Below are 230686 nucleotides of genomic sequence, written 5' to 3'. Positions count from 1 at the left end.
CAGCTTGTCCGCGGTGTGCGTCACGCACTTCTGCGGCCGCGGCAGGTCGCGCTCGACGGCCAAGCGGTCGAGCTCCAGGAAGATGTCGTCGAGCGTCAGGAGCCCGCCGGCCGCCGCGCTGCCGTGCTCGAACACGTCGAGGAGCGCCTGCGTGAACGCGGTATGGGTCTCGTCCTCGAACGCGTAGGAGACCGAGTTCGCGGGCGAGGACGTCAGCGTCACGTGCCCGGAGACGCGGATCTGGCCCAGGATCAGCGACTCCCGGTCCGCGAGCACCTGCGTCGCGATCCCCGAGAAGCAGCTGTCGAGGATGATGACCTTCGCCTCGGCTCGCGAGGTCTGGACCGCCTTGTGCAGCAGCGCGAACGGGATGCCGCTCCACGGCAGCAGCTCGCGGGAGGTCTGCGGCAGCGCCAGGTGCAGCATCCCGGCGTCGTCGACCAGGCCGTGGCCGCTGAAATACACCAGCAGCAGGTCCTCCGCCTCCGCCGCGGCCCGCTCCACCGCGGCGCCGACCACGCTCAGATCCTCAGGGTCCGTGAGCGTCTCGCACCCGTCGAGCCCGGCGTGCAGCGCGAGCGCGCGCCGCAGGCTCGCCACGTTGTTCCCCGCCGCGGGCACCGGGTCCAGGTGCCGGTTCGCGGCGGTGCCGATGAGCAGGGCGCGGGACCTCGCGCCGTCGGGCAGCCGCACCGCTACCGCCCGCCCTTCACGCGAACACCCACCGGCGCATCCCCGGCGTGCACAGCGCGGCAAGCAGGACCGCGTACAGGACCGTCCACACCAGACCGGTCGTGAGCACGACCGCGTTGGACTCCATCCACCGCAGGCCGGTCGAGATCACCGGGATGCCGCTCACCAGGCCCAGCAGGCTCGACCCCACCGCCCACGCCCACCCCGCGCGCGAACCGCGCTCCAGCGGCACCGGCGCGGCCATGCTCTGGGCCGCGAAGTACGTCGTCGCCACCGCCGCGATCACGCCCGTGGTCGTCACCTCGAACGCCAGCGAGTAGATCGAACCGGCGGCCCCGAGCAGGCACAGCGTCATCGCGCACCACAGCAGGCTGCGCACGAGCGACAGCTCGCGCGGGCGCCGCCGGTCGGGGAGCGCCGGTGCGGACCCGGGTCCGCCTGGGGAGCGGTTCGCCATCGCGGGACTCCGTTCGAGAGGGGGCCTCCATACTGGCAAACCGCCGCAACGGACGCGAACGGACACCGCCGCGCGCCCAAACCGGGAAGAATCTTCGGCGGACGCGATGAATCGGCGCCGCCCGACGCGTCTACACCGACATAAGCAGCACGCATCGAGCACAGGAGCAACGACATGACCGCCAACGAGAACGGCTTCGGTTACACCCTCACCTCCGAGGTCGACGTCCCCGTCGCCACCGTCTGGACCGCGTGGACCGAGAACCCGCACTACGAGGCGTGGAGCTACTCCAAGCCCGGCTCCGTCGAACTCGACGTGACGCCCGGCGGCCGCTACACCGCGACCGTGGTGACCCCCGACGGCCAGGAGTTCCCGATCACCGGCCGGTACATCGAGGTCGTGGAGAACGAGCTGCTCGTCATGGGCATGGACACCCCCGGCGGCGGCGAGGAGGTCATGCGCCTCGACCTCACCGACCTCGGCGGCGACCGCACCCGCCTGGTGCTCTCGCAGACCCTCGCCACCCAGGAGGAGCACGACATGGCCAAGCAGGGCAGCGAGATGCTCCTCGCCTCCCACGCCGAGTACGTCGTGAAGATCTGACCCCCCGCGGAGGTACCGGGGCCGGACCGGCGAGGTCCGGCCCCGGTTCCGTGGAGCTATCGTTGCCACCGAATGGAACCGAGGAGGCGGCGATGATCGGCATCACCGGAGCGACCGGCGGCGTGGGCTCGGGGACCGTGCGGCGCCTCCTGGAGGCCGGCCGCGGCGACGTCGTCGCGCTGGCCCGCCGTCCCGAGGCGGTCCCGCCCGCGCCGGGCCTGGAGGCCCGCCGCGCCGACTACGACGACCCCGCCTCCCTCGAAGCCGCGATGCGCGGCCTCGACACCCTCGTCATGGTCTCCAGCGACGGCCTCGCCGAGACCATGGAACGCCACCACCGCAACGTGATCGCCGCCGCAGACGCGGCCGGCGTCAAGCGCGTCGTCTACACCGGCATCATCGACGCGGACCCCGCCACGCGCTTCTACTACGCGCCCGGCCACCGCGCGACCGAGGCGCTCCTCGCCGACCGCCCCCACTGCGTCGCCCGCACCTCCGTCTTCGCCGACTTCTTCGCGGACGTCTGGCTCGGCGACGCCCTCCGCACCGGCGAGCTCGCGCTGCCGCTCGGCGACGCCGGCATGTCCCTCATCGCCCGCGCCGACGTCTCCCGGGCCCTCGCCGCCGCCGCGCTCGCCGGGACCGAGGGCGTGGTCGAGCTGACCGGCCCCGAGGACGCCACCGGCGCCGCCATCGCCGCCGCGATCACCGCGACCGCGGGCGTCCCGGTCCGCTACACCCCGGTCGACGACGCCGACTACCGCGCCCGCCTGCAGGCGGACGGCGAGCCCGACTGGCTCATCGAGGCCTACGCGAGCATGTTCACCGCCGTCCGCGAAGGCCGCTTCGCCTCCGCCCCCGGCGAGGTCGAGCGCCTGACCGGCACGCCCCCGATGACCTTCGGCGAGTACCTCGCGACGCGCTGACGCCGGGCCGACCGCCCGACGGCCGTCCCACCGCGGCCGCGTGCCCGCGCGGCGGCCGAACCGGCCGCCTCGAACCAACTCAGAACGGGCGTTGAGCGCCGCACCCGTCCCGTGCGGGCCCGCCCCGCCTAATGAGCACCGCGCCGCAGGCCGTACCGGCCGCCGCGCGCCCGCTCCGCGAACGTCCGCGCCGGCCACCGCCCCGCTCCTCCGGCCGCCGACGGATGTCGGCCGCGCCGGATAGCCTCTGACCCATGCAGCTCACGACGAGGCGGCTGAACCGCGCCACCCTCGACCGCCAGTCCCTCCTGCGCCGCGCCGACACCGACGCGGTCACCGCCGTGCGCGGCGCGGTCGCCGTCCAGGCCCAGACGCCCGTCTCGCCGTACATCGGCCTGTGGAACCGCGTCGCCGGGTTCGACCCCGCCGACCTCGACGCCGCGTACGCCGACGGCCGGGTCCTGCGCGGCAACCCCGTGCGCATGACCCTCCACACCGTGGCCGCCGACGAGTACCGGCCGTTCCGCGAGGCCACCGAGCCGTCCCTGTACGCCGCCAAGCTCGGCGGCCGCATCGCCAAGTCCGGCATCACCGGCCCCGAGGCGTACGACCTCGCCGAAGCACTCTTCGACGCCCTCTTCGCCCACGGCGAGGTCCGCACCGCCCGCGAATGCGAGGACTGGCTCGCCGAGCGCCTCGACCCCGCCACCGCGAAGGCCGTCTGGCCCGGCCTCCGCCAGTACGCGCCCGTCCTGCGCGCCCCCAACGGCGGCCCCTGGGGCTTCGCCGACACCGTCGCCTACGCCGCCCTCCCCGACCGGCCGACCCTCCGCGACCGGGACGCCGCCGACGCCGCGCTCGCCACCCTGATCCGCCGCCACATCGAGGGCTTCGGCCCCGTCAGCGTCGCCGACGTCGCCCAGTTCGCGATGGTCCAGCGCGCCCGCGTCAAGCAGGCGATCACCACCCTCGACCTCGAGCTCTACCAGGGCCCGAACGGCGAGGTCCTCCACGACCTCCCCGGCGCGACCCTCCCCGACGAGGACGTCCCGGCCCCTCCGCGCCTGATGGCCATGTGGGACAACGTGTTCCTCGCCTTCCACGACCGCAGCCGCACCGTGCCGCCCGAGTACCGCACCACACTCATCCGCAACAACGGCGACGTCCTCCCCATGCTCCTGGTCGACGGCCTCGCCGCCGGCGTCTGGCGCACCGTCGACGGCGGCGTCGAGGCCACCGCGTTCCATCCCCTCCCCGACGACGTCTGGGACGCCCTCGCCGCCGAGGCCAAGGGCCTCACCGCGCTCCTCGCCGACCGCGAACCCGACGTCTACCGCCGCCACCGCCACTGGTGGGACAAGCTCCCCGACCACGAGACCGTCCTCCTGCCCGGCGCCTGAACCGGCCCGCGGGCCGCGTCCCCGGCTACGATTCCCGGACACGACCAGGAAGGAGCCGCGCATGACCGGCCGCGAGCACCACTACGAAGTCACCGTCACCTGGACCGGCAACACCGGCATGGGCACCGCCTCCTACCTCGGATACGGCCGCGACCACGACATCGCCGCCCCCGGCAAGCCGCTCATCCAGGGCAGCGCCGACCCCGCGTTCCGCGGCCAGAAGGACCGCTGGAACCCCGAGGAGCTCCTCCTCGCCTCGCTCTCGCAGTGCCACATGCTCACCTTCATGTCGCTGTGCGCGCGCGAGAAGATCGTCGTCACCGCCTACGAGGACGCCGCCACCGGCACCATGACCGAGGAGGGCGGCTACAGCGGCCGCTTCACCGAGGTCGTCCTCGCCCCGGTCGTCACCATCGCCGACCCCGCGCACGCCGAGCGCGCCGCCGAGCTCCACCACGACGCCAACAAGACCTGCTTCATCGCGAACTCGGTGAACTTCCCCGTCCGCCACGAGCCCACGACCCGCGTCGCCGCCTGAGCCCTACGCCTCAGGCGTGCACGGGACGGTCGCCGGGAGCGTCCACTCGCCCTCGACGTCGGCCTGGAAGCTCGGGCCGACGCTTGAACCGGGGTCGATCCCCGCGTTGAACATGATGTCGCCGTAGCGGTCCCCGTCCACGTGGTCGAGCCCCCACAGCGCCGTCACGTCCAGGCCCGCGAGGTCGAGCACGACCTCCCAGCCGTCGATCCGCTCGGTCCCGGTGTTCGCGACCTCCACGGACACCGAGATCGAGCTCGACCACTCGTCGGCCAGCGTCAGCGAGGCCGTGCACACCGGCCCGGCCACCGCGGCCTCGGTCGCCTCCGAGGTCGCGGCCTCGGCGGTTGTGGTCGGCTCGGCGCTCGCGGGCTCGGCCGACGGGTCGGGGACCGCCGACGACGGCGCCGATGAGCTCGGGGCCGCGCTCTCGGCCTCGGCGGTGAACCGCGGGGCCTCGGTCAGCTCGGCGTCGGCCACGTCGGGGTCGTGATCGTCGCGCAGCGACCCGAACTGCCAGACCGCGGCGGCCGAGACGAGCGCCGCGACGGCGATGAGCACCAGGAGCGAGCGTCCGTGGATGCGCCCGCGGAGCACGCGGTCCCTCCAAGCACGCATGGGGGCCTCCTCCGGAGGGGTCGGGTCAAGGGCGGACGCGTTCGCGCGCAAGGCCGGCGGAGAGGGGGTGCCGTGTCCACGATGAAGCGTACAAGGCCCTTGTGCGCTGGCGAAACGCCCCGATTGGTACGTGTCGATCCCGTTGGGGCGAAAGCGTTCCGTGCGCTCCGCATTCGATCCGCCGCATCGGGGTACGCCTCGGTGTAGATTCAGGCCGGGCGCAGCCGGGCGCCCGCCGGGCGAGAACCAGGGGGACCCCCGAGATGCGCGCTGTCGTCGTCACCGACTTCCACACCCAGCCGAGCCTCACCGAGATGCCGGTGCCCGAGCCGGGGCCGGGGGAGGTCCTGGTCAAGATCGCGGCCGCGGGGGTGAACCCGTTCGACTGGAAGGTGATCGAGGGCGCCATGCGCGACTCGGTCCACCACGCGTTCCCGCTCGTCCTCGGCTCCGACGGCGCCGGCACCGTGGTGAGCGCCGGGGAACCGGGCCTGACCGACACCCGCTTCGAGACCGGCGAGCGCGTCTTCGGCCAGTTCATGGACGTCCAGCTCGGCCGCGGCTCCTACGCGGATTACGCGATCACCAAGGCCGCCAAGCTCGCCCGCCTCCCGGCGGCGCTCGACTTCGACACCGCCGCGGCCCTGCCGACGGCCGGGGCGGCTGCCCACGACTTCGTCGAGGGCACCGGCGCCGGCCCCGGCCAGTGCCTCCTCGTCAACGGCGCCTCCGGCGGCGTCGGCCAGGCCGCCGTGCAGCTCGCGGCGGCCCAGGGCATCCGCGTCATCGCCACGACCGACCCCGCCACGGCCGCGCTGCTACGCGAGCTCGGGGCGGCCGAGACCGTCGACTTCACGGCCGGGCCCACCGCCGACCAGGTCCGCGAGGCCCACCCCGACGGCATCGACGCCGTCGTCGACCTCGTCTCGACGCCCGACCAGATCGAGGCGATCGCCGCGCTGCTCAAACCGAACGGCGCGATCGTCTCCGCCAACGGCGCGATCGACCGCGACCTGTTCGAGGCCCGCGGCCTGCGCGGCTCGAACCTCTACGCGAACGCCCGGCCCGCGACGCTCGCGTCCCTCGCCGACGCCGTCCAGAGAGGACAGCTGCGGCTCCGCATCGACCACGAGGCCCCGCTTGAGGACGCCGCCGCCGCGCTCGACCGCCTCAAGGCCGGGCGGTCGCGCGGCAAGACCGTGCTCACGGTCGAGGGCTGACCCGGTCCGGTTCGAGCGGGCACCCGGTCCCCGCCCGCTCGGCGAGTTCCGCGCGCAGCGCCGCGAGCTCGCCCATCTTCGCGTCCACCGCCGCGATCCGCTCGGCGAACAGCGCCGACAGGGCCGCCGCCTGGTCGGGGACCAGGCGCAGCTCCTCGCCGTGCCGCGCGATCTCCGCGAGCGAGAACCCGAGGCGCTGGGCCGTGCGCACGTAGTCGAGCCACGGCAGCACCTGCTCGCCGAAGTCCCGGTACCCGTTGGGGGACCGGTGCGACTCGACCAGCCCGATCCGCTCGTAGAACCGGAGCGCGTCCCGGCTCAGGCCCGACCGCTCCGACAGCTCCCCGATCCGCACGGGCCGCTCCTTCCGACTTGACACTGGAGTGCACTCCACCGTTTACGGTAGCGCGACCGAACGAACGGAGACACCATGTCGATCCTCACTGAAGCCGCTGCGCCGCAACGACTCTCATACCTCACCGTAGTCCGCGCCAGCGCCGCCTACGACCTCGTCGTGACAGCGGGCTTCGCCACGCCCTGGACCTTCGCACTCGTCCACGCCGGCCTGAACGCCCTCAGCGGCGCACTCGGGCTCGACGCGTTCCCCGGCCTCGACCCCATGCAGATCCTCTACGCCAACCTCATGGGCTCGGTGGTCGTGGTGTGGTCGCTGCTCCGCCTCGCGCGCCCCCAGCGCCTCCACGGCCTCCTCGACGCCGCCGCCCGCGTCCTCTTCTCCCTGTGGATGGCGTACGCCCTCGCGAGCGGCGGTCCGGACCTCCTGTGGCCTTTCCTCATCGTGGAGGTCTCCTGGGGTGCGATCCAGCTGGCGCCGTGGCTCTCGGCCCGGTCACGTCCGCGCGCCTGACGCCATGGGGAGGCCGCCTTCGGCGCGGGCGGGCGTGCCGTCGGTGAGCCGGTGGCGGGGGCGACGACCGGAAGCGTGCCGACCGTCTTCGCAGGTGCCTGTCACGGCCGCCAGATGTAGATCCCCACGTCGCGGAAGCGCTCGGCGAAGCGCCCGTCGGGCGACGTGCCGCGCAGGAGCTCGCGCAGCTCGGCCTCGAACGGTGCGAGCCGGTCGCCGAAGAGGTGCGGGGCGGAGCTCGAGAGGGAGAACACCGAGGAGACGATCTCGTCCTCGGTCCGCTCCTCGACGCGCCCTTCGCCGACGCTGATGACCTCGGGCCCGGCGTACCCGGCGCGGCGCATGACCTCGTCCTCGCCGTACGCGGTGCCGTGGGGGAGGAGCCCCTGGCCGGCGCGGCGGACGGGGCCGAGGTGGCGGGCGACGAGGTCGTCGACGCCGTCCCACGGCGGGGCCGGGTGCGCCAGCGGCTCACCGGTGTCCATGCCGCGGTGCGTGGTCGCGCCGATGTGGACCCAGGCACCCTCGGGGCAGAGCATCCCGCGGACGCGCTCGGCGACGAGGTCGCGGTCCATCCAGTGGAAGGACTGCGCGAACGAGACGACCCGGAACGTGCCGAGCCCGGCGGGGAGCTGCTCGGCCCGCATCCGCTCCCAGCGGATGCCCGGCGCCTTGAGGCGGGCCTCGGCGATCATGTCCGGGTCGGCGTCGACGCCGACGGCCTCGGCGAACAGCGGCGCGAGGAGGACGGTCAGGGGGCCGGGCCCGCAGCCGACGTCGAGGAGCCGTCCCGTGCCGTCGAGGCCGAGCGCGTCGCGCACCGCGTCGGCGAGCGCAGCGGGGTACGGAATCCGGCCGGTGCCGTAGTGGGCGGCGGCGCCGGCGTACAGCGTCTCGTCCCATTCCCAGGAGGTCATCCGCAGGAGCCTACCGGTGCGGCGCCGTTCGGCAGGGCACGATTCGGCGGCGTTTCCCCAAGCGCCGCAATCGACCGTGCGGCAGAAGGCGGCATTGACCACAACCGCGCCGCACCAAGAGGCGCGATCCCTACTGCGGCACGCGACCGGTGAACGCGGTCTCGAAGCTCGCATGGCCTGCCATGTGCGCCAGGTACTTCGGGTCGGTGACCTCGATGGAGAACTCGGCGTGCTCGCCGTCGCCCTCGGGGTCCATGCGGAACGCGGCGATGATCGCCTCGGTGCGCTTGAGGAACTCCTCGCCGCGCGGCTTGGTCGTCAGGATCGTGTACCGGCCCCACGCGCCCGCGCTGCCGTCGAGCTGGCCCTCGTACGCCTTGTACGCGTTGACCTTCGGTTCGAGCGGCTGCTTGGAGTGCTCGTCGAGGACGAAGCCCTTCGCGTCGATCCACACCCGCTTGCCGAGGAACAGCTCGAAGCACTCCTCGAACTCCTTGGCGGTGGCCGCGTCGATGTCGACGGCGCCGAAGCCCTGGAACCACGCGTCCATGAGCAGCTGGAGCCCGAACTCCGGGCCCCGGTAGAACCTCGCGTCCCTGCCGATGAGGCTCGTCAGACGCCCGTCGAGCGTGTTCCCGTCGCGGCCCCAGGTGGTCACATCGAAGAGGTACGTCATGGGCGTGAATCATAGCCAGTACGGGCAATTCCGGCAGAGTTAGTGATTGATCACACTCACGCGCCCGCAATGGTCCCGAAGGGCCGCACACTGCTTGCGGTCCTGTCGACCCCCGTCGACTCCCGGCGACCGGGCCGGCTCTAGCCGCCGCCGTCCGTCCAGCGGTCGCGGTGGCTCGTCCGCAGCGCCCCGGAGACGGGGGCCGCGAGCAGGCTCCGGCTGAGCTCCTCCAGTGTCGTCTCCAGGAGGCGGGAGAATGGCACCGGAGAAGCCTCAGCCTTCGGCGGGCGGTCCAGAGGGTCGGGTGGGAACTCCCGGCCCCCTTCCCGGCTCGCCTCGATGCGGGCTTCGGTGGTGCCCAGGCGTTCGGCGATGTCGGCCGTGGTGACCGGCCGGTCCAGGTCCTGGGCCAGGGCGGCGTCGGCGTGCGCGATCGCCGCGCGCAGCTCCGCGAGGTGGTGCGGGACGTCCTGCGGCCAGGTCGTCCTGCGGCAGCGCCGGCGCACCGCATCCATCATGGAGGGGATCGCGAAGGTGAGGAAGTCGCCCCAGGCCGGGTTGAACCGGTCGATGGCGTCGATGAGTTCGGCCGAGGCCGCTTCGAGCAGCTCCTCCTCGGAGAGGCCCTTGCCGGAGTAGCACTTCGCGATGTGCGCCGCCAGCGGCAGGTGGCCGGCGACGAGCCGGTCGCGGAACGCCAGGCGCTCCGGGTCGCCCTCGGGGAGCGCCGCGATCCGGGCGAACAGCGCCTTCCGGGTCCGGTCGCCGCCGCGGCCGAGCATGTACTGGTCTTCGGAATGTCGTGAGTTCATGGTGGAGCACCGCCTTTGAGCGGTCGATTCGGTTCCCGGCGCGCGGCCGGGTCTTCGTCGAGCGGGCCGCGCGCGGCCCGGCGGACACCGGTGAGCTGCGGGCGGCCCGCTGCGGAGGGGCCCATTCCCGAGGCGGGCACGGGGCCCGCCACCGATCGGAGTCCGCTGGAGCGCTCAGACGACCGTTCCCCGCACCTGGCCGGCATCGCAAGCACTGGCCCGCGCGGGTACCCGAAACTCTCCACTGTGACCTCCACCGTAACCCCGGGCGGCGGCGTTGTCACGGGGGCGTAGACCCCCCGGGTGTGCCACATCGTCCCGCCGTGGACCGCCGCTTAGACTGATTCTGAAGGCTCCACCTCGCTCCGATTCCCGACGCCGGAGCAGATCCCCGTCAGCATCCTTGCGATCGAAGGAGATCCGAGTTGACCGCCGCTGCCGGTCCCGCGACCGGCGATCCCTTCAGGCACACCGCACTCCAGTACTCGGGCGACGACGAATACCTCACCGGGACCATGGCGTTCATCGAGCAGGCGCTCGTCCTCGACGCCCCGGTCGCGATAGCGGTCCCCGTCGAGCGCTTCGACCTGATGCGCAAGGCCCTCGGCGGCGACGTAGACCGGGTCAGGCTGCTGAACATGTCGGAGGTCGGCGCGAACCCCGGCCGCATCATCCCCGGCGTGCTGCGCGCGTTCACCGACGCATACGCCGGCCGGCGGGCCTGGGTGGTGGGCGAGTCGACCTGGCCGGGCCGCACCGACGACGAGTACCCCGCGTGCGCTCAGCACGAGGCGCTCATCAACTACGCGTTCGCCGGCCGCGACGTCGCCATGCTCTGCCCCCACGACGTCGCCGGCCTCGGCACGCGAGCGCTGGCCGACCTCCGCGCCACCCATCCGCACCTCACCGACCGGGCCGGCGACCGCGCGAGCGACGAGTTCGACCCCGGCCGCATCGTCAGCGAGTGCAACGCCCCGCTCGAACCGCCGCCGAAGCGCGCGATCGCGAGAGAGGTCGACGCCGCCACGATCGACAACGCCCGCTGGTTCGCCGTCGCCTTCGGACGCCGCGCCGGCCTCTCCGGCATACAGCTCATCGACCTCGAGATCGCCGTCACCGAGCTGCTCATCAACAGCGTCCTCCACGGCGGCGGCACCGCCGCGATGCGGATCTGGACCGACGACCGCGACCTCGTCTGCGCCGTCACCGACGCCGGCCACATCACCGACCCCCTCGCCGGGCGCCGCCCGGTCGACGCCGCGCAGCCCTTCGGGCGCGGGCTGCTGCTCGTCAACTCCGTGGTCGACCTCCTGCGCACCCACACCAGCGCACTCGGCACGGAGACGCGCCTGCACCTCTCGCTGCTCGACCTCTGACGCGGCGATTCGCCGGACAGGTCACTCGCACGGCCGTCTGGATTCCGGCGCGCCGTGCCCAGGGTGTATGAAAGAATCGCTTCGGAAATCGGCCCGGTCCCGCCGGGCCGCGGCGGCGCGCGACCGCGCGCCCCGGGAATCGACCACGGAGGTCACGCATGGCCACGCTCGGCAGGACCGGCATCGAGATCTACCCGCTCGTCCTCGGCACCAACACCTTCGGCTGGACCACCGGCGAGGCCGAGGTCCACCGGATCCTCGACGCGTTCGCCGACGCCGGCGGCACCCTCGTCGACACCGCCGACTCCTACTCGGCCTGGGCGCCCGGCAACGCCGGCGGCGAGTCCGAGACCGTCATCGGCACCTGGCTCGCCAAGCATCGCGACCGGCTCCTCATCGCCACCAAGGTCTCGCAGCACCCCGAGTACAAGGGCCTCTGCGCCGCCAACGTCAAGGCCGCCGCCGAAGCCTCGCTCCGGCGCCTCGGCACCGACGCCATCGACGTCTACTACGCCCACTTCGACGACGCCGACACCCCGCTGGAGGAGACCGTCGCCGCCTTCGACGCCCTGGTCACCGACGGCAAGGTCAAGCATGTCGCCGTCTCCAACTACAGCCCCGAGCGCCTGCGCGAGTGGCTCGACATCGCCGAACGCATCGGCGCGGCCCGCCCGGTCGCCCTGCAGCCCAAGTACAGCCTCGTCAGCCGCGCCACCTTCGAGCCCGGCCTGCGCGACATCGCCGTCGCCGAGGACCTCAGCGTCTTCCCGTACCACGCGCTCGCCAGCGGCTTCCTCACCGGCAAGTACCGCACCGAGGCCGACCTGGAGCAGTCGGTGCGCGGCGGCTCCGCGGGCAAGCACCTGAACGCCGCCGGCCTGGCGATCATCGAGCGCCTCGACGAGATCGCGAAGGACCGCGGCGTCGCCATCGCCTCGGTCGCCCTCGCGTGGGCGCGCACCCGCCCAGGCATCGCGGCCCCGATCGCGGGCGCCCGCGAACTCGACCAGCTCGCCCCGCTCCTGGCCTCGGTCGAACTGGATCTCACCGCGGACGAGGCCGACGGCCTGACCGCCCTCTCGGACGCCTTCGGCGCTTAGGGTCTGCGCGTGGGCGAGGCCGGTCGTCATCCGGCCCGTTCGCCCTTCCGTCTGCACTCCGAACAGTGCGCCGATGTTCGGAATGCAGACGGTCCGACAGCACGGCGAGCGCACGGTCTCGGATGCGGACTTGCCGGCGACCGGCCCGCTCGGTAGGTCGGTGGGTCGTGCATCAACTCGCTCGGCCGTTCACCGGCCCGCACGGGCGGACAGGCCGGCAGGGTGGATCATGGTCCCCGTGACCCAGACCCCGCGCACCTACAGCGACACCCGCACCGCGAGCGGGCCGCTGCTCTTCATCTCCGGACAGATCCCGCTCCGCGAGGACGGCACCGTGCCCGAGGACGTCACCGAGCAGACCGGCCTTGTGCTCGCCAAGATCGCGGCGCATCTTGACACGCACGGCCTCGACTGGGCCGCCGTGGTCAAGGTGACCTACTTCCTGCGCGACATCGGCGACCTCCGGCCGTTCCGCGAGGCGGTACTCGCCGCCGTCCCTGAACCGCGCCCCGCCGCGAGCCTCGTCGAGGTCAGCAACCTCGTGGACGCGCGCTTCCGCATCGAGATCGAGGCGATCGCAGACCTCGGCGCACTCGCGTAGAACCTCTCCGCAACCGACACCTTGCCGACCGCCGGTTTTGGCGCACCCGTGTACGCCTACCCCGCGATCGATGCTCGCCGACTGCCGGACTGCCGACCGTGGCTCGTCTGCTCAGGCCGCCTTCGCGATCGGCGTCCTGCCGAGCCCGTGCCGGCGACGCTGCCGCGCGGCGCTGGCGCTTGCTCGGGGGAGGATATCTGCGACCTCCGCTACCGGGACCCCGGGCACCCGCCGTGACCACGGGCGCCCTCCGCGGCCCGCGGTCACTTCGCCTCGTCGAACCGCAGCTCGTTCCCGAACGGGTCGGTCACCGTCATCGTCTTCGACCCCCAAGGGGCGTCCTCGATCCCGGGACGCAGGTGGGCGTACTCCTTGGCGGCCAGTTCCGCGTGGAACGCCTCCAAGCCGCGCATCGGCACGAAGCAAGCCGTGCCGGGCGTGCCGTCGCCGTGGTGCTCGCTCAAGTGCAGCACCGCCGCACCACGCTCGACCTGCATGTACAGCGGCAGGTTCGGCTCGAAGCGGTGCTCCCATGCCACCTCGAAACCCAGGTAGTCCACGTAGAACTCGCGCGCCTTCTCCACCGAGAAGATCCGCAGGATCGGCACCGGCGGCGAGATCGAGATCGGGTCATCTGACATGGCGTCCCCTTCCGACCGCCCCAGCGTAGATCCGAGGACCGACAACCGGCCCCGGAAATCCGGCCTCGTACTACCGCGCCCTCCGCACTCGCCCGGCCGGCGTGGACACGACCCGAACACCTCCGCCCGCACCCCGACTGAGACGGACACGGCCGGGCCCCTGCCCGCACCACCCCGGCGTGAACACGGACGGGGCCCGCACCGCCGACCGCGGTGCGGGCCCCGACCCGCCTTGCCTCCGTCGCCTAAGCGGCCGGAGCCTTCGCGTAGACCTCGATCTCGCTCAGGATGATCCACCCTGCGGTTCCGCCGGAACCGGCGGTCATGACCAACCGCACGGCGGACGTCTTCGCGTTCACCTCCACGTCGATCACCGGCGCGTCACCGGTCGGCACGTCCACGAACCCCGCGTCGACCCAGTTCCCCGCCGCGTCGCGGTACTGCACGGTCAGCGTGTCCGCATAGGACGGACGGCCGCCGTCGCTCCAGAAGTACGAGACCACCCGGGTCACGTCACGCGCCTCCGGCAGCTCCACCGTGATCGACTCCTCGGTGTTGAACGGCCCGGACTTCCAGTTCGACCACGCCTTGTCCGTCAGGACCCCGTTGCGCAGCCCCGACACCGAGTACCCCGGCTCGGTGTACGTCGCCGAGACCGCGACCCCGTCGCCGAGCGCCACGTTCGCCTCGACCGGGTCGGTGACCTCGACGTTCACCACCGCGGGCAGCTCGGTCCCGTCCACGAGGACCGCGGTGCCCGCGATCGCGACGGTCCCGTACTCGTCGAAGGCGCCCTCGGCGGGCTCCTCCCATGTCACCGGCACCGCGGCCTCGGTCCCGTGGTCGCCCAGGGCCGTCACGGTCGCCGGCAGCGGCGGCGTGAACCCCGGGTACGTCACCGCGGTGGCGGGTTCGGTCGCGGAGAACGTGTCCACCCCGACCTTCGCTTTGGCGCGGAACGTGTTCCCGAGCGCGTCGGTCGCCTCGCCCCACACCGTCACCGTCTTGACCCGGTTCCATGTGGACTCGCGCGGCATGTCCCACTCCACCGGCAGTGCGAGCACGCCGTCGCGGTACACGCCCGGCACCGTCGCCGGCAGCTCCGGCACGTGCCCGGGCACCGTGTACGCGCTCACCTGCTGCGCCCGCAGCACTGTCTCGTCGGTCACCGTCCAGCGCTGGTTCGCCGCCGACGTCGGTGTGTACGTCTGCACCGGCGACCCGTCCGCGGTCGCCTCTCCCCACACGTCGAGGACCAGGCCCGTGCCCACGTTCACCGGTACGAACGTGCCGTCGCCGGTGGTCGACAGGTACCACCTCGCCGCGTCGGTCGGATCGCCCTCGCCGGGCTCGAGCACCGCCAGGCCGTCGCCGATCGCCAGCCGGGCCCCCGTGGCCGCGTTGACGATCGCGTACTGCTCTTCATTGGTGTAGCCGTCGGTGAGCTTCTCGACCGCCCACAGCTGCGCGCCGTCGTACTCGTCGCCGGTCTCGATGACGATCCCGGTGCCGTCCGCGTTCGGCGCGATGGACTTGCCGCTCTGCACGCCGTCGAAGCGGTACACGTGGCCGTCCTGGAACAGTGCCATGTCACATGCCACACCGGACACGCCTTCGATGACGAACGTGGTCACCGACTTCGCCGGGACCGTCAGGGTCGCCTCGTCCCCGCGCACCCGCACCGCGGCGCCCTCGACGAGCGCGCCGTCCGCGCTGGTGACCACGGGCGTCACGGACGCGCCGCGCGAGATCCGCTCGAATCCCGACAGGTCGAGCGTGACCTCCACGGCCGCGTCGGTGCTGTTGGTGTACACCACGTCCGCGCCCTTGCCGTCGCCCTCGATCGCAGCCGTCGCGGCCGCGTTGTCGGTGGCGATCACGTGGTCGCCCGGCTCGATGTAGTGCGTGAAGTTCTGGATCGTGTAGTACTTCGTGTTGACCTTGATCGGGCACGTCTCCAGCGTGTCCTCGGCGGTGCAGTCGAACGGCAGCTGGATCGAGCCCCAGCTGTGCCCGCCGGCCACGTCCTCGACCGGCTGCCACAGCACCCACGCCGTCGGCTCCAGCTCCCGCAGGTCGTCGGTGATCCGCGAGGCGATGCCGATGCCGTTCTCCATGGACTCGTAGTCCTGGCCCGAGGTCCACGACCCCTCGACCTCGCTCATCCACAAGGGAAGATCCGCGGCCTTCGCGAGGTCGCGGGCGCTGGTGCGCTGGCCGGTGCCGTACGTGTGGACGTTCAACTGGTCCACATTGTCCCTGGACTCCTCGGTGTACGCGTTCCAGTTGCGCACGAACGTGCCCGGATTCGTCTCGTCCATCGCCGAGACGACCGCGTCGAGCTCCGACTCCGAGAGTCGCTGCGCGAGGGCGTTGATGACGAGCTGCTGGAGCTCGGGTCCGGCGTGCGCGCCCTCCTGGCGGCCGCCCGTGGGCTGCACGCCGTCCGGGCCGAGCTGGGTGCCCCAGTAGTTCGTGTTCGGCTCGTTGAGCGGGTCGACGGTGTCGAACTCGATGCCGTGCTCGGCCTCGACGCGCTCCATGACCTCGGTGAGGTACACGGCGAACTCGTCGACCGAGTCGGTCCGGATCTGGTCCTGGTTCGCGTCGAAGCCGCCGGAGACGTAGCCGGAGACGGTCTGGAAGTACGGCGGCGAGTTGGAGAACGCCTCCCAGTGGGTGACGTCGTCTTTGACCTGGTCGATCCACCACCGCTGCGCGGCGTCGGCGTCCCAGTCCCAGTGCTCGGGGTTCTCGGGGTCCCACCAGTCCTTGTCCGCCTGGGTGGTGCCCTCGGGGGCGGCCCACCAGCCGGGGACGGCCGCGGCGCCGCCGCGCAGGTACTCGTCGTCGATGTTCGGGGCGTTGCCGCCGCCGATGTTGTACCGCGCGATGTTCAGGTTCAGGCCGTCGTCGCCGAAGACCATGTCCACGAGCTCCTCGCGGATCTCGTCGGGGTAGCCGCCGGTGGCGTTCGCGAACCACACCAGGCTGGTGCCCCAGCCCTCGAACTCGGCCTGCTGATACGACGGGTCGAGGACGACGGTGACGCCGTCGGCGGCGGTCTCCTCGGCGCTGGCGGGGCCGCCGGTCAGGGCCGGCAGGGCCGACGCGGCGACGGCGGCGGCGAGCCCGGCCTCGGCCGCCGCGGCCGGGCCGCGTCTGGAGCCGTTGCGGCGCAAGGGCAGCGCACGCAGGGGGCGGGGGGATGACATCGTCGTCTCCTTCGGGGGTGCCAATCGAATCATTTGGATATTCACACAGAAACGAACGCTTGTAAACACCCTTCGTCTAACGGATTGAAAAACTAGTCCGCGGGATCGCTCCCGAGCACCCTGGTCACCGCCAGGATCGAGACGTCGTCGTCCATCCGCGCCGCGAACCGCGAGGCGTCCTCCCACACGAACTCGACCAGCCGCCGCGGCGAGGGCGGCACCAGCCCGTCGAGGTGGTCCACCAGCGGGTAGTAACGGCCTTCCGCGTCGCGGGCCTCGACCACGCCGTCCGAGAACGCCAGCAGCGTGTCGCCGATCCCGAACCGCAGGCTCGTCGCCGGGCCCGCCCGCTGCGGCTCGTTCAGGCGCAGCCCCAGCACCGGCGCGGGCTTCAGGTCGACCTCCTCGACCGAGCCCTCCCGCAGCACCAGCGGCGACGGGTGGCCGCACGAGAGCAGCCGCACCTCGTCGCAGTCCTCGGAGAACTCCGCGAGCAGCACCGAGGCGAACAGCTCCGGGATGTGGCCCTCGTCGGAGTCCTGGAGGATGCGCCGCTCGAGCCGCCACGCGACCCCGCTCAGCTCCGCCTCGTCGAGGATCGCCTCGTGGAACACCGACAGGAGCATCGAGGCCGCGCCGACGACGTCGAGCCCGTGCCCCTCGACGTCGCCGAGGATGAGCCGGGTCCCGAACGGGCTGCGCCGCACGTCGAACAGGTCGCCGCCGATGCTCGCGCCCTGCTGCGCCGAGCGGTAGAACCCGGCGCACGCGAGGCCGCCGACGCGCTCGGGCAGCTCGGGCAGGATCGCGCGCTGCGCGGCCTCGGACACGCTGAGCATGGTGACCAGGCCGGCCTCGAAGCGCTGGCGGAACCAGGAGATGCCGATGGCCGTGGCGAAGACGATCGCGACGACCACGATGTCGTCGCCGTCGAACCGTCGCGAGACCGGAATGGGGGCGGCGACGACGGCGAGCCCGAAGGCGGCGATCCCGGCGGTCCAGCCGGGGCCGAGCACGAACGCCGCGAGGATGGGCACGACCGCCATCGCGATGCCGGCGTGCAGCGGGTCGGGCCGGAAGAGCTGGAGGAAGGAGGCGCCGAACAGGGCGACTAGGGGCAGCAGCCGGACCCACAGCGGGATCGCCGTGGCCGGCCGCAGCCCTCCGAAGAACGAGGCCCGCGACGCCATGGCCCGAGTTTAGGCGCACGCGCGGCCGCCACCTGCGGTTTCGGGCAGTTCGCCCCAACGGCGGGGCGCCGTGGGACCATCGCGCGCGGTCCGCGCGGGACTGGCCCTAGGGCGCCGCCGGGTGCGCGGCGTCGTACCCGGCCTGGGCTTCGAGGACGACGGGCATCTGCTCGTAGAGGTAGGTGACCATCTCGCGCAGCCGCGCCTCCATGCCGGCGCCGACCTCCGTGAGCGCGTACTCGACGCGGGAGGGGAACCCGTCGGAGGCGTGGCGCGAGACCAGGCCGTCGCGCTCGAGGTGGCGCAGGCACTGGGACAGGGCCTTGTCGTTGATGCCCCCGACCGCGCGGCGGATCTCGCTGAACCGCTTCGGGTCGTCGTGGAGCGACAGCACAATGAGCGTGCCCCAGCGCCCGGTCACGTGGTCGAGGACCGGGCGTGACGGGCAGCCGTCGGCGAGGACCTGGAACTCGCTGAGGACGTGCGGAACGGGACGGGAGGTCATGACGCCATGTTACCTCCGCGATAGTGCTTTCATTTAGAAAGTGAAATGATCGTCGCGTCGCACACCGAACGACACCGACCGACTTTGAAGGAGCAGCGAATGATCGTCGTCACCGGAGCAACCGGAAAGCTCGGCACCCTCGTGGTGGAAGGCCTGGTCAACCAGGTCCCCGTGGAGGAGATCGCCGTCGTCGTGCGCGACGCCGCGAAGGCCCGCCGCTTCGGCGAGCTGGGCGTGGAGGTCCGCCAGGCCGACTACAGCGACCCGGCGTCGCTGACCGACGCCTTCCGCGAGGGCGAGAAGGTCCTCCTCATCTCCGGCAGCGAGGTGGGGCAGCGCGTGCCGCAGCACAAGGCCGTGATCGACGCCGCCAAGAACGCGGGCGTCGCGCTCCTCGCCTACACGAGCATCCTCGGCGGCCCGGCCGCCGACTTCGAGCTCGCCCGAGAGCACCAGATCACCGAGCGGTACCTCATCGACTCCGGCCTCCCGTACGTGCTCCTGCGCAACGGCTGGTACCACGAGAACTACACCGAGGCCCTCGGCCAATCGCTCGCCTCGGGCGGCTTCCTCACCAGCACCACCGAGGGCGCCGAGATCGCCACCGCCTCCCGCGCCGACTTCGCGGCGGCCGCGGTCGCCGTGCTCACCGGCGAGGGCCACGTGAACGCCGAGTACGAACTCAGCGGCGACGAGGCGTGGACGTATGAGCAGTTCACCGCGGAGGCCTCGCGCCGACTCGGCAAGGAGCTCCCGCTCAACCGGGTCACCCCCGAGGTCCACCGCGGCATCCTCGAAGGCGCCGGCCTGCCCGGCGTGCTCGTGCCGATCCTCGTCGGCGTCGACGACGCCATCTCGCGCGGCCTCCTCGCGACCCGCACCGGCGACCTGTCGCGGCTCATCGGCCGCCCGACGACCCCGGTGTCCGAGGCGATCGCCCAGGGCGCCAAGGGCGTCTGACCCGACCGCTCAGGCCGCGCGAGGCGCGGCCGACTTCCGGCAAACGGGGGAAAGCGGCCCGCAGGGGTGTCTGCGGGCCGCTTCGCCGTCCCGGCCAGGGAGTGCCGTCCTGGCCGGGACCCTTCAGCGGAAAGCCTCCGCGTGCTCCTGGGCCCATTCGGCGAAGGTCCTCGCCGGGCGGCCCGTCACGCGTTCGACGGTGTCGGAGGGGCGCGTCGTCCACGCGGGCGGGTTCTCGCGCCAGCCCAGCACGTAGTCGATGGTCGCCTCCTCGTACCCCAGCGCCTGCATGCGCAGCCGGCCCTCGTCCTCGTTCAGGGCCTCGAACCGCACGTCGCGCCCGATGGCGTCGTTGATCGCGCCGATCTGGTCGGGCACGTTGAGCGTCTGCGGCCCGGTGAGCGGAAGCCGCTGCCCCGCGACGTCGTCGGTCGTGAGCGCCACGGCCGCGACCGCCGCGATGTCGCCCTCGTGGACCGGCGCGTGCCCGATGTGGCCGAACGCCTCGCGCACCACGCCCTCGGCCCGGATCTCCTCGGCCCAGGTGAGCGCGTTCGACATGAACTCGCCCGGATGCAGCTCGACCGCGTTGAGCGCGGCGAACGACTCCTCGACCGGCCCCCGGTACCCGTTCCACAGCAGCGTCACCCGCTTCACCCCGGCCGCCAGCGCGGCCGAGGCGAGCTGCGCACTGTGCGGCACGGTCACATTCTTCGGCCCGAAGGTCGTCATGAGGTGCAGCCCGGTGACCCCCTCCAGCGCCCGCTCCAGGCTCGCGAGGTCGGCGAAGTCGCCCGCCACCGCCTCGACCCCCTCGGGGAGCCGCGCCTTCGCGGGGTCGCGGGTGAGCGCCCGGACCGGGCGCCCCTCCGCGGCGAGCTGCTCGACCAGGTGGCGGCCGACGTTGCCCGTAGCACCGGTGACCAGGATGGTCATGTTCTCCTCCTCGGGTTCCCCGGACCGGGTGCGGTCCGCGGAAGTCCAAGGCTAGGAACGCGAACGCCGCCCGCCATCGGTCGCGAGCCCCCCTTCGGCCTCCTCCGGAGGTCCTAAGACCGGGCGCAAGGGAGTTCGCGGGCGGTGCTTTTGTCGCTCGTTCGACGGGTCCGGTCGGTCTCCGGCCGCAGAGGAGCGGCGGCCGGAGACCGAGCAGGCGGGCTGCTCGATGTGGTGGTCGGCCGGGGAGTGGGGCCGGGGACCGGGAGCGGACTGCTTGGTGTGGCGACCGGCCCGTCGCCGCCGCTACTCGGCCTGGTACCAGACCTCGAACGCGTCGTACACGTGCTTCCCGGGCGCGCCGCCGATCTCGCGCACCGCCGTCTGCAACTCGCGCAGCTGCGCCACCGTGAGCGGCAGCGGCGCCTCGTCGGGCTGGTAGGTCCATCCGCGCGGGTATGAGACGCCCGGCAGGACCGACATCTCGATGTGGCAGCCGACCACGTGCGACACCGGGTTCGCCTCGCACCACGCCACCAGACGGTCCACAGTGGCTTCGAAGGCGGCCCAGTCGTCCACGTACAGCCGACCCGGGTAGAACGTGTCGCCGGTCAGCAGCAGCCGCGTCCACCGGTCGTAAAACACCGTCGCCGCCGGGTGGTGGCCCGGCCCGGGGATCACGTCGACCACGCGACCGCCCAGATCGACCTCGCGCGGCGTCGCCGGCCAGTCGTCGAACCCGTAGTGCGCCACGACCTCCTCCAGGCCCGGCCCCACCACGGTCGTGCGCCGCCGGTCGGCGAACTGTGCGTCGGCGGCCTTGTGGTCGCCGTGCCCGTGCGTGTGCGCCACGATCAGCTCGTACCTGCGGCGCGGGTGCCGCGCGAGCCAGTCCGAGACATGCTCGTCCACGGTGCGCCGCAGCGGGAAGTACTCCGGCTCGGGGGTGGCCCCGGTGTCGATCAGCAGCGCCCGCTCGTTCCCGAACAGCAGGAACATGAACGGCGCCTCGTAGTTCACCGACTTGTTCTGCCGCATCACGACCGTGTGCTCATCGGCGAAGTGCGACTGGATCTCCGGCTCGGGGTCGTGCTTCGAGGACGGCCAGCCGGCGTGCCAGTCCACGTCGAGGTCCGGTTCGCACCCCTCGGTGCCGAACGCGACCTGGCGAGACGGCTCGGCGGCCGCCGCGTCGAAAGTTGCAGCGCTGATGGTGATCCCTCCCAGAGTTCCGGCAATGAGCGTACGACGACGGGTGTTGGTCACGGGGGTTCCCTTCTCAAGGCGGCCGCAGTCGCGCCCGGTCGGGCGAGGCGGCCGCCGACCGCTCCAGCCTCGCCGCCCGTCACGGCCGCCGCCTCGCCCGCCAGGATGACTTGCGCGCCAGCGCCTCCCGACGAAAGCCGCACCGCGATTCCGACCAAGGTCGTAGGTGGCGACCGGGCCGGGCGTCGAGGCAGGAACCTTCCGCCGCATCTGCGCTCGCTCCCAGTCGTGCGGCGCCCTGCCGACCGCCGAGGTGCGAAGCGCGCTGCCGGCTCCGCGCGCAGATTCTGAAACGGCCGTACGGAATCACTGGGCCGATCTCAGGGGCCGGGGAATACTTGGCGGCGGGTTCCGGGGGCACACTCGTCTCGCCCGGACCCCGACAGGACACCGACCCCGCCGCCCCACCCGTGCCCCGGCCCCTGACCCGCCCAACCGGCCCCGACCCGACCGCACGCCGAGAGGACCCCCGTGTCGACCACCACCGCCCCCGACCGCGCGCCCGCCGCCACCAAGCGCCGCCGCAGCCTCGCCATCGGCGCACTCGCGCTCGGGGCCTTCGGGATCGGGCTCACCGAGTTCGTCGTGGTCGGGCTCCTCGGCCCGCTCGGCGAGGACCTCCACGTCTCCATCTCCACCGCGGGCCTCCTCGTCACCGGCTACGCCGCCTCGGTCGCCATCGGCGCGCCGATCATGACCGCGATCGGTGTGAACCTCCCGCGCAAGACCATGCTCGCGGTCCTCATAGCGCTCTTCATCGCCGGCAGCGTGCTCTCCGCGATGGCCGAGACCTACGCCGTGCTCATGGTCGGCCGCGTCGTATCGGCCCTCTGCCATGGCGCCTACATGGGCATCGGCCCGGTCATGGCCGCGAGCCTCGTCGCACCTGAGAAGCGCTCGCGCGCCATCGCGCTCATGATGACCGGTCTTACCCTCGCCAACGTCATCGGCGTGCCCTTCGGCACCGCCCTCGGCCAGCAGCTCGGCTGGCGCGCCGCGTTCTGGGCGATCGCGGTGATCGGCGCCGCCGCGCTGGCCGCGATCCTGCTCTTCGTGCCCGCGCGACCCAACGACACCGCCGCGGGCCTGCGCGGCGAGGTCGCCGTCTTCCGGCGCCCGCAGGTGTGGCTGGTCCTGACGATCACCATGCTCGGCTGGGGCGCCGCCTACGCCGCCATCACCTTCCTGGAGCCCATCCTCACGCAGGTAGCGGGCTTCGAGAAGTCCACTGTCCCTTGGCTCATGCTCCTCTTCGGCGTGGGCCTCACCGCCGGGAACCTCCTCGGCGGCCGCCTCGCCGACCGTGCCGTGATGCCCGCCCTCTTCGGCACCATCACCGCCGCCACCGCCGCGCTGGTCGTCTTCGCCTTCGCCGCGCACTCGCCGATCCCGGCCGCGGTCATGGTCTTCGTCATCGGCGCCGCGGGCTTCGCCATGGTGCCGGTACTCCAGACCCGGGTCCTCGACGCCGCCGAAGGCGCCCCCTCCCTCGCCTCCTCGGTGAACGCCGCCGCCTTCAACGTGGGCATCGCCCTCTCCGCCTGGTTCGGCGGCCTCGCCATCAGCGCCGACTGGGGCCTCACCGCCCCCATCTGGATCGGCGTCGCCATGGGCCTCGCCGCCCTCGCCACCGCCGCTCTAGCGGCGAGCGCCGAACGCCGGAAGTCCCTGACCGCGAGATGAATCGAGGCCGGTGGCCGGCCCGGCCCGATACCTGGTGGCCGGCAGCCGGTGGCCGATCGTAGTCGAGTCGTTCGCCGACCGCGCCGACCGCGCCGACCGCGCCGACCGCGCCGACCGCGCGGTTCTCGGGAACCGAATCGGCGGAGGGCCGATGGCCCTCCGCCGTACTCAGGCGGTGGTCCCGGGGAGGTTGACACCGCAGTTCTCTTCGATGAACTCGCCGACGAGGCGCACTTGGTCCTGGTCGATCATGCTGCGGTCATCGTGTTCGTTGGCGTGCAGGATGTCCTCGAACTCGTCGGCGAGCTCGTCGGGCGCGGTCTCGGCGAGGGTGGCGAGCGCTTCGGCCTTCGCGCCCGGTTCTTCCATGCCGATCACGCCGACCTCCATGGCGGCCGCCTGCTCGCAGAACGCCTCGCGTTCGGGCCAGTCGTCCGGTGGCCGGTTCGCGACCACGAGGCCGAACGCCACGGCCGCGCCGGCCACCGCAGCGGCCGCCGCCGCCAGCCCGACCCTCGCTCTAGAAGAGCGCATTGATCGCGTCGATGTCATGCGAGTCGAATCGCGGCCGGCTCGCGAGGACCGTGCTTCTCATGCAGGAGTTGTTGTCCGTGTCGTTGGCCGCGCTCCGGTGGGCGAGCCCGGTGGTGTGGCCGAGCTCGTGGCACCCGAGGCTCTGCCATCGCGCCCAGCTGTAGGACGCCGCGTACGAGAGGTTGTAGCGCACTCGGTAGACGTTGCAGTCGCCGTCCCACCACCACTCGTCCTCCTGGCAGTTGGCGTATCCCGCCATGCCGGCCCAGGAGCCGGACCTGCCGTAGTAGGCGTCGTGCACGTGGACGTCGATCTCGGGGCCGTCGGCGTAGGTCGCGTTCATCACGGACCGGTCGATCTGGACGATCCCGTGCGTCGTCGCCTGGCTGGCATACCCGGTGAGGTTGATGTTCTCGACGTAGTGCGTGGCGTTGTCGGGCGGCCCGCCGGCGAAGTCGCCGCTGTGTGAGGCCTGCGCCGGAGCGGCGGAGGCGGCCAGCAGGGCGAACACCGCGGCGACCACGGTCATCAGGACGCGGATCGAATGGGATCGCAAGGGCGGCTTCACCTTCGAGGTATCGGTCATGGTCGTCACTCCTCCCAGCACAGCGGTGCCGAGTTCTCGTCGGCGGGATCAGTCGGCACGCACACCGAGATGAGTTCCGGAATCGCCTCGCCGGACTCCGCGGCCTCGGCGGCGGACTGGATCGCGGTCGTGAAGGAGGTCGAGGCGCCGTCGGCGAGATCGGCGGTCGCCCAAGGCCCCTCCTCCTGCCAGTGGCCGGGGATGGAGACCTCAAGGCTCGTGCCGATCAGCACCCGCCCGGTCTCGTGAACGTAGGTGTACAGCTCGTCCTCGCGCAGCGCCGGAGGCGGTCCGGCGAGGTAGAAGTAGCCGCTCTGGCCCACCTCGGTCCACGGCATGCCCTCAAGGGTGTAGCCGATCCCGTTCTCCCAGAACCCTTCCGCGACGACCACGGTCTCCGGCGCCTCGATCCCGAACCGGTCGAAGACGACCTGGTCGACCTCGACGACCACCTCGCGACCGGTCACCGACGCCTCGGAGCCGTCGTCGAGCACCACCGTCTCCCCGGGCCGGGCCTCGACGGCGGTCCCGTGGACCACGAGCGCGGAGCTGGCGGTCATGGTGCCGAGATTGTCGAAGGTCCGCACCTCGGCGGCGTGGTAGACCGATTCGGGCTGATCGGGGAAGGGATCGGGGTCCGACTCGGGCTGCGGCCACAGCGCCCAGGCGGTGGCTCCTGCGACGACGAGTGCGGCGGCCCCTCCCGCGATGAAGGAGAGCAGACGGGGGCGTTTGGGTTGGGGCCGTTGCATACTGGTTGGTTTCTCGCCCGCAGGGGGGTCGTTGTCCGACATTGGACCAGGCCTTCCGATTGTCGTGCCGAGGGGGTCGCCCGGCACTCGGAGACGCGGGCGCGCTCCGGTTCGGCGGCAGCGCGGCCGGTCTCCCTCATGGCAGGCGATGTACGGAACGAGTCCGATAAGGATCAGTCAAGCAGTTCTCGGGCCCGGACACGAGGCGGTGATCAGGCGGGACAGCGGCAGGATCCTCGGTCTTCCGGGTGAATTCAGCTCAGGCCGACGATGTTGAAGCTCGGAGCTCCGCCGCTGGATTCCAGGTGCGGGACTCCGAGCTCCAACTCGGGTCGCCGGTCTTCGAACTCTCTGCCGAAGACTTCAACGGCCTGCTTCAGGGCGTTGTCATTCCCCCGAAGGTGCGTTGATCACGACGCCCGTAGGCAGCGGCGTCCCGAAGTTCGGGGTGCCGTTGGCGTTCCAGGTGATCGGCTGCACCCGGGTCTCGCGAGTCGATCCGCAACCCTGCGCGGAGGTGGTGTTGGCGTGGTAGACCAGCCATTCCTCGGTCCCGTCAGGCGAGGTGAAGAAGCCGTTGTGGCCCGGTCCGAACGCGCCGCCGCCCTGCTGGAGCACCGGCGTCGAGGTCTTGGTCCACGAAGACGCTGAAAGCGGGTTGGACCCGGTCAGCTCCAGCAGCCCCAGCTTGTAGTCCGGGGTGTTGCAGGAGGAGGCCGAGAAGGTCACGAAGGTCCGGCCGTTGCGCTGGAGTACTGCCGGCGCCTCGTTGGTCCTGCCGCCCTGGATCTCCCAACTGAGGGTGGGGCGAGAGATGGTCACGTGCGAGCCGGTGACGGTCCAGGGATTGGACATCGCCGCGATGCGGATTGACTGGTCGGCGCCGACCCACTCCGACCACATCAGGTACAGGTTGCCGTTGACCTGGAGGTACGAGCCGTCGATGTTCCACTGGTTGGGGAGCGGGGTCGCCATGAACTCGTACGGCCCCATCGGTGTGGACGAGGTCGAGCGCAGGACGTGGAGTTTCTGGCCGTCGAAGTTCGTCTGCGAGTTGCCCGAGGTGTACATCAGATACCAGGTGCCGTTGATGCGGTGGAACTCCGGCGCCCAGTGGGAGCAGCAGCGGCTGGCGTTCCCCGCGTCGTTCCAGACCACGGTGTCCGAGGCCGTCTTGAGGCCGTTGAGGGTGGTGGCCCGGCGCATGATGACCGTGGAGTCCCAGGTGGTCGTGGACATGTAGTAGTAGCCGTTCCAGTACTCGATCCACGGGTCGGCGCCGTTGGTGCGCAAGGAGTTCGAGACGGTGGGCTCGCCGCTGGCGGGGACCGCGTCGAGGCGCCACTTCTGGGCGTTCAGGCCGTTGTAGGTGTACTGGGAGACGCGGCCGCCGTTGCTGGTCGACCACTGCCACAGGTCCAGGGCTTTGCCCGAGAACCGGTTGATGAAGCTGAAGGTGCCGTCGGCGTGCTCGGTGACCGACCACTGCTGGTTGGTGCCGCCGAGGTCGGTCCACTGGGCGATGGTGGCGCCGTCCGCGGCGTTCCACTCGTACACCTCCAGGACCTGGTTCGAGTGGCGGACCTGGATCTTGTAGTAGCCGCTGCCGACCGACACGAACTGGAACTGCTGGCAGGTGCACTGGTTCGGCGCGTACTGGTTGAGGATCGCGCCGGCGGTGGTCGAGGCGTTCAGGATGTCGAGGGCCTTGCCGGAGTGGGCGCTCGTGATGGTGAACCAGGTGCCGGTCGTGATCGCGGCCTTGGCGGGCTTCGCGGTCGCGATCGACAGGCCGAACGCCGCCAGCGCGGCTATGAGGGCGAACACGACCAGTGCGCGTGCTCGGGTGAGGGTGTGGGACATGTTGCGCTCCAAGCGGAGTGATTGCAGGTGTGAGGGAGGGGCGCACCGGTGGAGGGTGCGCCCCGGGAGCAGCCGATCTGGTCAGCTGCCGTTCAAGACGGGCCAGCCCGCCGAATTCCATTCGATCCGCTCGATGTCGAGCGTGAAGCCGCCGTTCGATCCGTAGGCGTGGTACGAGATCAGCCCTCGGTGCAGGGACTGCCCGCCCGCGGCCACGTTGTTGCCGTAGCCGCCGAGGACCACCGTGCCGCCGCCGTTGCGCATGTCGACCCCGGAGGCGTCGACGAACGGGCCGGTGGGGGAGGTGGAGCGGCCGACCGTGATCTTGTAGGTCGAGTTCGCCCCGGCGCAGCAGGTGCCGATCGAGGTGAACAGGTAGTAGTAGTCGCCGCGCTTCATCATCGCGGGGCCCTCGATGCCGCCGCTCTTGGTGGCGAGGCGGATCGGGGTGGCGCCCGCGGCCGGTTTGCCGGAGGGCCAGTCGAGCTGGAGGATGTGGATGCCCTGCCACCAGGAGCCGAAGACCATCCAGTGGGTGCCGTTGTCGTCGACGATGATGTTCGGGTCGATCGCGTTGTAGGCGTTGCCCGCGTACGACTGGAAGACCGCGCCGCGGTCGGTCCAGCCGTATCCGGCCGCGTTCGGGTCGAGGGTCGGGCTGGTGGCGAGGCCGATCGCCGAGCGCTGCGAACCGAAGGTCGAGGCCGAGTAGTAGAGGTAGTAGAGGCCCTGCGCGGCGTCGTAGTGGATGTCGGGCGCCCACAGGTTCGAGACGCCGGAGATCTGCTGCGTGATCCACGAGGGCTTGGCGTTCCAGATGGTGCCGATGCTCTGCCAGGTCTGGCCTCCGTTGGTGGAGCGGCGGATCGGGATGGTGCCGCCGCCCTGGTTGGCGTCGCCGGTGGCGAACACGTACCAAGGCTCGCCGGTGCAGCCGGCCCACAGAGCCGGGTCGTGGGCCGCGAGACTGCCTCCGATCGAGCCCGGTTGCGAAGGCGGCGTCGCGCACTCGCCCTGCGAGGGGTTGCCGGAGGTCGGCGGGTCGGTCGGGGTCGAGCCGGCCGGGGTGAGGAGCCACTGCTGGTTGGCCGCGCCCGTGGGGTCGTACTGGGAGATGCGGGCGCCGGGGGAGGTGGAGTGCTCCCAGAGGTCGAGGTTCTTGGCGGAGAAGCGGTTCGTGAAGGTGTAGTAGTCGCCGGTCGCGGTCGCCTGCCACTGCTGGTTGGTGCCGCCCAGGTCGGTCCACTGCGCGATCGTGGCGCCGTTGGCGGCGTTCCACTCGTAGACGTCGAGCACGAGGTTGGAGTGGCGGGCCTGGATGCGGTAGTAGCCGCCACCCGCGTCGATGAAGCGGAACTGCTGGCTCGTCGCGCCCGTGGCGGTCTGCTGCACGAGCTGTGCGCCCGTGGCGGAGGAGCCGCCCTCGATCCCGAGCGCGAGCCCGGAGAGGCGGGAGGTGACGGTGTACCAGGTCCCGGTGGTGATGGCTGCCTGGGCATTCGCGGTGACGAGCATGAAGGTCGCCGCGGTCGTCAGGGCCGCCACGAGCACCGCGAGCGCGGTGGTGAGTCGTCTGCGGGTGCGGCGGCCGGTCGCGGGTGAGGGCGGTCGGCCGGTGGTCTCGATGGTCGTGTCGGTCATCGGTGCGGACTCCTTCTGCCCCTCCTCGATGAGGGGCGGTCGGGACGGGGAGCCGGGGGCGTTGCCGGGAGGCCCTCGGCCGGTCGCGGGCGTGAAGCCCGAAAAAGATGGTATTGAGGCATACATGGATATCGATGGGTAAGGGCAGCCTAGCCGAGTTTTACCGTTAACACAAGACGGATCTACAACGTTGCAGGATTGTGTTCGCGTTGCGCGAGTGCCGCCGGGGGCGGCGGGGGAAGCACCGGAGTTCCCGCTCGTGTTCGAGCGCGGGTGCGGGCGGTGGTGGCTGGGGTGACCGCCAGCGGTCCCCGCTCGTGGGTGCGGTCGGAGGCGGCGGGAGGCATCCGGCCGTCCCCGTCCAGGCACGAGCACTCATCGGCGTCGATCCCTCGGAGTCACAGCGCAATGCCTGCACTCCTCCCTGCGGAGGAGCTCGGTCGCTCGTCATCCTCCTTGCGGCCCAAGGATTTATCCGGCGCCGGGGGGTTCTCACGGGGCAGTTGGTCCCCTAGGGTCAGGTGATGCGAACACACCTACCTATCGCGGCGTTCGCCGCACTCGCGCTCATCGCGGCACCCGCGGGCGCCGCGAGCGCGGCGTGCCCCGACCCCGCACTCGACCCCGACCTGCTCGAAGCGAAACTCGAAGCCTTCGCGGCGGTGGGCGACTACTCGGTCGTCGCGTCAGTGGCCGACGGCGACGAGACCTGGACGGAGGCCGCCGGCCCCCGCACCGTGGACGGCGCCGAAGACGCCGAAGCCGACGACCAGGTGCGGATCGCGAGCCTCACCAAGTCGATGGTCGCGGTGGTCCTCTTCCAGCTGGAGGCCGAAGGCGAACTCGACCTCGACGACCCCGTCGAGGACTACCTGCCAGGCCTGCTGCCGTACACCGAGACCATCACCGTCCGCCAGCTCATGGGCCACACCGCCGGGCTGGGCGACCACTTCATCAAGCTCTTCCCCTCCCTCGCGCAGGGGTCGATCGCCGACCTCCGGACCGACATGGGCGTGCACCACACCCCCGAGGAGCTCGTGGCGCTCGGCACCGAGGCCCCGCTGCTGTTCGAGCCCGGCGAGGGCTGGATGTACTCCAACACCGGGTACGTGGTCCTCGGCCTGCTCATCGAGGAGATCACCGGCCACCAGCTCCGGCACGAACTCGACGACCGCGTGTTCGACCCGGTCGGCATGGACGACACCTACCTGCCGCGCACGAACTCGGCGGGCTTCCGCGGCGACCACACCACGCCGTACATCACCACCGGCGACGACGCCGACCCCTACCTGGACACGACCGGGCTCTCCCACTCCGTGTTCTGGGCCGCGGGCGGCGTGGTCTCCGATGTGGACGACGTGAACGCGTTCTACCGGGCCACCGCAGACGGCACGCTCCTGACGGCCGACCAGTTCGCGCAGGCCACCGACTTCCGCACCACCGGCTGGGGCTTCGACTACGGCCTCGGGTTCGCGGGCGTGAAGCCCGGCTGCCCCGACGACCCGGACGCGGTGTACATGGGGCACAACGGGGGCGGGGTCGGGCACATGACCTACTCGTTCCACTCCCTCGACGGCGAGCGCCAGGCCACCTTCACCTGGAACCTCGACAACTCCCACGGCTACGTCGACTGGGAGGAGCTCCAGCGCACCCAGGACGAGTTCATCGCCGCGGCCCTGTGCGGCATCGACGCCGCCGATGCCGAGGTCGAGATCCAGCCCGAGACGGCCTCGTCCGTCGAGGAGCTGTTCGCGCTCGACTAGAACGACGCACTGCGAGCACGGCCGCGGCCCGGCCCCGTCAGGGGTCGGGCCGCGGCTTCGTCTCATGCTCGCTGGACCGCGCACCGCCCGGCCGCCGTAAGCCTCGCTCTACCGGAAGGCGGCCGCGTTGCGCTCGGCCCAAGCGGCGAACGTGGTCGCGGGGCGGCCGAGGAGGCGTTCCACCTCCGGGCTGATGCGCTGCTCGGCGGCGCTCGGGCTGCCCATGACCTCCAGGGAGCCCTCCACGACCTCGGCGGGCCAGAAGGCGAGGAACTGCTCGTACGCCTCCTCCCGCGTCTGCTCGGTGAAGGCCACCGGCTCGCCGATGGCCGCGCCGATCGCCGCGGCCTGGCCGCGCGGGGACATGAGCTCGGGGCCGCTGAGCATGTAGATCCGGCAGTCGTGGCCCTCCTCGGTGAGCACGGCCGCGGCGACCTCGGCGATGTCGCGCGGGTCGATGAGCGGCAGGCCCACGTCGCCGAATGGCGCGGTCATGCTGCGCTCCTTCCGGATCGAGTCCGACCACAGGAGCGCGTTGGAGGCGAAGCCGCCCGGCCGCAGAATCGTCCACTCCAGATCGGAGGCGGTGAGGGCGTTGTCGTATACCTGGACCTCGGGGCTCGGTCTGGTGGCCGCGCGCTCGGAGGAGAGGAGCACGACCCGGCCGATCCCGGCCTCCTCGGCGGCTGCGAGCACGGGCGCGATGTCGATCTCGTGGTCGCGGGTGAGCAGGAACAGCTTGTCCGCGCCGGCGAAGGCGGCGGCGAGGGTCTCGGGCTCGCCGAGGTCGGCGGTGCGGTGGGCGACGCCGGGCGGGAACTCGGCCTCGCCGCGCGACACGGCCGTGACCTCCTGGCCCTTGGCGAGGAGCGCTTCGACGAGCGGGCGGCCGACGTTGCCAGTGGCTCCGGTGACGACGATCATCTGGATTCCTTCCGTTGCAGGTGCAGCACCCAAGGTAGGAGCGAAACTTACTTTCAGGAAGGGCGTACCTCGAGGTAAGCTCATGACATGCCGGGAGGAAAACAGGCCGTGGCGGCCAGGCCGCCGGACGGCAGTGAGGTCTTTCACTCCAACTGCCCCGCAAGGCAGGTGCTCGACCACATCACGAGCCGCTGGGGCATCTGGGTGCTGCTCGCCCTTCGCGAGCGCGACCTTCGCTTCTTCGAGCTGCGCGAGCGCATCGAGGGCATCAGCGAGAAGATGCTCTCCCAGACCCTGCGCACCCTCGTGCGCGACGGCCTCGTCTGGCGCGAGGTCGAGCCGTCCACGCCGCCGAAGGTCACCTACGGCCTCAACGAGGTCGGCCGCGGCACCAGCGACCGCCTCGTGGGCATGTTCGACTGGATCAAGGACAACGCGGAGGACATCTGCGCCAACCGGTCGGACTTCGACGGCGTGATAGAAGAGCGCCGCGGGTGACCGACCCGGGCGCATGGCGGCCCGGTCCGGTCGCAGTCCGCCGCGGCGACACCGCGGCCCTCACCCGGGAGGCCGTGTGCTGCTCGCCCAACTGCTCTTCGTCATCCCCGTGCTGCCTCTGGCCGCCGTCGTCGTCCTGATCGCGATCCTGGTCGGCCTCAGGCGCGGAGCGGTGACCGCGCCGGTCGCCTGGCGGTCGGCCGGCACGGCCGTCCTCTGCGCGCTGGTCCTGGTCTGCTGGTTCGGGATCGGGCAGACCGCCGTCATCCCCTTCGACACCGACGACGCCTGTGTGCTCAACGGCCTCGACGGCGACTTCCTCCGGTCGGAGGAGTCGCTGATCCCGCTGCGCAGCGACCTCGTATGCGGCGGCGTGCGGTACGAGATGGTCCCGGGCTGGGTCAATCCGACCATGGCGGTGCTGCTCGTCGCGGCGGCCGTGTGCTTCGCGGCCGCACTCCGGCGGAGAGCGCGAAGCACGCCCGCTACTGGAGTGTGAAGCGCTGCTCCGAGTTCCCCGAGTCGCACGAGTCGGTGGCGGTCGGCTCGCCCGCGTTCGCGGAGCGGCTGTCGAGGATGCCCATGCACAGGCCCGAAGCGCTGGTCTTGATGAGGTACTCGCCGCCGCCGAGCGGGTCGAGCTCCCAGAACTGGGTCTCGGTGAACTCGCACGAGTAGGCGGCCATGAGCAGGCCCTCCTGGTCGCCGGAGTAGTCCGCGCCCATGCAGGCGCTCCAGTCCGAGAAGTGCATGTTGAACACGTACACGCCCTCGTCCCAGGCCACGACCTGGAGCGTCGACGGGTTCGTGGAGCCGCACGAGGCCAGCACGACCACCGTCCGGCTCTCGTTGTTCGGCTCGGGCCCGGTGCTCAGGCACAGGCCGCTGGCCTCCTGCTTGATCTGGTACCAGCCGTCGGAGGGGTACTCCGGTTCCGGTTCGGGCGCTTCGGACTCGGGCTCCTCGGCCGTGTCGGCCGGGGCGTCGGGCTCCTCCTCGGCCGATGGCGACTCGGACGGCGAGGGGGAGGGGCTGGGGGAGATCGAGGGCGAGAGCGCGGCGGACGGGGTCGAGGCGGCGCTGCTCTCGGCGGTGTCGTTCGCGGCGGCCTCGGGCTCGTCGCCGCCGGTGGCGGCCATGACGGCCCAGACGACCGCGACGGTGAGCACGAGCGCCACGACGGCGGCGCCGCCGGCCATGGTCCGGTTGGTGCCCAGGCGCGTCCGCGCCTTCTCGAGCGTCTGTCGGATGCGGGCCGGCAGGTCGTTCGGCGTGTGCTGCCGGTGCCGTGGTCCGCGCGGGGCGGGAGGCGGCCAGGGTTCCAAGGGAGGGGTCCTTAGTGGAGTGGGTTCAGGGGACCAGCAGCGCGAACCGCTGGGTGGGGTCGTCGGGGTCGCAGGCGGCGGTCGCGAGTGCCGCGCCCGCCTCGGCGGCGGCGCCCTCCAGGAGCCCCAGGCACAGGCCCGAGGCGAGGACGGCGACGGTATAGGCGGTGTCTCCGGCTCCGGCGAGCTGGAACCGCTGGTGGTCGGAGTCGGCGCACTCGTACCCGGCGCTCAGGTAGCCGGGCTGGTCGGAGGGTTCGTCGACGCCCCAGCACGCCTGCCAGTCGTCCGCGGCGAAGTCGAGGCCGACCGTGTACACGCCCGAGCTCGCGGCGGTGAACGCGAAGGCCGCCGGGTACGTCGCGGCGCAGTCGCCCAGGACCATCACGGTCCGCTCCTCGTTGCCCGGCTCGGGCCCGGCCGTCACGCACAGGCCGCTGGCCTCCTGGCGCACCAGGTACGCGCCGTCGGCGGGCAGCGTCGGCGCCGGGCTGCGCTCCTGATCCGGTGCGGCCGTGGTGGTCGCGGCGCCGGGATCGGCCTGCTCCTCGTCCCCGCCGCTCGCGGCGACCACGGCGGCGACCACCGCGACCAGGAGCACCACCGCGACGACGGCCGCGGTGGCCGCGACGGCGCGGTTGGCGCCGATGCGGTCGCGCAGGCCCGCGAGGGACGACTGGATCCTGTCGGGCAGGTCGCGCTGCGACGGGCGCGGGTCGGTCTGGGTCACAGTGGAGGATTTCCGTTTCGGGGGAGGGGCGGGCGCCCCTCCCGGATCACTGGTCCTTGCGCTGGGCGTCGAAGGTCTTCAGGTACTCGTTGAGCTTGTCGCTCAGCTTGTCGCCGAAGAGGCGGTGCAGCTCCTCGGTGGCGAGGCGGTGGTCGAGGTTCTTGTTCACGCTGCCGTTGACGGGCGCCTCGTTGGCGCCCAGCAGCTCGTCGGCCGGGCGAAGCCGGCCGTTCTCGACCAGGCGCGGGTCGGCCCGCTCGATGTCGGCGATCGTGATCCCCGAGTCGGGGTCCTTGAGGGCCTGCTGCGCCACGGCGTGGTTGACGGCGAAGTCCCACTCCTCCTTGCTGCGGTCCCAGGTCTGCTGGAAGTCCGCGGGGTCGGGCGTGAGGCCCTTCTCCCAGATGAAGTTGTGCGACTGGGCCACGCCCGGCGTCCACTTGAAGAGCTCGGTGAGCTGCCTGACGCCCTGCTGCGCGAGCCGGCCGAGCGAGCGCGTGCCGGGCAGTTCGAGGATGAGCTCCTTCGCGGCGGCCGCCCCGGCGCGCGTCCAGTTCGAGTGCTGCGTGGCGAGCGCGGTGGCGCGGTCGGCGTCGGTCTGGGCCTCGGTGAACACCTTGTTGAAGCCGTTGTCGAGCAGGCCCATGAGCATGCCCGACTCGTTGGCCTGCGTGCGGGCCTCCTCCGGGTCCTGCCAGGCGTCGGCGTAGGCCGCCTCGGCGAGCGTGTGCGCGTAGGCGGCCTCGCCGAACTTCTGGCCCGCGGCGGGGCTGCCCATGATCATCTCGACGAAGTTCTGGCGGGTGTCCAGCGACAGGTACATCTGCGAGGCGGGGTTGCCCAGGCTGAGCGCGTCGTCCCCGCTGTTGTCGGCGGCGCTGAAGTAGTCGAGGTACCCGGCGGCGGTCTTGCCCATGGCGAAGGCGATCTCGGGGTTGGCCGCGCCGATCGGGGCGTCCTGGAAGCTGCCGATCTCGCCGTAGGAGTCGGTGAAGAAGTCGTACGCCGACTGGTCCCAGTGGCTGCCGGGCGTCTCGTTCGTCATGGTCGTGAACAGGGCGTACGCCGACTGGGCGGCGCGGTCGGCGACGGCGGGGTCCTTCGAGGAGGCGTCGTCGCCGATCCAGTCGATGAGGCCCGCGGCGGCCTTGCCGTCGTCCTTCCACTGGGGACCGAAGAGGCCGCGGAGGACGTGCTCGGGCGTCTCCTTGCCGTAGTCGGGGTGCTGGAGGCCGCCGGTGAGCAGGGCCGCGTTGGCGTCGCGGTTGCGCGTCGACACCTCCAGGACGCTGATGAGCTCGTCCTCGGAGCCGAGGCGGTACGAGGAGTCGGCGTCCGCGATCGCGAGCGTCAGGGCCGCCGAGTACTCCTTGCCGCCTTCGAGGTCGTCGAGCCCGCCCTGGTCCCGCATGGCGCCGAAGAACTTGCCGAGGGCGCGCAGCTCGGCGCCGGTCTCGCGCGAGTACGGCGGCTTGTCGCCGGTGCCGAAGAAGTGGTCCACAAGGGTCTTCATGGAGCCGGGCATGCGGGCCCCGCCGCCGCCGATGCGCGGGTCGGACAGCGCGAGGAGGCCGCCGCCCATGGCCGCCATGATGAGCGCCTGGTCGGCGGCGGGGGTGTCGGAGCCCTTGAGGATGTCGGGGATCAGGTACAGGACGCCGGTCTGGATCGGGTTGTGCTCGGTCCAGGGCTGCTCCATGCCCTTGAAGAACTGCTCCAGGAAGTCGAGCTGCCCGGTGGTGAGCGTGCCGCCGTTCTGCTGCTTGTCCCTCGCCTCGGCGGCGAGCGCGAGGATCGCCTCCAGCATCTTGCGCTTGTCGGCCGGGAGGGCCTCGTCCTCGTTGATGAACTCGCGCAGCCACTCCGCGAACTCCTTGCCCTCCTGGCCGGTGAGCGGGGGGACGCCGGCGGCCGCGCCGAAGAGGTTGAACATCGCCCAGGAGGCGCCGCCCCCGGCCGCGAGGGACTTGAGGTTCGCGGGGGTCGGGCCGCCCTTGAGGTGGGACCCGGCGGTCTTGGCGTCCAGCTTGTACTGCTCGTACGCGGCGTTGATGACGCCCTGGAACGTCGCGAGCGAGCCCGCGCCGGCCTCGGCGACGGCGTTGTCCATGACCTTGGCCTGCACGTCGGAGGGCATCCCCCCGGTGATCCCGGCCGACGCGGGGGTGACCCCGAAGTCGCTCGCGACCTGCTCGGCCCACAGGCCCTGGTACCGCTCGGCGAGCTTCTGGTACGTCTCGGCGTCGTCGGCCCACTGGCCGGTGACGGTGCTGCCCCAGACCGAGCCCTGCATGGCCTTGCGGGCGGCCTCGATCGATTCGGCGCCCTGCCGCCGGAGCGGCTCGGAGACGAGTTCGGAGAACTCGACGGCGGTGGAGTTCATCTGCTCCATGACGTCGGAGCCGCGGCCGATGATGCTGCCGGACTTGGCGTCCAGCTCGGTCGCGAGGTCGCGGAGGGTTTCGACGACGGCGGTGGAGACGGGGATGTGCAGGCTGCCCACGGTGGGGATGCTCGGCATGGGGTCCTCCTTCGAGCGGGGTCAGACCGGTCTGATCGAGGGGGCGCTGGGCGCGGGCGCGTCGACGCTCTGGAGCCCGGCGTTGTCGGTGTCGGTGCCGACGCCGTCGCCCACGGTGGCGTGGGTGGTGCCGCCGACGCTGACGCCGTGGTCGGCGGTCTTGCCGAGGTCGGTCGACCAGGTGGCGCCGAACTCGTCGTAGCCCTCGACGACCTCGGGTTCGCCCGCGGCGGCGACGCACTGGTTGACGATGCCGAGGAGCTCGCCCTTGAGAGTGCCGAACTGCTCGGCGCTGTCGATCGTCAGACCGCCTTTGGTGCTGGCCTGATCGGGGTTCATGCCGACAAAGTCCATCGGACCTCCAGGGGGTGTGCAGGCGCGGATCGACGTCAGCGTATCGGGAATCGGTGATGATCGGAAGAACATCATGTGAACTGTCTTGCTTGCGCCCCACCGGAAGTGAAGAATGATGCAGGAGTCGCGCAATCGGCTCCCGAGTGTCCGGAGTGGTTGCGGGCGCTCTTTACTTCTGCTTCACGGGCGTGTCAACATGAACCGATACGCTCCCCAGCACGGGCCATTCGCATCCTGCTCAAAGGAGGAACCCCCATGGCCGGAAACGAATTCGGTCTCACAGAGGCCAATGCGCTCAACGTCAGCGCCAACGACCACTCCCTCTCCGTCGAAGAGCTCTTCGGTCAGCTCCAGGCGCTCATCCAGGAGATGGAGAATGACGTCAACGCCCAGGGCGGCAACGCGCTCGCCGCCTTCCGGACCGCCAAGGCCGAGTTCGTCACCGCCTACAACGCACTCGCCGACAAGTACGGCGTCAGCGCCATGACCCAGGGCTCCACCAGTACCGAGGGCTTCACCACCGACGACGCCAACGAGGCCGGCTTCGCCGCCGTCCCCGGCGCGATGCCCGCGATCAAGCCGATCAACATCGGCGTGGCCTAGAAAGGACGCTCCACAATGCCTGGACAAGGTTTCGAACTGTACGGCAACGTCGGCGAGCTCCAGAACCTCGCGGGCGTCCAGCACACCTACCGCGGCCGCTTCGAGGGCATCCTCGGCCAGATCCAGACCGCGGTCGGCACCGTCTCCCCCAAGTGGACCGGCGCCGGTCTCGAGGGCTTCACCACCTTCAACAAGACCAGCGAGACCGAGTTCACCGACGTGCAGGCCGCGTTCAACAAGCTCGCGACCGCCACCGAGGACGCCGGCACCAACTGGAACGGCTCCATCACCCGCATCAACGGCATGTGGGGCTCTTGACCGACCCGCAGCCGGCGCAGCCGAGACCGGCCGAGGCCGGGACCGAGCTCGCCCCCATGGTCATGCGGCGCACCGGCCAGAGCGAGCGCTACGTGCTCCAGGCCGCCGCGCTGCGCCGCCGCCAGCTCCGCGCCGCCGTCCTCTACGGCTCCGCGCGGAGCTGGCGGCAGCGCCAGCCCCTCTGGCCCGCCGCCCTCATCGGCGCCGTGGCGGTGGCCCTCATCGTCGCCGGGATCGCCGTCGCCGGCGCCTTCGAGAAGCAGCGGCAGCGCGAGGCCGAGGAAGCGGCCGAGCGCGACGCGACCGTATCCGCCCCGTACTCCTTCAGCCCGGACTGAGAAGGCCCACCTTGCCCGGTCGATACAGCACCGTCACCGTCGTCGGCCCCCGCGCCACCCGCGACCTCGCCCTCCCCGACGACCTGCCCGTCGCCGAACTCCTCCCGCAGCTGCTGCGCCACACCGGGCCCGACGAGCCCGAGGCCGACGGCACCGGCTGGGCTTTGTCCACGATGGACGGCATCACGTTCGCGCCGTCCGGGACGCTCGCCGAGGCCGGCGTCCCCGACGGCGGCGTGCTCCTCCTCCACGACGCCACCGCCGCGGCCCTCCCCGACACCGTCGAGGACGTGCGCGACGCCGTCGAGGACGCGATCGACGCCGGCGGCGCCCGCTGGGAGTCCGGCACCGGCCGCCTCCTCGCCGTCGCCACCGCCGGCATTCTCGTCGCCGCCGCCGCGTTCAGCCCCGGCGCCGACCCCGCGATCCTCCTGACCGGCGGCCTCGTCTGCCTCCTCGCCGTCCTCATGTCCTGGTGGTCCGCCCGCCAGCACGACCTCATGACCCACCTCGCCCTCACCGGCGGGGCCCTGTGGGCCGGGCGCGTCGGCCACACCGCCGTCGACGTCCTCGCCGCCGACGGCGGCGCCCACCAGTCCACCCGCCTGATCGGCGCCGGCCTCGCCGCCCTCGCGTTCGTCGTCGCCGCCCGCGCCGGGGCCCGCCTCGCCACCGCCTACGCCGTCGGCCTCGCGACCGCGCTCGCCCTCGGCGCCCTCGCCTGGGCCCTCTGGGCCCGCATGGGACTCGCCGCCGTCAGCGCCGAGACCCTCGTCCTCCTCATCGCGCTCTTCGCGATCGCGCTCGTACCCCGCCTCGCCATGTCCACCGCAGGCCTGTTCGCCCTCGACCGCGAGGTGCGCGCGGGCGAGCCGACCAGCGACGAGCACCTGGCCCGTCGCCTCCAGGCCACCGACGCCCGCCTCACCGGCGCCGTCTGCGGCCTCGCCGCCTCCGCCGCCGCGGCCTCGGCCCTCCTTGCGGCCCAGATCGACCCGTGGGCCTCGCTCATGGGCGCGGGCGGCGCGCTCGCGCTGCTGACCCGCTCGCGGATCTTCGAGCTGGTGCGCCACGTCGCGCCCCTGCGCCTCACCGGCATGGCCGCCGCCGCATGGTCGGCGTGGCTGTGGATCGGCCACTCCGACCCCCTGCTCTCGTGGCTGCCCGCGCTCGCGGTCCTGGCCGGACTCGCCTACGTCTCGGTCGCCTCGGTCTCGCGCTCGGCCGTCTCGGCCGCGTGGTGGCGGCGCGTGGTCGCCGTCGCCGAGACGCTCCTGGTTGCCGGCATGATCGCCCTCGCCGGGCACCTCTCGGGCCTGTACGCGATGATCGGCGGGATCTGACATGGGCACCGAGGTCGTCCGCCGCCCGGCGCGCCGCCCCGCCCCCGAGGTCTCGGCCGAGCCGATCACGCTCGCCTCCCCTCCGGCCCTCGGCGATCCGCCGTCGGCGGTGATGGGCGCGCCGATGCTCATGATGCCGCTCATGTCCGGCTCGGGCGCGATGATCATGGTCCTGTCGAACCTCGGCCGCCCCCTGTACGCCACGGCCGGGCTGCTCATGCTCGTCGCGAGCGTCGCGATGGGCGTGGTCCTGTTCGTGGCCATGCGGTCCGGGCCCCGCCGCAAGCTCCGGCAGGAGCGCGAGCGGTACCTCGACTACCTCGAGGACGCCCGGCACACCATCCGCGAGGCCGTCAAGGCGCAGCGCGACCACGCCGCCCGCCGCCACCCGCACCCCGGCCTGCTCCTGGGCCTCGCGTGCGACCCCGGGCGGCGCTGGGAGCGGCGCGGCTCGGACCCCGACCTGCTGCACGTCAGATGCGGCCTCGCCTCGGTCCCGTTGAGCCGCAAGCTGACGCTGAAGATCGACGAGCAGAGCCCGCTCGTCGTCTACGACCCCGTGTGCCACTCGGGCGCGGAGGAGCTCGTCGACCAGTACGCGAACCTCGCCGACCAGCCGCTCACCCTCCCGGTGGGGGACATCGGGGAGGCCTCGATCGTCGGCGAGTTCCCGCGCACCCGCGCCGCCGCCCAGGCGATGCTCGCCCAGCTCGCGGTCCTCGTCGCGCCCGAGGACCTGCGGATCGCGATCGTCGCCCACCCCAGCGTCGCTCCCGAGTGGACGAAGCTGGCATGGCTCCCGCACCTCCTCGCCGACCCCACCGCCGCCGAGGCCCCCGTCCCGCTCATCGCCCCGACCACCGCCGAACTCGCCGAGCTCCTCGCCGACGACCTGGCCCTGCGCGCCGCCGAGCTGCGCCGCCGCCGGGGCGGCCCGCCCGGGCCCGGCACGCGCCGGCTCCTCGTCGTCGTCGACGGCGAGCACCAGGTGTCCCTGCCCGGCGTCCTCCCCGACGCCGGCGCGAACGAGCTGCTCGGACTCCACGTCTGGACCCTCGTCGCCGAGCAGCGGCAGGAACCGGAGCACACCGCCGCCCGGATCAGGGTGGACGCCGACCGGATCTCGGTGACCCGCATCGAACGCGGCGACGGCGCCGTCGCCGAGACCACCAGCGACGGCCGCCCCGACCGGCTCGCCCCCGCCGACCTCGCCGCGATCGCCCGCGCCGTCAGCCCCTGGCGCCTCGACCTGGACGACGTCTCGCACGCGCTCTCCGGCGTCCACGGCCTCGCCGACATCCTCGGCGTCGCCGATCCGGCCGAAGTGGACTGGCGCCGCACGTGGGCACCGCGCGAGGAGTCCTCCCTGCTGCGCGTCCCGTTCGCCGTGGACGCCGACGGCCGCGTCGTCGAGCTCGACCTCAAGGAGTCCGCGCTCGGCGGCATGGGCCCGCACGGACTCATCGTGGGCGCCACCGGCTCCGGCAAGTCCGAGGCCCTGCGCACCCTCGTCGCGGCGCTCGCGGTGCGCCACCCGCCGGACCGGCTCGCGCTCCTCACCGTCGACTTCAAGGGCGGTGCGACGTTCGCCGACTGCGACGACCTGCCGCACAGCGCCGGCGCGATCACCAACCTCGCCGACGACCTCGGCCTCGTCGACCGCTTCGCCGAGGCCCTGTACGGCGAGATGGCCCGCCGCCAGCAGATCCTCAAGGACGCCGGGAACCTCCCCAACGTCCACGCCTACGCCCGCCTGCGCGAGGCGAACCCGCAGATGGAGGCCCTGCCGCACCTCCTCGTCATCATCGACGAGTTCTCCGAGCTGCTCACCGCCAAGCCCGACTTCTCGGACCTGTTCGTCGCCGTCGGGCGCATCGGCCGGTCCATCGGCGTGCACCTGCTCCTGGCCACGCAGCGCCTCGAGTCGGCGCACCTGCGCGGCCTCGAATCGCACCTGTCCTACCGGATCGGCCTGCGCACGTTCTCCGAAGGCGAGAGCCGCGAGGCCATCGGCGTGCCCGACGCCTACCGGCTCCCGCCCGAACCCGGCTCCGGATACCTCAAAGTGGACACCACGATCTTCACGAGGTTCAAGGCCGCCATGGTCTCCGGCAAGTACACCCCGCCGCGCGAGGTCGAGCAGCGAAGCCTCCCGGTGCTGCCGTGGCCGGTGCCGCCCGTCGTCAACGTCCTCGACGCCCTCGTCAACTCCGCGGCCCTGCGCCCCGGCGGCGAGCAGCCCGACCCCGAGCACTCGGTGCTCCGCGTCCTCGTCGCCTCCCTCGGCCTCGCGGCCCGCATGAACGGCATCGCGTCGGTCCGCCCGGTGTGGCTCCCGCCGCTGCCCGAGGCCCTGTCGCTCTCGGCGCTCGACACCGGGCCCGCCGAGCCCGGCGCGGGACTCCGCGCCGTCCTCGGCCTCGCCGACCACCCGCGCGAGCAGCGCCAGGACGCCCTCGAATGGGACCTCACCGGGGCCGACGCCAACCTGGCCGTCCTCGGCGCGCCGACCTCCGGGAAGTCCACGCTCCTGCGCACGCTCGTCTCCGGCCTCGCCCTCCGCTACCCGCCGACCGCGTTCGCCGCCTACGTCGTCGACTACGGCGGCGGGTCCCTCGGGTCCCTGGGCCGCCTCCCGCACGTCGCCGTCGCCGCCGGGCGCGCCGAGCCCGAACTCGTCGCCCGCACCCTCGCCGAGGTCCGCAACCTCCTCGACCTCCGCGAGAACCTCATGCGCGCCAATGGAATCGACTCCGCCGCGGGACTCAGGCGGGCCGCCGCCGAAGGCCGCGTCGACGTCCCCGGGGACGTGCTCCTCGCCGTCGACGGCTGGGGCGGCCTCACCGAGGCCAAAGAGGACGCCAACGACCTCGTCATGGAGATCGCCTCCCGCGGCCCCGCGCTCGGCGTCCACACCCTGCTCACGGCCGTGAACTCCACCCAGATCCGCGCCCGCCTCGCCGCCGCCGTCTCCGGCCGCATCGAACTGCGCCTCGCCGACGCCTTCGACTCCGGCATCGACCGCAAGCTCATCGAAGAGCTCCCCAAGGAAGTCCCAGGGCGGGTCCTCAACGCCGACAAGCGGTTCGGACACATCGCCCTGCCGCGCATCGACGGCGTCGACACCACCGCGGACCTCGCGGAGGGCTTCGCCGACCTCGCCGAGGCCGTGCGCCGCCGCTGGCCCGGACCCGGCGTCGCCGCCGTCAAGGCCCTCCCCGTCGACGTCGCGCTGCACGAACTCGTGCCGCCCGCGCGCACCCCGGCCCCCGGCGACCCGCACGCCCTCGCGCCGGTCCTCGGCGTCGCCGAGAGCGACCTGCGGCCCGCCGCCCTCGACTTCCGGACCGACCCGCACCTGGTCGTCTTCGGCGACACCCAGACCGGCAAGAGCACCCTCCTGCGCACCGTCATGCGCCAGATCGTGCGCCGCCCCAGCGACGAGGCCGGGATCTTCCTCGTCGACTACCGCCGCTCCCACCTCGAAGAGGTCCCCGAGGACCACCTCATCACCTACTGCAACACCGGCGCGCACGCCGCGCAGAACGCCTTCGAGCTCGCCGAGGCCCTCAAGAAGCGCCTCCCCGGGCCCGACGTCACCCCGCAGCAGCTGCGCGACCGCGACTGGTGGACCGGGCCGGAGATCTTCGTCGTGGTCGACGACTACGACCTCGTGCCCACCTCCGCCGGAAACCCCCTCGCGCCCCTCACCGAACTCGCCGCCCACGGCGCCGACCTCGGCCTTCACCTCATCCTGGCCCGCCGCACCGGCGGCGCGAGCCGCGCCGTCTACGAACCGCTGCTGCGCCAGCTCTGCGACATGTCCAGCCCCGGCCTCCTCTTCTCCGGCGACCGCCTCGAAGGCCGCCTCGTCAACGGCACCGCCAGCCGCCAGCTCCCGCCCGGCCGCGCCCTCCTCACCAGGCGGGGGGAGAACCCGGACCTCGTCCAGATCGCCAGGGTCTGAGCGAACGCGAGCGGCGACGGGCGTCGCCGCCCCGCCGACTTCGGTATCGGCCGATCGATACTCCTGCCACCCGTCCCGGTACCGCAGGACGATGCGCCGCACCGGGTCCGGCCCCTACCGTCGAGGCATGGACCCGATCGACTCCCCGCGCCCCTCCCGCCGGCGCGATCCGCTCGCCCGCCGCCTCGCCCCCGCGATCGGCCTCGCCCTCCTCTCGCCGGTCTGCGCCGAGATGCTCTCCGGGTACGACGTCACCACCGGCGACCCGGCCGCCCTCCTCGTCACCGTCCTCTTCGGAGCGGCGCTGTACGGCGCTCCCGCACTCCTCATCCGCGAGACCGCCCGCCGCGCCGGACTCGGCTGGCCCGGCGTCCTGCTCCTCGCCGCCGCGGCCGGCATCGTGCAGGCCGGCATCGTCGACCAGTCCCTGTTCTCCTCCAACTACCGCGGCATCGACTACTGGGACGAGCTGACCGGCCCCACCTGGATCGACCCGCTCGGCCTCAGCGCCGCCGCCGCGACGACCTTCATCGGCGGCCACGTCATCTGGAGCTTCACCGCCCCCATCGCGATCGTCGAGGCGATCGACGCGCGCGACCACCAGCGGCCCTGGCTCCGCGCCCCCGGCCTCGCCGTCACCGCGATCCTCTACCTCGCCGCCGCGTACTTCGTGCTCCAAGACCACCTCGCGACCGAGACCGACCACGCCTCCGCCGCCCAGATCACCGGCGCCGCGACCGCCGCCGCGGTCGGCATCGCCCTCGCACTCCTCCTGGGCCGCAGCCGGGACCACACGCACCAACGGCGCGTGCCGCCGCCCGCGGTCCTCATCCCCGCCGCGGTCGTCCTGATCACCGCCGCGAGCTGGTCCCACTCCTGGACCGGCGCGGCCGTCGGCGCGGCGCTCATCGCCGCGGGCGCCGCCGCGATCGTCCACTGGTCCCGCTCCGCGACCTGGCAGCGCCGCCACACCACCGCGCTCGCGGCGGGCGCGCTGTTCGCCGTCGTCCTCCCCAGCTTCCTCACCGACCCGATCGGCGAGACCGACCCGGTCGCGAAGTACGTCAACAACGCCGCCATGACGCTCCTCGTCATCGCCCTCACCTGGTGGTCGATGCGCCGCGCCGCCCGGACGGCCGCGCCGCGCTAGGGCCTGTCCCGTGCGTCCCGGCGGGGCCGGATACCGCCCGTCCGGATGCACGGGACAGGCCCTAGAGTCGTGCCCGGATCCGCACACGACCGAAGGAGCACCGCATGGCACGCACCGCAGTCGTCAGCGGCGGCGGCACCGGCATCGGACTCGCCGTGGCCGAACGCCTTGCCGCCCAAGGCGACGACGTCATCCTCACCGGACGCCGGGACGACGTCCTCGCCGCGGCCGCGAAGCGCATCGGCGAGCGCGCCTCGCACGTGGCCGCCGACCTCGAGACCCCCGAAGGCGCCGTCGCCGTCCTCCAGCACGCCTCCGAACGCGCCGGTCGCATCGACGTCATCGCCGCCGTCGCGGGCGGCAACGCCGCCGCCAAGCCCCCGGAGGACCTCCCCAAGGGCTTCGAGCGCGCCTCCTGGGCGTGGACCGCGAACCTGCGCCTCAACGTGATGACCGCCGTCCACCTCGTCGAGGTCCTCAAGCCGATCCTCAACGACGACGGCCGCATCCTCCTCTACAGCTCCATCGCCGCCTACCGCGGCTCCGGCTCCGGCAGCTACGCCGGGTCCAAGGCCGCCCTGCACCCGTACGCGATCGACCTCTCCGCCGAACTCGGCGCGCGCGGCATCACCGCGAACGTCATCGCCCCCGGGTACATCGAGGACACCGAGTTCTTCGGCACCGCCATGACCGAGGAGCGCCGCACCATGCTCGTCGGCCAGACCCACAACGGCCGCCCCGGCGCGCCCGCCGACGTCGCCGCGCTCACCGCCTGGCTCGCCTCGCCCGAGGCCGGCCACGTGACCGCCCAGATCATCCAGTCCAACGGCGGCGCGCTGGCCGGCCGCTGACATGGCCCTCGCCTGGTTCGTCGTCCGGCTCCTCGCCGTCACGATCGGCTTCGCCGCCCTGCACGGGTACGCGTGGCTGCGCCTCTGCCGCGACACGACCCGGCCCGGCTCGAAGTGGCGGCCGATCGGCGCGGTCCTCCTCGGCCTGCTGGCCGCGTTCGGCCTCCTCGCCCGCTTCTTCGCGCCCTCCGGCGCGCCGATGGGCTTCCAGCAGTTCGTCGGCTGGCCGGGCTGGATCTGGTTCGGCGTGTTCATGTACCTGTTCGGCCTGCTCGTCGTCACCGAGCCGCTCCGGTGGCTCCTGCTGCGCCGCAGGAAGACCGGTGAAGCCGCTGATAGCGGGGCCGCGACCGGGGGCGCCTCGCAGGACGGTCCGGTGCGGGCCGTTGAGCCGGAAGAGCCGCGACGGACTCCCGCCGCAGAGCAAGCACCCGCGAAAGGCCCGCTCGCCCTCGCCCGCCGTGCGGTCGCCGAACCCGAGGGCACCCCCGGAGGCCTGTCCCGCCGCCGCGTCGTCTCCCGCGCGATCGGGCTGGGGGCGAGCGCGATCGCGGTCGGCACGGTCGGGCACGGCCTCTACGAGGCCTACCGCACGCCGCCGCTGAAGCCGCTCACCGTGGCCCTCCCGAAGCTCGACCGGCGCTACGACGGCTACCGGATCGCGATCGTCGGCGACACGCACTTCTCCATGCTCCGGGGCCGCGGCTACTGCGAGCGCGTCGTCGACCGGATCAACAGCGCCGACGCCGACCTGATCGCGTTCGTGGGGGACCTGGCGAGCAACGAGGCGGACCAGATCCGCCGCGAGACCGAGCCACTCGCGGACCTCGCGGCCCGCGACGGCGCGTACTTCGTGGCCGGGAACGCCGAGCACTACGTGGGCGCCGACGCCTGGTACGACCGCGTCGCCGAGCTCGGCATGACCGGCCTCCCGAACACGCGGGTCGAGCTGCCCGCCTTCGACCTCGCCGGCGTCAACGACCTCATCGTCGAGCAGCGCGGCCTCGACACCGAGACCGGCCCCGACTTCGAAGCGGCCCTAGGCGACCGCGACCCCGCCCGCCCGGTCGTCCTCCTCGCCCACCAGCCCTCCGCCGTCGACCGCCTCGCCGGGTACGGCGTCGACCTCCAGCTCTCCGGCCACACCCACGGCGGCCAGATGTGGCCCGTCCACTACCTCTCCCGCCTCCGCAGCGGCCAGCTCACCGGCCTCGAGACCCACCACGGCACCCAGGTGTACGTCACCAACGGCGCCGGCACCAACGGCCCCCCGATCCGCGTGGGCGCCGACGCCGACATCACCGTGATGACCCTCCGCTCGGCGTAGTCCAGGGCGGCTCGGGCTCCTCGGGACGAGCCCGGCCGGTTCGAGCGGCCCGGGTCGGCCCCGGCCGGCGGTCGCCGCTGACGAGGCTCGGCGAGGACCGGCGAAGGCGGGCGGGATGTCGGTGGGCGCCGCTAGGGTCGGGGCCATGGACATCATTCTGATTCCCGGGTTCTGGCTCGACGCGTCCTCCTGGGACGAGATCACCCCCGCGCTGGAGAAGGCCGGGCACCGGACCCATGCGCTGACGCTGCCGGGCATGGAGTCCCGCGACGCCGACCGCTCCGGCATCGGCCTGCGCGACCACGTCGACCACGTCGTCGCGAAGGTCGACGAGCTCGACGGCCCCGTGGTCCTCGTGGGCCACTCGGGCGGCGGCGCGGTCGCGCACGCGGTGGCCGACGCCCGGCCCGACCGGATCGCGCGGGTCGTCTACGTGGACTCGGCGCCGCTCGGCCCCGGCGGCGTCATCAACGACGAGCTGCCGGTGGTCGACGGCGAGATCCCGCTGCCGGACTGGAACGTCTTCGAGGACGAGGACCTCGTGGACCTCACCCCCGAACTGCGCGAGGCCTTCCGGGCCCGCGCCATCCCCACCCCCAAGGGCGTCGCCTACGACCAGCAGGTCCTCTCCGACGAGCGCCGCTTCGACGTGCCGGCCACGATCATCTGCTGCGAGTTCAGCAGCGCCATGATCCTCGCCTGGATCGAGCAGGGCGTCCCGTTCGTCAAGGAGCCCGCCGCGGTCAAGGACGTCACCTACATCGACCTGCCGACGGGCCACTGGCCCCAGTTCACCAAGCCCGCCGAACTGGCCGACGCGCTCGTCTCGGCGGTCGGCAAGGCCTGACGGCTCAGCGCCGCGGTCACGCGGGCGGTCTGCCGAGGTGCTCGGCGACCGCCCGCTCGAACTCGTCGACGCCCTCGACGTCGAGGCCCGGGCAGGCGGTGAGGACCGCGAGGTCCCGCAGGAACTCGAACGAGGCGAAGGGCGGCGGCGCCGCCGCGAGCACCTCGCGGAGATGCTCCCGTGCGGCCTCGATCCGCCCTGCCAGCAGCAGGTAGAGCACCGCGTTGAACCGGTGGGGCCACGCGTCGGGCTCCGCGGCCGCCTCCGCCCGCACCAGGTCGACGGCCGCGAGGAACTCCGCCGCGGCCTCCTCGTCGCTCCCGGTGGACTTGAGGATCAACCCCTGCGAGTACCGCCACCAGCTGCTCGAAGGGTCGGTCGTCCGCGCCGCGGCCAGATCCGCCGTCGCCGCGTCCGGGTCGCCGCGCAACAGGTGCACCAGGCTGCGCTCCGCCGGGTTCCAGGTGTCGTCCGGTGCGAGCGCGACAGCCCGGTCGAAGTCGGCGAGCGCCGCGTCGAGATCGCCGAGCAGGCGGTGCATCTCCCCGCGCTGGGCGATCGCCTCCTCGTACTCCGGGACGAGCGCGGCCGCCCGGTCGAAGTCGTCGCGGGCCTGCTCGTACCGCCCGAGCGACCGGTGGGCCCGGGCCCGCTGGACATAGGCGCTGCCGTACCCGGGGTCGAGTGCGATCGCCCGGTCCAAGTCGGCGAACGACTCGCCGAACCGGCCCGCCTCGACGTACGTCCGGCCGCGCTGCGTGAGCACCCAGGGGTCGTCGGGGCGGAGCGCGACCGCGCGGTCCAGGTCGGCCAGCGCCTCGCGGTAGCGCTCCACGGCGCGGAGGGTCTGCGCCCGGTGGACGAGGCTCCAGTCGCTTCGCGGATCGATCGCGATCGCCCGGTCCAGGTCGGCCAGGGCCAGGTCCTGACGCCCCTGGTCGGCGTGCAGCACACCGCGTTGCACATACGCCTGGTAGTCCGCGGCGTCGAGCTCGATCGCCCGGTCGAGGTCGGCGAGGGCCTCCTGGTGACGTCCCAGCGTGCGGTACAGCCCCCCGCGCCGGGTGAAGGGCATGCCCAGGTCGGGGTCGAGCTCGACGGCGCGGTCGAAGTCGGCGAGCGCCTCCGCCTCCCGGTCCTGCGACGCGTGGACGATGCCGCGGAGGCCGTACGTCCAGCTCGCGTCCGGGTTGAGCTCCAGCGCGCGGTTCAGGTCGCGCAGCGCCTCCTCGTGCCGATCGAGCAGATGGTAGGTGTACCCGCGCTGGGCGAGGTTGTCGTCGTCGTCGGGGTCGATCGCGAGCGCGGCGCCGAAGTCGGCGAGCGCCTCCTCGAACCGCTCGGTCAACTGGTAGGTGATCCCGCGGTCTTCGAGGCGCCGCACGCTGCCGGGGGCGATGGCGATCGAGCGGTCGAAGTCGGCGAGCGCCTCGTCGTATCTTCTGGCGAGCCGGAACTCGACGCCGCGCTGCGCGTAGTAGACGCTGCTCCCGGGCCGGAGTTCGAGGGCGCGCGTGAAGTCGGCGACGGCGTCGTCGCTCCGGTTCAGGAACCGGTGGGTGAGGCCGCGCCAGTAGTAGAAGTGCGCCTGGTCGGATCGCAGGCCCACCGCCCGGTCGAGGTCGGCGAGCGCCTGCCCGTACCGGTGCTGGTTGCGATGCGAGCACCCGCGGCCCGCGAGCGCGTTCGCGAGCGCGTCGTGGTCCAGCTCGCCGCTGTCGATGAGCGCCGTCAGGAACGCGGTGTCGTCGTCCCGGTCCTTCAGCAGGCCGGTCAGGCGCGTGCCCCAGGAGCGCAGGCGCTCCGACCCGGCGTCGCCGCCGGCCGCGGTGAGCATCGCCGTCCACCGGCGCGCCGGCGAGATCCCCTCGTCGGAGGCGTCCACGGCCGCGGCGAACGCCGCCCGCAGCGCGTGCCGCGGTGCGGCGCAGAGGCGGTGGTAGTGCTCCTCCATCGCCAGGCTCTGCCAGACCGGGTCGGGCCAGCGGTCGTCGCCGGTGAGGCCGGTGGCCTCCTGCTCGGCCGCGAAGTGGTCGGCGAGGGCCCGGTGCTGGTCGCGCCACTGCTGCGGGGAGGTGATGCGGGCGAGGCGGAGCATCGGGTCGCGGACGGCGTCGTGGTAGCGCCAGTGGTCGCCGGTGCGGGAGACGAAGGGCAGCTGGAGGAGCCAGCCGAACAGGTCGTCGGCGCCGTCCGCGCCGGGGATCGCGCGGAGGACGTCGTGGTTGAAGCGGCGGGGGAGGGCGGCGGCCTTGGCGAGCTTGCGCCGCTGGTCGTCCGGTTCCCACTTGAGGAACCGCTTGACGGCGTCGTCGCTGGGGTCGAGGACGTCGCCCGGGTCCTCGGGGACGTGCTCGGCGAGGGTCGCCAGCCACATGGGAATCCGGCCGGACAGCGGGAGGATCACCTCGACCACGGCCTCGTCGGCGACGCCTTCGCGGTGGAGGAAGTCGCGGGCCTCCGCTTCGGTGAACGGTTCGAGCGGGTGGGCCGCGATGAGGCTGCGCAGCGGCGACCAGCGGTTGTCTGACAGGGGGAGCTGCCCCGCGATCACCGTGACCGCGTTCGCCGAGAGGCCGCCGAACCTGCCGGTGAAGAGGTCGAGGACCCAGCTCTCCAGGTAGGGCGCGGTGCGCTCGAACGTGTCGAACATGAGCAGGGCGGGGCGGGTCGCGGCGACCTCGTTGACGGCGGCGACGAAGGCCCGCGTGAGGACGTCGATCGGGCTGAGCAGCAGGTCGATGTCGGCCTTCTTGCCGAAGCGCCGCACGAGGTAGGCGCGGAAGCGGTTGGCCTGCAGGGCGACCGCGTCGGCGTCGACGAACTCGGCGACGGCGCCGGCCATCGGCACGGTCCTCGCGAGGGCGAGGCCCGTGCGGACGGTGGTCGTGGTGACGAGGTCGCCCAGGGGCGCGTTGGGGTCGCTCTCGAGTTCGCTGCGGCGCTGGCGGTAGGTGGCGAGGCCGGCCTCGAAGCCGGTGAGTCGGGCGCCGCGGGCGGCGAAGTCGGCGGCGAGGGCCGCCATGGTGTCGACGATGTCGAAGTAGTCCTCGTTCACCAGGGCGGAGGCCGCGCCCTCGGCGTCGGCGATGCGGCGGAACTGCTGGAGGAGGAAGGACTTGCCGACGCCGGCGATGCCGTGGACGTTCACGATGTACCGGCGCCGGGGGTCGGCGGGCGGGAGGCCGAGGTTGGTCCTGAACTCGGCGATGCGGGAGTCGCGGCCCACGAAGGTGTCCTGCTGGCGCAGCCGGAGGAGGTCCGGGAGGGTCGGCGCGGCGTCGTCCAAGTGGCTCACTCCCGTGGGCGAGAAGGGGGCTGGCGGATCGCCTTCAAGGGTAGGGCAGGAGCGCCCGCGGGGCGGTCGTTCGAACACCCGCAGAAGTACTGAGATTCTCTCGCTGAACTGGGGGAATTCATGCCGCTCGGGGTGCCGAAAATGTCATACCCCGAACGTATGATCGAAGGTAGGACGGTCCTTGGAAGCCGCTGAGGACGCCCTCCCGAGAGGAGCCGAACATGCTCGAATCCGCCCCCGTTCAGCAGCACCCCGCCGACGCGCGGGACGCCATGCCGCACCTCGGATACCGCGCCTGGCAGCGCTACCAGGACGCCGCGCAGACGGCCGTCGTCCTCCGCGGGATCGCCGCCGACGTCGACGTCGCGACGACCCCCGTGGAGCCCGAGGACCTCGACGAGATCGAGGTCGCACGACGGTACCTGGCCGCGCTGGAAGCCAAGCGGCGCTTGCAGATCAAGCTCGCCGACCTCGCGCCCGCGGCCGCCTCGTGGGAGGTCCTCGCCTCCGGGCGGGGCGACTTCTCCGTGGGCGACGCGGCGAAGATCCTCTCCCGGGACCCGTCCATCGAGATCGGACAGAACCGCCTGTTCGCGTCCCTGGCCGACCTCGGCTGGACCTACCGGCAGCGCGGCGACCACGGCTGGCGCGTCTACCAGTCCGCGATCACCGCGGGACGGCTGTCCGAGATCCCCCAGTCCCACTCCCACCCCCGCAGCGGCCGCCGGGTCATCGACCCGCCGCAGATCCGCGTCACCGCCAAGGGCCTCGCGGACCTGCGCGAGCGCCTCGGCGGCGGCCGCACGGAGGTGATCGTGGAGCTCCCGCGCCGGGTCCCCGGCGAGACGCTCGCGGCGATCGAGACGGAACTCCCGCGCCGCGTCCCGGGAGCCGGGCTCGCGGCGATCGAGGCCGACCGCGGATGACCCCTTGGCCGGGCGGCCGCGCGAGCGGCCGCCCGGTTGCGGGCCTTCAGAAGTCGAAGTCGTCGATGTTCTCCGCGTTGAAGCGCGTCGGCGGCCCGAGCGTCACGACGCCGTCGGCGCCCACGGTGTACTCGCCGAGACCGCCGGCGGTGAACACCTCGCCCTCGGCGCCGGTGATGATCCCCGACGCCGCGGCCGCGCCGGTGTAGGCGGCCAGCTCGCCGAGGGCGGTCGGGTCCCAGAGCGCGAACTCGGTGACCGTGCCGTCCTGCACGAACTCGCGCATCTGGTTCGGCGTGCCGAGCCCGGTCAGCGCGACCGCTCCCTTCGACTCCGAGCCCGAGAGGTACCGGGCCGCGGCCGCGATGCCCACGGTCGTGGGGGAGATGATCGCCTTCAGGTCCGGGTGGGCCTGGAGCAGGCCCTGCGTCTCGGAGAACGACTTCTCGTCCTCGTCGTCGCCGTACACGACGTCGACCAGCTCCATGTCGGCGTAGCTCGGGTTCGACGCGAGCTCGGCCTCCATCGCCTCGATCCACGCGTTCTGGTTGCTGGCGTTGGCCGTCGCCGACAGGATCGCGATCTCGCCGGTCGCGTCGATCTGCTCGGCCGTCATCTCCAGCAGCGAGAGCCCGACCTCGGCGCTGTCGACCTGTGACACGAACAGGTCCCGGCAGCCCGGGTCCACATCGGAGTCGAAGGTGACGACGACGGTGCCGCCCGCGCGGGCCTGCTCCAGCGAGGAGCACAGCGCGTTCGGGTCGTTGGCGGAGAGCAGGAGCACGTCCGTGGCCTGCTGGCTCAGCGTGTCGATATAGCTGACCTGGGACGACGCCGACGCGTCGGAGGGGCCGGTGTACTCGAACTCGCCGCCGAGGGTGTTCACGGCCGCCTCCGCGCCCGCGCTGGAGGCCTCGAAGTAGGGGTTGTTCACCGACTTCGGGAGCATGGCGTACGTCAGGCCGGTCTCGAACTCGGCGTTCGGGTCGGCGCTGGCGCCGTCGTCGGGGCCGCCTCCGCCGTCGTCGTCGCCCTGGGTGGTGCCGCTGCACGAGGCGAGGACGAGGGCCAGGAGGGGGGCGGTGAGGAGGGTCAGGCGTCTGCGGTTCATGGGCGTGCTGCCTTTCATGCGGTGCGGCCGTTGGCGGTGGTGCGGCGTCTGCGGAGTGCGGTGCGCAAGGCGCCCAGAGCGTTCGGTGCGAGGACGGCGACGATGAGGAGGGAGCCGGTGACGACGGTGAGCGCCTCGGTCGAGACGTGCGCCAGGCGCAGCGCGTTCTGCACCGACACCAGCAGGACCACGGCGGCGAGCACGCCCGGGAGGGCGCCCTTCCCGCCGAAGATCGAGACGCCGCCGAGGAGCACCACGGCGATGACGGTGAGTTCGAGCCCGGCGGCGTTGTCGGCGCGCGCCGAGGAGTACCGGAGCGTCCACAGGACGCCGACGAGCCCGGCCATCGCGCCGGAGGCGACGTACAGCCAGAACTTCAACCGGCCCACCGCGATCCCGGCGTAGGCGGCGGCGACCGGGTTCGCCCCGGCGGCGTAGATCGAGCGGCCCACGGGTGTGGCGTGCAGTAGTACGCCACATATCACTGCGAGGACGACCAGTGGGACCAGCACGTTCGGCACCGCGCTGTCGCCGATGCGCCCCAGCGTCCACCCGGTGAACAGGCGCGGCCAGTCGGCGACCGCGGTGTCGCCCAGGAGCACGTATCCCAGGCCCCGGTACAGCGCGAGCGTGCCGATGGTGACCGCCAGCGAAGGCAGCCCGAACCCGGTGACGAACAGGCCGTTCACGGCGCCGAGGGCCGCGCCGAGGAGCACGGCGACCGGCATGATGGCCTCCAACGGCATGCCGCCGTTCCACATCACGCCCATCGCGGCGCCGGTCAGGCCCACGGTGCTGGCCACGGACAGGTCGATCTCCCCGGTGGCGACGATGAGCGTCATCGTCAGCGCCAGCAGCAGGATCGGCGCGAGGTCGAGCACGATGTACCCGGCGTTCCGCGCGGTCCCGAAGTGCTCCACCGTCATCGACGCGGCCACGAGGAACACCGCGGTGGCGGCGATGATCGCGGCGTCCCAAGTGGCCAGTGCCCGGCCCGCGCCGCGGAGCCGGCTCCCGAAGCTCGTCGGATCAGTCAACGTGGGACCCCTTCGTCCGCAGTGCCTTCGCGGCCCTGACGCTCACGAGCCGGTCGAGGGCGATCGCCGCGAGGATGAGCGCCCCGACGATCGCCTGCTGCCAGAACTGGTCGATGCGCAGCACCGGCAGCGCGTTGTCGATGACGGTGAGCAGCAGCGCCCCGAGCCCGGCGCCGAGCGCCGTGCCGGAGCCGCCGAAGATCGCGACGCCGCCGACGACCACGGCCGCGACCACGTCGAGCTCGATCCCGTACCCCGCCGAGGCGTCCACGGTCCCGAACCGAGCCGCGTACAGCACCCCGCCGAGCCCGGCGAGCGCGCCCGACAGCACGTACGCCGTCATCAGCCGCCGCCCGGCGGGGACGCCAGCGAGCCGCGCCGCCTCCGGGTTCGACCCGAGCGCGTACAGGTCGCGCCCGGCCCGGTACCGCCCCAGGAACACCGCGACCGCGGCCAGGACCAGCATGGCCACCGCGAACAGGTACGGCACGCCGAGGACGTCGCCGCTGCCGAAGTCGAGGAAGCCCGGCGGCAGGTCCGAGGCGTTGATCCGCGAGCCGCCCGCCGCGAAGTACACGACGCCGCGCAGCACGTACAGCGTGCCGAGCGTCGCCACCAGCGGCGGCACACGTCCGAAGTGGATGATCACGCCGTTGAGCGCCCCGCACGCGGCCCCCACCGCCAGGCCCAGCAGCAGCGCGGGCGCGGTGCCCATACCGGTGGCGCTCAGCGCGCTCCCGGTCAGGTACGCCGACAGCCCGAGGACCGAGCCCACCGACAGGTCGATGCCGCGCGTCAGCACCACCACCGTCATCCCGCACGCGAGCAGCAGCGTCACCGCCGCCGCGAACAGCAGGTCGCGCACCGACTGCCCGCTCAGGAACCGCGGGTTCAGCGACGCCGTCACCGCCACCAGCACCGCGAGCGCCAGGAGCAGCCCCAGCGCCCGGAACCGCAGCACCAGGTCCAACCAGGCCGAGCCCGTCCTAGCATCCACAGTGGTCATAAAGCCGCCTCCTGCCCGGTCGCCAGGAGCATCACGGACTCCTCGGTCGCCTCGGCCCGGCTCAGCTCGCCCGCGATCCGGCCCTCGCGCATCACCAGGACCCGGTCGGCCATCCCGAGCACCTCGAGCAGCTCCGACGACACCATGAGCACCGCCACCCCGTCGGCCGCCAGGCCCGACAGCAGCCGGTGCACCTCGGCCTTCGTCCCCACGTCGATGCCCCGGGTCGGCTCGTCCACGATGAGCACCTTCGGGCCGGTCGCCAGCCACTTCGCCAGCACGACCTTCTGCTGGTTCCCGCCCGAGAGCGTCCCGGCCGCGTTCCCGAGTCCGCCGTGCTTGACGTGCAGTCGCGCGCTCCAGTCCCGCGCCGCCCGCCGCTCCGCGCCCCCGGTGAGGAACCCGAAGCGCGCCAGCGCATTGCGCCTGGTGATGGTCGCGTTCCGCACGATCGACAGGTCCAGGAGCAGCCCCTGCTGCCGCCGGTCCTCCGGTACCAGCGCCACTCCGGCGCGCATCGCCGCCCGCGGATCGCCCGGGGCCAGCTCGCGCCCGCCCACGCGCACCCGCCCGGCGTCGCGCCCCTCGATCCCGAACACCGCCTGCACGACCTCGCTCCGGCCCGCGCCCACGAGCCCGGCGAGCGCCACGATCTCCCCGGCGCGCACGGTGAACGACACGTCCCGGCACAGGCCCTCCCGGGTGAGCCCCTCGACCTCCAGGACCGCCTCGCCCGGCTCGACCTCCTGCTTGGGGAACATCGCGCCGAGCTCGCGCCCGACCATGCGCCGCACCAGCTGCTCGACGGTGACGTCGGCGAGGAGGTCGGTGGAGACGTGCGCGCCATCGCGCATCACGGTGACGCGCTGGCACAGCGCCTCGACCTCGTCGAAGCGGTGGGAGATGAACAGGACGGCCGCGCCGTCCTCGCGCAGCGCCCGCACCACCTTGAAGAGCCGCTCGACCTCGACGCCGGAGAGCGCGGCGGTTGGCTCGTCCATGACCAGGACGCGGGCCCGCCGCGAGATGGCCTTGGCGATCTCGACGAGCTGCTGGTCGGCGATCGACAGGCCCTTGGCGGGCCGGTCGGGGTCGATCGGGACGCCGAGGCGCGCGAAGATCGCGGCCGCGTCGCGGCGCATGGCGGCGCGGTCGATGAGGCCGAAGCGGCCCTTGGGCTGGCGCCCGACGAAGAGGTTCTCGGCGACGGTGAAGTCGCCGAAGAGCGCGGGCTCCTGGTAGATGACGGCGATCCCGGCGTCCATCGCGGCGGCGGTGTCGGCGAAGGCGACCGGTTCGCCGTCGAGCGCGACCGTGCCCGCGTCGGGGCGGTACAGTCCCGCCAGCACCTTGATCAGCGTGGACTTGCCGGCGCCGTTCTCGCCCACGAGCGCATGGGCCTCGCCGGCGTGCAGGTCGAGGTCCGCGCCGCGCAGCGCGCGCACGGCGCCGAAGGACTTGGCGACGCCCGCCAGTGAGACGACGGGCGGGGGAGCGGGATCGGGGAGAGCGGACAAGAGGCCCCCAGGTAATGAATCGTTTCAATACATCGATCTAATCGGTAGCCTACAAACCCCAGGGCCCACAGGTCAAGACCCCGCTCCGCTCACGCCCCGTGCGGGGGGCGCTTCGAGGCGTACGGCAAGCGCTTTGGCAGCTTTCGCCCCTTTGATCTCTTAACAAACCGTGTTAATGTCTGCGAATTCATCGATATCCGAAGGACCCGGAGGTACACCGATGGTCTCCCGCAGATCCATGATCACCCTGACCGCGGCCGCAGGCGCCGTCGCCGCCAGCTCGCCCTGGTGGCGCAGCTTCGCCACCACCGACGCCGAAGCGGCCCCCGCCACCTGCGAACTCGCGCTCGCCAACGACACCGACACCAGCGCCGTCTACGCCTACGTCACCGGCCGCGAGTTCGGCACCGACCGCATGATGCTCCTGCGCGGCGGCGGCCAGGGCCCGTACTACATCCAGCAGCCCGGCGGCACCAACACGCCGCTCCCCGTCGACTGCGCCATCCCGCTCAACGCCCCCGGCGCGGCCCCGGCCGTGGTCACCCTGCCGCGCATGTACGGCGCGCGCGTCTACTTCGTGCGCGAGTCCAAACTCGACTTCTACGTCAACCCGGGCCCCGCGCTCGTCGAGCCCGCGCTCCACAACACCGCCGACTCCAACTACGGCAAGATCGTCTCGTTCTGCGAGTTCACCTTCAACGACGTGCAGCTCTTCGTCAACGTCAGCTACGTCGACCTCGTCACCGCGCTCCCCATCGGACTGCGCCTCCAAGGCGACGGCGACCACTCGGTCGCCGCCCTCGACAACGGCGCGGTCGAATCCATCGCCGCCGACCTAGAGGCCCAGGCCGCCGCCGACGGACAGCCCTGGGGCTCGCTCGTCATGCGCAGCGGCAGCGGCAGGATCCTCCGCGTCGTCTCTCCGCAGAACGTCATGGCCCCCTACTTCGGGCAGCCGAACATGCCGTTCGCGAACTACTGGACCGGCTACGCCGACCAGGTCTGGAACCACTACCGCGGCAACGACCTCCGCATCGACCTCCAAGGCGGCCGCGGCACGATCACCGGCCGCGTCCAAGGCGACGTCCTCGTCTTCAGCGACGGCTCCACCTTCACCAAGCCGAACTCGCAGGATGTCTTCACCTGCAACCACGGGCCGTTCGCCAACATCCCGTCCGACACCGACTCCAAGAAGGCCGCGCTCGCGCGCCTCGCCGCCGCCTTCAACCGCAGCACCATCCACAGCCACGCCGACCAGCCCAACGGGCCGGCCGTCGCCGACTTCTACGCGCACGACGTCACCAACCACTACGCGCGCGCCGTCCACGACAACTCGCCGATCGGCTACGCGTTCCCCTACGACGACGTCACCCCCGACGGCGTCCCCGACCAGTCCGGCGTCGCCTTCGACGGCAACCCGACCCGCCTCACGCTCACCGTCACCTGACCCACCCCAGGGGAGGAAAACCGTCCGGCCGGAGACCGCGCGCAATCAGAGAGCGCTCTCTGGCCGGACGGGCCCCCAGACCCCCGCCGAACCCCCAGCCCCGCCGAACCCCTCAGCGCCCCTTCGGCATCAGCAGCCCCCGCTCGTACGCCACCGCCACCGCCGCCGCACGGTCGTTGACCTCCAGCTTCGCGTACACGTGCATCAGATGCGTCTTCACCGTCGCCTCGCTGATGAACAGCTCCGCCGCCGTCTCCCGGTTCCCCCGCCCCTTCGCGATGAGCGACAGCACCTCCAGCTCCCGCTCACTCAACGGCCCCGCCGCCGCCGGCCGCCGCACCTGCGCCATCAGCACCGACGCCACCGACGGCGCCAGCACCGTCCCGCCCTCGTGCGCCGCCCGGATCGCCCGCCGCAGCTCCTCCGGCGACGCGTCCTTCAGCAGATACCCGCTCGCCCCCGCCTCGATCGCCGGCAGCACATCCGAATCCGTGTCGTACGTCGTCAGCACCAGCACCTTCGCCGCCGCACCCAGCGACGCCAGCTCCCGGATCGCCGTCACCCCGTCTGTCCCCGGCATCCGCAGGTCCATCAGCACCACGTCCGGCTCCAGCGCCAGCGCCCGGTCCACCGCCTCGCGGCCGTCCGACGCCTCGCCCACCACCTCGATGTCGCCGCCGCGCGCGAACATCCCGCGCAGCCCGTCCCGCACGACCGGATGGTCGTCCGCGATCAGCACCCGGATCGGCTCAGACGGCATCCGGCACCCCCTCCACCGCAGGGACGATCGCCGAGACGACCGTGCCGCGGCCCGGCTCCGACTCGATCGACAGGCTCCCCGCCAGACGGCTCACGCGCTGGCGCATCGCCGCCAGGCCGTACCCGCCCTTGGCCCCCTGCTTCGTCCGACCGGGCACGAACCCGACCCCGTCGTCCCGCACGTCCAAAGCCAACTCGTCCTCCATATAGGAAAGTGTGATGCCGACGCGGCCCGCCCCGGCGTGCTTGGCCGCGTTGGTGAGCGCCTCCTGCGTCACCCGCAGCAGCGTCACCTCGACCTCCGGGTGCATCGGCCGCGCCTCACCCGTCGTCACCAGCTCCACCGGGACCCCCTGGGCCGCAGACCACTTCGCCGACACCTCCGCGAGCGCCTCCGGCAGCTGCGCGGCGTCGAGCGTCGGCGGTCCGATCGCCTGCACGGTGCGCCGCGCCTCCGCCAGGCTGTCCCTCGCCAGCTCCTTCGCGCTGTCGAGGTGGCGGCGCCGCTGCGGCTCGTCGTCGCTCTCGTCCACGGCCTGGAGCTGCGCGATGATCCCCGCCAGGCCCTGCGCCACGGTGTCGTGGATCTCGCGGGCCATGCGCTGGCGCTCGTCGAGGACGCCGGCCTCGCGCGCCTGCGTCATGAGCTGCATGTGGAGTCCCGCGTTCTCCTCCATCGCGGCCTCGCGGGCCGCGAACGCCTCCTCGCGCTGGGTGCGGAGCCGTTCCATGCGCTCGTTCAGCAGGAACCCGAAGCTGATGGCCGAGGTCTGGACGAGGACGACGACGGCGAAGAGCGTGTACCCCGCGGCGCTCGCCTCCTCGAGGATCGTGGAGTTCACGACGATCGAGCTGATCCCGATGCCGATGACGATCATCCAGCGGGGGCGCAGCAGCCCGGCGTGGAAGAAGCCGGTGACCACGAAGATGAAGTACAGCATGTCGTATTGCATGAGCACGGCGCCGAACGCGCTCAGGCCCAGGAAGTAGACCGTCATCCGCGCTCGGGGGAGGGGCGGGACCGCCGGGATGAGCGTGAAGAGGACGAACACCCAGGCGGCGGCCGAGGCCGACAGGACCAGCGCGGTGGTCCGGTCGGCCTCGGTGAGGTCGGAGAACGCGAGGCTGAGACCGGTGGCGGAGGCCAGCGTCGCGAAGGGGAGGACGTCGAGGACTCTCGTGTAGAGTCCATCGACTGTGGACTGACCTTTCTCGACCTGCCTCAGCGTCTCCGGTGTCGGACCCATGATCGTCACTCCCACTTGAAGATTCGGGCCGCCCCGGCTCCGGCCGCCACGGCGACCGCGGCCAGCACCAGGAGCTGCACGGCGTCGGGGGCGTCGCCGTTCCAGGTGTCGAGCAGTGACTGCACGCCCGGCGGCACGAAGTCGCCGATGCGGATCACGGCCTCGGGGAGCATGAACCGGGGAAGGTACACGCCGCCGAAGAACATGACCGCCATGAACAGCACGGTCGCGATCCCAGAGGCCGCGCGGGCGTTGGGCGCCACGGCCGCCACCAGCATACCCAGGGCGAAGACCGCTCCGATCCCGAGCACGAACGCCAGTGCGAACCCGAAGGGGTTGCCCGGCAGCGGGACGTCGAAGGCGAGGCTCCCGGCGACGATCACGAGGACGGTGGCGACCAGGGCGGCGAGCAGGTTCACGATGAGCTGCGCGGCGAGGAGCTTCACCGGGTGCACGGGGGTGGTCTTCATGCGGCGCAGGATGCCCTGCTCGCGGTAGCCGGCCATGACGGCGGGGAGGCTGGTGAGGCCGATCACGGCGACGGTCATGACGATCACCGACGGCGCGAAGTAGTCGATGAACCGGATGCCGTCGAAGTCCTGCGAGGGCTCGCGCAGCATCGGCACGGCGCCGAGGCCGAGCAGGAGCGCGGCGGGGAGGAGCAGGCCGAGGAGGAATGAGACGGGGTCGCGGACGAACAGCCGGGCTTCGGTCTGGACGAGTTTCAGGAGTGCTGACATCGGGGGACTTCCTCTGCGGTAGCGGGAGTTGGGATGCGTGCGGGTGCGGGTGCTGTCGACGGGGTTCAGTGCTCGAGGGACTTGCCGGTGAGGGCCACGAACGCGTCGTCCAGGCTGACCTGCTCCACGCGCAGGTCGGCGGCGACGATGTGGTTGCGCGCCAGGACCGACGCGACGGCCTGGAGCAGGTTGTCGCCGCCGGAGACGATCACCTGGCGGCCGTTGCGCTCGACCGCGGCGACCTCGGGGAGGTCGAGCAGGAGGGCGTCGTCGAACGCCGCGGAGGGGCGGAAGCGCACGCGCTGCTCGGCGCTGACGCGGGCGGTGAGCCCGGCGGGGCTGTCGACGGCGACGACCTTGCCGGCGTCGATCACGGCGAGGCGGTCGCAGAGCCGCTCGGCCTCGTCCATGAAGTGCGTGACCAGGATGATCGTGACACCGGAGTCGCGGACCTGCTCGATGAGGTCCCAGGTGTCGCGGCGGGCCTGCGGGTCGAGGCCGGTGGTGAGCTCGTCGAGCACGGCCACCCGCGGGTTCCCGATGAGCGCCAATGCGATCGACAGGCGCTGCTGCTGGCCGCCCGAGAGCTTCCCGAAGGGGGTCTTGCGCTTGGGGCCCAGGCCGAGCGACTCGATGAGGCGCTCGGGGTCGGCGGGGTTGCGGTAGAAGGACCGGTAGAGGTCCAGGGCCTCGCCGACGCGGAGCCGGTCGGGCAGGCGGCTCTCCTGGAGCTGGATGCCGAGGACCTGCTTGAGCTCCTTGGCGTCTCGCAGCGGGTCGAGTCCCATGACCGAGACCTTCCCGGCGTCCGGGGTCCGCAGGCCCTCGACGCACTCGACGGTGGTGGTCTTGCCGGCGCCGTTCGGGCCGAGGATGCCGAAGATCTCGCCTTCCTCCACTGTGAACGAGACGCCGTCGACGGCGGTGTGGCTCCCGTACTGCTTGACCAGGTCGGTGACCTCGATGATCGCCATTGCGACCTCCTTGCTTCGTGTGGAACAAGACTCGCAAGGAACGGCCGCCGCGGCATCGACCGCGAGGCTGGGGGAGCGGATGATCATCCCGATCAACCGATCGGTTGATGCGGTCAGCCGGGGCCAGGCGACCGGTCGGATTCGCCAGGACACCAAGGGTCGATCAAGTGATATATCGACGTCGAGGTTATGGACCGGCGGTCGAGCCGGGAACCGCAGCGCGAACCGCTGCGGCGCCCGGTGAACGGCGGACGGCTCTCGTTGTGTGACGGGTGAAGGCGCCCGGTGAGCAGCGGGCACCCGGCGCGGCAGGCGGCCGCACGGCCGCCGATGCGGATGCCGACGCACACGCCGACGCCGACGATGGTGTCGCATTCCGGCCAGACGGGAAGCGACACGACTGGTTTGATTACGGGCATGACGAACGAGAAGGCCGCGCGCTTCCGCGCGCTCCACACCACCCCTCCGCTGCTGCTGCCGAACTGCTGGGACGCCGCCAGTGCCGCCGTCATCGCCTCCGCCGGCGCGCCCGCGATCGCCACCACGAGCGCGGGCGTCGCCTGGAGCCTCGGCCGCCCCGACGGCGACGCCCTCGACCGCGACGCGGCCGCGGCCGCCGTCGAGCGCGTCGTGCGCGCGGTGGACCTGCCGGTCACCGCCGACATCGAGTCCGGGTTCGGCCGCACGCCGAAGGGGGTCCGCAAGACCCTCGCCGCGGTCGCCTCGGCGGGCGCGGTCGGCGTCAACATCGAGGACTCCGACACCGAGACCCCCGGCGTCCTGCGCCCGCTTACCGACCAGGCCGAGCGCCTGGCCGCCGCCCGCGAAGGCGCCGGCGCCGACCTGTTCATCAACGCCCGCATCGACATCTACCTCGCGGGCATCGGCGAGCCGGAGACCCGCCTGGCCGCGGCGATCGAACGCGCCGCCACCTACACCGAGGCGGGCGCCGACGGTATCTTCGTCCCCGGCGTCACCGACTCCGAGACCATCGCCGCCCTCGTGAACGCGATCAGCCTGCCGCTCAACATCCTCGCCGGACCGGGAGCCCCCGCCCCCTCCGCACTCGCGAAGCTCGGCGTCGCCCGAATCAGCCTCGGCTCCGGCGTCGCCTCCGCCGCCTACGCCGCGGCCCGCCGCGCCACCATCGCCTTCATCGAGTCCGACTCCTACGTCGGCGTCGAAGACGGCCTCGACTACGGCACCATGCAAGGCCTCCTGCAATAACGCATGACACGTGACATGTCACATGCCACCGGCAATCCAATGCCATGGAATGCCTGTGGCATGTCACGTAGCACCACCGCACTGAACCCGATCGCCCCGAACCGTCATACCCGCCAGGCATCGTTGTATCGGGGGCGGTTGTGGATGCCCGATTTGCGAAGACCCGCCCAGGCGCTCCCGAAGAACATCCCGGGCGTGTCGCAGCGCCTACCCGCCCATCAGGTTGTCGGACCCGGCGGGCACTGTTGAGTCGGGGGTGCCTCCGGATGCCCGTTATGCGGAGACCCGCCGCGACGCTCCCGAAGTCAGGCCTCGGGCGCGTCGCGGATCATGCAGGTGAGGCGGCCGGTGCAGACGCGCCGGCCGTCGTCGTCGCTGACGATGATCTCGTAGGTCGCCGTGGAGCGGCCGCGGTGGATCGGGGTGGCCACGCCGGTGACCGTGCCGGAGCGGACCGCGCGGTGGTGGGTCACGTTGAGGTCCACGCCGACCGCGATGCGGCCGGGTCCGGCGTGGAGCATCGAGCCGATCGAGCCGAGGGTCTCGGCGACCACGGCCGAGGCGCCGCCGTGGAGGAGTCCGTACGGCTGTCGGTTCCCCTCGACGGCCATCCGCGCCACGACCCGCTCCGGCGCGGCCTCCAGCACCTCGATGCCCATGCGCGTACCCAGCTCCCCGGCGGAGAACAGCGTCTGGAGGTCCATTCCCGCACCGGCGAACCGGTCGAGGACCTCGGGCGGAAACTCGGTCATCTCCGGCGGCTCCAATCATCGTCCCGCGGCCGGGCGCCACTGCCCGGCCCGCGACGCCCGCTCCCACGGGCCGACGCCTGGACAGTCTAGGACCAGCACGGCATATGACATGTCACATGTCATCCGCTGCCCGGCCAATGCACGCCCGACCCGCAGACCGCACGGCTCGCATTAATCGCCGATCGCCCAACGGCCGCCTGCCGTGGCCGGACTGGCCGCGCCGACTACACCGGCCCGACCGGCGCGGCGGTGGACTCGCACTGCGCTGGCCCGCCGGTTCGCGCCGACTTCGGCCGCGCCGCCTGTTCGCGCCGATCGCTTCCCGTCCGCTCGGCGTGCCCGGACCGGCTGCGCTGGCCCGACCGGCCGCGGCGGCGGGTTCGCGCTGCGCTGGCCGCCTGTTTGCGCCGACCGCTCGCCGCCCGCTTGCCATGCCCGGAAGGGCTTCGTCAGCCCAACAGGCCGCGGCGGCGGGTTCGCCCTGCTCGCACCGCTCGGGCCGCCCTGCTCGCGCCGACCTCGGCCGCGCCGCGTGTACTGCCCGCACCTGGCGGACCGTCCGCTCCGCGCTCGCCCGCCCGCGTCGCACCAACCGTGTCGGTCAAGCCGCCGGTGCGCTCTGACGCGACCGCGAATTCACGGACCCGTCACCTCCATCCGTGCAATTCGGACACGGTCCGTGAGAGGATCACCCCGCATGATCCCCGTTCACCTCCCCTGGGACGAAAGGCATCTGGCTTGAACAGCAACCGGCTGCGACACCCCGCCGCTGTCAGCGGCACCGCCGTCCTCCTCGCGGGCGCGCTCCTGTGGCTCGCGCCCGCCGCGGGCGCTGAAGAGCCCGTGATCAGTGTCGACTTCACGACGCCGACCGCCGTGATCGAGCCCGGCGACATCGGCGCCTCGATCACCGGGTACGGCGGGCTCAACTACATCGTGGACAGCGCCGCGCACCGCGCGGCCATGGCCGCACACGACTTCGGCGCCCTCCGCATCGAACTCGAGTACGCGACCCCCGGCGACCACACCAGCCGCATCGTGTGCGGCGGCGACTACTGCCACACCGCCTTCGACGGCGACCAGTGGATCGACGCGATCCGCTCCCTCGACGCCGAGCCGGTCCTCGTGGTCCCCGCCGAGCCCGGCGACGCCCTCGCGCTCTTCGCGCACTTCCACGACCAGGCCCCGATCACCAAGGTGGTCGTCGGCAACGAGCTCGACGCCGGCGACCCGCCCCGGATGGACGCGGCCGCGTACAGCGCCGCGTTCAACGAGATCGCCGCCGGCATCCACGCGGTCGACCCCTCGGTCGAGGTCGGCGGCCCGGGCACCGCGCACGACAACATCGGCTACCTGACGACGTTCCTCGCCGGCTCCGGCCAGCACGTCGACTTCGTGGACTACCACGACTACGGCAAGGGCCCCGAGGCCAAGCCCGCCGCGCAGCTCCTCGCGGAGGCCGCGGACTACGCCGTCGACATCGCCGCCGTCCGCGACCTCATCGACACGACCGTGCCCGCCCGCGCCGCCGAGATCGGCATCCAGATCGGCGAGTGGAACATGGACTGGGCCGACCCGAGCCCCGCGTGCGCGTCGATGACCACGCACCTCCCGGCCGTCTGGGGCGCCGCCGTGCTCGGCACGATCCTCGAGGCCGACGCCACCGCGCTCGTCTACGGCGACAAGAACGGCTGCCTCGGGCTCACCGGCGAATGGGGCGAGGGCACCGGCGGCGATCACGTCGGGATCAACGAGCCGCTGCCGATCGCCCACGGCATCGGCATGTTCACCGGCGAAGGCCTGTTCCGCCACTTCGGGACCACGATGGTCGCGACCGCGAGCCCCGACCCGCTCCTGTACGTATTCGCGTCGACGGGGGAGAAGAACGTCGTCATCGTCAACACCGGCACCGCCGCCGTCACCACCGGCGTCGACTTCACCGGCCTCACCGCCGGCACCGCCGCGATCTGGCGGACCACCGACGCCGACCGCACGCCGCACCAGGACGGCACCGCGGCGATCACCGCGGGCGCGACGACGATCGACCTCCCGGCCCGCTCGGTGACGACCCTCGTCATCGGCTGACCGGATCGCGCGCTCCCTCCGACGCCCGACGGGTCTCCCGGTCCAAGGGTGCCGCGCGGGTGTGACAGCCTTCCGCGATGAGACGCGTTCGGGTGCCGGGCGGCCGAGCCGCCCGGCACCCGAACGCGTCGGGGGTGGGAACTAAGCCGGTGCGCAGGTCACCGCGGGCGCCACGGCGGCGCCGCTGCCGATGAAGCCCCACGCGGAGGTCTTCGTCTGGCCCGCGGGGACCGAGCCGTTCCAGTCGACGTCGGTCGCGGTCACCGAGGACCCGCTCGTGGTGACCGTCGCGTTCCAGTGGCTCGTGATCGCCTGCCCGCTCGGCCAGGTCCACGTCAGCCGCCAGCCTGAGATCGCCGAGACCCCGGCCGTGACGTCGACGTTCGCCTGCCAGCCGGAGTTCCAGGAGCTGACGATCTTGACGACCGCCGAGCAGCCGCCGGACGGGCCGCCCGTGGGCGTCGTGACCGGGTCGGTCGGGGAGGTCGTCGGGTCGACGTCGGTGTCGTAGCCGAAGAACTCGAGCGCCCGCGAGGCCATGCCCCACGAGTACAGGTTGTGCCCGATCCCCTGGAGGCTGATCGCCTCGACCGCCGGCTGGGACCCGGTGCCGCCGTAGCGGGTCCGGTTCCAGTTCGCCTGCGGCGTGTCGGAGAGGTCGGCGGTCTGGTCGGTGCCGTGGACGTTCGTCCACTGGTCGATCTGCTCCTGGAAGTTCGGGTACCGCAGCGTGTCGTCGTTGGTGCCGTGCCAGACCTGCATCCGCGGCCACGGGCCCGAGTATCCGGGGTTGGCGCTCCGGACGGCGTCGCCCCACTGCTGCGGGGTGCGGTTGATCGTCCCGCCCGAGCACTCCGAGTTCCACTCCGAGCCGTTGGTCGTGGCGAAGCAGGTGTACGGCACGCCCGAGAACGAGGCGCCCGCCTCGAACACCTCGGGGTAGACCGCCAGCATCACATTGGTCATCATCGCGCCCGACGAGATGCCGGTGGAGTAGACCTGGTCCGGGTCCACGTCGTAGTTCGACGACACCCAGTCCATCATGGACTTCACGCCGACCGTGTCGCTGCCGGTGCCCGCGAGGGACGCCGCGGACGACACGTCCCAGCACTTGCTCGACCGCGTCACCGACGGGTACAGCACGATGAACCCGTACTGGTCGGCGAGCTGCGCCCACTCGGTCCCGCTGTGCATGGCCGGGCCCGAGCCGGTGCAGTAGTGGATCGCGACCACCAGGGCCGGTTCGGGATCGACGCCGTCGGGGACGTACAGGTACATCTGGAGGTTGCTCGGGTTCGCCCCGAAGTTCGTGATCTCGGTGAGGCTCGCCGCGCTGGCGGGCCGGGGCATCATGACCGCCACGAGCGCGGTCGCCGCGACGACGACCGCGGCCGCGAGCGCGATCATTCCTCTTCGCATGCGGGGGAAGGTGAATGCTGACATGGAGACCTCTCTGGACGCTGCCGGGGCGTCGTGGCGGCCCCGTGAACGGGCCGCGCGAGCCGGAAGAAGGGTTGAGGATCGCGGTGAGGGTCCGTACACCATACATCCACGTTTATCGATGTGCAAGCGCTCCCAACGGACGCGGGCACGACGAGACCGCCCGGCGCACGCGCACCGGGCGGTCCGAAGTGGAGGTCAGGCCCGCTCGCCCGCGGCCGCGGCGACGCCCAGGCCGATCAGGGCCGTGCCGCCGGTGTTCGCGAGGACGCGGCGCGAGCGCGGACGGCGGAACACGTCGCGCGCCGCCGCGGCCACCAGGCCCCACACCGTGTCGCAGCCCGCGGCCAGGACCGCGAACGTCGCGCCGAGGACCAGCATCTGCGCCGTCGCCGAGCCCGAGTCCGGGTTCACGAACTGCGGCAGGATCGCCAGGAAGAACAGGATCGACTTCGGGTTCAGCAGGCCCACCATGAAGCCCTCCGCCACCGTCACGAGCGTGCGCTTCGGCGGCGCCCCCGCCCCGTCCTCCGGCGGCGCCATCAGGCCCTTCCGGTCGCGGAGCGCCTTGACGCCCAGGTACACCAGGTACGCCGCCCCCGCGTACTTCACGATCGCGAACGCCACCGCCGACTCGCTGATGAGCGCCCCCAGCCCCACCGCCGCGAGCGCCGACGCGCAGAAGGTGCCCGCCGCGTTCCCCCACGCCGTCAGCACCGCCTGGCGCCGTCCGTATATCAGCGCCCGGCTGATCGTGAACATGACCGACGGGCCCGGGATGAGGATCAGGACGAGGGAGGCGGCGACGAACGCCAGGAAGTGCGCGGTATCCGACATGACCCGATCAAAGCACCGGCCCGCCCGCCCGGGCAACCCGATTCCCGCCCGCGACCGGGCCGTGGCCGAACCGACGCCTCACCCGACGTCTCGTAACACTCCGTGCACGGACGCCTCCGCCGTCACAAGACCGCAGGTAGCCAGCGAACGTCCACGTGATACAGAGTTCCTCTACATCCCTCATCATCCGCAGGAGCCCACATGGTCCTACCCCCCGGCACGGGTGCGCCACCACCGGACGACCCCACTTTGACGTTCCAGCGCGTCCAGCCGCGCTGGCCCCTGCCGCCCCCGCCCGCGAACCAGTTCCCGCCCCCGCAGGTCCAGCCCCGCAGCGACGCCGCCCGCGCCGTCGGCGGCTTCGCCCTCCTGGCCGTGCCCGTCGTCGCCCTCGTCCTCGCCTACGTCCTGCCCACCGTCAGGACCGTCGAGTTCAGCCGCCTTCAGGGCTTCCTCTCCGGCGACCTCGCGGACGCCGGCGGCGCCAACTACGACCGCGTCCTCGCCGAAGGCGAGCTCTGGGACGGCGTCCTCCGGCTGATCGGCCCCACCGGCCTCCTCGTCCTCGGCGGCGCCGTCATCGCGCCGTTCCTGGCGCTCCTGGTCCACCAGGCCGGACCGGCCGTGCGCGCCGTCTCCCGCGTCGCCTGGGTCCTCGCCGCGATCACCTTCACGCCCGCGGCCCTCACCGTCGCCTGGCTGGTCGAGCGCGTCGTCTCCGAACGCGAGTCCGAAGCGAGCCTGTACGACTGGCCGCTCCTCATCTCCGGCGTCGTGATCGGCACCGGCTTCCTCGTCTCGCTCGCGGCCCTGCGCGGCGGCGACGGGAAGCGCGCCGGGACGCTCGCCACGACCGCGTCCCTGACGGCGATCGCGCTGGCGGCCGCCGGGCTCCAGACCTTCGCGTACGGCCTCATCAGCGGCCTCCCCGAGGACGCCCGCCTGCCGGTGCACCAGATCTACGACGGCGTGCGCGCGGGCATGGACGTCGGGTACGCCGGCGCGGTGTCGGTGCTGCTCCTGGGCGTGCTCGCGGTCCTCGGGCTCGGCGCCGCCGTGCTCTTCGCCGCCGCCCGCCTCCGCATCGACGTCGACCCCGCGCCCGCCGAGCCGTCGAAGACCCGCGCGGGCGCGGCCGTCCTCGCGTTCGCCGTGCTGGTCCTGGCCCTCGCCGCGGTCGGGTACTTCCTGCTGCCGTGGATCACCCGCGCCGGCGAGGTGTCCGAACCGGCGCAGGACCTGTGGTTCACGATCCGCCGCACCTGGGGGCCGCCGCTCGTCACCACGGGCGTCGCCCTCACCGCCGCGGCGGCGGGCGGGTTCGCGATCGGGGCGCTGCGGCCCCTCGGCGACCGCTCCCGCTGGCTCCTGCTCCTGTTCGCGCCCTGGCTGTTCACGGGCACCGGGCCGCTCGCGGCCGCGCACCTCGAAGCGGTCGCGGGGGAGGGGGAGTGGGTCGTCATCGGCTCGTTCCCGCCGCGCGCGTGGATCGCGGTCCCGCTGCTGTTCCTGTTCACGGCCCTGTGCTGGGGCCTGGAGGACCGCCGCCGCGCGCTCGTCGCCGAGGGCGCGGCGCGAGGGGCGGCGAACGGCCGGTTCCTCGCGGCCGCGCTGCCGTTCGCGCTCCTCGCCGCGCTGGCGCTGCTCCTGGTCCACGTGCAGGACCTGGTGTGGAACCAGCTGACCTATCAGGACATGTTCAGCGCGGGCGTCATGGTGTACGCGCTGGAGAACCTCGACTTCGAGCACACGGGGCTCACGTACGGCTTCCCGCTGCCGATCCTGATCCCGTACGCGCTGACCGCCGTCGCCCTCGCGATCTGGTACCTGCCGCGGCTCGCCGTGCGCACCGGCAGGGACTGAAAGACGCGGAACGGGGGCCGGCTTGCCTCGGCCCCCGCTCTGCTCCCGTCCGGGTTCAGTTCCGGACGAACTCGATGTCGTGGAAGCGGCCCGCCGCCGTGTCGTAGTGGAGCCGCGCGCCTTCCATGTACCCGAACAGCGGCCCCCAGTCGTCGTGCTCGGCCTCGGGGAAGAGCGCCACGAGACCGCACTCGATGTGGCCGCCGTGCCCGATGACCAGGGCCGCGTCCCCGGGACCGAGGGGGGCGAGCAGTTCGGACCACTGGCGGGCGAGCGCGTGCGAGTAGTCGCTGACGGCGCTGCCGCGGCGGCCGACGAGGCGGGCCAGCCGGGTGAAGGGGGCACCGACGTCGTGGGTCGCCGCCTGCGACTCCTGGAGGAACGCGTTCACATTGTGGAGGGTCGGGAGCTCCGCGGTGACCGCGAAGCCCATCGCGATCGCCGTCTCGCGCGCCCGCGGGGCGACGCTCGTCGCGACCGTCTCGAAGGGGCCCATGAGGGTGCCCGACCAGCGGGCGAGTTCGACCCCCTCCTGGGAGAGGTGGACGGCCTCGTCGCCGTTGCGCTTGCTGTGCCGTCGGATCTCGAGCATGGGCATTGGCGGTCTCTTCTCTTCTCGAACACGCTGCACAGCGGGTGGAGCGTGTGGTGCGCCGGCGGTCCGCATCGAGCCTACTGGGCTCCGGCGATGCGGGCCGAAGGTGGCTGCGTGACCTAGATCAAGAGTCGGTTCGGCTTGCGGCCCAGGTGCTCAGGGCTTGACGGCGATCGCCGCCATCTGGGTCCGCTCGTACGGCTCCAGGTCGGCGGCGTCGGGGACGGCGCGCCCGGGGTCCTCCGGGTACCACCGCGGGACGTACTCCAGGCCGGGCGCGACCAGGGGCATCCCGAGGAAGTGCCGCTCCAGGCGCTCCACGGGGCGGCACCAGCCGTTCCCGAGCGACTCCAGGCACGCGCGCGACAGGGCGTGCTGGGCCGGGTCGCCGGTGTCGGGCCAGGAGGTGATGAACAGGTGCGAGCCGGAGGCCAGGGGCTCCATGAGCGCGGCGATGATGTCGTCGGGGTGCTCGTCCTCGGCGATCTGCATGATCATGCCGATGAGCATGAGCCCGACGGGGCGGTCGAAGTCGAGGGCGGCGCGCACCTCGGGATTGGCGAGGATGCCCGCGGGGTCGCGCAGGTCGGCGGTGACCACGGTGGTGGTGCGGTCGTCGGCGAGGAGCGCGCGGCCGTGGGAGAGGACCATCGGGTCGTTGTCGACGTAGACGACGCGCGCCTCCGGGTCGATCTCCTGCGCGGCCTCGTGCGTGTTCTGCTTCGTGGGCAGGCCGCAGCCGATGTCGAGGATCTGGTCGATCCCGGCGCTGCGGACCATGTACTGGACGCCGCGCACGAGGGCGGCCCGGTTGAGGAGCGCGCACTCGCGGGCCTGGGGGATGTGGCGCAGGAAGAGGTCGGCGGCCTCGCGGTCGGCCTTGAAGTTGTCCCTGCCGCCGAGGATGGCGTCGTAGACCCGAGCGGTCGAGGGCACGTCGGGGTCGATCCCCGGCGGAGGCCATTCGGGGGCTGCTTCGTTCACGGCAATCCAATCGGCGCTGAATGGGCAGTTCACTGGGGGATCAGGCGCGCGTCGCGGCGGGCGGGCGCGGCGCAGCCGTGGAGGTCGGGCGACGGTCGACCTCGGACGGTCCCGCCGCCGGTGCGGGACGTGGCTAAAGCGTACGCCATCACACCCGGAAAAACGAAGCACGCTCCCCAAGGGGAGGTGCCGGAACGGACCGGGAGTGCGATGTCGTCCAAGAGAGGTGGCCGACGACACCGGCACCGCCTCTGGCCTCGCAGTATGCTGAAGGGATGGAGGACCACGCGGCGGCGTCGATGGGCATGGGCACCGCGCTGGTGCGCACCTCGTTCCTCATCGACGCCGTCTACGCCGCCGCCGGCCGCGACTTCGACCTCACCATCCCCCAGGCCCAGGTGCTGTGCGTCCTCATCCCCCGCCCGTACGGGATGTTCGAGCTCGCCAAGACCCTCGGGCTCGCCAAGTCGAGCATCACCGGGCTTGTCGACCGCTGCGAGAAGCGCGACCTGGTGCGCCGCGAGTCCGACCCGTCCGACGGCCGCGCCTCCCGGGTCGCGCTGACCGCCAAGGGCAAGCAGCTCGCCGAGGAGTTCCACGACACGACCACGCGCCGCGTCGCCGAGCTGACCCTCGGCCTCACCGGCCCCGAGCGCGACACCCTCGCGGCCCTCCTCACCCGGGTCGTGGTCGACAACCGGGTCCCGGCGGTCTTCACCGACGGCGACTGCCCGTCCGATCCTGACGCCTGACGCGGCGAAGCCCCGCCGACGGACGTCGACGGGGCCCCGGCCGCGCGCCGGCCCGATGACGATCGGACGGGCCGGGCGGCCGAGTCTCAGGCGGTCCCGAACATCGCGGCGAACCGGCCGTGCATGAGGTCGCGGCCCTTCCACTCCGCGACCGTCTCGGTCGGCATGATCCCGGGCCCGTCCTCGCCGGGGATCTGCCCGACGCCGTACACCGGCCCGAGCGGCAGCAGCATCACGCGGGCCGGGGACGGGTGGTACTCCTGCACCGGCGCCTCGCCGTTCAGCTGCGCGATGATGTTGTCCGCCACCACGGCCGCGTGCCGCGAGGCCGCCCCGGCCCGCTTCTCCTCGGGGACGCCGGTCAGGTCGCCCACCGCGTACACGCGCTCGTGCCCCTCCACATTGAGCTTCGGGCCGACCGGGAGCTGGCCGCGCCCGTTCAGCGGCGCGAGGGCGTCGCCGAGGAACCCGGAGTTGGTGGTCGCGCCGTACGCGCGGAACCAGATGTCCGCCTCGATCACCTCGCCGCCGACGCTCGCCCGCACCTCGCCGGCCCGGCCGGGCTCCACGTCCGGCTCCGCGTCGAGGCCCGCGCCCAGGCGCACCTCGATGCCGAGTGCCGCGAGCTGGCGCTCGAGCTCCGCGCGCAGCGCCGGCTCGTACCCGGGGACGAGCTCGGCGGAGGGGGCGACGACGGTGATCCGCTTGTCGGCCCACACGTCGCGGATCTCCCCGGCCAGCTCCAGGCCCACCGGCCCGGCCCCGGCGATGAGCACCCGCTCGGCCCCGGCCAGCTCGGCGTGCGTCTCCTTGAAGTGCGCCAGCGCCTCCGCCGTGGAGTCGGTGCGGGTCTTGGCCGGGTACGGGTAGCCCGAGCCGGTCGCCAGCACGATGTAGTCGGCCTCGACGCGCTCGCCGGAGGCGAGGGTGACCCCCTGCGGGTCGACGCCCGCGGCGTACTCGCGGCGGTGGACGCCGCGCTTGAGGATGCCGTCGTAGGGGAAGAAGACGCGCTCGGCCCACTCCTCGGGGCGGGTGAGCGCGCGGAGGGCGCCCGCGGCGTTGACGAACGCGTCCTTGGGTTCGATGAGCACCACGTCGGCGTGCTCGTCGAGGGCCTTCGCGACGGCGGCGCCGCCGTACCCGCCGCCGACGACCGCCACGGTCCGGCCTTGCTGCGTCATGGTCTGCCTCTTCCGATGAAGTAGTTCGTACTACGAACCATAATAGTTCGCATCACGAACTACAAGGCTCGGCCGCGGCCGATCGAGTGACCCCGCCCACGGCCTGAGATCCCTGCCCGCACAAGGTGACACGACGGCAGAACTCCGATACCTTCTGTGCATGAGCGCCACCACCCATGCCTCGAACGAGCTGCCCGACAACCCGCTCCGGCAGCTCACCCTCGACCAGCTCCGCCAGCGCACCAGCGAGAAGTGGCGCCGGTACGACCCCGACGTGCTGCCCCTGTGGGTCGCCGAGATGGACGTCCTCCTGGCCGAGCCGATCGCCAAGGCCGTCACCGACGCGATCGCGGCGGGCGACACCGGCTACCCCTCCGGAACCGGGTACGCCGACGCCGTCGCGGCCTTCGCCGCCGAGCGCTGGCACTGGGCCGACCTCGACCGCGACCGCATCCGCACGGTCCCCGACATCATGCTCGGCGTGGTCGAGATGTTCAAGACCGTCACCGGGCCCGGTGACGCGATCGTCGTCAACAGCCCCGTGTACCCGCCGTTCCACCTCTTCCCGGTCTTCAACGACCGCACGGTGGTCGAGGCCCCGCTCGGCGCCGACCAGCGGATCGACTTCGCCGCCCTCGCCGCGGCCTTCGAGCTCGCGCTCGGGCGCGGCGGGCGCGCCGCGTACCTGCTGTGCCACCCGCACAACCCGACCGGGACCGTCCACACCAGATCCGAGCTGGAGCGGGTGGCGCGCCTCGCCGCCGACTACGGCGTGCGGGTCGTGGCCGACGAGGCCCACGCGCCGCTCGTCGCCCCGGGCACCCGCTTCGTCCCGTACCTGACGGTGGCGGGCGGCGAGCGGGGCCTCGCGCTGACCTCGGCGGCCAAGGCGTGGAACCTCCCCGGGCTCCGCGGCGCCGTCGCGATCGCCGGGACCGAGGCCGTCGCCGACCTGGCGCGCATGCCCGAGAAGATGTCCATCAGCATCAGCCACCTGGGCTCGATCGCGCACGCCGCGGCGTTCCGCGAGGGCGGGCCGTGGCTCGACGCGCTCCTGGCCGGGCTCGACGCCAACCGCCGGTTCCTCGCCGAGCTGCTCGCCGAGCGCCTCCCCGAGGTGCGCTACCGGCCCGAACCGGGCACCTACCTGGCCTGGCTCGACTGCCGCGGCCTCGGTCTCGGCGACGACCCGGCGGCGGCCTTCCTCGAGCGCGGCCGCGTCGCGCTCAACTCCGGGCTCCCCTTCGGGACCGGGGGCGCGGGCCATGTGCGGCTCAACTACGCGACCTCGCCGGAGATCCTGACCGAGGCCGTCGACCGCATGGCGGCGTCGCTCTGACGGCCGCCCAAAACTGACAACGCAGACAAGCTTCACATTACTGTTCGGTAACGGTAGTCTCCTGACTACGGGCCATCGACGGCCATCCATGTTTCCGAACAGGAGACTGCCATGTCCACTCCCCGGAGACGATGGGCCGCAGTGGTGCTCACTGCGGCTCTCACCACCCTCACCCTGACCACGGCGCTCCCGGCCCAGGCCCAGCAGCGCCCCGGCATCGTCCCGCTCCCCGCCCACCTCGAGGAGATCCGCGCCGCCGAGGCCGAGGCGCTGTACGGCGACCCTGCCGTGCGCCCGCTCGAGGAGCGGCAGACCTCCCTGGTCGCCATGGGCGACAGCGAGATCTCCGGCGAAGGCGTCGGCAACTACGACCCGGACACGCACCGCGACGGCAACTGGTGCGACCGCTCGTACGACCAGGCGCTCTTCCGCGCCGGCATCGAGAGCGACGTCCAGTACAACGTCTCGTGCTCCGGCGGGGCCTCGCCGCACCTGGTCGAAGGTTCCGGCGCTTCCCAGTGGGACGAGCTCAACCAGGGCGACAACCTCGCGATCAAGGCCCGCAACACCCACGTCAAGCTGGTGTGGATCGTGGTCGGCGCCAACGACGAGGGCGGCATCCAGTTCGGGCCCACCGCGACCGAGTGCGTCACCGCCCGCATCCTCTTCCTCGGCCCCTGCTGGGACGAGCACACCGAGGACTGGGAGGCCCGCGTCGAGGTCACCGAGGACGGCGTGGAGACCGCGATCGACGCGGTGCGCCAGACCATGACCGACGCCGGGTACCTCGCCGCCGACTACGAGATGGTCGTCATGTCCTATCCCAGCCCCGGCGGGCCCGACGTCGAGGACAACCCGGACTTCCCCGGCTGGTACTCGGGCGGGTGCCTGCTCTACCTCGCCGACGCGGCCTTCGCGCGCAACAAGGCCGTGCCGCTGTTCGAGGACGGCGTCCGCGACGCCGCGCTCGGCAAGGGCGTGCGGTACCTCAACGCGCAGCGCCTGTTCGACGGGCACGGCGTCTGCGAGGCCCAGCCGTGGGCCCGCGGCGTCTACGTCGAGGTCGGCGTGCTCCCCTCCGAGCACGCGTTCCGGCAGTCCCTGCACCCCAACTACCTCGGGCACGGCGCCTTCGCCGAGTGCATCACCGACTTCTACGACCACCCCGACTGGGAGACCGCGACCTGCGTCGACCCGGCCAGCACCAACGGCGCCGTCCTCTACGAGGGGCTGTTCGAGTTTCAGGACCTGAAGCACACCGGCACCGGCCTGTGCGTCGACGCCGAGGGCTACGACTCGCGCAACGGCACCGACCTGGTGTCCTGGGGCTGCCACGGCGGCCGCAACCAGGGCTTCTGGTACGACGCCCAGCAGCGCTCCCTGCACGTGGAGCTCTCGCACGACCGCTGCGTCGACGTCGAGGGCGGCCGCGTCCAGGCCGGCGCGACCCTCGTCCTGTGGGACTGCCACGGCGGCCTCAACCAGGAGTTCACCATGGACGCCAACGGGATCCACCCGGCCGGGCACGCGAACCTGTGCCTCGGCTTCGGCAGCGCCGCGACCGGCTCGTCCCTGGTCCTGACCTCGTGCGGCACGGCCGTGATCAAGCCCGCCGCCCGCAGCTACGCCGACCCGGTCGGCTACGGCTACGACGACTGGATCGGCTCCAGCGTCTACTAGCGACACCGCCCGGGCCGCGGGAGCGGCCCGGGCGGCCTCCAGGCCTCCACGAGGTCCTCCGCGGCGAACACCGCTGACCACGGCCCCTGCTCACTGCGGGTACGCGACCCCGATGAGCGGGGTGTCCTCCGCGACACCGGGACCGCGCGCGGCCGCCGCCGGCCGCGAAATCCCTGCGTGCCGACAGCGCGATCTCATGCCATTCGATCGACCCGAGGTACCCGACGCGTCGCCGGGTGCGGACCGGCCGCCTGCGACCTCCGGGGGAGCCTGATGTCGACCTTCGTCGCAAGCGGAGTTCCCACCTCGGACCGATGCGGCGCCCGCGCGGTCGTGCGAATGTGGACGCATGACCGCGACGACACCCCGGACCCCGCTCCCGACCAGGCGCTCACTCGCATGGCGCGCCCTCGCCGCCTGGGCGGCGATGGGCCTCGCGCTCGGCGCCGCCGGGCCCGTGTCGACCGCGCTGGGGGAGCAGTGGGGCCTCGGGCGCACCGGCAGGCAGGCCGTGTCCGCGCTCATCGTCGGCCTCGCCGTCACCGCGTTCATCGTGTGGCTCAACGGCCGCGTCGACCGCCGGCCCCTCGCCGCCCTCGGTCTCGGCCCCGCCGGGGACGCCGCCCGCGGCTTCGTCCTGGGCACGGTCGTCACCGGCGGCGCGGCCGCCCTCGTGATCGCGCCCGCGGCGCTGGCCAGCTGGATCGAGTTCGGCCCCGTCGACTGGGGAGCCCTGGGCACCTTCCTGATCCTGAACGCGCTCATCGCCTTCGGCCTCGAAGCCCTCCCCGAGGAACTCGCGTTCCGCGGCTACGTCTTCACCACGCTGCGGCGCCGCGGCCGCACAGCCGCCGCGTTCCTCGGCACCACGGCCCTGTTCTGCCTCATCATGCCCCCGACCTCGCTCGCCGCCTCGGCGACGGCACTCCTGCTCGGCCAAGAACCCGACGGGCTCCTCCTCGCCCCCGCAGGGACCGACCCCGTGACCTACGTGATCCTGCTGGCCTGCTTCGGAACCGCGCTCCTCGCCGCCCGCATCGCCACCGGATCACTGTGGACCAGCATCGCGATGCACCTGACGTTCCTCACCGTCAACCGCCTCGTCTTCGCCAACGCCGACCGCGACACCGGCTGGCAGGTCGAGGCCGTCCCCGACGCCGCCGTCCTCGTCCTCGCGTACCTGCTCCTCACCGCGGCCGTGTTCGGCCTCCTCGCCCGAGTGCGACGCCGCCCATGACCGGCCCCCACGCGAAAGCCCCGGCCGCGGAGCCGGAACGGCGGCTCCGCGGCCGGGGCGGGCGCTCCCCAGCGCGTCTTTCGGTGAGCGGGCTAGTCGGCGATGTCGCCGTAGATCAGGCCGCGGCCGTTCGTGGCGATGTAGACGCGGCCGTACACGTCGGGGTCGCCGGTGATCGCCTTCCCGGTCCAGCCCCACTGGTGGGCGTCGTCGTTCACGCGGACCCAGTTGCGGCCCTCGTCCGTGGAGCGCCAGATGCCGCGCACGCCGCCGGCCTTCGCCGAGGCGAACAGCGTCGGGTAGCCGTGCCGGTTCCGGGCCCGCCCGAAGCCGACCGCGTCGGCCTCCTGGAAGTCCCGCACCCGCCGCCAGGTCCGCCCGCCGTCGGTGCTGCGCCACATCCCGTAGACGCCGTCGGCCTCGCCGCCGGCCAGCCACAGGTGCCCGCGCTTGCCCGGCACGGCCCGGAAGTCCACGGACCCCGCGGCGGGCAGCCCGGAGGCGCCCGTCGCGGTGAACGCGAGACCGCCGTTGGCACTGGCGTAGAACGCCCCGGCCGCGAAGGCGTAGCAGCGGTTCGCGTTCGCGCGGTCGGCCCGCACGAGCGCACCCGCGGGGAGCCCCTCCACCGGCGTCCACGTCTGACCGAGGTCGGTGCTGAACACCGGTGCGGTCGTGCCGTTCCCGGGGGACCACACGATCACCGCGCCGTCGGCGCTCACCGCCACGGAGCCTGCGTTGCCGCCGCCCGCGACCCCTTCCAGCCGGGCCGTCGTCAGCCAGGTCGCGCCGCCGTCGGTCGAGACGCCCACGTGCCCGTCGGCGTCCCCTTCCACGTCACCGGTCCCCACCACTACCTCCGGGTTCAGCCCGGCGAAGTCCACGCCGCGGCCCGAGGTCCAGTTCGGACGCCGGATCTGCGCGCCCGCGCTGCCGAGGTCGGTCTGCACGAACCCGCCGAGGTCGCCCATCGCCGAGACCACGGTCCCGCCGAGCGCCGCGATGTCCTGCACCGCGGTCTCCTCCAGGCCCTCGACGCGCACCGCCACCGTGAACGGGTCCACCGGGAGCGCGATCTGGCGCCCCGCCTCGGAGTCCCACCCGACGAGCGCGCCCTGCGCGTCCCACTGCGTCAGCGCCTCGGTGCCCCAGATCGTGGCGCCGGTGCCCCACATGATCCGGTCCGAGTCGTGGGGGTCGATCGCGAGCGCGTCGATCATCCAGCCGTGCTTGACCGCGTACGCCGGGCCGTCGTCCGCGTTGCCGAACGACAGCCACGCGCTGCCGCCGCTGTCCATGTCGAACCGGTCGGTCCGCGCCGGGGGCCACGACCAGTTCGCGTCCCACACGTAGTCCCAACTGGTCTCCCAGGTCGCGCCCGAGTCCGTGGAGCGGTACAGGATCTCGTCGGGCCACCAGTTGTTCTGCGTCGCCACCATGAGCGTGCCCGGGCGCCGCCGGTCCACGGTGAGCCCGCCGAAACCGGGGATCGTGCCGATCGGGTTGTACGAGGGCGTCACGTCGGTCCACTCGCCCGTGGCCAGCGTGAGCCGCTGCACCGAGCCGCCGCGGCCCGAGGCGGGCGCGCCGTTGTACGGGCCCGGGTCCCAGCCGGTCACCACGAACAGGTGCCCGTGCTCGTGGTCGAACGCCGCCTGCTTCGGGATGGTCCGGTTCCCGTCCGCGCGGCCCAGCGCCGCGGCCGCGCCCGGCACGGGCTGCCAGGTCGCGCCCTGGTCCGCCGAGACGTACAGGGGGTCGTCGGGGTCGGCGACGCCGACGAAGATCCGGCCGCCGGCCAGGTCGAAGTCGGTCCAGATCACGCCCTGGTTGTCGTCGGAGTAGTCGCTCGACGGGTCCTGGACGAAGTTCCCCGCATTGGGGAACGCCTCGACCTCCGCCCACGTGCGGCCGTGGTCGACCGACCGCCACAGGCCGTTCCCGTTCGGCGTCCCGAGGTACAGCACCGCGTTGTCGAAGGGGCTCACGGCGAGGCGCTCGCCCATGCCGCGGCCGGGCATGTTCCCGCCCTGCTTGAACGGCAGCTCGGCGACGCCCCAGGTGTCGCCGTAGTCGTCGGAGTAGAGGACCGCGCCGCTGCCGGGGTCCCAGTCGTTGGTGTAGGTCCCGACCGCCGCGTAGGTGCGGCGCGGCTCGACCGGGTCGGTCGCCACCGACACGACGCCGGTGTGGCCCCAGTCGTCCCAGCCGACCCAGTCGAGCAGGGGCTTCCAGGTCTGCGTGCCCTCGCGCCAGCGGTACAGGCCGCCGATGTCGGTGCGGGCGTAGATGAGATCGGCCTCGGTCTCGTTGAAGACGATGCCGGGGACGTAGCCGCCGCCGTTGACCACGGCGTTGCGCCAGGTGTAGGCGTCCTCGCAGCGGCCGCCGGCCTTGGCCGCGGCGGTGCCGGGAACTGCCGCGGCCGCCATCGCGGCGGCGCCGAGCGAAGCGGCGAATGTGCGTCGTCGCACGTGTGCTCCTAGGGGTCTCCGGGACGCCGGGCCCGTCCGCGGGACCGGGCCCCGAGGGGTTAGTTGGGAGCCCCAACATAACAGTCGCGGTCCACCGCGGCAACACTCCGCGACCCGGCCGGCGATCCCGCCCGTAGACGTGGGAGCGCTCTTCCACTACTGTGGGACCCGGTTGGGACCTGTCCACCCGCTCACCCCTCAAGGAGCCGACCCATGGGCGCGAGCCTGCCCGCACTCCTCCGCCGTCCCGCGATCCTCTGGTCCGCGCTGGCCGCGGCGGTCGCGGCCGCCGTCGTCACCGTCCTCCTCGTCGTGCCCGGCGCCGACGACGGACCCGCCGACGGCGACGGCGACTACCTCGACGCGAGCCTCCCCGTCGACGAGCGCGTCGACGACCTTCTGGGCCGCATGACGATCGAGGAGAAGATCGGCCAGATGACGCAGGCGACCGTCGGCGCGGTCGAGGCCGCGCCGTCCGATGTGGGCGAATACGGCATCGGGTCGCTCCTCAACGGCGGCTCCGAGGCGCTCTTCGACACGCCCGAGGAATGGGCCGCGATGATCGACGGCTACCAGGACGAGGCCCTGAAGTCCCGCCTGGGCATCCCGCTCATGTACGGCATCGACGCCGTCCACGGCAACACCGCGATCCCCGGCGCCGTCGTGTTCCCGCACAACATCGGCCTCGGCGCCGCGCACGACCCCGACCTGGCCGGCCGCGCCGCCGCGGTCACCGCCGCCGAGACCCGCGCCGCCGGGATCCACTGGACCTTCGCGCCCTGCGTCTGCGTCGCGCGCGACAGCCGCTGGGGCCGCACCTACGAGTCCTACGGCGAGGACCCCGGCCTCGCGTTCGAGTACGCCGGGCCCGTCGTGCACGGCTACCAGGGCGAGGACCTCGCCGCGAACACGAGCGTGCTCGCCACCGCCAAGCACTACGTCGGCGACGGCGGCACCGACTACGGCTCCTCGACCACCGGCGACTACCTCCTCGACCAGGGCGTCGTCACCCTCACCGAGGAGGAGCTCCGCTCGATCCACCTGGCGCCCTTCCAGGCCGCCGTCGACGCCGGAGTCGGCTCCGTCATGGCCTCGTTCTCCTCCACCGACCTCGGCGAGGGCCCCCTGAAGACCCACGCCGACGAGTACCTCATCACCGACGTCCTCAAGGGCGAGCTCGGCTTCGACGGCATCGTCGTCTCCGACTGGCAGGCCGTTGACCAGGTCAGCACCGACTACGCCGAGGCCGTGCGCGCCTCCGTCAACGCCGGGATCGACATGGTCATGGTCCCGTTCGAGTACGAGCGCTTCATCTCCACACTGTTGTCCGAAGTAGAGTCCGGTGGGGTGGCGGAGGACCGGATCGACGACGCCGTCGCCCGCATCCTCACCCAGAAGTTCGCCCTGGGCCTCTTCGAGCAGCCCTTCGCCGACACCGCGCACGCCGCCGAGGTCGGCTCCGACGAGCACCGCGACGTCGCCCGCGAGGCCGCCGCCGCCTCGCAGACCCTGCTGCGCAACGACGGCGACCTCCTCCCGCTCACCGGGCAGGAGTCGATCTACGTCGCCGGCTCCGGCGCCGACTCGATCGGCCGCCAGTCCGGCGGCTGGACCGCCTCCTGGCAGGGCTCCACCGTCACCCCGACCCAGGGGACCACGATCCTCGCCGGCATCCAGGAGGTCGCCTCCGACGCCGCGGTCACCTTCAGCGAGGACGCGTCCGAGCCCGTCGAAGCCGCCGACGTCGGCATCGTCGTGGTCGCCGAGGACCCCTACGCCGAAGGCGTCGGCGACGCCGGGGCCGGCGAGCACGACCTGGCCCTCTCCGAGGACGACGCGGCCGCCGTCGAGACCGTCTGCGCCGCAGTCGACTGCATCGTCATCGTCGTCTCCGGCCGGCCCGTCGAGATCGCCCCCCACCTCGGCGAACCCGGCACCCCTCGCAGCGTCGACTCCCTGGTCGCCGCCTGGCTCCCCGGCAGCGAGGGCGCCGGCGTCGCCGACCCCCTCTTCGGCGCCGCCCCCTACAACGGCCGCCTCCCCGTCAGCTGGCCCCGCCAGACCGACGACGAGCCCCTGAACGTCGGCGACGCCGAGTACGACCCGCTCTTCGCCTTCGGCTTCGGCCTCGTCACCCCTTAGCGCCCGCCCCAGACGGGGCACGGTGACGCGCGACGGGATCAGCGGGCAGTGCCCGCCGGTCCCGTCGCGCACCCTTCGATCGCGGCCGCCGCACGGGACAGGCGCTCGTCAGCGCCCCGCCACCGCCTCGTCCAGCAGGTCCTGGAGTCGCGACAGGTCCGGCGTCGAGTCCGCCTCCAGCTCCCCGTGCACGACCTCCTGGAATACCCGCGAGAACCGCGTGTACCGCTCGACCGCCGGACGCGTGCCCGGCTCCGGACCCGGGTCGAGCCGATCCTCCGGATCGCGGCCGGTCAGCGCCCGGAAGAGCTGCGCCGCTTCGACACGCGGGCTGCCGCCGTCATCGCACGGCGCTTCCACGGCCGGATCCAGCAGATGCGTCTGCGCGATCGCGTCGTAGTACGGCTCCTCCCGGGTCGACGCGAACCCGCCCGGCTCGAACAGCCGCTGCTGCGCCATCGGCCCCGTCAGGAACTCGATGAGCCGCACCGCCGCGTCGGGCCGCTCCGAGGCGGCGCTCACCGCGAGGCTCTGCCCACCCAGGACCCGGCCGGGCATCGGCACCACGCCGACGTCGAACTCCCGGTCGCACGACCGCAGGTCCTGGAACGCGCGCGGCCAGTGCCGCAGGAACGCCGTGCGCCCCGTGCGGAAGGCCTCCAGCGACGCGTCCTCGGCGAACCGCAGCGACTCCTGGAGGATCATCGTGCCCTCGCCCACCGGCTCGTGCAGCTCGCGCGACAGCCACTCCAACTGCGCGACAGCGGGCGACGGATCGCCGAAATCGATCGAGCCGTCACTCTTCGCCTCGACCCGGTTGGCCAGCAGGTACTCCCAGACGCTCACGGTGAACCCTTCGTAGGCGTCGAGCTGCATCGCGATGCCGCCCTCGAAGCCGCCGGCGACCACCATCCCCTCCGCGACCCTCCGCAGGTCCTCCCAGTCGGCGATCCGGGCGGCGTCCTCGGCGCTCAGCGTCCCGGTGGCGTAGTCCGTCGCCGCGCCGAGCCGGTAGTACAGCATCCCCACGTCGGTGTTGAACGGCAGCGCCCGCAGCTTCCCGTCGACCTCGCCCGCCGACAGGGGCCGGCCCAGATAGCCGCCCTCGGTCGGCCGCTCCAGTTCGAGCAGGCGCCCGGCCTTCGCGAAGTCCGCGATCCACGGCAGGTCCAGGTTCACCACGTCGACGGCCGGGTCCCCGGCCTGGAGCGCCGCGTGGATCGCGCCGTACTGGAGGTCGGCGACGCCCGGCAGCTCCACCATCTCGGCTGGGTGGTCGGGGAAGCGGAGGTTCCACTGGTCCACGAGGAGGCCGCGCTGGCCGTTCGCGGTGTCGTCGCGGCCGCTGAGAATCCGCAGCGGCCGCCCGTCGAGGTCCTCCATGCTGCGGTCGGAGCGGCGGTTGCCCAGCAGGTAGCCGCCGCCGACGGCGACCGCGCCGCCGAGGAACCAGCCGGCGGCCGCGCCGGTCTTGAGCACGGTCCGCCGCGACGGCCTCCATCGGCGGCCCCCGGGGGACGGCTGGGTCGGGTCAGGCATCGCCGCTCCACAAGGCGTCGAACAGGCCGTCGAAGGTCGCGGTGATGTCGTCCTCCCGGGCTTCGAGGCAGGTGACGCGCGGGCCGTCGAGGCCGTCGAACGGCGCCGAGCGGCAGGAGGCGTCGCCGACCGCGATGAGGTACACGTTGACCTCCGCGTCGTCGAGCCGCTCCAGGACCTGGTCCGCGGTCGTGGGGGAGGTGTCGAGATCGGCGCCGTCGGTGAGCACGACCATGGCGCTGAACCCCTGCTCGGTGCGGGCCGCCTCCAGCTCGGCGGCCCCGTCGACGAGGACCTGGTGCAGGTCGACCCCGTGGCTCGCCTCAGTGTCCGCGAGGAGCGCTCCCGCGCCGCTCGCGTCCTGGCCGATGCCGAGCACCTGGTAGTGGGACTCGACTCCCTCCATGGGGAAGGTCCACAGGCCCGCGCGGTCCTGCTCGCCGAGGTATCGCAGCGCCGCCTCCACACCCGCGGTCGCGAGCTCGAACCGGCTCGCGCCGCCGTCCCGCCCGCTCATCGTGCCCGAGCGGTCGATGGCGAGCAGCACGTCGGTCGGCGGGCGATTCCGGCTGTACGCCACCCTGAGGCTCTCGTAGGCCTCGGCGCCGAGGGGCTCCGCCTCGACGGCGAAGGCCTCGTCGAAGGCCACGTCCCCGAAAAGCTGGCCGCCGCGGAAGTCGTTGTCGCGCACACCGATCGACGACAGATTCCAGTCCTCGGCGTCAGCGAGCCACCGCTGGAGCGCCGCGGCCGCCTCGCCGCGCTCGCCGCTCCACGGGTCGTCGGCCCACTCGAACCGCGCCGCCTGGTAGTCGAGTCCGCCGAAGTCCTCCCCGTACACCGGGACGAGGTCGGTGTGCCGGTCGCCTCGCAGCGCGCAGTCCGCACCGAGCGGCCCGCCCTCGTTGTACCGGGCCAGCGACGCCTCGGTGACGAGCGCCGCGAACTCCTCGTCCTGTTCGGACAGCTGGCACAGCAGGGCGGTGTCGTTGACGGGGAGCGGGTTCCCGGCCGCGGCCGTCCACTCGACGAGCTGGTTCTCCAACCGCGCCCCGACCCCGCCGTGAACGGCGTCCTCGCCGTACAGGTTCCGCAGGAACAGGACGCCCGCGTGCGTCGCCATCGGATCGGGGCGGAGCACCGGCGTGCCGTACTCCGCGCCGAGCGCGTCGATCAGGTCCGGCAGCGGGGCCTCCGCCCGCTGGGAGCCGCCGTTGAACCCGTCTTCGAGGTCCTCGGCGGGAACGGCCACGACCAGCGGCGTGGTTCCCACCCGCACCGAGTCGTCCAGGTCCAGCGCCCCCGGCTCCCCGGCGCCGCCGAGCATCGCCGCGGCCGCCTCGACCTGGGTCCTGGACTCGGCGATCCACAGGTCCGGCCGCGGCCCCACGTCGCGGAGCGGCTGCAGCGCGGCGTCCTCGGAGGGCACCGCGGCCCACCCCGCCGCCAGCGCCTTCTCCACGGCCGGCCACGGGGCGTCGTAGGCGGTGACCTCCGCACGGCGGCAGCCGTCCTCGGTGTACCAGGCGTTGAACTCGGTCAGCGCCACCTCGAACCCGATCGCGCCGTCCTCGGGCAGCAGCACGGTGAGCGACACCGGGTCCGCGCAGTCGCGGTTCCACGGCAGCACCAGGCGCGGCGGGTCGATCGTCACGACGAGCGCGGCGCAGACGGCGGCCATCGCGCCGAGGTACGCCCACCGCTTGCGCCGCCCCCTGGTCCAGCTCCACCGCGTCAGCGCCGCGATCGCGATCGCCATGCCGCCCAGAGCGAGCAGCGGCCGCCATCGCGGCTCGACCACCCAGTCGGAGAACTGGAGGAGCGCGAGGACGAACCCGGCCCCGCAGGCGAGGGACTCGATGGGGTGCAGGCCGGCCCGGTCCTTGGCGGCCTTGTCGTCCACGGCCTGCTCGTGGGCCGGTTCCGGTCGAGAGGGCTCGGACACCGAAGCCTCCGTCGGCGTGTCGCACGAAGGCGCGCTTCGTGAATCGATTGAAAGGGGTGAATGGACAGTATGCCGCATCCGCGCACGTCGAGGGGTGCTCAGTGTGCTGCGCGGGCGCAGGCGTCCACGACCGCTCGGCCGAGCGGAGGCCGGCGAACCACGGCGCGGTCAGGAACGGGAAGGGCTCCCCGAGGACGGCGGCGCCGGATCGCGGACGGACTCCGCGGGCAGCGGGCCCACGGTCACGCGTTCTGCGTCGTCTCGGCGGTGATCCACTCCAGGTAGGCCGGGTTCCCGGCGGTGATCGGGAGCATGACGACCTCGGGGACCTCGTACCCGTGGCCGTCCTTGATGTGGGCCTCGAGCTCGGGGTAGGCGGCGGCGGTCGTCTTCAGGACGACCCGCCACTCCTGCGCGGTGTCGACCCGGCCCTCCCACCGGTAGACGCTGCACAGCGGCCCGAAGACCTGCGCGCATGCGGCCAGCCGGCCCTCGACGGCGCTGCGCGCCAACGAAGTCGCCGACTCGGCCGAATCGGTGGTGGTGACCACCTGGACGTGCTCGAACTCGGTCATGACCGCCTCCAAACCGCTTTGAGCGAGCCTATCGCCCATTCGGCCCCGGGAGGGAGGTTTATTCGGCCGCGACGCAGGTGACGGACGAGGGCAGGTCGAAGTCGTTCTCGACCTCGGCCTGGAAGCCGGTGACCGCGTCCTCGCCGGGGTCGAGCCGGCCGTTCCAGTTCTCGGACCCGAACCAGTCGTGGCCGAGGGCCTCCATGTTCCAGTGGTGGTAGACGTCGGCGTCGTCCAGGTCCAGGTCGATCTCCCAGGACCCGAGCCGCTCGCCGCCGGTGTTGACCACCTCGACCTCGACGCTCACCGAGTCCTCCCACTCCTCGTCCAGGTAGAGGTAGGCGGCGCAGGCGAGCCCTTCGGCGGGCTCCTCCTCCGCCTCCTCCTCGGTGGGCTCCTCGGCGTCCGACGGGGGAGCGCTGGTCGCGGCCCCGCCCGACGGGGTCGGGGAGGCGTCGGCCGAGGCGGACTCGGACGGGGACTCCAGCGCGGAACTCGACGCGTCCGCCGCCGCGGCCGCGCTCGAACTCTCGCCGGCCGTCGACGGCCACTCGGTCGTGGCCCCGTCGACCGCGCTCACCGGCTCCCGGTCGCCGCCGCCGCCGAACACCCCGAGCTGCCACATGGCGACGAGCGCGACCACCCCCGAGACCGCCCCGAGGATCTGGAGCAGCCGGCCGTGCAGGCGCCCGCTGGGCGCCGCCTCCGGTTCCGACCTGTGCATCCGAATTCCTTCCATTGGGGACGCTCCCGCGGGTCCGCAATAGAGGACGCGCGCCGATCCGCACGGCTCAGCCTACCTGGACACCAGCCCCCGAACAGTCCGCGCTGATTCGCCCCGATACCCGCTGAACTGGGATTTCATCCGCTCTCGCCCCGATTCGTCACCCCCTTGGAGGACCCTGGGGGCGACGGAGCCTCGCCGCCGCCAGCACGCACCGTCCGCACGGTATGGCTGTGCCGACCGCGCGCCCCCGGCGGTTCCATCTGGTGCTGCTTGATCACGTCTCGGCCTACACTGGCCCGATGAGCAAGGCACCCGAGACCGACCCCGCCCAGGACGCCCCCGCCGTGCACCCGCCGAAGGACCACGCCGTCGGGCTGCCCGCCGTCCTCAACTCGGTCCGCTTCGTCGCCTCCCAGGCCGGAGTCGTCCGCGGCCTCCCGCTCCTGCGCAAGGTCAACCAGACCGACGGCTTCGACTGCCCCGGCTGCGCCTGGCCCGAACCCCTCCACCGGCACCCCGCCGAATTCTGCGAGAACGGCGCGAAAGCCGTCGCCGAAGAAGGCACCCGCCTGCGCGTCGGCCCCGACTTCTTCGCCGCGCACCCCGTCGCCGACCTCGCCGACAAGTCCGGGTACTGGCTCGGCCAGCAGGGCCGCCTCACCGAACCCGTGTACCTCGCCGAAGGCGCCACCCACTACACGCCCGTCACCTGGGACGACGCCTTCGCACTCATCGCCGGCGAACTCAATGCGCTCGACAGCCCCGACGAGGCCGCGTTCTACACCTCCGGCCGCACCGGCAACGAGGCCGCGTTCCTCTACCAGCTTCTCGCCCGCAAGCTCGGCACGAACAACCTCCCGGACTGCTCCAACATGTGCCACGAGTCCTCCGGGTCGGCGCTGGCCGAGACCATCGGGATCGGCAAGGGCAGCGTCCTCCTCGACGACCTGTACCAGGCCGACCTCATCATCGTGGCCGGCCAGAACCCCGGCACCAACCATCCTCGGATGCTCACGGCCCTGGAGAAGGCCAAGCGCGCCGGGGCGAAAATCGCCACGGTCAACCCCCTGCCCGAGGCCGGGCTCCAGCGCTTCAAGAACCCGCAGTCCGCGCGCGGGCTCGCCGGGCGCGGCACCGACCTCACCGACCTGTTCCTCCAGATCAAGGTCGGCGGCGACCTCGCCCTGTTCAGCCTCCTCAACCGCATGCTCCTGCGCGCCGAGGACGAGGCCCCGGGCGTCCTCGACCGCGAGTTCATCGATCGGTACACGCACGGCTTCGACGCCTTCGCCGCCCACCACACCGCAGGCGACGACGAGGCCGTCCTCGCCGAAGCGGTCCGCCGCACCGGCCTGTCGCCCGACGAGATCGAGCGCCTGCTCGCGATGGTCCTGGCCGCGGACAAGATCGTCGTCTGCTGGGCGATGGGCCTGACCCAGCACCAGCACGCGGTCCCCACGATCCGCGAAGTCGTCTCCTTCCTCCTCCTGCGCGGCAACATCGGCCGGCCCGGCGCCGGCGTCTGCCCCGTGCGCGGCCACTCCAACGTGCAGGGCGACCGCACCATGGGCATCTGGGAGCGGATGCCCGACCGCTTTCTCGACGCCCTCGGCGCCGAGTTCGGCTTCGACCCGCCCCGCGACCACGGCCTCGACACGGTCGACACCATCCGCGCCATGCGCGACGGCCGCGTCAAGGTCTTCTTCGCCATGGGCGGCAACTTCGTCGCCGCCACCCCCGACACGAACGCCACCGAGGACGCCATGCGCGGCTGCCGGCTCACCGTGCACGTCTCCACGAAGCTCAACCGCTCGCACGTCGTCACCGGCGCCCGCGCGCTCATCCTCCCGGCCCTCGGCCGCACCGACGTCGACGCGCCCGGCGGCCGCGAGCAGTTCGTGACCGTCGAGGACTCGATGGGCATCGTCCACTCGTCCCACGGCCGCGTCGCCCCGCTCAGCCCGCACATGCGCAGTGAGGTCGCCATCATCACCGGGCTCGCCCGCGCCGTCTTCGGCGACGCCGACCCCACCCCGTGGGAGGACTTCGCCGCCGACTACGACCTGGTGCGCGACCGGATCGAACGGGTCGTGCCCGGCTTCGCCGACTACAACGCCCGCGCCCGCGTCCCCGGCGGGTTCGCCCTCCCGCACGCGCCGCGCGACGAACGCGTCTTCCCCACGGCCACCGGCAAAGCGAACTTCACCGTCAACCCGGTGACCTCACCCGAGGCCGGCCCCGGCCGCCTGCTGCTCCAGACCCTGCGCAGCCACGACCAGTTCAACACCACCGTCTACGGGCTCGACGACCGCTACCGAGGCATCCACGACGGCCGCCGCGTGGTCCTCGTCAACCCCGACGACGCCGCCGAACTCGGCTTGAACGACGGCGACTACTGCGACCTCGTCAGCGAATGGTCGGACGGGGACCGCCGCGCCCCGCACTTCAAGATCGTCCACTACCCGACCGCCCGCGGCTGCGCCGCCGCGTACTACCCCGAGACGAACGTGCTGGTCCCGCTCGACTCGGTCGCCGAGTTCAGCAACACCCCCACTTCGAAATCCATCGTCGTGCGCTTCGAACCCGACAGCGCCCCCTCGAACGCCTCCTCCTCACCGTGACCTTCGACCGCGGCCCTTGCGGCCCCGGCCTCCACCGCGCTATGCAGACAAGAGAACCACCGACCACCTGAAGCAGAGCTGAAACCGCCTGAAGGCGACTTAAGGAACGAGCATGGGCCGCGTCACCGTCCGCAGGAAGACCACCCGCCTCGCCGCCGGCGAGCGCACCGGGCGGATCGACACCCTGGTCGTGGAGGAACCCCTCGAACTGCGCGTCGGCGGCGAATCCCTCCAGGTCACCATGCGCACCCCCGGCGACGACTTCGACCTCGCCGCCGGATTCCTCCTCGCCGAAGGCGTGATCGCCAAGCCCTCCGACATCGTCTCCATGCGCTACTGCGCGGGCGTCGACGCCGACGGCGAGCAGTCCTACAACCTCCTCGACATCGCCCTCGCCCAGGGCGTCGCACCGCCCCCCAAGGCCGCCAAACGCAACTTCACCGTCACCTCCGCCTGCGGCGTCTGCGGCAAGGACAGCCTCGAAGACGTGCGCACCAGAGCGATCTGGAGCCTCGACGACGACGCCACCGTCGTCGACGCCGCCGTCCTCGCCGACCTCCCCGCGCGACTGCGCAAGTCCCAGAAGATCTTCGACAAGACCGGCGGCCTCCACGCCGCCGCTCTCTTCACCGCCGACGGCGAACTCCTCACCGCCAAAGAGGACGTCGGCCGCCACAACGCCGTCGACAAGGTCGTCGGCTGGGCCCTCCAGCAGGACCGCCTCCCTCTGCGCGGCACCGTCCTCGCCGTCTCCGGCCGCGCCTCCTTCGAACTCGTCCAGAAGGCCGTCATGGCCGGCGTCCCCGTCCTCGCGGCGGTCTCCGCCCCGTCCTCCCTCGCCGCCGACCTCGCCGACGAATCCGGCCTCACCCTCGCCGGCTTCGTCCGCGGCGACACCATGAACCTCTACACCCACGACGGCCGCGTCGCCTTACCCGGCGTGTCGCCACCCGGAATTACCGGCCGGTAACTAATCTCTCCCCCAGGGCGACACCCGAACGGGGGACACCATGTGCACACCGCAGCACCGGACCCGAGTGGTACTGGACGAATCCGAGATCCAGCGCCGCATGACCCGCCTCAAGCCGCCCTCCCTCGCCGAACGCTACGCCCAAGCCTCCACATCGGCCGAACGAGACCGCTTCTACGGCAACGAGACCCGTCGCACCGAACTGACACCTGCCCGCCGCACCGGGCGACCGCCCTCGACCGTCTGGGTCACCGTGCCGATCCTCCGCACCCGTGGCTGGACCGACGCCGCCATCCGCGAATTCCTGCCCCGCCCCGAGCGCCACTACTCCAACCCGCACGTCAAGGGCCGCAGCCCGATGCCGATCTGGAACGCCCGCACCGTCGGCCGCATCGAGGCCACCGGCGAATGGCAGCGCTGGCTCGCCCGATCCCTGGCCCGCCGCAACACCACCCTTCGCGACCTAGCGGACTCCATCCGCGAACGCGCCTTCCGACATCGATTCGAAGCCGCCGACAGCGCGATAGCCCATTACCGCGATGCCCAGCACCGATCAGGATAGGCGCTTATCGGCGGTGAATGACGGGGTGCGAGTCGAATTACTCGCATCCCGTTTTCTGTTTCCTAAGTGGAATCGCTTCTGATCATGATGTGCCTCGTGACCTGACAGATGTCAAATTTCTGATTGATCATGATTCGGCCTGCGACCTAGTCATACAAGCGTTCGATTATTGTCGCATGGGCATTTCAGTCCTGGTCAAGATCAACTTGAGTGCGGACTCGGAGTCGGTTGCAAAGTCCAATACAGGGGCTGACAAGCGCGAGGTGAAACGGTATCGTCCCTGTATTCCCCACACCTTCCCAGCGCTACGGAATGGACCTCCCCCTATGTCCGACCTTGAATTCAGCGTCCCCGAGTTCAATCTCCTGCTCTCGCTCGTGCATCTCCGCGGCAACGGCTCCACCGCCAAGGTCAAGCTGGCCTTCGGAACGTACGAGCCGAAGAAGGACGAGAAGGACCGCCTCACCGAGAAGGGCCTCATCAGCGTCCGCAAGGTCGGCAGGGCCCAGGAGTGGGAGCTGACCGATCCCGGCTGGCGGGCCGCGAGGGAACTGCTGGCGAAGCCCGCCCCCGCGAAGATCACCCACCGGACCGCCCGCATCCTCTGGTCGATCATCCAGGACTTCTCCGCCCACATGGACCGGGTCGGCACCGAGCTCGCCGACGTCTACCCCGAGCCCGCCGCGGAGACCCTGGCCGACAAGATCATCGCCGCGTACCAGGAGCTGACCGGCGACAGCGCCGACTGGGTCCCGCTCCTCGCGCTGCGCGAGCGGCTCGACGACGCCGCCCGAGAGGAGGTCGACAAGGTCCTCGCCGAGCTGCACACCCTGCGGGAGATCCAGCTGATCCCCGAGTCGAACCAGAAGACCCTCACCGACGCCGACCGCGACGCGGCACTCTGGCTCGGCGGAGAGCACCGCCACCTCATAGGGATCGAGGTGCGATGAGCGACGCACTCGAAGCGCTGCGGAGAGCACCGAGCGACTTCGCCGTCACCCCAGACGACATCTGGGTCGAGAACTCCCGCCCACACGTCGAGGGCATCAACGAGACCGTGATGAAGGCGGTCGAGGCGCAGATCCAGCTCGCCGAGCGCAGCCCCCGCTCGAGCGTGTACGGCCTCCCGGTGATCGGCGAGGGCGGCCGCGGCAAGAGCCACCTGCTCGGGCAGACCCGGAAGCAGGTCCAGGACCGCGGCGGATTCTTCGTGCGGCTCAACATACTCCACCTCGACCAGTTCTGGCCCAACCTCGTCGGCAGCTACCTCTACGCGCTCAACATGCCGCACCGGCTGGCCCCGACCGGCCTCGCGTACCTGCTCGACACCCTGGCCCAGCGGGCGCGGGTGCCCGACAAGGTCCGCCGCCAGATCCTGAACGACCGGCGCCCGGACGCGGAGTCGGCGTCCCGGTTCATCGAAGCGGTGCGCGAGCTCGATCCGGCGCTCGGCAGCGCCCGATGGACCCTCAAGGCACTGCTCTACCTGCACTCCCGAGACGAGTTCGCCGCGAGCGCGGGGGACGAGTTCCTCAACGGCGGCGAGGTCGACGCCGACCCCGAACTCGGACTCCCCGGGACGAACCGCACGCCCGCGAAGGGGGTCGTGCGCGACCTGTCGCACCTGATGTCGCTCTGCGGGGCGACCGTGGTCGCCGTGGACCAAGTGGACGACATCGTGCGGGCCTCGAAGTCCGGCACCGCCGAGCGGCACCGGGAGAACGCGGGCCAGCTGCTCGACATGCTCGGTGTGAACTTGGTCGACGTGCGGGACGAGACCCGGCGGACCACCGTCGTCATCGCCTGCCTGCGGAACACGTGGCGGGAGTTCAGCAACTACACGACCGCGACCATCGTTCAGCGATTCGAGCCCCCGGCCCGCCTCGACGACGCACTGCCGAGCGCCGAGGTCGCGGCAGCGCTGCTCGCCGCGGTCCTCGAACCCATCTACCGCGAGTCGGGCTTCGAACCGCCGTACCCGAGCTATCCGTTCCCGGCGCGGGGTCTCGCGCAAGCGGTCAACTTCAGCCCTCGCCAGCTGCTTCGCACCGCCGGCGACCACATCCGCACCTGCGTCGAAGCGGGCGCCGTGACCGAGCTGGAGCGGTTGGACGTCGTCGCGAGTCCCGTTCGCGGCTCCCATGCCGCGGAGGAGGCGTCGCTCGCCGACCTCGACGAGGTGTTCGCCAGGTACCGCTCCGAGACCTCGCGGGAAGCGGCCACCGACCCCGAATCGGAGTACGTGAAACTCCGCCCGCTGCTCGGCGCAGGCCTGCGCGCCTACCGGATCGAGGCCGGGCGCGACCCCGAGACCTTCGACGTCAGGCTCTCGGTAGGGGAGAAGCAGGGCTTCCACGCCGAGGTGCACGACCGCGCTGGCAGCAGGCCGAAGCGGTGGGTCTTCCGGGCGATCTCCACCGACCACGGCAGGGCCGTGCTCCACCGGGTGCGTGCGCTCTGCCACTGGGCCAAGGTCGGCGAGGACGACCCGGTCCAGGACAACCATGCGGTGCTGTGGGTGACCGCCTCCCGCACCGGCTGGCGCCGCTGGTCGGCCGGGGCCCAGGTCTGGGAGTGGATCGGGCGGATCCGCCAGGACGGGCTGGAGGTCCTCGCCTCCGAAGAGGACTACCAGACGTTCGCGGCGCTGGAGCGCATGGAGTCCGAGCACATCCCCGGCTTCGAGGACTGGCTCGGCAAGCGTCGACCCGCTTCGCGCACCTACCTGCTGCAGGCGGTGTTCGGCGGGCCGCCGGAAGCGCGAACGGTCATCGCGGTGCCGGACGTGCCCAAGCCGACCAGCGCCCCTCGATCCCAGGTCGAGAAGCGGACGGTCACCGAGTCGCGGGTGTTCATCGAGGTCCCGTTGACGCAGGCGGTAGCCAACGCCACTGCCAGAGGCGGCAGCATAAACGTCGGCGCCCTGGGTGAGGGCGCCACCAGCACCGTCGGCGCGATCGGGGAGGAAGGCACAGGGCAGGTCCGGGTCGCCGAGGCGACGGCCGGGCGGGTCGCCCTCGAGCGGCGGGCCGCGCCAATTGCGACCCGGCTCGACCACCGGACGGTGCACCTGGACCTCCAGGCCATGGCCAAGCACCTCGGCGTGTTCGCCGGCTCGGGCTCGGGCAAGACCGTCCTGTTGCGGCGGATCATCGAGACCGCGGCGCTTCAGGGCGTCTCGTCGATCGTCCTGGACCCCAACAACGACCTGTCCCGCCTCGGCCAGCGGTGGCCCGAACCGCCGGACGGGTGGCTGGAGGGCGACCGGGCCTGGGCGGAGGAGTACGCGCGCACCGTCGACGTCGTGGTTTGGACCCCCGGCCGGAACCGCGGTCGCCCGCTGAGCTTCCAGCCGCTGCCGGACTTCTCGGCCGTGGCCTCGGACCCCGACGAGTTCGACATCGCCGTCGACACGGCGGTCGCGTCGCTGGTGCCGCGGGCGAGGATCGGAAAGTCGACGCCGCGGGACGATCACGCGCGGGCTGTCCTGAAGCAGGCGCTCGCGGCATACGCGCGCGACGGGAGCTCCGACTTCCAGGGGTTCCTGATGTTCCTCGCGGACCTGCCCGACGGCGTGAGCGCGATTGTGAAGGCCGAGGACATCGCGGCGCAGATCGCGTCCACCTTGCAGGCCGCGGTCATCAACGACCGCGTGTTCGGCGGCGCTGGCAGCCCGCTGGACCCCGGGGTGCTCCTGACGCCGCCGGACGGCAAGCGGGCCCGGATCTCGGTCGTGAACTTCATGGGGCTGCCCACCGACGAGCAGCGCCAGGGGTTCGTGAACCAGCTCGAACTCGCGCTGTTCTCCTGGGCGAAGCGCAACCCCGCGGTCGACCGGCCGCTGTCGGGTCTGCTCGTCCTCGACGAGGCCCAGACGCTGGCGCCGTCGTCGGGGTCGACCCTCTGCCTCGACTCCACGCTGGCGCTCGTCTCCCAGGCGAGGAAGTACGGCCTGGGGATGCTGTTCGCGACTCAGGCGCCCAAGGGGATCCACAACCGGATCGTGGGCAACTGCGCGACCCACTGGTACGGGCGCATCAACGCGCCGTCCCAGATCGCGGCCGCCACCGAGGTGGCCCAGACCAAGGGCGGGTCCTCGGTCGACCTGGCGCACCTGTCCGCGGGGCAGTTCTACCTCGCGGCGGACGGGTCGCCCACCGAGCGCGTGAACGTGCCGATGTGCTTCTCCCACCACCCCTCCACCGCCCCGACCGCCGAGGAGATCCTGGCGGCGGTGCACCGATCCGGCGAGGAGCCGAGCGCGTGAACGAGATCATCAGGGAGCGCCTGACGGCTTTCAGGGCCGACCAGGAACTGCCCGAACTGGACGATGCGCGGCTGTTCGAGGTGTTCGCCGCCTACTGCGTGCTGCACCAGTTCCACGAGGACAAGTTCGAGCCCGAGCTGCACCGGACCGGGGGCGGGAACGACCTCGGGGTCGACGCGTGGGGCATCGTCGTCAACGGGGACCTCTTCCACGACTTCGACGGCGTGAAGCAGGCGGTCGAGGCCTGCCGCGAGATGAACGTGGTCGTCATCGTGGTGCAGGCCAAGCTCAGCGGCTCGTACGAGGGGAAGGTCGTGGCGGACCTGGCCGACAACCTGCGGCAGGTCTGCGCCCGGCCCCCGATCACGTACACGGCCTCGCCGGAGGTGGTGGAGCTGCACGACGCGCTGTGCCTCATCTACGACCACCATCACAAGCTGGCCGAGAAGAGCCCGAGGCTGGAGGTGCGGTACGTTCACTGCGGGCAGGAGTCCAATGAGGACATGCTGGAGAAGTGCCGGTCCGCGGAGGCCTCGCTCGACGAGCTGGGGCGGTTCCACTCGGTCCGGTTCGCGGCGGCCGGGTGGCGCGAGCTCGACCGGCTGTTCAAGCGCACGCTCCGGAAGGTGAAGGCCCACTTCGAATGGGCCAACCGGTCGGCGCTCCCGGTGATGGAGGGCGTCAAGGAGGCGTGGATGGGCACCATCCCGGCCTCGGTGATCGTGGAGCGGCTCCTCGTGGACGAGGGCGGCAGCATCCGCAAGTTCCTGTTCGAGGACAACCTCCGGGAGTTCCTCGGGGCGCAGAACGAGGTCAACGACGGGATCGCGCTGACGCTCGCCGATCCGGCCAAGCGCCGGCGCTTCGCCGTGCTCAACAACGGGATCACGGTGATCGCCGAGCACTTCGACACGTCGGGCACCGAGTGCCACATGAGCGACTTCCAGATCGTCAACGGCTGCCAGACCGGCCACGTGCTCTTCCAGAACCGCGACAGGCTCACCGACGACGTGCACGTCAAGCTCATCGTCATCGAGACCGAGGACGGCGAGATCGCGGGCGACATCACCGTCGCCACCAACCGGCAGACCGAGATCGCTCCGGAGGACCTGCGCGCCGACCAGCAGATCCACAAGGACATCGAGGCGTTCTTCCGGGCGCGGCCGGCGCCGCGCGACCTGTACTACGAGCGCCGCAGCGGGCAGTACGAGGCGCGCTCGGTGACGATGACCAGGGTGATCCGGCAGGGGCAGCTCGCCCAGGCGTACGCCTCGGCGTTCCGCGGGCACGCGCACGAGGCGTCGCGGACGTCGAAGCTGCGCAAGGACCCCGCGCTGCGGATCTTCCACCGCGACAGCCTCCCGATCGCGTACTACACGGCCGCCTCGGTCTGGTACCAGGTCGACTGGCTCCTGCGGAACAACCGGGTCGAGCGGAAGTGGAAGCCCGCGAGGTTCATGCTCGTGGCCGCGCTGGTCGAGCGGTTCGCCGAGGGCAGGCCGCTGCCGGCGAGCCCCAAGAAGGCAGCGGCGCACTGCGAAGCGCTGCTGGCGCGGATCTGGGACCGCGACGAGGTCGAGCACCTCGTCAGCCTCATGATCGGGCGCCTGGAGCGGTTGCTGGCGACCGAGACGTCGCATCAGCGCTTGAGCGACCTCGCCCGCACCAAGGGCTTCACGGAGCGGTTCCTGAAGGAGGCCGCGGAGGTCGGGTAGCCCGTATTCGGCGGCCGGTTTGGGTTGCCCTGGGTGGATGTTTGCCTTAACATCGATCTACTTGAATGTTTGGGCAGTCGTCCAGACGAGTCCGGCGGCCCGGAGTGGGTCGGGCCGCGGCGACTCGGGTCCTCGACAACCGGGGACGGCTGAGCCCCCTACTCGGCTTAGGAGCTCAACCCATGGAAGTCACACCCACCGTCGGCCGTGCGCGCGTGCGGCTGAGAAGAAGGGCCGCAGCGGTGTTCGCGGCCTGCGGAGCGCTGCTGGCCGCGTCGCTGGCGTTCGTCGCGGCCAACCCGGCATCGGCCGCCGCCTGCGACGCCGTGCAGTACGCCATCACCTCGCAGTGGGGGACCGGGCACAACGCCGCGGTCTCGATCAAGGCCGGGTCGGACGGGCTGAACGGCTGGACCGTCGAGTTCGACCTGCCGAGCGGATCGAGCGTGCAGAACGCCTGGAACGTGGCGTACACGCAGTCGGGCGCGCACTTCACCGGCGAGGACGTCGGCTGGAACGCGCAGGTCTCGGCGGGCCAGACCCGCGAGGTGTTCGGCATGACCGTCACCGGGACCGGCACGATCCCGACCTCGTTCAAGGTCAACGGGACCACCTGCGGGGGCACCTCGACCCCGACCACGACGCCGACGAACGGCGAGCCGACCGAGACGCCGACCGGGAACCCGCAGCAGCAGAAGCAGACCCGCACGCCGGCGTTCCTCACCGAGGCCGGCGCGGAGACCGACAACTACGTCGAGTCGGCGAACTTCACCGTCCGCTGGGGCGACGCGATCGACGCCGTCGCCTGGGGGCGGTCCCGCGGGTACGCGAACTACCCGCAGTGGGTGGCGGAGCACATGGAGGAGATCTACGACTTCTACGTGAACGAGGTCGGCTTCGTCGACCCCGCCGACCACGGCGTCGGCTCCCGGTACCGCATCAACCTCTACCTGTGCGGCACCTGGTCGAACGGGTTCCTGCCGCCCGCGAACTGGGCCGGGCCGGACGACATCGGGGTGGGCCACCTCTGCATGCCGTACGACAAGATCTGGGACGACTGGGTCGAGTCGCACGAGTTCAACCACATCCTCCAGTCCTATGCGAGCGACATCAACGACGCCAACGGGAACAACGGCGGTTGGGGCCACGGCAACCCCGTCGCCGGGCCGGTCTGGGAGGCGCACGCCAACTACATGGCCCGCATGAACCGCCCCGAGGTCGTCCTCGGATCCGGGTACTACCTCGAACGCCAGCACTTCCGCTGGCTCGCGCAGGAGACGTACTACGGCGACTGGCTCATGTTCGACACGATCGCCGAACTGTACGGCGCCGAAGCCGTCGACCGGCTCTGGTTCGAGGCCAGGCAGGGCGAGCATCCGATCGACACGATCAAGCGCGTCCTCCAACTCGACCAGCAGGAGTTCGCCGCGCTCATCGGCGAGATGACCTCCAGGCAGGTCGTGTACGACTTCGACCAGGGCGCGGCCATGCGCACCGACCTGTGGCGCGGCGGCGGCAGCTACCGGCCGCTCCACACCGACCCGCTCACCGGCCTCGGGGGAAACCGGTACCAGATCGCGGCGTCCGACGCGCCGCACCAGTACGGCCACAACATCTTCCGGCTCAACCCGACCGCGTCCGCCGTGTCCGTCTCGCTCACCGGGGCCTCGAGCCTCTCGGGCGCCGACTGGCGCTTCCGGCTCGTGGCCGTCAAGGCCGACTTCTCGGTCCGCTACAGCCCGCTCATCTCGCCGGGCCAGACCGCGAACTTCTCGCTCCAGAGCGGGGAGACCCACATGATGCTCGTCGTCGCCGCCACCCCGTCCGTCCACCGCAACTACACGATGTGGCAGACCGGCGTCGGCGACCCGTTCCCGTACCAGCTCACCATCACCGGCGCCACGCCGTCCTGATGCGGGCGGGGGGCCTGCGGGACGGCCCGAACCGTCCCGCAGGCCCGCCGGCTCGGGGGTGCCGCGGCGGACCGGCGGCGGCTACATTGAGCCTCTGATCCGCGACCGGACGGGAGGCGCGATGTACGCGGTCATCGACGTGGAGACGACCGGCCTGCTCAGCAAGGACCGGATCGTCGAGATCGCCGTCGCGCAGCTCGACGAGGACGGCCTGGTCACCGCCACTTGGGAGACCCTCGTCAACCCCCGGCGCGATCTCGGGCCGCAGGAGCTCCACGGCGTGCGCGCCGCCGACGTCCGCAAGGCCCCCACGTTCGACCGGGTCGCCGGGGACGTCGTCGAGCTGCTCCGAGGCCGCGTGCCGGTCGCCCACAACCTCGCCTTCGACGGCCGCCTGCTCGCCCACGAGTACCTCCGCATGGGCTGCGAGATACCGGACCTCACCCACTTCGGCGTCTGCACGATGCAGTGGGCCGGCCACTTCCTCCCCGACGCCGGCCGCAGCCTCGCCGACTGCTGCCTGGCCGGCGGGATCGCCAACGACCGGCCGCACGAGGCCATGTCCGACGTCCTCGCCACCGCGGAGCTGTTCGCCCTGTACCTCAACAGCATGGGGCCGGTGCCGGTGTGGGAGGGCCGCGGCCTGGGCCTGGACGAGATGCACTGGCCCCCGGTCCCGGCCCGGTCCACCCCGGCGGTGCGCCGCGGCGCGGGCGCGGGCGACGGCGGTGAGTTCCTCGCCCGGCTGGTCGACCACCTGCCGCGCGTCCCCGACCCGCCGCAGGCCGACATGTACCTCGCCCTCCTCGACCGCGCCCTCGTGGACCGCCACATCTCCGCCACCGAGGCCGACGCCCTGGTGGACCTGGCCTCCGGACTCGGCATCGGCCGCACGGCCGCCCTCGGCCTCCACCGCGGCTACCTGCGGTCCCTGGCCGCCGCCGCGGACGGCGCCGTCTCCGCCGCCGAACGCGACGACCTCGCCCGCGTCGCCGGCCTGCTGTCCCTCCCCGCGGACGCGGTCGACGACGCCCTGAACGCCGACGAGCCGCCGCCGGTCCGCCCCGGCCGCGGATTCCGCCTGACGCGCGGCGACACCGCGGTCCTGACCGGCGCCTTCGCCGAGTCGAAGTCCTTCTGGGCCGCGCGCCTCGAAGCCGCCGGGCTGCACGTGGCCGCCACCGTCACCAAGAAGACGTCCCTAGTGGTCGCCGCCGACCCCGACTCCATGTCCGGCAAGGCCTCGAAGGCCCGCCAGTACGGTATCCCGGTGATCGGCGCCGACGCCGTGGACACCGTCCTCGCCCGCATGGCCCCGGCCTGACGGACCGCTCACCGGAGCCCCAGCTCCGCAAGCCGCTCCCGGAGGTCCAGGAGGTACGGGTTGGTCCGCAGCTCCGGGTGGTGCCCGTACAGGATCGTGAACGCGCGCTCGATCATCGTGTCGACCAGGTCCTCCAGCTCGGTCCAGGCGATCCGGCCCTCGCCCTCGTGGTCGTTGGTGGTCACCGTGACCGTCGCGCCCTCCCGCGCGGCCTTGTAGGTGATGGCCTCCACCGACGAGTGCATGTCGATGCGCGGCTTCTCCTTCAGCACGATCGGGGCGGAGGCCCAGGCGAGCGCGAAGTCTACGACCGGCAGGTACCGCCGGGAGAAGAAGAGGCCGCCGACCTCCAGACTCACGTCCACCCGGAACCGCTCGTACAGGAAGTCGTCCTCGCCGAGCTGGTCCCAGCCGATCGGCACACCCTTCGGCGTCGCGGGAGCCCAGTCGCCCGACCACGAGGGGTCGTCGGGACTCGGCGTGTACCTCACGTCGGTGCGACGTCCGTCCACGGCTACCACTCCTGTCAGGATTCAAAGGGATAGGCGGTCTTCATGTTGCCATCGCCGGCGACCGGGATGAGCAGGCCGGTCTGACCGTTGACCCCGGTCGGCTTGTCGGTGTACGGGTTCCAGTACACGTATTTTCCACTGCGCATGATGTCGTCCGAGTTGACGCCGCGCGGCCGGTCCACGCCGTTCTGCTGCGCGTCCAAGAGTGCGGCGCGCAGGTCGTCCTTCGTGAAGTCCTTGTGATACACGTTGTTCTTCACCGGCGGCTTCTGGCTGTCGTAGTAGCCACCCGGCCGGTGCTTCTCCCAAGTCGCGTCGACCATGTCCTCGTCGAACTCGAACTTCGGCTTCTTCTTCGGCGGAGGCTGGCCGTTCCCCTCGTCCTTGGGCTTGCCGGAGTCGGCGGGTGCGTCCGAGTCGTCGACGGCTCCCCGGTTGAGCTGCTCATCGGCCTTGCGGCTGTCTCCTTCGTTGCTCCGCCCTTCTGAGCGGGTTCGAGGCTTCTTCCGCTTCCGGCCGTGAAGACCGAGCAGCGAGAAGAGGACGGGGATCAGGACGGCTCTGAGGAGGATTCGGTTCACGGCGGTCACCCGAAGAGGAGGTCGCGGAGGGCGGTGATGGAGTCGATGAGGCCGGTGATCCAGCCGAAGATCTTGCCGACCCATTCGGTGATCTTGATGACGGCCTTGGGGATCACCCAGGCGGCGCCGATGCCGACGGTGAATGCCACTTCGGCGGCCCAGGCGATCAGGGAGCCGATGCACTCGGCGACGAACTCGCGCACGAACTCGCGGACCATCGAGACCAGTTGCCCCGCGCCGCGGGTGGCGGTGCCGAGCGAGAGCGCGGTGCCGCCGAGGCAGCCGAGCGCGTCGGCGTTGATGTCGCCCTTGTCGCGGTAGGCGTCAGAGGCCTCGCCGTCCCAGGACTCGACGTCGGCGTCGATGAACGCCTCCATCTCCGCCGACATCGCGAAATACTCGTTCGCGATGTTGTCCCAGGTCATCGCGTGGGCCTCGACGAGGGTGGGGTTGCCGGCGAGCATGTCGAGCGCGTCCTGGAGCGGTTCGACGTGCTCGATGAGCCAGCCGACGCCCGCCGAGGCGAGGGTGCCGATCGGGTCGAGGACGGCGCCGACGGTCTCCAAGGCGACGCCGAGGCCGGCGACCGAGGCGTCGATCCAGGAACCGGAGTCGATCGCCATCGCCAGGCCCGCATAGGACTCCACGATCCCGGCTCCCGCGACGGCGGCCCCGGGCTGCGGGGGGACGTCGGATTCGGTGGCGACTAGGTCGCTCATATGCTCCTCCCCGCCTTCACCGCTCGGACTCGATCCGCCGGAGCCGCTCGGCGGCGCCCTCGTCGGAGGCCGTGTACTGCTCGGCGGTGCGCCGCAGCGCGTCGGCGAGCTTCCCGAAATTGCCCTCGGCCTTGACGGAGAGCCGCTTCTGGTCTTCCTGTCGACTTGCGAGGACCGGGGGCAGGAACTGGCAGATGATGCCGTACGCCTCGTCGTCCTGGGTCACGGAGTCGATCGCGGACTGGATGGCGGCGAAGCGGTCCAGGAACCCGTCGATGTGCGCCGCGTGGGTGTGGAGATCCTCCGGTACGACCTCGAAGTGCTCACTCATGCCGAGGCCCCCCGCCGAGTCGGGGGAGCCGCCGCGTGATGCCCTCGATCATGTTCGAGATCCTTTCCTCCTGAGCGCCAACGTGAGCAGTGGCATTCGAATTGGTCAGACCTCGAACGATAGGGGCAAATCGACTGCCGTGGGGTACAGCCGCGTCACGCAGGGGGACCACTATAAACCGTTGTGGCCCATGTGGCGGGAGCGGTGAACGAATCGGCGAGATCTCGGCGGCAGCCGATCGTGCCGGGCGCGGCCGACCCCGCGGCGATCATGCTGCTTCGCTGCGCCAGTTCGGGTTCCGGCCGGTGAGGGCGATGAGGCGGTCCTGCGGGGTGGCGTCGGGGGCGGGTTCGAGGGCCGGGGCGTAGATGCCCTGGCGGGCCTCCTGGTCGTCGGCGTCCTGGCCGACGAAGCCGGTGAGGAGGTCGACTGTGGACGAGTCGAGCTCGTAGCGCTGGCCGGTCGCCGCCGCCAGGTCCCAGCCGTGGATCGCGACCTCGTTGAGGGCCACGAGCCCCATGATCGCGGCCGGGAACGTGACGCCCCCGGCGGTGGCGTCGCCGTCCCAGGCGGCGGGTTCGGACCAGGCGTCGGCCAGGACCTGGAGGCGCGCTTCGAGGAGCGCCCGCCAGTCGTCGGGCAGTTCGGCCGGCGGCGTGCCGGGAGGCGCGTCGTTGTGCGGCCCGCGCTCGCCCCGGGCGGCCGCAGTGAAGGCCAGTGCCAGGCCCAGGAAGTGGTTCAGGACCTGCGCGACCGTGTACTCCTCGCACGGGGTCGGGGAGTCGAGCCGCTCGCTTTCGATGCCGTCGAGCAGCCCGACCACCAGGTCGGTCACGATCTTGAAGTCGACTTCGGTCCCGGACATGCTCACTCCTCGCGTCGTATGGTCTGCACTGGAGCAGACGACGCGGGCCGCCCGGATTCATCGCCGGTGGAGACCCGGTCGGCCCGCTGCTTCACGTCGGTCGAGGACGGCGCCCCCGTCAGGCGAGCGCGGCCCGCTCCTCGCGCAGCCACGCTTCGAACGTGCGGGCCGGGCGGCCCAGGACCCGTTCCACGTTGTTGTTGACCGTGGCCGGGGTGTCGCCGAAGTTCGCGGCGACGTCGAGGAGCGAGTCGAACATGGCCGCGGGGAACCAGTCGGGACGGCCCGCGAGGGCCTGCTCCCGGGACAGCTCCTCGACCTCGACCGGCCGCCCGAGCTCGGCGGCGACGGCCGCGATGACCTCGCGCTGGCTCATGGACGCCGGTCCGGTGAGGACGAGGCTGCGGCCCCGGAACCGTTCGCGCGTCAGCAGGTCCGCCGCGACCTCGGCGACGTCGCCGAGGTGGATCGGGTTGATCCGCCACTCGGGGAACGCGATCGAGACGCGGCCCGCGAGGATCTGGTCCTTCCAGTCGCGGAAGACGTTGCTGCCCAGCCACGACGGGTACAGCACGGTGTGCGGCAGGCCCGACTCCCGGGCCGCGTCCTCGACGGCCCGGTGCGCGGTCCCGATCGGGCCGGCGTGCTCGACCGGGTCGTACGCGGCGGGGGAGGAGAGCAGGACCGCGTGCTCGACTCCGGCCTTGACGGCCGCGTCGAGGAAGCCGCCGATGTCGCCGAAGGTCGGGTAGAGGAACACGGTGCGGACGCCGTCGAGCGCGGCCTCCGCGCCGGACGGGTCGGTGAGGTCGAGCGCGACCGTCTCGGCCCCTTCGGGAACCGCGAGTCCAGCGGTGTCGCGTGCGGAGGCCCGGACGCGGTGGCCGGCGGCGGCGAGGGCGGCCGCGACGCGCGAGCCGATGTTGCCGCGGGCGCCGGTGACGAGGACGGTGCCGTCGAGTTCGGTCATGGGTGTCGCTCCTGGTCTGGGGTACGCGAGGGCGGGGCGCGGGGCGCGCCCTCGGGTAGCATGGCGATGGAACCTATTTGCTTTGAAAGCAAAGAGACTTTAGATGCAAAGATAATCCGGAGGCGTGCCCGTGTCAACCCGAGATGGCGTCGACGACTCGATCCGCGAGCTCCTGCTGCACATGCCCCGCATGGTCGGCCGCGCCAAGCGCCTCCCCGTGCCCGAGCGCGTCCGCTCCCTCGAACTGAGCCCGCGCCACCTCTCGCTCCTCGCGCTCCTGCTCTTCGACGGCCCCGCCACCGTCAACGACCTGGCCGCCCGCCTCGAGGTCGCGCCGACCACGGTGAGCCTCATGGTCGGCGAGCTCAGCCGCAAGCACGTCCTGGAACGCCGCGAGGACGACGCCGACCGCCGCCGCCGCATCGTCTCCATCACCGCCGAGATGCGCCCCGAGATCCAGGACTGGCTCGCCGGCAGCGCCGCCGCCTGGCGCACCGCGCTCGCCCCGCTGACCCCCGCCGAGCGCCGCACCTTCGTCGACACGCTCCTGACCTACGAACGCGCCCTCGACGACCAGGGCGCTACAGGCTGAGCTCGGCGGCCTCCAACCGGACGAGGTCCGCCTTGAGCTCGGTGAGGCTCCGGGCCGCGTCGTGTTCGAGGTACACGCGCTCGGCCTCCTCGAACCGCGTGCGCGCGAGCGCCGTGTCCCCGGCCGCGAGCGCCGCCTTCCCCAGGCCCTGCACCGCGTTCGCCGCGCCGACCGGGTCGCCCCCGGTGTCGAACAGCGCCTTCGACTCCTCGAACCGCGACGCGGCCTCGTCCTCGTCGCCCGCGGCGAGGGCGGCGTCGCCGATGCCGAGGAGCGCGAACGCGATCCCGTACGAGTCCCCCTCGGACTCCGAGGCCGCGAGCGCGGACATGAACCGCTCGGCGGCGAGCCGGTGCTCGCCGCGGAGGATCGCGACCCGGCCGAGGCCCCGCTCGACGTAGATCATGCGGTGCGCGTACCCGCCCTCGCGGTACGCCTCCATCGCGGCCGTGTAGTGCCGCTCCGCCAGCTCGGCGTCGCCGCGCAGCTGCACGACCTCGGCCAGGCCACGCCGGGCGTTGCCGACGCCCCCGGGGTCCCCGGCGGCCTCCGAGCACTCCAGCGCCGCCCGGTACCGCGCGGCGGCCGGTTCGAGCTCGCCGCGCAGCCGGGCGACTTCGCCGAGGCCCCAGAGGGAGTGGCCGGTGCGTCCCTGGTCGCCGCGGGCGCGGTCGATCCGCTCGGCCTGCGTGAACCCGGTCTCGGCGGCGTCGTAGGCGCAGTACCGCAGCGCCCGGTAGCCGAGGAAGCGGGCGAGGTGGGCGTACTCGACGGTGGCGCCGCCGGTGCTCAGGTGCTCGATGGTCTCGACCTCGGCCTCGAACCAGTCGGGGTGCTCCTCGAACCCGGTGCCGAGCCGGTCCAGGTAGTGCTGGGCCAGAGCGAGCCGGAAGGCCTCCAGGTCGCCCTCGGCCCCGGCCACGTGCGCGCCGTAGACCCGCAGGAGGTCGTGGGCGCGGTAGCACCGGAGGGCGCGCTCGCGACTGGTGCGGGTGAGGTCGCGGACGGCGAGGCCCGCGTTGACGAGGCCGTGCATGCGCCGCTCGGCCTCGCGCAGGTCGCAGTCCATCGCGGCGGCGAGGCTGCCGAGCGTGGCGAGCGCGCCGGGGTGCGCGCCGAAGGCCCGGAACGCCCGCCGCTCGGACGGATCGAGGCGCCGGTAGGAGCCTTCGAGTCGGTCGAAGAGGTCCCGCTGGTTGTGCGGGTCGCTCTGGCGCCGTGACGGATCGGGCTCGGGCAGGTCCGCGATGATCTCGTCGAGGGCGGCGTCGCCTCCCGCGATCTCGCGGGCGTGGGTGGCGATGAGCACCGGGACGCAGAGGTCGCGGCGGACGAGCTCGGCGACGAGCGCCGGGGGGTGCCCGCCCCCGGCGAGGCCCGTGAACATGGCGATCGCCTCGCCCTCGTCGAGCACGTCGAGGCGGAGGTCGCCGGCGTCGGCGATGTCCAGCCGGTCGCGCGTGGTCACGATCGTGACGCACCCGGAGCCGCGGACGAGGAGGCCGTCGAGCTGGGCGGAGTCGTCCACGTTGTCCCACACCATGAGGAGGCGGCGGTCGGCGGCCGCGGCGTGCCAGCGGTCGCTCCTGGCGCGGGCGTCGAGGAGTTCGACCTCGTTGGGCGTGGCCGCGCCGATGCCGGTGAGCACGGAGCCGAGCGCGTCGGCGCCGGTGTCCGCCACCGGTCCGCGGTAGGACTCGAAGTCGTGGAAGACGCGGCCGTCGAACCGGTCGCCGAAGCGGTTCGCGAAGGCGACCGCGAGGGCGGTCTTGCCGACGCCGCCGAACCCGCCGATCGACTGGATCACCGCGACGCCGTCGGCCGCCTCGACGGCCGCGAGGAGGTCGGCGAGCTCCTGTTCGCGGCCCACGAAGTGGCGGCCGCTGAGCCCGGGGTTCCAGTGGTCGCGCCAGATGCTGTCGGGGCGCCGGTCGAACGCGGCGTCCCATTCGCTGGCGCCGTTGAAGCCGGTGACGGCGTCGAGCCGGACGCCGAGGGCCGCGAGTTCGGAGAGCGGCGTCGCGAGGGCCCCGGTGGGGGCGCCGAGGCCGCGGCTGTTGTTGACGACGCCGCAGATGGCGCGGCGCTCGGGGTCGATGAGCATGGAGCCCGACATGCCCTGCAGCGCATGGCCGTCGGCGAGCCACCAGAAGCCCTGGTCGTCGAGGCTCTCCCAGGTGAAGTCGACGCCGCGCAGGCGCGGCACGGACCGGGTGTTCCCGGGGTTGGGGCGGGCGGCGATGATCGCGCGGCGGCGGGCGGGGCCCGGGGGCGGGGCGGCGGTGAGGTCTAGGCGCGGGCAGGGGTGGCCGCCGATGCGGCGCCCGCGGTCGTCGCGCAGCTCGATGAGCGCGAGGTCGGGCCGGTCCCAGAGGCCGTCGGGGCCGGGGCCCTCGGGGATGCGGGCGATGACGTGCGCGGTGGCGGCGTTGACCTGCGGCAGTTCGGAGACGATCCGCAGGCGCCGCTCGCCGGCGGACGCGACGACGTGCGCGCAGGTGAGGATCAGGCCCGGCGCGGCGACGAAGCCCGAGCCGAGGAACCCGCTGCCGTCCCCCGGGCCCGTCTCGACGCGCACGGCGAAGCGGAAGAGCCCGCGGTCGTCGATCCCCACGGCCCCCATGTCACTCGCCGCCCGGGGCCGCGCTCCACTTGAGCGTGACCTTCAGGGTCGCGGCGGCCCCGCCACTGACGAGGAGGCCGGTGAGCCTGCCGGACTTGATGTCCGCGGCCACCCCGAACTCCACTGTGGCCTCCTGCGGCTGGACCTTCGCCCACACGTCGGCGAGCTCGGCGCCGACGGCCTCGATCATGCCCCGGATGCGCTCGAAGGATTCGGCCCCGCCCCCGTCGCCGATCGGAGTGAGGCCGCCGCCGGAGCCGGCGCGGTCGGGGTCGTCGACGGTGTCGATCGTCTCGACGAGGAACTCCGCCTCGCCGATCTTGACCGGAACCACTTGGCGCATATGGATCTCCCGGGGTGCGTCAGGGGTACCGCCAACGGTAGCAACAGGACGCCCGCGGCGGGGTCCCGTCAGGGGCGCGGGGGTGCGGCGGAGTCGCGGACGACGAGGGTGGTGGCGAGCTGCACGTGGTGGGAGTCGGGGACCTTGCCGGCGGCGAGTTCGATGACGGTGCGGGCGGCGACGCGGCCCATCTGGCGGAGGGGCTGCTTGACGGTGGTGAGCGGGGGCTCCATCCACATGGCGTTGTAGGTGTCGTCGAAGCCGACGACGCTGAGGTCGCCGGGGATCGAGAGGCCGCGGCGGCGGGCGCTGCGGAGGACGCCGACCGCGATGGAGTCGCTGGCGGCGAAGATCGCGGTGGGAGGCTCGGCGAGGTCGAGCATCCGGTCGGTGAGCACCGCGCCGGTCGACTCCTCGAACTTGCCCGAGCCCATGAGCGCGGGGTCGAGGTCGATGCCGGCCGATTCGAGGGCCGCGCGGTAGCCGTGGAGGCGCTCGCGCGCGGGCACCGACTGCACGGGCCCGCCCGCGAAGCCGATCCGGCGGTGGCCCAGGTCGAGCAGGTGCCGCGTGGCCTGGAGGCCGCCGGCCCAGTTGGTGGCGCCGAGGCTCGTGACGCGCTCGTCGAGCGGGTTGGCGGGGTCGATCACCACGAGCGGCAGGTCGGCCTGCTCGCAGGCGGTCATCTCGTCGGCGGTCAGCTCCGCGGTCACCACGACCAGGCCCGCCGCGCCCTGCGCCGCGATCTCCTTGATCCGCGCGGGCCCCAGCGGCACACCCGTCCCCGCGCCGCCGGTCTCCAGCGAGCTGGTGACCACCTCGACGCCGAGGTCCCTTGCGCCGCTGATGATCCCGTCGAGAACGTACACCGCGTACATGTTCAGGATCGTGTCGAACACGACGTGGATCGACTGCGGCCCCGGCGCTTCGCGCGGTCCGGTGGTCGGCACGTAGCCGAGCTCGGCGATCGCCTCGCGGACCAGCCGCCGGGTCTCCTCGGCCACGCCCGGGCGGCCGTTGAGCACCTTGGAGGCCGTGGCCTTCGAGACGCCGGCGCGCTCGGCCACCTCGGACAGCGTCGCGCGCGGGCGGGCCGGTTCGCTCATGTGCTGCACCTCGTCATGTCGTGTACCGACATTCTAGCCATGACCGGAAACTGTTTCCCGGGTTCCCGGTCCGCACGCTCCCGCGACCGCGAGGTGACGCGGCAGGCCGAATCGGGCCCGGCCGGCACCGGAGAAAACCCGCGCGGAACCCGCCCGAAACCGTTTCCGGCCTCGGCCGCGGCTGCCGCGGTCCCCGTTCTCCGCCTCCCGCAAGCACCGTCACACACCGTTTCTATTGCGGCACAATGGACTTCGTTGCCTATAATGACGCGGTCCTCCGGCCGGGGCGTCCGAACCGCGCCCCGCCGGCCCCGACGACAGCAATGGAGACCCCGTGTCCTTCACAGTAGGCAGTACCCGCCGCATGCTCACCCGTGCGGCGGTCCTCGCCGCCGCCGCGGGCCTCGGCGCGGCCGCCCTCGCGGGCCCGGCCTCGGCCGACGTCACGATCCAGCAGTACGTCGCGCTCGGCGACTCCTTCGCCTCCGGCGTCGGCGCCGGCGACTACCTCGCCGACGACGGCTGCTACCGCTCCGCCAACGCCTACCCCAAGGCCGCCGAGGCCGCCCTCGGCGAGCGCCTCTGGTTCGAGGCCTGCTCCGGCGCGAAGATCGAGGACGTCGTGGCGAACCAGCTCGGCCACCTCTACCGGGCCAACACCGAGCACGTCACGATCGGCGTGGGCGGCAACGACGCCGGGTTCTCGACGGTCCTCGGCGCCTGCGCCGGCACCGACACCGCCCTTTGCGAGGCCGCGATCGCGAACGCGCGCGCCATCATCACCGACTCCCTCCCCGCCGAGCTCGACGACCTCTACACCCGGGTCGAGAACCGGGCGTTCTCCGCCGAGATCGTGGTCGTCGGCAACCCGCGCCTGTTCGCCGAGACCGCCTGCGCGGGCGCGCTCGCGATCACCCCCGCCGAGCAGGCCCTCCTCAACGACGCCGCGGACCTCCTCGCCGAGACCACCGCCGCCGTCGCGGCAGACCACGGCTTCGACTTCGCCGACCCGCGCGCCGCGTTCGACGGCCACGGCGTCTGCTCCGCCGACCCGTGGATCCTCGGCTACACCGGGAACCTCGAGTCCTTCCACCCGAACGCCGCCGGCCAGGCCGCCTACGCCGACGTCGTCGTCCCGCTCCTCGATTACTAGACCGCTCGCGCCGACGGCCCGCGGGCGACCCCCGCGGGCCGTCGGCGTGCACCCCCAAACTGGACGAAGGCCCTTAGAATGACGGCACCCCGCGGCGGAGGACCCCACCGCAGACCGCCGCACGGCACCGCAAGGAGACCAATGTCCGCAATCCCCCGCACGACCCGGCGCGGCCTCGCCGTCCGCATCGCCGCCGCGGTTGCCGCCGCCGGCATCGGCGCGGCCGCCTTCGCCAGCCCGGCCTCGGCCGGCTGGTGGTCCCCGAAGTACGTCGCCCTCGGCGACTCGTACGTCTCGGGCGTCGGCGCCGGCGACTACGAGGACACCACCTGCTACCGCTCCGCGAACGCCTACCCGGTGCTCGCCGCCGCGGCGACCGGCGCGAAGCTCTCGTTCGACGCCTGCTCCGGCGCCCGCGTCGAGAACGTCGTCGCCGACCAGCTCGGCAGCCTGACCCGGCGCACCAGCGAGGTCACGATCGGCGTGGGCGGCAACGACGCCGGGTTCTCGGCCGTCCTCGGCGCCTGCGCCGGGACCGACACCGCCCTGTGCGAGGCCGCGATCGCCAACGCGCAGAGCATCATCACCGGCTCGCTTCCCGCGGAGCTCGACGACCTGTACACCCAGGTCGAGGACCGCGCGCCGCGCGCCGACGTCACCGTCGTCGGCAACCCGCGCCTCTTCAGCGGCGCCGCCTGCGCCGGCACGCTCGCCATCACCCCGGCCGAGCAGGCCCTGCTGAACGAGACCGCGGACCTCCTCGCCGAGACCACCGCGGGCGTCGCCGACGACCACGGCTTCGCGTTCGCCGACGTCCGCGACGCCTTCGCCGGCCACGAGGTCTGCACCGCCGACCCGTGGATCCTCGGCTACACCGGCACCGTCGAGTCCTTCCACGCGAACGCCGCCGGCCAGGCCGCGTACGCCGAGGTCGTGACCCCCTACCTCGAAGACTGCTAGCAACCGCCGGACCGGCCCGCGGCGCGTCCGCGGGCCGGCCCGGGGGAGAATCCCGGGATGCCGCGACGCTCCCGCACACCCGCCCGCCCCGCCGCCTGCCCCTGCGGCACCGGCGAGACCTACGCCGCCTGCTGCGGGCGGTTCCACTCCGGCGCCGCCAAGGCCCCGACCGCCGAGGCCCTCATGCGCTCGCGCTACAGCGCCTTCGCCGTCGGCGACGAGGCCTACCTCCTGCGCACCTGGCACCCCGCGACCCGGCCCGACCGCATCGGCCTCGCCGACGACGACCGCACCTGGACCGGCCTCGAGATCCTCGGCGCCACCGGCGGCACCCCGCTCCACACCACCGGCACCGTCCGCTTCCGCGCCCGCTACACCGACGCCGACGGCCCCGGCTCCCAGACCGAGGACAGCGCCTTCGAGCGGCTCGGCGGCGACTGGCTGTACCTGGACGCCGTCGCCTTCGAATAGCAGGCCTGAGGAAGGCCGAATCATCGAATATTTGTCGATTTGTTAACAGCTGTCTACCCTCGTCAGGTGAGTTTCGACCCTCCGTCACCCGCCAAAGACCGTCGGGTGCGACGAACCCGCGCCGCCCTCCTGGGCGCCGCCGTCACGCTGGTCAGCGAGCGCGGCACCGCGAACGTGCCGGTCTCCGACATCGCCGACGGCGCCGGCGTCAGCCGCCAGCTCGTGTACCTCCACTACGGCGACCGCGACCGGCTGCTCCTGGAGGCGGCCCTGGACCTGGCCCGCCGCGAGCTGGCCGAGCCGTGGCAGGCCGCGCCGGAGACCGCGATCGGGCGGGGGCGCGCCCTCGCGATCGCACGGCACTTCGCGGCGCACCGGGCCTTCTACGGCGCGATGTTCAACAGCGCGAGCGCGTTCGCGCTCAACCGCGAGGTGAGCGGCCTGCTGTCGCCGCTGCGGAGCGAGTCGATGCGCGACCGGTTCGGCGACGTCCTGCCGGGGCAGCTCGACGCGGACCTGGCGGCGTTCATCACCGGCGGGATCGGCGCCGTCATCTACCTGTGGGTGACCGAAGGCGAGGGGCCGCTCGACCCCGAGGCCATGGCCGACCGCCTGGTGGCGGTCGGGGACCTGCTCAACGCCGCCCTGGAGCACCTCCCGGGCGCGGCCGCGCCGGCCCCCGAGTAGCGCTCAGCCCTTGGCGACCTTCGCGAGGTCGGCGATGGCCTCGGAGAGGACGACCGGGTCGACCGCCCCCTCGGGCAGGCGCACCTCCTCCAGGACCTGGACGGCGTCGGCGTCGAAGTAGGGCCCGCCGCCGAAGCCCGGGGAGAAGGACGCGCGGACCGCGCCGCCGCCGGGGAGGCGCCGCTCGATCGCGTGCGTCCGGCCCTCGGCCCGGACGGCGCTCCACCGGCCGCGGGTGAGCCCGTGGACCGGCCCGGTCAGCGCCTTGCGGCCCTCGAACCGGAGCAGCCGCCGCGCCTCGGCCTCGGCCGCGGTCGGCGTCTCGGCGGGGCGTCCGAGCTGGTCGAACGGTTGCAGCACTTCGTAGTCGGCGAGGACGCGGACCCATGCGGGGAGCGTCTCGCCGAGCAGGACCGGGTGGGCGAGCCGGACCCGGGCGTCGTCGTCGAGTGCGACCGCGTCGTCCGCGTCGTCGGCGAAGGTGCCGTCCTCGGCGACCCGGAACGCGACCGGTCCGGCCTGCCAGACGAGGCGCCGGGCGATCTCTCCCAGCAGCGGGTGCGCCACGAGGTGCGTCCGGAACTCGGCCGCGGACCAGGTGCGCCCGTCGGCCATCGCCCGCTCCAGGCGTGCGACCTGCTCGGCGGCGACCGACGCCGGCCCGGACTCGGGCACGAGCCGGTCGGCGAGCTGCTCGGCGTCCAGGCCCAGACCAGCGGCGACGAGCTCGACCTGGTCGAGGGCGGCGGCCTTGACGGCCTTGGAGCCGCGGAACCGGGTCAGGCGGTGGACGGCGCGCAGGGCCTCCTCGGACGCGACGGCGCCGAGCACTTCGAGCCCGTCGAGGGCCCGCTTGGAGTGGTTCCGGTCGGGCCAGGCGCGCACGAGCGCTTCGAGCCGCGCGACCGCGTCGTCGTCGGCGAAGCGCGCGAGCTGCGTCAGCGCCCACGCGTCCTTGGCGGGCGCGCCGCCGATCTCCCAGGACTCCAGGACGGCCCACGCGAACGCGCTCAGGCTCGCGGGGTCGCAGTGCGCCTTGACGACGTCGAGGCCCGCGTAGGGGATCGCGGGGGAGTCGAGGGCCATCGCCTCGACGACGTGCGCGACGGCCTCGCGCGGCAGCCGCGCCTTCCCGCCGCGCAGGAGGACCGGCATGTACAGGACCGGCTCGGCCCACTCGGGGACCGCGGGGGCCCTGCGGCCGTCGAGGTCGAGGGGGTCGACCGCGAGGATCTCCGCGACCGACGCGACCGCCGCCGCGCCGCAGGGGGCCGCCGCGTCGAGGACGGCCGCGTCCCCGTGCCGGCGGGCCGCGTCGCGGAGCACCGCCTCGGCGGCCTTCCGCCGCCTGCCGGACCTGCCGACGGCGTCGGGGACGAGCCAGGCGACCGCGTCGAGGCCGTGGCGGTCGAGCCAGTCGCCGACGCTGAGCCGGGTCGAGCGCAGCCGCACCAGCCAGTCGGCGGCGATCCGGGCCGCAGCGGCGCCGCGGATCGGCGGGAGCGCGCGGTGCAGGTTCGGGGTCTTCGCCAGCGCCGCGAGGACGCCGACCGGGTCCTCGCCTTCCGCGAGCCGCCGCTGGAGGTCCTCGCCCGCGAGCCACGCGTCCTGTTCGCCGTCGCGCCAGCGCAGTCCGGTCGCGTCGACCGGCGCGACCGCGACGACGAGCCGCTTCCGCTTGGCGGCCTTGCGGGTCCACGGCGGCCCGGCCAGGAACGCCGGCAGGTCCGCGGCCTCGGGCGGGGCGTCGGCGAGCGTCATGAGCCGTTCGATCGCGTCCGCGACGCCGGCGTCGGCGGCCGCGCGGGCGGCACCGAGCGCGGGCACGCTCGCGACCAGGTGCGCGAACCGGGACCGCAGCGACGGGTCCGCGCGCTCGGCGAGCCGGGCGAGGACCCGGAGCGTGCGGCGCGGGAACCTGGCGGCGGCGGTCCTGGCGAGCGGCCCGGTCCGCTCGGCGACCAGGTTCGACAGCAGGTACGCGACGGCCGCGTCGTGGGGGAGCCCGGCGAGCACCTCGTGGACGGTCGACTTCCCCTGGTGCTCGCGGGTGCCGGCCTCGACCGAGGCGACGAACAGGGGCGCGCAGTCGGCCCCGAACGCCTCGACCAGGGTCGCGACGGCCGGGGCGTGGCCGCCGATGTTCGTCAGCAGCGCCAGCCCGGCGTCCCGCATCTCGTCCAGTGAGGACACCACTCCGGCGAGCCGGTTCTGGTCCGTCCAGGTCTTCGCGCCGCGCTCGCGCCATTCGGCGCACGCCTCGGCGGCCCAGTCCCGCTCGGTCGGCATGAGGTAGGCGCGGATCAGCCGCTGAGTGTGGTTGCGGCCGTAAGGCTCCAGGACCGCGCGGAAGGGCCGGTAGTCCGCCTCGGGCAGTGCCGACAGCAGCGTCCGCAGCTGCCGGCACTCGGCGCCGCGGCCCCACTCGGCGCCGGCGGGGCTCGCGGGCGCCCACCGCACGGCGGGCTCGTCCCCGCGCCACGAGGACCGCGAGTACGGCTTCCCGTGCTGGTTCACGACCCGGATCTCGCACTGGCGCATGAGCGCGGCGGCCGCGAACTCGACGCCGTGCTCGAAGGTCCAGGCGTCGAGCTGGACGTACCGCCGGGTCACCTCCCACAGGCTGGTGACGGCGGCCGCGGTCTCGAACACGGCGGCCGCGCCGAGCGGGTCGGCCTCCCCGTCGAGGTAGGCCCGCATCGCGGCGGCGATGCCGGGGTCGGTCTCAGGCGATGCTGCCGCGGTCCGCACCCGCTCGCCGGCGAGGCCGAGCACCGTCTCCCAGTGCCCGGGCATCTCCGGGTCCGGCACGTGCTCCCGCGCGGACGGGAGCCCGCGCCGCGGCGCGGGGTCGAGCTCGATCGCGCCGCGGTAGTCCAGCCAGGGCTGCGCGGGGTCGGGGTCCTCGTGCGGGAGTGCGTCGGTCATGGGGGACATTCTGGACCGGGGGTGCTCACGGCGCGCTCACGCCTCCGCCAGCGGCTCCAGGACCCGGTTGTGGTCGCGGCCGAACACCATGGAGGTCTGGAACCGGGCCACCTCGGGCCTGGTGGCGAGGCGGTCGACCAGGAACGCGTGCAGCTGCTCGGCGTCCTGGACGGCGACGTGCAGCACGACGTCGCTGCCGCCGGAGACGACGAACAGCGTCACCACCTCCGGCCAGGACCCCACGGTCTCGCGGAACGTCTCGTAGATCGAGCGCTGGTGGCGGCTGAGCTGCACGGACACGAGCGCCTCGGCGTGGCGTCCGAGGGCCTTCAGGTCCACGTCGGCGCCGTAGCCGCGGATCACGCCGCGGCGGGTGAGCGCCCGGACGCGCTCCAGGGCGGTCGAGGGGGCGACGCCGAGGCGCCGCGCCAGCTCCCGGTTCGACAGCCGCGCATCCGACTGGAGGAGGCGCACGATCGACGCGTCGAGTTCGTCCATCCACGGATTATCGCCCCGGTTCCGGCCGTTCGTTCGGCGACACCCCCGATCGACCGCGCACGCGTCTAGCGTTGGTCCGCATGACCACCCGTCACCCCTCCGGGTCCCTCGGCACCGCCCGCGGGACCGCGCTCTACCTCGGGGCCATCCTCGGCCCCGGCGTGCTCGCCCTGCCCGGCCTGGCCGCCGCCGCGGCCGGCCCCGCCGCGATCGTCGCCTGGGTCGCGCTGCTGCTCCTGTCGGTCCCCGTCGCCGCCACGTTCGCCGAGCTCGCCGCGCGCCGCCCCGACGCGGGCGGCGTCGCCACCTTCACCCGCGCGGCCTTCGGCGACCGGACCGCCGCCGTCTGCGGCTGGTGGTTCTTCAGCGTCATCCCCGTCGGCGCCAGCTCCGCGGCCCTCGTGGGCGCCGCCTACATCGCCGACGCCGCGGGCCTCGGCCGCGGCGCGGTCGTCGCCGTCGCGGCCGTCCTCCTCGCGACCGCGTTCGCCGCCAACCACATCGGCCTGCGCCTCTCCGGCGGCGCGCAGCTGGTCCTCATGGGGCTCCTCGCCGCGCTGCTCGCGGCCGCCTGCGCCGCCGCGCTCCCGCACTTCGACCCGGCGAACCTGACCCCGTTCGCGCCCATGGGCGTCCCCGGCGTCCTGTCGGCCGCGGCGGTCCTGTTCTACGCGTTCTCGGGCTGGGAGGCCGCCAGCCACCTCTCGGGCGAGTTCACCGACCCCGCCCGGCAGCTGCGGCGCGTCACGGCCCTCGCCCTCGCGGTCGTCGCCGCGATCTACCTCGCCCTCGCCGCCGCGACCGCGGGCGTCCTCGGGTCCGCCGCCGGATCGTCGGCCACGCCGCTCACCGACCTGCTCGCGTACGCGTTCGGCCCGGCCGCGGCCCCGCTCACGGCCGTGTGCGCCGCGCTGCTCAGCCTCGGCGCCATGAACACGTTCATCGCCGGGGCCTCCCGCCTCGGCGCGGCCCTCGCCCGCGACGGCGCGATGCCCGCGCCGCTCGCGAAGGGCCACGAGCCGGGCCGCACGCCGCACCGCAGCCTCCTGGTGCTCGCCGCGCTCACGGGGACCGCGTTCGCCGGGTCGACGGCCCTCGGCCTGGGCCTCGACCAGCAGATGCGCGCCACCTCCGCGGTGCTCGCGGCGGTCACGGTCCTCGCGTGCGCCGCGGCCGTGCGCCTGCTGACCGGCCGGGCCCGCCGGTGGGCCCTGTTCGCCACGGCCTGCACCGCCGCGATCGCCACCGCCCTCACCTGGTACCTGCTGCTGCCCTTGGTGATCGCGGCCCTCGCCCTCGGCTACCTCCGCCTGCGTCGCCGCCGCGCCCGGCCCCTGCCGCCCGGACCGGTGGAGGCCGTCCCGGTCGAGGCCTGAGGGTCCCGCGGATCAGACCGTCGCCGCCCGTTCGCCCACTCCCTGACCGCCGGTCAGGCCTGACACCTGTCCCGTACATCACCTCTACCAGGCGGAATGCGCATAGCGGCGCTAGTGTTAAGTCAGGTGATTGACTTAGTGTGAACTCGGTGAATCACCGGCCCCGGGCCCCGCCCGGGGGAATACTGCGACACGGGCCACCGCGCGGGCGGCCCGGACCTGAGGGGGAACCAACCATGGCATCAGCAGACCGCTTCGCCGGCAAGACCGTCATCGTCACGGGCGCGGGCTCCGGCATCGGGCGCGCCACCGCGCTGCGCCTCGCCGCCGAAGGCGCCACCGTCGTGGCCGCCGACGTCAACCAGGAGAGCCTTGACAAGCTCGCCGCCGAGATCGAGATCCGCCCCGTCGCGGGCGACCTCACCGCCGGACCCGTCATCGACCAGGTCGTCGCCGCCGCCGGAGGCCGCATCGACGGCCTCGCCAACGTCGCCGGCATCATGGACGGCTTCCTCCCCGCAGGCGAGGTCGACGACGCCACCTGGGACCGCGTCTTCAGCGTCAACACCACCGCCCCGCTGCGCCTCATCCGCGCCGCGCTCCCGGTGATGATCGCCTCCGGCGGCGGCGCCATCGTCAACGTCTCCTCCGAGGCCGGCATCCGCGGCTCCGCCGCCGGCGCCGCCTACACCGCCTCCAAGCACGCGGTCATCGGCCTCACCCGCCACGTCGCCGTCGTCTACGGCAAGGACGGCGTCCGCTCCAACGCGGTCGCGCCCGGCGGCGTCGCCACCAACATCGAGGCGACCCCGAAGTCCCAGCTCGGCATCGAGCGCCTCCAGCCGTACTTCGTGAACGCCGGCCAGCCCGCCCAGCCCGAGCAGCTCGCCGCCGCCATCACCTGGCTCCTGAGCGACGACTCCAGCAACACCAACGGCGTCGTCCTCGCCAGCGACGGCGGCTGGAACGCCGTCTGACCCGACACCCGAAGCGCCCGTTCCGGAACCGGAGCGGGCGCTCCCGCGTTCAGGACGCCGCGCGCAGGTGCCGCCGCGCCGTCATCAGCGCGAACCCGAGCAGGTTCTGCCCCTGCCAGGTCCGCGGGTCGGCCGCCAGCGGGTCGTCCGCCGCCAGGCCGATGCCCCACACCGCGTCGTCCGGACTCGCCTCCACCAGCACCCGGTCCCCGGTGGACAGCAGGAAGTTCCGCAGCTCGCCGCGCTGGCCGAACTTCGCGATGCTGCCGCGCACCGCGATCTGAAACCGGTGCCGCTCCCACACCGACAGGTCGAAGTCGGTCACCGTGCGCCCGATCGCGCGCGCCCGCTCCGGGTCGTCGTCGGCGAGGATGGCCGACGCGGCGAGGTCGTCCTCGAACAGCGTCGCCTTCGACCACATCATGTAGTGCTCGGCCGTGGCGAACCGCCGCCCGCCGACCCGGATCGGCGCCGGCCACCACTGGTCCAGGCAGCCGGGCGCGAGCCGCCCGCCGTGGGTCTTCACGTGGTCCCCGAAGAACAGGAACCCCGCCTCCGGCTCAGCCTCCTCGAACGCGGCCTCCGGCGCGCGCGGGACGGGGACCGCCACCGCCGACTCAGCCTCGGGCCGCCGCTGGAACGGGCTCCACGGGACCGGCCGGGCCGGCTCCTCCGCCGCCGCCTCGGCCGCCGGGGCCGGGTGCGGCGCGAACGGGAGGTCGATCTCCGGCGGCTCGTCCGGCGTGAACCCGTCGACCAGCGCGTCCAGCTGCCCGTCGTCGTACCGCTGCTGGAGCACCCGCAGCGACTCGCACGAGTCGAGCAGGCCCCGGGTCGCGCAGCTCAGGGCGTCGGCCACGTGCAGCGACTCCGTGAACGCCGCGACGGCGTTGGCGCGCATGGTCTCCGCGTCGGTCACCAGTGCCTCCGCCAGGTACTCGGCGGTGCGGAACGTGCAGTATCCGGCCAGCTGCGGGAACGGCTGCGGCGCCCCCGCGGCCATGAACCCGGCTGTGACGATCCACCGCACGGTCCCCGCGACCAGGTTCGGGTTCCCGGCGACGTTCGCGGCCTCCTCCGCGGCCTTCGCGAAGTGCCCGAGGTGGCCGTGGCCGTCCAGCGTCTCCGCTCCGGCCGTCAGGAGCCCCTTGAGCTCGTCGGCCAGCCGGTCGATGCCGACGGCGGGCGGCTCGGGCTCGGCCGGGCCGAGGTCGAGGCCTTCGAGGTCGGTCATGTAGTACAGCGTCCAGGCCCGGTCGGCGGGGGGTGCCGCCGCTGGGAGCGGATCGGGGGGCGGCGGCGTCGCGCCGCCGGTATCACTCGGGGGCATCGCTCCAGCTTGTCAGGGGAACCGCCGCGAGGCAATCGTCCGTGCTTCCCGCTCCGCCGAGGCGTCGGTACGATGAGGACAGGTCCCAAGGAGCACCCATGTCCTCAGCCGAACTCAAAGCGATCGCCATGCTGCTCAGAGCACGCAACGCCATCGACGAGCGCATCGCCGACGTCGTCGGGCGCCCCGTCGTCCACGGCCACCTCTCCGACTGGATCGCGGCGCAGATCTTCGACATCGAGCTCGAACCCGCCGCGAACAAGGCCATCGACGGCTTCTTCCGCAGCGGCCCGCTCGCCGGGCGCACCGTGAACATCAAGCACTACACCCGGAACCAGGGCATGCTCGACATGACCGACGCCGAGGAGCTCGACACCTACCTGGTCATGACCGGGCCGCGCAGCGCCGGTTCCAAAGGCGTGCACCGGCCCTGGGCCATCGAGCACGTCTTCCTCTTCGACGCGCAGGGCCTGTACGACGTGCTGCGCGCCGAGATGCGGCGCATCGGCGACTCGACGAGCGTGCCGTCCCGGTACTGGCAGCAGGCCGAGATCCACCCCGTCTCGCGCAACGCCAACTTCCCGCTCTCCGCCGAGCAGACCGCCGCGTTGGAGGAGTTCCGCTCCGGCCCCGGTGTCTGAACCGAACTCGTGCCCGCTTCCGCACCGGACGTCCTGTTTCCGCGCTGACCTGGGAATCGGGTCGCACGGGATGAGGGGTGCTCTTGGTCGTTGCCGCCGTTTGCCGTTAGGATTCGGGGCACTGAGGGGTGATGTCAGCCCGCAGTCGTGATGATGGCAATCTGACGGAGGAGAAGCGTGCTGGATATCAGCCCGATCACATGGGCCGTGACGATCGGACTCATCGTAATTCTGCTGGCGGTGGACCTGCTGCTGGCGGCACTACGCCCGCACCACGTCGGATTCAAGGAGGCCACGGCCTGGTCGGTGTTCTACATCGCCGTCGCCATCCTCTTCGGCGTCTGGTTCGGCATGCAGTACGGCAACGCCGCCGGCACCGAGTACTTCGCCGGCTACATCATCGAGAAGAGCCTCTCGGTCGACAACCTGTTCGTGTTCGTCATCATCATGACGACGTTCGCGGTCCCCGACCACCACCAGCACAAGGTGCTCACGTTCGGCATCGTGCTCGCGCTCGTCATGCGCGCCATCTTCATCGCGCTCGGCTCCGCGCTCATCAACTCGTTCTCGTTCATGTTCCTGGTCTTCGGGCTGCTGCTGGTCTACACCGCGATCCAGCTGTTCCGGCACCGCGACGAGGACCCGGACGTCGAGTCCAACCTCATGGTCCGCGGCGCGCGCCGCTTCCTGCCGGTGAGCGCCGACTACATCGGCGGCAAGCTCTTCGCGAAGGAGGCCGGCCGCCGGGTCGTCACCCCGCTGTTCATCGTGCTCATCGCGATCGGCTCGGTCGACCTGCTGTTCGCGCTCGACTCGATCCCCGCGGTCTTCGGCGTCACGCAGGAGGCGTACATCGTCTTCACCGCGAACGCCTTCGCGCTGCTGGGCCTGCGCGCCCTGTTCTTCCTCGTGAAGGGCCTGCTCGACCGCCTGGTGTACCTCTCGCTGGGCCTGTCGCTCATCCTGCTGTTCATCGGCTTCAAGCTGGTCCTGCACTGGGCGCACGTCGACATCAACACCGCGATCCCCGAGATCGGGACGCCGCTCAGCCTCGGCGTGGTGCTCGGCGTCCTCGCCGTCGTCACGATCGCGAGCCTCATCAAGACCCGCGGCAACCCCGACCAGAAGGCGCACGCCGGATCGCTCTCGGCGACCAAGAAGAAGGAACCCGAGCAGTAAGTGAGCACGACGCGGGGCCCCGGGGTGATCCCCGGGGCCCCGCGTCGTCTCAGGCCCGCCGCCGCGCCAGCAGCAGCAGGACCAGCATGAGCGGGATCGGCAGCAGGAACGCCTCGCGCAGGCCGATTCGCCCGTCGAGCCAGCCGAGGGCCGCGGGCGCGGCCAGGATCGCCGTGCCCGAGGCGAGCGAGGCGATCGACGCCGAGTGCCGCGACGTCAGGCCCGGCACGCTCACCAAGGAGCCCAGCATGATCGGGTACAGCGGCGCGATCCCCAGGCTCGCGACCGCGATGCCGACGGTGACCTGGACCGGGTCCTGTCCCAGGTAGACGATCACGGTACCGGCGATCGTGACGCCGACCGCGGCGCCCACGGCCCACGACCGGTCCACGAACCGCGGCCCCGCGAGCCGCCCCGCGGCCATGCCGATCCCGAAGCTCGCGCCGAGCGCCGAGGCCGTGCCGAGCGCGACGCCGGTGTCGACCAGCCGCGCCACGCCCCACACCACGAAGCAGAACTCGCCCGCCACGCTCAGGACGATCCGCAGCCACCCCAGGGACGCCGGGCCGACCGGGACGCGGCCCCGCTCGTCCGCCGCCTCCGACGGGCCGCCGACCGTGCGGTGCACGACCGCCGCGAGGAGCACGGGCACCGCGGCGAGGATCGCCCACCGGCCCGCGACGCCCGCGGTCTCCAACGCCCCGAACGCGAGCGGCGCGAGCACCCCGGCCGCGCTGGAGACGCCCACGGCGACCGCGATCCGCTTCGCGGCGCCCGGTCCGCGCAGCAGCGGCGGCGTCGCCAGGGCGATCGCCGCGCATCCGACCCCGACCAGGACCGACCCGGGCCCCGCGACGAGGAGGTCCGGCGTCACGGCCATCGCGACCGCGCCGACCGTGATGACCGCGCAGGCCGCGCGCATCACCAGGCCCGCGCCGCCGCGGAGCACGGCCGGGCCGATCGCGGCGGCGAGGACGAGCCCCGCGCCGAACATCATCGTGAGCCACACGAGCTCGCCGCGCGGGCGGTCGAGCTCGACCGCGATCCCCGCGAGGTAGGGGCCGAACGAGGAGACGAGGAAGCCGAGGCCGATCTGCGCGAACGCCACGACCCGGCCGACGTCGCGCCCGGTCGCCCGGACCGCCGCGTCAGTCGCCATCGAGGGCCCGCAGCTCCAGCAGGTCCGCCAGCTCGCCGAGGTCCGCCACGGACACGTCGCCGTCGAGGCCGCGCAGCGCCGCGGTCATCGCGCCGGCGGCCCGGCCCGCCGCGAGGCCCGGCTCGGAGTCCTCGACCACGAGGCAGTCGGCGATGCCGGTCCCCAGCGCGTCGGCGGCCTTGCGGTACCCCTCCGGGTCGGGCTTGCCGCGCGAGACGTCGTCGATCGTGACCAGCAGGGGCGCCGCGATCCCGGCCGCGCCGAGGCGCGCCTTCGCGAGCCGGTCGTCGGCGCTGGTGACGACCGCCCACGGGGTGCTGGAGCGCTCTAGGGCCGCGAGCAGCCGGAGCGCGCCCTCGGTCGGCACGACGTCGGCGAGGTCGGTGTACTCGTGCTCGGCCAGCCACACGGCCGCTTCGCGCGCGGCGCCGGCGTCCAGGTCGGGGCGGAACCGCGCGATGCTGGTCGCGGCCGGGTTGCCGTGGATGTGCGGCAGCACGGCGGCGGGTTCGAGGCCGTATCGCACGGCCCAGGCCGTCCAGGCGCGCTCGACGGCGCCGTCGGAATCGACCAGGGTGCCGTCCATGTCGAACAGGACGGCCGCGGGGTTGCTGTAGCTTCGCATGAAGCCCTCCGGGGATCATTTAAACTCGTAAGACGAGGATAAAGGCTGGAGGCGGTATGGCGCAAGCCAGGTCATCGGACGCGGATTCCGGGCCGATCAAGGTCGGCCGGGCCGAGGCCGCCCGCTGGAGCGGCGCGCTCGACCTGCTCCGACTGGTCCGGGCCCGGCCCGGGGTCACGCGCGCCGAGGCCGCGCGGGTCCTCGGCGTCGGCAGCGGCACCGCCACCGAGATCTGCTCGCGCCTGCGCGCGCTCGACCTGATCGCCGAGCACCCCGCGCCGCCCTCGGGCCGCGGGCGGCCCACCACCACGCTCCACGCGCACCCGGACGGCCCGCTCGTCGCCGTGGTCGACGTCCGCCAGGCCGAATGGCGCGTCGCGGTCGCCGACCTCGAAGGGGCCCTGAGCGAGTCGGCCACCGGCCGCCACGGCTCCAAGCGCCCCGAGCAGATCCTCGCCGCCGTCGGGGAGGCCCTCGCGGCCGTGAGCGCCCGGCACGGGTCCCGCATCCGCGCCGTCGCGGTCTCGGCGGCGGCCACGGTCCGCAACGGCCGCTTCGTGCAGTCGAGCGTCCTCGGCTGGCGCGACGTCGAGGTCGCGCCCCTGCTCCCCGGCACGCCCCAGATCCTCGGCAACGACGCCACGCTCGCCGGGCTCGCCGAGGCCCGCCTCGCCCACCCGGGCAAGAGCGTCCTGTACCTGACGATCGAGGTAGGCATCGGCGGCGTCTTCGTCGACTGCGACCGCGCGGTCACCGGCGCGACCGGCGCGGGCGGCGAGTTCGGGCACATGCCGTTCGGCGAGCCCGGCCTGGCGTGCCCGTGCGGGGCGACCGGCTGCTGGGACGTCGCGGTCGACGGCCGCGCCGTCGCCCGCCAGCTCGGCGAGCCCGAGCCCGACGACCCGCGCGCCTACCTCATCGAGGCCCTGGTCGACCCGGGTTCCCGTGCGGCCGTGGCGGCCTGCGCGGCTTCACTCGGCCGCGGCGCGGCGGGCCTCGCGAACGTCCTCGACCCCGAGGTCGTCTCCTTCGGCGGCCTCGCGCCCGAGGTCCGCCGCGTCGCACCGGACGCCTTCGCGGCCGCGTTCGAGGCGGGCCTCATGGGCTTCCGCCGCGACGACCCGCCGCAGCTCATCGCCTCGGCCCTCGGACCGGACGCGTTCCTGCTGGGAGCCGCCGAGGCGGCGTTCGACGTGGTGCTGACCGAGCAGTCGATCGGCGACTGGACGGCGGCGCGGTTCGCCTAGGGCCCGTTCCGCGGTTCCGGCCTCTAGCCCCGGAACCAGCTCCGCGCCGCCGGGAGCGCGAGCGGCACGACCACCGCGGCCGAACCGAGGATGCAGACGACCGCGAGCATGCGGAGGACCTGCTCCGGAACGTCGATGGCGACCCCGCCGCCGTCGGCCAGCCGGACCATCGCCATCGCGGCCCAGACGACGACGGTGAGCGCTTCGACCGCGAACGCCGCGGTCCGTGCGACCGGGCGGCCCTGGTTGACGCCTTTGATGATCGCGATGCGGGCGGCCGTCGCCACGGTGGTCAGCGCGATCGCGCTCCAGAGGATCGCGGTGGTCGTCGTGGACATGACGATGACCTGCCGGTCCGCGTTCGTCTCGGCCACCCGGTAGAGGAGGTTGGCGCAGGCGAGGCCGCCGATGACGTTGAGCACGGCGGCCGCGACGATCGCGGCGACCGCGATGCGCACCGTTCCGGGCTTGCGGGGGCGGTCGGTCTCGGGAAGGGTGTCGACGAGATGCATACCCGCCACCGTATCGAACTCGGACCGCTTGCGGGCGTTCAGACCTCGACGGATTCGCGGGGCGCGCGGGTGCGGTCGTAGACCGGCACCCACTTCGCGAGCCAGCCGACGCCGAACCAGGAGATGAGGCCCAGCGCGACCGCCGCGACCCCGAGCGGGAACGCGAGCGAGACGAGGCTGATGAGGCCGGGTCCGGCCACGTTCCCCAGGTCGGCGCACAGGCGCCAGCCGCCGAGGAACTGGCGGCGGCCGTGCGGCGGGGCGACGTCGGAGCCGAGGGTGAGCACGATCCCCGAGGAGATCCCGTTGCCCAGCCCCATGAAGCAGGCGACGAGGCCGATGAGGACCGCGGTGTCGGTGAGCGGCAGCAGCACGAACCCGGCGCCGAGGACCGCCATCGCCGGGAGCGCGACCCACATGCGGCCGAAGCGGTCCATGATCGCGCCGCCCGGGTAGAACAGCAGCATGTCGACCCCCGCCGAGATGCCGACGATGATGCTCGTGGTGGTCGCGTCGAGGCCCTGGAGCGCGGCCCAGAGCGGGATGATCGCCTGGCGGGAGGCGCGGGCGATCATGATGAGGAAGACGCCGATGCCGAGGGTCGCGAGGACCTTCCGGTGGTCGCGCAGGACCTGCCACAGGCGCAGGCGCGCTTCGGGTTCGGCCTCGGCGGGCCTCGTCCTGGCGCCGTCTCCGGGCAGCTCGGGGAGGAAGAGGCTGAGCAGGCCGCCCGCGAGGCTGGTGCCGGCGGCGAACGCGAAGGCCGCGCCCATCGAGTGCTGCTCGATGAGCAGCGCGCCGACGAACGGGCCGATGAACGAGCCGATGCGGAAGGTGCCGCCGAGGGTCGAGAGCGCTCGGGCGCGGAAGCCGATCGCGACGGCTTCGGAGAGGTAGGCGTGGCGCGCGAGGCCGAACACGGCCGAGGCGAGGCCGATGGCGAACACGCACGCGGACAGCACCAGTAGCGACGACGTCTGCGAGGCGGTGACGAGCGCGGCGGCCTCGACCACGCACGCCGCCAGCAGCACCCGCTTCTCGCCGAACCGCTGCGCGAGCGATCCGGCGGGGAGATCGCCGGTGAGCTGGCCGAAGCCGATGAGGCCCACGATGATGGCGGCCTGCGTGACGGTGGCGCCGAGGTCGAGGGCGTAGAGGGCGATGAGCGGCACGACGGCGCCCATGCCGATGGAGATCAGGACGGTCGGGCCGTAGATCGGCACCCAGAGCCGTCGCATGCTGATCGACGGGGCGGCGTCGTTCGGGCGGGCACGGTCGGACACGTTCGCGAACGTATCAACAGGTGGTGGGGATCGCTCACATCGCGGGACCCGGATGTGACGGATTCGAGCCGGTCGGCCGGTAAGTAGGCGAGCGGGCGGACGCCCGCGCCGGTCGGCCGCCTGCGGGGCAGGGGGCATCGGAGGACGCGGTGAGTCGCCCCCGGATCAACAGCGGCGCGCGGGTGCGACACCGGGCGGGGTTACTGGTCGAACGCGGGTCGAGCAGGGTGGCGCGGCGTCGGGCGGAGGAGTGGGGTGTCGGCCGTGCGGCTCGATGCCGCGGGGCGGCTCCGTGCGGAGCCGCCCCGCGGCATCGGTGCCGCGGCTAGTCCGGTGCGCAGGTCACCGCCGGGAGCGTCGTCGGTCCGCTCGCGACGAAGCCCCAGGCGGTGGTCCTGGTCTGGCCTGCCGCGACCGAGCCGTTCCAGCCGACGTCGGTGGCCGTCACGGTCGAGCCGGAGCTCGTCACCGTCGCGTTCCACGAACTCGCCATCGACTGGCCCGAGGCCCACGTCCACGTCAGCCGCCAGCCGCTGAGCGTGCTCGCGCCGGCGGTGACGTGGACGTTGCCCTGCCAGCCGCCGTTCCAGGTGCTCACGACCTCGATGCGGGCGGTGCAGCCGGAGCCGGTGGGCGGCGGGGAGGTCGTCTCGACCGGGGGCGAGGTGGTCTCGGGCGTCGTGGTCCCGCCCGGGTCGCCGGCGCCGAGGGTCGGGGTGGTCCAGTTGCGCCACTGGGCGAGGTTCGCGGACTTGTTGGGGTGCATGCTGATCACGCCTGGCGGGGTGCCGCTGCCCTTGAGGAACGCGTTGATGCTCTGCTGGAGCGGGGTGCGCCAGTCGGTGCGGACCGCGCAGTGGGTCCCGTTGGAGGTGTTCGAGTGGTACGAGATGTTGGCGCCGGCCCCGAGCGCCTTGTAGACCTCGGCGCCGCCGAGGGCCGCCACCGCGCCCGAGCGCGCGCCGAGCCACTCGACGTGCGGGTTGTCCATGATGAACAGCCCGCGCGGGGCGATCATGCCGACCATCTCGTGGGTGTCGACCGGGAGCCCGGCCGGGTTGCCGGTGTAGGCGCTGAACGCGTCGCCGAGCCACGGCTGCTCGCCGTAGGCGCTGCTCAGCGGCTGTGAACCGCTTTCCTGGGCGATCGAGCGCATCGCCCCGACGCCGCCCGAGCCGGACTCGATCGGCATCGTCAGGTCGATGCGCTGGTCGAAGGCCCCGGCCACGAATGCGCCCTTGCCGTACCGGGAGCACCCGGTGACGCCGGTGTAGTTGTTGAGGATGCTCCCGCCGGACTGCTCGATGACGTCGATGAGGCGGCTGACGCCCCACGCCTGCGCCATGAGCACGCCGGTGGTGCTGTTGGCGCCGTACAGGGTGTAGAACGCGCCCTGCTTGTTGCTGCGCGGCGTGCCCTCGGCGCCGACGGTCGCCGGGTCGAAGTTGACGACGGCCGCGCCCGAGGACAGGATCGTGCTCGTGTCGGCCCCGAAGCCGCCGTAGACGATCACGGCCGGGAAGGGCCCGCTGCCGCTGGGGAGCTGCACCGAGGCCGAGAAGCTGGTGCTGCGGCCGTTGTCGCTGACGTTCACGGTGATCCGCGAGGAGGTCACCGTGCCGGTGGTGCTGTCGGGCTGCGGCTTGTCGCCGTAGATTGTCCGCTCGGCGAGCTCCTTGATCTCGGACCGGCGGCACTCCCACTGGCTCCGGGTGGTCACCTTGGAGCCGTCGAGCTTGGTGAACGGGTCGGGGAGCAGCGAGCTCGAGGCCCAGCTCCCGGGGATCTGGACGTCGCAGTTCGCACCGTCCCATTCGGACATCGCCTGCACCTGCGCCTCCGCGCTGAACCTGGTCGAGAGCGCGAGCGCCGAGGCGAGTGCGACCGACGCGAGAGCGACGAGTGCGAACCGCAGCCTGCGGCGGTACCGGGTGCGCCCCGGATCGGAGGTGGGCGGCGCCGAGCCGGGCGCGATCGATGATGCCATTGGCAGATTCCTTGTCTGACCAGGGGCGAGTCCATCATCGACGGTGTGGGGGGCGCGCGGAAGCGCACCGGCGTCAACGGTGAGACCACTCAAGCCGAAACTTCCAGTGAGAATTCCGTGAGGGTCCGCACAGAATACATTGACCAGTTTCGATACGCAATGCCGCGCCGCGCCTTCGCGGGGTAGGATCGGCACCCCGCGCGGGGGCCCCCGCGCGGACGGCAGGCCCGACCAGCGCGAGGTGCACCGATGGCGTTCCCGGAAGCCGACCACGACCTCCCCATCGGCACCGGCGCCACCGGCGTCCGCACCGAGACCGACGCCATGGGCGAGATCGAGGTCCCGGCCGAGCACTACTGGGGCGCCCAGACCCAGCGGTCCCTCCAGCACTTCGCCATCGGCGACGACCGGATGCCCGCCGGGCTCTACCGCGCGTACGGGATCGTCAAGAAGGCCGCCGCCCTCGTCAACGCCGAGGCCGGCCGCCTCGACCCGCACCTCGCCGCCGCGATCGTCCACGCCTGCGACGAGGTCGCCGACGGCTCGCTCGACGACGAGTTCCCCCTCTACGTCTGGCAGTCCGGCTCCGGCACCCAGTCGAACATGAACGTCAACGAGGTCGTCGCCAACCGCGCCAGCCAGCTCCTCGGCGGCGCCCTCGGCACCGGCCGCCTCGTCCACCCCAACGACCACGTCAACCTCGCGCAGTCCACGAACGACACGTTCCCGACCGCGATGCACGTCGCCACCCTCATGGAGGTCCGCGACGGCACCCTCCCGCAGCTCCTCGCCCTCGCCGCCGCGATCGGCGACCGCGCCCGCCGCTGGCACGACGTGGTCAAGATCGGCCGCACCCACCTCCAGGACGCCACCCCGCTCACCGTCGGCCAGGAGTGGTCCGGCTGGGAGGCCCAGCTGACCGCCGCGGCCGCCCGCCTGGAGCAGTCCCTCACGGCCGTCTGCGAACTCGCCGCGGGCGGCACCGCCGTCGGCACCGGCATCAACGCCCCCGACGGCTTCGGCGAGGCGATCGCCGCGAAGCTCGCCGACCTCACCGGCCTGCCGCTGGTCACCGCCCCCAACAAGTTCGCCGCCCTCGGCTCGCTCGACGGCATGGTCGCCGTCAGCGCCGGCCTGCGCGGCGCCGCCATCGCGCTCATGAAGACCGCCAACGACATGCGCTGGCTCTCCTCGGGCCCGCGAGCGGGCCTGCACGAGCTGCGGCTGCCCGAGAACGAGCCCGGCTCCTCGATCATGCCCGGCAAGGTGAACCCGACCCAGCAGGAGGCCGCCGTCATGGTCGCCCTCCAGGTCATCGGCGAGGACTCGATCGTCGCCGCCGCCGGGGCCCAAGGCAACTTCGAGCTGAACACCATGCGGCCCATCGTCATCGAGAACGTCCTCCACTCCGCCCGCATCCTCGGCGACGCGTGCGCCCAGCTCCGCGTCCACAGCGTCGAGGGCATCGAGCTCGACCGCGAGGCCATCGCCGCGTACGTCGACCGCTCGCTCATGCTCGTCACCGCGCTCACGCCGCTCATCGGCTACGACAAGGCCGCCGCGATCGCCCACAAGGCCGACCACGAGGGCTCGACCCTCCGCGAGGCCGCGCTCGCGCTCGGCGTCGACCCCGCCGACTTCGACCGCATCGTCGACCCCGCGACCATGGTCGGCGACCCGAGACGCGACCTCGGCCTCTGAACCGGACGCGCCCGCCGCCTCCGAACCGCGCCCGCCGCCCCGCTCCCGGCGTAGGGTGTGCCCCATGATCGCGATCGACCTCGACGGCAGGACCGCACTCGTCACCGGCTCGACCCAGGGCATCGGGGAGGCGATCGCCAAGACCCTCGCGCTCGCCGGCGCCCGCGTCGGCGTCAACGGCCGCAGCCCCGAACGCGTCGACGAGGCCGTCGTGCGCCTCTCGGCCACCGGCGGCGACTTCTTCGCGGCCCCCGGCGACCTCGCCACGGCGGACGGCGCGGCGACCCTCGTCGAGTCGCTCCCGGCCGTCGACGTCCTCGTCAACAACCTCGGGATCTTCGGCGCGCAGCCCGCCCTGGAGATCACCGACGACGACTGGCGCCGCTACTGGGAGGTCAACGTCCTCTCCGCGGTCCGCCTCATCCGCACCTACCTGCCGGGCATGACCGACCGCGGCTGGGGCCGAGTCCTCACCATCGCCAGCGACTCCGCGATCGTCATCCCCGAGGAGATGATCCACTACGGCACCAGCAAGACCGCGCTCCTCGCCGTCTCACGCGGCTTCGCGAAGGCCGCCGCCGGGACCGGCGTCACCGTCAACGCCGTGATCGCCGGGCCCACGCACACCGGCGGCGTCGAGGACTTCGTCTACCAGCTCGTCGACCGCGACCTGCCCTGGGACGAGGCGCAGCGCGAGTTCATGCGCCTGCACCGGCCCCAGTCGCTCCTGCACCGGCTCATCGAGCCCGAGGAGATCGCGAACCTCGTCGCCTACCTCAGCTCCCCGCTGGCCTCGGCCACCACCGGCGCGGCCGTGCGCGTGGACGGCGGCTACGTGGATTCGATCATCCCCTGACACCAGGCCTCCGAGGCCCGGCTCCACAGCAGCACCACCACCGCGATCGACACCGCGATCCCGGCGGTGGCCCCGAACCAGGACGCGGCGTCGGCGGTCGCGGTGAACCCGCCCGCGCCGGGGCCCGCGAACCCGGGCCCGCCGTACCAGGAGAGCAGACCGAGCGCGATGGCGGCGGCCTCCAGGAGCCCCGCGAGCTTCCGCGCGGTGTCGCTGCGCCGCAGGATCATCGCGGCCAGGGCGCCCCGGCACACCGCGAACGCGGCCGTCCCGGCGGCGAACCGGTACAGCGCCGGCCCCGTGCCCGCGGGCACCGGGGTCCCGCCGGAGCGCGCCTGCGCGAGCCCGACGATCGCGACCGCGAGCACGCACGCGCACACCAGCCCGACCCCGCACATCCCCGCGAGCGCGAGCACCGCCGCTCTGGTCGATCCGGGCAGGTCGGCGAGGGCGGGCTCGTCCATGAGCGTCCTTGGGGGAGAGTCGGGCTGCGGGTGCCCTTCAAGGTATAGCGCGCGCGAGCGCCACCGCGCCGCCGCGCGTCCGGCACCGAGGCGCGTGCAGCCTGCCGAACGCCGAGCGAAGGCGGGTGCGGACCGAGCGGAGGCGGCGAGGCCGGAGCCGCCGAAGGCGCTCCGCGACGCGCCCGCGCCGTTCCCGGCGCCCGCCCTCAGCGCCCCCGCTGCGCCCGGCCCAGCGGGATCACCAGCGGCGTCCCGGAGACCGGGTCGGGGACCACCTTGCACGGCAGGTCGAACACGGCCTCCACGGTCGCCTCGGTGATGACCTCCGCGGGCGAGCCCTCCGCGTAGACCGCGCCGTCGCGCATCGCCACGATGTGCGAGGCGTACCGCGCCGCCTGGTTGAGGTCGTGGAGCACCGCGACGATCGTGCGGCCCTCCTCGTTGAGCCCCGCGAAGATGTCGAGCAGCTCGATCTGGTGGGCGATGTCGAGGAACGTCGTCGGCTCGTCGAGGAGCAGCAGCCCGGTCTGCTGCGCGAGGACCATCGCGACCCACACGCGCTGGCGCTGGCCGCCCGAGAGCTCGTCCACGAGCCGGTCGGCGAGGTCCTCGATCCCGGTGGCGGCCATGGCGTCCCGCACGGCCGCTTCGTCGGCGCGGCTCCACTGCCGCAGCGCGGACTGGTGCGGGAAGCGGCCGCGCGCCACGAGGTCGGCGGCGGTGATCCCGTCGGGCGCGATCGAGGACTGGGGGAGCAGGCCCAGCCGCTTGGCGACCTGCTTGGACGGCTGGTGCGCGATCGACTCGCCGTCGAGGAGGACCGCGCCCTCGGTCGGCTTGAGGAGCCGCGAGAGGACCCGCAGGAGCGTCGACTTGCCGCACGCGTTGGGGCCGACGATCGCGGTGAACGAGCCCGGCGCGATCACCAGGTCGAGGCCGGCGCCCACCGGCCGGTCGCGGTAGCCGAAGGTCACCTTCGACGCTTCGAGGGTCATCGCAATTCCTTCCGTGACTGCGCGACGAGCAGCCAGACGAGGTAGGCGCCGCCGAGGATGATCGTCATGAGCCCCACCGGCAGCGCCTGCGGCGGGACGTTCAGCGCGACCATGTCGCAGGTGACGAGCAGGAACGCGCCCATCACCGCCGCGGGCACGAGCTGCACGCCCGGCGCCCGGGTGATCCGGCGCGCGAGCTGCGGGGCCACCAGCGCCACGAACGGGATCGGCCCGGCCAGCGCCGTCACGACCGCGCTGAGCGAAACGCCGACGACGACCAGGGCCAGGCGCACGGGTTCGACCGCGACGCCCGCCGCGGCCGCGGCGTCGTCGCCGAGTTCGAGCATCCGCAGCCGCCGCCCGAGCCACAGCAGCGGCACGAGCAGTGCCAGGACCACGAGGGTGCCGGCGCGGGCGTCGGACCAGTCCAGTCCGTTCAGGCTCCCCGCTCCCCACACCGCGGCCATCTGCGCCTGCCACAGGCTGGCCTTCAGCAGGAGGTACGTGTTGAGCGAGCCGAGGAGCGCGGTGACGGCGATACCGACGACGATGAGCCGGAAGCCGTGCACGCCGCGCCGGTACGCGAGCAGGTAGACCGCGAGCGCGGTCGCGATGCCGCCCGCGAGCGCCGAGGGGATCACGAGCGCGGTGCTGCCGATCGCGATGATCGACATGACCGCGCCGGTGTACGCGCCGGAGTCGAAGCCGATGACGTCCGGGCTGCCGAGCGGGTTCCTGGTGAGCGACTGGAAGACCGCGCCGCTGAGGCCGAGCGCGGCGCCGAAGACGACGCCGAGGAGGACCCGGGGGAGCCGCCACTGGACCACGACGGTCTCGATCGCGGTCCCGGCGTCGCTCAGCAGGGCCCGCGTGACGTCCACCGCGGAGATCCGCATCTCGCCCAGGCCGAGGGCGATCACGGCGGCGAGGACCGTGAGCGCGGCGAGGGCCGCCGAGACGGCGAACGCCCGCAGGAGCGTGCGCGTCGAGGCCCGCCCGCCGACCCGGAGCACGAGGTAGCGCCTCACAGGCCGCTCGCTTTCTTCCTGCGCACCATGAAGATCAGCACGGGCGCGCCGATGACGGCGGTGACGACGCCGGCGGGGATCTCGTCGGGGATGACCACGACGCGGCCGAGCACGTCGGCGGCAACCATGAGCGAGGGCCCGAGCAGGACGCTGTACGCGAGGATCCACCGCTGATCGGGGCCGGTGATCCACCGCGCGATATGGGGCACCATCATGCCGAGGAACCACACCACGCCGACCGCGGCGGTGGCGGAGCCGCACAGGAGCGTGACGGCGCCGACGACGGCGATCCGCGTCAGCCACAGGTTGCCGCCCAGGGCGGTCGCGAGGTCCTCGCCGAGCGCGGTGGCGTTGAGCCCCCGGGCCGCGACGGCCGCGAGGACCAGCCCGGCGGCGCAGAACGGCGCGATGGTGGCGACCGCGGGCCAGCCGAGGTCCGCGACGGAGCCGGCCTGCCAGGACCGCATCGTCACGAACGCCGACTGGTTCAGCAGGACCACTGTGGACGCGATGCCCTGGAGGACCGCGCCGATCGCGACCCCGCCGAGGACGAGCGTCACGGGCGAGCGCCCGCGCCCGCCCATGGAGCCGATGAGGAACACCGCGCACGCGGTGGCGACCGCCCCGAGGAACGCCGCCCACACCTGGGCCAGGTCGCTCGCGGCGGGCGCCGCCCACACGACCAGGACCACGCCGAGGGCCGCGCCCGCCGAGACCCCGAGGAGCCCGGGGTCGGCGAGCGGGTTCCTGGTGAGCCCCTGCATGAGCGCCCCGGCGACGGCCAGGGCGAGGCCGACGACGATCGCCAGGACCGTGCGCGGGATGCGCTGCTCGACGACGATGACGTGCGGGTCGCCGTTGTCGCGGCCCAGCGCCTCGATCACGTCGCCGAGCGGCAGCGGCTTGGAGCCGAACACGAGGCTGAGCACGACCAGGACGACGAGCACGGCCGCCGCGGCGGCGAGCCCGAGGAGCCGGCGCCGCCGCCGGTCGCCCGGGGCGGCGCCGGCTTCGGGCGCGAGGGTCTCGGCGGTCATAGCCCCAGCGCCGTGAGGCGGTCTTCGTACTCGTCGGCGACGGCCTCGGGGTCCTTGTCCTCCTCGGCCCACATGGCGTCGAGTTCGGCCTTGGTCGCCTCGTCGAGAGCGGCGAACCGCTCGCGCCACCGCTCGGCGTCCACGGTCCAGTAGCCCAGGGCCTTGTAGGCGCTGGCGGGGAGCCCGAGTTCGCGGCGCAGGTGCTTGCGGGCGCCGCGCAGGGCCTTGGTCTCGCCGGCGACCCACACGTACCCGGTGCCCTCGGGCCGCGGGAGGCCGCGCACGACCTCGTCGAGGCAGCTCGGGGCGTGCCCGTTGCCGCCGATGACCCAGGTGGTCTCCAGGCGCGGGTGCGCTGGGACGGGGACCTTGTGGTCCTCGGCCGCGACCTCGAGCACGAGCCGGGTCGCCACCTCGGGCGGCGTCAGCTCCACGATCCGCAGCGCCGCAGGAAGTCCCGCGTTGTCGGCCGCGAGGACCTGCCACTCCAGGCCCGCGGGAGGGTCGTACAGCGGCTTGGGCGTGTTCAGGCCGATCACGTCGCCGACGGCGGCGGCGCGGGCCCAGCCCGCGGCGAGGCCGCCCTCGTGGACGACGAAGTCGATGGTGACGGTCCCGGCCTCGTGGTCGACGCCGCGGATCGTGTAGGTCCGCATCCGGTCGCCGGTGACGGAGCCGTAGTCGAGGTCGTCGCCGTCCACCGCCGGGAGCGGGGGCCGGTCCTCGCCGTCGAGCGGGAACAGGACCCGCACGTACTCGTCGCCGACGCCGCTGGTGGGGTAGTCGGCCAGCGCCGGGCCGCCGAAGACGATGCGCCGCAGCGCGGGGGAGAGGTCCTCGACCGCGACGACCTCGGCGTGCATGACGCGCATCATGAGGCGAGCGCCTGCTCGACGACGTCGAGGAACGCGAGCTGCCCGCTGGGGGAGCCGAAGGTCATCTCGAACTCGTAGCCGACGATGCCGTCCTCGTTCTGGACGAAGTCGAGGTCGGCCCAGAGGGGGTTCTGCGCCGCCTCGTCGAGCGTCGACTGGAACACGGCCTCCTCTTCCTCGCCGAGGCCGCGGATCATGAATGCGTAGTCGATGCCGTCCATCTTCCCGAGCTGCTCGCCGCTGAGGGCCTCGCCCTCGCGGTTGTTCTCCAGCGAGGTCGGGGCGATGGTGAGGCCGAGGTCGTCGAAGACCTGGCACTCGACGCCGGCGTAGCAGCCGGTCTGGAACTGGTCCTCCCAGTAGCCGACGGGGGCGACGGTGATGGAGGCCGGGTCGTCGATCTCGGCGGCGACCTCGGCGATGCGGGCGTCGTAGATCGCCTTCCACTCCTCGTAGTACTGGGAGCGGCCGAGGGCGGCGGCGGTCTCCTCGAAGTGCTCCATCCAGGAGCGGCCGTCGAAGGCGTCGACGTTGTAGGTGGGGGCGATCTCGGGGAGGCGCGCGACCACGTCGGGGTCGTAGCCCAGGCCGTTCAGGATGAAGTCGGGCTCGGCCATGAGGATCGACTCGTAGTCGTACTCGGGGTAGTTCGCGAAGGTGGAGACGTCGGCGAGGGCGTCCTGCGGGAAGAAGCACGGGAACGTGGTGTAGCCGCCGTCGCCGCGGATCGGCTGGCTGCTGGCGAGGGGGTACCGCAGCCAGGCGAGGATGTCGACGTCGGTGGTGTACATGCCGAGTGCGGCCTGGGGTGCGACGGGCACCTCGGCCTCCCCGTCGACCCCGGTCACGGTCTGGGTGCCGGTGCCCTCGGACACGGCGGGCAGCTCGGGCAGCTCGGGGATCACGGCCTCCTGGCACTGCTCGCTGAGCTGGTCGTCGCGCTCGGCGGTGTCGTCGGCGGCCTCGGTGGGGGTGTCGGTGGTGCAGGACGCGGCCATCATCAGTCCGGCCACGCCGGCCAGGATCGCGGCGGCCCTGGGGCGCGGCAGCTTGCGGGGGGTCAACATGGCTCTCCTCGTTTAGGTAAGCCTTACCTTAGAGGAATGCGAACCCCACTCGCAACAGCGGTCCCGCTGCGCGGGCCCGCCCTTGCGCGGCCGCCGCCCGGTTATGTAAATTGATGAAAGTAAATACTCACGATCTTCGATTCCCGGCATGGCGAGGGCCGTGAGCCCCACTCCGACAAGGAGCAGCAACGACCATGACTGCAATCCCGGCGCGCCTGCGCCGACCCGCGCTCGCCCTCGCGGTCCTCCTCGCCGCGGTCCTCGCCGCCGGCTCCCTCGGCTTCTGGCAGACCTCCAGAGCCGAGGCCTTCGAGGTCGGCACCTGGTACAACATCGAGTCCCGCCACTCCGGCCTCGTCCTCGGCATCCGCGCCGCCTCCGTCGACAACGGCGCCGAACTCGTCCACTGGGACTCCAACGGCTCCCACGACCAGCAGTTCCGCTTCATCGACGCCGGCGGCGGCTACTACCGCATCCAGGTCCGCCACTCCGGCAAGGTCCTCGACGTCGCCTCCGGCTCCACCGCCGACGGCGCCAAGGTCCAGCAGTGGGGCGACGCGAACTCCACCAACCAGCAGTGGCGCATCACCGAGAGCGGCGGCTACGCCACCTTCGTCAACCGCGCCTCCGGGAAGGCCCTCGACGTCTGGGAGTGGTCGACCACCAAGGGCGGCAGGATCTCCCAGTACACGCCCACCGGCGCCGTCAACCAGCAGTTCGAGCTGATCCCCCTCGACGGCACCGGCCGCCCCGCCAACGTCGACAAGCTCGAGGGCTTCGCCCAGGGCGTCACCGGCGGCCAGGGCGGCACCACCGTCACCGTCACCACCCAGGCCGACCTCGAACGCTACGCCGCGGCCTCCGGCGCCTACACGATCAAGGTCGCCGCCACGATCAACATCAGCCCCAGGGGCAAGGAGATCAGCGTCGGCTCCAACAAGACCGTCATCGGCGTCGGCACCTCCGGCCAGATCGTCGGCGGCGGCTTCTTCCTCGGCGCGGGCACGAGCAACGTCATCATCCGCAACCTCACCATCCGCGACACGCTCATGGCCGACGACGACCCCGGCGACGACGCGTACGACTACGACGGCATCCAGATGGACACCGCCTCCAACGTCTGGATCGACCACAACCGCATCTACAACATGAACGACGGCCTCATCGACTCCCGCAAGGACACCACCAACCTCACCGTCTCCTGGAACGAGCTCGGCCCGAACAACAAGTCCTTCGGCATCGGCTGGACCACCAACGTCACATCGCGGATCACCATCCACCACAACTGGATCCACGGCACCAACCAGCGCAACCCCAGCACCGACAACGTCGCGCTGGCGCACCTCTACAACAACTACCTCCAGGACGTCTCCGGATACGGGAACTACTCCCGCGGCTCCACCAAGATGGTCCTGGAGAACTCGTACTTCGACAACGTGAACGACCCGTACTACCCGGACGCGACCGCGCAGCTGCGCCAGAGCGGCAGCATCTGCGTCGACTGCACCGGCGACCGCGTCACCAGCGGCTCCGCCTTCAACCCGTCCACCTACTACTCGTACACACTGGACGCCGCGAGCGCCCTGCCGGCCCTGCTCGACACCTACGCCGGACCCCAGTCCTGGCTCGGCGTCTAGGCCAGGCGACAACCTCCACCGCACCGCTCCCCGGAGGCTCCGGCCTCCGGGGGCGGCATTGCAAAACGCATGAGTCGGATATAGCAGAAATGCCCGCTTCGGAAAGCGGGCATCGAATGCGGGAGTGATGGAGCGGGTGACGGGAATCGAACCCGCGCAATCAGTTTGGAAGACTGAGACTCTACCATTGAGCTACACCCGCGCGTCCGCCTGAGCGGAACGCAGGCAAGTGTAGCGTATCGGGACGCTCCCGCGCATCGGGAGTCGTCGGGACCGCCGCGGACGGCCCCCCGGGTCATGTGACCCCTGCTACCCCTGGGGCAGGACGGACCGCAGTCCGCCCGCCAGGTGGCCCAGGAAGTCCTCGTCCTCGTAGGCGCTCGCGTCGTGCCCCAGCGCGGTGTAGAAGCACTGCCCGGCCTCGAGCCGGCGGTGCCACGCGAGCGGGTGCGGGGACCCCATCGCGAGGTCGCCCGCCTCGTACGTCGTCTCGTCGGCCTCCAGCAGGACCTCGACGTTCTGCGGCCGCTCGTCGAAGCTGTACCACTCGTCGGTCCACGCCCACCGCTTCGGCAGGTGCGCGGTCGCGGGGTGGTCGGCGATCCGGACGTCGATCTCGCCGGGCGTGCACCCGGGCGGGTGGCCGGCGAACCGCGCGCCCACGAGCTCCTTGAAGAACGGCCAGGACCGCTCCGCGGTCGACGCCGCGTGGACCCCGACCCAGCCGCCGCCGCCGGTCACGTAGTCGGCGAGCGCGGCGCGCTCCAGCTCGCCGAGGACGTCACCGGAGGGTGAAATCCACACCGCGGCGGCGAAGCGGGCCAGCTCGACCGGGTCGTGGACCGCGGCGTCCTCGGTGTGCTCGACCTCGGCGCCCAGGTCGGCGGCGAGCCGCCGCACGGCCTCGACGCCGGCCGGGATGGAGTCGTGCCGGAACCCGGTCGTCTTGGTGAAGACCAGGAAAGTGGGGGTGGCCATGCTGACTCCTCGGGAGAACGATTGCACGGCGTAGTCTAAGTGATCTCGGCTACCGGTGGCCGCTCCGGCCGCGTCGCAGCTCAAGAGTGACGCGCGGCGATATCGGCCACACCCGGCGGGGCCGCGACCCCCCGACGACCTAGACTCGATCGGAGCGGGGGTTCGTGCTGCGCCGACGGCGGCCCACCGGTCCGGATCAGGCATCCGGCCGACGCGAAGGCAATTGAGCGAAATCTGATCTAGGAGTACGTCTGTGAAGAGCACTGTCGAGACCCTGAGCCCGACCAGGGTGCGGCTGTCGGTCGAGGTGCCGTTCGAAGAGCTGGCGCCGTTCATCAACGAGGCGTACAAGAGCGTCGGGCAGCAGATCCGCGTCCCCGGCTTCCGCCCCGGCAAGGCCCCCCGCCAGGTGATCGACCAGCGCATCGGCAAGGACTCGGTCTACGCCCAGGCGATGGACCCGGCCGTGCAGGCGAACCTCAACAAGGCCGTCACCGAGAACGAGGTGAACGCGCTGGGCCGCCCCGAGCTGACCGAGGTCAAGCCGATCGAGGACGGCAAGCCGTTCGAGTTCACCGTCGAGACCGACGTGACCCCGAAGTTCGAGCTCCCCGACTTCGCGTCGCTCAAGGTGACCGTCGAGGCCGGCGACGTCTCCGAGGAGGACGTGGACGCGGACATCGAGTCCCAGCGCCTGCGCTTCTCGTCCCTGAAGGCCGTCGAGCGCGCCGCCGCCGAGGGCGACTTCGTGCAGATCGACCTGCGGGCCACCCAGAACGGCGAAGAGGTCGAGGGCGGCTCCGTCACCGGCATGAGCCACGAGGTCGGCTCCGGCAACCTCCTGGACGGCCTGGACGAGGCCCTCATCGGCATGTCGGCCGGCGACGAGAAGACCATCGAGTCGACCCTCGCGGGCGAGCAGGAGGGCGAGAACGCCCAGGTCGAGGTCAAGGTCACCCAGGTCAAGGAGCGCGAGCTCCCCGACCTCGACGACGACTTCGCCGAGATGGCCAGCCCGTACGACACCCTCGAGGAGCTGCGCAGCGCGACCCGCGAGCGCCTGGAGAACGCCGGCAAGACCGGCAAGGCGAACGAGGCCCGCGCCAAGACCCTCGAGGCCCTCATCGAGGCCGTCGAGCTGCCGCTGCCGGAGAAGACCGTCGGCGACGAGGTCGAGCACACCCGCAGCCACCTCCTGGAGCAGGTCCAGCAGATCGCGGGCGGCTTCGAGGACTACCTCTCGATGGTCGGCAAGACCGCCGAGGAGTTCGACCAGGAGCTGCGCGACGACGTCGAGTCGAACCTGCGCCAGTCGATCGTCCTGGGCCAGATCGCCCGCGACCGCGAGCTCGAGGTCTCCGGCGAGCTCATGACCGCCGAGGTCGTGCGCCAGGCCCAGCAGCGCGGCGTCCCGCAGGACCAGTTCCAGAAGTTCGTGGACGAGCTGCGCACGAACGGCGGCCTCCAGCAGATCGCCGCGTCGCTGCGCCAGCAGCTCGCCCTCGAAGAGGTCGTCAAGGAGGCGTCGGTCGTCGACGCCGACGGCACCGAGCTGACCGAGGAGGACCTGTTCCCGGGCCGCCAGAAGGCCGGCGAGACCACCGCGGTCGACACCGAGGACGAGGACAAGACCGAGGAGTAGCACTCCCACCGGTTGCACGAGGGGCCCGACGCGCATGCGTCGGGCCCCTCGTCCCGTCCAAGGGCCCGCTCCGGCTCCGAAGTGCACTTCAATAGCGGTCGCATGTAGACGAACGTTCTTGTAACCGCCTGCCCCGCAAGCGGATAGATGATCCTGTCCGAGTCGGACACGGTCCCCGCGCCCGCGTCAGCGCCGTGTCAGCCCGGTGTCAGCGCGATCCCCGAACATTCTCCTCATGAACGACATGCAGCACACCGCGGCCGCCGCGGACACCGCTCAGCCCAAGGGCTTCGTAGCGAAACTCCTCGCCGACAAGCACTCCGTCCCCCTGTCCATCGCGCTCCACCTCGTCCCCGGCGCCCTGATCGTCGGCGTCTACGCCGTCCTCGGCGCCCCGATCAGCCGGGCGATCGGCGCCCCGATCTTCCTGGCCTGGGCCATCGCGCTCGTGGTCGTGCTCTTCCCGCTCCTCTTCGGCCTGCTGTGGCTGGGGAAGCGCCAGACCGGCAAGTACACCCTCGGCGGCGGCGTGGTCCGCTACCGCGGCAAGCCGTTCTCCCGCGGGAAGATCACGCTCATCGGCATCGGCCTCATGCTCTACATGACCATCGTGTCGCTCTCGCTCGCCGGCCTCGACGCCTGGACCTACGAGCACCTCTTCTCCTGGGTCACGTTCGAGAGCTCCGGCAGCTCCGGCCTGACCTACCTCGACGGGTTCGACAAGGACGTCGTGCTCACCACCCTGCTCTTCTGCGGCCCCTTCACCGGGTTCATCCTGCCGCTCATCGAGGAGTACTACTTCCGCGGCTTCCTCCTGTCCCGGCTCCCGCAGCTGGGCCGCTGGGCGCCGCTGTTCAACACCGCCCTGTTCTCTATCTACCACTTCTGGGCGATCTGGACCGTCCCCTCGAAGATCATCTTCCTGCTCCCGGGCGTCTGGTTCGTCTGGGGCAAGCACGACATCCGCGCCTCCATCTGGATGCACCCGGGTTCGGCGCTCCTGATGACCGTCGTCGGCGCCACCATGTTCGCCCTGGGCGTCATGTAGCACCGCGCACGAGCAGCGGCGCCCTCCGCACCGGAGGGCGCCGCTTCGCGTCGTACTGCGGGCAGAGGACCGCGTCCCTGCGCCGCGCTCCGCTGGCAGCGAACACGGAGCCCAGGCGCGTCCGATCGTCGCCGGGACGGGCTAAGGTCTGGATTGGCAGCCGCAACGCTGAGCCCATATCGCCGAGACAGAATGAAGGTGCAAAGACATGGAGCATTCGATTCCATTCTCCTCGCAGCTGGAGAAGGACGTCGTCAACGCGGTCGCCCGTCGCGGCGGCGGCGGCGACGCCTCGGTCGGCCTCGACAGCATGGTCTTCGACCGGCTGCTCAAGGAGCACATCCTCTTCCTGGGCTCCGACGTCAACTCGGAGATCGCCAACCGCCTGTGCGCCCAGCTGCTCCTGCTCGAGGCCGAGGACGACCAGCGCGACATCAAGCTCTACATCAACTCGCCCGGCGGTTCGGTCTACGACGGCATGGCCATCTACGACACCATGCAGTTCATCAAGAACGACGTCCAGACCGTCGGCATGGGCATGGCCGCCTCCATGGGCCAGCTGCTCCTGTGCGCCGGCACCGCGGGGAAGCGCTACGCCCTCCCGCACGCGCGCATCATGATGCACCAGCCCTCCGGCGGCATCGGCGGCACGGCCTCCGACGTCGCGATCCTCGCCGAGCAGATGCTCTACACCAAGCAGATGTTCCAGGAGCGCGTCGCCGAGCACACCGGCCGCACGATCGAGGAGATCGAGCGCGACTCCGACCGCGACCGCTGGTTCACCGCCGCCGAGGCGAAGGACTACGGCTTCATCGACCACGTGGTCAAGCGGGTGGCCGACGTCCCCGCCGGAAACTAGGAAACAGGAGCCAACCCGATGATGGACATCCACGCCCAGGCTGGCGGCTTCGATCCGCGGGCCCGCTACATCGTGCCGTCGTTCACCGAGAAGACCTCGTACGGGATCAAGGAGATGAACCCGTACAACAAGATGTTCGAGGACCGGATCATCTTCCTCGGGTCCCCCGTGGACGACACCTCGGCCAACGACATCATGAGCCAGCTGATCGTCCTCGAGGGCAACGACCCCGACCGGGACATCATCATGTACATCAACTCGCCCGGCGGCTCGCTCACCGCGCTCATGGCCATCTACGACACCATGCAGTACGTGCGCCCGGACATCCAGACCGTGTGCATGGGCCAGGCCGCCTCGGCCGCCGCCGTGCTGCTCGCGGCCGGGACCCCCGGCAAGCGCACCGCGCTGCCGAACTCCCGCGTGATCATCCACCAGCCCGCCACCGAGGGCACCTTCGGCCAGGCGTCCGACATGGAGATCCAGGCCCGCGAGATCATGCGCATGCGCGACCAGCTGGAGAAGATCCTCGCCCGCCACACCGGTCAGCCGGTCGACCAGGTCCGCCGCGACATCGAGCGGGACAAGATCTTCACCGCCGACCAGGCCGTCGCCTACGGCATCGTCGACAACGTGCTGACCTACCGCAAGAAGAACGCGCTGCCGGTCGAGGCGAACGCGTAAGACCACCCGCGGAGCGCGGCGGCCCGCCCGGCCGCCGCGCTCCCGCAAGCCCCCGATCCTCCGTCGATCGCCCCCGAATGTCGCCCGTCCGCGATACCGTGGCGCTGGCACCGCCGCCGCCCGGAACCGGACCGGTCAACACGGTCTGAGACGGCCCTGGCGCAGTGGCCGCAAATGCGAAATACTGGATCGAGACACCGGTTCGTCCTGAATCAACGGAGCACGCACGCACGCTCGGCAGCCCTGGATCGCACGCCGCCGAGGGAGGGAGTTACCGCGATGGCCCCACGCCTGGGTGACAGCGAGATCTTGAAGTGCTCGTTCTGCTCGAAGTCGCAGCGGCAGGTCCGGAAGCTCATCGCCGGCCCGAACAACGTGTACATCTGCGACGAGTGCATCGACCTCTGCAACGAGATCATCGAAGAGGAGTTCGCGGAGGACGCCGAGGTGGCCTGGGAGGACCTCCCCAAGCCCAAGGAGGTCGTCGAGTTCCTCGACCAGTGGGTGATCGGCCAGGACGCGGCGAAGCGCTCGCTCGCGGTGGCGGTCTACAACCACTACAAACGGGTCCAGCTCGACGAGCTCGGGTCGATCCGCGGCGGCGACCACGTCGAGCTCCAGAAGTCGAACATCCTCATGGTCGGCCCCACCGGCTCCGGCAAGACGCACCTCGCGCAGACCCTCGCCCGGATGCTCGACGTCCCGTTTGCGATCGCGGACGCCACGGCCCTCACCGAGGCCGGCTACGTCGGCGACGACGTGGAGAACATCCTCCTCAAGCTCATCCAGGCCGCCGACTTCGACGTCAAGCGGGCCGAGACCGGCATCATCTACATCGACGAGATCGACAAGGCCGGACGCAAGGCCGAGAACCCCTCGATCACCCGCGACGTCTCCGGCGAGGGCGTCCAGCAGGCGCTCCTGAAGATCCTCGAAGGCACGGTCTCCTCGGTGCCCCCGCAGGGCGGGCGCAAGCACCCGCACCAGGAGCACATCCAGATCGACACCACGAACATCCTCTTCATCTGCGGCGGCGCGTTCGCCGGGATCGAGGAGATCATCCAGAACCGCATCGGCAAGCGCACGGTCGGCTTCACCGCCCCGCTGCACGCCGAGGACGCGGCGGACGACGCGATCGTCTCCCAGGTCATGCCCGACGACCTGCTCAAGTACGGGCTCATCCCCGAGATGGTCGGCCGCCTCCCGATCCTCACCACCGTCGACCACCTCGACAAGGCCGCGCTGCTGCGCATCCTGACCGAGCCGCGGAACGCCCTGGTCAAGCAGTACCAGCGCCTCCTCGAGCTCGACGGCGTCGAGCTGGTGTTCGCCGACGACGCCCTGGAGCCGATCGTGGAGTCCGCGATGCTGCGCGGCACCGGCGCGCGGGGCCTGCGGGCGATCATGGAGGAGGTCCTCCAGCCCGTCATGTTCGAGATCCCCTCGCGGGCCGACGAGGTCGCGAAGGTCGAGATCACCGCAGACGTGGTGCGGCGCAACGTGAATCCGACGCTCGTGCCGCGCACGAAGGCCACGCCGCGGCGCCCGGTCCGGGTGCGCCGCGAGAAGTCGGCCTGAGCGGTCCGGCCCCCGAGGCCGGGCGCGCCGGCCCGCAGGCGCCTCCGATCGGAGACGCGGCGGCCGGCCGGCTCAGTCCTCTTTGTTCTCGTCGCGGAGGCGGCGGTCGATGTCCCGCAGGAAGTCGGGGTCGTCGTCAGGTGCCATGGGCCCCTTCGGGTCCCGGGGGCCGCCGGTGCTCCCGGAGCGCCCCGTCCCCGGCTGCGGCCGCGGCGGGCGGGCCCGGCCGACGGAGAACCAGAGGATGCCGCCCGCGACCGGCACGAGCAGGATGATGGCGACCCACCATCCGCGCGTGAGCTTCCGGGGGAGGTGCTCGCCGCCGAGGCAGTCCGCGAGCGCGGCGATGACCAGCGCCAGGTGCGCCAAGAAGAGGAAGACGAACACGCGGATCATGTCGTCAATCATGCCTGCCCGGCGCCACCGGTACAACAACCCCTCGGGGTGTTGCGCCCTCCGTGGTGTTACTCGATAGTAACTTCGTAGGATATAGTCGGTCCTGGGCTCAGGGCCGGTGCAAGGCCCTATTACCGTGTCGCCAAGTCGCCAAGAACGACCTCGGAGGTTGGTCTATGAACATCGTGGTTCTGGTCAAGCAGGTCCCCGACTCGGGGCTCGCGAGACAACTGGACGCGCAGTTGCGGGTGGACCGCAACGGCGCCAACAACGTCATGGGCGAGCTCGACGAGTACGCCGTCGAAGCCGCGCTCCAGCTCAAGGAAGCCCACGGCGGTGAGGTCACCGTCCTCACGCTCGGGCCCGGCCAGGCCACCGAGACCGTGCGGAAGACCCTCGCGATGGGCGCCGACAAGGCGGTGCACATCGAGGACGAGGCCGTCGGCGGCTCCGACGCGCTCACCACGTCCGCGGTCCTCGCCGCCGCGCTCGGCCGCCTGGAGTGGGACCTCGTCATCGCCGGCGCCGAGTCCACCGACTCGAACATGGGCGTCATGCCGCAGCTCCTGGCCGCCCGCACCGGCGCGCCGGCCCTGACCGGCGCCCGCAAGATCGAGACCGACGGGTCCACGGTCACCGTGGAGCACCAGCGCGCCAACGGATACGACGTGCTCACCGCGAGCCTGCCCGCGATCGTCTCGGTCTGGGACACCATCAACACCCCGCGCTACCCCTCGCTCAAGGGCATCATGGCGGCCAAGCGCAAGCCGGTCGAGTCGCTGACCCTCGCCGACCTCGGCGTCGAGTCCGCGGGCCCGGCCGCCGCCTGGAACGAGGTCGTCGAAGCGGCCGCGCGCCCCGAGCGCACCGCCGGCCAGATCGTCACCGACGAGGGCCAGGGCGGGACCGCCCTCGCCGAGTTCCTCGCCGCCGAGAAGTTCATCTAGGAGCCGATGATGACCGATATCCTTGTGTACGTACCGAACTCCGGCAAGCACGCCGCCGAGGTCCTCACCCTCGCGCGCTCCCTGGGCGACGTCGCCGCGATCGCGTTCGACGACGCGGCCGCCTCGCTCGCGGGCGAGTACGGCGCCGCGAAGGTCCACCGGGTCGAGGCCCCCGGCGCCGACGACTACTTCGTCGACCCGAAGGCCGCCGTCCTCGTCGACCTCGCGCGCAGCGCGAACCCGGACTTCTTCCTGCTCCCGAGCACCGACGAGGGCAAGGCCCTGGCGGCCCGCGTGGCCGTGGCGCTCGACAACGGGCTCATGACCGACGTCTCCGACCTCGCCGCGGACGGGACCGCCACGCAGGACGCCTTCGCGGGCGCGACCGTGGTGAAGTCCAAGTCCACCAAGGGCTTCACGCTCGCCACCGTCAAGGCCGGGTCCACCGAGCCGCTGGCGGCGCCGGGCGAGCCCGCCGTCGAGACCGTGAACGCCGAGGTCGCCCCGGCCGACCAGCGCGTCAAGGTCGTCCAGCGGGTCGACGAGCCCGCGGGGGACCGGCCGGCCCTGTCCGAGGCGCGCATCGTCGTCTCCGGCGGCCGCGGCGTCGGCTCGGCCGAGGACTTCTCGCTCATCGAGAAGGTCGCCGACTCCCTCGGCGGCGCGGTCGGCGCCTCGCGCGCCGCGACCGACTCCGGCTACTACCCGCACAAGTTCCAGGTCGGCCAGACCGGGACCACCGTCAGCCCGCAGCTGTACGTCGCGGCCGGCATCTCCGGCGCGATCCAGCACCGCGCGGGCATGCAGACCTCGCGGGTCATCGTGGCCGTGAACAAGGACGCCGACGCGCCGATCTTCGGCATGGCCGACTTCGGCGTCGTGGGCGACCTCTTCCAGGTCCTCCCGCAGGCCCTCGACGAGATCGAGAAGCGCAAGTAGCGCACCGCATCCGACGCACGGCCCGGCCCACCGCACCGGTGGGCCGGGCCGTCACTCGTTCGTAACAGTCGTGGGTTAGGCTTCCCGGAGCCTCTCGTTATATAGAACCTACAGATGATGTTGGAGGAATCCGCAATGGTCGCCTCAGCCGCCACGATTGCCGCCCCCCGCGTACTCGCCGACCTCCTGCCGGCCTCGACCCGGACCGCCGCGGTCGCGCGCGACGCCGTGCTCGTCCTCGCCGGCGCCGGGGCCGTCGGCGCCTCCGCGCAGGTCGCGTTCACCATCCCGCAGATCAGCCCGGTCCCGTTCGTGCTCACCACGTTCACCGTGCTCCTCCTCGGCGCGGCCTTCGGCCCCCTCCGCGCGGGCCTGACCCTCGCGCTCTACCTCGCCGCCGGCGCCGCGGGCGTCCCGTGGTTCACCGAGGGCACCTCCGGGTACGCGATGCCGACCTTCGGCTACATCATCGGCTTCCTCGCCGCCGCCGTCGCGGTCGGCTTCCTCGCCGAGCGCGGCGGCGACCGGACCGTCCTGAAGACCGTGGGCCTCATGGTCGCCGGCAACGTCATCATGTACGCCTTCGGCGTCCCCTACCTCGCCGTCGCCCTCGACATGAGCGCCTCCCAGGCCCTCGACGCGGGCATGGTCCCCTTCCTCGCCGGCGACTTCGTCAAGCTCGTCTTCGCCGCGCTGCTGCTCCCCGGCACCTGGTGGGCCGTGAACCGGTTCCGCAACCAGGAGGACTGACGACACGACGCAGCGGGCGCCTTCGGTTCTCCGAAGGCCCCCTTTGCTCGTCCTGCGTTCAGATCTCCCAGCCGATGCCCAGCGCGCCCGGGCGCGGCACCGGCTCGGCCAGCGCCACCGTGCGGTTCGGGCCCAGCTGGAGGTCGCCGGTCTCGCGCTTCTCGCGCTGGAGGCTCGACTGCGCGAAGCGGTACACCCGCCTCGGCACCGCGTCCGAGGAGAACCGCACCTGCAGCGAGTACTGGTCCACCGGGTACCGGAACGCGTTCCCGTGCCCGCTGGAGACGCCGCCGTTGCCCTGCACGACGATCTCGAACAGGTGCGTCGCGCCCTTCGGCAGCGGCGTGTCGAACACGATCTCCGCCAGGGCCACCGGGGCGTCGTCGTGGCGCAGCACGTTCGGCACGGTGCAGTCGCGGACCGGCTTGAACTCGATGTCGTCGATGTCGCAGCCGGTGTCCCCGCGGTACAGCAGGATGTAGCGGTCCACGTCGTCGCGCCTGGCGCGCACCAGCATCGACAGCTCGAAGACCGACTCCTGCCACTGCGAGTCCACGTGCACGACGACCTGCTGGCTGAGGATGTCCAAGGTGTGCTCGCGCGAGGCCGGCACCTGGTCGCACAGCTCGCGGACGGCGTCGCCGCCCAGGACGGCGTCGGGGCGGGGGAGCTGGCCGCGGATCGAGCGGGGGCCGCGGGCCCGCTTGGGGCCCAGGAGCACCCGCAGGGACCCGGCCGGGAGTTCGAGGAGGTCTTCGAGGGCCGTCACCGCGGCGAGGGACTCGGCCCGCTCGGGACGGGAGCGGCCGGACTGCCAGTAGCTCAGGCTCGTGGTCGACACCGTGATCCCGCGCATGGAGAGGCGGTGGCGGATGCGGTCGAGGCCGAGGCCGCTGGTCTGAATGGCGACGCGCAGCGCGGTGTGGAACGGCCCTGTGCGGAGCGCTTCGGCGAGCTCGGGCGTCATCGGCACACACTCTCTCTCGACTCGGCTTGCGCGGTCAATTCACAACCCGGTCCGGGGCGGCGGCTCCTGTATACCGGAAAGGTAGGAGGATTCGTCAGATTCTATCGCGGGCCCACCATCGGGTCCGAGGCCGACATCTCGGGACGCCGAGCGGGCCCTTCCCACGGTCCGGAACGCGCTTTCGCCCGCCGCCCCGCCCGGGGGCGTGACCCGCGACGCGCCGGTCACGGCGAAGGTTGCGACCCGTAAAACGAACGTAGACTGGAGAGGCCATGGCCTATCTCGATCACGCCGCCACAACGCCGATGCTCCCCCAAGCCCTCGACGCCTACGTGCGCACCGCCCAGTCCCTCGGCAACGCCTCCTCCCTCCACGGCTCCGGGCGCACCGCCCGCCGCACCGTGGAAGAGGCCCGCGAACGCATCGCCGACGCCCTCGCCGCCAAACCCGGGGAGGTCATCTTCACCGCCTCCGGCACCGAGGCCGACAACCTCGCCGTCAAGGGCATCCACTGGGCCCGCCGCGCCGACGGGCGCAACCGCGTGGTCACCACCGCGATCGAGCACCACGCCGTGGCCGACGCCGTCGCCTGGCTCGGCGACCACGAGAAGGCCGACGTCACCGAGCTCCCCGTCGACGGGATCGGCCGCATCGACACCGCCGCGCTCGCCGAGCTCCTCGACGACCGCGCCGGCGAGATCACCGTCATCACCTGCATGTGGGCGAACAACGAGGTCGGCACCCTCCAGCCCGTCGCCGGCATCGCCGAGCTCGCCGCCGCCCACGGCATCCCCGTGCACACCGACGCCATCCAGGCCGTCGGCCACGTCCCCGTCGACTTCGGCGCCTCCGGCGCCGCCGCGCTCACCCTCTCGGGCCACAAGCTCGGCGGCCCCACCGGCACCGGCGCGCTCCTGCTGCGCCGCGACGTCACCGCCGTCCCACTCCTGCACGGCGGCGGCCAGGAGCGCGAGATCCGCTCCGGCACCCTCGACGTGCCCGGGATCGCCGCGCTCGCCGAAGCCGTCGCCCACGCCGTCCGCACCCAGGCCGCCGAGTCGCAGCGGCTCGCGCTCCTGCGCGACGACCTGGTCGCCCGCATCCGCCTCGCCGTCCCCGACGCCGTCTACAACGGCGACCCCGAGCACCGCCTCCCCGGCAACGCGCACCTCTCCTTCCCCGGCTGCGAGGGCGACGCGCTCCTGATGCTCCTCGACGCCGCCGGTGTCGAATGCGCCACAGGCTCGGCCTGCTCGGCCGGGATCGCCCAGCCCTCCCACGTGCTGCTCGCCATGGGCGCCGACCCCGACGACGCCCGCTCCTCCCTGCGGTTCACGCTCGGCTGGCCGACCACCAAGGCCGACGTCGACGCGCTCGTCGCCGCCCTCCCCGAAGCCGTCCGGCGGGCCAAGACCGCCGGGCTCACCTGAGCCCCGACCGGCCCGGGCGCGGCCCGGGCCCTCGCTACAGTTGAAGGCGTGAGAATGCGAGTACTGGCCGCCATGAGCGGCGGCGTCGACTCGGCCGTCGCCGCGGCCCGCGCCGTCGAGGCCGGGCACGACGTCACCGGCGTCCACCTGGCGCTGTCCAAGAACCCCCAGACCTACCGGACCGGGGCCCGCGGCTGCTGCACGATCGAGGACTCCCGCGACGCGCGCCGCGCCGCCGACGTCATCGGCATCCCCTTCTACGTGTGGGACATGGCCGAGCGCTTCCACGAGGACGTCGTCGAGGACTTCTACGCCGAGTACGCCAACGGGCGCACCCCCAACCCGTGCCTGCGCTGCAACGAGAAGATCAAGTTCGCCGCCGTCCTCGACCGCGCCATGGCCCTCGGCTTCGACGCCGTCGCCACCGGCCACTACGCCCGCAAGGGCGAGGACGGCCTCCTGCGCCGCGCCGTCGACCCCGGCAAGGACCAGTCGTACGTCCTCGCCGTTCTCACCCCCGCGCAGCTCGCCCACTCGATGTTCCCCCTCGGCGACACCCCGAAGGACCAGGTCAGGGTCGAGGCCGAGATCCGCGGGCTCGCCGTCGCGCGCAAGCCCGACAGCCACGACATCTGCTTCATCGCCGACGGCGACACCGCCGGGTTCCTCAAGAACCGCCTCGGCAGCGCCGCCGGCGACATCGTCGACCAGGCCACCGGCGAGGTCCTCGGCAGCCACGACGGCTCCCACCAGTTCACCGTCGGCCAGCGCCACGGTCTCGGCCTCAAGCGCCCCGCCGCCGACGGCCGGCCCCGCTACGTCCTGTCGATCACCCCCGTCGACAACCGGGTCGAGGTCGGCCCCCGCGAAGCCCTCCGCGTCGACCGCATCCGCACCGGCAAGCCCGTCTGGCTCGCCCCCGAGCGCACCGGCACCTTCGCGGCCGAGGTCCAGCTCCGCGCCCACGGCGAGGTCTACCCCGCCGCCGTCACCGTCGAGGACGACGGCCTCTCGGCGCGACTCCACAAGCCCGCGTTCGGCGTCGCCGCCGGCCAGGCCCTAGTCGTCTACGACCCGGACGCCGAAGGCGACGCCGTCCTCGCCTCCGGCACCATCGACGCCTCCGAGTCCCTGGAAGCCGCAGGTGTCTGACGCCGCCCTCCCCTCAGGCGTCGCGACCGGCGTCGGCTCCCTCCCCGGCACCGACATCGGCGAGTCCGTCAACGTCGTCTTCGGCGAGCTCCCCGAATGGCCCCACCTGCCCGAGCTGCCCGCCCGCGGCCTCGGCGCCGACATGATCGGCCGCGGCGCGGCCCTCCTCGCCGGCCTGCCCGTCCAGTGGTGGGCCTTCCGCTGGGAGATCGCCGACCTGCCCGGCGTCGACGCGCGCCGCGCCGCCGACTTCCTCGAACGCGACCTCGACGCCCTCCTCGAGGTCCCCGCGACCGGCCCGGTCCGCCTGACCGCCGTGGGGCCCTTCACGCTCGCCGCGAACCTGTGGCGGCGCACCGGCGGCGCGATGATCGCCGACCCCGGCGCGGTCGCCGACCTCGCCGCGTCCCTCGGCGAGGGCCTGCGGCACTTCATCGCCGCCGCGCAGGCCCGGATGCCGAAGGCCGCCTTGTCGGTCCAGCTCGACGAGCCGAACCTGCCCGCCGCGCTGGCGGGCCGCGTGAACACCGAGTCCGGGCTCGACTTCTACCGGCGGGTGCCGGTCGAAGTGGTCCGGGACCGGCTCCGCGAGGTCGTCGACGCCGTCGGCGTCCCCGTCGTCGTCCACTGCTGCGCCCCGGACGTGCCCGTCGGGCTCCTCCAGGAGGCGGGCGCCCAGGCGGTCTCGATGGACCTGTCGATCCTCGACCTCGACGACGTGCCGCGCGTCGACGCCCTGGGGGAGTACCTCGACGGCGGCGGCCGCCTCATCGCCGGCGTCGTCCCGTCCCTCGGGCGGCCGCAGCCCGGCGTCGACAAGCGCGCCGCCGACCGCGTCCAGGCCCTGTGGAACCGGCTCGGGTTCGCGCCCGAGCAGCTGCCGCGCCAGGTGAGCGTCACGACGACCTGCGGCATGGCCGGGGCCGGCCCCGACTACGCCCGCTTCGCGATGGAGGCGTGCCGGGAGGCCGCCAAGCGGCTCCACGGCTGACCGCGGTCAGCCGGCGCCCCGGCTGCCATCAGACTCGGCGCCGATCCCGCCCGGCGGCACGTTCCCGGTGCGCTCGTGCCACTCCTTCGTCGTGTTCAGGTACGGGAACGGCTCCGCGGGCACCGGCAGGCCCAGCGCCCCGCACAGCGGCTCCCAGCCCGCGCCGGTCGTGAACTCCACCAGGCGGTCCGGGGCGACGGTCGCGCGGACCCGCTCGTGGTACCGGTCGTACGCGGCCTCGACCGCGTCCCGGTCGGCCCGGTCGGCGCCCTCGAACGTCTTGTCCCAGATCGCGGCGATCATCGCCGTCCACTCCGGGGTCGCGTACTCGCCGGTGTCCATGCCGGTGAAGATCGTGGCGTTGCAGCTGCGCCACCAGGTGTCGAAGGAGTCGCGCCGCGACAGGACCACCACCGCCTCCGGGTACGCCGCGGCGAGCTCGGTGTGGAACGCCGACGCGGGCCAGTCGACGGCCGCCGCGTAGCCGCCCAGCAGCCCGTCCCAGTCGGCGCCCTCGCCGCGGGCGGCCGCGAGGAACCCGGGCGCCTGGCGGTCGAGGTCGGCGAACACCTCGCTCATGTGGTGGCAGGGCGCGCCGAGGAGCGTCTCCAGGGCGCGCTTGAGGGTCATGGTCCCGGTGCGCGGCAGGCCCGCGCCGATCACTCGCAGCATGAGATGAAACTAAACGGACATGTGACGCGCATGCAAACGAGCGGCGCGAACCGTCCAGTACGGACGTGCGGGGCGCGGACGGCCGCGCCCCGCACCGCTCAGCCGAGCTCGTAGTAGAACTGCGAGGTCTGCGCGGCCAGGTCGTCGCAGACCGGCCGCGCCGAGAGGTCGGTGGCCGTGTCGCTCAGCGTCACCGTGATCACGAGCCGGTCGACGACCTCCGTGTACTGGTACGTCTGGCCCTCCAGGGTCGCGATGTACCCCGCCGTCGCCTCGGCGTCGACCGCGGCGATGTCGCTGACCTGGTACACGCCCTCCGACTCGTCGGCGGCCCGCATGGCCTCGGACCCGGCCACGGCCTGGTCGGCCGTGCCCCACTCGTAGGCGTCGATCATCAGGTACCGGGTGCCGGGGCCGTAGTAGCCGCAGTGCAGCACCCGGTCGCCCAGGCCCAGCGCCGGATCGAGCGACTCGGCGTACTGGGACGGGTCGTCGGAGACGACGCCGCGGTCGCCGTTCGCGGCGGTGCCGAACAGCTCCGTCACCGCATCGAGGTCGTACATGGCGCAGGTGTCCCAGTGCCAGAACGTGCCCGGCTCGCCCACGGGGGCGCCCGCCACGGCGTCGTCGGGGTCCTCGGAGGAGTCGTCGTAGTAGTACTCGTCGTCGGTGCGGTACGCGTCGAGCTGGACGGCGCAGCCCGCGGACGGCTCGCCGATGTCGGCCGCCAGGTCCTGGGCCCGCTGGAAGCCCCAGTTCCAGGCCATGAGGTCGCGGGGGTCCTCCGGTTCCCCGGGGTCCTCCGGGGCGTACTCCTGGTAGTCCATCACGCACTCGCGGTCCTCGTCGGACAGGCCCGACAGCGCCGGCGCCGCGTCGGCCGACAGCTCCGCGAGGTACTCCAGGTCCAGGTCCACCTCGCCGTCGTGCTCGATGTTGAAGCGGGCGATGAGCGCGTCCGGGTTCACCGCGGCCAGGCCCAGCAGCGTCAGCGCGCCCGAGGCCAGCACCGCGCGCGGCAGCCACGTCGCCCGCAGCCCCCAGCAGCCCACCAGGACCAGCGCGAACAGCACCGCGAGCCAGAACTCGACGGTGAAGATCCAGACCCGCAGCCGCGTGAGCCCGAACGTCTCGGTGTACGTGTACATCCGGAACGTCGCCGAGGCGACCACGGTCATCGACATGAGCGCGAGCAGGCCCAGCAGGATCCGGACCGTCCACCGGTCGCCCTTGGCGCGCTTGGGAGCCAGCCACGCGGCGATCGCGATGACCGCCAGGGCCAGCACCGCGACGACGCTGAGCTGCCAGAAGCCGCGCCGCGCGTACTCGGCGAACGTCAGCCCGGCGGTGTCCATGACGTAGTCCTCGCCGCCGAAGTACACCCGCGCCTGCACGGCGATGAACGCCGCGAACAGGAGGTTCAACGCGCCCATGGGGATCGCGAGCTCGAACCGCGAGACGACGCGGTGCTCCCGCTCCTCGTCCGAGTCCCAGACCGGTCGCGCGACCGCCATGTAGGTCCAGGTCAGGACGATCGGCACCAGGATCGCGGCGAGGAACAGCCGCAGGATCACCTCGGCCGGGCTCAGGTCCGGCAGGAGCCGCCCCACGAGGTCGGCGAAGGCCTGGTCGGCGGCGGCGAACAGCCCGCCGAAGACCAGGAGCAGGCAGACGGTGACGCCCGCGGTCCACAGCATCCGGATCGTGCCGGGGTTCCGCTCGTCCTTGGACGGGCGGCCGCCCTTGGCCCACCTGAAGGACTCCGCGATCCCCTCCAGCCAGCCCATGAGCACCGTGATCGCGGTGCCGCCGATCCGCCGCTGCGGGGAGAGCGCCAGCGGCGTCAGCGCGAACGCGGCGAGCGTGCACAGCGCGACGACCCACCCGGCGTCGCGGATCGCGGCCACCGACCACAGGGCCGCCACCAGGACCGCGCCGGGCAGCCGGGGGAGCAGGTCGCGGCCGGAGGTCGCGAGCGGCACCGCGACGAGCGCGATGCCGGTGAGCGCCATGCCGAGCCCGACGCCGTCGCCCGGGAACGCCGACCACGCGGCGAACAGCGCCACGGCGAACGCGAGGACGACCGCCGGCTGCGGGGCGTGCAGGTGCGGCCGGTGCCAGCGCGGGTTGGGGAGGAGCACCGGCGGCTGCCGCTGCTGCGCGGCCATCTGCTGGTAGTACTGCGCCTGCTGCTGGTACTGCGCGGGGGTCTGCGGCTGCTGCGCCGCCAGGATGTTCCGCTGGAGCGGGGGCCGCTCGTGCTGGGGGACCGGGACGCCCTGCTGCACGGGCGGCTGCGCCTGGGACTGCGCCGGCGGCGCGGGGGGTTCGGCGGTGGGGGCCGCCGCCGGAGGTTCGGCCGCGGGGCGCTCGGCGGGGGCGTCGCCGGGTCGCCCCTCCTCGCCTCGCGGTCCGGCCTGTTCCGCTGCCGGCCGCGCCTCGCCCGCGGGCTCGTCCGCCGACCGCGGCGCGGGGGTGGAATCGGGTTCGCTCATTTTCGAGCCCCTTCTCATCGGAGGGGTTCCGACCATATCGCGGCCGGTCCACACGGGGAAGATCCCCAATAGACGACCGACTTCCGGTGTCCGGAGATAACACTCCACACCGGGCGAAAACAATGCACCCGGTGAGAAGGCCCACTGGAGGCAACCTTGTGGTTCACTGAAGGCGTGGAAGCGCACGGCGGTGAGGAACTCGGCTCGATCGGCAACCGGCTCAACTGGCTCCGGGCGGGCGTGCTCGGCGCGAACGACGGCATCGTGTCGGTCGCCGGCATCGTCATCGGCGTCGCGGGCGCCACCGCCGACCGGTCCACGATCCTCGTCTCGGGCGTCGCCGGCCTCGTCGCGGGGGCCTTCTCGATGGCCGGCGGCGAGTACACCTCCGTCTCGACCCAGCGCGACACCGAGTCCACCCTCGTCGAGGCCGAGCGGCGCGAGCTGCGCGACGACCCAGCGGCCGCCGAGGACGAGCTGGCCGAGAGCCTGGAGCGCCGCGGCCTGTCCGAGGGCACCGCCCGCAGCGCCGCCCGCGAGCTCTCCGACGGCGACCCGCTCCGCGCCCACGCCGCCGTCGAGTTCGGGCTCGACCCCGACGACCTCACCAACCCCTGGCACGCGGCGGTCTCGTCGTTCATCAGCTTCACCTGCGGCGCGCTCCTGCCGCTGCTGGCGATCACCCTCCTGCCGGACGGCGTCCGCGTCTGGGGCTGCGCGCTCGCCGTCGTCGCGGCGCTGGCGATCACCGGCTACACCTCCGCGCATCTCGGCGGGGCGCCGAAGGGCCCGGCGATGCTGCGGATCATGGCCGTGGGCGCGGCGACGATGGTCGTCACCTACGCGGTCGGGTCCGCCTTCGACATCGCGGCCTGAACGCGGCCCGGCCCGCGTCAGGGGTTCGTCAACACCCTCTAGAGCCAGTTGTGGCGCTTGAAGACCCAGTACAGGAGCCCGGCGGAGGCGAGCATCATGCCGAGGGCCATCGGGTAGCCGAGGGTCCAGCTCAGCTCGGGCATGTGGGTGAAGTTCATGCCGTACACGGTGCCGACCAGGCCCGGGGTGAACAGGATCGCCGCCCAGGAGCTGATCTTCTTGACCTGGTCGCCCTGCTCGATGCTGGCGTGCGAGAGCTGCCGCATCTCCTCGTTCTGCGCCTGCGTCACGAGCGTGGAGTGGACGGTGAGCGCGTTCTCCAGCAGCGCCCGGAACGTGTCGGCGCGCTCGATGGTGCGCAGCACGTGGTCGAGCACGTCGCGCATGTCTCGCCGCAGCTCGATGTCGACGCCGTACTTGTCGTACCCGGACTCCAGCGACCGGAAGATCCGCACCAGCGGGTGCGTGGCCCGCTGGAGCGCCATGGCCTCGCGGGCGACCTCGTAGATGCGGCGGGCGACGTTGGCGTCGTTCGAGAACAGCTCGTCCTCGATCTCGTCGATGTCGTTCTCCATGCCCGCCACGACCGGCTCGTACCCGTCCACGACCTCGTCGAGCACCGCGTACAGGACCGCCTGCGGGCCCAGCGCGAGCAGCTCGGGGTCCGCCTCCAGGCGGCGCCGGACCTGCGAGAGGTCGGGGTTCTCGGCGTGGCGGACGGTGACGGCGAAGTTCGGGCCGATGAACAGGTGCACCTCGCCGAACTCGACCTGCTCGGTCTCGTCGAGGTACCGGGCCGGGCGCAGGACCGCGAACAGGGTGTCGCCGTAGCGCTCCAGCTTGGGGCGCTGGTGGCCGGTCTGCGCGTCCTGGATCGCCAGGTGGTGCAGCTCGAACTCGTCCGCGACGGCCGCGAGCTCGCCCGCGGTCGGGCGGTACAGGCCGATCCACGCGAAGCCGCCGTGCTGGTGCAGGTCCTCGAAGGTCTGGTCCAGGGTCACGTGCTGCGACTCGCGGACGCCCTTGCGGTAGATGGCGCTGTCGACGATCGGCATGCGGCCAGTCTAGGGGCGGGCCGCTCCGGCCCGGAAACCTCGTGAGGCCCGCTCGCGTCAGGATGCCGTCACGATTCCCCGACGAGCTGCGCCACGGGCATCGTCAGGTACCGGTCGATGGTCGGCCCGATCGTCTCGGCGAGCTGGGCCTCGCTCAGCGAGGCGATCGGCTCCAGCTTGAGGATGTACCGAGTCACCACGAGCCCGAAGACCTGCGAGGCGATGAAGTTGGCGCGCACCGGGATGTGGTCGACCTGGTCGCCGAGGGCCGCCTCGACGGCCTTGACGATCCGGTGCTCGAACAGCTGCCTGAGCACGAACGACATCGCCGGCTTCGACAGGCTGGTGCGGACCACCGCGAGGAGCTTCTCGTGGTGCGGGCCGTCCCAGATCGCCACGAACGCGTGCATGAGCCGGCCGCCGGCGCCTTCGACCCCGCCCCCCGCGAGGACCGCAGCGACCTCCGGGGCCGGGTCGAACGGGATCTCGATCGCGGCCATGAACAGCTCGTCCTTGGACCCGAAGTAGTGGTGGATCAGCGACGGGTCGACGCCGGCCTCGCCGGCGATGCGCCGCATCGACACCGACTCGAACCCCTCGACCGCGAACAGCCGCCGCGCGGCGCCGAGGATTTCCGACCTGGTGTCGGGGTTGCCCGAGCGCCGCCCGGTCCGCTTCGTTCTCACCACCACACGACCTTAATCGGTCCGCCGCCTGAGCGTCGCGGCTCCGAGGACGGTTGCGACGACGACCGCACCGAGCACGACCGCCAGGTCGGCCCACATGTCCGCGGTGACGTCGGGGTGGAGCCGCACCTCGGTGAGCGCCCTGACCGCGTACGTGAGCGGCAGTGCGTCCGAGACGCCCTGCAGCCAGCCCGCCATCTGGTCGGCGGGCCAGATCAGCCCGCACAGGAACAGCTGCGGGACCACGAACACCGGCATGAACTGGACCGCCTGGAACTCCGTGGTCGCGAACGCGGACACGAAGAGCCCCAGGGCCATCCCGAACAGCGACGTGACGACGCAGATGAGGAGCACCGCCCACATCGGACCGGCGGTGTCCAGGCCCAGGAACGCGAAGGCGACCGTGGCCGCCACCGCGGTCTGCGCCGCGGCCGCCGTCCCGAACGCGAGCGCGTACCCCACGACCAGGTCGAGCTTCCCGGTCGGCGTGGTCATGAGCCGCTCCAAAGTGCCCCCGGTGCGCTCGCGCAGCAGCGTGATCGAGGTGATCATGAACATGAGCATGAACGGGAACGCGGCCAGCAGGATCAGCCCGGTCTGGTCGAACACCTGCGGCGCCTCGTCCATGATGGCGCTGATGAGGGCGATGATGAGCGCGGGCACGGCGATGATCAGCCCGACCGTGCGGTGGTCGTTGAGGAGCTGGCGCAGGATGCGCCCGGCGGTGATGAAGGTGATCCGGAGCGACATCTCAGCCCTCCTCCCCGAGCTCGCGGACGAGGTGCAGGAACGCGGCCTCCAGGTTCGCGGCGCCGGTGGCGGCGCGCAGGTCCGCCGGGGTGTCGTCGGCGATGAAGCGCCCGTCGCGCAGCAGCAGGAGCCGGTCGCAGCGGTCGGCCTCGTCCATGACGTGGCTGGAGACCAGGAGCGTGGCGCCGTCCGCGGCGAGCGCCCGGAACTGGTCCCACAGCTCCTCGCGGATCACCGGGTCGAGCCCCACGGTGGGCTCGTCGAGGACGAGCACCTCCGGCTCGATGACCAGCGCGCACGCGAGCGAGGTACGGGTCTTCTGCCCGCCGGAGAGGTTCCCGGCGAGCTTGTCGGCGTGGTCGCCCATGCCGACGCGCTCGATGGCGCGCATCGCCTCGCGGCGGCCGCGCCCGTACAGCGCGGCGAAGTAGGCGACGTTGGCCTTGACCGAGAGGTCCCGGTAGATCGAGGCGTCCTGGGTCACGTACGCCACGCGGCCGCGCAGCGGCTTCGACCCGGCGGGCTCCCCGAGGACTGTTACGGTGCCGCCCTTGATCTTCTGCGTGCCGACGATCGACCTGATGAACGTGGTCTTGCCCGAGCCCGAGGGCCCGAGCAGGCCGGCGACGGTCCCCGCGGCGATGCCGGTCGAGACGCTCTTGAGGACGGGGCGCTTGCCGCGGTCGACCACCAGGTCGGTCACCGCGATAGCGGGGGTGGGCACCATGAGGAGCCTCCAAGAAATTCAACGATTGATGAATTCAACGTAGCACAGGAATTCATCGCATGGTGAAAAAATACCCCTCGAAGCCGGACCCGACGCAGGATCCCCGAGACGCGTCCTCACGGTTCGGCGACGGGGACCCGGCACAGACTCGCCGCGAGCGCCGAACGCCGCAGGTCATCGCGCCGAGCGCAAGAACCGGCCCCGCGGTCGCAACCGCGGGGCCGGCCCCTATCGGAGGGTGAAGTCGTCTACAGGACGCCCTGCTGCCAGGGCCCCCAGATCGCCACCGTGCGCCCGGGCTCGGCCCGGTCGCCGCGCGAGCCGCCCCGCAGGTTCGCGAAGAGCACCTCGCCGTCCGGCGAGAACACCGCCCCGCGCCACACGGCCGTCCCGTCGTGCCCGGCGAGGTCGAGCACCTCGCCCTCGCGGGTCACGCCCCGCAGCACCGGCGCCGCGCGCCCCGCGCCCTCGCACACGACCAGGCTCCCCGCCGGGGACACCGCGATCCCGTCGGGGAAGGGCAGCAGCGCCGCGTCGGGGGACTCGAACACCAGCTTGAGCGTGCCGCCGCGCTGGCCGCGCGGGCGCAGCTCCCACAGCTGGCCCTCGCCTTCGTCGCCGCCGGACGCGGAGGCGGCGTAGACCGCGCCGTCCGCGAAGAAGCACTGCTGGAGGCGGCCGAACACGGCCGCGCCCTTGGCCCAGCCCTGGTCGAACACCGCGAGCGGGTCCGCCTCGGCGCCGGCCGGGTCCGCGTCGTCGACGTCGACCCACTCCACGTACACCGTGCGCCCGGCCCGGCGGCCGCTGCGCGCGTCGGCGTTCCACTCGCCGACGACCTTGAGCATCTGGAGCCGCCCGCCCTCGGCCAGGCGGCCCGGGGCGTCCGGCAGGAACCGGTAGAGCCCGGCCGTGTTCTGGTCCTCGGTCAGGTACACCGCGCCGGTCCGCGGGTCGACCGCGGCGCCGCCGTGCACGAAGCGGCCCATCTCCTTGAGCGGCAGCGGCTCCGACACCTCGTCGGCGGAGGACGGGACCTCGAAGACGTACCCGTGCGGCGCCTCCCAGCCGGCGGACGCGCCGCCGGTGGACTCCTCGCACGACAGCCACGAGCCCCACGGGGTCGGGCCGCCCGAGCGGTTCGCGACGGCGCCCGACAGCGTGCGCCGCGCCGGGCCGACCGCGAGCGCGCCGTCCTTCCACGACACCGCCACGGTCGTGGCGCCGCCCGAGGCGAGTGAGTCGTAGCGGTGCTTGGCCTCCTCCGGGGCGGCGTCCGGGCCGCCCGCGACGCCGTGGCCGCGCACCAGGCGCCACTCGCCGCGCGCGCCCGTCGCGAAGCACGCCATGCCGCCGTGCGCCGGCGGCGTCGCCGTCCCGTCCGCCAGCGGCGAGCCCGCGACGGAGAAGACCGCGAAGTCGAAGCCCTCAGGGAGCCGCAGCGTCTGCGAGAAGCCCGAGGCGGGGTCGAACCGGGTCAGCTCCCGCAGCGGCCCGTAGCCGCCGTTTCCGGGGGCGCTGCGCGCCCGCCAGCCGTCCTCGGCGCGCGCGGCCCGGGCCGCGAGGCCCTCCACCGCGGAGGCCGCGAAGCCGCCGCCCGCGGCCGCGCCGCGCCGCAGGAAGCTGCGGCGGTTCGAACCTTGCAGAGTCACCAAGGCCTGGGCTCCTTCTCGAGGCGGTGCGGGGGCGGGCGGTACGCGCTGATCATCGCGGCCCAAAGGGTGGGGAAGGCAATCAATACGTGAACGGGAAGTGACCGGTTGCATAAGGCTTCGACCTCCGTGAAACGTGGGGCCGGCGGTCGCAATGGGGCCGAAGGTCGGCCCCTGCTGACACAATGGGGCCGTGAGCACGACTGACATCGAAGGCCCCGACCGCAGCGGCGACCCCGAGTTCGAGCGGGCCCGCACCCGCGTGGAGGAGCTCGCCCCGGAGATCACCGCGCACCGGCGCCGCTACTACGAGGACGACGCGCCCACCGTCTCCGACAGCCAGTTCGACGAGCTCATGCACGAGCTGATCGACCTCGAGACCCGCTACCCCGAGCTGAAGAAGAACGACTCGCCAACCGAGCAGGTCGGCACCTTCTCCGAGGCGTTCGCGCCGGTGACGCACCTCGAGAAGCTCCTCAGCCTCCAGGACGTGTTCAGCACCGACGAGGTCGCCGCCTGGGCCGACCGCATCACCGCCGAGGTCCCCGGCGAGCGGTACCTCTGCGAGGTCAAGATCGACGGCCTCGCCGTCGACCTCGTCTACGAGCGCGGCCGCCTCGCCCGCGCCGCCACCCGCGGCGACGGCGTCACCGGCGAGGACGTCTCCGCGAACGTCGCCACCATCGCGGCCGTCCCGCAGCGCCTCACCGGCACCGACGAGTTCCCCGTCCCCGCGCTCCTGGAGGTCCGCGGCGAGGTCTACTTCCCGACCGCCGACTTCACCCGCCTGAACGAGGCCCAGGTCGAGGCCGGCAAGGCCCCCTTCGCGAACCCCCGCAACGCCGCCGCCGGGTCCCTGCGCCAGAAGGACCCCGCCAAGACCGCCGAGCGGCCCCTGTCGTTCATCGCCCACGGCCTCGGCGCGCTCGAGGGCTTCGAGCCCGACTCGCAGTCCCACGCGTACGCCGCGCTCGACGCCTGGGGCCTGCCCGTCAGCCCCTACTGGCGCGTCGTCCCCACCGTCGACGAGGTCTTCGGGTACATCGAGGAGTTCGGCGAGCAGCGGCACCGGCTCGTCCACGAGATCGACGGCATCGTCGTGAAGATCGATCGGCTAGGCGTCCAGCGGCGCCTCGGCGCGACCAGCCGCACGCCCCGCTGGGCCGTCGCCTACAAGTTCCCGCCCGAGGAGGTCAACACCCGCCTCCGCAGCATCGAGGTCTCCATCGGCCGCACCGGCCGCGCCACCCCCTACGCGGTCCTCGACCCCGTCCGCGTCGCCGGCTCCGAGGTCGAGTTCGCGACCCTCCACAACGCCGACCAGGTCAAGGCCAAGGGCGTCCTCGTCGGCGACATCGTCGTGGTCCGCAAGGCCGGCGACGTCATCCCCGAGATCGTCGCCCCCGTCGTCGCCGCCCGCACCGGCGACGAGACCGAGTTCGTCATGCCCGAGCGCTGCCCCGAGTGCGGCCACGTGCTCGCGCCCGCCGCCGAAGGCGACATCGACCTGCGCTGCCCGAACGCCCGGGCGTGCCCCGGCCAGCTGCGCGAGCGCCTCGCGTTCCTCACCGGCCGCTCCTGCTTCGACGTCGACCGCATGGGCTACATCGCCTGCTCGGCCCTCGTGCAGCCCCTGGAGCCCGCCGCGCCCGTCCTCGCCGACGAGGGCGGGGTCTTCGACCTGCGCATGGAGGAGCTGCTGCCGATCCGCGTCGTCGTGCGCGACCCCGACACCGGGGCCGCCAAGATCGACGCGAAGACCGGCGAGGACAAGGTCGTCACCCCCTTCGCCCGCCAGCCCGACAAGAAGACCGGCGAGATCCTCCCGCGCAAGAACGCCGAGGAGATGCTCCAGAACCTGGAGCGGGCCAAGTCCCAGCCGCTGTGGCGGGTCGTCAACGCCCTCTCGATCCGGCACGTCGGCCCCGTCTCGGCCCAGGCCCTCGCCGAGCACTTCCGCGACCTCGACCGCATCGCGGGCGCCGACGAGTCCGAGATCGCCGCGGTCGACGGCGTCGGGCCGATCATCGCCGCCGCCGTCAAGGACTGGTTCGCCGTCGACTGGCACCGCGAGATCGTCGAGCGCTGGCGCGCGGCGGGCGTGCGGATGCGGGACGAGGACCCCGACCCCTCCGAGGCGCTCCCGCAGACCCTGGAGGGCGTCACGGTGGTCATCACCGGCGGCATCCCCGGCTACACCCGCGAGGGCGCCGCCGCGGCCGTCAAGGCCCGCGGCGGGAAGGCCACGTCCTCGGTCTCGAAGAAGACCGGCGCGGTCGTCGCGGGGGAGAAACCAGGGTCGAAATACGACAAGGCGGTCGAACTCGGTGTCACCATCGTTCAGGGCGAGGACTTCGCCGGGTTCCTGGAGTCGGGTCTGCGCGAATCCGAAACGGAAAACGACGAGATCGAACCAGAATGATCACAAATCGGTAACGATCCGTATTCCATTCAGGGGGGAAGCTCGTTAGAACAAGGCAGAGTCGTCTCGTGGATACTTGCCCCTCGCCGCTCGCGCGGCTCGGCCCGGGCCGCCCGAACGGGCCGCCGGGCCTGAAAACGACCTCGGGACGCCCTGCCGCCGCCGTGCGGAGAACGGTTTCTGTCACGGACATGTCGCGCCTGGTCACAAGTGTGCCGCATGTGCTCCCAGCGTTGTCTGGGAGCGAAAATCGCGATATGACAGAGGAGTCGGCCACGACCGACCCGCGGTGATTCTGGCGCGTCGCCGCGGAACGGTGTGGCAGTGGGAGGAGCGATATGGCCACGACGCTCATGCGCAACACTGCGCCGAGAGAGCATCCAGGCCGGTACTACGGCTTTATGGCGGCGGTCACCGTGGTGGCGATCGTCGCCGCAGGGTTCACCGCCTTGCGCGCTGAGGCGCCCGAGGGCGGCTGGTTCGGCGTGCCCTTCGCGTTCTGGCTGACCGCCGGGCTCGCGCTCGTGGCCGAGTTCCGCCCGACCCGCTGGGGCGGCCTGTGGATGTCGCCGATCGCCTCGATCTACCTCGTGTACGTGCTCGCCACGATGATCACCTGGGGCTTCCTCCCCGCCCTGGTGGTCCAGTCGTGCGCGATCGTCCTGCTCTCGGTCCAGATCGGCTCCGCGGCCTGGCGCACGGTCTTCAACGTCTCCCAGCAGGGCCTCGCGCTGTGCGCGTCCTGGTTCGTGTGGGACGCCATCACCGGCGCCGCGCCCTGGGAGGGCTCCGCCCTCCAGCTCGGCGCGATCTTCGCCGCGGGCGCGGTCTGGCCGATCGTCAGCTCCACGCTCGTCGGCTACCGGCAGGCCCTGCGCACCGGCGTGCCCTGGCACGACCTCACCTGGCAGTGGCTCAAGAGCGAGTGGGCGCTGCGCGCGACCCAGGTCGCCATCGCGCCGATCCTCGCGACCGCCACCATGTCCTCGTGGTGGCTCGTGGCCGCGTCCGCGATCCCGATCTTCTCGGTCTACCGCATCCTCCAGACCGCGGCCGACCGCGAGCGCGAGGCCGACCACGACCCGCTCACGGGCCTGCTCAACCGCAAGGGCTTCCAGGAGGTCGTCGACGGCAAGCTGGCCGACGCGGGCGAGACCAAGACCGCCGTCGCGCTGCTCATCCTCGACCTCGACCGCTTCGCCGACGTCAACTCCGCGCTCGGCCACGAGGTCGGCGACCAGCTCCTGGTGGAGCTCGCCAAGCGCTTCACGACCGACATCCCGCGCGGCAAGAAGATCGCGCACCTCGGCGGCGACGAGTTCGCGTTCGTGTGGTCCGAGCTCGACGGCATGACCGACCCGATGGAGTGCGCCCGCGAGATCCGCGCCCGCCTCGACGCGCCGATCGTCCTCGGCGACGTGAGCCTCGAGGTCGACGGCTCCGTCGGCGTCGCGGTGTTCCCCGACGACGGCCCCGACTTCCAGACCCTGTTCCGCCACGCCGACATCGCGATGTACGAGTCGAAGCAGCGCGCCGGGACGTACACGCGCTACGGCGCCGAGTTCGACCACCACTCGCCCGAGCGGCTCCACCTCCTCGGCGACCTGCGCCGCGCCCTCGACCACCCCGACGCCCCCGGCGTGAACCTCTTCTACCAGCCGCAGGTGCGCCTGGTCGACGGCGAGGTCATCGGCGCCGAGGCCCTGCTGCGGTACAGCCACCCGGAGCGCGGCGTCGTCAACCCGGCCGAGATCATCGAGACCGCCGAGCACTCCTCGGTGATGCGGATGCTCACCGAGCGCGTCGTCGACATCGCCCTGCGCCAGCTGCGGACCTGGCGCGAGTCCGGGTACGACCTGCGGATGGCCGTGAACGTCTCGGTGCGCGACCTCCAGTCGCCGGAGTTCACCGACTTCCTGACCGAGCGCATCGACGCGTACGGCGTGAACGCGAAGCGGTTCCAGCTGGAGATCACCGAGTCCGCGCTCATGGCCGACCCGCGGCGCGTGCTCCAGAACGTGCAGCGCCTCTCCGACCTCGGCGTGGGCATCAGCCTCGACGACTTCGGCACCGGGTTCTCCTCGATGCAGCACCTGCGGCGCCTGCCGGTCACCGAGATCAAGATCGACAAGTCGTTCGTGACCACGCTCTGCGACGACCAGGAGAACGCCGCGATCGTCTCCACCACGATCGACCTGGGGCGGGCCCTGGACGTCGAGGTCGTCGCCGAGGGCGTCGAGGACGAGAAGGTCCGCCGCCAGCTGGAGGGCTGGGGCTGTCACGCCGGCCAGGGCTGGCACTTCGCGAAGCCGATGAACGCCGACGCGTTCGAGCGCTGGATGGCCGAGCACCGCAAGCGCTGAGGCCCGGAGCGCCCGGCCTCCCAGCGCCACAAGGGAGTTCCGCCGGGCCCGGCGACCTGCCGGGCGGAGTTCCCGAACGCCGCTCGCGGATGTCGGTCCGGTATGCGAGGCTGTGGGCATGAACATCGCACTCAACCCCGCCGCCGGGACCGACGACGTGCTCGGCGAGTTCGAGCCGCACCGGCGCGAACTGTGCGCGTACGCGTACCGGATGCTCGGCTCCTCGTTCGAAGCCGAGGACGCCGTGCAGGACGCGTTCACCAGGGCGTGGAAGTCCTACGCCGCGTTCGAGGGCCGCTCCTCGCTGCGCTCGTGGCTCTACAAGATCACCACGAACGTCTGCCTCGACATGCTCAAGGGCCCGCAGCGCCGGGCCCGGCCGATGGACCTGGCCCCGGCCTCCGACGCGGGCACGCCCCTGCCCGCGCCCGAGCCCGACTACATGTGGGTCGAGCCGATCCCCGACTCGCTCGCGTTCGGCGCCGACCCGGCCGCGGCCGCCGAGGCCAAGGACACGCTCCGCCTCGCGTTCGTCGCCGCCGTCCAGCACCTCCCGGCCAAGCAGCGCGCCGTGATGCTCATGCGCGAGGTCCTGCGCTTCTCCGCCGCCGAGACCGCCGAGGCCCTCCAGCTCAGCCCCGCCTCCGTCAACAGCGCCCTCCAGCGGGCCAAGGCCACCATGGAGAAGGTCCACTCGGCCCCGGCCCAGGGGACCGCCGCCCTCGACGACGCCGAGCTCCGCAAGCTCGTCGACGGCTACGTCAGCGCCTTCGAGGCCTACGACATGGACGCCCTCACGGCGCTCTGCACGCAGGACGTGGCGCTCTCCATGCCGCCGTTCCCGCTGTGGGTCCAGGGCCGCGCCGGCGTCGCCGAGTTCATGCTCGGCACCGGCTCCGCCTGCCGCGACTCCCGCCTGGTCCCCGTGGGCGCCAACGGCCTCCCGGCCTTCGGCCACTACAAGCCCTCGGGCGAGCCCGGCCTCTGGACCCCCTGGTCCATCACCGTCCTCGAGATCGCCGACGGCAGGATCGCCGGCCTCAACTACTTCCTGGACACCCCGAAGCTCTTCCCCCTCTTCGGCCTCCCGGACGAGTACCGCGAGTAACCGACCCGACCGGCCGAAGGCCCGCACCGACCCGGTGCGGGCCTTCGCCTGTTCAGGGACCGCGACTCGGGAAGACTTACATTCAAGATACTATCAATTCTGATAGTATCAGGATCGATAGTCTTCCTTCGGCATGTGGAGGTCGGATGGCGAACGGCTTCATCGGCAGGCAGGCGGAGCTCGCGCAGCTCGACGAGCTCCTCGGACTGGTCCGCTCCGGCGGCGGCCTCGGGAGGCCCGGGCGGGCGCTGATCATGCGGGGGCGCCGGCGCGTCGGCAAGTCCCGGCTCGTCGAGGAGTTCGCCGAGCGGTCGGGAGCCCCCTACCTCTTCTACACCGCTGAGGGCCTCTCGAACGGCGACGACCTGCGCTCCTTCGCTCAAGCCGTCGAGGAGTCGACGCTGCCCGAGGCCGCGGAGTTCGCCCCCGACGGGGTCCCCGCCCGCTGGACCGACGCCCTGAACTCGCTCGCCGGGATCCTCCCCGAGGACTCGCCGAGCATCGTCGTCATCGACGAGATGCCCTATCTGATCGCGCAGGACCCCGGTTTCGAAGGCGCGCTCCAGCGCGCCTTCGACCGCCGGTTCTCGCGCCTGCCCGTGCTGCTCGTGCTCATCGGCTCCGACCTCGCCGTCATGGAGCGGGTCAACACCTACGGCCGCCCGTTCTACCAGCGCGGGACCGAGATGGTCGTCCCGCCTTTCAACCCCGCCGAGATCGCCGAGCGGACCGGCCTCGGCGCGGCGGAGGCGTTCGACGCGTTCCTGGTCACCGGGGGACTCCCGCTGGTCCTCGAACGCTGGGAGCCGGGGACCTCGCTGTGGGAGTTCATCGGGGCCTCGCTGCGCCACCCGACCTCGCCGCTGCTGGTGAGCGCGGAGCGCTCGCTGTCGGCGGAGTTCCCCGCCGAAGCGCATGCGCGCCAGGTGCTGCGGGCCATCGGCAGCGGCGAGCGCAGTTTCGCCCTCATCGGCCGGGCCGCCGGGGACCTGGCGCCGACGTCGCTCAAGCGGTCGTTGGAGGTGCTGGCCGAGCGGCGCATCGTGAAGGCCGAGACGCCGCTCTCGACCCGGGCGAGCCGGGAGACCCGCTATCGGATCGAAGACCCCTACCTGCGCTTCTGGCTGTTCTTCCTGGCCGGGGCCATCTCTAAAGTGGAGCGCGGTCGAGGCGACCTGGTGCTCAAGGCGATCCGTCAGGGCTGGACCTCGTGGCGGGGCCGCGCGGTCGAGCCGGTCGTGCGCGAGGCGCTGTGGCGGCTCGCCCCGGACCTGCTGCCGGAAGGCACCGACACCGTCGGCGGCTACTGGACCAGGTCGAACAACCCCGAGATCGACATCGTCGGCGCCGACCGCGAACCGGTCGCGAAGCGCGTCACCGCGGTCGGCTCAGTGAAGTGGCTGGAGCGCAAGCCCTTCGACCAAAGGGACTTCGCCGCGCTGATCGCGCACCGCGCGCAGCTGCCGGGCGCGGACGACGACACCCCGCTCATCGCGGTCGCGCGCTCGGGGTGCGAGGTCCCCGGCGTGACCGGCATCGGACCCGACGACCTGATCGAGGCCTGGAGGCACCGGGCCGGGTGAACGCCGGCGCCCCCCCGCATCGCGGGGCGCCCGCCGGCGTCTTCGGGTTTCCTTACTGGGGGTAGGGCATGTAGAACGGCTCCCACTGGTGGCCGTCGAGGTCGAGGAAGGTGCGGCCGTACATGCCGATCTCGGCCTCCTGGGTGCGGCGGTCGTTGTTGGCGGTCTCCTCGGTGCCGCCGGCCATGAGGGCGGCGTCGGTGAGGTCGTCGACGGCCTCGCGGCGGGGGAGGGCGAGGGCGTAGGCGGCGGAGGAGAAGCCGAGGGTGTCGGCGACCGGGCGCTCGGCGAAGGTCGTGTAGAACTCGCGGTCGAGGAGCATCAGGCAGATGTTGTCGTCCACGACCACGCAGGCGGCGTTCTCGTCGGTGAAGTCGGGGTTCACGCTCCAGCCGAGGGCCAGGTAGAAGTCCATGGACTTCCGGAGGTCGGCCACGGGCAAATTCAGGAAGATCATCTTGCTCGCCATCGGCTCACGCTGCTTTCCGGTCTCGGTGTGCCTTCCGAGTAAGGACGACTCCGGCGCCGCCGATTCATCGCTCCCGCAGCGGGACCCGCGCGGCGCCGTTCGCCGACCGCTCGCCGACCGCTCACCGGCGGCCCGCCGCCGGTTCGCCGCACGAGGGCGGCGTCCCGGCGACACGCCCGGCGACGGTGCTTCTCCCGGGCCCCGGAAGGCCCTAAGTTCCCAGGTGACACACGTCACCGTGTGGACACCAGCCGGTCACGCCCGCGACACGCCTGATGCCCGGCCCTTCAGTGAGGAAGGCTCGATGACCACGACCCCCGAAGACAACGGCCCGCCGACAGAGGTCAGCGACGCGGACATCGCCGCGATGCACGACGACCCCCGCTTCGTCGAGCTCAAGCGCACCCTGTTCCGCTTCACCGTCCCGGTCCTGCTCGCCGCGCTGGCCTGGTACCTCGTCTACGTGCTCCTGTCGGCGTACGCCCGCGACTTCATGGGCATCGTCCTGTTCGGCAACATCAACCTGGGCCTCGTCCTCGGCCTCAGCCAGTTCGTGGTGACCTTCTACGTGACCTGGGCCTACAACCGCTTCACCGAGCGCAAATTCGACCGCCAGTCCGCCGAGCTGCGCGACGACATCATGAACGGGGGCGGGCGATGAGCATCCTCGCGCAGGAGATGAGCGACTCCAACCGCATCCTGACCATCTCCCTGTTCATGGTGATGGTCCTGGTGACCATCTTCATCACCATCCAGGGCGGGCGCAAGACCAGCACCGCCACGGACTTCCACTCCGGCGGCCGCGGCTTCTCCGCGTGGCAGAACGGCTTCGCCGTCGCCGGCGACTACGTCTCCGCCGCCTCGTTCCTCGGCATCGCCGGCACCATCGCCCTCTACGGCTACGACGGGTTCCTCTACTCGATCGGCTTCCTGGTCGCCTGGCTCGTCGCGCTGCTCCTCGTCGCCGAGTCCCTGCGCAACTCCGGCCGGTTCACCGTCGCCGACGCGCTCTCGTACCGCATGAAGCAGCGCCCGGTCCGCACCGCGGCCTCCATCGCGACGCTGAGCATCTCGATCTTCTACCTGCTCGCCCAGATGGTCGGCACCGGCGCGCTGGTGACGCTCCTGCTGGGCATCAAGGAGGGCGAGACCTTCCTCGGCATGGACGCCGGGGCCGCGAAGGTCGTCGGCATCGTCGTCACCGGCCTGCTCATGGTCGCCTACGTCGCCTTCGGCGGCATGAAGGGCACCACCTGGGTCCAGATCTTCCAGGCCTGCGTCAAGATCGGCCTCGCGTTCGTCCTGGCGATCCTGGTGCTGGTGCACTACAACTTCAACCTCTCGGCCCTCCTCGGCGACGCCGCCAGCGTCTCCGGCCAGGGCGCGGCCTTCCTCGAACCGGGGCTGCGCTACGGCACCGAGGTCGCGGGGGACTCGCTCCAGACACTGTGGAACAAGCTCGACCTCATCAGCCTCGGGCTCGCGCTCGTGCTGGGCACGGCCGGCCTCCCGCACGTCCTCATCCGCTTCTACACCACTCCCGACGGCAAGACCGCCCGCAAGTCCGTCAACTGGGCCATCGGCCTGATCGGCATGTTCTACCTGCTCACCCTCGTGCTCGGCTTCGGCGCCGCCGCGATGGTCGGCAAGGACGCGATCATCGCCGAGAACCCGGCCGGCAACTCCGCCGCACCGCAGCTCTCGCAGGTCATCGGCGAGAACATCGCCGGATCGACCGGCGGCGCGATCATGCTGGCGCTCATCGCGTCGGCGGCGTTCGCGGCGATCCTGTCGGTGGTCGCCGGCCTCATCATCGCCTGCTCGTCCTCGCTCGCCCACGACCTCTACAACGGGGTCTTCAAGCACGGCAAGGCCAGCGGCAAGCAGGAGGTCGTCTTCGCGAAGTTCGCGGCGGTCGGCGTCGGCGCCATCGCCGTCGTCATCGCGGTCTTCGCCCAGGACCTCAACGTCGCGTTCCTGGTCGCGCTCGCCTTCGCGGTGGCCGCCTCCGCGAACCTGCCGACGCTGCTGTTCAGCCTCTTCTGGAAGCGGTTCAACACCGCCGGCGCCGTCGCGGGCATCTACGGCGGCCTCATCTCCTCCATCGGCCTGGTGATCTTCTCGCCGACCTTCTCAGGCACCGAAACCTCGCTGCTCGGCGAAGGGGTCGACATCGCATGGTTCCCGCTGTCGAACCCCGGCCTGGTGTCCATCCCGCTGGGTCTCATCTGCGCCGTGGTCGGCACGCTGATGAGCTCCGAATCGCACCCTGACCGGTTCGCGTCCATGCAAGTCCGGGCGTTCACCGGTGCGGGCGCGGAGCGGGCCTCGGTCCACTAGGCGGCCCCGGGCGGGGAGGGCCGGGGCGGCCCTCCCCGCCACTCCGGCGCCGTCCCGCCGATCCGCGGGACGGCGCCACATGTGCGCCACGTTACAGTTGCAAGGTGATCGCGCGATCCCCTCATCGCCAGCGTCGGCGGACCGGCAGCGCGGCGACCCTCGCCGCACTGCGGCTGTCGCGCCAGATCGGCGAGGCCCTCGCCGACGGGCTCACCGGCAAGGGCCCGCAGGCGGCCGCCCGGCGCCTCGCCCGGCTCCTCGGGGCCGACGCGGTCGCGCTGGCCGACTGCGAGAGGCTCCTCGCCGTCGCCGGCAGCCTCGACCCCGCCGCCGCCCAGGCGCTCCTGGTGGAGACCCTGGACGTCCTCGAACCGGTCACCGCGCCGCCGCTGCGCGCCGCCCCGCTCGTCGTCTCCGGCGACCTCGCCGGGTGCCTGCTCGTCTCGGGGGATGTCAGCGACGCCGACCTCGCCGAGGCCGCCGACCTCGTCGCCCGCGCCCTCGACCACGCCGACCTCGTGCGGGCCCGCGAGCGCATCGCCGAGGCCGACCTGCGCACCCTCCGGGCCCAGATCTCGCCGCACTTCATGCACAACGCGCTGGCCGCCATCAGCGCCCACACCCGCACCGACCCCGAGCGCGCCCGCGAGCTCCTCACCGACTTCTCCGACTACCTCCGCTACTCCTTCGCGGGGACCGGCGACTTCGCGACGGTGGCCGACGAGCTCCACGCCGTCCAGACCTACCTGGAGCTCCAGCGGGCCCGCTTCGACGACCGACTCGACATCACCGTGCGCATCGCCCCGGAGGTCCTGCCCGTGCCCATCCCGTTCCTCGTCGTCCAGCCGATCGTCGAGAACGCCGTCCGCCACGGCTTCGAGACCAAGCCCGGCACCGGCCACATCGCGGTGCGCGGCTTCTCCGAGGGCCCGCTGTGCGTCATCGAGGTCGAGGACGACGGCGACGGCATGGACCCCGACGTCGCCAAGGCGATCCTCACCGGCTCCCGCGCCGGATCGGGCCGCATCGGCCTCGCGAACGTGGACAAGCGCCTCCGGGCCGTCTACGGTCCCGAGTACGGCCTGTGGCTCGACACCGCCCCCGGCGCGGGCACCAAGGCCACCGTCCGCATCCCCCGATACGCCCGAGGAGTCCACGCATGAGCCTCCGCACCCGCCCGACCGCCTCCCCGCGCCGGAGTGGGCGCCGATGAGCGCGGGGCTCCGCGTCCTGGTCGTCGAGGACGAGTCCTCCACCCGCGCCGAGCTCGCCGGGCAGCTCGCCGAGCAGCCCAGCGTCGGCGACGTCCAGTGCGCCGCCGGCGGCGACGAGGCCGTGCGCCTCCTCGGCGAGGGCACCTTCGACGCCGCGTTCCTCGACATCGCCATGCCCGGCCTCACCGGCATCGACGTCGCCCGCATCCTGCGCCGGCTCTCGCACCCCCCGGCGATCGTGTTCGTCACCGCCTACGACAACCACGCGGTCGAGGCGTTCGGCCTCGGCGCCGTCGACTACCTGCTCAAGCCCTTCCGGCCCGAGCGCCTCGCCGAGGCCGTCGCCCGCATCGGCCGCCGCACCGGCCCGGCCCCGGCGGGGGACAAGGCCGACGACCTCGCCGTCGTCCAGGTGGAGCTCGCCGGGCGCACCGTCTTCGTGCGCCGCGACGACATCGCCTACGCCGAGGCCCACGGCGACTACGTCAGACTCCACTCAGGACAGCACTCGCACCTGCTCCGCCAGTCCCTCACCTACCTCGAAGAGGTCTGGGACGCGGCCGGGTTCGTGCGCGCCCACCGCTCCTTCCTCGTCAACCTCGCCTCGATCACCGAACTGCGCGTGACCTCCACCGCGGGACTCGTCGCCGTCACCGGCGCCGGCGAGGTCCCCGTGAGCCGCCGCCACTCCCGGCTCCTGCGCGAACGCCTCCTCCAAGCGGTGCGCGGGGACCGGTGATGCAGCGGGTCCGCGTCACCAGCCCCCAGACCCGCCTCGCGCAGCGCCGCGGGGCGGACGCCATGGGGCGCCTGAGCCACCTCGCCGGCCGGCCCCCGATGCCCTTGACCGCCATCGACATCGAGGCCGCCGAACGCGCCCTGCGCCGACAGCGCCGCCTCGCCGCCCGCACCGCCGCCTCCCTCCTCGCCGCCCTCGCCGCCCTGCTCGCCGCGGCCGCCCTCGTGCCCGGCCGCCTCGGCTGGGCCGTCCTGTTCTTCGCGCCCTACCCGGTGCTCCTCGCGCTCGCGGCCCTCCACGTGCGCCGCGCCGAACGCGTCGAGGACGACCACGCCGCCGGAGACCGCGCCCCCGACGACCGCGCCACCGACAGCCACGCCCTAGGCCACCGCGCCCCCGGCGGCCGCGCCACCGACAGCCACGCCCTAGGCCACCGCGCGCCCGACGACCACGCCGCCGACACCCCGGGCGGCCCCTGATGCTCGGCCTCGCCTCGATCACCCTGGTGCTCGTCGCCTCGGTCGTCATCGGCGTCTGGGGCGTGCGCGCCGCCCGCTCCACACCGGACTTCCTGGTCGCGTCCCGCTCGATCGTGCCCGGCTGGAACGCCCTCGCGATCGCAGGCGAGTACGTCTCGGCCGCATCGGTCCTCGGCCTCGCGGGCCTGCTCGTCAAGAACGGCGTCGGCGCGATGTGGTACGCCGTCGGCTTCACCGCCGGGTACGTGCTCGTCGCGGCCCTCGTCGCCGGGCCGATGCGCCGCAGCGGCGCGTACACCGTCCCCGACTTCGCCGAGTACCGCCTCGGCTCGCCGCGCATCCGCCGCATGTGCGGGCTCGTCGTCCTCGTCATCATGCTGCTGTACCTGCTGCCGCAGTTCAAGGCCGCCGGCGTGGTGCTCGAACTCGTCTCCGGCATCCCCTACTGGATCGGCGTCATCGGCGCCGGACTCGTGGTCTCCTCCACCATCGCCGTCGGCGGGATGCGCTCGGCCACCTACGTGCAGGCCTTCCACTACCTCGTGAAGCTCGCGTTCATCGCCGGCCCCGCCGTCGCCCTCGTCGTCCTCGCCGGCGCCGACCGCCGCGAGGCCGCGCTCGCCACCACCGGCCCCGACCCCGACTGGGCCCGGCCCCTCCTCGACCTCGACGGCTCGGGCCACTCCGTGCTCGCCACCGTGTCCGTCCTGACCGCGACCACCTTGGGCGCCATGGGACTCCCGCACGTCGTCATGCGCTTCCACACCGTCGCCGGCGCCCGCGCGGCCCGCCGCGTCGCCGTCTCCGTGATCGTCCTCCTCAGCCTCTTCTACCTCTTCCCGGTCGTCTACGGGCTCCTCGGCCGCGTGGTCGTGCCCGACCCCGAGGAGACCGACGTGGTCCCCGTGCTCGTCCCCGAGGCCATCGCGCCCGGCACCGTCGGCGCCGTCCTCACCGCGCTCGTCGCCGCGGGCGCCTTCGCGGCCTTCCTGTCCACGTCCTCCGGCCTGCTCCTCGCGCTCGCCGGCGGCCTCTCGCACGACCTGTTCGGCGGCTCGCTCTCCAAGCTGCGCATGGGGGTCGTCGTCGGCACCGCCCTCGCCGTGGTCCTCTCGCTCCCCGCCGCCGACGTCGACATCAACGTCCTCGTCGGCTGGGCCTTCGCCGTCGCCGCCTCCACCTTCTGCCCCCTGCTCACCCTCGGCATCTGGTGGCGCGGCCTCACCGCCACCGGCGCCACCGCCGGGCTCCTGGTCGGCGCCGCCTCCTCCACCGGCGCGGCGCTGGCCTCCGTCGTCCTCGACCTCCCGCCCGGCACCTGGTCGATCCTGCTCGCCCAGCCGGCACTGTGGACGGTCCCGCTGGCGTTCGCCATCATGGCCGCCGCCTCCCGCCCCCGCTCGGTCCCCGACTGGGCCGGCGAGGCCGTCCTCCGCCTCCACGTGCCCGGCCGCTACTCCACCGGCGACACCGGCCCCATCCGCACCAGGGGCCGCGACGGCGCCCGCTGAAAACCGCTCGACACCGCCGGGCCCCTCCAGTACCCTGGCCGCCATGTACGGATCCCCTGGACCGAACGCGTGCGCCGCGTCCGGTCCGAGCTGCTTCATTCGGCTGCGCGCGGCGGCCTAGGCCCCGCACGCGCACGTCCCGGCCTCCGCCGGTCCCCGACGGTGCCCTCAGCGCACCGCTGCGCCGCTGCGCGGTCTAGGCGAATCGACCGTTCCGATTCGACCGTTCCGCATGGAGGATTCCCATGTCCCGCAGCCAGTTTCCGCGCGCCCGCGAGCCCCGCCCCGGCTCCGACCGCAAGCGCCTGTCCCAGAACTTCCTCGCCGACCCGCACCTCGCCCGCCGCCTCGCCGCCGACGTCGGCCCCGACGACCTCGTCGTCGAGGTCGGCCCCGGCGGCGGCATGCTCACCGGCCCGCTGCTCGACCGCGCCCGCCGCGTCGTCGCCTACGAGAAGGACCGCCACTTCGCCGAGCGCCTCCGCTCCCGCTTCGGCCACCGCGAGCACTTCCGGCTCCACACCGGCGACTTCCGCGACGCCCGCCCGCCGCACGAGCCGTTCCGCGTGGTCGCCAACGTGCCCTTCGCGATCACCACCGACATCGTGCGCTGGTGCCTCGGCGCCCGCTCGCTCACCACCGCGGCCCTCGTCGTCCAGCGCGAGTACGCCCGCAAGCACACCGGCGACTACGGCCGCTGGTCCAAGCTCGCCGTCGACGCCTGGCCCGAGCACGAACTCGCCCTCGGCCTCCGCATCGGCCGCGAGCAGTTCCGGCCCGTCCCCAAGGTCGACGCCGCCGTCCTCCACCTGCGCCGCCGCCCGGAACCGCTCCTGCCGGGCCGCGTCCTCGCCGACTACCGCGACATGGTCGCCCTCGGCTTCAGCGGCGTCGGCGGCTCCCTCGCCGCGTCCCTCCGCCAGGCCGTTCCCGCCCGGGCCGCCGCCCGCGCCTGCGCCGAGGCCGGCATCGCCAAGGACGCGCCGGTCGGCCTCGTCCCGCCGGACCGGTGGATCGCCCTCTACGACGCCCTCACCCGATAGAGGACGGTGGGACCGGGACGGTTGCTCCGGCCGTTTAAGGTGGAGTCGCCCGGCCCGGTCCCCCCTCCCTTGGAGCCCTGCATGAGCGAAGCCATCTGGATCGAGCTGATCAAGATCCTCCCCGCCTTCCTCTGGATCGGGTTCGGCTTCATCGCGCTGGCGGTCGCCAAGCGCATCTTCTCCCAGCAGGCGCCCCGCATGACGAAGGTCGAGACCCCCTGGGTCACGGTCGAACTCGCGCAGCAGGCCATCGAGGCCGCCACCGTGCGCGGCGCCGAGCCCGCGCTGGAACCGCCGCCGCCGTGGCAGATCCCGGCCCCGTTCCCCGCGCCGGTCGGCCCCGCCCCGGAGCTGCGCCCCGCGCCCTTCGACAACCCCTTCACCGGCACCGCCGAGCGCCGGCCCGCCGGCCCCTACGGCGACGCCCCCGGCGGCCTCGTCCCGGTCGGCGACGCGGCCGGATCGCCGCCCGCCGATGAGGACGCCGAGGACCCGCCGTTCCAGACCGAGCCCGCCCGGCTCCGCCCCCCGAACACCCCGCCCGCCGACGAGCCCGCGGACGGCGCCGGCGCCAACGCGAACGGCGACCAGCCCGCGGGGCCGCTGACCGAGCCGCGCCAAGGGACCCCGGAGATCCCGCCCTACCAGTTCGCCCCGCCGCCGACCACCACCTACTACGCGCCGCCCCCGGGCGGGCGCGGCGCCTACGCCTCCGTGCCGCCGCTGCCGTACCAGCAGGCGGCGTACTCGGCCGCCGACGCGCAGCGCGGCCGCCGCGCGGCCACCCGCCTCGCGCTCGCCGCGGACCTGCTCAACGGCGGCGCGATCCTCTGGGTGGACGACCACCCGGAGTGGAACGCGCCGCTCGTGCGGCTGTTCCGCACCGCCGGGATCACCGTCGACTCGGCCGCCTCCACCGACGAGGCCATGCGCGCCCTGGACAACCGCTCGTACGACCTCGTCATCACCGACATGGGCCGCCAGGCCGACCCGGGCGGCGAGCACGCGGGCGTCGACCTCCTCGACCGGATGGTCGCGGCCGGCGTCCCCACGCCCGCGGCGGTCTTCACGAGCCTCCAGGCGGCCCGCACCACCGTCCACCCCCGCGCCGCCGTCGCCACCAACAGCCCCGAGGAGCTGGTGGACACCGTGGTCGACCTGGTCGGCACCCGCCGCAGCCGGCTCGCCCCGAGCGGCGGCTCCTCCTGGATCGACCGGCTCCGGGGCCGCTGACGCGAAGCGGCGGGCGGGGCCGTCGTGTGGCCCCGCCCGCCGGTCTTTCGTTTCGAGCCTTGTCAGCTCCGCTTGTACTGCTCCCACCAGGTGAACGAACCCTTGTAGGCGCTGGGGGTGTTGTCGGCGGCGTGGCTCGCGAGCCCGTTCTTGCCGTAGAAGTAGTCGTGGACCTGCGCGCGGGCGACGGCCACCATGTCGGTGTCGCCGACCGCGTTCGCGTGGATGTGGTAGCTGAAGCCCTGTTCGGGGGTGCGCAGCCAGGCCGCGAAGCCGACGTCGCGGAGGGCCTTGACGGTCTGCCAGCGCTGCGTGGCGGTCATGCCGCTGACGCTGACGTCGACCACCCCGCCGCCGTCGTGCGTGCCGGCCGAGCTGGGGTTGCCGGTGGTGTAGGACCCCTGCGTCAGGGCGAGGCTCCAGGAGAGCTTCCCGTCGGCGGCGGCCAGCATGTTCTTGGTGCGGGTGTTGACCCGCCTGCCGCCGTAGGAGTCCGCGTTCGACCCGATGCTGACCTGGCGGGTCACGGAGTACACGCCGGTGTCGGAGCCGAGCTTCACGAGGGAGGTCGGCCCGGGGATGCCGTTGGCGTCGATGCCGGTGTAGCCGAGGGACTTCTGCCACGCGGAGTAGGCGGTGATGGTGGTGCTGCCGTAGTGCCCGTCCACATAGGTGGCCGAGAGGTGGTTCTTCGCGTCGAGCGCCTGCTCGACGGCCTTCACCGACGCCGCCGCGTTGAGCGTGGTGCCGGTGCCGGACTTCTGGGGGTCGACCATCGCGGCCACGAGCACGAGCTCCATGTCGACCGAAGCGGCAGCACTCGCCGACTGGAGGGCGAACACGGACGGGACGGCGGCGGCGGTGACGGCGCCGCCGATCATCAGCGTCCGGGAGAGCACCCAGCGCCGGGAGCGGGGGAGGTGCGCTTCTTGGTGGGTCATGCGATTGCGTCCCTTCGGAATTCCTGGTGCGACGGTGCCGATGGCCGCCGCGGACGGAGCGGGGATCGTTCGGGGTTGAAGCTTGAATCGTGATTCAGACCATAGCGGAGTTTTTCTTCGTTGAGAAGCTCTCCGATGAAATAAAACTCCAAGTGACCGGTTCCGAACGGTCGCACCGCGTCATGCGGACGCGCTCACCTCGCCAGCGGGGCCACGTCCCCGATGAACCGCTCCGGCTCGCGCAGATGCGGGAACCGGTCCCCGGTCCCGTACACCGCGCACGCCGCGCCCGGGACCCGCTCGCCGAGCCACGCCGCGTAGCCCGGCCGCGGCGCCGACCCGAACACCGCCAGGAACCCGCAGCGGATCCGGCGCGGTCCCGCCACGACCTCCTCCAGCGCCGCCGCGGTGTCGTCGTCGCCGCCCGGCTCGTCGAGCGCCCGCTCCACCGCCACCACCCCGTGCGCCGCGTACCGGACCGCGAACAGCGACGCCACGACGGCGGCCCGCCCGTGCCCGACGACCACCGGCGCCCGCGTCCCCAGCTCCGCCGTGAACCGCGCCAGCGACGCCGCCAGGTCGCCGACCCGCCCCGCCTCCGGCAGGTCCAGCACCGCCACCGACAGGCCCTCGGCCAGCCGCGCCGCCACCGGCCACCAGGCCGAGCGGTCGTCGCCGCTCTCGGTCAGCAGCAGGACGGGGCGGCCGCCGGCCCCCCATCGTTCGCCGGTCCACTCGGGATCGGGTTGGCGCAGCAGGTCTTGGAAGTGCAGCGTCGGCAAGGGGAGGCTCCAGTCGGGGAGGGCGGCGGGATGCGTCGGCGGCCAGCGTAGTGCATCGCATTCGAGGGGGTTCGGACCCGAATGCGCAACGTGAGGCGACAAGTATTACCGCGCACCGAATGATGTGATCGATGCGCATACCGGCGCGGGCCCGCCGGAGCCGCCCGCCTCCTCCGCCGCCGCAGTACAGGACCGGGGTCACGGCTTAATCGATTGCCGTTGTCGCACCCTCCCTTTACGCTCGGCAAGTGAGGTTCCTCCGCGCCCCCGAATTCCCCCTCCCCGATCCGCTGCGCCCGGACGGCACCCGCGGCGACCCTCCCGCGGCCGGCCCCCAGGGGCCCCCGCAGACCCCCTGGCGACTGCTCGCCTGGCTCGCCTCCCGCAACAAGGGCCTCGCGATCAGCGCGCTCGTCACCTCCGGCCTCGCCCTCGGCTCGCTCCCGGTCCTGCCGTACTTCCTCACCGGCGCCGTCGACCACGGCCTGCGCGAACGCGACTGGGGCGCACTGGCCTTCTGGTCCTCCGGCATGGTCCTCGCCGGCTTCGCCACCGCCGCCATGATCGTCTGGTCCCACCGCCTCACCGTGTACTGGCGCATGGACGCCTCCTACCGCACGCTCCAGCTCGCCACCCGCAAGGTCAACCGCCTCGGCGACGACCTGCGCCGGAAGCTCACCCTCGGCGAGGTCGTCTCGGTCGGCGCCACCGACATCAACCGGATCTCCTGGGCCGTCGACTCCCTCTCGCCCACGGCCGGGTGCCTCATCGGCCTCGTCGCCGTCGGCGTGCTCCTGTTCAACACCTCGGTCGCCCTCGGCCTCACCATCTTCATCGGCGTCTTCGCCGTCGGCCTCGTCACCGGCCCGGTCCTCAACAAGCTCCAGGACCGCCAGGAGGCCTACCGCGAGCGCGTCGGCGACATCACCGACCGCGCCTCCGACATCGTCTCGGGCCTGCGGGTCCTGCGCGGCATCGGCGGCGAGGCCCGCTTCACCGCGTCCTACCGCAAGGACTCCGAGGCCCTGCGCGAAGCCGGGTACAAGGTCGCCGCCCCGCAGGCGTGGCTCAACGCCCTCGGCGAAGGCACGCCCGCGGTCCTCCTCGGCGTCGTCATCTGGATCGCCGCCCGCCAGGTCGCCGCCGGCGACCTCACCCCCGGCCAGATGGTCGCCGCCTTCGGCTACACCAGCGCCCTGCTGCTGCCCGTCCACTGGCTCATCGGCTGCACCTACCGGATCATCGAGGGCCGCGTCGCCGCCGGGAAGGTCTGCGAACTGCTGAACTCTCCTGAACGCGAGACGCCCGCCGGGATCCTCCCCGGCCCCGCCGCCGGCGCCGAGCTCCACGACCCCGACTCCGGCCTCACCGTCGAGGGCGGCGAGCTCCTCGCCGTCGCCTCGTCCGACTCCGAGCAGGTCGCCCGCGTCTTCGAGCGCCTCGGCGGGTACGCCGAGTCCGAGGCCCGCTTCGGCGGCGTCCCCGTCGCCGTCGTCGACCGCGACGAGCTGCGCCGCCGCGTCCTCGTCGCCGAGCACGACGCCTACCTCTTCGCCGGCACCCTCGCCACCGCGATCGCCGCCCGCGACGGCCGGGACCGCGTCGCGGCCGCGATCGAGGCCGCCTCCGCCGCCGACGTCGTCGAATCCCTCCCGAACGGCCTCGACTCCGAGCTCGACAACCAGGCCCGCACCCTCTCCGGCGGCCAGCGCCAGCGCCTGCGCCTGGCCCGCGCCGTCGCCGCCGCCCCCGAGGCCCTCCTGCTCCACGAGCCGACCTCCGCGGTCGACTCCCACACTGAGGCCCGCATCGTCGACCGCCTCGCCGAGACCCGCGCCGGCCTCGCCACCGCGGTCGCCACCACCTCGCCGCTGTGGCTCGGCCGCGCCGACCGGGTCGCGTTCGTCCAGAGCGGCAGGGTCATCGCCACCGGCACCCACCACGAGCTGGCCGCCGAGCACCCCGACTACCGCGCACTCGTCTCCCGGGAGGACGCATGAGCACCACCGCACCCGACCGCCCCGCGACCGGCCAGCTGCCCGTGGCCGACACCCCCGCGGTCCGCCGCGCCTTCATGCGCCTGCTCCTGTCCGAGCGGCGCCGCGCCGCCGTCGCCGTCGGCCTCCACCTGGTCGCGGCCGTCGCCGCCGCGGTCGCGCCGCTCCTCCTCGGCGAGATGCTCGACCAGCTCACCACCGGCTCCGGGACCGCCGCGATCGACCGCCTCGCCCTCGGCCTGGTCGGCTCCATCGTCGCCGTCGTGGCCTTCACCTGGGCCGGCACGTTCGTCTCCCACCGCCTCGGCGAACTCCTCTCGGCCCGCATGCGGGTCGAGTTCGTCGACCGCGCCCTGCGCCTGCCCATGCCCGTCGTCGAGCAGGCCGGCTCCGGCGACCTCATGACCCGCTCCTCCGCCGACGTCCCCGAGGCCGGCGTGCTCTTCCGCGACGGCCTCCCGCAGATCATCGTCTCGGTCCTCAAGGTCGTCGTCTTCCTCGCCGCGATGGTCTGGGCCAGCCCCGTGCTCGGCCTGTGCATGCTCGTCGTCGCGCCCGGCCTGCTCATCGGCACCCGCTGGTACCTCAAGCGCGCCCGCACCGGCTACCTCAACGAGCGCCAGGCCGAGTCCGCCATCGGCGACACCATCGGCGCCTCCGCCGACGGCGCCCGCACCACCGAGGCCTACCGCCTCGGCCCGATGCGCGACAGTGCCGGCGACGCCACCGTCGCCCGCCACTGGGGCGCCGCCCGCTACACCCTCTACCTGCGCAGCGTCTTCTTCCCGTTCCTCGACGGCTCGTACGCGCTGCCCACCGCCGCGGTCCTCCTCGTCGGCGGCGCGCTCTACTTCGACGGCGCCGTCACCCTCGGCACCGTCGCCTCCTGCGCGGTCCTCACCCGCCAGATCATGTTCCCCATCGACCACATCCTCATGTGGGTCGAGAAGGTCCAGCGCGGCTTCGCGGCCATGTCCCGCATCGAAGGCGTCGCCGAAGCCGAGGACACCGAGGCGGGCGCCACGACCGACCTGCCCGTCGACGGCACCGTCGACCTCACCGACGTGCGGTACGCCTACCCGTCCGGCACCCGCGACGTGCTCCACGGCGTGACACTCAGCGTCCCCGCGGGCCAGCGCCTCGCCGTCGTCGGCCCCTCCGGCGCCGGCAAGTCCACCCTCGCGCGGCTCATCTCCGGCTCCGACACGCCCCGCGAGGGCCGCGCGACCATCGGCGGCGTCGACGTCGCCGCCCTCCCGCTCGACGAGCGCCGCCGCCGCGTCACCCTCGTCACCCAGGAGCACCACGTCTTCACCGCGTCTCTGCGCGACAACCTGATCCTCGCCAAGGCCGACGCCGCCGACCGGGAGCTCCTCGACGCGCTCGCCGCCGTCGGCGCCGACTGGGCCTTCGACCTCCCCGAAGGCCTCGACACCGCCCTCGGCGGCAAGGCCCGCGAGCTCGACGCCGCCTCCGCGCAGCAGATCGCCCTCGCGCGGATCATCCTGGCCGACCCCGACGTCGTGATCCTCGACGAGGCCACCGCGATGCTCGACCCCCGCGCCGCCCGCGACACCGAGCGCGCGCTCGCCGCGGTCCTGGAGGGCCGCACCGTCATCGCGATCGCCCACCGGCTCCACACCGCGCACGACGCCGACCGCATCGCCGTCGTCGAGGACGGCCGCGTCGCCGAACTCGGCGACCACGACCAGCTCATCGCGCTCGACGGCCACTACGCCGGGCTCTGGCGGGCCTGGCACGGGGAGCCCGAAGGGCTGAAGGCCGCCGACGAGGACCACTTCGCCGCGGCCGGGAAACCGGTCTGAGACAACGAGAATGGGCCCCGGACTTTCGCCCGGGGCCCGATACTGGCTCGAGAACACCACCACAAGTCGGAACACCCACCGACTCGTTCTTAGCAAGGAAACAGAAAGGAAACCAGGAAACCCGTTCCGAACCAGTACCGAGAGAGTATCACGTCACATTCGCCGTGGCTAGGGGTGGGAATCCACCCTGCTCGATCCCTGGCAAGCCCTTTTCGCGACCCGTTCGTCACACCCCCGGCAGCCCGCCCCGCCGCCGCGGTATGACTCACCCCCGCACGCGCCGTGCCCGCCTCGGGCCGCCGCCGCGCACGGCCTAGACTCGACAGGTCTTCCCGCAGCTAGTAACCGTTAGGAAACACCTGTCGTGAGTACGATTTCACGCGAGGAAGTCGCGCACCTGGCGCGGCTCGCCCGCCTCGAGGTCACCGATGACGAGCTCGACGCCTTCGCCGGCCAGCTCGACGTCATCCTCCAGTCGATGAAGACGCTCGCCGAAGTGGACACGGACGGCGTCCAGCCGACCTCGCACGCGGTGCCGCTGGTGAACGTGTTCCGGGAAGACCAGCCCCAGCCGTCCCTGCCCCGCGACGCCGTCCTCGCCGGCGGCCCCGACACCGCCGAGGACCGCTTCCGCGTCCCGCGCATCCTGGACGAGGAGGCCTGATGTCCCGCATCATCGACCGCACCGCCGCCGAACTGGGCGCGGACATCCGCGAGGGCCGCCTCACCTCCGTCGAGGTCACCACCGCGTTCCTCGACCGCATCGCCGCCGTGGACGGCACGATCAAGGCGTTCCTGCACGTCGACCGCGACGGCGCGCTCGCCACCGCGGCCGAGGTCGACGCCGCCGTCGCCGCAGGGGAGGACCTCGGCCCGCTCGCCGGCGTGCCGATCGCCGTCAAGGACGTCGTGGTCACCAAGGGCCTCCCGACCACCGCGGCCTCCAAGATCCTCGAAGGCTGGATCCCGCCCTACGACGCGACCATCGTCGAGCGCATCAAGGCCGCGAGGATGCCGATCCTCGGCAAGACCAACATGGACGAGTTCGCCATGGGCTCCTCCACCGAGTACTCGGCCTACTTCAGGACCCTGAACCCGTGGGACACTGGGCGCATCCCCGGCGGCTCCGGGGGCGGCTCCGCCGCCGCGGTCGCCGCGAAGATGGCCCCGCTCGCCATCGGCACCGACACCGGCGGCTCCATCCGCCAGCCCGGCGCCGTCACCGGCACCTTCGGCGCCAAGCCCACCTACGGCGGCAACTCCCGCTACGGGCTCATCGCCTTCTCCTCGTCGCTCGACACCCCGGGACCGGTGTCCCGCAACGCCCTCGACGGCGCGCTCCTGCACGAGGCCATCTCCGGCTACGACCCGCGCGACTCGACCTCCATCGACGCGCCCGTCCCGCCCGTCGTCGAGGCCGCCCGCCGCGGCGCCAACGGCGACCTCACCGGCGTCAAACTCGGCGTGGTCCGCGAGTTCGAGTCGACCTACGGCGACGCCGAGCCCGGCGTCGTGGAGGCGTTCCGCCAGTCCGTCGACCAGCTCGCGAAGCTCGGCGCCGAGATCGTCGAGGTCTCCTGCCCGTCCTTCACGTACGCGCTGCCGACGTACTACCTCATCGCCCCGTCCGAGGCCTCCTCGAACCTGGCCCGCTACGACGGCGTCCGCTACGGCCTCCGCGCCGGCGACGACGGGCAGCACTCCCTCGAAGAGGTCATGAGCCTCACCCGCGAGGCCGGCTTCGGCCCGGAGGTCAAGCGCCGCATCATCCTCGGCACCTACGCGCTCAGCGCCGGGTACGTCGACGCGTTCTACGGCAAGGCCCAGAAGGTCCGCACGCTCATAAAGCAGGACTTCGAGAAGGCCTTCACGCAGGTCGACGCCATCATCAGCCCGACCACGCCGTTCATCGCCTTCGAGTTCGGCGCCCGCACCGGCGACCCGTACCAGATGTACCTCGCCGACCTCTACACGATCCCGACGAACATGTACGGCGGCCCCGGCGTCTCCGTCCCCGTCGGCCTCTCCGAGGGCATGCCCGTCGGACTCCAGGTCATGGGCCCGGTCCTGGGCGACGACATCACCTACCGCGTCGCGGCCGCCCTGGAGTCCACCCAGGACGTCCTCCTCGCCGACACCGCGCCCGAGATCGAAGGGAACTAGGCAATGACGAAGTTGAACACCTTCGAGCAGGCCGTCGAGACCTACGAGCCCGTCCTCGGACTCGAGACCCACATCGAGCTCGACACGCACACCAAGATGTTCTGCGGCTGCTCCACGGCCTTCGGCGCCGAGCCCAACACCCAGGTCTGCCCCGTCTGTCTCGCCCTCCCCGGCGCCCTCCCGGTCGCCAACCGGGCCGCCGTCGAGGCCACGATCAAGATCGGCCTGGCGCTCAACTGCCGCATCGCCGAGTGGACCCGCTTCGCCCGGAAGAACTACTTCTACCCGGACATGCCGAAGAACTTCCAGACCAGCCAGTACGAGGAGCCCCTCTGCGAGGAGGGCTACGTCGACGTGGTCGTGGACGGCAAGGAGTACCGCGTCGAGATCGAGCGGGTGCACCTCGAGGAGGACACCGGCAAGACCCTCCACGTCGGCGGCACCACCGGCCGCATCCACGGCGCCACCGAGTCCCTCGTGGACTACAACCGCGCCGGCATCCCGCTGGTGGAGATCGTCACCAAGCCCGTGCCCGGCACCGGCGCCCTCGCCCCCGAGGTCGCCCGCGCCTACACCGCGGAGCTGCGCGACATCGTCCGCTCCCTCGGCGTCTCCGACGTGCGCATGGAGCAGGGCTCGCTGCGCTGCGACGTCAACCTCTCGCTCAACCTCCCCGGCGACGGGTGGGGCACGCGCACCGAGACGAAGAACGTCAACTCGCTGCGCTCGGTCGAGCGCGCCGTCCGCTACGAGGTCCGCCGCCAGTCCGCGCTCCTCGACGCCGGCGAGCGGATCTTCCAGGAGACCCGCCACTTCCACGAGGCCACCGGCGAGACCAGCCCCGGCCGCTCCAAGGAGGAGGCCACGGACTACCGGTACTTCCCGGAGCCCGACCTCGCCGTCATGGAGCCGTCCCGCGAGTGGGTCGAGGAGCTCCGCGCCTCGCTCCCCGAGCTCCCGCGCAAGCGCCGCGAGCGCCTCCAGGCCGCCTGGGCCCTGGGGGACAAGGAGATGCAGTCGGTCGTCAATGCCGACGCCGTGGGGCTCATCGAGGCCACCGTCGCCGCCGGCGCCAGCCCGGCCGGCGCCGTCAAGTGGTGGCTCGGCGAGCTCTCGCGCCGCGCCAACGAGTCCGGCGACGAGCTCGCCTCGCTCGCGATCGGCCCCGAGCAGGTCGCCGAGCTCCAGGCCATGGTCGACGACGGGCGCCTCAACGACAAGCTCGCCCGCCAGGTCATCGACGGCGTCCTCGCCGGCGAGGGCTCCCCGGCCGAGGTCGCCGCCAAGCGCGGCCTGGAGGTCGTCTCCGACACCGGTGCGCTCGAAGCCGCCGTCGACGAGGCCATCGCCGCGAACCCCGCCGTCGCCGACAAGATCCGCGGCGGCGCCCACGCCGCCGCGGGCGTCCTCATCGGCGCCGTCATGAAATCCACCAAGGGCCAGGCCGACGCCGGCGCGGTCCGCCAGATCATCCTGGACAAGCTGAGCTAGTCCGACACAGCGAAAGGCCGGGCGACACGCCCGGCCTTTTCGCGTTCACTGTCCGTTCAGTCCCAGTGTGAGCCGCGAGTCTTTGGGAACCCCAGAGAGCGACGTTGTTCACAGAGGAGGAGTACCCTGAAGCGGCAGTGCAGTTCCGGCCAGAGGAGGTGAGGGCCATGGGCGACGACCCCGGATCCAGTCGAGATACCGACGTGTTCTTCCCATTTGCCTTTCACCGTGCCTCGCGCCCTCTTATCGTGAAGTGGGCGGCCTGACCTGCGTATTTCTTGACACGCGCTTGGGGCACGGCCCTTTCCTCGTGTTAGGAGGTGGCTGACGCATGGCAACGACCATTCAGCCCATTTCGCCCGCGGCAGTCGACGAACTCGCCGCACTCCGGCTCGAACTCGCCGACTTCTCGACCGTCGAGCTCGCCGAAGAGCTTCCCCGCATGGACCTCGCCGAGCAGGCGCTCAGGTTCCGCCTGCTCCCGAAGGACCGCGCGCTCGCGGTCTTCGAGGAGCTCGACCCCGTCCACCAGCAGGAGCTCATCGACGGGCTCAAGACCGACTTCGTGCGCGAGCTCCTGGAGTCGATGGAGGCCGACGACCGGGCCAAGCTCTTCGACGAGATGCCCGCGAAGGTCGCGACCCGCTTCCAGTCCCAGCTCAGCGCCGCCGACCGGCGCCAGACCGCGCAGCTGCTGGGGTACGACCCGGAGTCCGCCGGGCGCATCATGACGCCCGACTACGTGTCGCTGCGCGCGTCGATGACCGCCGCCGCGGCCATCGAGCGCATCCGGCACCTGCGCGAGCGCCCCCGCCACCTCGACGTGCTGCCGGTGACCGACGGGCACCGCAAGCTCCTCGGCACCGTCACCCTCGCCGACCTCGTCAGCGCCGACCCGGACACCGAGGTCGCCGACCTCATCGCCAGCGAGCACTACCAGGTCTCCACCGACACCGACCAGGAGGAGGCCGCGCGCCTCATCCAGGAGGCCAACCTCAACGCGCTGCCCGTCGTCGACCACGAGGACCGGCTCGTCGGCCTCATCACCTGGGACGACGCCATGGAGGTCCTCGAAGCCGAGGACACCGAGGACGTCGCCCGCTCGGCCGGCGCCGAGCCGCTGGACCGGCCGTACCTGTCGGCGGGCGTGTTCATGCTGGCCCGCAAGCGCGCTGTGTGGCTGCTCGTCCTCGCCGTCTCGGCCTCGCTCACCGTCACCGTGCTCAACTACTACGAGACCTACCTGGCGAACGTGACCGTCCTGGCGGTGTTCATCTCACTGCTGACCGGCACCGGCGGCAACTCCGGCTCGCAGGCGTCGGTGACGATCATCCGCGCCATGGCCGTCGGCGAGGTCCGCTTCTCCGACGCCTTCCGGATCACCTGGCGCGAGTCCCGCGTCGGCTTCGTGCTCGGCACCCTGCTCGCGCTCGTCGGCTTCCCGGTCGTCGGCTTCGTCTACGGCTGGGACATCGGGCTCATCATCGCCCTGACGCTGCTGGTCATCTGCACCTGGTCGACGTTCGTCGGCTCGCTGCTGCCGCTGCTGGCCAAGAAGGTCGGCATCGACCCGGCCCTCGTCTCGGCGCCCATGGTCTCGACGCTGTGCGACGCGACCGGCCTGCTCATCTACTTCTCCGTGGCGGCGCTGGTCCTCGGACCGGCCCTGACCGGCTGAAGTCCGTGCGAGAAGCCCCTGGCGCCGTGCCGCGCCAGGGGCTTCGCCGTGTCGGTCGGGAGGCGCGGGGAACTCAGCAGCCCGCGCCCCCCTCGATCACTCCGCGGCGGCCCCGTCCGCGAGCTCCCCGGCGAGGAACTCGGTCCGCTGCTGGATGATCGCCTTGAGCGACTCGGCCGACGAGGCCGCGTCGGCCCCGCTCAGCTCCGCCGCGGCCTGCGCGGTCTCGACCGCGTCGAGCGCCGCCCCGGAGGCGTACAGGGCGTCGTACATCTCCCGGTAGGCGTCCATGTACTCGTCCTCGAACGCCGCCGAGGCCAGGAACCGCTCCTTCAGCTCGTTGCCGCCCATGCCGCCGCCGAAGCCGCCCTCCTCACCGCCGCCGGGCATCTCCATGCCCTCCGGCATCTCCATCCCCTCGGGCGCCTCCATGCCCTCGGGCATCTCCCCGCCGAAGCCGCCACCGCCCATGCCGCCGCCGATCGACGCGGTGTCGTCGGGCGCGAGGTCCGCGCTCTGCAGCGTCAGGTCCACGTCCCAGGTGAGGATCGAGATGAGCCCGGTGTCGAAGTCGTACCAGAGGTAGTAGTTCTGGCCCGGCCCCGACATGTCGTCGCCGTTGGACACGAGGTTCTGGAAGGCCGTGTACCGCGCGAACGAGTCCACGTCGATCCAGTCGCCCAACTCGGCGTCGAACGTCGCGTCGTCGGCCTCGCCCATCCACTTCAGGAAGTCGATGAGCGGCTGCGCGTCGTAGGAGCCCTCCATGCTCAGCTGCTTGAAGTCGTCCTCGTACTCGTCAGGGTCGGCGCCCTGGTACGTGAACGAGCCGGTCGACAGGGCCTTGTACAGCACCCCCGTGTTCTCCCCGTACTCGTCCTCGGCCCAGGTCACGTCCATGACGTCCACCACCCGGCGGGTGACCGCCTCGCCGCCGTTGACCGACACGGTCGTGTAGGTCCAGTCGTAGGAGGGCTGGCCGCTCGCTTCGAGCAGTTCCAAGGTCACGGTCTCGGTGAGCGAGGTCCCCTCGGTCGCGCCGCCCATCGCGGAGTCGACGCGCAGACTGATCTGCTGGTTGCCCTGGTAGACCTGCCCGTCGACGTACTTCGAGAAGTCCACCAGCCACGGCAGGCCTTCGGGGTCGTCGAAGCTGATCGTGGAGGCGCCCATGCCTCCCATGCCGCCGGCACCGCCTTCGCCGCCGCCGGGGAACTCCATCCCTTCGGGCATCTCCATGCCCTCGGGCATCTCGCCGCCCCCGGGGAAGCCGCCTTCGCCGCCCATGGACATGCCGCCGCCGAGCGCCGACAGCGTCGAGTTGCCCTTGAGCCGGATGCCCACGTCCGAGATCGTGACGCCGTCGATGGTGATGTCGGCCTTGATCCACTCCTTCTCGCCGGAGTCCTCGAAGGTCTCGATCATCTCGTCGTAGTCCGCGTCGCTGTAGGACAGGCTGATCTCGTGGGACACCGAGGTGTCGAACAGGTCGACCGTGCCCTGGACGTCGTCGGTGACCACGAACCCCTCGTTCGCGTCGGAGTACACCAGGGCCGTGGCGCGCACGGTCCCCACCACCAGTGTGAGCACCGCGACCAGCCCGACCGATCCCGCGATGAGCTTCCAGTAGTGCCTGAGGCTTTTCGGGATGCGGTGCCGGAGCTTCCTGCGGGCCATGACTACAGGTCCGTCTGGTCGTAACCGGTCAGGACGGTCACCTGCTGGCCCGCGGTCACCTCGCGCAGCTCGCCGAGGAGGCCTGCGGCGTGCTTCGCCTTTTTCAGGCGCACCGTGTACGTGTACTCCAGGAGCGCGCCGCCGCGGATCGTCTCGATGCTGATCTGCTCGTACTCGTCGGTGTTGCGGATGAGCACGTCGTCGATGCGGTCGGCGTAGTCCTCGTCGGTGGGCACGTGGACCTTGACGACCTGGCGCTGCACGTTGTGCGCGAACCAGTTGAACCGGTACATGAGCAGCAGCACGAGGCAGACCACGACGGTGGCGATGACCGCCAGCAGGTAGAACCTGGTGCCGCAGGCCATGCCCACGCCCATCACCAGGAAGATGTACCCGACGTCGCGGGTCTCCTTGAGCGCGTTGCGGAACCGGATGATCGAGAGGGCGCCGACGAGCGCGAACGCCCGCGCCACGTTGGAGCCGACGATGAGCATGATGACCGCGATGATCATGCCCATGACGATGAGGGTCTGCACGTACGACTGGCTGTACGACACGTTGCGGTGCGTCCACCGGTAGACGATGCCGATCGCGCAGCTCAGGAGGAAGGAGAGCGTCAGGGAGATGGCGATGTCGGCCACGCTGAACTCGGCCGAGAGGTCGTTGAAACTGGTCAGGAAGTCCATGGTCGCTTTCTGGGGCTACAGGGAAGCAGTCGCTTCGTTCTTGGAGTGGACCGAGTAGTCGTCCTCGCCGGGGACGTGGAAGACCGAGCGCGGGGCCATCCCGTGCGCCTCGACGCTCTGGCAGTACTTGGAGATCCGCACGACGGCCATGCCGAGGCGGGCCGCCGTGTCGGTGACCCAGTACGGGACCCGCTCGTTGGCCTTGACCTCGACGATCGCCTTGTGCGGCGGGATGATGAGCCGGTTCTCGACCTCGGCGCCCAGGTGGAAGTCCCGGTCGCGCCCCCGCACCCGGTGGTCGATGGTCACCCGCAGCCCCAGGTCCGCGTCGGAGCCCAGGTACGCCTCGCGGTTGTACGCGGTGATCGCGGTGGGGCGCAGGCCGTGCCCTTCGACCAGGCCCATGACCTCTTCGAGGAACGGCCGCTGCTCGGGGAGGTGGTCGATGAGGACCGCCTCGTCGCACAGCCTGCGGGCGAGCAGGTACGGCACTTTGACGCGCCGCTTCTGCGTGACCCGGTTGACCCGCTGCTTGATCTCGATGTACACCGGGGTGTCGTCGGTGAGGTCGTGCCGCTCGCCGTACGCGCGCACGCGGACCTTGCGGCGGAACCGCAGGCCCTCGATCTTCTCCCAGTAGTACCGGAGCGAGGCGGAGTCGTAGTAGAGGCTCGCGACCGGGTAGCCGCCGCGCACGGTGTACGGGTCGGCCTCCATGCGGGCGGCCAGCTCCTCGCGGAGCCGGGGGATCTCGTCGTACGACAGCAGGTACTTGATCTCGAACCGGTTGAACGAGTGCAGTGCGCTGGCGGTGCGGCGCAGATGGCCCGCGTCGGGGCTCGGTCCTGTCATGTGCGCTCCTTGTTATGTGGGAACGCAACGAGTCAAACCGTGCAAACTGATTTTGAACTCTGGGTTAACTCAAGACCAGCTCAAGATCGACGGGACGTGAACGGAGGCTCAGTCCTGCTGCGGTGCAGTGGACTCCGTGCCGCCTTGCATTTCGTCGCCCTCGACCTGCTCCTCGGTGGGGATCACCGTGCGGTCGAGCGTCACGTCGGTCTCGTCGCCGGCCCCGACCGAGATGGAGTCGTAGGCGGTGAGGGCCTTCGTGACCGGGTCGAAGTAGAGGATGTCCATCTCCATCTTCCCCGTCGCCGAGGACGTGAAGTGCCGCAGTCCGCCCGCGCCCGTGGAGCCCTCGACCATGAGCGTGGTGCCGTCGCCGAGGTCGGCGATCGACCGCTCGTGCATGTGCCCGGCCAGGACCAGCGGCACCACGCCCGCGAGCGGCTCGGCCATCGGCGGCTCGTGGACCATCGCGAGGTCGGCGCCGCCGGCCTCGGCGATCGCGCCCGCGAGCCGCTCCCCGGACTCGGTGAGCATCTGCTGCACGTACTCGCTCGACGGCAGGCTGCCCTTGTCGGGCGTGAAGGTGGGGTCGGCGACCCCGCCGATGCGGAGCCCGGCGATCTCCTGCACCTCGCCGTCGAGGATCACCACGTTGTCGTACGCCGACAGGGCCGCCACGGTCGTCGCCGAGTCGTGGTTGCCCTTGACGAACACGTACGGCGCGTCGATCTGCGCCACCCCCTGCGAGAAGAGCTCGGCCTCCTGCTCGGAGCCCCAGTCGTTCATGTCGCCGGTGTCGGCGACCGCGTCGATGTCGAACTGCCCGACCACGGTCTCCATGAGGTGCCAGGCGTTCGGGTTCAGGTGCAGGTCGGAGACGTGGAGGACCTTGATCGAGTTCGTCTGCACGCCGACCTGCGGCATGTTCATCGCGAGCGTGTAGAACCCGGAGATGTTGGTGACGATCTGCTGGAGGTCGGAGACGTACTCCTCGTAGTCCTCGGCGATGTCCTCGGCGCTGCCGACCACGGTGGGCGCGTAGGTGAGCAGCCCCTGGTAGCGCGGCTGCGAGATCGACTCGGCGCGCAGCGTGCCCGCCGCGACGCCGACGAGCACGGTGGTCACCGCGAGCGAGGTGACCCCGGTGAGCAGGGTGCGGCGCATGTTGCGGAAGGCGAGCGCGCCGACGAGGAGCCCGCACAGGGTCACGATCGCGAGGGCCTCGACGACGACGCGGACGACGGCGTCGGTGACGTCGGACGCGAGGTTCTGCGCCGCGATGGTGAAGCCGTCGGGGGTGTTCATGATCTGCTGCGCGGCGACCGGGTCGACCGAGTCGAGCGTCATGTTGAGCCCGATCGGCCCGTCGTGGCTGTCGAACACGATGTCGCCGAGCGGCGGGATGTTCACGACGGTCTCACCGTGGACGTCCGGGTGCAGGGCCACCGTGGTGTCGAACGGGCCGATGTCGGCGCTGGTGCCGCCCACGAGCGCCAGGCCCGCCGCGGCGGCGCCGGTGCCGAGCAGCAGGATCGCCGCGGCCACGCCGGCGCGGCGCGCCTGCGGGGACCGCCGGAACCGCGACCAGCCCGCTCTCGCCTTGCGCCACAGGGATCTCGTCCGCCGCACGTGCGGTCGGGCGGCGTCGCGGAGGCGTCGGGCGGAGCTGGACCGGTCGTTCATCTAGACCCTTCCTTGTGCGGCGTAGCTGGTGGAGAAGCGGATGATGCGGTCGTCGGCGTCGTTCGCGGTGCAGCCGCGCTCCTCGACGCAGCGGCCGTCGCGGTTGGAGGTCGTCACCCACAGCATCCCGTCGGGGCCCATGGCGACCGATCGTAGTCGACCGAACTCGCTGACGACGGCTGCTTGCGGCTCGCCGGCGACCGCGCCTGACTGGTCGAACTGGACGATCCAGAGCCGCTGTCCGCGCAGGCAGGCGGTGACGAGCGAGTCCTCCAGGAACACGGCGCCGGCGCACGAGGCCTCGAACGGCTCCCAGGTGACGACCGGGTCCCGGTAGGACGGGTCGCCGGCGGTGCCCTCGTACCGGGGCCAGCCGTAGTTCGCGCCGGGCTCGACGAGGTTGACCTCGTCGGCGATGTCCTGGCCGAACTCGGTGGCGTACAGGGCGCCCGCGGCGTTCCAGGCGAGGCCCTCGACATTGCGGTGCCCGAGCGAGTAGACCGGGGACGCGGCGTCGGGGTTGCCTTCGGCGGGCGCGCCGTCGGTCGTGATGCGGAGGATCTTGCCGGCCAGGGACGCGGGGTCCTGCGCGAGCTCCTCGTCCCCGGCGTCGCCGGTCGCGGCGTACAGGAACCCGTCCGGCCCGAACTCGAGCGCGCCGCCGTTGTGGTGGTCGGCGGCGGGGATGCCGGTGAGGACGGGCTCGGGCGCGGCGTCGCCGGTCGGGTCGACGCGGACGATCCGGTTGTCGTCGCCGGTCGTGTAGTAGAGGTACACCGAGTGGTCCTCGGCGTAGCCGGGGGAGACGGCGACGCCGAGCAGGCCGCCCTCGCCGGCGTCGTCGACCTCGACGGTCCGCAGCTCCTCGGGGGCGCCGACGGTGCCGTCCTCGGCGACCGGGATCTGGAGGAGCCGCCCGCCGCGCTCGCCGACGATCGCGGTGCCGTCCGGCAGGAAGTCGAGGCCCCAGGGGACCTCGAGGCCTTCGGCGACGACGTCCATGAACGTCGCCGGGCTCTCCGGCGCGCCCGACGGGGTCGGCAGGTTCGGCGGCTGTCCGGACTCGGGCTCGGGCGGCTCGCCGAACGAGCACGAGGCGAGGGAGAGTGCGGCGGCGGCCGCAGCCGCGGCCGAGAGCAACCTGCGCATGGCGACAACCTTATAGGTGCCGGGCGACGGGGCCGGGGGACCGCATTTCACCGGCCCGGGGTTGCCGGTGGGGCGGGGTTTCACACCTGTCGCGCGAAAGCGATTGCTGGCCGCGCACCGCGAACGACTATGCTCGGGACCCGTGAAGGTCTGGATCGCTCACGAAGAAGGCCGCGCCCTGCTGGGCGAACTCCCCGCCGACGTCGAGGTCGAGGTGTACGACGGCAGGTCCGGCTACCCGTCCGACCCGGCGGGCGTCGACCTCTGGGTGCCGCCGTTCCTGGCCCAGTCGAAGGTCACGACCCCGCTCGCGGACATGACGTCCCTCAAGGCGATCCAGCTCCTGAGCGCGGGCGCCGAGGTCTGGGTCCCGGTGGTCCCGCCCGGCGTGGCCCTGTGCGACGCGCGCGGCGTCCACACCGGCGTCACCGCCGAGTGGACCGTCGGCGCGGTCATCGCGTCCATGCGCGGCTTCGACCTGTTCGCCCGCCAGCAGACCCGCCACGAGTGGCGGGTCGAGTGGACCACCACCGCGGTCGGCAAGCGCGCCCTGGTCGTCGGCGCCGGCGACATCGGCGGGAAGGTCGCCGAGGTCCTCACCGCGCTCGGCGTGGAGGTCGAGCAGGTCGCCCGGCGCGAGCGCCCCGGCGTCCACCCGATCACCGCGGTCGAGACCCTCCTGCCGGACTTCGACATCGTGATCCTGATCCTCCCGCTCACCGACGCCACCCGCGGCCTGGTCGACGCCAAGTTCCTGTCCCGCATGAAGGACGGCGCCCTCCTGGTCAACGCCGCCCGCGGCCCGATCGTCGACACCGACGCCCTCGTCGCCGAGGTCGCCTCCGGCCGCCTCCGCTGCGCGGTCGACGTGGTCGACCCCGAGCCCCTCCCCGCCGGCCACCCCCTCTGGGACCTCGAAGGCGCCCTCATCACCCCGCACGCCGGCGCCTCCGTCGACGGCACCCTCGACCGCGCCTACGCCCCGGTCGGCCCCCAGATCCGCCGCTTCGCCGCGGGCGAGCCCCTGGAGAACGTCGTCGCCGACGGCTACTGACGGGCGCGGGCGGCACCGGGTCTCCCCGGCGCCGGTGCGCCGGCCGGTGAGGCTCAGGCGTCGGCGGCGCGGAGCTCCTGGCCGCCGATCTCGAGGACCTGGGGGAGGTTCTCGGGGCGGAGGGGGTCGAGGCTGACCTGGGACTGGTCGGCGAGTATGGCCTGGACGCCGTCGTCGCCGGTGGCGAAGCCGTCGATCTGCTTCCAGGGGATCTCGCGGGTGGTGAACATGCCGCGGACGGCGATGCCGTCGGTGGTGACGTCGACGCCGGAGCGCCAGGCCCACATGGAGACGCCGAGCGGGATGAAGAGGAGGACCGCGCCGAGGGGGACCGACAGGGCGCTCCAGAGCGGCTGCTCCACGATCAGCGCCAGGGCCAGGGGGGCCACGGTCAGCCACGCGACGAAGGCCGCGCCGGTGATCGCGGCCGAGCGGCGGATCCGCAGGCGGCGGGTCGGGAGCGGTGAGTCTGCGGAGGTCATGCGTCCAGATTGACACACCCGGGTGCGGGTGCCGCGGAGTGCCGGTCCGGTTTCTGTCCGATTGTCGCTTGACGTGCGCGTGCGACGTGGCACGATCAGGTCATCGGCAGCGGAACGAGCCTGGTGGGGGTGAGTGTGGCCGTCAAGATCACATTCCGTCCGACGACGCGGCAGGTCGTCGGCCGCGCCCTGTTCCTCGGCGGCGTCTCCGCGCTGGTGGCGCTCGTCCCGGTGGTCCTGTACATGCTCGCGGTCGGCCACTGGTACCGCCTCACCCTCGGCGCGCTCGTAGTCGTCGCCGCGGCGGTGGCCCTCGCGGTCGCCTACGCCGGGGCCCGCAGGCACGGCGTCGTCCTCGACGAGCGCGGCATCCACCCGCTGGAGTCCCAAGACCCGCAAGGCAATCCGAGAGGCGAGCGGTACGCCGCCTGGACCGAGGTCGCCGACATCCGCGCCGAGCGGCGCGCCGGGCGCACCGTGCCCGTGGTCTACCTGACGGACCCGGCCCAGAAGCCCTGGCGCCTGCGCGCGCCGTACTCCGGGCGCGCGCTCTCGGCCGACGACGAGCTCGACGAGAAGATCTTCGTCATGCGGAGCCTCTGGGAGGGGTACCGCCGGGGCCTGTCGCCGCGCCGCGAGACCGTCTGAGGGTATCGACCGACGTCACTGGCGGCAAGCGCGAGCCAATCCTGAAACTTTCGAAACAGTTCAGTGGCGATGTGGCGGAATGCGATTGCCATTCGTGATCTGATCGTGACCTTTGTGGCGACTTACCAGCCTTGACGCTGTTTTGGTGTTGCCGTAGTCTCACCGCTATTACCGAAAGTTTTCGGATCTGTTCCGGAAGTTCCCCAACAGTTTCGGTACGCCGAGGGGTCGTGCAGGGCCCGTCGGACCCCTTCTTGTGCACTGCGCGACCACGGAAGGAGCGCTCACCGATGAGCACTCAGCAGCCCCCCTCCGGCGACCGACGGGTCCAGACCCCGTGGCCCGACGTCACCCGGCGCGGCCTCCTCCTGGCCGGCGGCGCCGCCGCGGTCACCGCCTCCGCCGCCGGATGCAGCTTCTTCTCCACCGACCCCGACGGCGACGGCGCCGGCGGCGACAAGGGCCCCGAGGCCCCCATGCTCGCCGAGCGCGTCGAGGCCGGCGACCTCCCGCCCGTCGAGGAGCGCCTCCCCAAGGAGCCCCTCGTCGTCACGGCCACCGACGAGATCGGCGCCTACGGCGGCACCTGGAACACCGCCATCACCGGCGCCTCCGACGGCCCCTGGCTGTGGCGCACCGTCAACGACGGCCACCTCCTCGAACGCTCCCGCGACTGGAGCGAGATCCGCATGAACGTCGCCTCCGCGTTCGAGGCGAACGCCGACGCCTCCGAGTTCACCATCACCCTCCGCGAGGGGATCAAGTGGTCCGACGGCACCCCGCTGACCACCGCCGACGTCGAGTTCGCCTACCACGACGTCAACCTCAACACCGAGCTCACCACGGCCGTGCCGCCCGAGCTCTCCAGCCTCGACGGCGCCCCCGCCGAACTCGAGATCGTCGACGAGTTCACCTTCGTCGTGCGCTTCTCCGGCCCCAAGCCGCTGTTCCGCGACGACATGGCCGCCGGCACCTCCGGTCAGCGGTTCACCATGTACCCCCGCCACTACCTCGAGCAGCTCCACATCGCCTACAACCCCGCGGCCGACGACGAGGCCGTCGCCGAGGGCTACGACGGCTGGGTCTCGCGCTTCACCGCCCTGGGCAACCTGTGGAACTTCCAGTGGGAGAACCCGGAGCTGCCGACGCTGCTGCCGTGGATCTGCAAGAAGCCGATCTCCGACGCCGACCACGCCCTCTTCGAGCGCAACCCCTACTACTGGAAGGTCGACGAGGACGGCAGCCAGCTGCCGTACATCGACGAGATCCGCTACAACGTCATCGCCGATGTCGAGACCATGTTCGCCCACGCGGTGAACGGCGACTACGAGTTCCACTCGCGCCACTTCAACGACAACGCCCACCGCGCCGACGCCGTCGACGGCGAGGAGGCCGGCGGGTACACCATCATCGACCTCGAAGGCACCTACTCCAGCGACATGAACCTCGCGTTCAACCTCAACCACGCCGACGCCGGACTGCGGAAGATCTTCCAGGACAAGCAGTTCCGCATCGCCATGTCGCACGCGATCGACCGGCAGGAGCTCATCGACGTCCTGTGGAACCGCGTCGGCGAGCCCACCCAGGCCGCCCCGCGCCCCGAGTCGAGGTTCCACGACGAGGAGTTCGCCACCCAGTACACCGAGTTCGACCCCGGCCTCGCGAACCAGACCCTCGACGCGGCCGGGTACGCGGCCGGCGCCGACGGCGTGCGCGTCGCGCCCGACGGCACCCCGCTCGAGTTCACCGCCTCGGTCGCCGACGACGCCCTCCTGGGCACCGTCTGGCTCGACGGCCTCGACATGATCAAGGACATGTGGGCCGCCGTCGGCGTCACCCTGCACGTCAACGGCCAGCCGCGCGAGAACTGGCAGGCCGGCATCGACGAGAACGCCTACGACCTGACCGTGTGGACCGGCGACGGCGGCTACATCGACGAGACCACCGCGGTCCAGTGGTACATGCCCGCCGGGCCCTCCGGCGGCGCGCTGTTCGCCCGCCAGTGGTCGGCGCACTACACGCTCAACGGCGCGCAGGACGCCGAGATGCTGGAGGCCCCGCCCGCGCACGTCGTGGAGCAGCACGACCTGTACGACCAGTTCCTCGCCGAGGCCGACGAGGCCGTGCGCACCGAGATCTTCACCCAGATCCTCGCCGTCGCGAAGGAGCAGTTCTACGCGATCGGCACCGTCCGCGGCCAGGGTTCGTGGGCGATCGCCTCGAAGCGGCTCCGCAACTTCGGCGGGCCCATGCCCGAGAACCCGACGTACGGCACCCCCGGCCCCGCCGCTCCCGAGCAGTGGTGGCTGGAGTCGGAGTAGCAAGCGCCACAAGGGAATAGGGAGTCCACCTTGGTGCGATACCTGGGCCGCCGCGCGCTCTACATGGCGGCCACGCTGCTGGCGATCTCGCTGGTGGTGTTCGTCATCATCAGCCTGCCGCCCGGCGACTACGTGACCGCGCTCCAGGCCAAGTACAACGTCATGGGGCAGGGCCTCACCCCGTCCGACGTCGCCGACCTGCGCATGCGCTACGGCCTCGACGGGAACCTGCTCCAGCAGTACTGGCACTGGATCACCCAGATCGTGCTCCACGGCGACCTCGGCATGTCCTTCGAGCACTCGAAGCCGGTCGAGGACGTCATCGCCCCGCGCCTGGGCTGGACCATCGCGGTCTCGCTCATCACGCTCCTGGTGACGTGGGCGCTGGCGTTCCCGATCGGCGTGTACTCGGCGGTCAAGCAGCACTCGGCCGGCGACTACGCCGTCACCACGGTGGGCTTCCTGGGCCTGGCCACCCCGAACTTCCTCATCGCGCTGGTGTTCATCTACTTCAGCGTCACCTGGTTCGGCACCGTCCCCTCGGGACTGTGCTCGCCCGAGTGGTGCGACGCCCCCTGGAACCTCGGCAGGCTCCTGGACCTGTTCGGGCACCTGTGGATCCCGATGATCGTCATCGGCACCGGCGGCGTCGCGGGGCTGGTGCGGATCATCCGCAACAACCTCCTCGACGAGCTGCGCCGCCCGTACGTCACGGCGGCGCGCGCCCGCGGCGTCCCCGAGGGCGCGCTGCTGCGCCGCTACCCGCTGCGCGTGGCGCTCAACCCGTTCGTGTCCACCATCGGATGGGTCCTGCCGCTGCTCCTGGTCGGCGACATCGTCGTCGGCCAGATCCTGAGCCTGCCGACGCTCGGCCCGATCCTGCTGGGCGCGTTGAAGTCCCAGGACATGTACCTGGCCGGCTCGGTGATCATGGTCCTCAGCGTCGTCACCGTCATCGGCACGCTCGTCTCGGACCTGCTCCTCGGCTGGCTCGACCCCCGCATCCGACTCGGACACCAGAGGTGAGGCCGCGATGACGATCAAGGAACCGGGCGCCCCCGACGGCATGACGCCCAGTCCGGGCGAGCTCCAGCGCACCCGCGCCTCCCAGCGCACGCTCGTGTGGTGGGCCTTCAAGAAGCACCGGCTCGCGCTCGTCTCCGCGTGGCTCCTCGCCGGGATGCTCGTCGTGATCGCCCTGTGCGAGTTCGTGGCCCCGTTCGACGACCGCCACCGCGACTCCGAGTACACCACCGCCCCGCCGCAGGTCCTGAAGCTGTGGGACACCGACGGGCCGGACGGGTTCCGGTTCGGCCTCCACGTGGACGGCTACACGTCCACACAGGACCCGCGCTCGCTGCGGATCACCTACGAGGCCGACCCGCAGGACCGCGTCGACGTCGGCCTCTTCGTCAAAGGCGAGGAGTACGAGCTGTTCGGCCTCGTCCCCATGGACCGGCACCTCATCGGGCCGAAGGACGCCGACGACCCGATGTACCTGTTCGGGACCACCACCGACGGCCAGGACCTGCTGAGCCAGCTGGTGTACGCCACCCGCGTCTCGGCCTCGGTCGGCATCATCGGCGTCATGCTGGCGTTCCTGCTCGGCATCGTCCTCGGCGCCGTCTCCGGCTACTTCGGCGGCTGGACCGACAACGCCGTGCAGCGCGTCATCGAGCTCATCATGGCCGTGCCCTCGATCCCGCTGTGGCTCGGCCTCGCCGCCGCGCTCCCGGCCCAGATGGGGCCCGTGGCGAGGTACTTCATCATCACGACGATCCTCGCCCTGGTGGCGTGGACCGGCCTCGCCAGAGAGGTCCGCGGGCGCTTCCTCGCCCTGCGCTCGGAGGAGTTCGTGACCTCGGCGCGGCTCGACGGCTCCAGCCACGCGCGGGTCATGTTCCGCCACATGCTGCCCTCGTTCTCCTCGCACGTCATCGCCGCGCTGAGCCTCTCGATCCCCGGCATGATCCTCGCCGAGACCGCGCTGTCCTGGCTCGGCATGGGCCTGCGCCCGCCGGCCGTCTCCTGGGGCGTGCAGCTCCAGGACGCGAGCAAGTGGAGCGTCCTGTCGGGCGCGCCGTGGCTGCTCATCCCGGGCGTGTGCGTCGTCCTGGTCGTCCTCGCGTTCAACTTCGTCGGCGACGGCCTGCGCGACGCCGCCGACCCCTACAAGCACTAGGTGAGCAATGGAGCAACCCGCACGACCGCTGCTGAAGATCTCGGGGCTGCACACCGGCTTCGACACCTACGACGGGAGGGTCCGCGCCGTCGACGGCGTCGACCTGGAAGTCCACGCCGGCAAGACCCTCTGCGTCGTCGGGGAGTCGGGCTGCGGCAAGTCCGTGACCGCCCGGTCGATCCTGCGCCTGGTCGAGGACCCCGGCTCGATCGACGCCGGGACCATCACCTGGTACGGCGACGAGGCCGACGGCACCGGCGAGCCGTTCGACATCCTCGCCCTCGACCCCCGCGGCAAGCGGCTCCAGAAGCTGCGCGGCGGCGACATCGGGATGATCTTCCAGGAGCCCGCCGCGTCCCTCCTCCCGCTGCGCACCGTCGGCGCGCAGCTCGTCGAGACCCTGCGCATCCACACCGGACTCGACAAGAAGGCCGCCCGCGCCAGGGCGATCGAGCTGCTCGACGCCGTCGGCATCCCCGACCCGCAGCGGCGGATCGACGCCTACCCGTTCCAGCTCTCCGGCGGCATGTGCCAGCGCGCGATGATCGCGATCGCCCTGTGCGCCAACCCGTCGCTGCTCATCGCCGACGAGCCGACCACGGCCCTGGACGTGACGACGCAGGCGCGCATCCTCGACCTGCTCCGCTCGCTCCAGGCCGAGCACCGCATGGCCGTCGTGTTCATCACCCACGACCTCGGCGTGGTCGCCGAGCTCGCCGACGAGGTCGCGGTCATGTACCTGGGCCGCGTGGTCGAGCGCGCCCCGGTGGACGAGCTGTTCGCCGATCCCAAGCACCCGTACACGAAGGCGCTGCTGGCCTCCGTCCCGGTCCTCGGCCGCGACCGGGGCCGCGACCTGCCGACCATCCCCGGCGCGGTCCCGAACCCGCTGCACCGGCCGAGCGGCTGCTCGTTCCACCCGCGCTGCGCCGAGGCCGTCGCGGGCGTCTGCGACCTCGACGCACCGCCCGAAGTGGACTTCGGCGGCGGCCGGACCGCCGAGTGCGTGCTGTACACGTCCGACACCGCGGCAGAAGAGGCCAGCGCATGACCGACCCACTCCTGGAGGTCCGCGACCTCCACGTCCGCTTCCCGTTGCGCCGCAACCTGCTCGGCCGCACCACCGTGGAGAACCACGCCGTCTCCGGCGTCGACCTCGCCCTGGTCCCGGGGGAGACCCTGGCGCTGGTGGGGGAGTCCGGGTGCGGCAAGACCACCCTGGGCCGCACCATCGTCGGCGCACAGCAGGCCACCAGCGGCTCGGTCCTGTTCGACGGCAGGGACCTCACGGCCATGCGCGAGCGCGAGCGGGCCCCGTACCGGCGCCAGATCCGCATGGTCTTCCAGGACCCGTTCTCCTCGCTGAACCCGCGGTTCACGCTGCGCCAGATCATCGGCGACCCGCTCACGGCGACCGGCGAGGCGCGCGGGTCGGAGCTGGAGGACCGCGTCGCCGAGATGATGCGGCGCGTCGGGCTCAGCCCCGACTACATGGACCGGTACCCGCACGCGTTCTCCGGCGGCCAGCGCCAGCGCGTCAACATCGCGCGGGCCCTGATCGTCGGCCCGCGCCTGGTGGTCGCCGACGAGCCCGTGTCGGCGCTGGACGTCTCGGTGCGCGCGCAGATCCTCAACCTGCTGCGGGAGCTCCAGGCCGAGCTCGGCTTGACGTACCTGTTCATCTCGCACGACCTGTCGGTGGTCGAGAACCTCGCCGACCGGGTCGCGGTCATGTACTTCGGGCGCATCGTCGAGCTCGCCGACACCGCCTCGCTCTACGGGCGGCCGCGGCACCCGTACACCGAGGCGCTCATGTCGGCCGTGCCGATCCCCGATCCGGCCCTGAAGGGCCGCGGCGGGCGCATCCTGCTGCCCGACGAGCTCCCCGACCCCGCGAACCCGCCCCCGGGCTGCGCGTTCGCCCGCCGCTGCCGCCACGCCGAGGCGGGCCGCTGCGACACCGGGACGATCCCGCTCGACGACGGCGCGCGCTGCGTGCGGCGCGGGGAGCTTGACCTCCGGGGCATCGTCGTGACACCATCCTGAATGCGCTTGCCAAGTCGCTCCGCGTGCTGCACCGCCGTCGACACCGAAAGGCCGCCATGGCACACCAGAACCACGACATCATCCCGCAGATCGACGGACTCGCCTACGGCGGCGACTACAACCCCGAGCAGTGGCCGCGCGAGATCTGGGACGAGGACGTCCGCCTCATGCGCGAGGCCGGGGTGAACCTCGTCAGCGTCAACATCTTCGCCTGGGCCAGTGTCAACCCCGGGCCCGGCGAGTGGGACTTCGCGCAGCTCGACGACATCATGGACCTCCTCGCCGGCGCCGGGATCAAGGCCGACCTCGCGACCTCCACGGCCTCCCCGCCGCCGTGGTTCTCCCAGCGCCACCCCGAGACCCTGCCGGTCGACGCCCAGGGCGTGCGCCTCAACTCCGGCGCCCGCGCCGAGTACTGCCCGCACGCCCCGGCCTTCCAGGACGCCGTCGTCGAGATGGCCTCCCGCCTCGCCGAGCGGTACGCCGCCCACCCCGCGCTCGCCATGTGGCACGTCGGCAACGAGTACTACCGGTCCTGCTTCTGCGACCTCGCCGCCGACGCCTTCCGCGCCTGGCTCCAGGACCGCCACGCCACCCTCGCCGCCCTCAACGACGCCTGGGGGACCGCGTTCTGGTCCCAGACGTACACCGACTGGTCCCAGGTCCTCCCGCCGCGCGTCTGCGCCGAGACCCCCAACCCCGGCCTCCTCCTCGACTGGCAGCGCTTCTCCTCCGACGCGCTCCTCACGCTCTTCCGCGCCGAGGCCGACGCGATCGGCAAGCACTCCGCCGACGTCCCGATCACCACCAACCTCATGGTCACCGGCGACTTCTCAGGGCTCGACTACCACCGCTGGGGCGAGCACGTCACCGGCCCGAACCGCCTCGTCGCCACCGACCACTACCTCATCCCCGAGCACGACGGCGACATCGCGTGGCCCGCCCAGGTCGCCTTCGGCGCCGACGCCTCCCGCGGCCTCGCCGGCGGCTCCCCCTGGCTCCTCATGGAGCAGGCCGCGAACTCCAGCGCCTGGCGCCGCGGCTACTTCGCCAAGCGGCCCGGCGACCAGCTCCGCCACTCCCTCGCCTACGTCGCCCGCGGCTCCGAGGGCGCCATGTACTTCCAATGGCGCGCTTCGCGAGCGGGCGCCGAGCGGTACCACTCGGCGATGCTCCCGCACGGCGGCGCCGACTCCAGGGTCTTCCGCGAGGTCAAGGAGTTCGGCGCCCGCCTCAAGCGCCTCGCCGAGGTCAAGGGCTCCACCGTGGTCGCGCGGGCCGCCGTCCTCCTCGACTTCGAGTCGTCGTGGGCCGCGAAGACCCCCGGCCAGCCCTCCTCCGACATGGCCACCTACCCCGAGCTGCGGCGCTGGCACGCGGCCCTGTGGCGCCGCGGAGTGACGACCGACGTGGTCAACCCCGCCTGGGACCTCTCCGGGTACGAGTTCGTGTTCGCCCCGCACCTGTACCTCCTCGAGTCCGACGCGCACCTGCGCGCGTACGTCGAAGGCGGCGGCACGCTCGTCGTCGGCCCGTACTCCGGCGTCGTCGACCGCAACGACCGCGTCCACCCGGGCCTGCCGGGGGCCATCCGCGACCTCGTCGGCGTGCGCGTCGAGGAGTTCGTCCCGCTTCCCGAAGGGGCCGTGGCGGTCCTGGACGACGGCACCGAGGGCCGGACCTGGACCGAGGTCGCGCACCCGGTCGGCGCCGACGTCGTCGCGAGCTTCACCGGGCACCCGTCCACCGGCGCGGTCTTCCGCCGCCGCCTCGGCGACGGCGAGGCCTGGTACCTCGCCACCCGCCCGGTCGACCTCGGCCCGCTCCTCGACCGCATCGGCCTCGCCGCCGCGGCCCCCGAGGGCCTCGAACTCGTCCGCCGCCGCCACGAGGACGGCCGCACCTATCTGTTCGCCATCAACCACACCGACGCGCCGCAGCGGTTCGACGCGGCCGGCGAGGACCTCCTCACCGGCGCCGCCTGGACGCCCGCGACCGACCTCGCCCCCGGCGAGGCCGCGGTCATCCGAGAACGAGCTGCGGCGCGTACGCGATGACGATGAACCTCGCCGCGCGCCCCACGAAGCAGACCGCGGCGAACACCGGCGTCCGCATCGGCGTCCCCGCGATGTAGATGCTGGTCGCCAGCAGCGGCGGCAGCCCCAGGAACGCGCTCAGGAGCAGGATCGGCAGCGTCAGCGCCGGCCGCTCCAGCAGCGCCGTCAGCTTCGCGGCCGCCGCCCGCAGCGGCGTCCCGAGCCTGCCGATCCTTTGCCGCAGCGGCGAAGCGGGCCGCGGTTCCCCCGCCGCCCGCCGCCGCTGCCGGTGCTCGGCGACCGCGCCCAGCCACCGCTTCACCCGCTCCGACCGGAACACCCCGCGCGCGCCCAGGAAGATCACGGTCTTCCCGATCGTCTGCCCCACCGCCGCGGTCAGCCCGAGGCCCACGGGCCCGTACCCCGTGACCGCCGCGAGCCCGATCAGGTACGGCTCGATCGGCGTGACGGGCACGAACGCCGACAGCAGCGCCGTCGCGAACGTCGCGAGGTACGCCGCGATCACACGCGGGCCGTCTCAGCCGACAGCAACCGCCCCACCGCGACCAGCGAGACGACCTTGACCACCGTCACCGCGCCGGCGAACAGCGCCGGCCACACCGGATGCGGCGCGAGCAGGACCAGCACGACCAGCCCGCTCGTGTTGAGCGCCTTCGCGGGCGGCGACCAGTTCCACCGGTACACGCCGCGGTGCACCTCGTAGAAGTAGTTCGGGCTGTCGATGGGCCAGTACAGAAAGCTGAGACTCAACATGCAGTCGATCACCATGAACTGCACCAGGAAGATCCCCACCGGCACCCACATGCCCGGCAGCAGCACCAGCAGCGCGGCCGCGCACAGCGCCGTGCAGGCCCGGTCCGACAGGATGTCGAACACCGCCCCGACCCGCGTCTCCTGCCCGAGCCACCGCGCCAGCATCCCGTCCAGCACGTCCCCGACCCAGTAGACCAGGTACGCCGCCACCGCCAGCCACATGCTCTCCAGCACGACCGCCGGCAGCGCCAGCCCCATCGCGACCACCGTGCGCACCAGCGTCACCGCGTTCGGCACGTTCACCAGCCGCGGCATCGCCACGACCACGTCCGAGCCGCGAGTGTCTGGTCGCCCGATCATGCGGTGTCCGAATCGTCGAGGGGATGCAGCGACGCGCTACACCACAGACCCTATCCCCTCACTGCAAACCCCTGTCCACCAAGCATTTACCTCAGAACGTGAACACGGCCGCCGCCACGAGCATGAGCGTGGCCGCGGCGCCGAAGCACGCCATCGCGGCCCGCAGCAGCCGGAATTTGGTGAGCGCCAGCGTTGAGATGACCGCCTGCTCCTTCGAGCAGGAGGTCAACTGGGACTCGCTGTCGCGGGTGAGTGCGAGCGCGCGCTCGGCGATCTCCTCGGGCGAGTGGTTCGCGCCCGCTCTGATCCCGACATCGTGCGACGGCAGCCGCGGCCACACCACGGAGCCGAGGCAGGCGATCCCCACGATGAGCAGGAGTGAGGCGATCCAGGAGACCACTCGGACCGGCATCGACGGATCGGTCAGCGTCGGCGCGGCCAGCAAGATGGCGGCGATCGGAATCGCGCCCGCTGCAAGGAAAGAGGCCTTCGCATCCGCGTGGCTGATCATCTGCCGGGAATGATCGAGTTCCCACCGGACCTCTTCGATCGCGGGATCGTGGTGCGGCGGTAAAGCGCGTGACATGGTTTCCTCCACAGTGCGCTGTCGTACTTCCATCGTCCCAGAGCGCGAACACGGGCGGGGTTCGCTGGAGCGGCTAAGACCCTGTTGTGACAGCAATGCGACAGTACCGCGAGGTCCAACTGGTCCTTGTCCCGATCGAGGAAACGCTTGTACCGCACCACCTCTTCGCGCTGCATGAATGGCAGCCCATCGATGAATTCCGCGGAGTCGATCAACTGGTCCGTGCCGGGTTCGGGCAGGATCCAGCGGTTGAACACCTCGACCAGGCCGCCGTAAAGACGGATAGCCATGTCGCCGCTGGCCTCCGCCCGCGCCCACTTGCCTAGACCGCCCTCAGCCAGTTCGCACGCCCGGAGCCAAGTAGTCCCGCGGGCGAGGATGTCGATGTCGGACAAGTAGGTTCGATGCCCGGTGACGAACAACCACGCACTTCCGGCGATAACGAAGTCAGCGGGGTCGAAACCTCGATGCCTGACCAGCCACCAGACCAGTTCGATGAGTTGCCGTCCGTTGCGCGGTTGGTTGGGATTCAGGTTGAGCGGAGTCATTCCGGGGAAGTGCGGAGGTTCGGGTGCTTTCACGGTTTCCGTCCACGTTCAATCGTCAGAGGAACTACGAAAGTACGAAAAGCGCATCTTTGTTCGACGCGATCAAGGCAGCAGAAATGGCGCCCTTGAGCGGGTGATGCTCGTCGAGCAGCTGTCGGCGCTATCGGTGGATGGCCGCAGCATGGAACTCGGGGTGAGGGGCGCGTGGTGAAGGATCGACTGTTCTGTTGTCGCCTATGGGGTTTTCCTCGGAGAGGCCCGGCTCAGTCCGTTAACGGCGGCTTCTTGACCTGTTTGACCATTCGGTTGAGCGCTTCCAGGTCGTGGATGACCATGTAGCCTCGCCCGGTGGAGAGGACCTTGTCTTCGCGGAGCCGTCTCAGGACCACGGCGGCTGACTCGCGGGACAGCCCGCTGAGCGAGCCGAGGTCGCTCTGAGTGAACCCTGCTATCCGCAGGCCGTCATCGGTCTGCCTGCCGATGCCGGTCTCGATCAACGTCTGGATGCCCCTGGCGATCTTGTGTTCGCTGCTCGTCATCGACTCGGCTTGCCGATGATCCCTCTCGATGACCATCTCCGAGAGGAACCGGAGCATTACGAAGGCCGCCCGTTTCGAATCGAGGACGAACTCCACCCAGGCCTCGCCCGGGATTTGCAATGCCTCGACCTGGTTCAGTGCCACGAGGTCGGCAGTTCGGAGCCGACCGGTGAGGATGGCGAACTCCCCGATCACGACGCCGGGCTTGTAGATCCGCACGATCGAGCGCGGCTCGCCCGCGAGGACTTTGACGTGGCCGGACTGGAGGTACAAGACGAAATCGGAGTCGTCGCCTCTACGCACGATGTCGGTGCCCGCCGGGTACGCGACGCGGTGGGCGCGCGGAGCCAGGAGTTCGAGCTCCGCCTCCGTGAGGATGGGGCTCTCGTATGTGTAATCCCCCATGTTGCTCAGTGTAGGAGTACACACAACGTCCCTGTCCAGAGTTAAGAGACGCCTATTTTCGACGGGTTCTGTGAACGCTTGTCGCCCTTATGAATCCGCATGCTGTGAGTTTGCTGTCAGCGGATGGCGGAGGCCGGGGTGGTCCTTGGGGAGGGCAGCCTTGATGACCCAGCCGCTGACGACGAGGCACAGGACCAGCAGCGGCCAGGACAGGACCACCTGGGCCACACCGCCGCCGATGACGGCGAAGTCGTCGCTGTCGGAGTTCCAGAACGGCGTCAGGACGGCGACCCGGAGGGCGTACATGGCGACCCAGACCCAGGACGCCAGGGAGTACGCGCGCAGGAGGGCCGGGTCGAGGCGCCACTGGGTGCGCTGGCCGAGGAGGCCGCCCACGATGAGGCCGAGGAGCGGGCGGCGGAAGACGATGAAGCCGGCCCAGACGAGGGCGCTCGCGGCGTTCGAGACGATGCGGGGGAGCAGGATGTCCTGCGCGCGACCGGTGTAGAGGACGATCAGCGCCGCGACCGCGACGCTGAGGAGGCCGAGGACGACCGCCCGGGGCCGCTTGCGCTGCGCGAGGCGCACCGCCGCGATCGCGGCGGCCGCGACGAGCGACGCCGCCGCCGCCCAGGCGATCGAGTGCCCGGTCAGGAGCCAGGTGAGGACGAACACCACAAGCGGGGCGGTGGCGTCGAAGGCGCCGCGCTTGCCGCCTAGTAGGCTGACGAGCGTGTCTTGCCGCACAGTATCGGACAACTCCCCGACCCTCACCTCTCGACCCGGTATCTCAGGCAAGGCTACCCTAACCGCAGTGGCCTGCCGGGCGTCAGTCCCGCGGCCTCGACTACGGATGGATTGGCACGGTACCGGATGCTCGGCACACATCGGATCACCGAATCGCAGCTCGTCGACCTGCTCCGCCGTGCCCGAAAGACCGACTTCGGCAGGTGGAACAAAGGCGACCTGACGCGGGCCATGACCGACCTCGGCTGGCAGGTCCGCTCCGCCGAGGTCGACATCGGCATGTGGCGGGCCGAGACCGGCTACGACACCGGCAACGCCATCGCCGACTCCGTGCCGCCCCAGACCCCCGTCTCCGGCCGCGCCGACTTCTACTCCATCGAGGTCATGGTGCTCCGCTCCGCCGAACGCGGCCGCCAGGGCGAGAACCACCGCACCCTCATCTTCCGCGAGGTGCTGCGCACCATGACGGCCGAACTCGGCGCCCCCGAGATCCGCGGCGGCGACGGCGGCCCCTGGATCCGCTGGTACCGCGACGGCCTCATCTTCGAACTGCACCTGCGCCGCTTCCACGGCGGCGTCACCCTGCGACTGCTCTCCCCGGAGCTCTTCGAGCAGCTCGAAGCCCACGCCATCGGCAAGGGCGACATCTCCGGCTGGTCCGCCTACGCCCGCTCCGGCACCCGGCCCCCCGAGCCCGCCTGCCACGACATCGGCGAGTTCACCGAGCGCCTCAGCTCCCTGCTCCAGGACATGTCCGCCGACGTCCCCGTCGTCGACACCTCCGGCACCGTGCTCCTGCGCACCGGCGACTGGTCCGCCCGGTACGTCGCCGCGTTCGTCGACGACGGCCTGCGCGTCGAGGCCAGCGCCGCCGTGAGCGGCTCCTGGCGCGCCGGACTCTCCAACCTGCCGAGCATGGGCTTCCGCGCCCCCAGCGGCTCCCAGCCCAACTGGTCCCGGACCTTCAACTCCACCGACCGCACCGCCACCAACCAGGCCGCCCACATGATGGTCGACGCCCTGCGGGCCTTCGGCATCCAGGACCTCTTCGACATCGTCTACGACGGCTTCACCGCCGACGGCGAGCGCATGTACCTGCCGGTCCTCGGCATCGGCAACGGCGAGAACCCCTACTAGCGGCGGACCGGGCCCCCTAGCCGCGCGGCTAGAATCGGGTCATGATCGTCGACCTCCGCTCCGACACCGTGACCCGCCCGACCCCGGGCATGCTCGAAGCCATGATGACCGCCGACGTCGGCGACGACGTCTACGGCGAGGACCCCACCGTCAACGCCCTCGAAGCCGAGGCCGCCGCCCTGTTCGGCAAGGAGGCCGCCGTCTTCACGCCGACCGGGTCCATGGCCAACCAGATCGGCCTCCAGCTCCTGGTCCGCCCCGGTGAGGAACTCCTCTGCGACGTCAAGGCCCACGTCGTCAACTTCGAGATGGGCGCCGCCGCCGCGCTCGGCGGGATCTCCACCCGCACCTGGGCCGGCGCCGACGGCCGCGTCGACGCCGACCTCGTCGAACCCCTCATCAACCGGCCCAACCCCTACGTCACCGTCACCCGCGCCATCGCCGTCGAGCACACCCACAACATCGGCGGCGGCACCGTCCAGCCCATCGAGGAGCTGCGCCGCCTCCGCGGGCTCGCCGACGCCTACGGCCTCGGCCTTCACCTCGACGGCGCCCGCATCTGGAACGCCCACGCCGCCACCGGCGTGCCCCTCGACGAGTACGGCCGCCTGTTCGACACCGTCTCGGTCTGCCTCTCCAAGGGCCTCGGCGCCCCCGTCGGCTCGCTCCTCCTCACCGACGCCGAGCGCGCCCAGCGCGCCCGCGTGATCCGCAAGCGCCTCGGCGGCGGCATGCGCCAGGCCGGGTTCCTCGCGGCCGCCGGCCGGTACGCGCTGGCGAACCACATCGGGCGCCTGGGGGAGGACCACGCCCGCGCGGCGCACCTCGCCCGCTCGCTGGAGCCGTTCGGGATCTGCGACGCCGCCAAGGTGGAGACCAACATCGTGCTCGTGCGCGTCCCCGAGATCGCGAAGGTCGCCGCGGCCGCGGCCGAGCAGGGCGTGAAGATCTCGGTGCTCGGCGCCGACTGGGGCCGGATGCTCACGCACCTGGACGTGGACGACGCCGGGATCGAGCACGCGGTGAAGGTCCTGGGCACGCTGCTCGGGAAGTGACCGAAGAGACGGTTGCCGATCGTCCCTTCGTTAGGTAGGTTAGGCATGCCTTTATTAGTCCTGCCTAACCTGCCGGAGGTCGGTGCGTGTACGCCTGCATCTGCCACGCGGTCCACGAGAACGAGGTCCGCGCCTGCATCACCGCGGGCGCGCACACCGAAGAGGCCATCGGCGAGGCGTGCGACGCCGGCACGAGCTGCGGCACGTGCCATGAGCGGCTGGTCGACATGATCGAGAGCTACTTCACGGACTCGGTCCCCGCCGTCGCCTGAACCCACCGCTTTATCGGGATTTGCCCGTCCCTTTAGGATGTCCTCCGTTAGGATAGGTTGTCCTATTTTAGGTATTCCTGGCTGGATATCGCCTCCCATCTCGTCCTACGCTGGGGTCACCGGTCGCCGGACCGGCGACACCTGAACGACCGGGAAGGACCAGCCATGCAGGGCGACAAGCAGGTCATCGAGTTCCTCAACGAGCAGCTGACCGCGGAGCTGACCGCGATCAACCAGTACTTCCTGCACTACAAGCTCCAGGAGAACTGGGGCTACACGAAGCTGGCGAAGTACACGCGCGCCGAGTCGATGGACGAGATGCGCCACGCCGAGATCCTCACCGACCGCATCCTGTTCCTCGACGGCATGCCGAACTACCAGCGCCTGTCCCCGCTGCGCATCGGCACCACCGTCAAGGAGGTCTTCGAGTGCGACCGCCTGATCGAGGTCGAGGCGATCGACCGCCTCAAGCGCGGCATCGTGCACATGGAGTCGGTCAAGGACTTCACCTCGCGCGACCTCTTCGCCTCGATCCTCAAGGACGAGGAGCACCACATCGACTACCTGGACACCCAGCTCGAGATCCTGGAGAAGATCGGCGAGCCGCTGTACATCCAGTCGCTCATCGAGCAGCCCGAAGAGGCGTAGCCACCAGTACGTTGGAGGGGGCCGGCTTTCGCCGGCCCCCTTTCTTCTTGCGGCAGAGCCCCTCACATCTCCGCCACAGTGGTAGGTCGTCGCCTTGACAGCGCCGACGCAAGGATCGTAACATATCAATACTTTGAATGAAAGTTTCCGAGAGTTTCGGGAACTCCTCGTTCGGAGCCCCCAGTCGCGGGCCGGCACCTCACGACTCCCGGCCTCGGCGTCCCCTCACTCCGCAAAGGAAGCGTCCATGCCGACACCCTCCCCCCGCGCCTCTCGCCGCGCCGTCCTGACGGGCGCCGCCGTCGCGGGCGGCGCCGCGGTCCTCCCGCTCGCCGCCGCGAGCCCCGCGCACGCCGACGACCTGCTCCTCGCCACCGACTTCTCCTCCGGCACCACCGAGGGCTGGTACGCCCGCGGCGCCGTCGCCCTCTCGGTGAACGCCGAGGGCAGCCTCCTCGTCGAGGGCCGCACCGCCACCTGGAACGGCGCCGCCATCGACATCACCGCGCACGTCGAGGCCGGCGTCCGCTACCGGCTCCGGGTCCTCATGCGCCTGCCCTCGGGCCTGGACGCGGCCGACCTGCGCACCACCGTGCAGCGCGACGCCGCCGGATCGACCGCCTACGAGACGGTCAAGTGGAACACCGCGGTCACCCCCGACGCCTGGACCGAGTTCACCGGCACGTACTCGATCACCCAGCCCGCCGACCTGCTCCAGTTCTACGTCGAGTCCGCCTCCAGCCTCACCCCGGTCCTCGTCGACGAATTCACGCTCACCCGCATCCAGGAGCCCGAGATCCAGGACCTGCTCCCGCTCAAGGACTTCCTCGCCTGCGACTTCCCGATCGGCTGCGCCGTCGAGCCGCCCGAGGTCGCCGGCAAGCCCGCCGAGCTCCTCGCGAAGCACTTCGCGCAGGTCACCACCGGCAACCAGATGAAACCCGACGCGATCCAGCCGACCGAGGGCGTCTTCACCTTCGACCGCGCCGACGAGATCGTCGCCTTCGCCGAGGCCAACGGCATGACCGTCTGGGGCCACACCCTGCTGTGGCACAACCAGACCCCCGCGTGGTGGTTCCTCGACGCCGACGGGAACCCGCTCCAGAGCACGCCCGCGCACCGGGCGCTCCTGCTCGCCCGCCTCGAAGCGCACGTCACCGCGATCGCCGCGCACTACGGCGACCGGGTCTGGGCCTGGGACGTCGTCAACGAGGTGGTCGACCCCGAGCAGACCGACGGCCTGCGCCGCTCGCGCTGGTACGAGGTGTTCGGCGGCGGCGCCTACATCGGCGAGGCCTTCAAGATCGCCCGCCGCATCCTGCCGCGCAAGGTGAAGCTCTTCCTCAACGACTACAACACCGAGTTCCCCGACAAGCGCGAGGCGGTCTACAACCTGGTGCAGGACCTGAAGCGCAAGCGCGTGCCGATCGACGGCGTCGGCCACCAGGCCCACGTCGATTACCGGCGCGACCCGCAGCTCCTCGGCGAGTCCATCGACGCGTTCAAGCGCCTGCGGGTGCTCCAGGCCGTCACCGAGCTCGACGTCTCGGTCTCCGACCACATGGAGGAGTCCCTGCCCGCGACGCCGCCGGAGCGCCTGGCCGCCCAGGGCCGGTACTACCAGGAGCTGTTCACGGTCCTGCGCGACCGCGCCCGCCACCTGGAGTCGGTGACGATGTGGGGCCTGTACGACGCGGTCTCGTGGCTGCGGACCTGGCCGGTCTCGCGCCCGCACGAGGCGCCGCTGTTCTTCGACGACCGCCTCCAGGCCAAGGCCGCCTACTGGGGCGTCGTCGACCCGGCGCAGCTGCCGCCGGAGTAGAGCCGTCCGGGAGCGGGGCATGCAGATCCGGGGCCCCGCTCCCGGGCTTCACTCGGACGGGTGAGAGCGGCAAGCGCGGTCATGTCGGACCCCCTCCTTAAACTTGACTCCAGGGGTCCCTTTAGGGGGATATATCGGTTATTACGGATTCGTTCCCTTGCGACGCATCATGACGTGCGGGATGCCGTCCTCCAGGTACTCCTCGCCGTACTCGGCGAAGCCGAACTTCCGGTAGAACCCGGTCGCGTACGTCTGCGCGCCGAGCACCACGTCGACCCCCGGGCCGAGGTGCTCGAGCGCCGCCCGCATGAGCCGCGCGCTCAGCCCGGTCCCGCGGTCCGGCAGGGCCGCGCAGACCCGCCCGATCTTCCACACGCCGTCCCCGCGCAGCACCCGCAGGCACGCCGCGGCGCCGTCCGCGCCGTCCACCCAGAAGTGGACCGTCGCCGGGTCCAGGTCCGCGTCGTCCAGGTCCGGGTACGCGCACTCCTGCTCGACCACGAACACCGCCTGCCGCAGCCGCGCCAGATCGAACACCGTCCGCCCGTCCAGGTCCGCGAAGCGACCGCTCCTGACCTCACGCATGTCCGCCATCACGCGGCCGTCCTCTCGCTACGCATACTCTTCCGCGATCTCCCGCGCCCGGTCCCGGGCCGCCTCGATCGCATCGGTCACCGCCGAGCGCGCCCGGTGGTTCTCCAGCTGCCGCACCGCGCTGATCGTCGTCCCCGCCGGGGACTCGACGGCCTCGCGCAGGGCCACGGGCGAGTCGCCGCTCTCGCGGAGCATCCGCGCCGCGCCGAGCGCCGTCTGCGTCACCAGCTCCTTGCTCACGTCGCGCGGCAGTCCCATGAGGACGCCGGCCTCGGTCATCGCCTCGGCCAGGTAGTAGAAGTACGCCGGGCCCGAGCCCGAGATCGCGGTGACCGCGTCCTGGTGCTTCTCGTCCACCACGAGCGTGCGCCCGAGCGGCTTGAACAGCTCCTCGACCGCCGCCAGGCACCGCGCGTCGGCGTGCGTGCCGGGGGAGAGGACCGTCATCGCCTCGTCCACGAGCGCGGGCGTGTTCGGCATCGCCCGCACCACCGGCGTCGCGTCCGGAAGTCGCTTCTCGAAGAACGCCACCGGCAGCCCCGCGCAGATGCTCACCACCGGCGCGTCCGCCCGGAACGCGCCCGACAGCTCGTCGAGCAGCGCCGCCGCGTCCTGCGGCTTCACCGCCACGACCACGACGTCGGCCCCGGCGACCGCCGCCGCGTTCGGCTCCACCCGGACCCCGTACTGCTCCCGGAGCGCCGCCGCGCGCTCCTCGCTGCGGGCCGTGGCGACCACGGCCTCCTCCGACCAGCCCGCGCGCAGCAGGCCCGACACGATGGCCTGCCCCATCTTCCCCGCTCCCAGCACCGCGACTCTGCGCATCACCACTCCTCTGCGATCGACTGCCCATCGATTGTGCCTCGCCGAACGCGGCCGCACACAATGCGAAAAGTAGATGTATTGCGCGTTTCATCCCCTACCGGACACCCGAGCTGCCACGATAATCGGACTCAGGCACTCAACGGGCGATTGGGGCGTTATGGACGTTCTGGACTTGGCGCGGCTGCAGTTCGGCGTCACGACCGTCTACCACTTCCTGTTCGTCCCCGTCACCATCGGACTCTCGCTCGTCGTGGCGATCCTCCAGACCCTGTGGCGCACCACCGGCAAGCCGGTGTACCTGCGCGCCACCAAGTTCTGGGGCAAGCTCTTCCTCATCAACATCGCCATGGGCGTGGTCACCGGCATCGTCCAGGAGTTCCAGTTCGGCATGAACTGGTCGGCGTACTCGCGCTTCGTCGGCGACGTCTTCGGCGCCCCGCTCGCGTTCGAGGCGCTCGTCGCGTTCTTCCTGGAGTCGACGTTCATCGGCGTCTGGATCTTCGGCTGGGACCGCCTCAAGCCCGGACTGCACCTCGCGTGCATCTGGCTGGTCGCCTTCGGCACCATGGCCTCCGCGTACTTCATCCTCGCCGCCAACGCCTTCATGCAGAACCCGGTCGGCTACCAGCTCAACGAGACCGCCGGACGCGCCGAGCTCACCGACTTCGGCGCCGTCCTCGGCAATCCGGTCGTCCTCGCCGCGTTCCCGCACACGATCTTCGCCGCCTGGCTCACCGCCGGCGTGGTCGTCGTCGCCGTCTCCGGCTACCACTTCATGCACGGCCGCGACCTCGACGTGCACCGCCCGGCGATGCGCCTGGGCGTCCTCACCACCCTCGTCGGCGGCCTCGGCCTGATCCTGTCGGGCGACTCCCTCGGCAAGGTCATGACCGCGACGCAGCCGATGAAGATGGCCGCCGCGGAGGCCCTGTACCAGACCACCTACAGCGCACCGTTCTCCGTGCTCACCATCGGCTCCCTCGACGGCCGCCACGGCACGCCGATCATCGAGATCCCCGGCCTCCTGTCGTTCCTCGCCACCGGCTCCTTCAGCGGCCGCGTCGAAGGCATCAACGACCTGAACGCCCAGTACAACGACATGTTCGGGCCCGGCGACTACGTCCCGTACATCCCGCTCACCTACTGGTCCTTCCGGTTCATGATCGGCTTCGGGCTCCTCGCGATGGCGATGGCCGTGATCGTCTGGTGGTCCACCCGCCGCGGCCGCCTGCCCGCGCACCGCCTGTTCTGGCCGGTCGTCATGTGGATGGCCGTGACCCCGTTCCTCGCCAACAGCTCCGGGTGGATCTTCACCGAGATGGGACGCCAGCCGTGGGTCGTGTTCGGCCTCTACCAGACCAGCGAGGCCGTCTCGCCGCGCGTCGGCGCCGCCACCGTCGCGATCTCTCTCGTCGGCTTCACCCTCGTCTACCTGATCCTCGCCGTCATCGCCCTGAAGCTCTTCTTCAAGTACGCGAAGGCGGGCCCGCCCGAGGAGGAGGCCGCCGTGGCCGCCTCGGCCCCGTCCGACGACCCCGACAAGCCGATGGCCTTCGCCTACTAGCCGAGGACGCCCAATGGAACTGACGACGATCTGGTTCATCGCCATAGCCGTGCTCTTCACCGGCTACTTCATCCTCGAAGGGTTCGACTTCGGGGTGGGGATGCTCCTGCCCGTGCTCGGGCGCGAGGAGCGCGAGCGCCGCGCCATGATCAACACGATCGGCCCGGTCTGGGACGGCAACGAAGTCTGGGTCATCACCGCGGGCGGCGCCATGTTCGCGGCCTTCCCGCACTGGTACGCCAGCCTCTTCTCCGGGTTCTACCTGCTGTTCTTCCTGATCCTCCTCGGGCTCATCGTCCGCGGCGTCGCCTTCGAGTACCGCGGCAAGGGCGACACCGCGAAGTGGCGCCGCGGCTGGGACCTGTGCATCACCGCCGGCTCGGCCGCCGCCGCGTTCCTGTGGGGCGCGGTGGTCGCCAACATCGTGCGCGGCGTGCCCCTGGACGCGAACTTCGACTACACCGGCTCGATCTGGGGCCTGCTCAACGGCTACGCGCTCCTCGGCGGCCTCACGATGCTGCTCCTGTTCGCCACGCACGGCGCGTACTTCCTGCACCTGCGCACCACCGGCGACCTCAGCGCCCGCGCCCGCGCCGTCGGCCTCAGACTCGGGGCCGCGACCGCCGCGCCCGCGCTCGCGTTCCTCGTCTGGACCCAGGCGGCCCACGGGAACGGCGCCTCGCTGGTGCTCGTCGTGCTCGCGGTGCTGGCCCTCCTCGCGGGGCTCGCGCTCGACTTCAAGGGCCGCGGCGGCTGGGCCTTCGCGGCCACCGCGCTCACCGTCGGACTCGCCTCCGCCGCGCTGTTCTGCGCGCTGTGGCCCGACGTCCTGCCGTCCACCGCCGACCCCGCCAACGGCCTGACCGCCGAGAACGCGGCCGCCACCGAGAAGACCCTCGGGATCATGACCTGGGCCGCGGTGGTCTTCCTGCCCGTCGTCCTGCTCTACCAGGGCTGGACGTACTGGGTCTTCCGCAAGCGGGTCTCGGTCGCACATATCCCCGACGAGAGGATCCCCGTCGCATGACGCAGCTCGCTCCCCGCGCCGAGGCCGGCGCGTTCGACCGCCGCCTCCTCCACCGCGCCCGCGGCGCGTCCGTCTACATCGGCGTGTGCGCCGCGCTCGGCCTGGCCCAGACCGCGTGCGTGGTCGCCGGGGCCTGGCTCATCGCGAGCCTCGTCGCCGGGGCCTTCGCGGGCGGCGAGGACCTCGCCGCGCTCGCGCCGCGCCTCATCGCGCTCGCCGCCGTCCTCGCCGGGCGCGCGCTCCTGGCCTCGGTGCAGGAGGCCGCCGCGAACCGCGCCGCCGCCGGCGTCAAGTCCGGCCTGCGCCGCCAGGCCCTCGAACGCCTCATGCGCCTGCCCTCGGGGACCCGCCACTCCGGCGAGACCGCGAACCTCCTCGTCCGCGGCGTCGACGCCCTGGACGCCTACTTCGCGCGGTACCTGCCGCAGCTGGTGCTCGCCGCGCTGGTGCCCGTCGGCGTCCTCGTCGTCATGCTCGTCGCCTACCCGCCCGCGGCGCTCGTCGTCGCGCTCACGCTGCCGCTGATCCCGCTGTTCGGCGTCCTCATCGGCCGCTACACGAAGGCCCGCGCCGCGCGCCAGTGGGCGACCACCTCCGCGCTCGCGCACCACTTCGCCGACCTCGTCGCCGGGCTCCCGACGCTCAAGGCGTTCGGCCGCGCCGCCAAGCAGACCGGGGCCATCGAGGTCACCACCGGCGAGTACCGGCGCCGCTCGATGTCGCTGCTGCGGGTCGCGTTCTGCTCCGCGCTCGTCCTCGAACTCGCCGCGTCCCTGTCGGTCGCGGTCGTCGCCGTCACCGTCGGCGTGCAGCTCGTCGAAGGCGGCCTCGCCGGGGCGGCCGGGCTCCAGACCGCGCTCCTGGTGCTCATCCTCGCCCCCGAGGCCTACCTGCCGCTGCGCAACGCCGGCGCCCAGTACCACGCGAGCGCCGAAGGCCTCGCCGCCGCCGAACAGGTCTTCGCGATCCTCGCCGAGCCGCCCGAGCGCGGCGCCGAGCCCGCCGAGGCGGCCGCGCCCACCGACGCCCCCGCGCTCGCCGCCGCCCCGCACATCGCGCCGCCGCTGCGCCGCGCGCCCACGATCATGTTCCGCCGCACCGTCTTCGCCTACCCCGGCCGCGACCCGCTGCCGGAGCTGAGCCTGACGGTGCCCGCCGCGCAGACCACCGTCCTCACCGCCCGCTCCGGCGCGGGCAAGTCGACGCTGCTGGCCGCGCTCCTCGGCTTCCGCCGCCCCGCGGCCGGCTCGATCGCGTTCGACGGCACCGACCTCGCGCAGCTCGACCTGGAGGCCATCCGCCGCTCCGTCTCGTGGCTGCCGCAGAAGCCCGTCCTCATCGACGGGACCGTCGCCGACAACGTGCGCCTGTCCGTCCCGCACGACGCGTCCGACCCGGCCGTCGCCAAGGCGATCGCCGCCGCCCACGCGCCCGACGGCCGCCGCCGCGTCGCCGCGGGCGGGGCCGGGCTCTCCGCCGGAGAGGCCGCCCGCGTCGGGCTCGCCCGCCTCCTGCTGCGCGCCGACCTCCTCGACACGCCCGTCCTGCTCCTGGACGAGCCCACCGCGCACCTCGACGCGGACACCGAACGCGCGGTCCTGGAGTCGTTCGCGCCCTACCGCGAGCACCGGACCGTCCTGATCGCCTCCCACCGCGAAGCGGTGCGCGCGATCGCCGACCGAGAGGTGGACTGGTAGTGGTCAGCAAGTGGCGCAACGCCGTCGCACTGCGGCTCGGCCTCGGCGCCGGCCTCGGCGCCCTCGCCCAGCTCAGCGCGCTCGGCCTGCTCGCGGTCTCCGCGTACCTCGTCTCCCGCGCCTGGGAGCAGCCGCCGATCCTGTACCTCATGGTCGCGATCACCTCGGTGCGCGCGCTCGGGATCGGCCGCGGCGTGTTCAGGTACGCCGAGCGCCTCGTCTCCCACGACGCCGCGTTCCGCGGCCTCGAACGCCTCCGCGTCGCCGTGTGGCGCAAACTGGTGCGCCTCGCGCCCGCCGGGGTCCCGGTGTGGCGCTCCGGCGACCTCCAGGCCCGCCTCGTCGACGACGTCGACGGCACCGGCGACCGGTGGCTCCGCGGGGCCCTCCCGCTCGCCGCCGCCGTCGCCACCGCGGTCTGCGCCGTGGTCCTCCAGACCGCGATCCTGCCCGCCGCCGGGGCGGTCCTCGCCCTGACGCTCCTCGCCGCGGCCCTCGCCGGCCCCGCGCTCGCGTCCTGGTCCGCGCGGTTCGCCGTGCGCGCCACCGCGATCGAGCGCGGCGAGCTCACCGAGAACGTGCGCGCCTGCCTCCACGGCCGCGACGAGCTCGTCGCCGCCGGCACCGACGCCGTCGCGCTCGAACGCGCCCTCGACGGCGACGAGCGGCTGCGCCGCGCCCACGCCCGCATCGCCTGGACCGCCGGGCTCGGCCAGGGCGCCGGCCTGCTCGCCATGGCCGCCGCCGTCGCCGGGGCCCTGTGGACCGGCATCCCCGCCGTCGCGGCCGGGACCCTCGACGGGGTCCTCCTCGCCTGCCTCGCGCTCGTCCCGCTCGCCGCGTTCGAGCCCGTCCTCGCCCTCCCCGCCGCGGCCCAGGCGACCGCCGCCGCGAAGGAGAGCGGCCGCCGCCTCGTCGAGATCACGCAGGCCCCCGACCCGCGGCCGGACCCCGAGGAGCCCATGGACTTCGAGCCCAACCCGCTCGGCGGCCCGCCCTTCATCGAGATCAAGCGCCTCTCGGTCACCTGGCCCGGCGCCGACCGGCCCGCCATCGAGGGCTTCGACCTGAAGATCCAGCCCGGCGAGCGCGTCGCGGTCGTGGGCCCCTCCGGCTCCGGCAAGTCCACGCTCGCCGCGGTCCTCATGGGATTCCTGCCGTACGAGGGGTCGCTGCGGTTCGGCGGCGTCGAACTCGCCGAGTACGACGGCGACGACGTGCGCCGCACCGTCGGCCTGTGCTCCCAGGACGCCCACGTGTTCGACACCACACTCGCCGAGAACCTCCGCCTCGCGCGGACCGGCGCCACCGACGACGAGATCGTGCGCGCCCTCCGCTGGGCCGGCCTCCGCGACTGGTTCGACGGCCTTGAGCTGGGCCTCGACACGCGCCTCGGCGAGCACGGCCGCGCCGTCTCCGGCGGCGAGCGGGGCCGCATCGCCCTCGCCCGCTGCCTCCTCGCCGACCGCGAGGTCCTCGTCCTCGACGAACCCGACGCGCACCTCGACGCCGCCACCGCCGAACGCGTACTCAGGACGGCCGCCGCCGCTCTTGAAGGCAAGACCGCGATCGTCATCACCCACCGGCCGCTTCCGGACGGCGTCGTCGACCGGACCGTCCACCTCCGGCCGCCGGTGCCGACACCGCGTGACGCGCCGCTCAGTTCGCTCTCGGACCTTGCCCCCCGTGGGTAGACTCCCGGAACGGTGCTACCAGATTCAAGCGGTGGAAACGAACACACCGGCCCCGTCCGGGGCCTTCCGACTCGCCTAAGGCATTGATGCAGCAGTGAACACATCTGCTCCCACTTCCGGACCGAAGCCTCCCAGCTCAGGGCAGCGCTGGCCGGAAGGCTGGACCAAGCTCCACGTCTACCTGACCGATCTCACCGAGGTCAAGGCGGTGGCGGAGTCCTACCGGCCGGTCATCGACCTCGCCGCCGACAAGGCCGTCCCCCACGAGTGGCTCCACGCCACGGTCGCCTCCGTCGAGTGCGACGCCGCCGCCATCGGCGACGACGTGCGCGCCGCGCTCATCGACCGCCTGCGCCGCAAGGCCGCGGAGGTCCCCGCGTTCCGGCTCACCGTCGGGCCCGCCCTCGCCGCCACCGGCGGCGTCCTCCTCGACACGTTCCCCGGCAACGGCTTCGACGCGCTCGTCGCGAAGTGCGTCGAGGCGATCGACGAGGTCGTCGACGGCGGCGTCGGCCGCCCCTGCGGCGGCCCCGGGCACGTGTCCCTGTCCTACCGCGCCGACTCGGTCGGCGTCGACCCCCGCCGCGGCGCGATCCAGAACAAGCTCCGCGACGTCCGCCCGGGTCGGACGGAAATCACAGTCACCGGGGTAGACCTGGTCCGAGTCATCCAAAGTGAGGACGCCTCGTCCTACACGTGGGAGCACGTCGCGCGGATTCCCTTGGGCGCGTAGACATCTCATTTCCAGAACGGGCGTCGCCACCTGGCGGCGCCCGTTCCGGTTGACGCCCGGGACGCGAATCTGCAACCATTTTGTCACTGCCCTGTGGCCTACTGTTGAGACACGTGTCAGAGACCGGCCACGTGACGTTCAGGCGTGGTCGACGGCGACCCGCCCCCACGCGCCGGCAGCAGTCCCGGAAGACCCCGGACCGGCGAAAGCCGCAAGCGTCAGGAGGTGTCGATTGTTCGCAGCCGATGACCGTCGTATCGCAACCCGAGCGACAGCGTCCGTCCGACCGGCCGAAGACCTGGTGGAGCCCAGGCTCTTCGACCCTCCCGCCAAGGCCCGCACCGAGGTCACCGAACCGTACGGCTTCTTCACCGACCTCGACTCCGGCCACGTGCTCCACGCCGGCGAGATCCGCCCCGCCTACGCCCTCGCCGCCCCCACGCCGCTGGAGGTGTGGCGCCGCAACCTCGAGATCGTCACCGCGATCCTCACCGCCGCCGGCGTCGACTTCTTCGCCGTCCCCGGCTTCAGCCTCACCCGGCCCGTCCTCGGCGCCGCCGCGGCCGACCGCCAGCGCGTCTGCACCGCCCTCGCGATGCTCTGCGAGTCCACCGGCGGGCGCCTCTCCGTGCCCGAGCCCGCGTTCCGCGAATCCGAGCTCGGCCTCAACCGGCCCGAGTGGGCCCGCCGCGCCGACATGGGCGACGTGCCGCTCGTCCGCGCCTCCTGGCTGTGGACCGACACCTCGCGCGAACTGCTCTTCGGCCCCGACTACGGCTGCGACGTCGAGTTCTGGACCGACACCGGCGACGGGCACCTCCTCGCCCCCCGGCACAACCGCATCAGCCCCTTCGTCCGCCAGGGCGGCGCCCGGGTGTCGGCTCCCGGGCGCCTCTTCACGGCGCTGGCGAGCGGCGGCCACGCCGGGCTGCCGGACCTGCCGACCCGCACCGAGTTCGCGCGCCCCGGCCCCGACCACGTCGCGTTCCCGATCGACGTCGTCTACACCTGGGTCGACGGCTCGGACCACGCCTGGCTGCGCCGCCGCGCCGAGGCCGACCAGTCGCCGTACCACGCCGAGTCCGACAACGACGCCCGCTACGTCGACCGCGAGGAGCTGCGGTACTCCCTGCGCTCCCTGCACCTGAACGCGCCGTGGGTGCGCCACGTGTACCTCGTGACCGACCGGCAGCGCCCGCACTGGCTGGAGGACGGCCCGGGCCTCACCGTCGTCGACCACCGCGACCTGTACGACGACCCGGACTCGCTGCCCACCTTCAACTCCCACTCGATCGAGACGCAGCTCCACCGCATCGAGGGGCTCAGCGAGCACTTCCTGTACTTCAACGACGACATGTTCGTCGGCCGCCCGGTCGGCCCGCAGCTGTTCTTCGAGCCCAACGGCCTCGCCCGGTTCTTCCCGGCGCAGACGTTCATCGACATGGACCCGGTCAGCCGCGCCGACTCGCCGCCCAACGCGGCCTTCAAGAACGACCGCGCGCTCATCGACCGCGCGTTCGGGCGGACCGTCTCGCGGATGATGAAGCACGTGCCGTACCCGCTCCAGCGCTCCGTCCTCGCCGAGATGGAGAAGGAGTTCGACGAGGAGATGGACCGGACCGCGCGCAGCGCCTTCCGCAACGTCACCGACGTCTCCGCGGTGACCCTCCAGCACTACTACGCGTACCTCTCGGGCCGCGCGGTCTCCGGGCACGCCCAGGACGCCTACGTGGAGCTGGGGATGCCCGACGTCGCCGAGCGCCTGGAGCTGCTGCTGGAGCGGCGCGACCGGGAGACGTTCTGCATCAACGACGCCGGCCTCCCGCCGGACCTGGTCGAGGAGCGCTCGGCGATGATGCTGCGCTTCCTGGAGGCGTACTTCCCGGTGGCCTCGCCCTGGGAGCAGGCGCTGGCGCTCTGAGACGCGGAAAGACCCGCATGGCCTCCAGGAGGCCGTGCGGGTCTTCTCGTTCGCCTACTTCAGGCCGCGCCGCTCCAGGAGCGGGTCGATCTCGGCGTCGCGGCCGCGGAAGCGCCGGAAGGACTCCATCGGGTCGATGGAGCCGCCCCTGCTCAGCAGCGTGGCGCGGAAGTGGTCGCCGTTGGCGCGGGTGAGGCCGCCGTTCTCCTTGAACCACTCCACGGTGTCGGCGTCGAGGATCTCCGACCAGATGTACGAGTAGTACCCGGCGGCGTAGCCGATGGAGATGTGCGCGAAGTAGCCCGAGCGGTAGCGCGGGGCGATCTCGGGCAGGTAGATCCCGGCGTCCTCCAGGGCCTTGCGCTCGAAGGCCTCGACGACCGCGTGCGGGTCGTCGCCGCCGTCGGGGACGTCCTCGGGGGCGAGGCGGTGCCAGGCCTGGTCGAGGATGGCGGCCGCGAGGTACTCGGTGGACGCGAAGCCCTCGCCGAACTTGCCGGCGGCCTTCCACTGCGCGATGAGCTCGGCCGGGGCGGCCTCGCCGGTCTCGTGGTGGCGGGCGTAGTTCGCGACGACCTCGGGCCAGTCCTCCCACATCTCGTTGACCTGCGACGGGTACTCGACGAAGTCGCGCGGGGTCGAGGTCATGGAGGTCTTCGGGTACCGGCAGGCCGACAGCAGCCCGTGGAGGGCGTGGCCGAACTCGTGGAACAGCGTGGTCACGTTGTCCACGGAGATGAGCGCCGGCTGGCCCTCGGAGGGCTTGACGATGTTCAGGTTGTTCACCACGACCGGCTTGTCGCCGGTGAGGTCGGACTGGACGACGAGCGCGTTCATCCACGCGCCGCCCTTCTTGGAGTCGCGGGTGAAGAAGTCGCCCACGAACAGGCCCAGGGGCTCGCCGCCGTCCAGGACCTCCCACACGCGGGCCTCGGGGTGGTACCCCTGGAGGTCCTCGCGCAGCGCGAAGGTGAGGCCGAACTCCAGCTCGGCGGCGTGGAAGACGCCGTCGACGAGGACGCGGTCGAGTTCGAGGTAGGGCTTGAGCGCCTCGGCGTCGAAGCCGTACTTGGCCTGGCGGACCTGCTTGGAGTAGAACGACCAGTCCCAGGCGGCGAGCGCGAAGTCGCCGCCCTCGGCGTCGATGACCTCCTGGAGCTCGCCGGCCTCGCGGCGGGCGTTGCGCACCGAGGCCTCGGCGAGCCCGGCGAGGCGCTCGGCGATGATGCCGGCGTTCCCGGCGGTGCCGTCGGCGGCGATGTACGCGGCGAAGTGCTCGTAGCCGAGCAGGCGGGCCTTCTCGGCGCGCAGGGCGATCATCCGCAGGAGGGTGGCGGCGTTGCCCTTGCCGCGGCCGATGGTGGCCTTGTAGAGGCGCTCGCGCAGGGCGCGGTCCTTGAGGTCCTCCAGGAGCGGGTGGCGGGAGAAGTTCGACTGGGTGATGAGGTAGCCGTCGAGGCCGCGGTCCTTCGCGGCCGCGGCGGCGGCGCCGATCTGGTCGTCGCCGAGGCCGTCGAGCTCGGCCGCGTCCGCGACGTGGACGGCGGCGTCGTTGATGTCGGCGAGGATCTGCTGGTTGAACTTGGAGGCCAGCTCGGCGAGCTCGGCGTTGACCTCGGAGAGGCGCGCCTTGCCCGCGTCGTCGAGGGCGGCGCCGCCGCGCACGAACTCGGTGTGGAAGCGTTCGAGGAGCCGCTCGTCCTGCTCGTCCAGGCCCAGCTCGTCCTTCCTCCTCCAGAGGGCGTCGATGCGCGCGAACAGCTCGGGGTTCAGCAGGATCGCGTCGGCGTGGGCCGCCAGCCGCGGGCTGATCTCCGACTCGATCGCGTTGAGCTCGTCGTCGGTGTCCGAGGAGTTCTTGTTGAAGAACGCGATGTTGACCCGTTTGAAGATCCCCTGGCCGGAGAGGTCGAGGGCGACGACCGTGTTCGCGAACGTCGGCTCCTCGTCGCTGCCGGCGATGGCCGCGACCTGCTCGAGCTGCTCGGCCATGCCGGCCTCGAACGCCGGCAGGTAGTGCTCGTTGCGGATCGCCGCGAACGGCGGCAGCTGATAGGGGAGGTCGGAGGGGGACAGGAACGGGTTGTCGGTCACGGGTGCTCCTCGCGGCGGTCGGCGGATACGGCGGTGGCCGAATCCTATTGCGCCCACCTGCCGGGCGGCAAGTGCATTGGATCGACGGGCGACAACCTCACCGGACGGCACCGGGCGGCACTAATATCGGTCCCATGTCTGAATCCAGTCCGCTGTTCGTGGCCAGCGACGTCCACGGCCACTACGACGCGCTCGCCGAGGCGCTGCGGGGCCGCGGACTCGTCGACGGCGACGCCAGGTGGACCGGCGGCGACGCCCGCCTGTGGATCCTGGGGGACCTGTTCGACCGGGGCGAGGAGGGCGTGGCCGTGGTCCGGCTGCTGCGCCGGCTCGCCGGGCAGGCCGCCGCCGAGGGCGGCCACGTCGACACCCTCATCGGGAACCACGAGGTGCTGGTGCTGGGGTCCCGGCGCTTCGGCGACGTCGCGTTCACCGACGTCGACGGCATGGACCGGCAGTTCCTGCACTGGTGGGTCCTCAACGGCGGCTTCGAGGACGAGCTGGGCGACCTCACCGAGGACGAGGTGCGGTGGCTCGAGAGCCGCCGGGTCCTCCACGTCGTCGACCGCTCGCTCCTGGTGCACTCCGACAGCGAGTCCTATCTCGCGTACGGGCGCAGCGAGGAGGCGGTGAACGCCGCGGTCCGCAGGATCACGGCCTCCGACGAGCCCGAGGAGTGGTGGCAGCTGTTCCGGGAGCTGACCCGCCGCCACGAGTTCCTCGGCCCGGAGGGGCCGCAGCGCGTGCGCGGGATGCTCCGGACCTTCGGGGGCGAGGAGCTCGTCCACGGCCATTCGACGATCCCGGACACGACCGAGCTCGAGCCGTCCCAGGTCACCCAGGCCCGCCGCTACTGCGACGGGCTCGTCCTCAACGTCGACGGCGGCGTGTACCAGGGCGGCAAGTGCCTGGTGGTCCGCCTCAACTGACCTCGGCAGCGGGTCCTCCCGGCGCCGCCGCGGGGCGGCCCCGGTCAGTCGTCGCCCGGCGAGGTGAAGAAGTACACGGGCGGCGGCGTGGCCGCGCGGCCCGCGCGCGACTCCAGCCACAGGCTCACGGCCCCCGCCGCGGCGACGCCGAGCGTCGCCCATCCGGCGAGGGGCGAGAAGGCGATCGCGTAGCCCAGCACGGCGGCCAGAGCGGTCGCGACGGCGGCGGTCAGGAAGGCCCTGCGGAAGGCGCGCCGATGTTCGCGGCGCGCGACGACTCGTTGGTGTCTCATATCCGACACAACGATCCAGACCCTTGAATCGACACGTTGCATGTGCAGGTTTCACGAGTTCGGGCGACCGAAACCAGGCATATGCCCTGATAGGCGACAGTGGACCGGATCGTCCGGGCGAGACTGTAAGCACGCTCCGCCGGAGCGTCACATTGGCAGTTCGCGGCCGTTGTGCCCGAGCCCGAAAACCGGTACACACATAGAGTCGGGGCGCCGCGTGCGGCAGTCCGGTGCCGCACCGGCGGAACCGAACCTCGTGCGGGTCAAGACAACCGAGCACTGCTGACGACGGCCGCACCGCGCCCCGGCCGCGGCCTCCTGGTGGAAGGCCGCGCCGAACCGCACGCACAACCGAATACCGCACGCAACTGCGAGACACGACACGAAGTCCCGAAGCCACGTGTAACTCCTATATAGACGGTGGGGTCTGACATGGAGTCCGAAACGCAACCGATGGGGCGGCGGGTCGCCTACTGGCGACAGCGCCGCGGCATGTCCCAGCAGGTCTTCGCCGACCGCATCGGCAAGTCCAAGAGCTGGGTCGACAAGATCGAGCGCGGCGTCCGCCGCCTCGACAAGTACTCGGTCATCACCGAACTCGCCGAAGCGCTGAGCGTCGACTCCGCCCAGCTCCTCGGCCGCGAACCCCGACGCCGCCCGGGCCTCGGCGGCTGCCTCGACCAGGTGGAGGTCGAGTCCATCCGCCAGTCCCTCGAGCGCTACGAGCGCCTCGGCCGCTTCCTCGAAGCCGCCCCGATCGACCCGACGCCCATCCCCGAACTCAGAGGGGCCGTGAACTACTGCTGGCTCGCGTTCGAGAAGGGCCACTACCCGGTCGTCGCCAGGTCGCTCATCCAGCTCCTGCGCGACACGCCCGTCGCCGAGGACCGGCCCGTCGGCGGCACCAGCGCCGACGCCGCCGAACTCATGACGCAGGTCTACCAGATCGCCTCAACGATCCTCCGCAAGCTCGGCGAGGCGCAGCTCGCCTGGCTCGCCGCCGACCGCGCCATCTCCGCCGCCAACCGCGGCAACGACCCGCTCCTGGCCGGCATCGCCACCACGCGGGTCGCCAACGCGCTCCGGTCCCTCGGCCGCTACCAGGCCGCGCTCGACCTCAACGTCCAGGTCGCGCACGGCCTCATCTCCGAGCACGGCGGCGAGTCCTCCAGCCCGGCGGCCATCAGCGTCTACGGGGCGCTCCTCCTCCAGGGCGCCATGGCCGCCGCCCTCGCCGGGGACGCGACCACCAGCGACGACCTCCTCGACAGCGCCTCCCGTGCCGCCACCATCCTCGGCCGGGACGCGAACTACTACTACACCTCGTTCGGGCCCACGAACGTGCTGCTGCACCGCGCCGCGGCCTTCGTCGAGCTCGGCGAGGGCGGCGACGCCCTCGCCGTCCACGAGTCCATCCCGCCCGCCGCGCTCGCCGACCTCGTCGCCGAGCGGCGCGCGCACCACTACCTCGACATGTCCCGGGCCTGCGTGCAGGTCGGCGACATCGAACGGGCCGGCCGCCACCTGGTGACCGCCGACCGCAACGCCCCGGCGGAGATCCGCTGCCGCCCCCTCGCCGTCGACCTCATCGACCAGATCCTGCACCGCTCCAAGGGCGAACCCGCCCAGGACGTGCGCCGGCTCGCCGAGGAGGTCGGGGCCCTGAACTGAGGGGCCGCCGGCCCCTCCCGTCGCGCACGGTGCGCGAGGTGCGCCCGGAGCCGCCGCTGCTCAGGCTCCGGGCACACCCCTCCCCGCGGCGGCCGAACCGTCAATAGACTCACGGACATGCGCACGCTCAGCGAGATCACCGCGGCACTCGACGACCTGTACCCGCGCCGCTGGGCCGAGGACTGGGACCGGGTCGGCCTCGTCCTGGGCCGCGGCGGGAACTCGGTCCGCCGGGTGCTCTGCGTCGTCGACGTCGTCCCCGAGACCGTCATCGAGGCGATCGAGGCCGACTGCGACCTCATCGTCGCCCACCACCCGCTCCTGCTCCGCGGCGTCTCCAGCCTCGACCCCGCCGCGTCCTACAAGGGCGACCTCGTCCACACCCTCATCGAGTCCGGCATGGGCCTCTACGTGGCCCACACCAACGCCGACGTCGCCAACCCCGGCGTCTCCGACGCCCTCGCCGACCGGCTCGGCCTCGTCGACCTCAGGCCCCTGCGCCCCCTCGACGGACCCGAGCACCACGGCACCGGCCGCGGCTCCGGCCGCATCGGCCGCCTCCCGCGCACCCTCACCCTCGCCGAACTCGTCGACCGCGCCGCCGCGGCCCTCCCGCCCACCGTGTGGGGCGTGCGCGCCGCCGGCGACCCCGACCGCCCCGTCAGCACCGTCGCCGTCTGCGGCGGCGCCGGCGACACGTTCCTCGCCGACGCCGCGGCCGCCGGCGCGAACGCCTACCTGACCGCCGACCTCCGCCACCACCCGGTGAGCGAACACCTCGCCGGAAGCGGCCCGGCCCTCATCGACGCCGCCCACTGGGCGACCGAGCGGCCCTGGCTCGATACTGTTGCCGAGCATCTGTCCCGTCTGGTCGACGACGTCCGCGTCTCCGACCTCGACACCGATCCGTGGACCATCCACCAGAAACCCGGGGTGAATTAGTTGAAAGCCGACCTCTTCGATCAGCGCCGACTGCTCGAACTCCAGGCGGTCGACACCACCCTCTCCCAGCTGGCGCAGCGCCGCAGGAAGCTCGACGCCGACCCGGCGTACGCGACCGCGACGCAGCGCCTGCGGGCACTGGGGGACAAGGCCGCCAACCTCACCGGCGACATCGCCGACCTCGACCGCGACATCGACCGCGTCGAACGCGAGGTCGACCTCGTCAAGAAGCGCGCCGCCAACGACCGCGAGCGCATGGCCGCCGGCGCCAGCGCCAAGGAGCTCGGCGGCCTCCAGAGCGAACTCGAGTCCCTCGCCCGCCGCCAGGGCAGCCTCGAGGACGACGAGCTCGAACTCATGGAGCGCCGCGAAGCCCTCGACGCCGAACTCGCCGAGGCCCGCCGCCAGCTCGCCGAGGCCGAGACCGTCCTCGCCGACGCCCAGGCCGACCGGGGCCGCCTCCTCGGCGAGATCGAGACCGAGACCGCCGACGCGACCTCCACCCGCGCCGCCCTCGCCGTCAACATCCCCGACCGCCTCGTCGAGCTCTACGAGCGCATCCACGCCAAGCAGCCCATCGCCGCCGCCGAACTCGTCGGCCGCCGCTGCGGGTCCTGCCGCATCGAGAAGTCCCCGGCCGACATGATCCCCATCAAGTCCGCCCCGATCGACGAGGTCATCCGCTGCGAGGAGTGCGGCTGCGTCCTCATCCGCACCGAGCTCCCCGGCACCCGGCCCACCCTCGCCTCCGAGGACGAGCTCAAGAAGTACGAGTAGA

At 72.2% G+C, this 230686-nt stretch carries 202 protein-coding genes and 1 tRNA gene (1 of these 203 running past the window's edge); 107 read left to right on the top strand and 96 right to left on the bottom strand.

Annotated elements, in window-relative coordinates; genetic code table 11:
- Together ABD419_RS04800 and ABD419_RS04795 are read right to left on the bottom strand one after the other, a co-directional pair.
- Positions 1 to 693 carry the 5' portion of a caspase, EACC1-associated type gene (locus ABD419_RS04800; protein ID WP_344482458.1) on the bottom strand. Its footprint begins 402 nt before the window's first position, so the window shows 693 of its 1095 coding nt (coding positions 1-693); it begins with the start codon at positions 691 to 693; the stop codon falls past the left edge of the window.
- A gap of 16 nt (positions 694 to 709) precedes the next feature.
- Positions 710 to 1150 (bottom strand): hypothetical protein, encoded by a 441-nt coding sequence (locus ABD419_RS04795; RefSeq protein WP_344482456.1) that lies wholly within the window; start codon positions 1148 to 1150, stop codon positions 710 to 712.
- 174 nt (positions 1151 to 1324) lie between these two features.
- Here ABD419_RS04795 and ABD419_RS04790 point away from each other — a divergent pair, with 174 nt between their 5' ends.
- From ABD419_RS04790 to ABD419_RS04775, 4 genes are all read left to right on the top strand, one after another.
- The gene (locus ABD419_RS04790; protein WP_344482453.1) at positions 1325 to 1753 is read left to right on the top strand and encodes an SRPBCC family protein; all 429 of its coding nucleotides are present in this window, start codon (positions 1325 to 1327) and stop codon (positions 1751 to 1753) included.
- Between the two features lie 92 nt (positions 1754 to 1845).
- Positions 1846 to 2679, top strand: a complete 834-nt coding sequence (locus tag ABD419_RS04785; RefSeq protein ID WP_344482450.1) for an NAD(P)H-binding protein — start codon at positions 1846 to 1848, stop codon at positions 2677 to 2679.
- Between the two features lie 254 nt (positions 2680 to 2933).
- Complete coding sequence (locus ABD419_RS04780; protein ID WP_344482448.1) at positions 2934 to 4079, top strand: winged helix DNA-binding domain-containing protein; 1146 nt, start codon at positions 2934 to 2936, stop codon at positions 4077 to 4079.
- Positions 4080 to 4140: 61 nt separating this feature from the next.
- On the top strand, positions 4141 to 4617 hold the full coding sequence (locus ABD419_RS04775) for an OsmC family protein (RefSeq protein WP_344482445.1): 477 nt from the start codon (positions 4141 to 4143) through the stop codon (positions 4615 to 4617).
- A gap of 3 nt (positions 4618 to 4620) precedes the next feature.
- Here the strand turns inward: ABD419_RS04775 and ABD419_RS04770 are convergent, their stop codons facing one another.
- The gene (locus tag ABD419_RS04770) at positions 4621 to 5235 is read right to left on the bottom strand and encodes a cellulose binding domain-containing protein (RefSeq protein WP_344482442.1); all 615 of its coding nucleotides are present in this window, start codon (positions 5233 to 5235) and stop codon (positions 4621 to 4623) included.
- 263 nt (positions 5236 to 5498) lie between these two features.
- Here ABD419_RS04770 and ABD419_RS04765 point away from each other — a divergent pair, with 263 nt between their 5' ends.
- A complete protein-coding gene (locus ABD419_RS04765) occupies positions 5499 to 6455 on the top strand; it encodes an NADP-dependent oxidoreductase (RefSeq protein ID WP_344482439.1) in 957 nt (318 codons plus the stop codon).
- Here the strand turns inward: ABD419_RS04765 and ABD419_RS04760 are convergent.
- Entirely contained in the window at positions 6439 to 6810 is a 372-nt protein-coding gene (locus ABD419_RS04760; RefSeq protein WP_344483432.1) for a MerR family transcriptional regulator, read from the bottom strand. The genes ABD419_RS04765 and ABD419_RS04760 overlap by 17 nt on opposite strands.
- 75 nt (positions 6811 to 6885) lie before the next feature.
- Between ABD419_RS04760 and ABD419_RS04755 the strand changes: the two genes are divergently transcribed.
- Entirely contained in the window at positions 6886 to 7323 is a 438-nt protein-coding gene (locus tag ABD419_RS04755) for a hypothetical protein (protein ID WP_344482436.1), read from the top strand.
- Between the two features lie 101 nt (positions 7324 to 7424).
- Here ABD419_RS04755 and ABD419_RS04750 read toward each other — a convergent pair whose 3' ends face one another.
- The 3 genes from ABD419_RS04750 to ABD419_RS04740 form a co-directional block, all read right to left on the bottom strand.
- A complete protein-coding gene (locus ABD419_RS04750) occupies positions 7425 to 8240 on the bottom strand; it encodes a class I SAM-dependent methyltransferase (RefSeq protein WP_344482433.1) in 816 nt (271 codons plus the stop codon).
- Between the two features lie 130 nt (positions 8241 to 8370).
- Positions 8371 to 8916 carry a hypothetical protein gene (locus ABD419_RS04745; RefSeq protein WP_344482430.1) on the bottom strand — a complete coding sequence of 182 codons (546 nt, stop codon included), beginning with the start codon at positions 8914 to 8916 and terminating at the stop codon, positions 8371 to 8373.
- Between the two features lie 140 nt (positions 8917 to 9056).
- A complete protein-coding gene (locus ABD419_RS04740; RefSeq protein ID WP_344482427.1) occupies positions 9057 to 9728 on the bottom strand; it encodes a sigma factor in 672 nt (223 codons plus the stop codon).
- A 425-nt stretch (positions 9729 to 10153) separates the two neighbouring features.
- On the opposite strand from ABD419_RS04740, the gene ABD419_RS04735 reads away from it, so the two are divergent.
- The 3 genes from ABD419_RS04735 to ABD419_RS04725 all read left to right on the top strand — a co-directional run bounded on the left by ABD419_RS04735 (position 10154) and on the right by ABD419_RS04725 (position 12805).
- Positions 10154 to 11104, top strand: a complete 951-nt coding sequence (locus ABD419_RS04735) for an anti-sigma factor RsbA family regulatory protein (protein ID WP_344482424.1) — start codon at positions 10154 to 10156, stop codon at positions 11102 to 11104.
- A gap of 158 nt (positions 11105 to 11262) precedes the next feature.
- Complete coding sequence (locus ABD419_RS04730) at positions 11263 to 12204, top strand: aldo/keto reductase (RefSeq protein WP_344482421.1); 942 nt, start codon at positions 11263 to 11265, stop codon at positions 12202 to 12204.
- Between the two features lie 238 nt (positions 12205 to 12442).
- Entirely contained in the window at positions 12443 to 12805 is a 363-nt protein-coding gene (locus ABD419_RS04725; protein ID WP_344482418.1) for a RidA family protein, read from the top strand.
- Between the two features lie 263 nt (positions 12806 to 13068).
- Here ABD419_RS04725 and ABD419_RS04720 read toward each other — a convergent pair whose 3' ends face one another.
- The 4 genes from ABD419_RS04720 to ABD419_RS04705 form a co-directional block, all read right to left on the bottom strand.
- Complete coding sequence (locus ABD419_RS04720) at positions 13069 to 13446, bottom strand: glyoxalase superfamily protein (RefSeq protein ID WP_344482415.1); 378 nt, start codon at positions 13444 to 13446, stop codon at positions 13069 to 13071.
- Between the two features lie 245 nt (positions 13447 to 13691).
- Entirely contained in the window at positions 13692 to 16661 is a 2970-nt protein-coding gene (locus tag ABD419_RS04715; RefSeq protein ID WP_344482412.1) for an RICIN domain-containing protein, read from the bottom strand.
- A 92-nt stretch (positions 16662 to 16753) separates the two neighbouring features.
- Positions 16754 to 17851, bottom strand: coding sequence for a PP2C family protein-serine/threonine phosphatase (locus tag ABD419_RS04710; protein ID WP_344482410.1), 1098 nt, complete (start codon positions 17849 to 17851; stop codon positions 16754 to 16756).
- A 106-nt stretch (positions 17852 to 17957) separates the two neighbouring features.
- A complete protein-coding gene (locus ABD419_RS04705) occupies positions 17958 to 18356 on the bottom strand; it encodes a winged helix-turn-helix transcriptional regulator (RefSeq protein WP_344482407.1) in 399 nt (132 codons plus the stop codon).
- 99 nt (positions 18357 to 18455) lie between these two features.
- Here ABD419_RS04705 and ABD419_RS04700 point away from each other — a divergent pair, with 99 nt between their 5' ends.
- A complete protein-coding gene (locus ABD419_RS04700) occupies positions 18456 to 19316 on the top strand; it encodes an SDR family oxidoreductase (RefSeq protein ID WP_344482405.1) in 861 nt (286 codons plus the stop codon).
- A gap of 123 nt (positions 19317 to 19439) precedes the next feature.
- On the opposite strand, the gene ABD419_RS04695 is transcribed toward ABD419_RS04700, so the two are convergent.
- Positions 19440 to 20252 carry an NmrA family NAD(P)-binding protein gene (locus tag ABD419_RS04695; RefSeq protein WP_344482402.1) on the bottom strand — a complete coding sequence of 271 codons (813 nt, stop codon included), beginning with the start codon at positions 20250 to 20252 and terminating at the stop codon, positions 19440 to 19442.
- Between the two features lie 306 nt (positions 20253 to 20558).
- A complete protein-coding gene (locus ABD419_RS04690) occupies positions 20559 to 21518 on the bottom strand; it encodes an MBL fold metallo-hydrolase (protein WP_344482399.1) in 960 nt (319 codons plus the stop codon).
- Positions 21519 to 21989: 471 nt separating this feature from the next.
- On the opposite strand from ABD419_RS04690, the gene ABD419_RS04685 reads away from it, so the two are divergent.
- Positions 21990 to 23201 (top strand): MFS transporter, encoded by a 1212-nt coding sequence (locus tag ABD419_RS04685; protein ID WP_344482396.1) that lies wholly within the window; start codon positions 21990 to 21992, stop codon positions 23199 to 23201.
- 168 nt (positions 23202 to 23369) lie between these two features.
- Here the strand turns inward: ABD419_RS04685 and ABD419_RS04680 are convergent, their stop codons facing one another.
- From ABD419_RS04680 to ABD419_RS04660, 5 genes are all read right to left on the bottom strand, one after another.
- Entirely contained in the window at positions 23370 to 23735 is a 366-nt protein-coding gene (locus tag ABD419_RS04680) for a hypothetical protein (RefSeq protein WP_344482393.1), read from the bottom strand.
- A complete protein-coding gene (locus tag ABD419_RS04675; protein ID WP_344482390.1) occupies positions 23722 to 24321 on the bottom strand; it encodes a zinc metalloprotease in 600 nt (199 codons plus the stop codon). The genes ABD419_RS04680 and ABD419_RS04675 overlap by 14 nt, the downstream gene beginning before the upstream one ends.
- A gap of 5 nt (positions 24322 to 24326) precedes the next feature.
- The gene (locus ABD419_RS04670; RefSeq protein WP_344482387.1) at positions 24327 to 25073 is read right to left on the bottom strand and encodes a hypothetical protein; all 747 of its coding nucleotides are present in this window, start codon (positions 25071 to 25073) and stop codon (positions 24327 to 24329) included.
- A 387-nt stretch (positions 25074 to 25460) separates the two neighbouring features.
- Positions 25461 to 26936, bottom strand: a complete 1476-nt coding sequence (locus ABD419_RS04665) for a family 43 glycosylhydrolase (protein WP_344482385.1) — start codon at positions 26934 to 26936, stop codon at positions 25461 to 25463.
- An 81-nt stretch (positions 26937 to 27017) separates the two neighbouring features.
- A complete protein-coding gene (locus ABD419_RS04660; RefSeq protein ID WP_344482382.1) occupies positions 27018 to 28577 on the bottom strand; it encodes a family 43 glycosylhydrolase in 1560 nt (519 codons plus the stop codon).
- Positions 28578 to 29101: 524 nt separating this feature from the next.
- On the opposite strand from ABD419_RS04660, the gene ABD419_RS04655 reads away from it, so the two are divergent.
- Positions 29102 to 30340 carry a serine hydrolase domain-containing protein gene (locus ABD419_RS04655; protein ID WP_344482379.1) on the top strand — a complete coding sequence of 413 codons (1239 nt, stop codon included), beginning with the start codon at positions 29102 to 29104 and terminating at the stop codon, positions 30338 to 30340.
- A 108-nt stretch (positions 30341 to 30448) separates the two neighbouring features.
- On the opposite strand, the gene ABD419_RS04650 is transcribed toward ABD419_RS04655, so the two are convergent.
- Positions 30449 to 31264, bottom strand: a complete 816-nt coding sequence (locus tag ABD419_RS04650) for an SDR family oxidoreductase (RefSeq protein WP_344482376.1) — start codon at positions 31262 to 31264, stop codon at positions 30449 to 30451.
- Positions 31265 to 31351: 87 nt separating this feature from the next.
- Between ABD419_RS04650 and ABD419_RS04645 the strand changes: the two genes are divergently transcribed.
- Both ABD419_RS04645 and ABD419_RS04640 read left to right on the top strand, forming a co-directional pair.
- Positions 31352 to 31762: a winged helix-turn-helix transcriptional regulator gene (locus tag ABD419_RS04645; RefSeq protein ID WP_344482373.1), complete on the top strand. Its 411-nt coding sequence runs from the start codon at positions 31352 to 31354 to the stop codon at positions 31760 to 31762.
- Positions 31763 to 31838: 76 nt separating this feature from the next.
- The gene (locus tag ABD419_RS04640; protein ID WP_344482370.1) at positions 31839 to 32261 is read left to right on the top strand and encodes a hypothetical protein; all 423 of its coding nucleotides are present in this window, start codon (positions 31839 to 31841) and stop codon (positions 32259 to 32261) included.
- Here ABD419_RS04640 and ABD419_RS04635 read toward each other — a convergent pair.
- Genes ABD419_RS04635 through ABD419_RS04620 form a run of 4 tightly spaced genes read right to left on the bottom strand, consistent with a single transcriptional unit; the run spans position 32248 to position 36677 of the window.
- Positions 32248 to 33087, bottom strand: coding sequence for an RICIN domain-containing protein (locus ABD419_RS04635; protein ID WP_344482367.1), 840 nt, complete (start codon positions 33085 to 33087; stop codon positions 32248 to 32250). The two genes, ABD419_RS04640 and ABD419_RS04635, sit on opposite strands and share 14 nt — an antisense overlap.
- 25 nt (positions 33088 to 33112) lie before the next feature.
- Positions 33113 to 33817 carry a hypothetical protein gene (locus ABD419_RS04630; protein WP_344482364.1) on the bottom strand — a complete coding sequence of 235 codons (705 nt, stop codon included), beginning with the start codon at positions 33815 to 33817 and terminating at the stop codon, positions 33113 to 33115.
- Between the two features lie 46 nt (positions 33818 to 33863).
- Positions 33864 to 36338, bottom strand: a complete 2475-nt coding sequence (locus ABD419_RS04625) for a TPR repeat domain-containing protein (RefSeq protein WP_344482362.1) — start codon at positions 36336 to 36338, stop codon at positions 33864 to 33866.
- 21 nt (positions 36339 to 36359) lie between these two features.
- Positions 36360 to 36677 (bottom strand): hypothetical protein, encoded by a 318-nt coding sequence (locus ABD419_RS04620; protein ID WP_344482360.1) that lies wholly within the window; start codon positions 36675 to 36677, stop codon positions 36360 to 36362.
- 270 nt (positions 36678 to 36947) lie between these two features.
- On the opposite strand from ABD419_RS04620, the gene ABD419_RS04615 reads away from it, so the two are divergent.
- From ABD419_RS04615 to ABD419_RS04575, 9 genes are all read left to right on the top strand, one after another.
- The gene (locus ABD419_RS04615) at positions 36948 to 37295 is read left to right on the top strand and encodes a hypothetical protein (protein WP_344482357.1); all 348 of its coding nucleotides are present in this window, start codon (positions 36948 to 36950) and stop codon (positions 37293 to 37295) included.
- Positions 37296 to 37310: 15 nt separating this feature from the next.
- On the top strand, positions 37311 to 37613 hold the full coding sequence (locus ABD419_RS04610; protein WP_344482355.1) for a WXG100 family type VII secretion target: 303 nt from the start codon (positions 37311 to 37313) through the stop codon (positions 37611 to 37613).
- Entirely contained in the window at positions 37610 to 37951 is a 342-nt protein-coding gene (locus ABD419_RS04605) for an ABC transporter permease (RefSeq protein WP_344482352.1), read from the top strand. Before ABD419_RS04610 ends, ABD419_RS04605 begins: the two co-directional genes overlap by 4 nt.
- An 11-nt stretch (positions 37952 to 37962) precedes the next feature.
- Complete coding sequence (eccD, locus tag ABD419_RS04600) at positions 37963 to 39294, top strand: type VII secretion integral membrane protein EccD (RefSeq protein ID WP_344482349.1); 1332 nt, start codon at positions 37963 to 37965, stop codon at positions 39292 to 39294.
- A 1-nt stretch (position 39295) separates the two neighbouring features.
- Positions 39296 to 43261, top strand: a complete 3966-nt coding sequence (gene eccCa, locus ABD419_RS04595; RefSeq protein ID WP_344482346.1) for a type VII secretion protein EccCa — start codon at positions 39296 to 39298, stop codon at positions 43259 to 43261.
- Between the two features lie 127 nt (positions 43262 to 43388).
- Positions 43389 to 44411, top strand: a complete 1023-nt coding sequence (locus tag ABD419_RS04590) for a hypothetical protein (protein ID WP_344482343.1) — start codon at positions 43389 to 43391, stop codon at positions 44409 to 44411.
- A gap of 104 nt (positions 44412 to 44515) precedes the next feature.
- Complete coding sequence (locus ABD419_RS04585; RefSeq protein ID WP_344482340.1) at positions 44516 to 45262, top strand: SDR family NAD(P)-dependent oxidoreductase; 747 nt, start codon at positions 44516 to 44518, stop codon at positions 45260 to 45262.
- Between the two features lies 1 nt (position 45263).
- Entirely contained in the window at positions 45264 to 46589 is a 1326-nt protein-coding gene (locus ABD419_RS04580; protein ID WP_344482337.1) for a metallophosphoesterase, read from the top strand.
- Positions 46590 to 46734: 145 nt separating this feature from the next.
- Positions 46735 to 47436 (top strand): alpha/beta fold hydrolase, encoded by a 702-nt coding sequence (locus ABD419_RS04575; protein ID WP_344482335.1) that lies wholly within the window; start codon positions 46735 to 46737, stop codon positions 47434 to 47436.
- 16 nt (positions 47437 to 47452) lie between these two features.
- Here the strand turns inward: ABD419_RS04575 and ABD419_RS04570 are convergent, their stop codons facing one another.
- Positions 47453 to 50725 carry a tetratricopeptide repeat protein gene (locus ABD419_RS04570; protein WP_344482332.1) on the bottom strand — a complete coding sequence of 1091 codons (3273 nt, stop codon included), beginning with the start codon at positions 50723 to 50725 and terminating at the stop codon, positions 47453 to 47455.
- Positions 50726 to 50955: 230 nt separating this feature from the next.
- Between ABD419_RS04570 and ABD419_RS04565 the strand changes: the two genes are divergently transcribed.
- Positions 50956 to 51660 (top strand): phage antirepressor KilAC domain-containing protein, encoded by a 705-nt coding sequence (locus tag ABD419_RS04565; protein ID WP_344482329.1) that lies wholly within the window; start codon positions 50956 to 50958, stop codon positions 51658 to 51660.
- Between the two features lie 46 nt (positions 51661 to 51706).
- Here the strand turns inward: ABD419_RS04565 and rhaS are convergent, their stop codons facing one another.
- The 4 genes from rhaS to ABD419_RS04545 are packed head-to-tail and all read right to left on the bottom strand — an operon-like array spanning position 51707 to position 56331.
- Complete coding sequence (gene rhaS, locus ABD419_RS04560) at positions 51707 to 52771, bottom strand: rhamnose ABC transporter substrate-binding protein (RefSeq protein WP_344482326.1); 1065 nt, start codon at positions 52769 to 52771, stop codon at positions 51707 to 51709.
- A gap of 14 nt (positions 52772 to 52785) precedes the next feature.
- A complete protein-coding gene (locus ABD419_RS04555) occupies positions 52786 to 53808 on the bottom strand; it encodes an ABC transporter permease (protein ID WP_344482323.1) in 1023 nt (340 codons plus the stop codon).
- Positions 53801 to 54814 carry an ABC transporter permease gene (locus tag ABD419_RS04550; RefSeq protein WP_344482320.1) on the bottom strand — a complete coding sequence of 338 codons (1014 nt, stop codon included), beginning with the start codon at positions 54812 to 54814 and terminating at the stop codon, positions 53801 to 53803. Before ABD419_RS04550 ends, ABD419_RS04555 begins: the two co-directional genes overlap by 8 nt.
- A complete protein-coding gene (locus ABD419_RS04545) occupies positions 54811 to 56331 on the bottom strand; it encodes a sugar ABC transporter ATP-binding protein (RefSeq protein ID WP_344482317.1) in 1521 nt (506 codons plus the stop codon). Before ABD419_RS04545 ends, ABD419_RS04550 begins: the two co-directional genes overlap by 4 nt.
- A gap of 220 nt (positions 56332 to 56551) precedes the next feature.
- On the opposite strand from ABD419_RS04545, the gene ABD419_RS04540 reads away from it, so the two are divergent.
- A complete protein-coding gene (locus tag ABD419_RS04540) occupies positions 56552 to 57778 on the top strand; it encodes a beta-1,3-glucanase family protein (protein ID WP_344482314.1) in 1227 nt (408 codons plus the stop codon).
- A gap of 112 nt (positions 57779 to 57890) precedes the next feature.
- On the opposite strand, the gene ABD419_RS04535 is transcribed toward ABD419_RS04540, so the two are convergent.
- The 4 genes from ABD419_RS04535 to ABD419_RS04520 form a co-directional block, all read right to left on the bottom strand.
- A complete protein-coding gene (locus ABD419_RS04535; RefSeq protein ID WP_344482312.1) occupies positions 57891 to 58538 on the bottom strand; it encodes a response regulator in 648 nt (215 codons plus the stop codon).
- Positions 58528 to 59784 (bottom strand): sensor histidine kinase, encoded by a 1257-nt coding sequence (locus tag ABD419_RS04530; protein WP_344482310.1) that lies wholly within the window; start codon positions 59782 to 59784, stop codon positions 58528 to 58530. Before ABD419_RS04530 ends, ABD419_RS04535 begins: the two co-directional genes overlap by 11 nt.
- Positions 59785 to 59789: 5 nt before the next feature.
- A complete protein-coding gene (locus ABD419_RS04525; RefSeq protein ID WP_344482308.1) occupies positions 59790 to 60524 on the bottom strand; it encodes an ABC transporter permease in 735 nt (244 codons plus the stop codon).
- A gap of 65 nt (positions 60525 to 60589) precedes the next feature.
- On the bottom strand, positions 60590 to 61498 hold the full coding sequence (locus ABD419_RS04520) for an ABC transporter ATP-binding protein (protein ID WP_344482305.1): 909 nt from the start codon (positions 61496 to 61498) through the stop codon (positions 60590 to 60592).
- 417 nt (positions 61499 to 61915) lie between these two features.
- Here ABD419_RS04520 and ABD419_RS04515 point away from each other — a divergent pair, with 417 nt between their 5' ends.
- Positions 61916 to 62725 carry an isocitrate lyase/PEP mutase family protein gene (locus ABD419_RS04515; protein ID WP_344482302.1) on the top strand — a complete coding sequence of 270 codons (810 nt, stop codon included), beginning with the start codon at positions 61916 to 61918 and terminating at the stop codon, positions 62723 to 62725.
- 305 nt (positions 62726 to 63030) lie between these two features.
- Here ABD419_RS04515 and ABD419_RS04510 read toward each other — a convergent pair whose 3' ends face one another.
- A complete protein-coding gene (locus tag ABD419_RS04510; RefSeq protein ID WP_344482299.1) occupies positions 63031 to 63477 on the bottom strand; it encodes a PaaI family thioesterase in 447 nt (148 codons plus the stop codon).
- 738 nt (positions 63478 to 64215) lie between these two features.
- Here ABD419_RS04510 and ABD419_RS04505 point away from each other — a divergent pair.
- Positions 64216 to 65562 carry a GH39 family glycosyl hydrolase gene (locus ABD419_RS04505; RefSeq protein ID WP_344482296.1) on the top strand — a complete coding sequence of 449 codons (1347 nt, stop codon included), beginning with the start codon at positions 64216 to 64218 and terminating at the stop codon, positions 65560 to 65562.
- Between the two features lie 141 nt (positions 65563 to 65703).
- On the opposite strand, the gene ABD419_RS04500 is transcribed toward ABD419_RS04505, so the two are convergent.
- Together ABD419_RS04500 and ABD419_RS04495 are read right to left on the bottom strand one after the other, a co-directional pair.
- On the bottom strand, positions 65704 to 66981 hold the full coding sequence (locus tag ABD419_RS04500; protein WP_344482293.1) for an extracellular catalytic domain type 1 short-chain-length polyhydroxyalkanoate depolymerase: 1278 nt from the start codon (positions 66979 to 66981) through the stop codon (positions 65704 to 65706).
- A 219-nt stretch (positions 66982 to 67200) separates the two neighbouring features.
- Positions 67201 to 67839 (bottom strand): LysE family translocator, encoded by a 639-nt coding sequence (locus ABD419_RS04495; RefSeq protein WP_344482290.1) that lies wholly within the window; start codon positions 67837 to 67839, stop codon positions 67201 to 67203.
- Positions 67840 to 68040: 201 nt separating this feature from the next.
- Here ABD419_RS04495 and ABD419_RS04490 point away from each other — a divergent pair, with 201 nt between their 5' ends.
- A complete protein-coding gene (locus ABD419_RS04490; protein ID WP_344482287.1) occupies positions 68041 to 69702 on the top strand; it encodes a hypothetical protein in 1662 nt (553 codons plus the stop codon).
- A 55-nt stretch (positions 69703 to 69757) separates the two neighbouring features.
- On the opposite strand, the gene ABD419_RS04485 is transcribed toward ABD419_RS04490, so the two are convergent.
- Both ABD419_RS04485 and ABD419_RS04480 read right to left on the bottom strand, forming a co-directional pair.
- Positions 69758 to 70300: a histidine phosphatase family protein gene (locus tag ABD419_RS04485; RefSeq protein WP_344482284.1), complete on the bottom strand. Its 543-nt coding sequence runs from the start codon at positions 70298 to 70300 to the stop codon at positions 69758 to 69760.
- A 153-nt stretch (positions 70301 to 70453) separates the two neighbouring features.
- The gene (locus ABD419_RS04480; RefSeq protein ID WP_344482281.1) at positions 70454 to 71281 is read right to left on the bottom strand and encodes an SAM-dependent methyltransferase; all 828 of its coding nucleotides are present in this window, start codon (positions 71279 to 71281) and stop codon (positions 70454 to 70456) included.
- Positions 71282 to 71556: 275 nt separating this feature from the next.
- Between ABD419_RS04480 and ABD419_RS04475 the strand changes: the two genes are divergently transcribed.
- Positions 71557 to 72033 carry a MarR family winged helix-turn-helix transcriptional regulator gene (locus ABD419_RS04475; protein ID WP_344482278.1) on the top strand — a complete coding sequence of 159 codons (477 nt, stop codon included), beginning with the start codon at positions 71557 to 71559 and terminating at the stop codon, positions 72031 to 72033.
- An 86-nt stretch (positions 72034 to 72119) separates the two neighbouring features.
- On the opposite strand, the gene ABD419_RS04470 is transcribed toward ABD419_RS04475, so the two are convergent.
- Positions 72120 to 73217 (bottom strand): NAD(P)/FAD-dependent oxidoreductase, encoded by a 1098-nt coding sequence (locus ABD419_RS04470; RefSeq protein ID WP_344482275.1) that lies wholly within the window; start codon positions 73215 to 73217, stop codon positions 72120 to 72122.
- Positions 73218 to 73377: 160 nt separating this feature from the next.
- Between ABD419_RS04470 and ABD419_RS04465 the strand changes: the two genes are divergently transcribed.
- From ABD419_RS04465 to ABD419_RS04455, 3 genes are all read left to right on the top strand, one after another.
- Positions 73378 to 74556 (top strand): MalY/PatB family protein, encoded by a 1179-nt coding sequence (locus ABD419_RS04465; RefSeq protein ID WP_344482272.1) that lies wholly within the window; start codon positions 73378 to 73380, stop codon positions 74554 to 74556.
- 111 nt (positions 74557 to 74667) lie between these two features.
- The gene (locus tag ABD419_RS04460) at positions 74668 to 76236 is read left to right on the top strand and encodes a ricin-type beta-trefoil lectin domain protein (RefSeq protein WP_344482269.1); all 1569 of its coding nucleotides are present in this window, start codon (positions 74668 to 74670) and stop codon (positions 76234 to 76236) included.
- Between the two features lie 349 nt (positions 76237 to 76585).
- On the top strand, positions 76586 to 77473 hold the full coding sequence (locus ABD419_RS04455) for a CPBP family intramembrane glutamic endopeptidase (protein WP_344482266.1): 888 nt from the start codon (positions 76586 to 76588) through the stop codon (positions 77471 to 77473).
- Between the two features lie 92 nt (positions 77474 to 77565).
- Here ABD419_RS04455 and ABD419_RS04450 read toward each other — a convergent pair whose 3' ends face one another.
- Positions 77566 to 79947 (bottom strand): xyloglucanase, encoded by a 2382-nt coding sequence (locus ABD419_RS04450; protein WP_344482263.1) that lies wholly within the window; start codon positions 79945 to 79947, stop codon positions 77566 to 77568.
- Positions 79948 to 80160: 213 nt separating this feature from the next.
- Here ABD419_RS04450 and ABD419_RS04445 point away from each other — a divergent pair, with 213 nt between their 5' ends.
- The gene (locus ABD419_RS04445; protein ID WP_344482260.1) at positions 80161 to 82089 is read left to right on the top strand and encodes a glycoside hydrolase family 3 protein; all 1929 of its coding nucleotides are present in this window, start codon (positions 80161 to 80163) and stop codon (positions 82087 to 82089) included.
- Positions 82090 to 82197: 108 nt separating this feature from the next.
- On the opposite strand, the gene ABD419_RS04440 is transcribed toward ABD419_RS04445, so the two are convergent.
- The 4 genes from ABD419_RS04440 to ABD419_RS04425 form a co-directional block, all read right to left on the bottom strand.
- The gene (locus ABD419_RS04440; protein ID WP_344482257.1) at positions 82198 to 83628 is read right to left on the bottom strand and encodes an extracellular solute-binding protein; all 1431 of its coding nucleotides are present in this window, start codon (positions 83626 to 83628) and stop codon (positions 82198 to 82200) included.
- Positions 83621 to 85573 carry a vWA domain-containing protein gene (locus ABD419_RS04435; protein WP_344482254.1) on the bottom strand — a complete coding sequence of 651 codons (1953 nt, stop codon included), beginning with the start codon at positions 85571 to 85573 and terminating at the stop codon, positions 83621 to 83623. The genes ABD419_RS04440 and ABD419_RS04435 overlap by 8 nt, the downstream gene beginning before the upstream one ends.
- 242 nt (positions 85574 to 85815) lie before the next feature.
- Positions 85816 to 86148 (bottom strand): divalent-cation tolerance protein CutA, encoded by a 333-nt coding sequence (gene cutA, locus ABD419_RS04430; protein ID WP_344482251.1) that lies wholly within the window; start codon positions 86146 to 86148, stop codon positions 85816 to 85818.
- 58 nt (positions 86149 to 86206) lie between these two features.
- The gene (locus tag ABD419_RS04425; RefSeq protein WP_344482248.1) at positions 86207 to 86872 is read right to left on the bottom strand and encodes a cellulose binding domain-containing protein; all 666 of its coding nucleotides are present in this window, start codon (positions 86870 to 86872) and stop codon (positions 86207 to 86209) included.
- Positions 86873 to 87174: 302 nt separating this feature from the next.
- Between ABD419_RS04425 and ABD419_RS04420 the strand changes: the two genes are divergently transcribed.
- From ABD419_RS04420 to ABD419_RS04385, 8 genes are all read left to right on the top strand, one after another.
- The gene (locus ABD419_RS04420; protein WP_344482245.1) at positions 87175 to 89496 is read left to right on the top strand and encodes an FdhF/YdeP family oxidoreductase; all 2322 of its coding nucleotides are present in this window, start codon (positions 87175 to 87177) and stop codon (positions 89494 to 89496) included.
- A gap of 112 nt (positions 89497 to 89608) precedes the next feature.
- Positions 89609 to 90466, top strand: coding sequence for a formate dehydrogenase accessory sulfurtransferase FdhD (gene fdhD / locus ABD419_RS04415; RefSeq protein ID WP_344482242.1), 858 nt, complete (start codon positions 89609 to 89611; stop codon positions 90464 to 90466).
- A gap of 100 nt (positions 90467 to 90566) precedes the next feature.
- Positions 90567 to 91028, top strand: coding sequence for a hypothetical protein (locus tag ABD419_RS04410; protein WP_344482239.1), 462 nt, complete (start codon positions 90567 to 90569; stop codon positions 91026 to 91028).
- 326 nt (positions 91029 to 91354) lie between these two features.
- Entirely contained in the window at positions 91355 to 91978 is a 624-nt protein-coding gene (locus tag ABD419_RS04405; RefSeq protein WP_344482236.1) for a hypothetical protein, read from the top strand.
- Positions 91975 to 95295, top strand: coding sequence for a helicase HerA domain-containing protein (locus ABD419_RS04400; RefSeq protein ID WP_344482233.1), 3321 nt, complete (start codon positions 91975 to 91977; stop codon positions 95293 to 95295). Before ABD419_RS04405 ends, ABD419_RS04400 begins: the two co-directional genes overlap by 4 nt.
- Positions 95292 to 97010 carry an AIPR family protein gene (locus ABD419_RS04395; RefSeq protein ID WP_344482230.1) on the top strand — a complete coding sequence of 573 codons (1719 nt, stop codon included), beginning with the start codon at positions 95292 to 95294 and terminating at the stop codon, positions 97008 to 97010. The genes ABD419_RS04400 and ABD419_RS04395 overlap by 4 nt, the downstream gene beginning before the upstream one ends.
- A gap of 182 nt (positions 97011 to 97192) precedes the next feature.
- Positions 97193 to 98923, top strand: coding sequence for a DUF6055 domain-containing protein (locus ABD419_RS04390; RefSeq protein WP_344482227.1), 1731 nt, complete (start codon positions 97193 to 97195; stop codon positions 98921 to 98923).
- 121 nt (positions 98924 to 99044) lie between these two features.
- Positions 99045 to 100247: an exonuclease domain-containing protein gene (locus tag ABD419_RS04385; protein ID WP_344482224.1), complete on the top strand. Its 1203-nt coding sequence runs from the start codon at positions 99045 to 99047 to the stop codon at positions 100245 to 100247.
- An 8-nt stretch (positions 100248 to 100255) separates the two neighbouring features.
- On the opposite strand, the gene ABD419_RS04380 is transcribed toward ABD419_RS04385, so the two are convergent.
- From ABD419_RS04380 to ABD419_RS04355, 6 genes are all read right to left on the bottom strand, one after another.
- Entirely contained in the window at positions 100256 to 100759 is a 504-nt protein-coding gene (locus ABD419_RS04380; protein WP_344482221.1) for a hypothetical protein, read from the bottom strand.
- Positions 100760 to 100773: 14 nt separating this feature from the next.
- Positions 100774 to 101340 carry a hypothetical protein gene (locus tag ABD419_RS04375; protein WP_344482218.1) on the bottom strand — a complete coding sequence of 189 codons (567 nt, stop codon included), beginning with the start codon at positions 101338 to 101340 and terminating at the stop codon, positions 100774 to 100776.
- 5 nt (positions 101341 to 101345) lie between these two features.
- Positions 101346 to 102059, bottom strand: a complete 714-nt coding sequence (locus tag ABD419_RS04370; protein WP_344482215.1) for a hypothetical protein — start codon at positions 102057 to 102059, stop codon at positions 101346 to 101348.
- Positions 102060 to 102075: 16 nt separating this feature from the next.
- Positions 102076 to 102390 (bottom strand): type VII secretion target, encoded by a 315-nt coding sequence (locus tag ABD419_RS04365; RefSeq protein ID WP_344482212.1) that lies wholly within the window; start codon positions 102388 to 102390, stop codon positions 102076 to 102078.
- 268 nt (positions 102391 to 102658) lie between these two features.
- The gene (locus tag ABD419_RS04360; RefSeq protein WP_344482209.1) at positions 102659 to 103255 is read right to left on the bottom strand and encodes a TIGR03086 family metal-binding protein; all 597 of its coding nucleotides are present in this window, start codon (positions 103253 to 103255) and stop codon (positions 102659 to 102661) included.
- Positions 103256 to 103373: 118 nt separating this feature from the next.
- Positions 103374 to 104225, bottom strand: coding sequence for an NAD(P)H-binding protein (locus tag ABD419_RS04355; protein WP_344482206.1), 852 nt, complete (start codon positions 104223 to 104225; stop codon positions 103374 to 103376).
- 181 nt (positions 104226 to 104406) lie between these two features.
- Here ABD419_RS04355 and ABD419_RS04350 point away from each other — a divergent pair, with 181 nt between their 5' ends.
- Positions 104407 to 104817, top strand: a complete 411-nt coding sequence (locus tag ABD419_RS04350) for a MarR family transcriptional regulator (protein ID WP_425555946.1) — start codon at positions 104407 to 104409, stop codon at positions 104815 to 104817.
- On the opposite strand, the gene ABD419_RS04345 is transcribed toward ABD419_RS04350, so the two are convergent.
- From ABD419_RS04345 to ABD419_RS04335, 3 genes are all read right to left on the bottom strand, one after another.
- Complete coding sequence (locus tag ABD419_RS04345) at positions 104807 to 107431, bottom strand: trypsin-like peptidase domain-containing protein (protein WP_344482201.1); 2625 nt, start codon at positions 107429 to 107431, stop codon at positions 104807 to 104809. The two genes, ABD419_RS04350 and ABD419_RS04345, sit on opposite strands and share 11 nt — an antisense overlap.
- Positions 107432 to 107441: 10 nt before the next feature.
- Positions 107442 to 107783, bottom strand: a complete 342-nt coding sequence (locus tag ABD419_RS04340) for a CU044_2847 family protein (protein ID WP_344482199.1) — start codon at positions 107781 to 107783, stop codon at positions 107442 to 107444.
- 68 nt (positions 107784 to 107851) lie between these two features.
- A complete protein-coding gene (locus tag ABD419_RS04335) occupies positions 107852 to 108889 on the bottom strand; it encodes a LacI family DNA-binding transcriptional regulator (RefSeq protein ID WP_344482196.1) in 1038 nt (345 codons plus the stop codon).
- A gap of 334 nt (positions 108890 to 109223) precedes the next feature.
- Here ABD419_RS04335 and ABD419_RS04330 point away from each other — a divergent pair, with 334 nt between their 5' ends.
- From ABD419_RS04330 to ABD419_RS04315, 4 genes are all read left to right on the top strand, one after another.
- Positions 109224 to 110042 (top strand): SGNH/GDSL hydrolase family protein, encoded by an 819-nt coding sequence (locus ABD419_RS04330; RefSeq protein ID WP_344482193.1) that lies wholly within the window; start codon positions 109224 to 109226, stop codon positions 110040 to 110042.
- Positions 110043 to 110183: 141 nt separating this feature from the next.
- A complete protein-coding gene (locus ABD419_RS04325; protein ID WP_344482190.1) occupies positions 110184 to 111002 on the top strand; it encodes an SGNH/GDSL hydrolase family protein in 819 nt (272 codons plus the stop codon).
- A gap of 57 nt (positions 111003 to 111059) precedes the next feature.
- Positions 111060 to 111473: a YchJ family protein gene (locus tag ABD419_RS04320; RefSeq protein ID WP_344482187.1), complete on the top strand. Its 414-nt coding sequence runs from the start codon at positions 111060 to 111062 to the stop codon at positions 111471 to 111473.
- A 105-nt stretch (positions 111474 to 111578) separates the two neighbouring features.
- Positions 111579 to 112160 carry a TetR/AcrR family transcriptional regulator gene (locus ABD419_RS04315; RefSeq protein WP_344482184.1) on the top strand — a complete coding sequence of 194 codons (582 nt, stop codon included), beginning with the start codon at positions 111579 to 111581 and terminating at the stop codon, positions 112158 to 112160.
- A gap of 3 nt (positions 112161 to 112163) precedes the next feature.
- Here the strand turns inward: ABD419_RS04315 and ABD419_RS04310 are convergent, their stop codons facing one another.
- Together ABD419_RS04310 and ABD419_RS04305 are read right to left on the bottom strand one after the other, a co-directional pair.
- Complete coding sequence (locus tag ABD419_RS04310) at positions 112164 to 115088, bottom strand: DUF4132 domain-containing protein (protein ID WP_344482181.1); 2925 nt, start codon at positions 115086 to 115088, stop codon at positions 112164 to 112166.
- Between the two features lie 36 nt (positions 115089 to 115124).
- The gene (locus tag ABD419_RS04305; protein WP_344482178.1) at positions 115125 to 115586 is read right to left on the bottom strand and encodes an Lrp/AsnC family transcriptional regulator; all 462 of its coding nucleotides are present in this window, start codon (positions 115584 to 115586) and stop codon (positions 115125 to 115127) included.
- 80 nt (positions 115587 to 115666) lie between these two features.
- Between ABD419_RS04305 and ABD419_RS04300 the strand changes: the two genes are divergently transcribed.
- Complete coding sequence (locus ABD419_RS04300) at positions 115667 to 116962, top strand: APC family permease (RefSeq protein WP_344482176.1); 1296 nt, start codon at positions 115667 to 115669, stop codon at positions 116960 to 116962.
- Positions 116963 to 117198: 236 nt separating this feature from the next.
- Entirely contained in the window at positions 117199 to 117939 is a 741-nt protein-coding gene (locus ABD419_RS04295) for an SDR family NAD(P)-dependent oxidoreductase (RefSeq protein ID WP_344482173.1), read from the top strand.
- Positions 117940 to 117988: 49 nt separating this feature from the next.
- On the opposite strand, the gene ybiA is transcribed toward ABD419_RS04295, so the two are convergent.
- Positions 117989 to 119173, bottom strand: a complete 1185-nt coding sequence (gene ybiA / locus ABD419_RS24955; RefSeq protein ID WP_425555917.1) for a riboflavin biosynthesis intermediates N-glycosidase — start codon at positions 119171 to 119173, stop codon at positions 117989 to 117991.
- Positions 119174 to 119367: 194 nt separating this feature from the next.
- Here ybiA and ABD419_RS04285 point away from each other — a divergent pair, with 194 nt between their 5' ends.
- A complete protein-coding gene (locus ABD419_RS04285) occupies positions 119368 to 119910 on the top strand; it encodes a hypothetical protein (RefSeq protein WP_344482170.1) in 543 nt (180 codons plus the stop codon).
- 177 nt (positions 119911 to 120087) lie between these two features.
- Positions 120088 to 121089, top strand: a complete 1002-nt coding sequence (locus ABD419_RS04280; RefSeq protein ID WP_344482167.1) for a TerC/Alx family metal homeostasis membrane protein — start codon at positions 120088 to 120090, stop codon at positions 121087 to 121089.
- A gap of 49 nt (positions 121090 to 121138) precedes the next feature.
- Here the strand turns inward: ABD419_RS04280 and ABD419_RS04275 are convergent, their stop codons facing one another.
- Together ABD419_RS04275 and ABD419_RS04270 are read right to left on the bottom strand one after the other, a co-directional pair.
- A complete protein-coding gene (locus ABD419_RS04275) occupies positions 121139 to 122248 on the bottom strand; it encodes an MFS transporter (protein WP_344482164.1) in 1110 nt (369 codons plus the stop codon).
- On the bottom strand, positions 122238 to 122873 hold the full coding sequence (locus ABD419_RS04270; RefSeq protein ID WP_344482161.1) for an HAD-IA family hydrolase: 636 nt from the start codon (positions 122871 to 122873) through the stop codon (positions 122238 to 122240). The genes ABD419_RS04275 and ABD419_RS04270 overlap by 11 nt, the downstream gene beginning before the upstream one ends.
- A 56-nt stretch (positions 122874 to 122929) precedes the next feature.
- Between ABD419_RS04270 and ABD419_RS04265 the strand changes: the two genes are divergently transcribed.
- Entirely contained in the window at positions 122930 to 124120 is a 1191-nt protein-coding gene (locus ABD419_RS04265) for an ROK family transcriptional regulator (RefSeq protein ID WP_344482158.1), read from the top strand.
- 23 nt (positions 124121 to 124143) lie between these two features.
- Here the strand turns inward: ABD419_RS04265 and ABD419_RS04260 are convergent, their stop codons facing one another.
- From ABD419_RS04260 to ABD419_RS04250, 3 genes are all read right to left on the bottom strand, one after another.
- A complete protein-coding gene (locus tag ABD419_RS04260; RefSeq protein WP_344482155.1) occupies positions 124144 to 124632 on the bottom strand; it encodes a hypothetical protein in 489 nt (162 codons plus the stop codon).
- 38 nt (positions 124633 to 124670) lie between these two features.
- Entirely contained in the window at positions 124671 to 125915 is a 1245-nt protein-coding gene (locus ABD419_RS04255) for an MFS transporter (RefSeq protein ID WP_344482152.1), read from the bottom strand.
- 325 nt (positions 125916 to 126240) lie between these two features.
- Positions 126241 to 127902, bottom strand: a complete 1662-nt coding sequence (locus ABD419_RS04250) for a glucuronyl esterase domain-containing protein (protein ID WP_344482149.1) — start codon at positions 127900 to 127902, stop codon at positions 126241 to 126243.
- A 249-nt stretch (positions 127903 to 128151) separates the two neighbouring features.
- On the opposite strand from ABD419_RS04250, the gene ABD419_RS04245 reads away from it, so the two are divergent.
- Positions 128152 to 129603 (top strand): class II fumarate hydratase, encoded by a 1452-nt coding sequence (locus ABD419_RS04245; protein ID WP_344482146.1) that lies wholly within the window; start codon positions 128152 to 128154, stop codon positions 129601 to 129603.
- A gap of 67 nt (positions 129604 to 129670) precedes the next feature.
- Positions 129671 to 130459, top strand: coding sequence for an SDR family NAD(P)-dependent oxidoreductase (locus tag ABD419_RS04240; protein ID WP_344483430.1), 789 nt, complete (start codon positions 129671 to 129673; stop codon positions 130457 to 130459).
- On the opposite strand, the gene ABD419_RS04235 is transcribed toward ABD419_RS04240, so the two are convergent.
- The 6 genes from ABD419_RS04235 to ABD419_RS04210 form a co-directional block, all read right to left on the bottom strand.
- Positions 130435 to 130923, bottom strand: a complete 489-nt coding sequence (locus ABD419_RS04235; protein WP_344482143.1) for a hypothetical protein — start codon at positions 130921 to 130923, stop codon at positions 130435 to 130437. The two genes, ABD419_RS04240 and ABD419_RS04235, sit on opposite strands and share 25 nt — an antisense overlap.
- Before the next feature lie 206 nt (positions 130924 to 131129).
- A complete protein-coding gene (locus tag ABD419_RS04230; protein ID WP_344482141.1) occupies positions 131130 to 131918 on the bottom strand; it encodes an ABC transporter ATP-binding protein in 789 nt (262 codons plus the stop codon).
- The gene (locus ABD419_RS04225; protein ID WP_344482139.1) at positions 131915 to 132946 is read right to left on the bottom strand and encodes a FecCD family ABC transporter permease; all 1032 of its coding nucleotides are present in this window, start codon (positions 132944 to 132946) and stop codon (positions 131915 to 131917) included. Before ABD419_RS04225 ends, ABD419_RS04230 begins: the two co-directional genes overlap by 4 nt.
- The gene (locus ABD419_RS04220) at positions 132943 to 133983 is read right to left on the bottom strand and encodes a FecCD family ABC transporter permease (RefSeq protein ID WP_344482137.1); all 1041 of its coding nucleotides are present in this window, start codon (positions 133981 to 133983) and stop codon (positions 132943 to 132945) included. Before ABD419_RS04220 ends, ABD419_RS04225 begins: the two co-directional genes overlap by 4 nt.
- Positions 133980 to 134846 carry a siderophore-interacting protein gene (locus ABD419_RS04215; protein WP_344482133.1) on the bottom strand — a complete coding sequence of 289 codons (867 nt, stop codon included), beginning with the start codon at positions 134844 to 134846 and terminating at the stop codon, positions 133980 to 133982. The genes ABD419_RS04220 and ABD419_RS04215 overlap by 4 nt, the downstream gene beginning before the upstream one ends.
- A gap of 8 nt (positions 134847 to 134854) precedes the next feature.
- On the bottom strand, positions 134855 to 135925 hold the full coding sequence (locus tag ABD419_RS04210; protein WP_344482130.1) for an ABC transporter substrate-binding protein: 1071 nt from the start codon (positions 135923 to 135925) through the stop codon (positions 134855 to 134857).
- Positions 135926 to 136119: 194 nt separating this feature from the next.
- Here ABD419_RS04210 and ABD419_RS04205 point away from each other — a divergent pair, with 194 nt between their 5' ends.
- Positions 136120 to 137562: an RICIN domain-containing protein gene (locus ABD419_RS04205; protein ID WP_344482127.1), complete on the top strand. Its 1443-nt coding sequence runs from the start codon at positions 136120 to 136122 to the stop codon at positions 137560 to 137562.
- A 128-nt stretch (positions 137563 to 137690) separates the two neighbouring features.
- Here the strand turns inward: ABD419_RS04205 and ABD419_RS04200 are convergent.
- Positions 137691 to 137764 (bottom strand) — tRNA-Gly (locus ABD419_RS04200).
- A 107-nt stretch (positions 137765 to 137871) separates the two neighbouring features.
- A complete protein-coding gene (locus tag ABD419_RS04195; RefSeq protein ID WP_344482124.1) occupies positions 137872 to 138540 on the bottom strand; it encodes a ThuA domain-containing protein in 669 nt (222 codons plus the stop codon).
- Positions 138541 to 138793: 253 nt separating this feature from the next.
- Between ABD419_RS04195 and tig the strand changes: the two genes are divergently transcribed.
- From tig to clpX, 5 genes are all read left to right on the top strand, one after another.
- A complete protein-coding gene (gene tig / locus ABD419_RS04190; RefSeq protein ID WP_344482121.1) occupies positions 138794 to 140182 on the top strand; it encodes a trigger factor in 1389 nt (462 codons plus the stop codon).
- 235 nt (positions 140183 to 140417) lie between these two features.
- Positions 140418 to 141230 carry a CPBP family glutamic-type intramembrane protease gene (locus ABD419_RS04185; protein WP_344482118.1) on the top strand — a complete coding sequence of 271 codons (813 nt, stop codon included), beginning with the start codon at positions 140418 to 140420 and terminating at the stop codon, positions 141228 to 141230.
- 208 nt (positions 141231 to 141438) lie between these two features.
- On the top strand, positions 141439 to 142089 hold the full coding sequence (locus ABD419_RS04180) for an ATP-dependent Clp protease proteolytic subunit (RefSeq protein WP_344482115.1): 651 nt from the start codon (positions 141439 to 141441) through the stop codon (positions 142087 to 142089).
- Positions 142090 to 142107: 18 nt separating this feature from the next.
- On the top strand, positions 142108 to 142770 hold the full coding sequence (locus ABD419_RS04175; protein ID WP_344482112.1) for an ATP-dependent Clp protease proteolytic subunit: 663 nt from the start codon (positions 142108 to 142110) through the stop codon (positions 142768 to 142770).
- A 279-nt stretch (positions 142771 to 143049) separates the two neighbouring features.
- Positions 143050 to 144348 (top strand): ATP-dependent Clp protease ATP-binding subunit ClpX, encoded by a 1299-nt coding sequence (gene clpX, locus ABD419_RS04170; RefSeq protein ID WP_344482109.1) that lies wholly within the window; start codon positions 143050 to 143052, stop codon positions 144346 to 144348.
- A 72-nt stretch (positions 144349 to 144420) separates the two neighbouring features.
- Here clpX and ABD419_RS04165 read toward each other — a convergent pair whose 3' ends face one another.
- Positions 144421 to 144744, bottom strand: coding sequence for a PLD nuclease N-terminal domain-containing protein (locus ABD419_RS04165; protein WP_344482107.1), 324 nt, complete (start codon positions 144742 to 144744; stop codon positions 144421 to 144423).
- Positions 144745 to 144920: 176 nt separating this feature from the next.
- Between ABD419_RS04165 and ABD419_RS04160 the strand changes: the two genes are divergently transcribed.
- The 3 genes from ABD419_RS04160 (at position 144921) to ABD419_RS04150 (ending at position 147380) form a co-directional block, all read left to right on the top strand.
- Positions 144921 to 145691, top strand: a complete 771-nt coding sequence (locus ABD419_RS04160) for an electron transfer flavoprotein subunit beta/FixA family protein (protein WP_344482104.1) — start codon at positions 144921 to 144923, stop codon at positions 145689 to 145691.
- 9 nt (positions 145692 to 145700) lie between these two features.
- The gene (locus tag ABD419_RS04155) at positions 145701 to 146630 is read left to right on the top strand and encodes an electron transfer flavoprotein subunit alpha/FixB family protein (protein ID WP_344482101.1); all 930 of its coding nucleotides are present in this window, start codon (positions 145701 to 145703) and stop codon (positions 146628 to 146630) included.
- Positions 146631 to 146765: 135 nt separating this feature from the next.
- A complete protein-coding gene (locus ABD419_RS04150) occupies positions 146766 to 147380 on the top strand; it encodes a biotin transporter BioY (protein WP_344482098.1) in 615 nt (204 codons plus the stop codon).
- 58 nt (positions 147381 to 147438) lie between these two features.
- On the opposite strand, the gene ABD419_RS04145 is transcribed toward ABD419_RS04150, so the two are convergent.
- Entirely contained in the window at positions 147439 to 148347 is a 909-nt protein-coding gene (locus tag ABD419_RS04145; RefSeq protein WP_344482095.1) for a hypothetical protein, read from the bottom strand.
- A gap of 272 nt (positions 148348 to 148619) precedes the next feature.
- Between ABD419_RS04145 and ABD419_RS04140 the strand changes: the two genes are divergently transcribed.
- The 3 genes from ABD419_RS04140 to ABD419_RS04130 are packed head-to-tail and all read left to right on the top strand — an operon-like array spanning position 148620 to position 151920.
- Entirely contained in the window at positions 148620 to 149777 is a 1158-nt protein-coding gene (locus ABD419_RS04140; protein ID WP_344482092.1) for a cysteine desulfurase family protein, read from the top strand.
- 54 nt (positions 149778 to 149831) lie between these two features.
- The gene (mnmA, locus tag ABD419_RS04135; RefSeq protein ID WP_344483427.1) at positions 149832 to 150929 is read left to right on the top strand and encodes a tRNA 2-thiouridine(34) synthase MnmA; all 1098 of its coding nucleotides are present in this window, start codon (positions 149832 to 149834) and stop codon (positions 150927 to 150929) included.
- A complete protein-coding gene (locus ABD419_RS04130) occupies positions 150922 to 151920 on the top strand; it encodes a uroporphyrinogen decarboxylase/cobalamine-independent methonine synthase family protein (protein WP_344482089.1) in 999 nt (332 codons plus the stop codon). The genes mnmA and ABD419_RS04130 overlap by 8 nt, the downstream gene beginning before the upstream one ends.
- A 6-nt stretch (positions 151921 to 151926) precedes the next feature.
- On the opposite strand, the gene ABD419_RS04125 is transcribed toward ABD419_RS04130, so the two are convergent.
- Both ABD419_RS04125 and ABD419_RS04120 read right to left on the bottom strand, forming a co-directional pair.
- Positions 151927 to 152592, bottom strand: coding sequence for a sulfotransferase family protein (locus ABD419_RS04125; protein ID WP_344482086.1), 666 nt, complete (start codon positions 152590 to 152592; stop codon positions 151927 to 151929).
- Positions 152593 to 152690: 98 nt separating this feature from the next.
- Positions 152691 to 155087, bottom strand: a complete 2397-nt coding sequence (locus ABD419_RS04120) for a DUF4153 domain-containing protein (protein WP_344482083.1) — start codon at positions 155085 to 155087, stop codon at positions 152691 to 152693.
- A gap of 174 nt (positions 155088 to 155261) precedes the next feature.
- Between ABD419_RS04120 and ABD419_RS04115 the strand changes: the two genes are divergently transcribed.
- On the top strand, positions 155262 to 155963 hold the full coding sequence (locus ABD419_RS04115) for a VIT1/CCC1 transporter family protein (protein WP_344482080.1): 702 nt from the start codon (positions 155262 to 155264) through the stop codon (positions 155961 to 155963).
- 38 nt (positions 155964 to 156001) lie between these two features.
- Here the strand turns inward: ABD419_RS04115 and ABD419_RS04110 are convergent, their stop codons facing one another.
- The 5 genes from ABD419_RS04110 to ABD419_RS04090 form a co-directional block, all read right to left on the bottom strand.
- Positions 156002 to 157018, bottom strand: coding sequence for a magnesium and cobalt transport protein CorA (locus tag ABD419_RS04110; RefSeq protein WP_344482077.1), 1017 nt, complete (start codon positions 157016 to 157018; stop codon positions 156002 to 156004).
- 68 nt (positions 157019 to 157086) lie between these two features.
- Entirely contained in the window at positions 157087 to 157707 is a 621-nt protein-coding gene (locus ABD419_RS04105; protein WP_344482074.1) for a TetR/AcrR family transcriptional regulator, read from the bottom strand.
- A 9-nt stretch (positions 157708 to 157716) separates the two neighbouring features.
- Positions 157717 to 158454 (bottom strand): ABC transporter permease, encoded by a 738-nt coding sequence (locus ABD419_RS04100; RefSeq protein ID WP_344482071.1) that lies wholly within the window; start codon positions 158452 to 158454, stop codon positions 157717 to 157719.
- A 1-nt stretch (position 158455) separates the two neighbouring features.
- Complete coding sequence (locus ABD419_RS04095; RefSeq protein WP_344482068.1) at positions 158456 to 159178, bottom strand: ABC transporter ATP-binding protein; 723 nt, start codon at positions 159176 to 159178, stop codon at positions 158456 to 158458.
- Positions 159179 to 159429: 251 nt separating this feature from the next.
- Positions 159430 to 160833 (bottom strand): alkaline phosphatase PhoX, encoded by a 1404-nt coding sequence (locus ABD419_RS04090; RefSeq protein ID WP_344482065.1) that lies wholly within the window; start codon positions 160831 to 160833, stop codon positions 159430 to 159432.
- A gap of 193 nt (positions 160834 to 161026) precedes the next feature.
- Here ABD419_RS04090 and ligA point away from each other — a divergent pair, with 193 nt between their 5' ends.
- The 4 genes from ligA (at position 161027) to ABD419_RS04070 (ending at position 168309) form a co-directional block, all read left to right on the top strand.
- Positions 161027 to 163255 (top strand): NAD-dependent DNA ligase LigA, encoded by a 2229-nt coding sequence (ligA, locus tag ABD419_RS04085; RefSeq protein WP_344482062.1) that lies wholly within the window; start codon positions 161027 to 161029, stop codon positions 163253 to 163255.
- 401 nt (positions 163256 to 163656) lie between these two features.
- A complete protein-coding gene (locus ABD419_RS04080) occupies positions 163657 to 165618 on the top strand; it encodes a putative bifunctional diguanylate cyclase/phosphodiesterase (protein WP_344482059.1) in 1962 nt (653 codons plus the stop codon).
- Between the two features lie 118 nt (positions 165619 to 165736).
- Positions 165737 to 166726 carry a sigma-70 family RNA polymerase sigma factor gene (locus tag ABD419_RS04075; RefSeq protein ID WP_344482056.1) on the top strand — a complete coding sequence of 330 codons (990 nt, stop codon included), beginning with the start codon at positions 165737 to 165739 and terminating at the stop codon, positions 166724 to 166726.
- Between the two features lie 146 nt (positions 166727 to 166872).
- Positions 166873 to 168309 (top strand): ATP-binding protein, encoded by a 1437-nt coding sequence (locus ABD419_RS04070; RefSeq protein WP_344482053.1) that lies wholly within the window; start codon positions 166873 to 166875, stop codon positions 168307 to 168309.
- A gap of 52 nt (positions 168310 to 168361) precedes the next feature.
- Here the strand turns inward: ABD419_RS04070 and ABD419_RS04065 are convergent, their stop codons facing one another.
- Positions 168362 to 168778, bottom strand: coding sequence for a VOC family protein (locus ABD419_RS04065; RefSeq protein WP_344482050.1), 417 nt, complete (start codon positions 168776 to 168778; stop codon positions 168362 to 168364).
- Between the two features lie 304 nt (positions 168779 to 169082).
- On the opposite strand from ABD419_RS04065, the gene ABD419_RS04060 reads away from it, so the two are divergent.
- From ABD419_RS04060 to ABD419_RS04025, 8 genes are all read left to right on the top strand, one after another.
- Entirely contained in the window at positions 169083 to 169439 is a 357-nt protein-coding gene (locus ABD419_RS04060) for a DUF485 domain-containing protein (RefSeq protein WP_344482048.1), read from the top strand.
- Complete coding sequence (locus ABD419_RS04055) at positions 169436 to 171118, top strand: solute symporter family protein (protein WP_344482047.1); 1683 nt, start codon at positions 169436 to 169438, stop codon at positions 171116 to 171118. The genes ABD419_RS04060 and ABD419_RS04055 overlap by 4 nt, the downstream gene beginning before the upstream one ends.
- A 167-nt stretch (positions 171119 to 171285) precedes the next feature.
- On the top strand, positions 171286 to 172281 hold the full coding sequence (locus tag ABD419_RS04050; protein ID WP_344483424.1) for a sensor histidine kinase: 996 nt from the start codon (positions 171286 to 171288) through the stop codon (positions 172279 to 172281).
- Between the two features lie 46 nt (positions 172282 to 172327).
- Positions 172328 to 173071: a LytR/AlgR family response regulator transcription factor gene (locus ABD419_RS04045; RefSeq protein WP_344482044.1), complete on the top strand. Its 744-nt coding sequence runs from the start codon at positions 172328 to 172330 to the stop codon at positions 173069 to 173071.
- Positions 173071 to 173550 carry a hypothetical protein gene (locus ABD419_RS04040; RefSeq protein WP_344482042.1) on the top strand — a complete coding sequence of 160 codons (480 nt, stop codon included), beginning with the start codon at positions 173071 to 173073 and terminating at the stop codon, positions 173548 to 173550. The genes ABD419_RS04045 and ABD419_RS04040 overlap by 1 nt, the downstream gene beginning before the upstream one ends.
- Complete coding sequence (locus ABD419_RS04035; protein WP_344483421.1) at positions 173547 to 175061, top strand: sodium/solute symporter; 1515 nt, start codon at positions 173547 to 173549, stop codon at positions 175059 to 175061. The genes ABD419_RS04040 and ABD419_RS04035 overlap by 4 nt, the downstream gene beginning before the upstream one ends.
- Positions 175062 to 175306: 245 nt before the next feature.
- On the top strand, positions 175307 to 176104 hold the full coding sequence (gene erm, locus ABD419_RS04030; protein ID WP_344482041.1) for a 23S ribosomal RNA methyltransferase Erm: 798 nt from the start codon (positions 175307 to 175309) through the stop codon (positions 176102 to 176104).
- 81 nt (positions 176105 to 176185) lie between these two features.
- On the top strand, positions 176186 to 177337 hold the full coding sequence (locus ABD419_RS04025; RefSeq protein ID WP_344482040.1) for a response regulator: 1152 nt from the start codon (positions 176186 to 176188) through the stop codon (positions 177335 to 177337).
- A 62-nt stretch (positions 177338 to 177399) separates the two neighbouring features.
- On the opposite strand, the gene ABD419_RS04020 is transcribed toward ABD419_RS04025, so the two are convergent.
- Positions 177400 to 178278, bottom strand: a complete 879-nt coding sequence (locus ABD419_RS04020; RefSeq protein ID WP_344482037.1) for a peptidoglycan-binding protein — start codon at positions 178276 to 178278, stop codon at positions 177400 to 177402.
- 194 nt (positions 178279 to 178472) lie between these two features.
- On the bottom strand, positions 178473 to 179060 hold the full coding sequence (locus ABD419_RS04015) for an alpha/beta fold hydrolase (protein ID WP_344482035.1): 588 nt from the start codon (positions 179058 to 179060) through the stop codon (positions 178473 to 178475).
- A gap of 248 nt (positions 179061 to 179308) precedes the next feature.
- Here ABD419_RS04015 and ABD419_RS04010 point away from each other — a divergent pair, with 248 nt between their 5' ends.
- The 6 genes from ABD419_RS04010 (at position 179309) to mgtE (ending at position 188215) form a co-directional block, all read left to right on the top strand.
- Entirely contained in the window at positions 179309 to 181060 is a 1752-nt protein-coding gene (locus ABD419_RS04010; protein ID WP_344482033.1) for an ABC transporter transmembrane domain-containing protein, read from the top strand.
- The gene (locus tag ABD419_RS04005; RefSeq protein ID WP_344482030.1) at positions 181057 to 182883 is read left to right on the top strand and encodes an ABC transporter ATP-binding protein; all 1827 of its coding nucleotides are present in this window, start codon (positions 181057 to 181059) and stop codon (positions 182881 to 182883) included. Before ABD419_RS04010 ends, ABD419_RS04005 begins: the two co-directional genes overlap by 4 nt.
- 364 nt (positions 182884 to 183247) lie before the next feature.
- Complete coding sequence (gatC, locus tag ABD419_RS04000; RefSeq protein WP_091054223.1) at positions 183248 to 183547, top strand: Asp-tRNA(Asn)/Glu-tRNA(Gln) amidotransferase subunit GatC; 300 nt, start codon at positions 183248 to 183250, stop codon at positions 183545 to 183547.
- On the top strand, positions 183547 to 185046 hold the full coding sequence (gene gatA / locus ABD419_RS03995; RefSeq protein ID WP_344482023.1) for an Asp-tRNA(Asn)/Glu-tRNA(Gln) amidotransferase subunit GatA: 1500 nt from the start codon (positions 183547 to 183549) through the stop codon (positions 185044 to 185046). The genes gatC and gatA overlap by 1 nt, the downstream gene beginning before the upstream one ends.
- Positions 185047 to 185049: 3 nt before the next feature.
- Positions 185050 to 186537, top strand: coding sequence for an Asp-tRNA(Asn)/Glu-tRNA(Gln) amidotransferase subunit GatB (gene gatB, locus ABD419_RS03990; RefSeq protein WP_344482020.1), 1488 nt, complete (start codon positions 185050 to 185052; stop codon positions 186535 to 186537).
- Positions 186538 to 186868: 331 nt separating this feature from the next.
- Positions 186869 to 188215, top strand: a complete 1347-nt coding sequence (gene mgtE / locus ABD419_RS03985; protein WP_344482018.1) for a magnesium transporter — start codon at positions 186869 to 186871, stop codon at positions 188213 to 188215.
- A 96-nt stretch (positions 188216 to 188311) separates the two neighbouring features.
- Here the strand turns inward: mgtE and ABD419_RS03980 are convergent, their stop codons facing one another.
- The 5 genes from ABD419_RS03980 to ABD419_RS03960 form a co-directional block, all read right to left on the bottom strand.
- On the bottom strand, positions 188312 to 189892 hold the full coding sequence (locus tag ABD419_RS03980; RefSeq protein ID WP_344482016.1) for a CotH kinase family protein: 1581 nt from the start codon (positions 189890 to 189892) through the stop codon (positions 188312 to 188314).
- Positions 189893 to 189894: 2 nt separating this feature from the next.
- Entirely contained in the window at positions 189895 to 190578 is a 684-nt protein-coding gene (locus tag ABD419_RS03975) for a DUF4956 domain-containing protein (RefSeq protein ID WP_344482013.1), read from the bottom strand.
- A 15-nt stretch (positions 190579 to 190593) separates the two neighbouring features.
- Positions 190594 to 191430: a polyphosphate polymerase domain-containing protein gene (locus tag ABD419_RS03970; protein ID WP_344482011.1), complete on the bottom strand. Its 837-nt coding sequence runs from the start codon at positions 191428 to 191430 to the stop codon at positions 190594 to 190596.
- 108 nt (positions 191431 to 191538) lie between these two features.
- Positions 191539 to 193113 carry a metallophosphoesterase family protein gene (locus ABD419_RS03965; protein WP_344482009.1) on the bottom strand — a complete coding sequence of 525 codons (1575 nt, stop codon included), beginning with the start codon at positions 193111 to 193113 and terminating at the stop codon, positions 191539 to 191541.
- Positions 193114 to 194262, bottom strand: coding sequence for a PQQ-dependent sugar dehydrogenase (locus tag ABD419_RS03960; protein WP_344482006.1), 1149 nt, complete (start codon positions 194260 to 194262; stop codon positions 193114 to 193116).
- Positions 194263 to 194404: 142 nt separating this feature from the next.
- Here ABD419_RS03960 and ABD419_RS03955 point away from each other — a divergent pair, with 142 nt between their 5' ends.
- Positions 194405 to 195316, top strand: a complete 912-nt coding sequence (locus tag ABD419_RS03955; RefSeq protein WP_344482004.1) for a 2-hydroxyacid dehydrogenase — start codon at positions 194405 to 194407, stop codon at positions 195314 to 195316.
- A 53-nt stretch (positions 195317 to 195369) separates the two neighbouring features.
- On the opposite strand, the gene ABD419_RS03950 is transcribed toward ABD419_RS03955, so the two are convergent.
- Positions 195370 to 195798 (bottom strand): PH domain-containing protein, encoded by a 429-nt coding sequence (locus ABD419_RS03950; protein ID WP_344482003.1) that lies wholly within the window; start codon positions 195796 to 195798, stop codon positions 195370 to 195372.
- A 129-nt stretch (positions 195799 to 195927) separates the two neighbouring features.
- On the opposite strand from ABD419_RS03950, the gene ABD419_RS03945 reads away from it, so the two are divergent.
- The 7 genes from ABD419_RS03945 to ABD419_RS03915 all read left to right on the top strand — a co-directional run bounded on the left by ABD419_RS03945 (position 195928) and on the right by ABD419_RS03915 (position 205052).
- Entirely contained in the window at positions 195928 to 196446 is a 519-nt protein-coding gene (locus ABD419_RS03945; protein ID WP_344482000.1) for a hypothetical protein, read from the top strand.
- Positions 196447 to 196736: 290 nt separating this feature from the next.
- A complete protein-coding gene (locus ABD419_RS03940; RefSeq protein WP_344481998.1) occupies positions 196737 to 198767 on the top strand; it encodes an ABC transporter substrate-binding protein in 2031 nt (676 codons plus the stop codon).
- Positions 198768 to 198797: 30 nt separating this feature from the next.
- Positions 198798 to 199793 (top strand): ABC transporter permease, encoded by a 996-nt coding sequence (locus ABD419_RS03935; protein ID WP_344481996.1) that lies wholly within the window; start codon positions 198798 to 198800, stop codon positions 199791 to 199793.
- A 7-nt stretch (positions 199794 to 199800) separates the two neighbouring features.
- A complete protein-coding gene (locus tag ABD419_RS03930; protein ID WP_344481994.1) occupies positions 199801 to 200949 on the top strand; it encodes an ABC transporter permease in 1149 nt (382 codons plus the stop codon).
- 7 nt (positions 200950 to 200956) lie between these two features.
- The gene (locus ABD419_RS03925) at positions 200957 to 202000 is read left to right on the top strand and encodes an ABC transporter ATP-binding protein (protein ID WP_344481992.1); all 1044 of its coding nucleotides are present in this window, start codon (positions 200957 to 200959) and stop codon (positions 201998 to 202000) included.
- A complete protein-coding gene (locus ABD419_RS03920; protein WP_344481989.1) occupies positions 201997 to 202995 on the top strand; it encodes an ABC transporter ATP-binding protein in 999 nt (332 codons plus the stop codon). The genes ABD419_RS03925 and ABD419_RS03920 overlap by 4 nt, the downstream gene beginning before the upstream one ends.
- Before the next feature lie 56 nt (positions 202996 to 203051).
- Positions 203052 to 205052 (top strand): beta-galactosidase, encoded by a 2001-nt coding sequence (locus ABD419_RS03915; RefSeq protein ID WP_344481987.1) that lies wholly within the window; start codon positions 203052 to 203054, stop codon positions 205050 to 205052.
- On the opposite strand, the gene ABD419_RS03910 is transcribed toward ABD419_RS03915, so the two are convergent.
- From ABD419_RS03910 to ABD419_RS03885, 6 genes are all read right to left on the bottom strand, one after another.
- Entirely contained in the window at positions 205018 to 205557 is a 540-nt protein-coding gene (locus ABD419_RS03910; RefSeq protein WP_344481985.1) for a hypothetical protein, read from the bottom strand. The genes ABD419_RS03915 and ABD419_RS03910 overlap by 35 nt on opposite strands.
- Positions 205554 to 206165 carry a CDP-alcohol phosphatidyltransferase family protein gene (locus tag ABD419_RS03905; RefSeq protein WP_425555912.1) on the bottom strand — a complete coding sequence of 204 codons (612 nt, stop codon included), beginning with the start codon at positions 206163 to 206165 and terminating at the stop codon, positions 205554 to 205556. The genes ABD419_RS03910 and ABD419_RS03905 overlap by 4 nt, the downstream gene beginning before the upstream one ends.
- Before the next feature lie 91 nt (positions 206166 to 206256).
- Positions 206257 to 206676 carry a Pycsar system effector family protein gene (locus ABD419_RS03900; protein WP_486327367.1) on the bottom strand — a complete coding sequence of 140 codons (420 nt, stop codon included), beginning with the start codon at positions 206674 to 206676 and terminating at the stop codon, positions 206257 to 206259.
- Positions 206673 to 207332 (bottom strand): hypothetical protein, encoded by a 660-nt coding sequence (locus tag ABD419_RS03895; protein WP_344481980.1) that lies wholly within the window; start codon positions 207330 to 207332, stop codon positions 206673 to 206675. Before ABD419_RS03895 ends, ABD419_RS03900 begins: the two co-directional genes overlap by 4 nt.
- 230 nt (positions 207333 to 207562) lie before the next feature.
- Positions 207563 to 208243: a Crp/Fnr family transcriptional regulator gene (locus tag ABD419_RS03890; RefSeq protein ID WP_344481977.1), complete on the bottom strand. Its 681-nt coding sequence runs from the start codon at positions 208241 to 208243 to the stop codon at positions 207563 to 207565.
- A gap of 87 nt (positions 208244 to 208330) precedes the next feature.
- The gene (locus ABD419_RS03885; protein ID WP_344481974.1) at positions 208331 to 208990 is read right to left on the bottom strand and encodes a DUF3159 domain-containing protein; all 660 of its coding nucleotides are present in this window, start codon (positions 208988 to 208990) and stop codon (positions 208331 to 208333) included.
- Between the two features lie 126 nt (positions 208991 to 209116).
- Between ABD419_RS03885 and ABD419_RS03880 the strand changes: the two genes are divergently transcribed.
- From ABD419_RS03880 to ABD419_RS03860, 5 genes are all read left to right on the top strand, one after another.
- Positions 209117 to 210127, top strand: coding sequence for a TY-Chap domain-containing protein (locus ABD419_RS03880; RefSeq protein WP_344481971.1), 1011 nt, complete (start codon positions 209117 to 209119; stop codon positions 210125 to 210127).
- A gap of 44 nt (positions 210128 to 210171) precedes the next feature.
- The gene (locus ABD419_RS03875; RefSeq protein ID WP_344483417.1) at positions 210172 to 211182 is read left to right on the top strand and encodes a threonine aldolase family protein; all 1011 of its coding nucleotides are present in this window, start codon (positions 210172 to 210174) and stop codon (positions 211180 to 211182) included.
- Positions 211183 to 211268: 86 nt separating this feature from the next.
- Positions 211269 to 211454, top strand: a complete 186-nt coding sequence (locus ABD419_RS03870) for a (2Fe-2S)-binding protein (RefSeq protein WP_344481968.1) — start codon at positions 211269 to 211271, stop codon at positions 211452 to 211454.
- A gap of 165 nt (positions 211455 to 211619) precedes the next feature.
- The gene (bfr, locus tag ABD419_RS03865; protein WP_344481967.1) at positions 211620 to 212102 is read left to right on the top strand and encodes a bacterioferritin; all 483 of its coding nucleotides are present in this window, start codon (positions 211620 to 211622) and stop codon (positions 212100 to 212102) included.
- Between the two features lie 247 nt (positions 212103 to 212349).
- Complete coding sequence (locus ABD419_RS03860; RefSeq protein WP_344481965.1) at positions 212350 to 213924, top strand: endo-1,4-beta-xylanase; 1575 nt, start codon at positions 212350 to 212352, stop codon at positions 213922 to 213924.
- A 141-nt stretch (positions 213925 to 214065) separates the two neighbouring features.
- Here ABD419_RS03860 and ABD419_RS03855 read toward each other — a convergent pair whose 3' ends face one another.
- On the bottom strand, positions 214066 to 214518 hold the full coding sequence (locus tag ABD419_RS03855) for a GNAT family N-acetyltransferase (RefSeq protein ID WP_344481963.1): 453 nt from the start codon (positions 214516 to 214518) through the stop codon (positions 214066 to 214068).
- Positions 214519 to 214536: 18 nt separating this feature from the next.
- A complete protein-coding gene (gene proC, locus ABD419_RS03850; protein WP_344481961.1) occupies positions 214537 to 215343 on the bottom strand; it encodes a pyrroline-5-carboxylate reductase in 807 nt (268 codons plus the stop codon).
- A 157-nt stretch (positions 215344 to 215500) separates the two neighbouring features.
- Here proC and ABD419_RS03845 point away from each other — a divergent pair, with 157 nt between their 5' ends.
- The 6 genes from ABD419_RS03845 to ABD419_RS03820 all read left to right on the top strand — a co-directional run bounded on the left by ABD419_RS03845 (position 215501) and on the right by ABD419_RS03820 (position 223979).
- On the top strand, positions 215501 to 216907 hold the full coding sequence (locus ABD419_RS03845; RefSeq protein ID WP_344481959.1) for a cytochrome ubiquinol oxidase subunit I: 1407 nt from the start codon (positions 215501 to 215503) through the stop codon (positions 216905 to 216907).
- Positions 216908 to 216920: 13 nt separating this feature from the next.
- Positions 216921 to 217934, top strand: a complete 1014-nt coding sequence (gene cydB / locus ABD419_RS03840) for a cytochrome d ubiquinol oxidase subunit II (RefSeq protein ID WP_344481956.1) — start codon at positions 216921 to 216923, stop codon at positions 217932 to 217934.
- The gene (gene cydD, locus ABD419_RS03835; RefSeq protein WP_344481953.1) at positions 217931 to 219631 is read left to right on the top strand and encodes a thiol reductant ABC exporter subunit CydD; all 1701 of its coding nucleotides are present in this window, start codon (positions 217931 to 217933) and stop codon (positions 219629 to 219631) included. Before cydB ends, cydD begins: the two co-directional genes overlap by 4 nt.
- The gene (gene cydC, locus ABD419_RS03830; protein WP_344481950.1) at positions 219631 to 221325 is read left to right on the top strand and encodes a thiol reductant ABC exporter subunit CydC; all 1695 of its coding nucleotides are present in this window, start codon (positions 219631 to 219633) and stop codon (positions 221323 to 221325) included. The genes cydD and cydC overlap by 1 nt, the downstream gene beginning before the upstream one ends.
- A 94-nt stretch (positions 221326 to 221419) precedes the next feature.
- A complete protein-coding gene (locus ABD419_RS03825) occupies positions 221420 to 222058 on the top strand; it encodes a 2'-5' RNA ligase family protein (RefSeq protein WP_344481947.1) in 639 nt (212 codons plus the stop codon).
- A 301-nt stretch (positions 222059 to 222359) separates the two neighbouring features.
- A complete protein-coding gene (locus ABD419_RS03820) occupies positions 222360 to 223979 on the top strand; it encodes a stealth family protein (RefSeq protein ID WP_344481945.1) in 1620 nt (539 codons plus the stop codon).
- Between the two features lie 54 nt (positions 223980 to 224033).
- Here ABD419_RS03820 and ABD419_RS03815 read toward each other — a convergent pair whose 3' ends face one another.
- Positions 224034 to 226073, bottom strand: coding sequence for a M3 family metallopeptidase (locus ABD419_RS03815; RefSeq protein ID WP_344481943.1), 2040 nt, complete (start codon positions 226071 to 226073; stop codon positions 224034 to 224036).
- Between the two features lie 134 nt (positions 226074 to 226207).
- On the opposite strand from ABD419_RS03815, the gene ABD419_RS03810 reads away from it, so the two are divergent.
- Entirely contained in the window at positions 226208 to 227002 is a 795-nt protein-coding gene (locus ABD419_RS03810) for a metallophosphoesterase (RefSeq protein WP_344481941.1), read from the top strand.
- A 44-nt stretch (positions 227003 to 227046) separates the two neighbouring features.
- Here the strand turns inward: ABD419_RS03810 and ABD419_RS03805 are convergent, their stop codons facing one another.
- Positions 227047 to 227295 (bottom strand): hypothetical protein, encoded by a 249-nt coding sequence (locus ABD419_RS03805; protein ID WP_344481938.1) that lies wholly within the window; start codon positions 227293 to 227295, stop codon positions 227047 to 227049.
- 432 nt (positions 227296 to 227727) lie between these two features.
- On the opposite strand from ABD419_RS03805, the gene ABD419_RS03800 reads away from it, so the two are divergent.
- The 3 genes from ABD419_RS03800 to ABD419_RS03790 all read left to right on the top strand — a co-directional run bounded on the left by ABD419_RS03800 (position 227728) and on the right by ABD419_RS03790 (position 230685).
- Positions 227728 to 228966: a helix-turn-helix domain-containing protein gene (locus ABD419_RS03800; protein ID WP_344481935.1), complete on the top strand. Its 1239-nt coding sequence runs from the start codon at positions 227728 to 227730 to the stop codon at positions 228964 to 228966.
- Positions 228967 to 229083: 117 nt separating this feature from the next.
- Positions 229084 to 229908, top strand: coding sequence for a Nif3-like dinuclear metal center hexameric protein (locus ABD419_RS03795; RefSeq protein WP_344481932.1), 825 nt, complete (start codon positions 229084 to 229086; stop codon positions 229906 to 229908).
- Positions 229909 to 230685 carry a zinc ribbon domain-containing protein gene (locus tag ABD419_RS03790; protein ID WP_344481929.1) on the top strand — a complete coding sequence of 259 codons (777 nt, stop codon included), beginning with the start codon at positions 229909 to 229911 and terminating at the stop codon, positions 230683 to 230685.
- The last annotated feature ends 1 nt before the right edge of the window (position 230686 follow it).

The sequence above is a fragment of the Glycomyces endophyticus genome, assembly GCF_039531525.1.
GTDB lineage: Bacteria > Actinomycetota > Actinomycetes > Mycobacteriales > Micromonosporaceae > Glycomyces > Glycomyces endophyticus.
This window is presented reverse-complemented; position numbering and strand designations above follow the sequence as displayed.

Coding starts and splice junctions, on each gene's coding strand:
- ABD419_RS04220 (WP_344482137.1), bottom strand. CDS start 133,983: ATGACCGCCGAGACCCTCGCGCCCGAAGCCGGCGCCGCCCCGGGCGAC.
- ABD419_RS04780 (WP_344482448.1), top strand. CDS start 2,934: ATGCAGCTCACGACGAGGCGGCTGAACCGCGCCACCCTCGACCGCCAG.
- ABD419_RS04340 (WP_344482199.1), bottom strand. CDS start 107,783: ATGCGCCAAGTGGTTCCGGTCAAGATCGGCGAGGCGGAGTTCCTCGTC.
- ABD419_RS03905 (WP_425555912.1), bottom strand. CDS start 206,165: ATGATCGGGCGACCAGACACTCGCGGCTCGGACGTGGTCGTGGCGATG.
- ABD419_RS04525 (WP_344482308.1), bottom strand. CDS start 60,524: ATGTCAGCACTCCTGAAACTCGTCCAGACCGAAGCCCGGCTGTTCGTC.
- ABD419_RS04110 (WP_344482077.1), bottom strand. CDS start 157,018: ATGCCGATCGTCGACAGCGCCATCTACCGCAAGGGCGTCCGCGAGTCG.
- ABD419_RS04320 (WP_344482187.1), top strand. CDS start 111,060: ATGCCGCGACGCTCCCGCACACCCGCCCGCCCCGCCGCCTGCCCCTGC.
- ABD419_RS03890 (WP_344481977.1), bottom strand. CDS start 208,243: ATGGGGGATTACACATACGAGAGCCCCATCCTCACGGAGGCGGAGCTC.
- ABD419_RS04325 (WP_344482190.1), top strand. CDS start 110,184: ATGTCCGCAATCCCCCGCACGACCCGGCGCGGCCTCGCCGTCCGCATC.
- ABD419_RS04460 (WP_344482269.1), top strand. CDS start 74,668: ATGTCCACTCCCCGGAGACGATGGGCCGCAGTGGTGCTCACTGCGGCT.
- ABD419_RS04275 (WP_344482164.1), bottom strand. CDS start 122,248: ATGGCGACTGACGCGGCGGTCCGGGCGACCGGGCGCGACGTCGGCCGG.
- ABD419_RS04040 (WP_344482042.1), top strand. CDS start 173,071: ATGCAGCGGGTCCGCGTCACCAGCCCCCAGACCCGCCTCGCGCAGCGC.
- ABD419_RS04150 (WP_344482098.1), top strand. CDS start 146,766: ATGGTCGCCTCAGCCGCCACGATTGCCGCCCCCCGCGTACTCGCCGAC.
- ABD419_RS03805 (WP_344481938.1), bottom strand. CDS start 227,295: ATGAGACACCAACGAGTCGTCGCGCGCCGCGAACATCGGCGCGCCTTC.
- ABD419_RS03800 (WP_344481935.1), top strand. CDS start 227,728: ATGGAGTCCGAAACGCAACCGATGGGGCGGCGGGTCGCCTACTGGCGA.
- ABD419_RS04335 (WP_344482196.1), bottom strand. CDS start 108,889: ATGAGCGAACCGGCCCGCCCGCGCGCGACGCTGTCCGAGGTGGCCGAG.
- ABD419_RS04140 (WP_344482092.1), top strand. CDS start 148,620: ATGGCCTATCTCGATCACGCCGCCACAACGCCGATGCTCCCCCAAGCC.
- ABD419_RS04230 (WP_344482141.1), bottom strand. CDS start 131,918: ATGACCCTCGAAGCGTCGAAGGTGACCTTCGGCTACCGCGACCGGCCG.
- fdhD (WP_344482242.1), top strand. CDS start 89,609: ATGGGCCGCGTCACCGTCCGCAGGAAGACCACCCGCCTCGCCGCCGGC.
- ABD419_RS04245 (WP_344482146.1), top strand. CDS start 128,152: ATGGCGTTCCCGGAAGCCGACCACGACCTCCCCATCGGCACCGGCGCC.
- ABD419_RS03960 (WP_344482006.1), bottom strand. CDS start 194,262: ATGCGCAGGTTGCTCTCGGCCGCGGCTGCGGCCGCCGCCGCACTCTCC.
- ABD419_RS04535 (WP_344482312.1), bottom strand. CDS start 58,538: ATGCCGTCTGAGCCGATCCGGGTGCTGATCGCGGACGACCATCCGGTC.
- ABD419_RS04795 (WP_344482456.1), bottom strand. CDS start 1,150: ATGGCGAACCGCTCCCCAGGCGGACCCGGGTCCGCACCGGCGCTCCCC.
- ABD419_RS04485 (WP_344482284.1), bottom strand. CDS start 70,300: ATGCCCATGCTCGAGATCCGACGGCACAGCAAGCGCAACGGCGACGAG.
- ABD419_RS04645 (WP_344482373.1), top strand. CDS start 31,352: ATGCCGGGAGGAAAACAGGCCGTGGCGGCCAGGCCGCCGGACGGCAGT.
- ABD419_RS04440 (WP_344482257.1), bottom strand. CDS start 83,628: ATGCCTGACCCGACCCAGCCGTCCCCCGGGGGCCGCCGATGGAGGCCG.
- cydD (WP_344481953.1), top strand. CDS start 217,931: ATGACGCAGCTCGCTCCCCGCGCCGAGGCCGGCGCGTTCGACCGCCGC.
- ybiA (WP_425555917.1), bottom strand. CDS start 119,173: ATGACCGACCTCGAAGGCCTCGACCTCGGCCCGGCCGAGCCCGAGCCG.
- ABD419_RS04730 (WP_344482421.1), top strand. CDS start 11,263: ATGGCCACGCTCGGCAGGACCGGCATCGAGATCTACCCGCTCGTCCTC.
- ABD419_RS04550 (WP_344482320.1), bottom strand. CDS start 54,814: ATGACCACTGTGGATGCTAGGACGGGCTCGGCCTGGTTGGACCTGGTG.
- ABD419_RS04615 (WP_344482357.1), top strand. CDS start 36,948: ATGGCCGGAAACGAATTCGGTCTCACAGAGGCCAATGCGCTCAACGTC.
- ABD419_RS04175 (WP_344482112.1), top strand. CDS start 142,108: ATGATGGACATCCACGCCCAGGCTGGCGGCTTCGATCCGCGGGCCCGC.
- ABD419_RS03880 (WP_344481971.1), top strand. CDS start 209,117: ATGCTCGGCACACATCGGATCACCGAATCGCAGCTCGTCGACCTGCTC.
- ABD419_RS04770 (WP_344482442.1), bottom strand. CDS start 5,235: ATGCGTGCTTGGAGGGACCGCGTGCTCCGCGGGCGCATCCACGGACGC.
- clpX (WP_344482109.1), top strand. CDS start 143,050: ATGGCCCCACGCCTGGGTGACAGCGAGATCTTGAAGTGCTCGTTCTGC.
- ABD419_RS04195 (WP_344482124.1), bottom strand. CDS start 138,540: ATGGCCACCCCCACTTTCCTGGTCTTCACCAAGACGACCGGGTTCCGG.
- ABD419_RS04740 (WP_344482427.1), bottom strand. CDS start 9,728: ATGAACTCACGACATTCCGAAGACCAGTACATGCTCGGCCGCGGCGGC.
- ABD419_RS04695 (WP_344482402.1), bottom strand. CDS start 20,252: ATGACCATCCTGGTCACCGGTGCTACGGGCAACGTCGGCCGCCACCTG.
- ABD419_RS04145 (WP_344482095.1), bottom strand. CDS start 148,347: ATGACGCCCGAGCTCGCCGAAGCGCTCCGCACAGGGCCGTTCCACACC.
- gatB (WP_344482020.1), top strand. CDS start 185,050: ATGACGAAGTTGAACACCTTCGAGCAGGCCGTCGAGACCTACGAGCCC.
- ABD419_RS04620 (WP_344482360.1), bottom strand. CDS start 36,677: ATGAACCCCGATCAGGCCAGCACCAAAGGCGGTCTGACGATCGACAGC.
- ABD419_RS04765 (WP_344482439.1), top strand. CDS start 5,499: ATGCGCGCTGTCGTCGTCACCGACTTCCACACCCAGCCGAGCCTCACC.
- ABD419_RS04565 (WP_344482329.1), top strand. CDS start 50,956: ATGCTCGAATCCGCCCCCGTTCAGCAGCACCCCGCCGACGCGCGGGAC.
- ABD419_RS04005 (WP_344482030.1), top strand. CDS start 181,057: ATGAGCACCACCGCACCCGACCGCCCCGCGACCGGCCAGCTGCCCGTG.
- ABD419_RS04125 (WP_344482086.1), bottom strand. CDS start 152,592: ATGCTGCGAGTGATCGGCGCGGGCCTGCCGCGCACCGGGACCATGACC.
- gatA (WP_344482023.1), top strand. CDS start 183,547: ATGTCCCGCATCATCGACCGCACCGCCGCCGAACTGGGCGCGGACATC.
- ABD419_RS03940 (WP_344481998.1), top strand. CDS start 196,737: ATGAGCACTCAGCAGCCCCCCTCCGGCGACCGACGGGTCCAGACCCCG.
- ABD419_RS04530 (WP_344482310.1), bottom strand. CDS start 59,784: ATGGGTCCGACACCGGAGACGCTGAGGCAGGTCGAGAAAGGTCAGTCC.
- ABD419_RS04310 (WP_344482181.1), bottom strand. CDS start 115,088: ATGACCGACGCACTCCCGCACGAGGACCCCGACCCCGCGCAGCCCTGG.
- ABD419_RS04750 (WP_344482433.1), bottom strand. CDS start 8,240: ATGACCTCCTGGGAATGGGACGAGACGCTGTACGCCGGCGCCGCCGCC.
- ABD419_RS04470 (WP_344482275.1), bottom strand. CDS start 73,217: ATGACGCAGCAAGGCCGGACCGTGGCGGTCGTCGGCGGCGGGTACGGC.
- ABD419_RS04100 (WP_344482071.1), bottom strand. CDS start 158,454: ATGTCGCTCCGGATCACCTTCATCACCGCCGGGCGCATCCTGCGCCAG.
- ABD419_RS04260 (WP_344482155.1), bottom strand. CDS start 124,632: ATGCATCTCGTCGACACCCTTCCCGAGACCGACCGCCCCCGCAAGCCC.
- ABD419_RS04180 (WP_344482115.1), top strand. CDS start 141,439: ATGGAGCATTCGATTCCATTCTCCTCGCAGCTGGAGAAGGACGTCGTC.
- ABD419_RS04205 (WP_344482127.1), top strand. CDS start 136,120: ATGACTGCAATCCCGGCGCGCCTGCGCCGACCCGCGCTCGCCCTCGCG.
- ABD419_RS04590 (WP_344482343.1), top strand. CDS start 43,389: ATGGACCCGATCGACTCCCCGCGCCCCTCCCGCCGGCGCGATCCGCTC.
- ABD419_RS04235 (WP_344482143.1), bottom strand. CDS start 130,923: ATGGACGAGCCCGCCCTCGCCGACCTGCCCGGATCGACCAGAGCGGCG.
- ABD419_RS04520 (WP_344482305.1), bottom strand. CDS start 61,498: ATGGCGATCATCGAGGTCACCGACCTGGTCAAGCAGTACGGGAGCCAC.
- ABD419_RS04495 (WP_344482290.1), bottom strand. CDS start 67,839: ATGTCGGATACCGCGCACTTCCTGGCGTTCGTCGCCGCCTCCCTCGTC.
- ABD419_RS04655 (WP_344482379.1), top strand. CDS start 29,102: ATGCGAACACACCTACCTATCGCGGCGTTCGCCGCACTCGCGCTCATC.
- ABD419_RS04060 (WP_344482048.1), top strand. CDS start 169,083: ATGACCACGACCCCCGAAGACAACGGCCCGCCGACAGAGGTCAGCGAC.
- ABD419_RS04700 (WP_344482405.1), top strand. CDS start 18,456: ATGATCGTCGTCACCGGAGCAACCGGAAAGCTCGGCACCCTCGTGGTG.
- mgtE (WP_344482018.1), top strand. CDS start 186,869: ATGGCAACGACCATTCAGCCCATTTCGCCCGCGGCAGTCGACGAACTC.
- ABD419_RS04475 (WP_344482278.1), top strand. CDS start 71,557: ATGGAGGACCACGCGGCGGCGTCGATGGGCATGGGCACCGCGCTGGTG.
- ABD419_RS04155 (WP_344482101.1), top strand. CDS start 145,701: ATGACCGATATCCTTGTGTACGTACCGAACTCCGGCAAGCACGCCGCC.
- ABD419_RS03950 (WP_344482003.1), bottom strand. CDS start 195,798: ATGACCTCCGCAGACTCACCGCTCCCGACCCGCCGCCTGCGGATCCGC.
- ABD419_RS04665 (WP_344482385.1), bottom strand. CDS start 26,936: ATGTCCCACACCCTCACCCGAGCACGCGCACTGGTCGTGTTCGCCCTC.
- ABD419_RS04755 (WP_344482436.1), top strand. CDS start 6,886: ATGTCGATCCTCACTGAAGCCGCTGCGCCGCAACGACTCTCATACCTC.
- ABD419_RS04405 (WP_344482236.1), top strand. CDS start 91,355: ATGTCCGACCTTGAATTCAGCGTCCCCGAGTTCAATCTCCTGCTCTCG.
- mnmA (WP_344483427.1), top strand. CDS start 149,832: ATGCGAGTACTGGCCGCCATGAGCGGCGGCGTCGACTCGGCCGTCGCC.
- ABD419_RS04355 (WP_344482206.1), bottom strand. CDS start 104,225: ATGACCGAACTCGACGGCACCGTCCTCGTCACCGGCGCCCGCGGCAAC.
- ABD419_RS04365 (WP_344482212.1), bottom strand. CDS start 102,390: ATGAGTGAGCACTTCGAGGTCGTACCGGAGGATCTCCACACCCACGCG.
- ABD419_RS04790 (WP_344482453.1), top strand. CDS start 1,325: ATGACCGCCAACGAGAACGGCTTCGGTTACACCCTCACCTCCGAGGTC.
- ABD419_RS04575 (WP_344482335.1), top strand. CDS start 46,735: ATGGACATCATTCTGATTCCCGGGTTCTGGCTCGACGCGTCCTCCTGG.
- ABD419_RS04705 (WP_344482407.1), bottom strand. CDS start 18,356: ATGACCTCCCGTCCCGTTCCGCACGTCCTCAGCGAGTTCCAGGTCCTC.
- ABD419_RS04120 (WP_344482083.1), bottom strand. CDS start 155,087: ATGAGCGAACCCGATTCCACCCCCGCGCCGCGGTCGGCGGACGAGCCC.
- ABD419_RS04455 (WP_344482266.1), top strand. CDS start 76,586: ATGACCGCGACGACACCCCGGACCCCGCTCCCGACCAGGCGCTCACTC.
- ABD419_RS04585 (WP_344482340.1), top strand. CDS start 44,516: ATGGCACGCACCGCAGTCGTCAGCGGCGGCGGCACCGGCATCGGACTC.
- ABD419_RS04675 (WP_344482390.1), bottom strand. CDS start 24,321: ATGACCGATACCTCGAAGGTGAAGCCGCCCTTGCGATCCCATTCGATC.
- ABD419_RS03860 (WP_344481965.1), top strand. CDS start 212,350: ATGCCGACACCCTCCCCCCGCGCCTCTCGCCGCGCCGTCCTGACGGGC.
- ABD419_RS04670 (WP_344482387.1), bottom strand. CDS start 25,073: ATGCAACGGCCCCAACCCAAACGCCCCCGTCTGCTCTCCTTCATCGCG.
- ABD419_RS04385 (WP_344482224.1), top strand. CDS start 99,045: ATGTACGCGGTCATCGACGTGGAGACGACCGGCCTGCTCAGCAAGGAC.
- ABD419_RS04445 (WP_344482260.1), top strand. CDS start 80,161: ATGGGCGCGAGCCTGCCCGCACTCCTCCGCCGTCCCGCGATCCTCTGG.
- erm (WP_344482041.1), top strand. CDS start 175,307: ATGTCCCGCAGCCAGTTTCCGCGCGCCCGCGAGCCCCGCCCCGGCTCC.
- rhaS (WP_344482326.1), bottom strand. CDS start 52,771: ATGAACCGCAGACGCCTGACCCTCCTCACCGCCCCCCTCCTGGCCCTC.
- ABD419_RS03965 (WP_344482009.1), bottom strand. CDS start 193,113: ATGAACGACCGGTCCAGCTCCGCCCGACGCCTCCGCGACGCCGCCCGA.
- ABD419_RS04580 (WP_344482337.1), top strand. CDS start 45,264: ATGGCCCTCGCCTGGTTCGTCGTCCGGCTCCTCGCCGTCACGATCGGC.
- cydB (WP_344481956.1), top strand. CDS start 216,921: ATGGAACTGACGACGATCTGGTTCATCGCCATAGCCGTGCTCTTCACC.
- ABD419_RS04210 (WP_344482130.1), bottom strand. CDS start 135,925: ATGTTGACCCCCCGCAAGCTGCCGCGCCCCAGGGCCGCCGCGATCCTG.
- ABD419_RS04775 (WP_344482445.1), top strand. CDS start 4,141: ATGACCGGCCGCGAGCACCACTACGAAGTCACCGTCACCTGGACCGGC.
- ABD419_RS04650 (WP_344482376.1), bottom strand. CDS start 31,264: ATGATCGTCGTCACCGGAGCCACTGGCAACGTCGGCCGCCCGCTCGTC.
- ABD419_RS03970 (WP_344482011.1), bottom strand. CDS start 191,430: ATGACAGGACCGAGCCCCGACGCGGGCCATCTGCGCCGCACCGCCAGC.
- ABD419_RS04510 (WP_344482299.1), bottom strand. CDS start 63,477: ATGACCGAGTTTCCGCCCGAGGTCCTCGACCGGTTCGCCGGTGCGGGA.
- ABD419_RS03855 (WP_344481963.1), bottom strand. CDS start 214,518: ATGGCGGACATGCGTGAGGTCAGGAGCGGTCGCTTCGCGGACCTGGAC.
- ABD419_RS04305 (WP_344482178.1), bottom strand. CDS start 115,586: ATGGACGAACTCGACGCGTCGATCGTGCGCCTCCTCCAGTCGGATGCG.
- ABD419_RS04185 (WP_344482118.1), top strand. CDS start 140,418: ATGAACGACATGCAGCACACCGCGGCCGCCGCGGACACCGCTCAGCCC.
- ABD419_RS04285 (WP_344482170.1), top strand. CDS start 119,368: ATGTCCTCAGCCGAACTCAAAGCGATCGCCATGCTGCTCAGAGCACGC.
- ABD419_RS04045 (WP_344482044.1), top strand. CDS start 172,328: ATGAGCGCGGGGCTCCGCGTCCTGGTCGTCGAGGACGAGTCCTCCACC.
- ABD419_RS04515 (WP_344482302.1), top strand. CDS start 61,916: ATGACGAACGAGAAGGCCGCGCGCTTCCGCGCGCTCCACACCACCCCT.
- ABD419_RS04075 (WP_344482056.1), top strand. CDS start 165,737: ATGAACATCGCACTCAACCCCGCCGCCGGGACCGACGACGTGCTCGGC.
- ABD419_RS04350 (WP_425555946.1), top strand. CDS start 104,407: ATGCCCCGCATGGTCGGCCGCGCCAAGCGCCTCCCCGTGCCCGAGCGC.
- ABD419_RS04420 (WP_344482245.1), top strand. CDS start 87,175: ATGAGCAAGGCACCCGAGACCGACCCCGCCCAGGACGCCCCCGCCGTG.
- ABD419_RS04390 (WP_344482227.1), top strand. CDS start 97,193: ATGGAAGTCACACCCACCGTCGGCCGTGCGCGCGTGCGGCTGAGAAGA.
- ABD419_RS04250 (WP_344482149.1), bottom strand. CDS start 127,902: ATGGCATCATCGATCGCGCCCGGCTCGGCGCCGCCCACCTCCGATCCG.
- ABD419_RS03845 (WP_344481959.1), top strand. CDS start 215,501: ATGGACGTTCTGGACTTGGCGCGGCTGCAGTTCGGCGTCACGACCGTC.
- ABD419_RS04500 (WP_344482293.1), bottom strand. CDS start 66,981: ATGCGAAGAGGAATGATCGCGCTCGCGGCCGCGGTCGTCGTCGCGGCG.
- ABD419_RS04020 (WP_344482037.1), bottom strand. CDS start 178,278: ATGACCCACCAAGAAGCGCACCTCCCCCGCTCCCGGCGCTGGGTGCTC.
- ABD419_RS04295 (WP_344482173.1), top strand. CDS start 117,199: ATGGCATCAGCAGACCGCTTCGCCGGCAAGACCGTCATCGTCACGGGC.
- ABD419_RS04165 (WP_344482107.1), bottom strand. CDS start 144,744: ATGATCCGCGTGTTCGTCTTCCTCTTCTTGGCGCACCTGGCGCTGGTC.
- ABD419_RS04055 (WP_344482047.1), top strand. CDS start 169,436: ATGAGCATCCTCGCGCAGGAGATGAGCGACTCCAACCGCATCCTGACC.
- cutA (WP_344482251.1), bottom strand. CDS start 86,148: ATGACCGAGTTCGAGCACGTCCAGGTGGTCACCACCACCGATTCGGCC.
- ABD419_RS03980 (WP_344482016.1), bottom strand. CDS start 189,892: ATGGCCCGCAGGAAGCTCCGGCACCGCATCCCGAAAAGCCTCAGGCAC.
- ABD419_RS04465 (WP_344482272.1), top strand. CDS start 73,378: ATGAGCGCCACCACCCATGCCTCGAACGAGCTGCCCGACAACCCGCTC.
- eccCa (WP_344482346.1), top strand. CDS start 39,296: ATGGGCACCGAGGTCGTCCGCCGCCCGGCGCGCCGCCCCGCCCCCGAG.
- ABD419_RS03810 (WP_344481941.1), top strand. CDS start 226,208: ATGTCTGAATCCAGTCCGCTGTTCGTGGCCAGCGACGTCCACGGCCAC.
- ABD419_RS03920 (WP_344481989.1), top strand. CDS start 201,997: ATGACCGACCCACTCCTGGAGGTCCGCGACCTCCACGTCCGCTTCCCG.
- ABD419_RS04625 (WP_344482362.1), bottom strand. CDS start 36,338: ATGCCGAGCATCCCCACCGTGGGCAGCCTGCACATCCCCGTCTCCACC.
- proC (WP_344481961.1), bottom strand. CDS start 215,343: ATGCGCAGAGTCGCGGTGCTGGGAGCGGGGAAGATGGGGCAGGCCATC.
- ABD419_RS04785 (WP_344482450.1), top strand. CDS start 1,846: ATGATCGGCATCACCGGAGCGACCGGCGGCGTGGGCTCGGGGACCGTG.
- ABD419_RS04410 (WP_344482239.1), top strand. CDS start 90,567: ATGACCCGCCTCAAGCCGCCCTCCCTCGCCGAACGCTACGCCCAAGCC.
- ABD419_RS04215 (WP_344482133.1), bottom strand. CDS start 134,846: ATGCACGCCGAGGTCGTCGCGGTCGAGGACCTCTCCCCCGCGCTGCGG.
- ABD419_RS04080 (WP_344482059.1), top strand. CDS start 163,657: ATGGCGGCGGTCACCGTGGTGGCGATCGTCGCCGCAGGGTTCACCGCC.
- ABD419_RS04425 (WP_344482248.1), bottom strand. CDS start 86,872: ATGCACAGGTCGGAACCGGAGGCGGCGCCCAGCGGGCGCCTGCACGGC.
- ABD419_RS04715 (WP_344482412.1), bottom strand. CDS start 16,661: ATGTCATCCCCCCGCCCCCTGCGTGCGCTGCCCTTGCGCCGCAACGGC.
- ABD419_RS04680 (WP_344482393.1), bottom strand. CDS start 23,735: ATGCGCTCTTCTAGAGCGAGGGTCGGGCTGGCGGCGGCGGCCGCTGCG.
- ABD419_RS04065 (WP_344482050.1), bottom strand. CDS start 168,778: ATGGCGAGCAAGATGATCTTCCTGAATTTGCCCGTGGCCGACCTCCGG.
- ABD419_RS03930 (WP_344481994.1), top strand. CDS start 199,801: ATGACGATCAAGGAACCGGGCGCCCCCGACGGCATGACGCCCAGTCCG.
- ABD419_RS03900 (WP_486327367.1), bottom strand. CDS start 206,676: ATGATCAGCCACGCGGATGCGAAGGCCTCTTTCCTTGCAGCGGGCGCG.
- ABD419_RS04490 (WP_344482287.1), top strand. CDS start 68,041: ATGGTCCTACCCCCCGGCACGGGTGCGCCACCACCGGACGACCCCACT.
- ABD419_RS04265 (WP_344482158.1), top strand. CDS start 122,930: ATGGCGCAAGCCAGGTCATCGGACGCGGATTCCGGGCCGATCAAGGTC.
- ABD419_RS03915 (WP_344481987.1), top strand. CDS start 203,052: ATGGCACACCAGAACCACGACATCATCCCGCAGATCGACGGACTCGCC.
- ABD419_RS03795 (WP_344481932.1), top strand. CDS start 229,084: ATGCGCACGCTCAGCGAGATCACCGCGGCACTCGACGACCTGTACCCG.
- ABD419_RS04160 (WP_344482104.1), top strand. CDS start 144,921: ATGAACATCGTGGTTCTGGTCAAGCAGGTCCCCGACTCGGGGCTCGCG.
- ABD419_RS04360 (WP_344482209.1), bottom strand. CDS start 103,255: ATGTCCGGGACCGAAGTCGACTTCAAGATCGTGACCGACCTGGTGGTC.
- ABD419_RS04270 (WP_344482161.1), bottom strand. CDS start 122,873: ATGCGAAGCTACAGCAACCCCGCGGCCGTCCTGTTCGACATGGACGGC.
- ABD419_RS04610 (WP_344482355.1), top strand. CDS start 37,311: ATGCCTGGACAAGGTTTCGAACTGTACGGCAACGTCGGCGAGCTCCAG.
- ABD419_RS03925 (WP_344481992.1), top strand. CDS start 200,957: ATGGAGCAACCCGCACGACCGCTGCTGAAGATCTCGGGGCTGCACACC.
- ABD419_RS04745 (WP_344482430.1), bottom strand. CDS start 8,916: ATGACGTACCTCTTCGATGTGACCACCTGGGGCCGCGACGGGAACACG.
- ABD419_RS04025 (WP_344482040.1), top strand. CDS start 176,186: ATGAGCGAAGCCATCTGGATCGAGCTGATCAAGATCCTCCCCGCCTTC.
- ABD419_RS04400 (WP_344482233.1), top strand. CDS start 91,975: ATGAGCGACGCACTCGAAGCGCTGCGGAGAGCACCGAGCGACTTCGCC.
- ABD419_RS04370 (WP_344482215.1), bottom strand. CDS start 102,059: ATGAGCGACCTAGTCGCCACCGAATCCGACGTCCCCCCGCAGCCCGGG.
- bfr (WP_344481967.1), top strand. CDS start 211,620: ATGCAGGGCGACAAGCAGGTCATCGAGTTCCTCAACGAGCAGCTGACC.
- ABD419_RS04660 (WP_344482382.1), bottom strand. CDS start 28,577: ATGACCGACACGACCATCGAGACCACCGGCCGACCGCCCTCACCCGCG.
- ABD419_RS04300 (WP_344482176.1), top strand. CDS start 115,667: ATGACCACCCGTCACCCCTCCGGGTCCCTCGGCACCGCCCGCGGGACC.
- ABD419_RS04540 (WP_344482314.1), top strand. CDS start 56,552: ATGGTCTCCCGCAGATCCATGATCACCCTGACCGCGGCCGCAGGCGCC.
- ABD419_RS03975 (WP_344482013.1), bottom strand. CDS start 190,578: ATGGACTTCCTGACCAGTTTCAACGACCTCTCGGCCGAGTTCAGCGTG.
- ABD419_RS04710 (WP_344482410.1), bottom strand. CDS start 17,851: ATGGCGTCGCGGGCCTCGTTCTTCGGAGGGCTGCGGCCGGCCACGGCG.
- ABD419_RS04720 (WP_344482415.1), bottom strand. CDS start 13,446: ATGTCAGATGACCCGATCTCGATCTCGCCGCCGGTGCCGATCCTGCGG.
- ABD419_RS04070 (WP_344482053.1), top strand. CDS start 166,873: ATGGCGAACGGCTTCATCGGCAGGCAGGCGGAGCTCGCGCAGCTCGAC.